Source organism: Ruminococcus sp. YRD2003 (genome assembly GCA_900109435.1).
Classification (GTDB): Bacteria; Bacillota; Clostridia; order Oscillospirales; family Ruminococcaceae; genus Ruminococcus; species Ruminococcus flavefaciens_G.
Genome location: FNZT01000004.1, coordinates 38,585 through 269,270 on the forward strand (window position 1 = coordinate 38,585; position 230,686 = coordinate 269,270).

Genomic DNA, 230,686 nt, shown 5'->3' on the forward strand with positions numbered 1-230,686 from the left:
CCATAGGGGCAAAATTTGGACTAAAAGTCTTTGGAAAGGGGCTCGGGGGTGACTCCCCGCAGTGCGGGGAGATGTCGCGAAGCGACAGAGGGGACCGCCGCTGTTGGCGGAACCTTTCTTCAGAAAGGTTTCCCCCGATATATGTCCCGTAATGCTTCCGTATGAGTACAGCTTTTACAGGGTTATTGCCGCTTCGAGGGCTATCTCCATCATGTCGCGGAAGGTGGTCTGACGCTCTTCGGGCGAGGTCGCGAGACCGCGGAGAGGGCAGTCCGACACGGTAGTGATGCACAGCGCGTTCCTGCCTGTGCGGGAGGCGTTCATGTACAGTGCCGCAGACTCCATCTCAACCGCAAGCACGCCCATCTTCTGCCATATCGCAAGGCTGTTGGCGTCGTCGTAGAACTTGTCGCTCGAGAGTATGTTTCCTACGTGGAAACGGCTTCCCTTAGCCTCTGCTGCCTTTACAGCCGCAGAGAGGAGCTTCCATGATGCTGTCGGAGCATATGTGCCCGGGAGCCCGAACTGCGCTCCGTAATTGGAATCGGTGCTCGCGCTCGCGGCGATGACTACGTCGCGGAGCTCAACGTGCTCGTCGATAGCGCCCGACGTTCCGACGCGGATTATGTTCTCTACGTCGTATTCGTTGAAGAGCTCCCATGTGTAGATGCCTATGGACGGCATTCCCATGCCGCTGCCCTGTACGGACAGGCGGACGCCCTTGTAAGTGCCCGTGTATCCGAGCATTCCGCGCACCTCGTTGTAGCAGACGGGGTCTGTGAGGTAGTTCTCGGCGATGTACTTAGCTCTCAGCGGGTCGCCCGGCATGAGGACGGTTTTTGCGATGTCGCCTTTATTGGCGCTGTTGTGGGGGGTTGACATAGTGATTCCTCCTTGTATGATTTGATACTTTTTTGCAGGTCAGTCGGGAAGGGTGAACACCCCTGCACGCCATGTGCCGTCGGGGTCGATGACTGCCGAGAAAGTCCTGTTCTCGGTATAGGGACCGTCTCCCCATGCGGAGGCGTCGTAGTAGTCGCAGACGGTGAAAAACAGCTCGTCATCGGTCTTGCCGTCGTAGCTCACAACCTCAGACTTCACGTACTCGATATTCGTGCCGCGCTCTCCCGACAGGCAGTACACTCTGCCGTTGCTGTCCATGTATGTCTCGTCGATGTGGTCGGGGTATTTGTCGCTGAAAACCTTATGATAGTCTGCCTTGACGTCAGCCACGGAATTGATGCCATCCTGCGTCACAAGGTAGAACTGCCAGCCGTAGCTTCCCTCGACATACTGTGATGTATCGCAGGTATAGGGGCAGCCTATCGTGAATTTCAGATTTGTCTCATGTGCCGAATCATAGAGAAGCTGAGCTGCCGCAATGAGTGTGGCTTCGGACTGGTCGCCTGCGGGGGCATCGAATACGACAGCTCCGCTGCCGTTGTTGTGGAACACGGAGAGGTCTGCTCCTTCGGGGGCGGATGCAGGCTGTACGTCGGTGCTTACGGCGGGGGCTTCCGTGACGGCTGCTGCGGTCGTTTCCGTCTCTGCCTCGGTCACTGCTTCCTCCGTCGATGCCGCTTCCGTGGGAGCAGCCGTGGTCGCCTGACCCGCGCTCTCGGATGTCACCTTGTCTCCGCATGAAGCGAGCCCGCAGAGCATGGCTGCTGCAATTACAGTGAGAATGTGTTTTTTCATATTTATCGTCCTTTCCTGTGAATTTCTGTGTTAATCGGGCTGTATGAATACTCCAGCGCGCCATACGCCGTCAGCATCATTGACCATCGTGAAATCATGGTCATAGTCGGCGGTACTGCCGCCCCACTGTGTGCCGTCGTAGTGATTGCAGATGGTAAACTTCATCTCGTCGCCGTCAGTGCCGTCATAGCTGACTATCTCAGAACCCACGTATTCGATATCGCTGCCGCGTCCGCCTGAGGTACAATATACCCTGCCGTCCTCTTCCGTGAAGCAGATGTCTATTATTATGTTATAGTCGTATTTGGGGCTGAAGACCTTCCGATAGTCGGCGATGATATCGTCTATGGAGTTCACACCCTCGTCCTTGATGAGGAAGTATTCCTGCTCGCGTCCGTCAATAGGGTCGGTTTTCTTTATTGATTCGCCGTTAGTGTCGATATCGTAGGGGAAGCTGCCCATAGCAAACGGCGTGTTGAACTTGTAGGCGGACTGGAACAGCGCCTGCGCTGCCGCCATAAGCGTCGCATCGGACTGCTCCTCGACAGGCTTATCGAATACAACAGCACCGTCCTCATTATAGTGGAAAGCGGAGAGGTCTGCACCCTCGGGAGTGTAATCGAGTTCTATCGGCGCTCCGACGGAAGCTGCGGCTGTCGCAGTTGTTGTAGCAGCTGCTGTGGTCGTTGCCGCTGCGGTGGTGGTCGCCGCGGTCGTAGTCGCCGAGGTAGTCGAAGCACTTGTGGTCGGTGCTATGCTGTCGGAATCCGATGTCTTGTTCCCGCAGGAGCAGAGCCCGCAGAGCATGGCTGCTGCGATAACCGTTGAAATGTACTTTTTCATATTGTTCGTCCTTTCCTATTCTTCTTCGTCAAGATTGAAATCTATCGTGCCGTCGCTGACATTGACAGCGGCACATATCACCTGCACCGTGTCGCCGAGCCGATATGAAACCCCGCTGAATTTCTCGGTCAGCGCGACGGGCTCTGTGTAGTCGTATTCGCCCTCGGGGAGGGTGCGTATGTGGACAAGTCCTTCGACCGTATTCGGCAGCTCGGCATAAAAGCCGTACTCCGTAACGCCCGATATCTTCGCGGTGAAGCTTTCGCCGAGGTGCTGTTTCATATACTCTGCCTTGTAGCAGTCCTCGCACTCGCGCTCTATCGCTACCGCGCGGAGCTCCGCATTCGTCGACGTCTCAGCCGCCTTGACCGCAAAGCCGCTGTAGCGCTTGTTGAGCCATTCCTTGTCGTAGCCTGCGAGTATGTCCGTGATTATGCGGTGTATCGCGAGGTCGGGGTAGCGGCGTATCGGCGAGGTGAAGTGGGCGTAGTCCTCAAGCACGAGCCCGAAGTGTCCGAGCGGCTCTTCGGAATACTTCGCCTTCGCCATCGAGCGCAGAACCATCATATTCACCGCTTCAAACTTATCGGAGCCGCGCACGTTGTCGAGTATCGCGGCGGCGTGCGCGGGCTTGAACTCCTGAAAATGCGGGTACTCTATCCCCGCCTTGGTCAGCGCCTCGCAGAGCGCAGCCGTCTTTTCCTCGGGCGGAGTCTCGTGTATACGGTACACGAACGGAACTTGCTTCTCCCTTGCGAGCTTCGCCGCGCTCTCGTTCGCGGTGAGCATGAACTCCTCGATGATGCGCTCGGACTTGCCCCGCTCGCGCGGCTGTACGTCGCGGCATATGCCGTCCTCGCCGATGATGAGCTTGCTCTCGGTCGTTTCAAGCTCGGGGGCGTGACGACGCTGCTTCTTCGCGATGAGGACGTCGGCAAGCTCGTTCATCAGCGGGAGCTCGTCCGCTACCGAGCTGTATTTCTCGGTGATGCTGCTGTCGGCAGTTCCCGAAAGTATGGCGTTTATTTCCGAATATACGCCCTTTACGCGCGAGCGGATAACGCTCTTGCAGAAGCGGTATCCGAGGATATTCCCCTCGCTGTCGAGCTCCGTGAATGCCGTCAGAGTGAGCCTGTCCTCGTCGGGATTGAGCGAGCAGATGCCGTTCGAGAGCTCCTTCGGGAGCATCGGTATCACCTGGTCGGCGTAGTAGATGCTCGTTCCGCGGCGCATAGCCTCCTTGTCGAGCTCGCTGTTAGCCTTGACATAGTGTGAAACGTCCGCGATGTGGACTCCGAGCAGGTAGCCCTTGTCTGTCCGCGAGACGGATACTGCGTCGTCGAGGTCCTTCGACTCTGCGCTGTCTATGGTGAATATCGGCAGTCCGCGCAGGTCTTCGCGGTTGTTCAGGCTGAACTCCTGCACGCCGCCCTCCGATATCTTCTTTGCCTCCCTGAGCGCCTCCGCGGGAAATTCGCCCGGTGCGCCGTGGATATTGAGTATCGCCTGCGCACACGACGCCGCGAGCTCGCTGCTGCCGAATACCGAGGTTATCTTTACCTTGTGCTCGGCGTGGCGTCTGCCGCGGAATACTATCTCCGCGAGCACCTTGTCGCCCTCAGCGAACGGCACCGAGCCGTCCCTGACTATTATCATGTGGTTGCGCTGTGCGATATCGGGCACGAGATAGAGCTCGCCGTCGGCTTTCTCTATCCTGCCCGTGAGTGCCGAGCTGCCGAAGCTGAGTATATCCTCGACTTCGCCCTCGGGCTCGCCCGTGCGCGAGGCTATATCCGCTATGAGCACCCTGTCGCCCGGCATCGCGCCGAGCATACACTTGCCCGGGATGAAGTATTCTGTGCCGTCGTCTGTCACAGCAAAGCCGAATGTGCGGCTCAGGCGCGTCACCTCGCCGACTTTCAGCCCGAGGTCGGAACAGAGCGCCGCCTTGACGCCCTTGCGGACCGTTATCACGCCCTCGTCGCGGAGCTCCGCGAACGCTGTGACGAAGTTTTCCCTGTTGTTTTTCTTGGTGCGGCACTTCGTTTCGAGCTGTGCTACGGGCATCGTGCTCTTGCTGTTCTGCCTCAGAAACGTGACTATCTTGTGCTTGTAGCTCTCGACGCTCACCGCCGCGCCCTTCTTTTCAGGCGCTTTTTTCTTTGCTTTTCCTGCCATATTTTCCCTTTTCTTTCCTAAAGTAAAAGCCCCGTGACTTCTGTCACAGGGCGGAACGATCATTTTACGAAGATCGGCACGATGTTGAGTGCAAGTGTGATGATGAATATCAGTATACCGAGCACCCTCGTTATCTTTGCAAGTATCGCTTCACGCGATCTGCCTTCGTTCTTTGTGTAGAACGAATCCGTGCTTGCGCCTGTGAGGGCGGCTGTCATGCTGTCCTGCGACTTCTGCTCCTGCGCAAGACAGATGATTATTGTTATTACTGCGATTAAAAGGAGCACTGCTCCTCCGACGATCTCCCATACTTCCATTTTGTATACCTCCGTATCTCTCTTGTTATGAAACGGCTCCTGCCGAATATTTCAATTAGCTTTACTATTATATCACAACTCGTCTCCCATTTCAAGAGCCGTATTCCGAAAAAGCGTGAGAAAAATCACCGCCGAATTTGGTGATTTTTCACAACAGGCATAATCCCGCCTCGCGCTGAATATCCTTTCAGTATCAAACAAGGGAGGCTCATCATGCAGGACAAGACTATCAAAAAAGACCACAATATCATCATCGAGAACCGCAAAAGCATGAGCGTTTCGGGCATCACCGACGTCGACAGCTTCGACGAGAAGGCTATCTGCCTCTATACGCAGCTCGGCGAGCTCACCGTGCAGGGGCGCGAGCTGCACATCGACGCCATGAGCGTCGAGACTGGCGATATGACCATTACAGGCGACATATGGGCTGTCATCTACGGCGACCGCGACCGAAAAGGTCCGCTCTCCGCTCTCGGGAGGCTCTTCCGATGAACGTGCCCGAGACCTTCTTCTCCGTCCGCGAGGAGCTCGCTCTGTTCGGGCTCTCGTGCCTCGCGGGGGCGGCGATAGGGCTGTGCTATGACGCGCTGAGAGCGCTCCGCCTGATGATACGGCACGGGATCTGGCTGACCGCTTTCGAGGATATCGGCTTCCTTGCGGCATATGCGGTCTTCCTTTCGGCTTTCGCTGCCGCGGAGGCGCGCGGGGAGCTCCGCTTCTACTATGTCGTCGGCAACGCTCTCGGCTTCACGCTCTACTATTTCACCCTCGGCAGCATCGTCATACGCTTCTTCCGCAAGATCTTCGGCGCTCTCTCTGCCGTTTTCAGCTTCGCGGCAGCTCCGATAAGGCGCCTCTATGTACTTTTACGTAAAAAAGCAAGGCTTAAATTTGTGGGAAGTTCCAAAATTTTGCCAAAATTTAATAAAATGTTAAAATTACTATTGCCAAATCACCTGACATTGCGTTATAATGATATGGAAAATAAAAAGAGAAAGAACGTGAATAACGTTGCCAAAAAAAATTAGAACAAAAATCAAAAAGAAAGGCTTGTTCAACCGCGGACTGTTCAACCTCGCAGCAGCTGTCATTATCACAGTCTGTGCCGCGCTTATAATTACTACCGAAAGAGACTGCAGCGAAAAGGAAAAAGAACTTGCTCGTATACAGGCTAAGATAGACGCTTATAAGATCGAGAACGAGGATATGCGAAGAACTCTCGAAAGTGACGACCTCTCCGCATATATGGAAAAAATAGCGCTCGAGGAGAGAGGCTATGCCTATCCGAATGAACGCCGTTTCTACGACACATCAAGAGACTGACACGGATCCGTATTATTTGAGCAAGGAGTTTTGAAGCAGTATGCAGCTTGAGATCGGTAAGATATACACAGGCAAGGTCAAGGGTATCACCCAGTACGGCGCTTTCGTCGATATCGACGGCGGCGGCAACGGTATGGTGCATATTTCCGAGATAGCCAACACTTTCGTGAACGAGATCCGCGACCACCTCACCGAGGGACAGGAAGTCCGCGTGAAGGTCATCGGCATCAATGAGGCGGGCAAGGTGAGCCTCTCCATTAAAAAGGCAGCCGCGGAGGAAGTGCCGCAGGATAAGCCCGCACGTCCCGCGCCGCCCAGAGAGCGCAGAAGCAAGCCCAATATCTGGGAGCCTAAGAGGGTCGTGCCGCAGTCGGAGATGTCATTCGAGGACATGATGTCACATTTCAAGCAGTCCAGCGAGGAGCGTATCAGTGACCTCAAACGCTGCACCGACAGAAAAAACGGTACAAGAAGAAAATAACGTACATATGCCGCCCTTTGGGCGGCTTTTTTGTGCGGTCCTGCCACGAAGTTAAGGGCTGAGACAGGCTTTCGGTCCGCGCCGCAGACATCATTTGGGTATTGACATTTCGGCGGAAAAGTGTTATCATTTTAACGTACGTTTATTTCACCTTACCAAAGAAGGGATAACTATGGATAACAAGGAAAAAGATACGGAAAATATTACCGAAAAGTCCGAAAAATCGGACAAACCAAAAAATCAATCAGGCGGCGGCAAAAAGTCCGCTAAGTCGGGAAATGCCAAGGGCGGTGCCAATAACAGCAAGAAGCCCGAGCACTCAAAAAACAGCAAGGACGGCGCTGCAGCAGAAAAAAAGCATTCCGCCGACAAGTCCGAAAAGAATACGGCAGAACCTCATAAAAAAGCCGCTCACTCCGAGACCGCCAAGGCTGCTCCTGCTGCCGAAAAGTCCGCGGAGCCCGCTAAGAAAAAGAAAAAGCGCTTCACAAAAAAGCGCGAGTTCGCGATCTGCGCTCTCAGCTTCGCTCTCGCTTTCACCGTCTGCTTCTTCGTCCCTGCCGATACGTTTATCGCAAACCAGAACGAATTCATGGTATGCGCGCCGCGTATACTCCTGCCGCTCCTCGGTGTCGCTCTCGGTGTCTCGGCTGCGCTGATACTTATACTCAACATCTGCCTTGCCATAAACATCAAGCTCTGGAAAATCGTTGAGTGCCTGCTCGGCGGCGTGCTCATCGCGGGCTACTGGCAGGTGATGTTCGCAAACGGCAAAATGGTACAGATCACCGGCGACCCCACCGCTTACTCGGAGCGGAGTTCTGCCAACAACCTCAACTTTATCCTGTATATCACGCTGATCTTCGTGCCGCTCATCGTACTCATCATCTCGGGCGAGCTCAAAAAAGGCAAGCGCAAACGCTTCCTCTTCACTGTGCTGACTTATCTCTCCGTCATCGTGTTCCTCATGCAGGGCGTCGGCCTTGTGAGCCGTGTCGCTAAGACAGGCATCCTCAGAACCGATGACTCGCGCCTCGATAACTACCTCTCTATGGAGGATACCATGAACCTCAGCAAGGACAACAACGTCGTGGTATTCCTCACGGACAGACTCGACGCGCGCTGGCTCGAAATGACGCTCGACGAGTATCCCGAGATCAAGGACGACCTCGAGGGCTTCACCTTCTACTCCAACAACGTCGGTCGATTCACGAATACTTTCCCCTCGGTCTGCAATATGCTCACCAACTGCGAGTACTACGGTGAGGACTGGGTCGATTACTTCAAGAAGGCATGGGCGGGCGAGACCCTTCCCCGACGCCTCCACGACAACGGCTACAAGGTAAATATGCTCATCGACAACCTCGTAACGTATTCGGACTACGATGATATCAGAGACCAGTGCGATAACATCCACTCGTCCGTAAACTACGTCGATTTCAATTACTTCGGCTCGGGCGGTATCCTCAGAACTATGGGCAGATTCTCACTCGGAAAGCTCACACCCTACCTCCTCAAGAATGCTTTCCTCAAGGATATGACATCCGACTTCTCGGGCAAGTTCTACACCTCCACAGGCGAGGATGTGGCTACATTCGGCGGTACGGTGGGTCCTGACACCGATATAGAGTTCAAGGACTATATCCTCACTCACCAGATGAAGGCTGAATGCGACCAGAAGACGTTTACTTTCGTGCATCTCAATTTCGCACATGACTATAACGAAAAACTGTACTCCTTCTTCGACCCCGATTATAACGGCGAAGGTATTAACAGAGAACAGAATATGTACGGCGGTTTCAAGCTCCTCAAGATATACCTCGACAAGATGAAGGAGGCAGGCGTTTACGACAACTCCACTATCATCTTTATCGGCGACCACGGCAGACCGCCCGCCGAGATAGAGTACGCCGAGGAGGAAGAGTGGAAAACCATGCTCATCGACGGCGAGATAAGAACTTCTGTCCTCATCAAGCCCGCAGGCGCTGAGCACGCTCCCCTCATCATCAACCACGACGCTGAGCTCTCAAGCGGCGAATTCGCCGCTACTGTGCTCGAATATGCAGGCGTGGACAAGAGCGGCTTCGGCTTCAACGATTACATTGGCAAGTCATTCAATGACGTAATGGCTATGGATAACCCGCCCGCCCGTGACCTCCACGTTTACTGCTGGAAGGGCATAGGCAATATCGCTGACGTCCAGAAATACGAGGTAACAGGCGATGCCGCCGACTTCAACAACTGGAAGATAGTCGAGCGCTTCGGTCAGCCCGCGGATAAATAATGCGTAAATGCAGCACCGCACGAAGTACGTGCGGTGCTTTGCTGTATGCCGTATCTATAATTGAGGAGGACGCTTTTTAAGGGCTGTATTCATACAGAAGCAATACGGATATTAATTGAGGGAAACCCTTTCTTCAGAAAGGTTTCCCCCGATAAATGTCCCGTAATGCTTCCGTATAGGTACAGTCCTTAAAAAGCGTCCTCCTCGTATTTTATGCCATATTGCTGTCAGAGGTTTTGCCTTTAGGAGCCTTCGACAAGAGCCGCCACAAAACTGCTATGCCTGCTAAGAGGACCACGGTCGTGAATATGCTGCCCTCAATGCCGAAATCTCCGCCCGTGAGGAGCTTCGATGTGCTTCTTGCCGTCGTGCGGAACACCGATTCAGTTGTGTTTGAGCCGCTGACGCTTATGCCGTAGAAGCTGCCGTGCATGAAGTTCCATACCGAGTGTATCGCGCAGGCTCCCCATATATCGTCAAAAAGTATCATATACAGTCCCGCGAGAATACCGAACAGCATGATGTTGATGAACGGGAGCACGCCGAATCCCGGATTGAGGACGTGCGCGAGACTGAATGCGGCTGAGCTGATGCCTATAGCCACGAACGGATGATGACGTCCGCCGAGCGTGTTCATGAAAAAGCCGCGGAAGATGAATTCCTCGCTCATGCCCTGTACTCCGAAGCCGAGCATGATAAGCAGTATCGTTACATAGTCGGCGCCTTTGCAAAGTTTGATGTCGTTCACGCGGAACAGTACCGTAACAAGTGCCACCGCGGACAGGAGCAGTCCCACGCCGATGCCCTGAAGATAGTGCAGACCTGCCTTGCGCTTGGTGACGCCCATTGAACGCAGCGACCGCGCCTCGCCGAAACGGCAGTAGATCATGGATATGAGCGTGCCGAATACCGTTGAGAACAGCATGGCGATGTAGATACTGCTCTTTGAGGTCACTGCGGAGGAGATGTCGCGGATCGCGGAAAAGGTCACGCTGCTGCCCGACTGCGTGAGCTCGTCGATACGCTCGTTTATGGCGTCCTTTGCCATTATCCACGGTATCACCGACTCGGCGGCAAGTATCAGCGCCATTATCAGTATGAATGAGACTATATTCGCGGCAAGGTTCTCGGAAACCGACGATTTTTCCGATTCCGTGAACATTTTGGGTTTCAGCTCGGGCATGGGGTGCCTCCTTGAGAAAAAGTATATCGGCAACACCGCACAAAGACCGCCTGACGGCTTTGCACTGAACCTGCTTGGATATTTTCCGTCTTGGCGCGGTATTGCCTGTCTCAATTTTACCCTATATGCCGCACATTGTCAAGTGCTTGACTTAAACGCTGCAAAGTGGTAGAATTATTGGGAGATATTCTGTAAATGTATGTTGCGAAGCTGCGGGGCGATGTCTGCATCTCCCCAACGTGCTTTCATGCAGTTCCGAAATGAGGATGATTTATGGCTGACAAACTATATATGATAGTCCCGTGCTACAACGAGGAGGAAGTTCTCCCCGAGACCGCAAGGCGGCTCCGTGAGAAGTATACCTCGCTCATCGGCGCAGGGCTCATCTCTCCCGACAGCAGGGTCGTGTTCGTCAACGACGGCTCGCGGGACAGGACGTGGGACATCATTCGGGAGCTCCACGCCTCTGACCCTGTGTTCTCGGGCATCGACCTCGCCCGCAACAGCGGTCATCAGAACGCCGTGCTCGCGGGGCTTATGTCCGTCAGGGACATCTGCGATGTGTCCATAACCATGGACGCCGACCTTCAGGACGACATCAACGCGATAGACGAGATGCTCGCGAATTATTACGAGGGCAATCAGGTCGTGTACGGCGTGAGGAGCACACGAAAGACCGATACATTCTTCAAGCGCTTCACCGCGCGGAGCTTTTACCGCTTCATGAAGGCTATGGGCGCGGACGTCGTCTACGACCACGCCGATTTCCGCCTCATGAGCGCCCGTGTACTGCATGAGCTCGCGGAGTTTCGTGAGGTCAACCTCTTCCTGCGCGGGCTCGTTCCGCTCATCGGCTTCAAGAGCTGCATTGTCTATTACGAGCGCCATGAGCGCTTCGCGGGGAAGAGCAAATACCCGTTCGGGAAAATGCTGTCATTCGCCGTCAACGGCATAACCTCGTTCAGCACAAAGCCGCTCAAGCTCATAACCGCTATCGGCTTCATAATGTCCGTGATAAGCGCCTGCGCCATTATCTGGGCGTTCATCGTCAAGCTGCTCGGGCATTCGGAGCTCGGGTGGTCAAGCACAATGTGCTCGATATGGTTCATCGGCGGGATACAGATACTCGCCCTCGGTATCATCGGCGAGTACATCGGGAAGATATATGCCGAGGTAAAACGGCGGCCGCGCTATATAGTCGCGGAATTCATAAACGACGGAGACAATTGCGATGCTGAAAAAAATCCTTGACCCCAAATGCTGCGCAAAATGCAGGTTCTGCTGCGTTTTCGACAGGTACGACGCGTGGGAGACTCCCGTTTTTACAGAGGAACAGCGTGACCGTATCCGCGCTTTCAAGCCCGATACCCCATTTGCCGTCAAGGACGGCGGCTTCATCCTCAGAGTCTCGGAATTCGACGAGAACGGTCTGTTTACCTGTCCCGCACTCACCGAGACGGGCTGTATGCTCGGCGACGATAAGCCGTTCGACTGCCGCATCTGGCCGTACAGGATAATGTATGTCGGAGGCAGGCGGGCTATCGTCATAGCTTCCAACTGCGAGGAGATGTTCAACCGCCCGCTTGCCGAGCTCGTGGGCTTTCTGAAAAATGGTGCGGCAGACGAGATATTCGCCTACGCCGACCTCCACCCCGAGATAGTCAAGCCCTATTACGAGGGCTTCCCCGTGCTTTTGTTTGAACAGAAAAGCAGGCTATGAATCCATTTCGCCGAGACCTGCGAAGTCCGCTTCGTCGTGCTTGTGCTGCATATACAGTACCACAAAGGCGGCTATCATATAGGGGATGCCCGCTACCAAGCCGATGTCCATAGGTCCGAACACCGAGCGTTCGTAGTGTCCGTCGGCCCGCAGTATACACGGGTCGAACGACGAATTTACCGCTCCGTGGAACAGTCCGCACAGCCATATGCAGCGGGTCTTTTCATACAGCCAGTTCGAGATGGCGCCTGTGGTAATGCAGAATATGGTGAACGCGAACAGTCCGAGAATGGGGGCTCCGATGTAGTCCCTGCCGTACTCGTAGCCCGCAAGGAGCATGAGCGGGAAGTGCCACGCTCCGTGTATGGCTCCGCCGAGAATGACGCCCTTCGTTCTGCCGAAGCGTTCTCTCAGCTCGGGATACATGAAGCCGCGCCAGCCTATCTCCTCGCCCAGCCCCAATACTGCCGAGGGAATTATGAAGAACGAGGTGAACGAGCTGAATAACTCGCGTATCACGTACCACGTGTACGAGCCGCCGCTCTCCTGACACTGTATGTATTTGTCGCGGTCGATATCGCGCACGAAGTTGCCCGCGGTCGCGAAGTCGTCGGGAAAGGCGATGTAGTACACCACCGCGCCGAGAACAGCAAAAACAGTCGGAGCAAGCCACGCGATAAGCAGATATCTTGCGCCATTTCCGAATACAGGCTTCCAGCCCAGCTTGCGGAAATCAGCTCCTGCGATGAGAGCTCCTATCGTCGGCATGAGCATACACGCCGAGAGCGAATAGCTGAACGTCATCATTCCTGCTGCGCCTGCGTTTTCGTAGTCGCGGACACCTATTGCCATCAGCAGCCACGACGCAGCAAAGGTAAAGAGAAGATATTTTGCAAGCTTGGGCATTTAAGCAGCCTCCCTTCGTACAACGTCTTCTATTGCTTCGGATAATAAGACGGCATCAATAGTATATCACCGAGCGTCGGAAAAGTCAACCGCACAGACGGCAATCTTTATAAAAATATCTGCTGAACTCTTGATTTTTTCAGCGAAACGTGCTATCATATAATTGTAATATTTTATGAAAGAAGGTATTCCGCTATGGATATCAAAGCAAAGATCGAAGAACTCGTGAACAAGGTGAAGAACGACAAGGACTTCGCCGCAAAATTCAAGGATGACCCCGTTAAGGCTGTTGAGGGCGTTCTCGGAGTTGACCTCCCCGACGACCAGATAAACAAGATCGTCGACGGCGTTAAGGCTAAGGTGACTGCCGACGGTATCGGCGGCAAGATAGGCAGCATTATCGACAAGATCACTGGCAAGGACGATTGATAAAAAAGTTTGAGGAAGAGCCGCAAGGACTCTTCCTCATTTTTTGTGCGAAAAACACGTATTTAGGCAACACCGCACAAAGCTTGTGCTGGAGATGCGCCGACAGATTTTTCGTCAGATTGTATAGAAATTCCGCAGGCATACTGACGTATGTCAAGGAATTTCTGTGCAAGATGACGGAAAATATGCAAGCATATCCAGTACAAAGCATTCAGGCGGGCTTTGTGCGGTGTTGCCTTTACTTTCCTGTGAGCCGTTTGATGATGTAGCGGCCGCTGAGCTTGCCGCTCTTGCCGATGTTGTATACGCGCTCTTCGTATATCTTCTGTATCTTCTGCGCATATTCCTCGCGCCTTGCGAGCATATCCGCTATCGTTCCGTTCGTCTTTTCAAGCTCGTCCGGCTTGACAACAGCGCCTATCTCGGTCCTGAGCGTAAGGTTCATCGGCTGCATACCGAGCTTGTCGTACTCGTTGTTCATCACCTTCATCGGAGTGTCGATAAACAGCACGGGACGCTTTGTGATGAATGAGAACTCCCATGCGATATCGCTCCAGTCGGTGATGAGTATGTCCGACTCCATTACGGGGTTGTTTGATGAGAAATCGGTCTGCACCGTTACGTTTTTGTTATCCTTGAACTTTTCCTTGAGGTCCTCGAATTTCTCGGGCTCATGCTTGACCTGCTGAGGGTGAGGACGGAGGATTATCTCGTAATCCGTCTTGCTGAGTTCGCTGAGGAGGCCGTCTATGCAGAGGTCGATGATGTTGTCGGCCTGCCATGACGGAGCAATGAGTATCTTCGGTACCTCATTCGCCGTATGCTCAGTGCTGTTGTACGCTTCGAGCATATCGTCCATGAGCGGGTAGCCTGTCTCGACGAGACGCTTCTTGGGGGTCTTGTACAGCTCCTCGGAAGCACGTATCTCCTCGAACTGGTCAATGCCAGGGACAAGTATCGTATCGAACCAGTCGAGCGCTCCCTTTCGGAAGGTGACGATACTGCCTATGCCGTGGCTCGCGAATACGTACTCGACGTCTTTCTTCACGCGCGAGCGCTTGATGTGGTACTTTTCGAGGTCGGGCATGGTCATTACCACCATGTCACATTCGAGCTTCATGAACAGCGGAACGAGGCGTCTGTCCGAGCCGATGTAGTAGGGGTGTATCTGCGGACGGGTATCCTCGAATATCTTGTCATTCGGGTCGCTCGTCACGTAGTGGATGTCAAGGTCGGAGTGCTCGCAGATGTAGTCGATAGTTCCCTTGAAATACTTGTAGAAGCCGTTCGATTCGGAGTAGAACATGAGCTTCATATCCTGTACGGCGAAGAACTTTTTGTAGTCCTCCTTCTCGCGGGCGTTGTACTTCTTGTGCTGCTTTTCCTTCTCTATGCGCTGCTCGTTCATCTTCTTGAGGTACTCGTAGTCGATGTACTTCTTGGGCGGCATACAGATGTTGTAAAGGAACATGAACGGGATAGCGAACAGATTGCCGAATATCCAGTACAGACCCACGCCTGCGGGTACGAGGAAGGCGAAGTAGGTCGAGAACGCTATCATGAACAGCGTTGTCAGTATCTTGTTCAGGCTGCCCTGTGATACCTGCAAAACGTTTATCTTGTTCTGTATCACGCACATGAGCCATGCGCTGAATCCCGAGAAGAACGGTATCAGGAGCAGGATGTAGTCGTGCTTGAACGACGGGGTCTTGCTCAGGTCTATGCCGAGGAACATCATGTTCAGTTCCTTTATCTGCTCTGCGGGGGCGAGCAGCATATCGGGCAGGGCGTGTCCGTCGGGGATGAGCGCGCCCTTTATCAGGCTGACTATCTCGAGCTGGTAGGAGTTCTCCGCGAGCTTTGAGGCGTCCGCGAAGGTGGCGAGCCAGTCCTTGAAATTGTCGATAATACCTGCGTCAAACTGGAGTATGAACGTCAGCGGGTGATACATTACGTACACCAGTCCGAGTACGAGCGGTATCTGTATGAGCAGAGGCACCGAGCTCAGCAGCGGGTGGTAGTGGTACTTCTTGTAGAGCTTGAGCTGCTCTTCGCCGAGCTTGTCCTTGTCGTCGATGTATTTTATTTTGAGGGCGTTCTCTTCGGGCATCAGGCGCACCATATTTATCGAATTCTTCTGCGTTACCATATTCAGCGGGAACAGCAGTATCTTCGTCAGAAAGGTGAAGATGATGATGCTCAGACCATAGTCGCCGACTATGTTGAATATGAACGTCATCGCCTTGCCGAGGATATTGCCTAAAAAGCTTATTACAACCATCAGTGCTCCCCTGTATTACTCGTCGTCCTCGTCGTCGAGGAGGTCATCGGCTGTGATAACGTCCTTGCCGTCTTCTGCGCCCTTCATCTCGGCTGCGGGAGTGCTGTCGTCGGGCTTTTTCTTCTTTACGGCGTTCTTCATCTTTCTCCAGTAGATACCGAGGACGGTACCGACTGTGATGACTACGCCTGCTACTATCTGTATTATGAGCGTTGTGGAGCTCGGGTCGAGGTATGCAAGTTTTGCTGCCGCAGATACTGCGGTCATCATTATAATATTTTCCATAGTTTCTCCTTTGTATTTCGTTGTATTCTGCTTATTGTCAAAAAACTGACAACTTATATTATACCACTGTTAATAAAATATGTCAATCCTGATTTTTGCCCGAAATATCCCTTTTTATTCGGGCGATTATGTGGAAATCGCGAGCGCGGGCGGGACGGAAAACGCCGACTCCTGCAATTATGCGGAAGTCGGCGCTGTTTGCGTTATTCGGTCTCTGCGTCCTCGGAGGAGGGCTCTTCGCTGTCGGACGGGGCTGCTGCTTCGGTAGTATCGGCGGTCTCCTGTCCGAGCTCGGTCTTTTCGTCAAGGTGGACCGTAACGATGAAGCCGTCGGAATTATTTCCCGATATATCGTACTTACAGCCGCTCGGCACGGGTACGTTGGTGGTCTCGTCGCCGTCCGAGGAGGGGGTGAAGAATATCTCGTAGCGGCTTCCGTCGTCGGCTGTGACTTGCAGATGCTCGCTCTCGTAATTGTACTTGTCGCGGAGAAGGTCGATGTACTCCTCGAGGCACAGGTCGTTCTTGGTCATATAGGTCGCATGGGGGACGCCCACGTAGCGGAAATGCCACGGCTCGGAGCGTATCTGCGTTATCTTTTCCTTTTTCTCGGTATAGCGCACCACAAAGCCGTATTTATAGCAGTTCTCGTTTATCCATGCGAAATCGCCCTCTCCCTGATAGTCGAGGTCGGTCGTTTCGGTGAAGTCGAAGGCAAGCCCTGTTTCGTGCTCGCTGTGACCCGGGAGAGCTGCCCGCGGGAAGCCGTCTTCGTCGGTCTCGCCGTTGTATCTGTCGTATATCTCCTGCTGATACTGCTTCGAGCGGTATGAACCGTATATCTGGAGCGTATCATTGTTGTAGAGCTTGTAGAAGTCCTCCGTCAGCTTCACCATCGGCTCGTAGGCGGGACGGAGAATGGTGTAGGTATTCTCTGCGACAGTGAAGAAGTCTATGCCGCGCTCATTGTTCATATCGGCGATGTTCACGAGGTCTTCTTCGCCCATGCCGAAATACTCGTGCTCGTTGTTTACGAGGACGAGGTCGCCGTAAAATTTGTCCTTTGTCGGGACTTCGGCGTATGAGAATACCACCTTTTCTGCGTCGGGCAGGATATCCGCAGGCTCTTCCTGCTCTGCCTCCTCCGCAGCTTTTACATAGCTCGACGACGGGACTGTTTTCATATTGCTGTATGCGCTGTATACGTTATATCCGCCAGCGCCGAGAATGACCGCACATATCACGAGCTGGGTCAGGTTCTTGGCTCTGTTTATGCTCTTTTCTTTGTTTATATCCTTTGGCATCAGCGTCATCTCCATTCTGCCGAAAACACGGCTGTCTGTTCCTTTTTTGCGGAAGCTCCGCACTACACAGGATATATTATATCACACTTCTGCGAAAAAAACAGCTTTTTGCGGTCAAATTTGTATCAGTGACAAATATCGGTTTGTGTTTTTACAAACAAACAGTGCATTTTGCACATTGTGAGGCGTGGAAAAGAACGTGAGATTCGGTGTTTTTGTATAAAATTGACAAAATATACTATTTGTCATTGTTACCCACGTTATTTTGTACAAATGAACAGGGGGCGAATCTGCTGTAATTCACAATCTTTCGTGAAACGCTTGCATATGCCGCACTTTGATGATATAATAAAATCGTATAGAATGCGCTTATGTGCAGTTCGCTTGACCTCTTTCGGCATCGTGCGACCGCATCTTCAGCCTCCATTCCATTTTTAGTGAAGGAGTGATTTCATGATATGTCCGTCATGCGGAACAAACAATGAGAAGGGTTTCAAGTTCTGCGTAAAATGCGGCAGCAATCTTGAAAACCCTCAGGAAGTCAATTATGAACAGGTGGATATGGGCGGCTATCACACGGAGGAGGAGTTCAACTCCGCGAGCAAGGGCTTTACCGTCGGTAACGGTACATTCACGATAAACGACCGCACTTCGGCTTCCTCCGCTTCTGACATTTACACAGCCGATGAGCTGAATGACTCGGACGAGGAGTTCGACTTCAGTATGTACGACGAGCCCTTTATCCCAAGACTCGATTCAGACAGGCTCAATCTGCCGCAGACAGGCAGCGAGCCCTTACAGCCTCAGCAGGGCGTGCCTCAGCAGCAGCCTGTGATGGGCGGTCTGCCGAATCAGCCCGCTATGGGCGGTATCCCGCAGCCGCAGGGCGCTCCTATGGGCGCGAACCCGTATATGAACCAGCAGCAGATGATGTACAGTCAGCCGCAGATTATCGGCTATGACCCCAACGGTATGCCCGTTTACAGCCAGCCGCAGCCTATGATGTACGCTCAGCCGCAGATTATCGGCTATGACCAGAACGGTATGCCCGTCTATGCTCAGGCTCCGCCTATCATTTACGGTCAGCCGCAGATCATCGGCTACGACCCCAACGGTATGCCCGTTTACAGCCAGCCGCAGCCTATGATGTACGCTCAGCCGCAGATAATCGGCTATGACCAGAACGGTATGCCTGTCTATGCTCAGGCTCCGCCTATGACAGCTCCCGAGCCGCAGCCTCAGCAGGGTGCGCCGCAGGGTATGCAGACTATGCAGGGGATGCCCGCGATGCCGCAGCAGCCTATGCAGGGGATGCCTGCGATGCCCGCTATGCCTTCTATGCCGCAGCAGGGCGCTAACAGTATGTACGGTATGCCCGCGCTCCCAAAAGCTCCTCAGAAACAGGAGCAGGAGGAACTCGTCGATGTATCGGAGGATTTCTGGAAGTTCTTCGACGGCGGTGCCGCTACCAAGCATAAGGAGAGCGACCCCGAGGACTTCTTCGGTAAGTCTCACGGCGGTATGGGCGACCTCGGCAGCCTTCGGCACAACGATAAGAAAAAGACCAGCTATATGAACGATACCCCCATCGTTGACGCGAATAAGCTCGCCCATAACGACGCGGATAAGTTCAACAGATTCTATATGCGGCAGACCGATACCGTCAACGCTGACGACCTCGCCGCAAACGAACACGTTAAAACTCAGGACCGTATGGGTGTGACCCGTCAGGTCGACGCGGGTATGCTCTCGGAAAAGCTTACAGGCAAGTCGCGCATCACTATGTATACAGCAGGTGAAGCCAATCCCGATTCGCTCGAGGCTTATGTCCCCGAGCACAAGGCCTCCATGATGGACGGCGACCTGCACGCGGTAGAGGCTCTTCCGAAAAAGAAGAACCCATATGAGAGCGAGCTTGACAAGATCGAGCTCCCTGAGTATATGCAGGCTAAGAAGACTGTGCGTGAGGAGACGATAGAAATACCGTCGATACCGCAGGTCGGAATAGATTAATTTTTATTTATAAAGGAGATCTGAAAAGTGAAGAAGTTTATTCAGGAATTTAAGGAATTCGCACTCAAAGGCAATGTTATGGACATGGCTGTCGGCGTCATCATCGGTGCCGCTTTCGGTAACATCGTTACCGCCCTCACCGACGATTTCATCAACCCTCTCATCGCTTCTATCGGCGGCGCTGAGATAGCGGGCAAGATCAAGCTCCCGTGGGTGGACTATGCAGGACTCGACTCCGAAGCCGTTACTGCGCTCTGCCTCAACTACGGCCACTTCATTACAACTATCATCAACTTCCTTATCATGGCGTTCTGCATTTTCCTCATGGTTAAGGCTGTTAACAAGATCATGAGCATCGGCAAGAAGAAAGAGGCTGAAAAGCCCGCTGAGCCGCCCAAGGAAGAGGTGCTTCTCACTGAGATAAGAGACCTCCTCAAGGAGCAGAACAAGAAGGCTAAGTAAGTTACATATTTCCGATAATAAGGCTGTTATCTCCGGATAGCAGCCTTTTTGCGCAGATCCGCTTTTTCGAGCTTTTTTCTGTTGACAAGTTAATTGTTCTACTGTATAATTAATGTGTGATTACTCAGGCAAATGATTGGGAAGTGTTTCGTCGGGCTGCGCCGAGGCGAATTGTGCGGAGCGGTCGGCAGGCATTGCTTCGCTCGCCTGCCTGCTTCTCAAGGGGGACGCTGTCCCGCTCGGCGGGGGTGAATCCCGCTTCGTGGGGGATATTTGTTTTATAGTATCGGTAAATGATTCGTCGGGCTGCGCCGAGGCGAAAATGTGCGGGGCGGTCGGCAGGCATTGCTTCGCTCGCCTGCCTGCTTCTCAGGGGGACGCTGTCCCCCTCGGATCACCCCCTGCCGGGGTGAGAGCCTCACCCCGAACCCCCGCGATCTCCGCTTCGCGGTTTTTTAGTGTTTATTTGCCACATTTTTTTAATTGCATACAAGGAGGTACATAATATGAAATGTTTATCCTGCGGATTCGAGCTCGATGATGACGCTGTCTATTGCAGTCAGTGCGGAAAAAAGATAGAGCTTCCCGCTGAAACGCTCACTGAGGACATAAAGTCCGCTGACAATGCTGTATCCGATGTTAAGGAGGAGGCTGTTGAGACTGTCTCTGCGCCTGTTGAAGCCGTGGAAATGGCTGCCGACAAGGCGGAGGATATAGTCTCGGAGGTGACGGATGCCGCTGACGAAAAGCCCCTCTCCGATACCGTTTTCGCCGATACGAACGACACAGTTGCTGCCATAGATGAGGCTCTCGAGGCGCTCAGCTCGCAGGCCGAGACTCTCCCCGAGGCTGCTGCCGAGGAAATAAGCGACACCGCCGATGCCCTCGCCGACGATATCAAGAACAAGGCAGAGGAGTCTGCCGATAAAATCGAGGAGAGTATAGAGGCGGAGATTGCTCCCGAGCCTGCCGCTCCCGAGATAAAGCCTCTGAAAAAACGCGAAAATCCGCCTGTTGAGGCTCCCGCTGATACTGCTGCTCCGCTCTGTGTTCAGAATCAAACAGACGGCACCGCTCCGCAGCAGCCATATTCTCAGCAGCTGTATGCTCCCTATAATGAGCAGTATGATGCTCCTGTACAGGAGGAGGCAGAGGCTCCCGCTAAGGTGGGCGCGCTCAGGATCTCCTTCGCGGGCTTTATCGCAATTGTGACCATTATCTTTCTCATCCTCGTGAGCTTGCTGTTTTGTTTGAGGATAGGCTGTTCGGGCAGGGTGCTCGAAAACCGAACAAAGCATATGAATATCAATACCGTCCTCGACGCTGACCTCGGCAAGCGCTCGCTCTCCGACGCAATTTACAACGAGGTCGGTTTCAGCGACGCCTCGCAGGGGGAGGTCAGCAAGGCTGATTTCAGAGCTTACCTCGCTAAGACCGATCTCCTCGAATATACGGGCGGTTTCGTCAGAGACTACGCCGATTACTTCATCGAGGGCGAGATAGGCGACCCCTCCGTGAATGCTAACGATATGGCCGATTTCTTCGTTCAGAACGACGACGTTGCTAAGGAATGCTTCGATCACGAGCTCAGGACAGCCGACTATAACAGGATACGAACAAGACTCGAGCTGAAAGACACTGCCGACAACTTCTCTATCGAAAAATGGAGCAGAAAAGTGCATTTCGACCTTGCGAACCTCAGCTTTGTTTTTTCGTACGTCACACTCGGCATCCTACTCGGTCTCGTTATCGTGCTCCTCGTTTGGATAGCCGTTATCGTTGACGGCAAGGGCAAGCATATCGTCGGTATGTACGGCAGCATCTTCTCGTGCAGCGGCGGTATCGTCTTCGTTGTCGGTCTTGCGGCTGCTGCGGGTACCTCTATCGCTCATATCGCTACGGGCTGGTTCATCTTCTACCTTTGCGCTTCGCTTCTCCTCCCGTTCGGTGCTTTGGCTCTCGGTATCGGCGCGGTCGAGCTCGTCATCGGTTTCGTCTTCAAACGCATCAGACGCGGCATCAAAAACTCCGATAAGAGAAACAAAGCCGTCGAAAAAGCCCTCCTGGGCGTGTGATGCATAATCGCTGCGGCAAGCGCTTTCATGGTGCGGATGCTCTTCGGGGCGCTTATCCGTGTGCTTCCCTTGGCGGTATCTCGGCTGAGAAAAATAAAACTCAAAATTTGTCCCCGCGCCTCTTGCTATTTTCATAATTATATGTTATAATAGTATTCATGTTAGCACTCCGCTTTATACGGAACGGATAAATTTTACCACCAGAGGATGGAATAATGATAGGTTTTTATAACTATACGGTCATTCTGACGTATCTCAGCCTCGTTTCCTCTATCATCGGCATCATGCTCGCGTGCGGACTATGCGGCGGAGAACCGCGTCCTACATACGCCATCATCTGCCTCATGATATCGGGACTCTGCGATATGTTCGACGGCAAGATAGCTCGTACCAAGAAAGACCGTACCGACGACGAAAAAAAATTCGGCATACAGATAGATTCGCTCTGCGACGCGATATGCTTCGGCGTACTGCCCGCGGTGATAGGTTATTCGGTCGGGCTGGACGGCTGGGCCGATGTGCCTGTACTCGCTCTTTTCCCGCTGTGTGCCGTCATCAGGCTCGCTTACTTCAACGTTACCGAGGAGTCACGCCAGAAAAAGACTGCGGATGTCCGCAAGGTGTACGAGGGGCTGCCCGTGACGAGCGTTTCGCTCATACTGCCGCTGCTCTACAGCTTCCATAAGGATATCGGCGACTGCTTCCCCGCTGTGTACGGAGGCGCGATGCTGCTCATTGCTATCGCTTTCATCACGCGCGTGAAGGTCAAGAAGCCGAGCATGAAAACAATGTTCGTTTTCATCGGTATTGGTGTGCTCGAATTCATCTGGCTGATGTACAAAACTAAGACTAAATGACCAAAAACGGGCGTTATCGCCCGTTTTTTTGTTTGCGCTTAGCGGGGGGATATTTATTGTATAGTAGCGGCAGATGTTTCGTCGGCTGCGCCGAGGCTTAGATGTACGGAGCGGTCGGCAGGCTTTGCTTCGCTCGCCTGCCTGCTTCTCAAGGGGGACGCCGTCCCCCTCGGGTCACCCCCTGCCGTGGTGAGAGCCTCACCCCGAACCCCCGCGATCTCCGCTTCGTGGTTTTTTGATATTTAGTATCGGTGGATGCTTTGTCGGCTGCGCCGAGGCTTAGATGTACGGAGCGGTCGGCAGGCATTGCTTCGCTCGCCTGCCTGCTTCTCAGGGGGACGCCGTCCCCCTCGGGTCACCCCCTGTCGGGGTGAGAGCCTCACCCCGAACCCCTGCGGATTCCGCTTCGCGGTTTAGTGTGTCGTTAAATCACCGAGATTTAAGTCACGCGATTAGTGAAAGTCCATAAAATTTATCACGTTAATTCTACGTATTGACGTATACAAATTGCACAAATATCATTGACTTGATTTTGGCATTGTGTTAGAATAGCATTAGAGCAGTGTGTGCAGACACTGTAATCAGAAGATTTTTCCACACACCATATTCTTATAAGGAGGTAGATCTACGATGAAGTTATTCATCAAAAAGGCAGTTAGTACTGCCGCGGCGGCTGCCTGTCTGCTGACAAGCTTCCGCTTCCCTTTCATCATGGAAGTGACAGATGCTGACGCTGCAAGCGGTATGAGCGCGTTCGATATCACCCGCGAGATGAAAATAGGCTGGAATCTCGGCAATACGCTCGACGCGACAGGCGGCAACGGTTACTCGGGCGTCAATACCGAGATGAGCTGGGGTCAGCCCAAGACCACTCAGGCTATGATAGATACGGTCAAGAAAAAGGGCTTCAACACGGTGAGAATCCCTACTACATGGTACCCTCACCTCGACGGCAGCAACAACGTCGACAGCGCTTGGATGGCACGTGTCAAGGAGATCGTTGACTACTGTATCAAGGACGATATGTACGTTATCCTCAACGTTCACCACGAGAATTGGGTCAACGCCGCTCAGTTCAATGACAATTCCTACCGCAACGCCGAGGCAAAGCTCACCGCTATCTGGAAGCAGGTCTCCGAGACATTCAAGGACTATGACCAGCACCTCGTTTTCGAGGGCATGAATGAGCCCCGCCAGACCGGCAACCCCTCTGTCAGCGAGTGGGGCAACGGCAGCGGTGACGGCGGCTATACCTGGAACTATATCAACAAGCTCAATGCCAAGTTCGTCGAGACCGTACGCGGTCAGGGCTCGGCTGCAAACAAGGAGCGTCTGCTGATGCTCCCCGGCTACTGCGCTTCGTCCGATATGGACGCTATCAGAGCTGTGACATTCCCGTCGGGCTGCGGAAATGTCGCTTATTCGGTACACGCCTATCTGCCTTACTACTTCACGATGGCAGATGACGACAAGGCAAATCACAACTATCCCGGCAAGAGCGGCTGGGGCGAGGACTATACCGATTCGATAAACACCTTCTTCGGCAACCTCAAGCAGCTTGAGGATCAGAAGAATATCCCCGTCGTGATCGGCGAATTCAGCGCCTCGAACTTCAATAACCTCTCCGCCCGTCAGGCGTGGGCTAAGGATTATATCACTCAGGCTAAAAAGGCGGGTATACCCTGCGTGCTCTGGGACAATAACGTCGAGGGCGGCAACGGCGGCGAGTCGCACGGCTACCTCAACAGAAGCTCCAACTCGTGGTATTCGGCTTCCGAGCCCGTTATCAACACGATGATGTCTGTAATCAATGATAACTCTATCCTCTGGGCAGGCAAGCAGGCTCCCACAACTCAGGCTCCTGTGACTACTACTCAGCCGCAGCAGACTACTCCCGCAAACCCGACGGTACAGCCCGACAGCAACGGTGACTACTTCACCTGCTCGTTCGAGTCAGGCTCGGACGGCTGGGAGACAAGAGGCGGCGCGACTTTATCTACCGATTCATCCAACTACTACGCGGGCAGCAAGTCGCTCCTCGTAGCGGACAGAAGCAAGGAGTGGAACGGTGCGGCTATCGCTCTCGACCCGAACGCTTTCGTGCCCGGATATACCTACAGCTTCTCCGTGGGCGTGCTACAGAAGTCGGGAAGCAGCGCTTCTATGCAGCTCTCGCTCCAGCAGAGCGACGGCTCGGATACGACCTACAACAAGATAGCTGACTGCACTGCCGAGAGCGGCGTGTGGACTAAGCTCGAGAATACCGAGTACACTATCCCGCAGGGCGGCAGCGACCTCGTCCTCTATATCGAGACTACCGAGGGCTCGGGCGACCTCTGTGACTTCTATATCGACGCAGTTCAGGTGTCAAAGAGCGGCAAGGCTTCTCCCGTCGTTACGGGACAGGGTACCGTTGCGGCTGCTTCGACTGCTCCGAGCAGCAGCGCAGGAAAGAACGACCAGATAAAGATAATGCCTATCGGCGACTCTATTACTTTCGGTTATGGTCACACGGGCGGCTACAGAAAGTACCTCGACTATTACCTCAAGCAGAAGGGCTTCACTAAGGTGGATATGGTAGGTCCCGAGGGAAGCAACAGCGCTTCGTTCAACTTCAACGGTCAGAACGTTCAGTACGACGACAATCACGCAGGCTACAGCGGATATACTATCGTGCAGAAATATCCTATCCCCAGCTGGGGCGAAAACGGTCTGCTCGAAAAACTCAAGGCAAAGAACGCTATCAAGAGCGCTCAGCCCGATATCGTGCTCCTTATGATAGGTACCAACGATATGACGGCTAACCGCAGCCTGAGCGAGTGCGAGACTGACCTGCACTCTCTCCTCGACTATATCCTCGCGGATATGCCCGCCGACGGTATGGTCTTCCTCGCTTCTATACCCGAATTTACCGCTTACGGCGGCAACGCGCAGAGAGTTGCCAACTACAACAATACCGTTAAGAAAGTCGCTTCCGATTACCAGAGCGCAGGCAAGAACGTGCAGTTCGCGGACGTTCACGGCTGTCTCGACGGAATGAACGATATGGACAGCGACAAGCTCCACCCCACGGATAAGGGCTATGAGAAGATAGGTAAGTTCTGGGCAGGTATCGTGGAGGATTACACAGCGGCTTCGGCTCCGCCCGAGACTACGACCACCACGGTCACTACGACGGAAACTACTACGACTACGACCACTACAACGTACTACGTTTCGCCTCCCGTGACTACTACGGAGGAGGAGACTTCCACTACGGCAGCAACTCAGAGCTCCGACGCAAAGGCGGGCGACGCTAACCTCGACGGCAATGTCACCATTGCTGACGCGGTCGCTATCCTACAGTCTATTGCAAACAGAGACAAGTACGAGCTGAAGCCGCAGGGTAAGATAAACGCTGATGTTGACGGTCAGCAGGGCGTGACGGCTAACGATGCCCTGACCATTCAGAAGGTCGACGCGGGTGTGCTTGATGTGGGCTCACTCAGAATAGCGTAAATTTTTAAAGGCTTCGGAGTTTTCCGAAGCCTTTTTTGTGTAGCCGTTGGTTTATATTGTGCTTTGCGGTGAAAATAAAAAAGCCGTACCCACGGCGCCGAATAAACAAGAAGCAAAGAGCCGCTCTCAACAGACCTTTGCGTCTTGCTTATCGGTTTACCGCCGTTCGGTACAGCTACAGGAAAAAGAAACAAAATATAGAAGGGGAATTGGGGGATCACTTGATCCACTTATAATATACTTAATGAACCTTAAAATAACCTTAAATTTTTTCAGCCTGTGAACTTCGCTTTGACTATGCTGTAGCCGTAGGGCGGGACTGTCAGCGTTCCGTCGGCGTATTCGCCGTAAAACGACTCCATATTCGTGAATAAGGTGAAAAATTCGTTTATTTTGTTCAGCCTTATCGTATCGCCTGTTCTGTTGATGAAAAAGATGTAGTCCATGGGGCTGCCCTGACGGGTGAACACCATGAGGCGCTCGTCGGGGAGCCTGCCGTCTTTGAGGGCGAAGTAGGTTCTGCCCGCCCTGAGGTTGGGTATCGACTTCCTTACGCGTCCGAGCTCCTTGACGTATTCGATGAGCTCGCCGTCTTCGTTCCCCCACGGGTAGCAGCGGCGGTTGAACGGGTCTTTGTAGCCTTGCAGACCTGCCTCGTCGCCGTAGTATATGCACGGGACTCCCGGGAGAAAGTACATCAGCGCAAACGCCGATTTCAGCATATTTTTGCCGTTTCGGTACTGCTCGTCCGTCAGCATACGCTCTGCCATCCAGTCCTTGCTCTTGTCGTCGCAGTATTCGCCGCCCAGTCGGTTTATGGCGCGCTCTATATCATGCGTGGAGATGAAGTTCATCAGTACGTCTATCGTCGGCTTGGGGTAGTGCTCGAGTATCGTCATCACCGAGTAGATGAACTCGCGCGGGTCGCCGCCCTTTGTGTAGTTGATGATAGCCTCGCGGAAGGGGTAGTTCATCACCGAGTCGAGCTGGTCGCCGAGAAGATAGCGGCGCTTGGCTCCGTAGCTCTCCTTGTTGGAGGCGTCTTCCCACACTTCGCCGATGATGAGCTTCTCCCTGCCGAATTTTTTCACGGACTTGCGGAGGGTGTTCAGGAACTGGTCGGGGAGCTCGTCGGCTACGTCGAGACGCACGCCTGCCGCGCCCTTGCTGAGCCAGTAGTGGAGTATGCCCTCATCACCGCATATGAAGCGGGTGTAGTCCTCGTTGTTCTCGTTGACGTTCGGGAGCGTGTCTATGCCCCACCACGACTCGTACTGCTCGGGGTAGTCGATGAAGCTGTACCAGTTGTAGTATTTGCTGTCGCGGGACTGGTATGCTCCCGGCTCGGGGTATCTGCCGTACTTGTTGAAGTAGATGCTGTCTGCGCCTGTATGCGAGAACACGCCGTCGAGTATCACCGAGATACCGAGTTTTTTCGCTTCGCGGCAGAGCTCCGCGAACTCTTCGTTCGTGCCGAGGAGAGGGTCTGCTTTGGTGTAGTCCGCCGTATTGTAGCGGTGGTTCTCGTGTGCCTCGAATATGGGGTTGAGGTAGATGCAGGTCACGCCGAGCTCCTTCAGATAGGGGAGCTTCGACTGTATGCCCGCAAAATCACCGCCGAAATAGTCGTTGTTCCACACGTGACCGTGCTCGTCGGGACGATACCACGGAGTGCCGTCCCAGTCATCGCGGAGCACGCGCCCCTCGGGGATGTTCTTCTTGGGCTTGCCGCTCTTGCAGAAGCGGTCGGGGAATATCTGGTACATTATGCCGCCTTTGAGGAAGTCGGGCGTCCTGTATTCCTTGGCGTAGACGGTGAGCTGGAAGAGCTCGCCTTCCTGCTCGGCGCCCTCGTGGCAGTTGACGCGCTTGATGTAGTGTCTGATTCCGCCGCACGTATACGAGAAGTAATAGTAGTGGACATCGCTGTAGCGAGCCTCATACTCGCAGGAGTAGACAGTGAGGTCGCCGTCGGTGCCCGTGGGGCTCATGTGTATGAAGCGCTCCTTGAAGCCTGTTCTGAAAAGCACCAGCACAGGCGGAAAATCGGGGTGTATATCCTTGTGGAGCCTGATAGAGAAGCGGCAGGTCTCGAACTGCCTTATCGCGCCGAATATCGACTTGCAGCCGAGGTCCCATGTGTCGTATACAGGTTTCACGGGGTCTCCTCCTTTTGTAAGCAATTAGCCGTTAGCCGTTAGCCATTAGCTCGTGGTGTCCGCTGACGCGGACGGTATTTGAATATATCGCCGTCAGGCGATACCATAAGCTAAAGGCTAAGGGCTAAAGGCTAAAGGCTAAAAAATTATACAAATTGTTGAGTGGGAAATAGGGGACACCGAAGGGCGTCCCCTGAATCCTGCTATTATCTGAGATGCCAGATGTTGTCTGCGTACTCGGTAACTGCGCGGTCTGCGGAGAATATGCCTGCGCCCGCGATGTTGTTGAGCGACATCTTTGCCCATTTCATCTTGTCGTTGTAGCATTCGGTGATGTATGCCTGTGCTTTTCTGTAGCTGTCGAAGTCGGCAAGCACCATATACGGGTCGCGGAGGCGGAGAGAATCCGCGACGTCAACGAATGTGCAGCCGTTGATGCCGTGGTACATACGCTCGATAGCCTCGTTTATCCTGCCGTCGTTCTTGAAGTAGCTCTGAGGGTCGTAGCCGCGTGCCTTCAGCTCGTTGACCTCGGGGGTCGTCATGCCGAAGATGACGATGTTATCGTCGCCTGCTGCCTCTTTTATCTCGATGTTCGCGCCGTCGAGAGTTCCGAGGGTGATAGCGCCGTTGAGCATGAGCTTCATGTTGCCCGTGCCCGATGCTTCTGTACCCGCGAGGGATATCTGCTCGGAGATATCAGCGGCAGGCATGAGGTGCTCGGAGAGCGTTACACAGTAGTTTTCGAGGAATATGACCTGTAACTTCTCGGAGATGCGCGGATTTTTCCTTATCTCCTCCGAGATAGCCCATATCAGCTTGATTATCTGCTTTGCGAGGTAGTAGCCAGGAGCTGCCTTTGCCGCGAAGATATAGGTCTTGGGGGTGAAGGGGGCGTCGGGGTTGCTGAGCAGATATGCGTAGTCTGCAAGGATGTTCATTACGTTGAGGTGCTGTCTCTTGTACTCGTGGAGACGCTTTACCTGTACGTCGAAGATGCTGTCGGTATTGAGGATGATGTTGTCCTTCTTGACATACTTGGCAAACTCTTCCTTTGCCTGCTTCTTTACGCCGAGGAGCTTTGTCAGGACTTCCTCATCGTTCTCAAACTTGCGGAATTTCTCAAGCTCTGCGCCGTCCTTGATGAACTTGGAGCCGATAGTGTCCTTGAGAAGCTTTGTCAGAGCGGGATTGGACTGGTACAGCCAGCGTCTGTAGGCGATACCGTTCGTTACGTTCTTGAACTTCTCGGGGGTGTTCTCGTACTCGTCGTGGAATACGGACTGCTTGATTATCTCGGAGTGGAGCTTGGATACGCCGTTTACGCTGTGCGAAGCCGCAACGCAGAGTGTTGCCATGTGTATCATGTTGTCCTTGATTATGGACATACGCGTGGTCTTTGCGCTGTCGCCGCCGTTGCGCTCCATGAGAGACTGGCAGTAGCGGTTGTTTATCTCGACTATGATAGAGAATATTCTCGGGATGATGTGCTTTACGAGGTTTACGTCCCACTTTTCGAGAGCTTCCGCCATAACGGTGTGGTTGGTGTAGGCGAAGGTCTTGGTGACGATGTCCCACGCCTTGTCCCAGCCGTAGCCGCAGTCGTCGAGGAGGACTCTCATCAGCTCGGGGATAGCGAGGGTGGGGTGGGTGTCGTTGATGTGGATAGCGACCTTGTCAGCGAGGTTTTCGAGCGTGCCGTATACCATCATGTGGTTGTTTACGATATCGCCGATAGAAGCCGCGCAGAGGAAATACTGCTGTCTCAGGCGGAGACTCTTGCCCTCGAGGTGATTGTCATTGGGGTAGAGTATCTTGGAGATAGCGTTGGCAACGGAGTTCTGGGCAAGTGCGCTCGCGTAGTCGCCCTTGTTGAACATCTTCATGTCGAAGCTCGGTGCCTTTGCCGACCACAGACGGAGCACGGATACGCCCTCTCCGCCGTAGCCCGATACGTACATATCATAGGGGGTGGCAACGACTGTATTGTAGTTTACGTGCGAGATATAGTGGTACTGGTTGTCCCAGTATTCCTGAAGGTCGCCCTCGAAGTGGATATCTATCGAGAGCTCGGGCTTGGGTACCAGCCATACGCTTCCGCCCGGGAGCCAGTTGTCGGGGAGCTCGGTCTGCCAGCCGTCCTCCAGCTTCTGCTGGAAGATGCCGTACTCGTAGCAGATAGAGTAGCCCATTGCGGGGAAGCCTGTGGTGGCGAGTCCGTCGAGGTAGCAGGCGGCAAGTCTGCCGAGACCGCCGTTTCCGAGACCTGCATCGGGCTCGTATTCGTATACCATATCGAGGTTGATGGTGTGCTCCTTGAGGAGAGCGCGTACCTCGTCCGCTATTTCAAGGTTGTATAGACTTGTTTTGAGGGAACGTCCCATGAGGAATTCCATTGAGAGATAGTATACCTGCTTTCCGCCGACAGAGTGAGTGTGGTTGATGAAGCTCTGTCTCTTGGCGCCGAGTATCTCGACGATGATAGAGGAAAGTACCTGATAGACCTGCTTATCCGAAGCCTCCTCGGGAGTTACGCTGTAGAGCGACTGGAGCTTCTGGGGGAACTCCTGCTTTATCTGTTCGATGAGAGGGTTGGTTTTCTTTGCCATATAAAATCTCCGTTCTGTCGTAAGTTGCGACGTTATTACCACTTGTATAAACTTCATCCTTTGTTTTTGCCGATAATTTGCGGACAGCGGCTGCTGCAATTACAAGTAGTATATATGATATTGTACCACTTTTTCGCGTTTTTTTCAATTGTATAATTCAACAAATATTTATCAACGCAATTTACATATTACTGAAAAACCATTGCAAAAATCGTCGCTCTGCAAAAATAATTCCGATTTCTATTGTGCAATTTGTAAAATATGAATTTTAATATCGGGGCTGGGGTTGCGCATTTTGCATACATAAAAACTGACTATATGTCACGGCGATATATTTAAAATATAAAACTTGTAAAAAATCTAAAAAACATTTGAAATCCCGTGAATTATATGATATAATATATGTGTTTACATTTTTCGCACAAAAAATGTGTGTAGAGACAAAACGATAATACAAAGAGAGGATATGATACCCAATGGAAAAGAAAAAAGGTCTGTTCATTCTAAAGCTGTTTATCATCATCTTATGCATTTCGTCTGTCATCGTTTCGCTGGCAGTGAATATCCTGTTTACCAGAAATAAAACTCCCAACCTCTTCGGCAGATATATCTACGTTGTCGGTGAGGATAACCCCATGCCAGGCGATGTTTCATCAGGCTCGGCTCTGCTCGCAAAGGACGCTAAGGGCGTCAGTGTCGCGGTCGGCGATATCGTGCTCTGCTACCCCGCCGATAACCCCGACAAGCTTTGCCTCAGAAGTATCAACTACATCGTTGAGGCTGAGGAGGGCTCGGAGGAGAGATACTATACAAAGGATTCTATCCACGAGGATACGGTCGATTCAATTGCAAAGGACAAGGTAGTCGCTATCTGCACGGGCTACCCCGAGAGCCCCGAGCTCGGCGCTTTTATCAGATTCGCTCAGAGCATCAAGGGCATACTCATAATGCTCGTTGCCGCGGGTGCTGTACTTGTCGTATTCATCATCGCCGCTATCGCCAAGACTATCAACGGCAAGGACGACTTCGACGAGGAGTTCGACTTCTACGAGTATCAGGACGAAAATGAGAGCCCGAGAAAGAAGTTCGCCAACAATAACGCTGAGCCCGCTTACAGTGCCGCTCATGAGAACTTCGCCGCTTCGGAGCTCGAGCGCAAGAAGATGTCCATTGCGGAAAACTTCAGCCAGAAAGAGGTCAATCACGACTCTCCCTACCAGAAGGAAAAAGAACGCACTATGCAGTTCAAGGCTCAGAAGGGCAGCCTGACCAATACAATGTCGTTCCCGACAGCGGGCGGCTCGGCAGAGTCTTCGTTCGCCGCAAGGAATATCGGGGCACAGTCTTCTACAGCTCCTACTGCCGATGCGCTCCGCGAGGAGATGCTCAGAAAAACCGCCGAGGCAGAGCGTTCGGGTCAGTTCACCGTTCCTGCCGAAAGCAACGTTCCCGATAATACAGGCGTTCTTTCAACGTCTGCTGTGGAGCAGATGACCAAGAACGATGCTCCCGCTTATGCCGCTCCCGCTCGTCCCGCGGCTGCTCCGAAAAAGAGCAGTACGCCCGATATCTCCGATATCATCAGCAAGACCGAGTCCAGAACCAGGACGAAGGACCCGTCGGATATGTCGGTCGACGACCTTCTCAAGATGATAGAGAGCGAGAAGAACAAGCTGTAACAGATAAAGCCGCAAGGAAAAAGCTTCCTTGCGGTTTTTTTTATCGGGTGGGGAACGGCAAATTGTGAACAAATTGTAAACTTTAAGAATCTTAATGAATTCTTTATGTTTGCGTTTTATCATTGGAGTCAGAAGGGAAAACATGATTTCCGAATCAACAAAAGGAGGAACTGCTATGTCAGATATCGTTATCGAGGCAAAGGAACTGACCAAACAATATAAGAAGCAAAAAGCCGTCGACGGGGCTTCCTTCCGCATTAAAAAAGGTATGATATGCGGTCTGGTGGGACCAAACGGGGCGGGCAAGACCACTATCATGAAAATGCTCGGCGGGCTCGTGCTGCCTACGGACGGAAGCTTTACCATCTTCGGCGGGAGCTCCGAAAAAGAGCTCGCTCACGCCCGCTCGCGCATGAGCTTCATGATAGAAACGCCATACGCCAAGGAGGAGATGTCCGCGCGCGAGAACCTCGAGAAGCTCCGCCTGCAAAAGGGTATCCCCGACCCAAAACGAGTGGATGAGGTGCTCGAGATGGTCGGGCTCGCGGACGCGGGGCGCAAGCACGTCGGCAAGTTCTCGCTCGGAATGAGGCAGCGCCTCGGCATTGCGGGGGCTCTGCTCTCCAAGCCCGAGATAATGGTGCTCGACGAGCCTGTAAACGGTCTCGACCCCGAGGGCATAATCGAGATACGCAATATGCTCAAAAAATTCAACGAGGAGCTCGACGTCACTATCCTCATTTCCTCGCATATCCTCGCCGAGCTCTCGCAGCTCTGCACAGACTATATGTTCATACGCCGCGGCAAGCTCTTGCAGACGCTGTCTGCGGAGGAGCTGCATAAGATGTGCGGCGAATACTACCATATCCACACCGACAACGATCCGCTCGCCCTTGTCACCTTGCAGAACAAGCTCGGCGTACAGAACTGCGATGTCCTCAAAGACGGTACGCTCCGTCTGTTCGAGCGGCTCGACGAGCTCCCGCTGATATCAAAGACGCTCTACGAGAACGGGCTCACGCCTGTGGAGCTCCACGTACATGAGGCTGACCTCGAATCATACTATATGAAATTGGTAGGTGATGACAATGCTGAACATAATAAAGGAAATGCTGAGGCAGACAAGGCGTGACAAGCTGCTGTGGTTCGGTGCGGTGTACATTTTTATCATGTTTGCCACTGTGTTCACCGATAACGGTCTGACATCCGATACGGGCAGCAGCTTTTTCGGCTTCGCTATGCAGTCGGTGTCAATTATTACGCCTATTATCCTCGGGACGATGGCGGCAAGGATATGCGGAGCCGACCTCCGCGACAAGACCGCAAACTATGAGCTCCTCTTCGGCAAGAAGCGCTGGGAGGTCTACTTCGGCAGGTTCATTGCCTCTCTTATCGCGTGCTTCACTGTGATGACCGTGATATTCGCCGTGATAATCGCGCTCCCGACCGCTCTCAACGGCTGGGGCGAGAGCCTGAGCGCCCGCAATGCCGCCGCGCATCTGGCGCTGGTGTACCCGATAATGTTCAGGATATTGTGCTTCTTTACGGCGTTCACCTTCCTGTGCAGGAACGATATCATCGCTTTCGTTGTCGCTGTTGTCGGCACGGGGCTGATGTTCGTGTTCGTCTTTGCGATGCTGAATCTGGCTGATATCGAGCTGACGTGGCACCTCGCGCTCAGCGACATGGTGCATATTATTGACTTCTCGAACACAACACAGGGCTTCGCTGACGGCAGGGACATCACCGTATACAAGGCTCCGATAGAGACTGCGGCGGCTGTGCGCTCGCTGCTTGCGTCGTTCGGGATAGGCTCGTTCTGGCTCTTCGGCGGCTATATGCTGTTCCGCAAGCGAGATATTTCATAAGGAGGGACTGCTATGCTCGATATTATGCGTTTTCAGTTCCGTCAGCTGATAAGGAAAAAGGTAGTCTATGCCATCACTCTGCTGATATTCGTTGTTCTGTTCATGTGTATGTTTTTCAGCGGTTCGGCTGAAGACCCCGTCACTAAGGCGTCCGAATTCGTGCCCGAAATGCTGTCGGTATTCATGGGATGTGCGGCTCTCGCGGCGGGGGCGCTCGTGGGAATGGTCAGCGGCGACGATATGTCCGACAAGACTATAAACCACGAGATAATGGCAGGCAGGAGCCGTGCCGCGTCCTACCTCGGGCGCGTGATACCCGTGCTCATCGCAGCTCCGATAGTGGCGCTGATAGTGTACGGAGCTCCGTTCCTGCTGTACGGCGCGCTGTACGGCTGGGGAGATACTCTCCCCGCCTCTGCGGTGCTGGTGCGGTGCCTGCTCGCAATGCTGCCCATGCTGAGGCTGTGCGCCTTTATGGCGATGCTCACCTTCATTGCCAAGAATGCGATGTTGACAGTTGCGGCTGCAATGGCGCCGAGCTTCATCACCATCGGGCTTGCAACGGGAGAGGCGCAGTCCTCTGCAATTCTCAGCAGACTCATGGAGCGCCCGTGGCTTATCAGCGTCGCAGACCTCGCGTTCTATGGCTCGTTCGACAGCTGGTACACCTACGACCTGAATATGAATATGTATATGACGTACTACCCGTCGATACCTGCGGGAAATATAGCTCTGACGGTGATTCTTTCGCTCGCGATGACGGCGGTGTACATCGTCATCGGCTATCACTATTTCCACTTCGATGACATGAACTGAAAGGAGGCGGCACTATATGAAGCTTTGGGACATAATAAGAATCTGCGCGTGTATCGTCTCCTGCGGCGTACTGTGGTGGGCGGCAGGACGCTCGGAAAAGATAAAGAGCCCGAAATGGCGCAGACTGTGGCTGCTTGCGCCGCTGCTCGCTCTGCCGATAGACAAGCTCGGGCCCGAGCTCTCGATGATACCGCTGTATATCGGCGCGGTGGTGGCGTTCTTCGGCTTCTTTATGCAGAAAAAGCAGGCAAAGCGCGTACTCGCGCTCGCGGGGGCGGTTTGCATGGCGCTGAGCTTCCCCGTCTGCCTGCTGAATCCCCGCTATCGCGCCCGCGACTTCAAGGGCGACTTCGAGAAGCTCTACGGCTGTATGCGCGAACACTACGTTCTCACCGAACACAAGGGCATCGACTGGGACGCCCTCTATGACGAGTATCAGCCAATCTTCGCCGACATAGACAAGCGTCAGGACGTCGGCGCGAACGCGATAGTGTGGGGAAGATTCTGCGGAGAGTTCCACGACGGTCACGTCAATTATGTCTACAGCAAGGATGCTGTCGGAGATGTGAACAAGGCCCTGAAAGAGGCTCTCGGCAACGACTACGGGCTCGCGGTCATGCACTGCACGGACGGGAGCTTCGCGGCGGTGAATGTGGACGACAGCCTCGCGGCTTACGGCATACACAACGGCACCGTGATAACAGCGTGGGACGGCAAGGCTCCCGACGAGGTGAGCAAGTCCTCGCCGCTGTATGACTGCAATATCTTCTCCTACAACGAGGAGATCGAGGAGGGAAACTTCGAGATAGCAAGTTTCCCCGACATCGACAATGAGGTCTTCTGGAGCGCGATATTTGCGGCGGGTATCGGCGGAGACAGCGTCGAGGTAACTTATATCGCCGACGACGGCTCGGAGCAGACAGCCCGCCTCTCAAGAATAGGCGACTACGCCGAGCGCTTTGCCGACACGCTCAAAAAATTGAATAATGGCGTGAATATCGGTAATCTCCAGTGGAAAAAGGTGAGCGATACTGTCGCTTGCCTCCGCATCAAGGGCATGAGCTTCGACTCGAAGTCCTATGACTCCGCGGACGACGACGCCTACGACGAGATGAAGTACGAGCTCCGCGAGACTATACTACGGTATCAGTCCGAGGGCGTGAAGGACGTCATCATCGACCTGCGAAGCAATGGCGGCGGCTCGCCGCATATGGTCAACGGTGTGCTTTCGCTGTTCGCGCCCAAGGGCGAGCACTACAGCCTCACCAACGCCGTGTGGGACAGGGAGAACTCCTGCTGGGCAAGAAACGAGGACGGCAGCTATGTCCGCGGGGACGATATCACCTATCAGGGTGAGCAGCTCCTCGGCGACGGCAGAGTCATCGTCATTGTCAATTCCCAAAGCGTCAGCGCCGCGGATATGATGACAAAAGAGGCCGAGAGTCTCGATAATATGACGGTCATCGGCTTCACGGGCCCTAACGGTTCGTCGCAGGCTGTGGGAATGAAGTCGGCGCGGAACGGAAGTATCAGCTTCTCGAACTGCATCGTTCTCGATAATGACGGCAGTATAATGATAGATTCGGGTACCGACAGGCAGAGCTCCAACGGCGACGGCGTGCAGATAGTGGAGTTCGGCTCAGAGGCGATAAGCGCACTGTTTGACAGCGGCGAGGACTATCTCCTGAACACCGCTCTGGAAATGCTTGAACATTAACACAAAGGGAGCAGCTTTAGGACTGTATTCATACAGAAGCAATACGGAGTATTTATTGAGGGAAACCCTTTTGAAAAAGGGTTCTCCCTCAAACTCCCTTCCTAAAACTTTCAATTTAAATTTTGCCCCTATGGGGTACTCTACTGATACGAAAAGAGTAAGTCTTTCTTTTCAATGAGAGTACCCCATAGGGGCAAAATTTGGACTAAAAGTCTTTGGAAGGGGGCTCGGGGGAGAACCTTTCTTCAGAAAGGTTTCCCCCGATAAACATCCCGTAATGCTTCCGTATAGGTACAGTCCTAAAGCTGCTCCCTTTGATCAGTGGCGAGGGCACTCGGCGGGGAGCTCGCCCTCGCGGTAGTAGCCTGTTTCCGTTTTCGGGCACCCCTTTCGCGCGAGACCGCCGCTCTCGGTGCAGTATTCCGCAGTGATGACGCTGCTGTCGGGCGTGAAAGTCTTGACCTGCCTGTCCGCGCGCTCCATAATGGCTTTCCATATGCTCGCGGGGAGCTTGTACTCGGTGCGGTCTATGACGGAGTTGCCGTCGTCGTAGCCTATCCACACCGCTGCGCTGTATTCGGGTGTTGCTCCGACAAACAGTCTGTCCGTATCGCTGCCGTAGTCGTTGTCGACCGTGCCTGTCTTGCCGATGACCTCGCTGCCGTCATCGAGGCGGGCTGCCTGCGCGATACCGTCGTCCTTGCAGATATTGTAATACAGCAGACGATTCATTATCCATGCGTCGGCTGAGGTGAGAGCCTGTATCTCGGTGCTCTCACGCTCGGCGAGGATGTTGCCGTCCTTATCGGTCACGCGGGTGTAAAAGCGCGGCGCGGAGTATATGCCTCCCCTGCCGAAAACACTGTATGCAGCCGCAAGCTCCGTCATCGGCACCCCTCTCTCAAGGTAGCCGAGTGAGATGGAGGAGATGTCGGCGTCGCGGTCGGTGAGGGTAGTGAAGCCGAGGTTTTCCCGCATGAATGCGAGACATCTGTCGCCTCCGAGCTCTGTGGCGAGCCGCACGGGCACGGTGTTCTTCGACTGCCTGAGCGCGTAGGTCACTGTGATGTCGCCGTCGTAGATGCGGTCGTAGTTGCGGGGCCATGCATTCGGGGTGTTCGCGTTTATCGTCGGCTCGTCGTGTACCGTCGAAGAAAAGCTTATCATGCCCTCCGCAAGCGCAGGAGAGTACACGGACAGCGGCTTTATCGACGAGCCCGTTCTGTGCAGTGTGCGGTATGCGCGGTTGTAGGCGGTGTTGCCGCGGTTGCCTGCCGCAATGGCGATGACGTCGCCGCTCATATTCGTCACCGCGCAGGCTGACTGCGGGAATATGTTCGGCACGTCGGAAAAGCTGCTCGGGTCGGCGTAGACCTCGTCGACTGCCGCCTGCATGGAGGGCGAAAAAGGCGTTTCGACCGTCACGCCGTCGGAGTAGAGGAGCTCGAATGCCCTGCCGCGCTCACAGCCCTGCTGCTCGGCGATATCGGTGACTATCTGTTCCGTCATGGCGTCGAAGTAGGCGTTGTCGGGGATTCGGTTCGCGTACTGAGCCTGCGGGCTGACCGACGAGGCTGCTCTGCCGCCCGTGAGTGCAGGCACATAGTCGGCGGGGGAGGCGGCTATCTCAGCCATTGTCTGCCATTCCGCATCCGTCAGCGATGAGGCGTACTTGCCGAAATAGACTACGGAGGCAAGCCCTACGCCGAAAACGTTCTCGCCGAAGTATATGCTGTCTGCGTTTTCGGGGGTGAACTTTACTCCCGCCGCTTTGCAGACGGCTTCGGGCTTTGACGGGTCGAGGTCACTGTAGCTGACCTCGTAAAGCTGAGATACGGGCAGTGTGTATTCGCTGCCGTCTGCCGCCTTTACCGCGGGGGCTGAGTATGTATGCGGTGCGCTCCCCTTGTCCGAGCACGCCGCCAGCGGCAGACACATCGCTGCCGCGATAAATGCTGTGAGCTTATGCATTTGCCTTCTCCTTTCCGAAGTCTATGAGCATTCCGTATGCTGCTCCGAGGAAGAGCCAGAATGTCGGCTCGACTGCGATATTGCCGTCGTTGACTGTGCCCTCGGTGAGGAAGCCGACTATCCCTGCGCACAGACATACGAAGAACAGCTTGTTCCTGTCGGCGAGAAGGGCTTCCTTGTCCCATTTAAGAGCGCTCTTCGCACTGCCGAGGAGGAAGGCTCCGAACAGCACGAGAAGCGCGATGAGCGCGGGTATGCCGCAGGTCAGCGCTATCTGGAGGTAGCGGCAGTGGGGCTTGTCGACTATGAGGTGGTATGTTCCGTTCGTGTTGCTGAGACCGACTATGTCGTTCTGCACGAACTCGAACGGGAAGCTGCCCATGCCCTTGCCGAAAAGTATGCACTCCTTCAGTATCGGCAGCGAATTCGCCCATATATAGCCTCGTCCCGTAGCTATGCCGTAGAAGCGCGTGAGGGAGCTGTTCGCCATGGGCGCGGCGGGGATGTCGCCGAGGAGCGTGCGGTTCTGCGCGATGAGCTTCAAGCCGTCGGTCGTGACGGCAAAGTCAAGAGAGCTGTCGTAGCCGAGGTCGACGTACATTATGCCCTCGACAAGCACGATGTTGATGTCGGCGTCCTGCGCGTCGTCGTGTATCAGCAGGTGGGTGCGGTCGGAGCTGTCAGCCGTGTACTTCAAGCCCTTGTCCGAAACCGCGGAAAGGGTCTCTCCGCTCTCGTACGGGGGCGTTATCGTGTAGCCCGAGCCCTCTGCGGCGATGCGGAGCTCCCTGCCCTCTATCTCCGCGCTTTTCAGCGTGTATACCGACGGTTCGGATTCGTATGTGCCCGCGTTGGTGACGCTCTTGATGATGTTGGAGGTGAAGTCGTGACCCGTGGCAAGGTCGAGTGCTATCGTCAGCACCGCAAACGCCGCCGCTGCCGCAAATACGGCTCTCAGCGGTATCAGGTGCTTGATGATGAAGTACGCGAGCAGGCATACGAGCTCCGCGGCGATAACGTAGAAGGCGGCGGTTGCGTTGGTCATTATGCCTGCTGCGAATACCGCTGCCGCAAGCGCTCCCGCAGCTATGCGTGAAGCCGCTTTTTTAGCCGCAAATACGGCGTATACCGCTATCGGGAAAACGAGTACGAAGAACTCGCCCGTGTAGTTGGAGTTGTAGAAGGTCAGCACCGATTCGCGGAAGTCGTTGCCGATAGTGAGCGACTCCGCCGCTGTACGGTACTTCGCGGGCGCTATCAGGTACTTCATGAACGGCAGCTCCATAAGCGGCGTTACAGTGTACTCGAATATGGCGAGCAGCGCCGATACCGCCGTGAGCGTGAGGAACGCTTTGCGGAAAAATCCCGTCATCCGCGCGCCGCTTATGTAATTGATGCCGAAAAGGAATATCACGCTGTAGGAGAATATGGCGAGAAGCCCCTCGTATTCGGTGCATAGCCCGAACAGTACCACTTCCTTGTGCTCCGATAACAGCGCCGATATGCACGCGAACAGCAGGTACGCTCCCGCACAGACTGCGGGAAGCAGCCCCCTGCGCGTGAACAGGCGGTTCTCCCTGCACGGCGCGTCGGGGAATATGCGCTCTCCGACTGCGTACAGGCATACTCCGCACGCGATGACAAGATATACTACCTCCTTGCAGTACAGGAACCAGTCTGCGTACAGTCCGTTCGTGTTCGCGAACAGCTCCGACGAGCGCCCCGTGAGCTTGTCGATGTGCAGCCTGACCGCATACACCGCGAACAGCAGCGCGCTGATGACCGTCACCGTGAATATCCTGCGATAGCGCGGCAGCTCGGACACTGTGCTGCGCTCTTTCTTGCTCTTTACTGACATTTCGGCTTACCTCCGTATCAAGGCAGCGCTGCACAAAGTCAGCCTGCGGCTTTGCACAGGTGCTGACCGCGCTTTCTCGGCGCGGGCTTCGTGCGGTGCTGCCCAAACTGATTACTATTCTACCACATTTCCCCGACGTTTGCAACTTTTTATGCGCGCCATGCGCCTTGCTGCCTCGTACCCCCTTGACAAACACGCAAGCTTGTGGTATCATATATCCTATACAGCAAAGCTTTGACGAGGAAGGCTTTATCCATTCCGCCGCTTTCCAGAGAGCTGCCGTTCGGTGCGAGGCAGCAGCTGCACGGATAACGCTCACCGCCTCCGAGCTCGCCCAATAAGCGACGGGTGCTCCCGTTACAGAGCCAATGAGATACGGAGCATACCTCCGTGTGAATCAGGGTGGAACCACGGTATTTTATCGTCCCTTGTGCCTATTTCAGGCGTGAGGGGCTTTTTTGTCACCTTGCGCGCGGGAGGTGAAGATTTGAGCAATATCAAGTACAACGAGCAGGAAGAGGCTTTCGAGCTCCCATACAAGCTGTGGGACGAGACTGCGAATGTTCGCTTCTACGTCGGCGAGGAAGCCGATATAATCAAAAACCTTAAAGACGTCGCCGCGAAGCTCGCTAAACTCGACGGCAGCCGCCGACAGATCGCAGAGCTCCTCATTGATGACGGCTTCTACGAGGGCGGCGACCCCGATGCCCTCGCGAAAATTCTCGCGCTCGCCAATGTGTACGTAGATTTCGATGACGAGGATATCGTCCTCTGCTTCGATGTCTCCACCGACGACGGCTTTATGAAGGCGCCCGCCCACGTCGAGCTGTTCGGCGAGTTGTTTGAATTGACGGGGTGGGTCGAGTGATATGGACAGACCCGTGCGAAAGGATATCCGCCTCGGGAATTACGATTATTCCCGAAACGGCGCGTATTTCGTGACAATATGTACGAAGGATAAAATGTGTATATTTTGGCAGAATAATGACAAATATACGGCGTTGAAGGCGGATACCGACAATCCAAGCGTAGGGGCGCATTCCGTGCGCCCGCGATGTGAAAGCAAAATTCGATTATCCGAATTTGGAATTGCAGTAAAAAAATCATTCAAAACGGTTGCGGCATATTATCCGATGATTCATTTTGATAGGTATGTAATTATGCCAAATCACATTCATGCAATAATCATAATCAATGCAGGCGATGTGATTGGCGGGCGCACGGAATGCGCCCCTACATTATCGCAAGTAATCAAAAATTTCAAGGAAAATGTGACCCGTAACATTGGTTTTTCCGTATGGCAAAGATCGTTTTACGACCGCATTATCCGAAACGAGCAGGAATACCGCGCGTTTTGGGAATACATCGAAACGAACCCGATGACATGGGAAAACGACGAATTATTCAGCAAAGAATAACATTATAAGGAGAGATAACCATGATAAAATTAACATTGAAGGACGGAAGCGTCCGCGAAATTGAATCGGCACAGCCCGCGTCCGAGATAATCAAGGGCATCGGCATGGGTCTGTATAAGGCTGCCTGCTGCGTCAAGATAAACGGCGAGGTCAAGGACCTCCGCACCGTTATCGACAGCGACTGTCAGTTCGAGGTATGTACTTTCGACGTTCTCGACGGAAAAAAGACCTTCTGGCACACCGCTTCGCACATTCTCGCTCAGGCTGTAAAGCGCCTCTACCCTGCGGCTAAGCTCGCTATAGGCCCTGCTATCGACAACGGCTTCTACTACGACTTCGACCTCGAAAAGCCCTTCACTCCCGAAGAGCTCGAAAAGATAGAGGCCGAGATGAAGAAGATCGTCAAGGAGGGGCTCGCACTCGAGCAGTTCGAGCTCTCGCCCGCCGATGCTGTCGCTAAGCTCAAAGAAATGGACGAGCCTTACAAGGTCGAGCTCTGTGAGGAGCACGTCGGCAAGGGTGAGCCTATCTCGTTCTACAAGCAGGGCGAGTTCACCGACCTCTGTGCGGGGCCTCACCTTATGGACACTTCCGCTGTCAAGGCTTTCAAGCTCATCTCATGTACGGGCGCTTACTGGCGCGGCAACGAGAAGAACAAGATGCTCAGCCGCGTTTACGCTATCGCTTTCCCCAAGGCTTCTCAGCTTGACGAGTATCTCAAAATGATCGAGGAGGCTAAGCTCCGTGACCACAAGAAGCTCGGCAAGGAGCTCGGGCTCTTTATGTTCGACCATACAGCTCCAGGTATGCCCTACTGGCTCCCGAGAGGCTGGAAGCTGTTCAACGCTCTGCTCGAATACTGGAGAGGCGTTCACGAGGACCACGACTACACCGAGATTTCAGGTCCCGTACTCTCCAAGAAGGAGCTGTGGGTGACATCGGGCCACTGGGACCACTATCAGGACGGTATGTTCGTTATACCCGCTGAGGAGGATAACGAAGTTTACTGCGCTAAGCCGATGAACTGCCCCAATGCTATCAAGGTGTATATGAACAGACAGCGCTCGTATAAGGAGCTCCCGCTCAAGTTCAATCAGGTCGATGTTATCCACCGTAAGGAGAAGTCGGGCGAGCTCAACGGTCTCTTCCGCGTTCAGCAGTTCAGACAGGACGACGCTCATATCCTCGTTTCCGAGGAGCAGATAGCTTCCGAGATAAACGATATCATGGATATCGCGACCGAGATGTACAACACCTTCGGTCTCGAATACAAGGCGGAGCTCTCTACACGCCCCGACGACTATATGGGCGACATCAACGTCTGGAACAAGGCTGAGGCTGACCTCAAGGCTATCCTCGAGGATAAGTACGGTCCCGACGGCTATGAGCTCAATGAGGGCGACGGCGCATTCTACGGCCCTAAGATAGACCTCAAGATGAAGGACGCTATCGGCCGTGAGTGGCAGATGGGCACTATCCAGCTCGACTTCCAGCTTCCCCTCAACTTCAAAATGAAGTACATCGCTTCCGACGGCTCCGAGAAACAGCCCGTTATGATACACCGCGCTATTTTCGGCTCGTTCGAGCGTTTCATCGGTATCATCACCGAGAACTTCAAGGGCGCTTTCCCGTTCTGGCTCTCGCCTATGCAGGTGGGTATCGTGCCTATCCGCACCGAGCATAACGAATACGCAAAGAAGGTCGCTGACCTCCTCAAAAAGAACCGCATCAGAGTCGAAGCCGATTACACCGACGACAATATGAAGAACAAGATCAAGAAGTTCAAGGACTTCAAAGACCCGTATGTTGTCATCATCGGAGACAGCGAGGCTGCAAACGAGCAGGTATCTATCAATATCCGCGGTAATAAACAGCTCAAGAACGTGCCGCTCGATAAGTTCATCGAGATGTGCCGCACTATGAATGAGGAACACTCGCTCGATGTCATAGATACGCTTTGATATAACATAATAAGCTCAAAGCCCTGCTGCGGTAATACGGATACCCATATAGAAGTATTAAGCCATAGTATTTCTGATATACAGTCAGGGGTACTATGGCGCTTTTATTGACACTACATTTATGCTGTGCTATAATGTTCACAGACAGGAAACGGAATTTTAAGGAGGTTTTTATAGTGAACGAATTATGTATGATAATAAAAGATATGGTAAAACCGAATTTCCTTAATATCAGAACGTCTATCCAGACCTATGACAGAGATGCGATATGCTGCGGTGCTCCGTGTTGGAGATGGGCATATCATGCACTTCATTCAGCTGATAAATGGTTTATAAATCCTTGTGTATATGATGAACCGCCTTTTCATGAAGAAGGACTTGATAATCCCGACAAGCCTGCTTCTGTTGTCTTGTCTGATGAGCAGCTTCTTGATTATCTTGACAGTGTAGAGAAAAAAACATACGCATATCTTGATTCTCTCACAGATGAAATGCTATATGAATGTCCCGAAAACTGTGAACATACGAGAATGGAACTGGTGCTAAGACAATTCCGCCATATTTCGTTTCATACGGGAATGCTTAACGGACAGACTGCTGTAGCAACAGGAAAATTTCCGATGTGGGTCTCTCAGTCTGATAAATATGTTGATGACGGTATTCTTTTCGGCAGATACCGAAAGGGACAAGTTACAAAATAAGATATGATAATGTAAACTCTGATTATAGCAGCCGTATAAAATGCAATGCCCCGAAGCAGTTGAAGTGCTTCGGGGCAAAACTTATATATGGGTATCCGTATTATCGCAGCAGGGCTTTTTGTCTGTTTTTGACAGTTTTTTTGCCTCCGGTATGCCGCAATTTCGTCGCCGAAATTCCGAAATGAAACACGAGAATGCGAGAGATTAAGAGGAAAACAAAGAGAATCAAAGAGAAACTTCATTATAGATTGAAAAAAATCTCGCAAAACTCTTGACAACTCCTTCTCTATCAGGTATAATTAGTCTTGCACTGTCGGGAAATCGCTTGAATCCCCCGACCAAAATAATTCTTACGGAGGAAATAATTATGTCAACTACACTGGCTAAACCCGCTGAAGTAAGCCGTACTTGGTATATCCTCGACGCTGAGGGCCAGCCCCTCGGTCGTGTCGCTGCCAAGGCTGCACATATCCTCAGAGGCAAGCACAAGCCCACCTACACTCCTAACGTAGACTGCGGCGACCACGTTATCATCATCAACTGCGAGAAGGCTGTCCTCACAGGCAGAAAGCTCGAGCAGAAGAAGTTCTACTGGCATACAGGCTGGATCGGCGGCCTCAAGTCCATCTCCTACAAGGATATGATGGCTGAGCAGGCTGACAGAGCTATGACTATCGCTGTAAACGGTATGCTCCCCAACAACACTCTCGGCAGAGCTCAGCTCAAGAGACTCAGAACCTACAAGGGTGCAGAGCACAAGCAGGCTGCTCAGAAGCCCGTTGCTTACGAATTATAATAAGGAGGAGCTTTGAAATGTACGAATCAAAAGTAAAATACTACTACGGAACAGGCAGAAGAAAGCACTCCGTTGCAAGAGTTAGAATAATCCCCGGTTCAGGTAACGTTACCATCAACGGCAGAGGCATCGACGATTACTTCGGCCTTGAGACCCTCAAACTCATCGTTCGTCAGCCCCTCGCTCTTACCGATAACCTCGATAAGTTCGACATCGTTTGCACTGTTGCAGGCGGCGGTGTTACCGGTCAGGCCGGTGCTATCAGACACGGCGTTTCTCGCGCCCTCCTCGAGTTCGATGCTGAGCTCCGCCCTGTCCTCAAGAAGGCCGGATTCCTCACTCGTGACCCCAGAATGAAGGAGAGAAAGAAGTACGGCCTCAAAGCCGCTCGTCGTGCTCCGCAGTTCTCAAAGAGATAATCAGACTTATCTCAAATCGCCGTATTTTCGGCACTTTTCAGACCTTGCAAATGTGCTTTGGTACTTGCCTGGTCTTTATCGAAAAGATTTTCAAATCCGTCTCGTTTATCGGGACGGATTTTTTACTTTCATGAGAGTTTCAGTGTTATAAGGTCAGCCACCTTTGACTTAGTGGATTTCAGTACATCAGCATAAATGTCAGCTGTGATATTGATGTCCCGATGACCGAGATGCTCAGAAACGACTTTAAGGTCAACTCCGCTGTTCAATAAAAGCGTAGCATTACAATGGCGGAGCTTATGCAGGGTGAGGTCTTCAAACTCCGTTCCCTTTGTAAAGCGTTTCAGAGAATGATAGACAGACTGTCTGTCACGGTAGTTGCCCAGGGCTGATGTGAAAACCATTTCAGGATGAGCAAACTTCTTTCCGAGTACTGCCGACATCTTGTCGATATAGGCTTTCTGCTCCCTTAAAATAGAAGCAAGGACTTCGCTCATACCGATTACCCTGTGACTGCTCTCCGTTTTCGGTGAGCCGAGCTTATGTTTACCGCCGATGTCGGTGAGGTTGTGATTGATCGTTATAGTCATTTCCTCGAAGTCAATATCCTCCCACATCAGCCCCAGACACTCGCCCGAACGCATTCCTGTATAGAGAAGCACCTTGATGATACGCTTAAAGTCCTCGTCCCACGGCTTTGTATCTAAAAGCTCCATAAAACGCTTGATCTCGCTCTCATTAAGGGACATTTTCTTCTTTTCGTCCCTTTTCTTCGGGAGAATGACGTTGTGACAAGGCGATTCACGGATAAAGCCCTGCTCAACACCCCTGCGGAAGATGCTCTGTATCACCACATATACCTTCTTTACGGTCTGAGGATTCAGGTCATAGGACTTCATGATCCTCGTCAGCTTGGGAGTAGTGATTTCTTTGAGCTTCATATTACCGAGAACAGGCTTGATATGGTTGTTATACTGCCCTTTATAGGTGTAGGCGGTACTCGGCTTCAGCTCAATGGGAGCGTAGTTCTCAAAAAACCAGTCGGCAAGCTCCGAGAAACGCATATTCTCATTCAATTCCGTGTAGTCCTTGCACTTGTTCTCAAAGTCATAGGCAAACTGCTGTGCGAGCTTCTCAGCTTTCTTGGGCGTAACGCCCTGTGGAGGCTTGAAGGTAGTCGATTTAACAATCTGCTTGTGTTCTGTATCATATCCGAGGGATACCTTTATTCTGAAAGTATCGCCTCTCTTTGTAATAGTAGCCATATGATATTCTCCTTTGATATCGTAGATTATGGCATACTCCTGTATGTTGTCATTATATCACTTCTACGCTTTAAAGTCAATACAAGATACATAAAGGTAGTATGCCATATCTTCCCTTGGAGAAAAGAATCAAGAGAGTTTCTGCGGGCTCGCCGAGCTCTTTTTGAGCAGCTCATCTACACGGGAATCCATTCTCTCTTCTTTTTCCTTTGAAGCATAAATGAGCCTCTTTATAAGCTCGGCTTTCTCGGGAAGAAAGGCTATATTGAACTTGTCCCCCTTCTCAAAGTAGGCGAACTTGATATAGTTTGCCTCCAGAATCCCTTTTTGTTCCTCGGAGATAACGAGATATTGCAGCTTCTCGCTCTTTTCCTCGGCTGATTCCTTCAATTCCTTGTATATCCGCTGATTCCTAAGCTTCGCGTTCTGTGCGTCGAGCTCGTCTGCCTTCCCCTGCATTTCTATCAGCTCCAACAGGAAGTCCCTGTCCTTTTCTTTTATTGTGATAGTCACGCTATCATCAGCCTTGTGTATCTTCGCGGAATACAGTATCGGCTGATTCACCAAATACAGCAGCCTCTCTATCCCGACCTTACAAGTATAGATTTCTCCTGCAGTGGTCTTCAGCTCGTCATAGCTGATGTTCCCGAACGGGATATACGTCTTGGGCGGAGATTTCTTCAGCTGCTCCACCTTCCTGTACCTCACGGGATAGGTGTATTTTTTTCTCCGCTGCGGAATGAGTACAAGTATCGTCAGAGCTTTCATCACAAATTCAAACAGGCTTCGAGAGTATAACAGCGACCTCTCCGTCTTGCGTATGAGCTGCTCCGTCCTGTTATCTCGGACTATCTTCCCCGATACTGACGGCAGATAGCCGTTTTCTTTAAATATGTGCTGCTCGTACCGCTCATAATTGCTCCTGCCTGCTGAGTGAAACTGTCTTCTTGGAGTCTTGACGGGTTTCTTTTCGGGCTGAGGGACATAATATCCCATGAGTTTCTCGAGGTTGTCCTTAGTGTACTTCCCTCCGAACTGGCTCGCGAGAGTGTCGACGCGTATTCCTTTCTTCTCGCCGTTCTTGGTCAAGGTGATATGAGCGTCGGTATACCTTATGATAATAATTATTGTTGTTGCCAACTGTACTTAGTATGCCATATATGAAAATAAAAAAAGTGGTATGACATACCACACTTGTTGTATGTCTGCATTCTGCGGAATCCATCCGTTGCAGATGCGTTTTCTGAGTAAATTTTCAAAAAAGTTATAAAAGGGTATTGACAAATTACGAAAACTAACTTATAATATAGTTAGCAAAGGTGATACAGATATTCCTTTGACTAATCGTATAAGGAGGATTTCTTTATGGTAAAGAGATCATGTAAAGGAAGCAGTTGTATAGGATATCTTGAAGACAGAATTGATGAAATTGATTTTAATTCTGATACTTCAAGGAACGGGAAGTTTAACCGTGCTATCCCAAAAGCACAGAATCGTACACTTGAGGAACTGAAAAATGATGCGAAGGAATTAAAGAAGTTTAAAAATAAAATTCCTAGTGACGTGGCATTTCCTACAGCTTTACAGGTTACGGTAGATGAAGAACTTGAAGATGCATTGACTGAAGTTGAAGAAAACATAATGTCTGCATTGAATCTGACAACCTTGCAGACTAAGTACGAAATTGAATTGATATGGTTTATTTATCTGTGCGAATTACAAAAGGAAGTTATGGAGGTTGGTGAGAAAAAAGCCAAAGAGGAAGACTTAACGGGACCAGAGATGGTAAAGATACTTGTAGAGATCCTTATGCTTAATCGTGAACAGGACAAAAAGGTAATTGAAGAGGTAAAGTCGGCTCTTCTTAAGTGGGAGGTGTGAGCATATGAAACATCCATTTAATGCACTCACAAGAGCTGATGTAGAAAAGCTCAAGGTAAAACCTATATCGGTAGCAAACGCCGGAAGTGGTGTAACATACAATTTCACGACATCACAGCTTGAGGATGCTATTAATCATCTGAAAACTCTTTATACAGGAATTGTAAGGAATTCGTTCGCTGCAAAAATTCTTTTGTTGAACGAAATCCACTAAGGAGGACGGCATATGGATAATAGAATTGAGGCAAAGAAGAGGATAAAAGAACTCTTGCGCACTGATTTGGGTTACATCTACAAAGAAACCAATGTGGGTAGGCATAAAATACATCTTACCTTTAAAATGGACAGCAGAACCCATGAATTGCAGATGACATTCGATTTTGCAGAGAAGTATTGTGATATCCTAACATTTATAAGTCCTCGGGTGCTTACCGATGAGTATTACGATGAAACGCTCTATACGATTAATATCATCAATACATATGTTAAGGCTTTCGGAAGATTTTATGTGGATGACTATAATGATATAGCCTATAGCCTTAGACTTCCGTACTCTATGGTTGAGGAAAGACCTGCTGAAACTATATGGGAAATACAGGGGGCGGTTAAATACTACGAGGATGTTTTCTACATTCTCTTGGATGTTGCTCAAGGTAAAAAGAGCTTTGAAGACTGCAAAGAGTATATTGAGAAAATGTGGAAGTGGTAAAGCAAGTAAATGCAGGATTGACCTGTCACAGTAATCAGTGAATCAAAATGAAAAAAGTGAGAAAATAAAAATGTTTGATTATTGTATATAACAAGCACCTATCGTTTCGGTAGGTGCTTTTCTCATGATTAAAACGGGAGTTAGAGAGCATGGCAAATATAGTACAAGGAATTACCATCTTCAATTAGATGGAATATCTACCTGATGAATGATTTTTCTGCGGTTTTTAAACAACTTTGACCGATTAGCTTCGCAAAAGCGGTTGTTAGGTACTCTCCTGAAGAGCAACAAGCTGATCTAACATATTGTCAATAATTGTCTTTGCTGAATTACTCATAATGATAACCTTCCTTTTTTAGTTTTCTGAATTCTGCACATTTTGCGCATTTTCTTCAAAATGTGCAAAATGTGGAAAGGACAGTTTCCTTCAATTATAAAAATACGGATTGATAATGATATCTGTTATAGTCTTATTATTCGTTCCTTCGGAAGTTGCAAATAGGTATATTGCTTATCTGAGTTTGCAGTTCTGCAATTTCCTCGGCGGTTACATCTTCTTTCTTTTCAATAGAGAGAAGCTTATTCTCCAGTCAATTATATTGTAACAGGAGATGTAAAGCGTAATGATAAAGGATAGCAATGAAATCGAAAAGAATAACAATATTAATGAAAGTAGTATTGTCCCTATTTCAGAACAAAAAGTACATATTCTCGTCACAGATGCCGATACTCATGGAACTGAACTTGCGAAAATGAGCGACTTTATGGGAGAATATGCTAAACTCCAGGTTTCGTCATTAAACAACAGTTCTTTGACAAGCGTTATGGTTGATATTCCAATTGCTAATATAGGTATAATTAATGAAGTAGTTCAGCATGCTCGAATTGTTGCAAAAGGAGATATAAGCCTAATACCGGATTTTGAACACCTTCCATCCGATATAAGGGAAAAACTCAAAAAAGGCATTTATTCTATTGGCGAATCTAAGCAAGTTGATGGGAATATGCGAGCAGTGATCTTAAACGAGAATGGAACTCGAGTTAAAGACATAACACTCAAAAAAGTATTTAATAATCCAGGAACGCTTGAAACAACAAGAAGTATATCTAATCAGCTTCAAATGAAACAAATCAACGATAAGCTTGCTGCTATACAAGAAATTCAAAGCTATCAGCTTGACAAGGATAGAGATCATGCTATTTTTACTCCTTTTCTAAATACACGTGACAGTATTCTTCTTGCACAAAATGCAGATACACAAGAAAAACGAAATATGTATCTCGAAAAAGCCGCTGAACAATTGAGAGAAGCTAAAAATGGAATAAAAACTGAGATGAATACAGCAGTAACTCATCTTGCAAAGTATTCAAAAAGGCCCCTGTTTCACAGACAATCTACAATAAATACACTTACAAGGCATATTGCTGATGATCTTCAGTTTTCTACTAAAATATGTGGTATAACGATGCAGGTTTATGAATACCTTGGTCAGTCACAGAATGCCAAATTAGAAATGGAACAATATCAAGCTTTCATGACAGATTTTATATCAAATGAAATAGGAAATACAGGATATACAGCAATTGAGTTGTTGCATGACAATTTTCGATACAACAAGGATAATGTCGATTGTTGGTATGATTTCTCAATTGAACTAAAAACAAAGCTTTCAGATATTAAGCAATTGGAAACCCGAGAAACCTATATTGTAACATTGGAGGATTCGGAAGATGAAAGATAACAATATAAAGAAATGTAAAAAATGCGGTGCAACATTAGTAGGTAAAAAAGCACATAAACTCGGACTATGTTCACACTGTGCCAGAGATCTTGGACAAAAAGGGGCAGGAGGATTGGCATTTGGAGCTATAATTCTTATTGTTGGAGGAAAAGTCATCAAAACAATTTTAAAAAGAATATGACATATTCCTACAATACAAAAACGCAGATAGGTAAATGCACAATGAAAAAATCAATAAACACTTGGAAAGGATAGTAGAACTAAAAGCTGCTGTTATCGAATAATAAGTAAGAATACTTGACATTGGAGATTGAGTGTGCTAATATTATCTATAGGGTGCATAATACACTTGTTGCCGCAAAAATGCACCCTATAAAATTGGAGGTATAATATGTCAGATATTGATAAAGTGCAAGAACTGCTGCACCAGAAAGCAGACATACAAGCTCGTCTGCGATTAATTCCTTATGATGGTACTCCAGAAGTCAAGAAACAGGGCGATAAACAGTATTTATATGTCAGAAAGCGCGTAGGCGGTCATAATACATCAACGTATGTAGATATATATTCTGACACGCTGCATCAATTATTGTTGAGGAATTCGCGTGAAAGACGTGAGTTGGAGAAACTACTACGACAGGTAAACCGTGATTTATTGGCTCTCGGTTATACAGACGAGGAACTTGATCCAAGAGTACAGCAAAATTTGGATTTTGCTCGTGCGAATATGAAAAGCAATATATATGACCAAGCTGTATTGGAAGGTGTTGCTACATCATTTCCGCAGACTGAGGAAATCATCGATAACGGTATAGTTACTGGTATGAGCGCAGATGATGTGCAGAAGATATTAAACCTTAAACACGCATGGGAATTTATTTTAGATAAAGATGTTATACGCAGTAAAAGCGATTATTATCTGCTTTGTCATATTGCGAAATTGATAAATGAGGGATTTTTTACTAATGGAGGACGTATACGCGGAGTTCCAGTGACTATAGGAGGTTGCTCATATATTCCGCCACTTCCAATTGAGATGGATGTTAAAACTAAAATCGACGAAATTGTAGGAGCAACGCAAGAAACAGCTATTGATACAGCTATAAGACTATGCTTGTACTGTATGAAAACGCAGATTTTCTTGGACGGAAATAAAAGAACTTCTGTTATTTTTGCGAATCATTACCTTATTTCTCAGGGGCAGGGATTCCTTGTTATACCAGAAAAAGCGGTACCGACCTTTAAGAAACTGCTCGTTGAATACTATGAAAGTGATGACATAGTTGAAATATCGGCATTTATGAAGCTGAAATGCTGGAAGAACTTTGAATAGTATTGACAAACCATATTTGTGTTATCAGAAGTGCAGTTTTTTCCTCCAGGCTCACGCTTCCATTCAAGTAGCTTGTTAAATATTTTGCATTTTAATACCTTCTTGCCTTGCATTTTATAAATAACTATTACCACGAAATCGAATAATTATTAAGTGCTGATACATTCTATCCCACTATTCATTTAAGATATTCGTCATCGCAACTTGAAATCATTTATCCCAATCGAATTAAATAATAACAGGAGTACGCCAAAATGATTTGGTCTTTCGCTGGTCTTTATCTGGTCTTCAAAGTTACAAAATCGCAGGAAACGGAAGATAAAGAAAAGCGAAGTTAAAACATTGAAAGTGCTGTAAAACAGGCATTTCTGCAAACAATAGAATAAATTACAAATGCCGATACACGTTACTCAAAGAGATAATCATATCCCTATCGGGACTATACGAAAAATCGCCTCGCAGGGCTATCCTGCGAGGTTTTTTGTTTTATGCGCTATTGCTCGGAACGCTGAAAATGTATGGCAGAGCTGTGACCTGCTTAGCTGCTGTCAGCCCGCTCTACGGAGCGTGGATTGACTTTTCTGCGGCGGTGCTTTACAATAAGATCAGAATTATTTGCGAGGTGTTGGTCATGGATCAGATGAAAACAGGTGCGCTTATCCGCGAGCTGAGAACTGCTGCGGGCCTTACTCAGAAGCAGCTCGCCGAGAGGCTGAATGTCAGCGACAAGGCTGTCTCAAAGTGGGAGTGCGGCTGCGGCTGCCCAGATGTGTCACTCCTGACAGTGCTCGCCGATATCCTCGGTACGGACGTTCAGGTCCTTCTTTCGGGCTCTGTCACTAAAAATGAAAGCGAGAAGGGTAATATGAAAAAACTGAGATTTTACGTTTGCAGAGAGTGCGGGAACATTATCACCGCAACTTCCGACACTGCTGTGACTTGCTGCGGCTCGCGGCTGACTGCGCTTGAGCCCCGCAGAGCCGTGGGGGCGGACGTCCTGAAAGTGGAGGACCTGGACGGCGAATGGCTCGTTACCTCCGACCACGTTATGCAAAAGGAGCACTTTATCTCCTTTGTCGCGTTTGTGACGGACAGCTCCGTTACTGTCTGCAAGCAGTACCCCGAATGGGACTTGCAGCTCATACTGCCGCGCTCCCGCGCATGGAGGCTCGTGTGGTTCTGCACTCGGCATGGTCTGTTTTATCAGGATGTCCGCCCTGCAAGGGTGCGCCCTTGATGCTCCTCCAAAAGAGCTTTAATACGAAGTTTGCCCCTATGGGGTGCTCTCATGATGCTGAAAGAGTTTTCAGCGAGAGTACCCCATAGGGGCTAAAATTTGCATTAATGTTTCAGGGGAGCTTGAGGCGGCAATGCCTGACACTCTACCTTATGATTATCGCAAAATCAGGCGGAATTGTCGGCTTGGGATTGCCCTCGTCGTCGTAATCTCCGTGGTGGAAGCCGCTTATCTTCGGCGGTGCCGTCGATGCTGATGTGAGGTCCTCCTCGGTATCGCTTGTCCCCTCCGCCGATGTATCATCTGTCGGCGTCTCCTCGTCGGTCACTGCTTCGGTTGAGGTGTCCTCTATGGGCTCGCCGTTCTCGTCGGTGTTCTCGGGGAGTGTTTCCGTTTCGGGCGGAGCAGTGGTTATCGGACGGCCGAAAAGGTCGTATTCGATATCTTCGGGTTCGGTTTTCGATTCGACAGGTCTGCCGAACAGGTCGAGCTCCTGTGCGGCGGTCTCGGTCTGAGCACCTGTCCTTATCTCTATGCCGTGAGTTTGCTCCTGAGCGGCTGCGTTCGACGATGTGCTTTTGCTCTTCTTCTGCGCTATCGCGTCGTCTGCACAGCTTTTGCCTGCCATCAGCACGCAGAGGCCTGCTATGATAGCGGCTGCTATCGCTATTATCCTGCTGCGTTCCATTTTTATCCTCCCTTTTTTTATCCGTATGGCTCAATGCGGGCTCGTACGGCTGTATTCAGCCTTTCAGAGCTGCTTTGTCGCGCTCTTCGACTGCGAGACGGTCACAGCGTTCGTTCTCGGGGTGCCCCGCGTGGCCCTTGACCCAGTTGAATGTGACCTCGTGCCGCTCCAGCAGGGGGAGCAGACGCTCCCACAGGTCGACGTTCAGCGCGGGCTTCTTGTCGGACTTTATCCAGCCTTTTTTCTTCCAGCCGTATACCCAGCCCTTCGTTACGCTGTCGACGACGTACTTGCTGTCTGTGGTCAATATCACCCTGCACGGTTCTTTCAGCGCCGATAGTCCCTCTATCACGCCGAGCAGCTCCATGCGGTTGTTCGTGGTCATAGCCTCGCCGCCCGAGAGCTCCTTCTCTCTGCCTGCGAACCGCAGTATCACGCCGTAGCCGCCCGGACCCGGGTTGCCGCTGCACGCGCCGTCCGAGAACATCTCTATCGTTTTTATGGCTAACGCCCCCTTGTCTGTGGTTATAACCATTATAGCAGGTCTGAGCGAAAAATGCAAGCGGTGCGGCGAAGCTCCTGTCTTCGAGAGCGAGCGGTATGGCGTGGGGAGCGAAGGGTCACTCCTTTACCTCCTCTATGGTGCAGTTTGGGTAGTAGTGGGCGAGTATCTCGCGCCATGTGCTGCCTGCGGATGCCATTGCATTAGCGCCGTACTGGCTCATGCCTACGCCGTGCCCGAAGCCGCGCGTCGTTATCACTGCCTGCTCGTCGTCGTAGGTCACGTCAAAATCCGCCGAGCGAAGTCCGAGTGCTGTGCGTATGTCGTTTCCCGTGACTGTACGGTCTCCCGCACGGGCGGTCAGGACAGTTCCCGAATCCGATATTTCGGCTACAGTCAGCCATTTTGTCATGTCCTCGCCGAGCTGTATGCCATCAAGTGCCGCTTCGAGCCTGTCGCGGAGCTCGTCCTTGTTTATGCGGACCGTTTCCTCGTATTTCGGGGCTTTCGTGTCAGAGAGGCTGTCAACGGGGACGAGGTAGTCCACGGGGGCTCCCCACGCGTTTTCGGCGCTCTCCGTCCTGCCCGACGACATCGAGTGGAATGCCGCGATTATCGGCTCGTCTGCGTAGGTTATCACGTAGGGCAGGACTTCGTCCGCTGCCGCGCTTATCCTGCGGTAGTATTCATCGTAGTTTTTGCCGAAATACTGCTGTATCTTCTCATTCGTGAAGTAGCCCTGATACTTCGAGGTGTCGTTGGAGAAGTCCGCTCCGCAGAGCTCCGCGCGGGGCTCCTCACGGGCAAGCGTGCGCTGACGCTCGGCGTAGGTGTGGGCGGCGACTGCCTGTGCTTTCAGAGCTTCCGTGCCGAAATTTGCGGGCATCTCCGCGCAGACTGCCCCTATCACGTACTCGCGCACGGGCACGATGAGAACTTTGCCTGTCGCGGCGTCGAGCACCTTGTAGGGCTCGGAGCTGAGCGGGGCTGCCTCCGATGCTTGGGCTTCGGGGAGAGGCGCTGTCTCGGCGGGAGCAGCGGCTCGTCCGTGCAGACAGGTCGGCAGGGCAGGTATGGCGGTTATCGCGAGGCTGAGGAAAATTGCGGAAAAAAGGTGCTTTTTCATGGTTTTTGTCTCCTTTTTGCGTTTTTTGAGCAGCGGTGTATCTCTGCGGGCGCTTTCAGGGGGGGCAAAGCAAATATTATTTGACATTGCCGCCTGAATAGTGTATAATTAATTATGAATATGTTTAGGAGAGTGATTCTTATGCCATCATTCCTTTCAGGCGCTAATATTACAGGTTTATGCAAGGAGCTTAAAGATAATTCCGCTATAGAGCCTAACCTCTATGAAAAATATCACGTCAAGCGCGGTCTGCGCAACAGCGACGGTACCGGCGTCGTTGCCGGCATCACCAATATATGCAACGTTCACGGCTATATAATGAACGAGGGCGAGCGTGAGCCTATACCCGGTCAGCTCATCTACCGCGGCTACAATATCAACGACCTCGTCGCAAATGTTGAGGCGGAGGACCGCTTCGGCTACGAGGAGACTACTTTCCTCCTCCTCTTCGGTCATCTGCCGAATCCCAAGGAGCTCCAGAATTTCTGCACCTACCTCTCGCTCAAGAGAGACCTGCCTACGGGCTTCGTTGAGGATATGATACTCAAGGCTCCGTCCAAGAATATCATGAACAAGCTCGCGCGCTCGGTGCTCGCACTGTATTCCTACGACGATGAGTGCGAGAACAAGGGCATCGAGAGCGAGATGAGGACTGCTATCAGCCTCATATCAAAGCTCCCTGTCATCATGGCGAACGCCTATCAGGTAAAGCGCCGTGTCTTCGACAACGCAAGCATGATAATGCACCCCATAAACTATGAGGAGAATACCGCTCAGTGTATCCTCTCGCTCCTGCGCCCCGACAGACAGTATTCCAAGATCGAGGCTCAGATGCTCGATACCCTGCTCATGCTACAGGCTGAGCACGGCGGCGGCAACAACTCGACCTTCACCTGCCGCGTACTCACCTCCTCGGGCACAGACCCCTATTCCGCGTACTCGTCGGCGATATGCTCGCTGAAGGGACCGCGTCACGGCGGTGCCAACATCAAGGTCATCAATATGCTCGACAACTTCAAAGCAAATATCAAGCACTGGGACAACGAGGGCGAGGTCGCGGACTATATGCGCCGCACCCTCCGCAAGGAGACAAACGACGGCTCGGGTCTCATCTACGGCATGGGACACGCCGTATATACCGTATCCGACCCGCGTGCCGTTATCCTCAAAAAGAAGGCTTTCGAGCTCGCCAAGGGCAAGGATATCGAGGCAGAGTTCAAGCTCCTCGAGACTATCGAGCGCCTCACTCCCGAGATATTCCTCGAGGTGAAGGGCTCGACCAAGACTATGTGCGCGAATGTGGATATGTACTCGGGACTCGTTTACCGTATGCTCGGCATTCCCGATGAGCTCTTCACGCCCCTCTTCGCTGTCGCGAGAATGGCGGGCTGGGCCGCTCACCGCATGGAGGAGATGCTCACGGGCAACAGGCTCATCCGCCCCGCTTACAAGGCTATCGCCAAGGAGCACGAGTACATAAAGCTCGAAGAGCGCGAATAAAGTGAAGCTCTCACGTATCATTCCGCGGACTGCGGCCGTTTCGGCGGCGGCAGTGCTGCTTACGGGCTGTACCTTCGGCACGAGCATCGACAACCTGCTCGCTCCGCCCAAGCAGAGCATCGAGCAGGAACAGATATACAGCGCCCTCACCGAGGCTGTGGGCTCGGGGATAAGGCTGAAATACCCCCGCTCGGGCAAGTACCTCTCGGCGTTCATTATCGAGGACATCGACAGCGACGGCACTAACGAGGCGGTCGTGTTCTACGAGAGGAACGGTCTCGGCGTGGACGAGCGGACGCTCCGCATAAATGTCCTCGACCAGGACGGCGGCAGATGGCGGTCGGTCTGCGATACCGCGGCGGCGGGCTCGGAGATAGAAAAAGTCATGATATCCCGCCTCGGAAGCAACGAGCGCGTGAACCTCGTCATCGGAAGCAGCCTCATCAACCGCTCCGAGAAAAATGTCACCATTTACAATTACGACAGCGAGACCGAAAGCATCGTGCCGACCTTCTCGGAGTCGTACTCTTTCATTGATATCACTGACCTCGACGGCGACGGCACCAACGACTTTTTGCTGCTGTCGGGCTCCGTCAACAGCTCCAAGGCGGCTGCGGAGGTCTATAAGCTCGACGATGCGGGCAAGTATCACCAGTACCTCTGCGAGCTCAGCAGCTCGTTCACCGAGTTCGACAGCCTCAGCTACGGCAGGCTGCCCGACGGAAGAACGGGGCTCTATATCGACGCCGTTTCGGGCTCGGGCTCGATTCAGACCGACGTCATCAGCATGGACGAGAACGGGCTGAAAAAGGTGTTCGGAGCCTCCGAGATATCGTATTCGACTGTCCGCCCTTCCGGGTGCAGTTCGTATGACATCGACGGCGACGGCGAGCTCGAGATACCCGTACAGTTCATCGCCGCGGGCTATGAGGATGTATCCGAGGGAGACCAGATAAAGCTCACCGACTGGATGAGCATAAACGCTCACGGCAGCCTCGAACGCAAGTATACGTCATATTACAGCATCGGTGAGGGATACGTTTTCGTGTTCCCGTATAAGTGGCGCGACAGGGTGACTGCCAAGCGCGATGCGATCAACGATGAGATAGTCTTCTGCGCCTATGAGAACGGTGCCGCGGGAAGGGAGCTTCTGCGCCTCTATTATGCCGGCGACCCCGTTTCACGCGAGGACAGACTGTCCGCGGGGTATATGCTCCTGCATACCAAGGGAGACCCTGCTTATCTCGCACTTATACCGCAGTCGGGCGACGACAGCGACGGGCTGTCCCTCACCGCGGGAGATGTGGCGATAGGATTCAGATATATGGAATGACCATGCACTTGCACGAAGGAGGATAGTTTATGGATAAACGACCCGTTGAAACAGATGTTCCTGCTAAAAAGAAAACATTTCTATTCATCGAAATAGCCATTATCCTTGTGCTGACTGCCGCTTTTGCAGTTCTGTTCATATTCACAGGCTTCGGTTTTTTACGATTGGGAGGTCTGATATTGACGCTCGGATTTCTCATTCTTTTTGCCGTGGTCGCAGACAAAAAAACAAGTATCGTACTGGGTACGATCGTAACGGCTGCTGCAATATGCTGCCTGGCATTTATGAGCCTTATACCGTGCGGAATAACATCTCATTCCCCGTGGAGATATAAGTATCAGAAGGCATACATCAATATTTACCGCAACGCCACAGAGTGCTTTCCCGATTCTCTCCCCGAAGAGCTGAACGATTATCATTTCTCCCACACGCCGTCGATGCTCCAGGGTGCAGGCGATACAACTCTCCTCTTCACCGCATCGCCCGACGTCATCAAGGCTTACGAGGAGAAATATGCTCCGAAGGCGATCAGTTCTGAGCCTCTGTCCGACGGCGAAAAGTATTACCTCATTCCGAACGGCGATTTCTGGGACGATACGGAAGCTACAGTCTACCTTCTGAGCAATACAGGAAACTTTAACCATCCGCATAACAGCAGGATGATAATCAGCAAAGACCACACTAAAATAGGATTCTACGCAATTGTCTGATAGGAAGTGATACTTATGAAAAGAATACTCATCTGTGAGGACGAGGATACCATACGCGAATTCGTCGTCATCAACCTCAAGCGCGCAGGCTATGACGTCGTTGACGTGAACTGCGGCGAGGCGGCTCTCAAGACATTTGAGGCTGAGCACGGCAACTTCGATATCGTCCTCCTCGACATCATGATGCCCGGCATCGACGGCTTTACCGTGTGCAAGAAGATACGCGAGAAGAGCTCGACTATCGGCATAATCATGCTCACCGCGAGAACTCAGGAAATGGATAAGGTCAGCGGTCTTATGATAGGCGCCGACGACTATATCACCAAGCCGTTCTCGCCTTCGGAGCTCACCGCGCGCGTGGACGCCATATACCGCCGCGTCTGCATGAGCTTCATCAAGAACGAGAAGCAGTCTGTCATTGAGAGCGGGCCGTTCGTGCTCAACCTCAAGAGCCGTACCGTGACTAAAAACGGCGCACCCATCGAGCTGACACAGGTGGAGTATCAGATACTTGAATACTTCATGAACAACAAGAATACCGCTCTCGACCGTACAAGCATCCTCAGCCACATCTGGGGCGACAGCTACTACGGCGACGATAAGATAGTTGACGTCAATATAAGACGTATCCGCATGAAGATAGAAGAGGAGCCCTCAAGCCCGAAGTATATCATCACTATCTGGGGATACGGTTATAAATGGAATGACGCGCAGTAATGGCTAAGAAAAGTATCACCAAGCGCTGGATATTCAATAACCTCGGCGTTATCGTGCTCGCTCTCGTCGTTATCGAGCTCGTCGTTATCTACGCGATACAGAGCTATTTCTATAACTCCGCAAAGCAGTACCTCGTATCGAAGCTCAATGCCGTTACAAGCGTGCTGAGCATTCACTCGCAGGACAGCTCCGCTAACTTCTCCGCGGAGATGAGAAATATGCTCGAGACTTTCAACGAAAAGGACAAGATAGAGCTCATGGCGGTCAACGCCAAGGGCAGAGTCGTGCTTACGTCTTCGGGTTTCTCGCCCGACGCCGACGCCGTCATGCCCGACTACGAGGAGGCTATGGAAAACGGCGAGGGCAGCTATACGGGCAGACTCGCAGGAGGCGAGAAGATACTCGCGGTATCTGCACCGATATCTTCCTTTAACAGCGAATACAGCGCTGTTCGTATGGTCACTTCGCTGACCGAGATAGACAATACCATCCGAGGGTATATCCTGCTCGTGACGGTCGTCTGCACCGTCATTATCCTCATTATCGTCATAACGGGTCTGTACTTCGCGGGCTCTATCGTCAAGCCGATACGACAGATAAGCGGTATCACCAGCAAGTTCGCTATGGGCGATTTCTCCGTGCGTATCGCAAACAACAGCGATGACGAGATAGGTGAGCTGTGTACTTCGATAAACCATATGGCTGACGAGCTGTCGTCCGCAGAGGCGATGAAGAATGAGTTCATTTCCTCGGTCTCACATGAGCTGCGAACGCCCCTCACCGCTATCAAGGGCTGGGCTGAGACCCTCATGGTCGACGGCGGCGAGAACCCCGATACCATGAAAAAGGGCGTCGGCGTCATAGTCACCGAGACCGAGAGGCTTTCGCAAATGGTAGAAGAGCTGCTCGACTTCTCGCGTATGCAGAACGGGCACTTTACTCTGAGAAATGCCAATATGGACATTCTCGCCGAGCTCGGGGACGCTGTCCTCATCTACAGCGATAAGGCAAGACGCGAACAGATTGAGATAATCTACGACGAGCCCGAAATGCTGCCATTCGTATACGGAGACAAGAACCGCATACGCCAGGTGTTCATCAATATCATCGACAACGCTGTGAAGTATTCCTCCCCTGGGGATACGGTCACAATAAGCGCCTGCGAGAAGGACGGCAGGGTCATCGTTTCCGTTGCCGATACGGGATGCGGTATCAAGGAGTCGGACCTCGCTAAAGTCAAGACTAAATTCTATAAGGCTAACCACACGCGGCGCGGCTCGGGTATCGGGCTCGCGGTCGCGGACGAGATAATCGCCATGCACGGCGGTACTATGGATATCGCCAGCGAGGGCGAGGGAAAGGGTACTACCGTAACTATCTCCCTCCCTGCAAAGGCAGGCAATAACTGATAACAGGAGTGCGGGGCTTCCCCGCTGTATACTATGAGTAAAAGCAATTCACAGGAAAAATTCAAGTCCAAGATAGGCGGTCAGGCACTCGTCGAGGGCATTATGATGCTCGGTCCGAATAAGGGCGCTATGGCGTGCCGTCTGCCAGACGGAAGCATCGACCTCGAAACATGGGACGAGAACAACGGCAAGAACGCTCCGTGGTACAAGAAAGTGCCGCTCGTCAGAGGCTGCTTCAGCTTCGTAAGCTCGCTCATCAAGGGCTACAAGTACACCATGAAGTCCGCCGAGAAGCAGATGGTCGACGAGGAGGACGGGGAGAAGCCCGAGGGCGCTCCCTCCGCAGAGGGCGGGACAGCTCCCGCGGATAAGAAGGAGGAGAAGTCGGGCGGTATCACCGACGTCATTATGACGCTCGGAGGCATTTTGGGCGTGGTGCTCGCAGTTGTGCTGTTTGTGGCTATGCCAAAGTTCCTCGTGGGGCTTATCCCCGATATCGAGCAGCACCATATCTTGCAGTCGGTGCTCGAGGGCATCGTCAAGATAGCGATATTCATCGCCTATATGGTCATCATCGGGCTGATGAAGGACATTAAGCGTCAGTATATGTACCACGGCGCTGAGCACAAGACTATCGCCTGCCATGAGGCGGAGCTGCCGCTCACCGTCGAGAATATCCGCAAGCAGACCCGCTTCCACAAGAGGTGCGGTACGAGCTTCATATTCATTGTGCTGCTCGTCGGCATTTTCGTGATGTGCTTCGTGCCTAAGGGACTGCTGTGGTGGCAGAGAACGCTTATCAGCTTCGGTGCGCTGCCGTTCGTGGTCGGCATTTCGTATGAGTTCATACGCCTTGCGGGTAATCACGACAACATCTTCACACGCATACTTTCCGCTCCAGGACTCGCTATGCAGCGCATTACCACGCGCGAGCCCGACGACGATATGATAGAAATTGCTGTCGCGGCTATGACGCCGTGCATTCCCGAGGATAAATCGGAGGACAAATGGTAAGCAGAAGCGAGCTTTTCAGAGAGTGTCAGGCGGCGCTCGAGGCGGCGGGGAATCCCGACGCGCGGTTCGATATGATGTGTATCTTTCAGGACTGCCTCGGAGACAGGAATCCCCTGTTTTCGCCGCTTGAAGCTGTTCCGACAGACGCTGAGGCTCTCATTCGCGCTATGACTGAGAGACGTATCAGCGGCGAGCCGTTGCAGTATATACTCGGCGAATGGGAGTTCTACGGGTATCCGTTCAAGGTCGGTGCGGGGGTGCTCATACCGCGCCCCGATACCGAAACTCTCGTCGATAACGTCATACAGCTCTGCCGCGGGAACGGTCTGACTGCTCCGAAGATAGCAGACCTCTGTGCGGGAAGCGGCTGTATAGCGGTCACGCTCAAAAAGGAACTGCCGCTCGCGGAGGTGAGCGCGGTCGAGCTCTCGCAGGAAGCTCTGCCCTATCTGCGGCAGAATGTCAGGCTAAATGAGGCGGACGTCGGCATTGTCGCGGGAGATGTGCTCGCGGAGAGTACCGCCGCGGCTCTGAGCGGGCTCGATATCGTTGTAAGCAACCCGCCCTACCTCACCGCGCAGGAGATGAACGACCTGCAAGCCGAGGTCAGACGCGAGCCTGAAATGGCTCTAGACGGAGGCGGAGACGGGCTCGGATTCTACCGCAGGCTGACTCCGCTGTGGAAAAGGTCACTGAAAAGCGGCGGATTCATCTGCTACGAATTCGGTATGGGTCAGCACGACAAAGTTGGAAATATTCTCGCCGAAAACGGCTTTGTAAATATTAAATTCACCCGCGACCTCGGAGGCATAATCCGCACGGTCACGGCGCAGAAATCGGAGGAAAACAATGGCTAAAAAGGAAATCGCAAAAAAAGCTGCCGTAGTCAAGGCGACTACAACGGAAGATAAGAAGACCGCTCTCGACGGCGCTATCAAGCAGATAGAAAAGAAGTACGGCGCGGGCGCTGTTATGCGCCTCGGGCAGACAAAGACTCTCAACGTCGATGCTATCCCTACGGGCTCGATGATGCTCGATATGGCACTCGGTATCGGCGGTGTGCCGCGCGGACGTATCGTCGAGATATACGGTCCCGAGAGCTCGGGTAAGACTACCGTTGCGCTGTCCGTCATCGCGCAGGCTCAGAAGGCAGGCGGTGAAGCGGCGTTCATCGACGTCGAGCACGCCCTCGACCCCGTGTACGCACAGGCTCTCGGCGTAAACATCGACAATCTCCTCGTTTCGCAGCCTGACAGCGGCGAGCAGGCTCTCGAAATTGCGGAGGCTCTTATCCGCTCGGGAGCTATCGACGTTATCGTCCTCGACTCCATCGCGGCTATGACTACCCGCGCTGAAATAGACGGCGATATGGGTGACCTTCACGTGGGTCAGCTCGCGAGACTTATGTCTCAGGCAATGAGAAAGCTCACCGCGGCTATCTCGAAGTCGAACTGCGTCGCTATCTTTATCAATCAGATACGTGAGAAAATTGGCGTTATGTACGGCAACCCCGAGACTACCCCTGGCGGTCGTGCGCTGAAGTTCTACTCCTCGGTCCGCATCGAGGTCAGAAAGGGCGAGGTCATCAAGGAGGGCAGCCAGATAATCGGCGCAAGAACACGCTGCAAGGTCGTTAAGAACAAGGTCGCTCCCCCCTTCAAGGAGGCGGAGTTCGATATGATGTACGGCACGGGTATCTCTCGCACGGGTGAGGTGCTCGACCTCGCGACCGAGCTCGATATCATCAAGAAGGGCGGCTCGTGGTTCAGCTACAACGACAACAAGCTCGGGCAGGGACGCGATAACGTAAAGGAGCTCCTCAAGAACGACCCCGACCTTATGAAGGAGATAGAGGAGAAGATACTCGCGCGCAAGGACGAGCTCTCGGCGGCGGCTGCGGCTAAGCCCGAGAAGAAGGCGGCTGCGAAGTCCGAGGACAAGGCGGAGGCTAATGCCGAGGACAACAGCGATATCCTCGCAAACATCGACGAGGACTTCGAGGAGTTCACTCCCGCTGAAGAGTAATGGAAATAACCTCGATAAGCCGATACAAGGGCTCGACGTTTGAGGTCGAGCTCGACGGCGAGCGGAAACTGTATCTCCATATCGACATAATCGCGGACAACGGGCTGAAAAAAGGTTCGCAGCTCGACAAGACCGAACTGCGGAAGATAATCTATGACTCGAATTTCCGCAGGGCGTATCAGTATGCGCTCTACTGCCTCGACTACCGCGACTACTCGGAGAGGGATATGCTTCGCAAGCTCATCGGGACTTATAAAAATGAGGACCTCTGCCGCGCTGTGGTCGGTAAGCTCGCGGGGGCGGGGGTCATAGACGATGCGCGCTATGCCGAAAAGCTCGCGCGGAGGCTCGTGGAAGGACGCAGATACGGCTTCCGACGGGCTAAAAAAGAACTGCTCCTGAAAGGCATCGGCGAGGATACAGCCGCGGAAGCCCTTGAGCAGTATGGGGATACTTTCGGGGATAACCTCGCGGAGCTGCTGCGGACTAAGCACTATCGGCTCCTTACCGACAGCAGCGACAGAAAAAATATCGAAAAAGTTAAAAGCGCTCTCGTGCGTTACGGCTACGGCTTCGATGAGATAAATGCAGCCGTGCGCGAATACTTCGAGGACGCTGAACAGGCGGAGGAATAGCAAAATGCCTATCAAAGTTGGAATGGTGTCTCTCGGGTGCTCGAAAAATCTCGTGGACTCGGAGAGAATGTTATACAAGCTCAGAAAGAACGGCTATGAGCTCGTCACCGAGGCGGGGCTCGCAGATGTGGCGGTGGTCAATACCTGCGGCTTCATTCAGCCTGCCAAGGAAGAAGCTATCGAGACTATCCTCGAGCTCGCACAGCTCAAAAAAGAGGGTACGATAAAGAAGATAATCGTTACGGGCTGCCTCGTCGAGCGCTATAAGGACGAGATAGCCGAGCAGTTCCCCGAGGCGGACGCTGTTATCGGTATCGGCGATACAAAGGATATCGTGGACGTACTCGAGAGCGTTATGAAGGACGAGCGCATTATCCGCTTCTCGCCTAAGCTCGATGCAGAGCTCACGGGCGACAGGATAATCTCAACACTGCCCTTCTTCTCGTACCTCAAGGTAGCGGAGGGCTGCTCGAACTGCTGCACATACTGCGCTATACCGCAGATACGCGGGAAGTTCCGCAGTGTGCCGATGGAGGATGTGCTCGCGGAGGCAAGGCGTCTCGCCGATAACGGCGTTACCGAGCTCACTGTCATCGCGCAGGATACCTCACGCTACGGTGAGGATATCTACGGCGAGCCTAAGCTGCCCGAGCTTTTGCGTGAACTTTGCAGGATAGACGGGCTCAAATGGATACGCACGCTCTACTGCTACCCCGAGCGCATAACAGATGAGCTCCTCGACACTATCGCGAGCGAGCCCAAGCTCGTGAAATACCTCGAGATACCGATACAGCACTGCGACGGCGATATTCTCAGCCGCATGAACCGCTGGGGCGACGAAAAACAGCTCGAGGCGCTGTTTGCTCATATCCGCGAAAAAATACCGAATGTGATACTGCGTACCACGCTCATTACGGGTTTCCCCGCCGAGAGCGAGGAGCAGTTCGGTAAGCTCGCCGAGTTCGTGCAGCGCGTGCGCTTCGACAGGCTCGGCTGCTTCGCGTATTCGCGCGAGGAGGGGACGAAGTCCTATGACTTCCCCGACCAGATAGAACCCGAGGTCGCCGCTCACCGCGCCGACATCATCATGGAGCAGCAAATGCTCATCAGTGCCGAGAACAACGAGAAAATGCTCGGCAAGACCTTTGAAGCCGTTGTTGAGGGCTTCGACCGCTTCGGCGAGTGCTTCTTCGGGCGCACGCAGAATGACGCTCCCGACATCGACGGAAAGGTGTTCTTTACGTCGGACAGGAAGCTTGCGGTCGGTGAATACGTCACCATTCGCATTACGGATACTCTTGACTACGACCTTATCGGAGAGGTGATATCAGAATGAATCTGCCAAATAAGCTCACGCTGCTGAGGGTGTTCCTGATACCCTTCTTCCTCGTGTGTATGTATGTGAAATTCCCGTTTCACTACCTCGCCGCCCTCGCTATTTTCAGCGCTGCGTCCATTACCGACGCCCTCGACGGCAAGATAGCAAGAAGCCGCAACCTCGTCACCAACTTCGGCAAGTTCCTCGACCCGCTCGCGGATAAGGTGCTCGTGCTCGCGGCACTCGCCGTGTTCGTTGAGATACCCGATATAAGGGTAGGGGCGGTTCCGCTCATCATCATCAGCGCGAGAGAGTTTATGGTCTCGGGACTCAGACTCCTTGCCGCTAACAGCGGTGTTGTAGTTGCCGCGGGACTGTGGGGCAAGCTCAAAACTGCCTTCACTATGGTCGCTATCATCACTGCCCTCGTGTGGCTCAGCGCCTGCTACGATTTCAGCTTCAACTTCCCGCAGGCGTTCTGCGATGTCGTGGATATCTGGCTCATTCCCGCCCTTATATGGATATCTACCGTGCTCACCGTCATCTCGGGCGCTATCTACCTCAAAGGCTACTGGAACCTCATCGACACCGATAAATAAAGGAGCAGGCTATGAAACACTGTGCCGGTCAGATAAAATATCTCGTCGCGATTAAGGAGCTTTCGGAGCTCGACGACTACGTTAAGTGCGTCGGTATCGCCCGTCATCTCGGCGTTTCCCGCGCGAGCGTCAGCAAAATGCTGCGCTGCCTCGCTAATTCGGGTCTTGTGTATGAGGACTTCTGCAACAGCGTCGTGCTCACTCCCGAGGGGGAGGCGACTGTTTCCGCGATATTCGCCAGCTTCGACGAGGTTTACACCTTCTTCCACAAGTTCCTGAAGCTCCCGCATGAACAGGCGCATGACCAAGCCCTGCTCTTCATCACAGACTTCCCGCAGGATACCTGTCAGCGCCTCAAGCATATCGTCAAGAGAACGATAAAGAAAAAGGCTGAATAACGCAGAAAAGCCGTACTCGTTGAGTACGGCTTTGTTGTTTTGGCGGGACGTCGAGGACTCCGTCCCCTACAATCTGTTGCGGTTACGTTTATAATTGTAGGGGCTGCCTTTGGCAGTCCGCATTATTATACGACGTCGAATTTCGTGCGGACGCCCAAAGGGCGCCCCTACACGGAGGATTTCTGTATGAGGCGTTCAATAACGCAAAAAGAGAGGACTCACGCGAGTCCTCTCTTTTTTATATTCAGTTCAACAATTAACCAAGGATTACCTCGACCTCGTGAACACCGCCCTCGCAAACGGGAACTATGCAGCCCTCGATAGCCTTGCCGTCGAGTGTCATGGACTTTACGCCCTTGCATATGTGGTTCGGGTTCTTGACTGTGATGTTGTATGTTGCGCCGCGGAACTTACGTACTGCTGTGAAGCCGTCCCACTCTGCGGGAATGGACGGGTCGATGCTGAGTCCGTCAAAATCGGGCTTTACACCGAGAATGTACTGGGAAATAGCTACCATGTTCCATGCAGCTGTACCTGTGAGCCATGAGTTCTTGCCCTGACCGAAGTTCTTGGCGTCCTTACCGCCTATCATCTGTCCGTATACATACGGCTCGGTCTTGTGGATATCGGAGGTCTCCTCAGTGAAAGCGGGAGCTATCTTGCTGTAGTACTCGAATGCCTTGTCGCCTCTGCCTACGTATGCCTCGGCACAGATTATCCATGCGTTGTTGTGAGTGAAGATACCTGCGTTCTCCTTGTAGCCGCCCGGATATGTGGATATCTCGCCGTACTGGATGTAGTACTTTGTGAATGCTGGGTTATTGAGAACGAGACCAAACTCGCAGTTGAGGTACTTGTCGATAGAGTTGAGAGTCTTGATGTCGGCTCCGACGTCCTTGCCTATCTCGGACATTACTGCGAAGCCCTGGGGCTCGATGAATATCTTGCCTTCCTCGCACTCGTGTGAGCCCATCTTCTCGCCGTTTGCGTCGTAAGCTCTGAGGAACCACTCGCCGTCGAATGCAGACTCCATAACGTTCTTCTTCATCTTGTCTATCTCAGCCTGTGCCTTTGCAGCCTCGTCGTCCTTGCCGAGATGCTTGAGGATGCCGACATAAGCGGGACCTGTGTAGGTGAAGAGTGTTGCAACGAATGCGGACTCGGCTATCTTGGAGTAGCCGCCCTCTGCTGCGAACTTGGGGTTCGTATATGTCTGGAAGCTCTCGCCGGGGGTGTCGGAGAAGCATGAGAGGTTGATACAGTCGTTCCAGTCAGCTCTCATTGCCAGCGGCAGACCGTGAGGTCCGAGGTTGTTTACGATGTGGTAGAAGGATACTGTGAGATGCTCGAGCATCGTGTGCTTGCCGTTCGGGTCGTCATCGAAGGGAACGTCTGCATCGAGAATGCCCCAGTCGCCCGATTCCTTGATGTAGGAAGCAACGGAGAGTATCATCCAGAGCGGGTCGTCCGAGAAGTCGCCGCCGATATCAGCGTTGCCCTTCTTGGTGAGAGGCTGGTACTGGTGGTAGCAGCCGCCGTCGGAGAGCTGAGTCGATGCGATGTCGATGAGTCTCTCTCTTGCACGCTCGGGTATCTGGTGAACAAAGCCGAGGATATCCTGGTTGGAGTCGCGGAAGCCCATGCCTCTGCCGATACCGCTCTCAAAGTAGGAAGCGGAACGTGAGAGGTTGAATGTTACCATACACTGGTACTGGTTCCAGATGTTTACCATTCTGTCGACCTTGTCGTTGGGAGTATGTACATTGAAGATAGAGAGGAGGCTGTCCCATGTGTTGCGGAGCTCTTCAAGACCTGCCGCTACCTTCTCGGGAGTGTTGTACTTCTCTATCATCGCATAAGCCTTCTCCTTGTTGAGCACCCATGTCTCTCTTGTGAGGAGGTTTGCGGGCTTTTCGGAGGCGAACTTCTTGTCCTGCGGGTTCTCGGCATATCCGAGGATGTAGATGAGTGTCTTGGACTCGCCTGGAGCAAGAGTTACCTTCTTGTAGTGCGAAGCTACGGGCGACCAGCCGTCTGCGAAGGAGTTGGAGGGCTTGTCTGCCTCAACTGTTGCGGGGTTGTTCCAGCCGTTGTAGATGCTTCCGAGGAAGGCGTCACGGTCTGTATCGTAGCCGTCGATAGTATCATTTACTGTATAGAACGCGTAGTGGTTGCGTCTGTCTCTGTACTCGGTAACGTGGTAGATAGTGGAGCCCTCTATCTCAACACGGCCTGTGGAGAAGTTTCTCTGGAAGTTCGTGCAGTCGTCCTGAGCGTCCCAGAGACACCATTCAGCTATTGAGAAAATCGAGAAGTTCTTGGTCTCGGCGCTGTCGTTGGTGAGGACTACCTGCTGCACCTCTCCGTCGTAGTTCTGGGGTACGAAGAATGTTACCTCAGCCTTGAGTCCGTTCTTTTTGCCCTTGATGATGGTATATCCCATACCGTGGCGGCACTCATACTCGTCAAGCTCAGTCTTGACAGGTGACCAGCCTGGGTTCCATACGGTGCCATTGTCGTTTATGTAGAAGTAACGGCCGCCCATATCTATCGGAACGTTGTTATAGCGGTAACGTGTGATACGGCGGAGGCGAGCGTCCTTATAGAAGCAGTAGCCGCCTGCTGTGTTTGAGATGAGTGAGAAGAAGCCCTGGTTTCCGAGGTAGTTTATCCACGGATAGGGTGTCTTAGGGGAATTGATAACATATTCCTTGTTGACGTCGTCAAAAAATCCGAACTTCATAAATTTTTCTCCTTTGTTTTACTATGCTTGTGCGGGAATATACTCCGCGATATTACTATTATAACAGATTCGTTACATCATTACAATAGCTTTTCAAAAATTGCGGTGTACTTTTTTTTATAACAAATTTGTGCATTTTTACCTATGAAAGGAAATCTCAGCGCTTTGAACCACCGAGGGACGGGCGGGCGTTCTTCAAATATTGCGGGGGGGTTTTTCGGGCAGTTTCGCGGCACAGCTGAAAAAGGCGAATTGTTCCCGCGCGGCTTGCTATTATCCGAATAATATGCTATAATGTGTTTATATATTATTTGAGGTGCCATAATGAAAAAATATCGAAGCCTTTTCCTTTTTACAATTATAACTTCTGTCATACTGCTCGGGGCGACTGTCGTTTTGCTCTATTTTTCGGCTAAACGTCAGCAGAATGACCGCTATATCACCATCGACCCCGATACGATCCGGCTCGTACAGCTTGAGGCTCCGAAGGAGGGCGACCCTATCGCTGTTGTCGAAACTACCCTCGGAGAGGTGCGCTTCGTCCTCTATCCCGACCGCTCGCCGAATGCCGTCAGGAACTTCACCGAGCTCGCCGAGAGCGGCTGGTACGACGATACCTTTGTATTCGATTCACGCGAGGGCATATACGCCTCCGTGGGCTGTAAGCAGAAAAACGGCGATATATCAGGCGAGGCGGACAGTTCACGCGAGAGGACCGAGCGCGAGCTCAGCCAGGACCTCTGGACTTTCCGCGGCGCTGTCTGCATGGTCAATACCGCTAAGGACAGCTCGTTCAAAAATAAGCTCATGGGCGGCGGTAAATTCTATAACGGCTCGTGCTTTATGTTCATCGACGAGGTCGAGCTCGACGACGAGGCTAAGCAGGAGCTCCTCGACGCCTCCGACAATAAGGAGCTCGGACAGGCTTTCCTCGACCTCGGCGGCGTGCCGAACCTCTCTCAGCAGGTGACTGTCATCGGACAGGTGTATGAGGGGCTCGATGTCATCGACAAGCTGACCTCCCTCGAGACCGAAAATAACGGGAAATATATGATACCCAAGGACGATATCAGGATCCTTTCTGTCAAAATTGATACCTATTCCGCCGAAAACAGCGCCGATATCAAGTGATTATCAAGCATTTGATGCTCGGTTTTATCAAAGGTTTGACCGAAATTGCCAAAAAATTCCGTCAAAGTATTTACAAATCCAAAATTATGTTGTATAATGAATGGGTTGAGATGTAAACTATCTATGTCTGTACATTAATGTAACTACAGTGAAATTGACTGTTTGTGATCGATATAAGGAGTGGAACAATGAATAAAAAGAAGCTTTTGGCTCTCGCACTCTGCGGTATTATGGCGTCTTCCGCCTTCGCAGGCTGCGGCAAGGATGTCGAGATAAGTGAAGGCAGCTCGGTCGAGGCAACTACTCAGGCTGCTGCTCCCGCAGAGGTCGACATCATGAACTTCACAGCTCCCGAAAAGGGCGATACTATCATTGAAATGAATATCAGGGACTACGGCACCGTAAAAATACGCCTCTTCCCCGAGTACGCCGACAAAGCCTGCGAGAACTTCGTTGAGCTCGCTAAGAAGGGCTATTACGACGGCCTCACTTTCCACCGCGTTATCAGGGACTTTATGATACAGGGCGGCGACCCGACAGGTACGGGCGGCGGCGGAGAGTCCGTTTGGGGCGGCGAGTTCGACGGCGGTACAGACCCGCACCTCGCTCACGTATCGGGCGCTCTTGCATACGCTAATTCGGGCGGCACTGAGACGGACGGCAGTCAGTTCTACATCGTGACAGGTACTCAGGATATAACCGACGACCTCTTTGCCTCCTATGAGGGCTACGGCTACAGTTTCTCCAACAAGCAGAAGGAGATATTCAAGCAGGCGGGCGGCGCTCCGTTCCTCGACGGTAATTATACCGTGTTCGGTCAGGTCATCGACGGTCTCGATGTGGTGTTCAGAGCACAGTATGTCGCTACAAACGCCAACGACAAGCCCCTTAACGATCTCGTTATAGATTCGGTTAAGGTCACCGAGTATAACGGCGAGGAGATAAAGTGGTATCTCAAGGATTACAACTACGACGACCCGACTAAGGCTGACGTCGTGAACTATACTGCTCCCGCTGAGGGAGAGACTATTGTCAAGATGAAGATAAAGGACTACGGCGAAGTAAAGTTCAAGCTCTTCCCCGAGTATGTCCCCGAGGCTGTCGAGAACTTCGTTACCCACGCTAAGGACGGATATTACGATGGTCTGACCTTCCACCGCATCATCGACGAGTTCATGATACAGGGCGGTGACCCGCTCGGTACAGGTACGGGCGGCGAGTCCATCTGGGGCGAGAAGTTCGACGGCGGCAAATACTTCAACCTTATCCATGCGGCAGGCGCTCTCGCTTACGCTAATTCGGGCGGCACCGATTCCGACGGAAGTCAGTTCTATATCGTTACAGGTTCGGTATTCGACGAGGATGAGCTCGCAGGTGCGGCTCAGTGTACCGACTCTGCAAAGAAGGTGTACACCACTTACGGCGGAGCACCGTGGCTCGACGGTAATTATACCGTGTTCGGTCAGGTGTTCGACGGACTTGACGTCGTATTCAAGATACAGAAGGCCGAGACAGGCGACAATGACAAGCCTGTCAAGGATGTCATCATCGAATCTGTGACCGTCGAGGAGTACGACGGTTCTCCGCTTCGCTGGTATCCCTCCGATTATGAGGGCATCGGCGACAGCACCGAGGCTGAGGAGACCTCCGAGGAGGAGACCGAGGCTGAGACGACCGAGGAGGCTTCCGAAGAGGAGACCACCGAGAGAACCGTATGATCTGTGCCGAGTGCATATGAAAACAAAAGAAAGAGGTCGGGGAGACAGATAGAAGCCCGACAAATAAGGAGAGAATTCATTTGGATAAGTTTGTGATAAAGGGCGGCAGACGCCTTGAAGGTGAAGTCACCATAAGCGGTGCCAAGAACGCCGCTGTGGCTATTCTTCCCGCTGTTATACTTTCCGACGAGCCTTGCGTTATCGAGAATGTTCCCTCGATAAGCGATGTCAATATCTGCTTACAGATACTCGAGGAGATGGGCGCGGGCGTCGAGGCTGTCGGCGCCAACGCTTACCGCATTGACCCCACTACCATAAACAAGGTATGCGTGCCCTATGAGTACGCGAGAAAGATGCGCGCTTCCTACTACTTCCTCGGTGCTCTGCTCGGCAGGTACAATAAGGCTCGCGTGTCCATGCCGGGAGGATGTCCCCTCGGTGACCGTCCCATAGACCAGCACCTCAAGGCGTTTTCGGCTCTCGGGGCTGAGTATTCGCTCAGTCAGGGCATGATAGACCTCAGAGCAGACAAGCTCAGGGGCGCTCAGATATTCTTCGATGTCGTTACTGTCGGAGCTACGATGAATGCTATGCTTGCGGCTGTAAAGGCTGAGGGTCTTACCATTATCGAGAATGCCGCCAAGGAGCCTCATATCGTCGACCTCGCAAACTTCCTAAACTCCATGGGCGCCAACATCATGGGCGCAGGTACCGACGTCATCAAGGTAAGAGGCGTTGAGCACCTCCACGGCACTACCTATTCCGTTATCCCCGACCAGATAGAGGCGGGTACATTTATGGTGGCTATCGCCGCTACAAAGGGCGATGCTATCGTCAAGAACGTTATCCCCAAGCACCTCGAGTCCATAACCAAGAAGCTCGAGAAGATAGGCGTGAACATAGAACAATTCGATGACAGCATCCACGTATGGGTGGACGGTCCGCTCGTAAAGGCGAACATCAAGACCGCTCCGCATCCAGGTTTCCCGACGGATATGCAGTCGCAGATAGCTACTCTGCTCACTCTCGCTGAGGGCACGAGCATCATCACCGAGAATATCTGGGAGCAGCGCTTCCGCTACGTTGACGAGCTCAGACGTATGGGCGCGGATATAACCGTAAACGGCAAGGTCGCTCTCATTGAGGGTACAGGCAAGCTCATGGGCGCTCCCGTGAAGGCGTGCGACCTCAGAGCAGGCGCGGCGCTCATCATCGCGGGTCTCGCGGCGAGCGGCGTAACCGAGATAGAGGATATCTTCCACATCGAGCGCGGCTACGACTGCATGGAGGGCAAGCTCCGTGCAATGGGTGCGGACATTGAAAAGGTCAGTGTCCCCGACAAGCCGAATGCGAAGACGGAGAATACAAAGGCTGCTGTTTAAGCGGTAAAGACCTCGGCCATTGACCGGGGTCTTTTTATTTTTCAATGTTTATCCGGGAATGCGGCGGCGCCTTGTAAAAAAATTGCCGAAATTGCGGCTCAGCTATTGCAAAAGTTTCTGAAATGTAGTATAATTATTAAGATATTATAATCGGGTAATATGGCATATTTTGCCGCCCCGACAAAAAAAGGAGGAACAACATTGGCAAAAACTAAGTCCGTCAGCAAGGCTCCCGCTGCCGCTCTGAAGTACCCGATAAAGCCGCCTGCGTACGTCAAGTACAGGTGGGCTTACTACATTGCGGCTTTCCTTATACCCGCTCTGCTGACTCTTCTCGCCTATGCGCTCTTCGGAGTATATCCCTTCGGCGAACGCTCTGTACTGACTCTCGACCTTAACGGTCAGTACGTCTACTATTTTGAAAATATCCGCGACGCTTTCTGGAGCGGCAGAAATCCCCTCTACAGCTGGGGACGCAACCTCTCGGGAGGCTATCAGGGCGTTATCGGTTACTACCTCGCAAGCCCGTTTACCTTCATCGTTATCCTGCTCCCGAGAAAAATGATAATCGAGAGCCTGATGATAATGCAGCTCTGTAAGGTCGGCGCGTGCGGCGTTACCTTCTGTGCTTATGCTCAGAAGTCCAAGAACGTACCGCCTCTCCCGTCACTGCTCTTCTCGACGATGTACGCTCTCATGGCTTTCGTCGCCATCCAGCTCATCGACCCCATGTGGGTGGACGGCCCTATCTTCCTGCCCCTTATCATTCTCGGTCTTGAGTATCTGATCGACGACGGCAGAAAGGTAAACTTCATTATCCCCACAGCGCTCATGTTCATCGCAAACTTCTACATCGGTTTCATGGTCGCTATCTTCGTGGGTATCTACTTTGTATACTACCTCTTCTTCGGTACGAAGAGAAAGTTCGACTTAAAGGGCTATGCAGTCGTTATCGGCAGAATGGCACTCGCTACGGGTACTGTGCTGCTGTGCAGCTACATCATGATAATGCCCGTATACAACGCGCTCGCGCTCGGTAAGTTCGACTTCTCGAAACCCGATTACAGCCTGCGCACGATGTTCAATCCCATCGAGCTCCTCGCTACCTTCCTCCCCGACCAGTACTACTCCGTAAACGTTGACGAGGGTACGAGAATGTACGGTCGTCCCGAGGTTTACTGCGGCGTGCTCAGCTTCGTGCTCGCTCCGCTTTACTTCTTCAATAAGAATATCAAGAGAAACCGCAAGATAGGCTACGGTCTGCTGCTCTTCATCATGTTCTTCAGTATGTGGATAAAGCCTGTCAATATGATGTGGCACGGCGGTCAGGACCCGAACTGGCTCCCCTACAGATACTCTTTCCTCGTATCGTTCATCGTCGTTTCTATGGCGGCTGAGACGTTCTCCAAGCTTGAGGGCTACAAGCTCAATGTTGCTGTGCCCGCAGGTGTGTTCGGTGTTCTCGCGGCGCTCATCTTCATCTTCGATGCCGTTATGCCCAACTTCAACTACAACGAGGAGCGCTATAAGTACGTTGCCAAGCTCCCGTACAAGACTACCCTCAACATAAACGGGCAGTCCGTTGAGCACCTCTGGCTCGGTACGCTTGCTTTCGGCGCCGCCCTCGCGGCGATATACCTGACGTTCGTTTACAGCTACAGCCACGCCAAGACCAAGAAGACCCGCAACTATATTGCGGCAGGCATGGCAGTGTTCGTTCTGTTCGAGGCAGGCTATAACACCTTCGATACTATCCTCAAGATAGACAAGGAGGTATACTATTCCTCAAAGAAGTCCTACGATACTATCATGGACGCTCCCAATGTGGCTGCTCAGCTCGAGGAGTACGACAGCGGCTTCTACCGCACCGAAAAGACCTTCTTCCGAAATGTCAACGACAACCAAGCCTACGGCTTCAAGGGTATCTCGCATTCGAGCTCGGTCATGAATACAAGAGCTATCAACTTCATCGAGACTCTCGGTTATACCACCAAGAGCTACGAGACAAGATACGACGGCAATACACCCGTTGCGGATTCACTGCTCGGTATCAAGTACGTGCTCAATGACCCCGCAAGAAACAGCTCCAAGGGCAAGTCGCTTCTCAGCCCGTACTACGACCTCGTTTATACAAGCACCTATGTTCACGACGGTCACGACGCTGACCTCGAAGTGTACAAGAATCCCGATGCGCTTCCGATAGGCTTTATGGCTGATGACGATATCCTCCGACTCAGCTTCCTCGGAAACGATAACCCATTCAACAGTATGAACAACTTCCTCAGCTCGCTGACAGGAAATACCCCCGACTATTCGGGCGCGCTCCAGCCGAAGCAGTACTTCTGGCGCATTGCGGAGAATCCCGAGGTCGAGCTCAACGAGTGCTGGGAGTCGAACTACAACGGTCAGCACTGCTATAACGCAAATGCGGGCGCAGGCGACCCCACTGTCCGCATCCACCTTACGACGCAGAGCGATGACTGCCTGTATATGTTCCTCAAGTCGGACAACCCCAAGAAGTGCAACCTCTGGGTATCCGATACCAAGAACGAGGAGACAGGCGAATTCGAGGACTTCGAGGGCTTCGGTCAGTATTACGACGGCTATGATTACTCTATCGTCAACCTCGGCTCGTATCCCGCAGGTACAGACATCGAGATACGTATGACTATCATTCAGGGCGACAAGACGGGCAATAACGAGTATATCATGATAAAGGACTTCCAGTTCTACCACTTCGATTACAACGCTTTCCACGAGGATGTCCTCAACCTTCAGGAGAACCCGTGGAGCCTTGACCTCGAAAAGACCAGGGACGACTACCTCGTGGGCGATGTGGACGTCAAGGAGGGACAGATACTCTATACCTCCATTCCATATGAGCCCGGCTGGACTATCAAGGTCGACGGAAAGAAGCTCGACGAGAAGTTCAAGGAAACTGTCACCGATTCGGGCATGAACCTCGCTGTAAACGAGACTAACGGAGACGACGGTGAGTACATCGTGCTCAACGCGCTCATAGGTCTGAGACTGCCTGAGGGTCACCATACCGTTACGATGAAGTATTCGCCTCCCGGATTCCGTGCAGGCGTGCTGCTCCTCTTCGTAGGTATCGCTGTGATCGTGCTGTTCATCATCAAGGACAGAAAAAACAACATCATACTCGTTCAGGAGCGCGAGTACCGCGAGCTCCGCAAAAAGGGCATAGACCCCGAGGCGGCTGCGGAGGCACCCGCTGAAAAGGCTAAGATAATCAAGTCCAAGGGCGCTGTTGCCGAAAAGGTGTACAAGTCGGAGACTGAGAAAAAGAAGGACGCCGACGAAAGAGCTGCCAAGAAGGCTAAAGCAAAAGCAGCTAAGGAGGCTGCCGAGAAGGCTAAGGCTGAGGCTGAAAGAGCTGCTGCCGAGGCTGAGCGGGCTGCCGCGGAGGCTGAGGAGTTCGACGACGATGTCGACGATATCGCTGAAGAGGCTGCCGAGATAGCTGAGGAGTCCTCAGAAACAGCTGATGATACTGCGGAAGTGTCCGCAGAGAAGGCTGACGATGCTGCGGAAGAGTCGGCGGAAAAGGCTGATGATGAGTCGGACGCCGATAGGCCCAAGAAAAACAGCGCGAAAAATAAGAAGAAAAAGTGATTTAAGACGAATTGTCCCTGTACGGTCTGCGTACAGGGGCTTTTTTTCGGTCGTATGTTGATTTTCTCGCAATTCTATGGTATAATGTCTGTATTGGTCTGTGCCGTGGCGAAAATGTGTGGAACGGTTTGTCAGTGTGCTGCTGTCCGCTCGCCTGTTTTTCAGGCAGAAACGGTCCTCACCCTCGCTCTCATCACGGACCGCTGTGATCAATTGCAATAATATTGCTCTGACAATTATTCTTCGCCAAGCTTTTCTTGGCAAGGCAGGGTTGGGCATCAACAATACGCGACGATAGGCAGGTCTTATTTATGAACGTAAAGGATTCACTTCTTAAAGCATTTGCTGAAGCAGGCAGAAACTATATCTCGGGCTCGGCACTTGCCGAGCAGCTCGGCGTAAGCAGAAACGCCGTATGGAAAGCTGTAAAGGCTCTCGAGAACGAGGGCTATATCATCGACTCGGTCACCGCAAAGGGCTACAGGCTCTCGGGACGAAGCAACCACCTCTCTGAACAACTCATTGCCGCCAAACTGGACTCTTCGGTCATAGGCAGCAGGATAATCGTGCTCGATGAGGTCGGTTCTACCAACAACTATGCCAAGGAGTTCACCGCAAAGGGAACTGCTAACGGCACTGTCATCGTTGCTGACAAGCAGTCCGCCGGCAAGGGCAGAATGGGCAGGAGCTTCGTTTCTCCCGCGGGAAAAGGGCTCTATATGAGCGTTATCCTTCACCCTGAGTTCAGCATTCAGACTGCTCCGCTCATCACCTCTCTGACGGCTGTTGCGGCCGCGGAGGCGATAGAGTCCCTCTGCAAGACGGATGTGCGCATAAAATGGGTCAACGACCTCTACATTAACGACAAGAAGATAGCGGGCATCCTCACTGAAGCTTCGGTGGATATGGAAATGCGCGCCCTCGATATCGCGGTCATCGGTATCGGTATCAATGTCCGCAGGATAGGCGACAGCTTCGACGAGGAGCTTAGTTCGCGCGCTTCGTCTATCGAGGATGAGACGGGGATCGCTCTTGACCGCAATGAGCTATGCGCTGCGGTCATAAACAGTCTCGACGCTCACATCGCTAAGATCGAAAGCAGGGAGTACCTCCGCGAATACCGCCGCAGAGAAATGCTCACGGGTAATATGATAACCGCTAAGGTAGGCAGTGAGACTATTACGGGCAAGGTCGTCGGCATCGACAGGAATGCGAATCTCATGGTCGAGACCGATAACGGTATCGTCCGCAGCCTCTCCTCGGGCGAGGCAAATCTGTGCAGGATAGCCAAATAAACAAAACGGACGCTGAGGTGTACACTCTCAGCGTCCGTTTTTTATTTTGCGGCTATGCCTATTTTTTCGCCGTATTTCACCACGGTCTCGAAACCTTCTGCCGTGTTTTTCAGCAGGTCGCTGTCGGGAAGTATCGTACCGCGCTCAAAAAGCAGCACGACCGTCGAGCCGCCGAACTCGAATCTGCCCTTCTCCTCGCCGCGCACAAAGGTGCGGACTCGGCGGTTGCATATCCGTCCGACCATCATTGCGCCGACCTCTATCTGCACGACATCGCCGAAATTTTCGGTGTGAAGGACGGTGTACTCGCGGGAGTTGCGCTTGTAGATGTTGTAATGCTTCATCGCGACGGGGTTCACCGTGTGGAGCTCTCCCCTGATGAAAACACTGTCCGAGCTGCTGCCGTTATCTATGTAGCAGTAGCGGTGGTAGTCGTCGACCTCAAGGCGGAATATACAGCAGTATCCGCCCTCGAATCTGCGCGCGAGAAAGCCGTTGCAGAGCAGGTCTTTCACGCGGTAGTGCGAGCCCTTGATACGGAAAACGCTCTCTTCGTTTATCCTGTAGACCGAGAGCTTGGAGTCGCACGGGCTGATGAGATGGCTCGGGGTGCGGTCTATCGGGCGCTTACCCTGCTTTATCCTGCGCGTGAAGAATTGGTTGTATGAGCGGAAATCACGCATGATGTACTGTGAGGTGTCTATCCCGTTTTTGCGGATAAACGGCTCTATCAGCGGCTTGGAGAGGGGGGAGTCCATATATGCGCCCGCTGCCTTTGACACTGTCGGCAGCGTCAGTACCTTCAGCAGACATCTGCCTCCGACGGTGCCGTACAGCCTTTTCAGCAGCTCGTTTTGCTTTTCGTTGGTGACGATGACCTCGCCTGTTCGTTTCTTTATCATTAGTTCCTTTTTGCGTTCGCAAGCATGAGTTTGATGCGGTTTTCCTGATTTACTCGTGTGGCGCCGGGGTCGTAGTCGATGGCGACTATGTTTGCGTTTGGATTGTCCTGCTTTATCGCGCGGCTCATGCCCTTGGCGACGATGTGGTTCGGCAGACAGCCGAATGGCTGTGTGCAGATGATGTTGTCGACTCCCGACTGCGCAAGAGCTGCCATTTCCGCGGGGATAAGCCACCCCTCGCCCATTACCACGCCCTGACTGATGTACTTGTCGGCGAGGTGACGGAGGTGCTCGAAGTCGTGAAGAGGTTCAAAGCTCCCCTGCTCCTTCATCATCTTTATGAGCTCCTTCTGCTTGGAGTATATCAGCTTGTAGCCGAGCTTGTATATGCGCGACTGAGTGCTCTTGTTGTCGTAGAATTCGGCGTCCGTGAACGTGCCCGATGCGCAGTACATCACGAATTCGAGCAGGGACGGCACTACGGGCTCGCAGCCCTCCGAGAGCAGGAAGTCCTCGAGGTGGTTGTTCGCGAGCGGTGAATACTTGACGTATATCTCGCCCACTATCCCGACGCGTATCTTCTTCTCGTCCGACAGCTTTATCGAGCCGAAATCGTTGAGTATCTGCGGGTAGAGCTTCTTCGTTTTCAGGTACTCGCGGCTGCCCTTGCGGAAGATGTCGCCGAGGCGCTTCTGCCATTTGTCGAGCATTGCCTTTGCCTCGCCCTTGTTTATCTCGTAGGTGCGGCACTTGTTGTAGCAGGTCATCAGCAGGTCGCCGTAGAGCACCGCGTACAGCAGCCGCAGGAACATCGGTGCGGTTATGCGGAACGCGCTGTCCTTTTCCAGTCCGCTGAAATTGAGCGACACTACAGGCACCTGCGGATAGTTCTTGGCGACTGCTTTTCTCAGCAGGTGGATATAGTTTGATGCACGGCAGCCTCCGCCAGTCTGGGTTATCATCAGAGCCGTCGTGTTCGGGTCGTACTTGCCGCTGTTGAGCGCGTCCATGAACTGTCCTATTACCAGCAGAGCGGGGTAGCAGGCATCGTTGTGGACGTTTTTCAAGCCTTCATCAACGACGGCGCGCGAGTCGTTCTCCAGCAGCTCGACCTTGTAGCCCTTGTGCTCGAATATAGCCATAAGCAGCCTGAAATGTACAGGCAGCATATTGGGGACGAGGATAGTGTGGGTCTTTATCATATCCTCGGTGAATCTAACGTAGTCAGCCATTCTGTTCTCCTTGTACACGGCGCTCTTCGCTCACGGAGGTGCTGCCCTCCATTGCGGCAACGAGGCTGCGCAGTCTTATGCGCGCGGCGCCGAGGTTGTTTATCTCGTCTATTTTGAGCTGTGTGTACAGCTTGCCCTTGCTTTCGAGTATGGAGCGCACTTCGTCACTCGTTACGGCGTCTATGCCGCAGCCGAACGATACGAGCTGTATCAGCTGCATATCGGGCTGGGTGGTGACGTATTCCGCCGCCTTGTAGAGACGGGCGTGATACGTCCATTGGTTGAGCACGCCGAGCTTGGGCGTGCGGGCGAGCTGTGCCACGCTGTCTTCGGTGACGACTGCCATTCCGAGGCTCGTCACGAGCTTGTGGATACCGTGATTTATCTCCTTGTCGATGTGGTAGGGGCGTCCCGCAAGCACTATTATCTTGCGGTTCTCCTCGCGAGCCTGACGGATAATATCGTCAGCCTTCGCGGCGATGTCCTTGTGGTAGCGGTCGAGCGCGGCGTATGCCTTGTCGACTGCCGCAGCTACCTTGCCCTTGATATTGAAGCGCTTCAGTGACTCCTTCATCACGCGCACCACGTTCTTGCGGATATTCAGGTCCATATACGGGTGGATGAAGTTCTGCTCGTTGAGGCGCGGGTTGTTCCTGAGCAGGAGCTCGGGATAATATGCGACAACAGGGCAGTTGAAGTGGTTATCCGAGTCGCCCTCGTCGATGTTGTAGCTCATGCAGGGGTAGAAAATGAAGTCCGCGCCCTTGTCGAGGAGGTCCTCGATGTGTCCGTGGGTGAGCTTCGCGGGGTAGCAGACCGTGTCGGAAGCTATCGTGTGCTGTCCGAGGTAGTACATCTCGCGCGAGCTCTCGCCGCTGAACACTACCTCAAAGCCGAGCTCCGTGAACAGGGCGTGCCAGAACGGCATCTGCTCATAGAAGCTGAGTGCGAGCGGCAGTCCCACCTTAGCTATCGGGCGGGCGGGCAGCCCCGTCTTTTCGAGGGCGAGTATGCTGCTGTATTTGTACTCGACAAGGTTGGGGACGTTGTTCTTCTTTGCTTTGCCGCCGCCCTTTTCACAGCGGTTGCCCGAGATGAAGTTCCTGCCCTTGCCGAAGCTTATCACGTTGAGCTGACAGTTAGCGGTACAGCCTCCGCACTGCACCGAGCGCGAAGTATAGGCAAATGAGGCGAGTTCGTCCTTCGATATGAGCGTGGACTCGCCTTCCGCACGTTCCTTCGCGTAGAGCGCACAGCCAAAGGCTCCCATAAGTCCCGAAATTGCGGGACGGATAACGTTCCTGCCGAGCTCCTTCTCGAACGAGCGCAGAACTGCGTCATTGAGGAAGGTGCCGCCCTGCACGACGATGTTCTTGCCGAGCTCGTCAGGCGAATTTGCGCGTATTACCTTGTATATGGCGTTCTTGATTATCGACGAGGACAGTCCCGCGGAGATGTCCTCTACGGACGCTCCGTCTTTCTGCGCCTGCTTTACGGAGCTGTTCATGAATACCGTGCAGCGCGAGCCGAGGTCGACGGGATGCTCGGCGAAAAGTCCGAGCTGCGAGAACTCCGCGATGTTATAGCCGAGCGCCATCGCGAATGTCTGTATAAACGAGCCGCAGCCCGATGAGCACGCTTCGTTCAGCATGATGCTGTCGATACTGTGGTTTTTGATGCGGAAGCATTTGATGTCCTGTCCACCGATGTCGATGATGAAGTCAACATCGGGGCAGAAGTAAGCTGCCGCCTTGAAGTGGGCGACTGTCTCGACTATGCCGTGGTCGACAGAGAGACCCGCTTTGATGAGGTCTTCGCCGTAGCCCGTTACTGCCGAGCCTTTTATCGTCATATCGGGGTTCATCGCCTCGTAGATATTGCGGAGCTGCTCCGCTATCTTGTCAAGAGGCTGTCCCTGATTCGAGTTGTAGTAGTGGAAGAGGATGCGCCCGTCATCGGTGATGAGGACGAGCTTTGTGGTGGTCGAGCCCGCGTCGATGCCGAGGTAGGCGTCGCCCTTGTATGTACGTATATCTGCGTATCCGAGGTCGCACTTCTTGTGGCGCTCGATGAACTCGTCATACTCCGAGTGCGAGCGGAAAAGCGGCTCTCCCGTGACGATGTCGTCGGACGCCTTTGCGTTCTTTATCTTGTTGAGTATCTCGGTGATGTGCCACGAATCTCCTGACTCCGATGCATAGACCGCACAGCCGTATGCTACGAATACAGGGCCGTCCTCGGGGAATACCGCGTGCTCTTCATCAAGTCCGAGCGTCTTGACAAATGCGTTCTGCAAGCCCTTGAGGAAGTGCAGAGGTCCGCCGAGAAACAGCACTTTGCCCTCTATCGTGCGCCCCTGTGCAAGTCCCGATACGGTCTGGTCGACTACTGCCTGAAATATGCTCGCGGCAACGTCCTCGCGGCGCGCTCCCTGATTGAGGAGCGGCTGTATGTCGGATTTTGCGAATACTCCGCAGCGCGATGCTATCGGGTAGACCTTCTGTGCGCGCAGTGACAGCTCGTCAAGCTGGTCTGCCGTGATGCCGAGGAGCGTAGCCATCTGGTCGATGAATGCGCCCGTGCCTCCCGCACAGGAGCCGTTCATGCGCTGCTCGACTCCGCCTGTGAGAAAGATTATCTTCGCATCTTCGCCGCCGAGCTCGATGACTGCGTCGGCGTCGGGCTGCTTGTTCTTTACCGCCAGAAACGCAGCGTGTACCTCCTGCACGAAGGGTATCTCCGCAGAGTTGGCAAGTCCCAGTCCTGCCGAGCCAGTGATGCATACGGTGAACTCCTCATCGGGGTAGTCCGCCTGAATCAGCTTGAGCTGGTCGGTGACAGTCTCCTTCACGCGCGAAAGATGGCGCTGATATTTCGAGTAGAGTATATTGCCGTCGGTGTCTATGATGACGGTCTTTACGGTCGTCGAGCCAACGTCGATACCGAGTGAGAGCTTATTCGCCATTTTGTTACCTCGTAATTGTATTTCTCCTCTCGCGGGAGATACGATTCTGTTCTTATACGTAGTCATATTAATTATACTACATTCCGTCAGAAAAATAAAGTGGAAAATCATTTTTTTCATCAAAATTTTGCGAAATGGCAGTTTTCTACAAAAATACCTCCCGATTTGGCTTTTTTGTATTGAATTATAGGTCTGTTTCTCCCCTGTGTCTCGCCTGTTTTGTCAGCACTCGCGCCGTCAGTGCTGCGTTTTTTCCTGCTGATACTATAATAGCACATCAGAGCTTAAAGTCCTTATAATATGAAGATTTTCTCTTCAATGCGAAAAAAGTCCGAAGAACAGTGCCTCCGGACCTTTTTTCATTCCTGTATGAGCTTGTATGCTGAAAGCTTTTTCATTCTTCCCGACATCACAAAGCTGAAAATGAACACCATTGCCGTTACTGCCGCTGCGGAAACGACTATCATCATCGGTCGGAGCAGGAGGTCTGCATTCTTCACGCCGTAGCCGCCGAGTATCAGCGTGAACAGCGGATTGAGCAGGAAATATCCGAGCAGCGAGCCGAGCACTGCGGCTGTGAGCGTTGTCGGCATCAGCGAGAGCGAGAGCTGACAGCGCAGCTGTGTGCTCGTGAAGCCGACCGCCTTCTTTATCCCGAATTCGCGCTCCTTCTTGATGAATACCGTCTTCAGCAGCAGACGTATCACAAGCAGCACCGTCGCGATACTCAGCAGTATCATCAGCACGACAATGAAGCTGACTGCGAAAACAGGCGTATTCTCCGAGCTCCTCTGCTGACGGTAGTAATTCTCTGTCTCTGTCGTGCAGCTGAGCTCTTCTATCCTGCCGAGGACTTCATCGACCTTCTCTGCCGTCGCATCATGCATCCTCACACGGAGGAAATCATATCGCGTGTCGATACCGAGCCGCTGTGCCGCTTTGTCGGTCATATACAGTCTTCGGTTCATTACCGACTGCTGCAAGCCTGTGACAAGATAGCGGCAGCTGTTTTCGCCGTATTCGACTGTTATCTCGTCGCCGACTCCGATACCGAGCTTCTCCGCAACGGAGCTTCCTACGACCACTTCGTTGTCCCTTCGCATTATATCGCCTTCATATAGACCGCAGTATACGAAATCCGGCTCTGTTACGTAGATGAGCGTTACGTCTCCGCCGCCGACCTCCGCTGTCACCGAGAGCAGACCGTAAGCCTGTGATACTCCTTCAACTTCGCTTATCTCGTCTATTGCTTCGCACGCTTTATCGTATGAGCCGTCTGCAAGGTAGACATATGCGTCCGGAGCATCGCCCTGCACCATTCGCTGAAAATTCGTTATATCTACCTTTGTATTATAATAGAGCAGCCCCGAGAACGTCGCAACGAACGCAACTGCTGTTACAATGCAGAAAACAGCTGTGTTCTGCCCCATATTCTGCATAGAGCTCTTCAGTGCGAGAAGTATGTTCAGCTCGCCCTTGGTTTCGCTGAGCGGAAGGTGGTTTTTCTTGAAGCTGTTCGACCTGAGCCCGAATCTGAGCGCTGTTGCAGGATGGAGCTTCTTTATCTTCACCGTTGACAGAAATGCGACCGCTGTTATCACGATGAGCACTCCTGCTATCACTCCGAAGGTGAGGACGGGGTAAAAGCGATTTTTCCAGATGATACCGCTCAGCTCTCTGATAAAGTTTTTCTCCGCGGCAGGAAAAAGTGCATACGACAGTGCGATACCGACACCCGAGCCTATCGCTCCGAGGACAGCATATTCCGTCGTCAGCGCTGCGCGTATCTGCCCGACGGTGTGCCCGACAGCGCGCAGTGCTCCGATATTTACGATGTCCCTGCTGATGTTGTTGTTTATCGTGAAAACTATCATAATGACGCATATCACGATGATGATAGCCGCAAATGCAGCCATAAAGCCTGCGAGGATATTGACGATGACGGTGTAGCCGCTCCTGCTCAGCACTATCGAGTGTCCGTCCGCGTAGACCTCGTCATTTCCGCGCAGCTCCGTTGTAAGACGCTGCATCGTCTCCTCTATGTCTGTGCCCTCCGAAGCATAGACGAAAACGATACGCATATCCGTACAGCCTGTATCCTCCGTGCTTTCACTGAGCTCACGGAAGGAATCCTCGTCGAGCAGAGCTGACCTCATATAATATGAATTGCCCATATGAAGGTGCTGATATGTGCCTGCAACGGTATATTCGCGCTTTACGGAATCGGTGCAGAGGCATATCGTATCGCCGACACAGAGCCCGTATGCTGCTGCCGTATACTCGTTGAGGTATATCCTCTTTTCTCCGACAGAATCGTCGCGGTGTATGAATCCCGTCTTCTCATAGCCGATATTGTCGCCGAGGCGCTGCACCAGCCAACCACCGTCATTCTTTTCCTTGCTGCACTTGTTTGTCGTGACCATTATGCTCGGTATATTCACCGTATCCTGCGCTGTGTAGGACTTTATCCCGTTTGCGTCGGAAAAAATGCTGTCGATACGGTCATAGTCCGCGCTTGTCCACATAACATAATCGCAGAGCCCCTGCTCGCTTGCGTAATCGTCATACAGCTTAGGATACATCGACGCGAAAAGTCCTGTGTGCAGCAGAAATGACGATATTACGATTATGAGCAGAAATACCGTGAGTATCGCTCTGTCCTTGCGGAAGCCCGCTTTTACAAGCTTTACCATCCCATCTCCTCCAGGAACTTTCTTATTTTTTCGTGGCGTCCCTCATCGCCGCTGACGTATTTCCCGAGGTCGCATTCGCCCATAATGCCGCCGTCCTGAAGATAGATTATGCGATTGCCGCGGCGTGCGGATTTGACATCGTGTGTGACCATAACGACCGACTGTCCCGAGTTGTTTATATCCGTCAGCACATCGAGCACGGCTCTGACTCCTGCACTGTTCAGCGCTCCTGTGGGCTCGTCCGCGAATACGATGTCAGGGTCGTTTATAACTGCGCGTACCATTGCCGCTCGCTGAGCCTCGCCGCCCGAGACCTGCGCAGGGAACTTCTTTGTGAGCTCCTCGCTGATACCCATTTTTTCAAACAGACCGAGTGCCTTTTTCTTCAGCTCCTTCTGCTTCTGACCTGTAAGCATTCCCGTGCTGACCGCGTTGTCCATAATGCTCATACTGTCAACGAGGTGTATCTGCTGGAATACGAACCCGCAGTGTCTGCGGCGGAACACCGCGAGCTTGTCATCGCTCATATCAGTGATGTCCTCGCCGCAGTAGCTTATCCTGCCGAGCGAGGGCTTATCCATTCCCGAAAGCGTGTACAGGAGCGTGGATTTGCCTGCTCCGGACGAGCCCATTATCACTGTGAAATCGCCCTTGTATATCTCAAGGTCAAGATTCTTGATGACGTGCTGCTGCTTGCCTCCGACAGAGAAGCTCTTCGACAGCTTTTCGGTTTTTATGATTATTTCTTTATTACTCATGCTCGAACCTCCGAAAGTAAAAGGTCATACAAGAGCTCTATCCCTTGTATGACCTTATTATAGCACATTGTTTTCCAAAAATCTTTGTCAGTTCTTTAACTGTTCTTTAGTTTGTTTTAATAATGCTTAAACGAGCTTTAACCGCAGCGCAACTGTAAAGCCCTCGCCGTTATTGCGGCATATCAGCTCGCCGCCCATCTGACTGATGAGATATTTCGAGATATACAGACCTATCCCCGAGCCGTCCTTGCCTGCGGAATTCGAGCCGCGGCGGAACTTTTCGGTTATGACCTCAAGCTCGTCATCGGGAACTCCGCCGCCCTTGTCCGCGAATTCAACAATAAAGAAGCCGTCCTCGAAGCGGCTTTCGGCTGTTATATCAGTGTCTGCATATTTGTACGAATTCGAGATCACATTTCCCACGACCTGCTCGAGGCGCAGTCTGTCCGCATATATCACACAGTCTCTTATCTCCGCGGATGTCACCTTTTTCAGCGGGTCGCTCTCTGCGATGATCCGTTCAAGCTCGCGTGACGAAAGCTCCTCGGGCTTTACCTCAAGCTGTTCGAGTTCCTCAAGTGCCGCGTGGAACATATTCGATACGAGCTTGTCTATCTGATCTGCCTTGCCGTTTATCGCAGAAAGCGTCTCCTTCTGTGCTTCATCATCGGAAACGAGCACGAGGTAATCCGTCATCGCCTTTATCGAAGAAACGGGAGTGCGTATATCGTGTGAGAGCTCGGCGATCAGCTCCTTGCGGCTCTTTACGGCAGCTTCCTCACGCTGACGTGATGCCTTCAGCTCCTCGCGCATAATGTCGAAGCTCTCGGTGAAAGCTCCGAAGATATTGCCTCTGTCCATTTCGAGCGGAGTGTCGAGGTCACCCGCCGCCACCCTCGCTGCAAAGCTTTTCAGCCTTCCGAACGGTATTACGACACGCCTTCTCAGAAATACAAAATATGCAGCCGATACAGCTATCATTATCGCTGCCATTCCGCCTATCATCGCCGCATTTCTGCGGTCTGCCGCGCGCTTGCGCTCCGCATAGTCGTTGTGTACTATCAGCTTTCCGACAACTCTTCCGCCGCTCTCGATGTCGCGTATTATATCATAGTTGCCTGTCGCGGCGGAAACTGTTGCTGAGATCCCCTCTTTAGTGTAACAGAGCAGACGGCTCTCGCTGTCGATAACGGCATAATCGAATGCCTCTCCGCTCGCGATGAGGAGCTCAGACTCGGCGGAGATGTTCTCCCAGTCCTCGCCGATACTGATGAGGAGCCTGTTTATCTCGGTTGTGTACTGCGGCATCGTGTCCCCTTCGCCGAAAGCAGCGATGCGTGCGCATATCAGGACGCTCAGCAGAGTGAAGACCGCTATGTATATTATTAAGAAACGCCTTTTCAATCGTTGCCCTCCAGCATAAATCCAACGCCCCAGACAGTCTTTATCACCTCGGGCGAGCCTGCATCACGTTCTATCTTTTCGCGAAGATGACGAATGTGTACATTCAGCGTCACGTCACTGACGCAGTCCGTCTCCCATACCTTCGCGAAGAATTCGTCCTTTGGGATGACGCGTTCCTTGTTTTTCAGCAGATAAACAAGAAGCTTGTACTCCATCGCTTTGAGAGGTATGCTCTTTCCGTCCCTGATTATCACTGCTTTTTTCATATCGAACTGCACCTCGCCGAGCTGCACGAGTGAGTCACCTGCCGTTTTTTCGGAGCTGCTCTGCTTGTCTTCATATCTTTTCAGAACAGCTTTCACCTTCGCGAGCAGGACTCCCAATGAATAAGGCTTGCAGATGTAATCATCTCCGCCTATACTCAGAGCGAGGAGCATATCGTCCTCCGATGAACGCGCACTTATGAAAAAAATAGGAACGTCCATAGCAGAGCGTATGTCCCTGCAAAGGTCAAAGCCTGAATCCTTGCCAAGATTTATGTCGAGCAGCACCAGCGAGCAAGTATTCTCACGCAGGAAGCAGAGGGCGTCCTTCGCGTTGAGGACGTACTCAGTCGGGACTCCCGACATATTGAAGTATTTAGCCGTGTATTCCGCGAGCTCAGGCTCATCGTCGATAACGAGTACGCTTGTGTGCATATCCGCACCTTCCTTTCCGATGTCATTTTGGATCTGTTTTATCACGCTCCGCTGACAAAGTCAGACTGGCATTATTCTTCGCCGGGCGTAAAGAACTCACTATTCTATAAAGCCGAAGTGACGTGCAAGCTTTTCAAATACCTCCTCGCGCGTATCTCTGCCGTCGTCCTCGCGGACGAGGGTGAAAAAACCGCTCCCGGCGTATTCCTCGTAGTGCTCCCTGCTGTTGATGAGCTCGAGTCCGCGGCGATAATTCGCCATTACCTCATCGCTGTTCTCACAGCTCCCGATCGTGCTGAGTATGAACTGCTTTTCGGGGTCCGAACGGTCAAAAAAGCGCTCCACGCTCATACTCTTCGGCGACAGCATAACCGCAACGTGGTCATAATCGGATATTTCACGCAGAATGTCAAGAGGTATGTTCGTGTCTGCGATGACCCTCCCCTGCGACGCGCGCGCGATGAGCTCCGCGACCTCGAATCCCGCTGCTTCTCTGCCTGTGTTATACATCCATCGCTCGTATTCCTCGGGGGCGCGTGTCACAAAGTCCCTGAAATCCGTAAGGGACTTTATATAACAAAGGTCCGGCTGCACCGACGGCTCTGCCACCTTATCCGTGACCTCCGTAAAATAATTCTCTCCGCAAAATATGAGTCCGCACCGCTCCGTAAGCAGCTTCACAGCTGTTGATTTTCCGGCATATGCCGTGCCCGTGATGAAGTAAACGTTCCGCAGATAATAGCGAAGTATATTGTTCTCTATTTTCATATCGTCCCTCCTGCCTTTTACCTGATTTTACCATTTTACACTTATATTGTCAACTACAGCCCGCTCCGCTTGGTACACAAAAGAAAATGCTTGACAAGTCCGCCAGAATGGTGTATAATGTTTATATTGGAGTGACGAAAGGTGAAAATATCGTGCAGCGTCCCCTACAAATCCAAAAATTTAATACGCTTGTGTAGCACAGTTGGTAGTGCAGCGCATTCGTAATGCGCAGGTCTCGGACTGAAAATAAAGCGACAGCCGTGCAGCACCCTTACAAAATTCAAAAATTTAATATGCTAGTGTAGCACAGTTGGTAGTGCAGCGCATTCGTAATGCGCAGGTCTCGGACTGAAAATAAAGCGACAACCGTGCAGCACCTTACAAATTCAAAAATTTAATATGCTTGTGTAGCACAGTTGGTAGTGCAGCTCATTCGTAATGAGCAGGTCGCAGAGTGATTTTAAAGAGACAGCCGTGCAGGCCTTACAAAAAATTTAATAATTAATGCTGGAATAGCTCAGTTGGTAGAGCAGCGCATTCGTAATGCGCAGGTCGCGTGTTCAAGTCACGTTTCCAGCTCCACAAGAAGACCGCTTAGAATAGACTTCTAAGCGGTTTTTGTTTTTGCTAAAGCTTTGGCGGAATCAGTAGCGGGGTAAAAAGAATAAACCTTGAGAACTATATTATATTTACGCCGTAGAATGTAAGTTATATTACACAACTTTAAGATTGCCGTTTTGTAGAAGTATTGAAGCAGTAGAAGGAAAAACTAATCGGCTATTTGTTACAAAGGAAAGCCGCTGCCATTGTAAAATATGCCGTTTTTTGTTAGATATAAGTAAATTTTTATCTATTATATTGAATTTGAAGTAAAAATCTGATAAAATTATATATAATAATTACTATTCTGTCTTAACCAGCTCTTAGAGGATGAAAAATGAAAGAATTTAGAAGCATAGACAAAGCTCTCGCCTATTTGATTCAGGAATATGGAATTAATATTTTAACAGATTCCAGAAGATGCATTAATATGCTTAGTGATATTATTCCTGATCAAAAGAGCGACATTAATCTAATAAAATATGTATTTGATTGTGAACTAATAAATACGCTGATATCAGCAAATTCTCGCAACGATTCTGCAAAACAGCAAGCTATTAACCGTTTAAATCATGAACTTGTCCACAAGTCTAAAATCAAAGAATCTACTTCCTCTGAAATATGTAGCGTTTTTGTAAGCGCATTGGGTTGGAATGTTGTTATTCCTAACGATGTTGAAAAAGAAAAGCAACGCAAAGAAAAGAATGAAAAGAGAAAAACAAGACTTAAAGATTTCGGTAAATGGATTTTTAAACATATAAAGGTGATTTCAATTATAATTGCAGTTGCGATTATTGTTACTATCGCCTATTCAAAAATAAAACCATGGTATGATCACAGAAACAAAATACACTTCACTAATCCAACTACTTTATATGAAGGAAATGATTATAAAACAGTCTATGATGAATTTACAGAATTAGGGTTTACAAATATTAAATCGAAAGAAATTAAGGATATTAATGAAGCACCTTCCGTTAACGAAAACAAGGTGATTGATGTTAAAATAAATGATGACGATGAATGGCTTGATAAAGACACACTCATCGTAATTAGCTATCATGGATTATCAGATACCCTGAAAATTTACATTCCGTTTTCTTCGGAAGAAGTTATAAATCAAGACGTCAACAAGATTCAAAACGAGCTTTCAAGTGCTGGCTTTAAAAATATTAATACTCATAAAAACGAGGATTTAAAGCTTGGACAAAGTGCCATGATTGGTAAAATTGAAAAAATAGAAATTGATGATATAGATAGTTTTAATCGTAATGCCCTTATTCCATTCAACGCAAATATAATCATAACTTATCACGACTATCCAATCAATAACTATGTTGCAATTCCTGATACATTAAATAACTTAAAGGGTACTGATTACACACAGGTAAAAAAGCAGTTTTCAAATCTTGGCTGTACTAATATTACAACTGAAAAAGTCAAGGATATAACTATTAAAAATGAGAATACGATTAATCTTAACACCATTAGTGATATTTCGATTAATGAGAGCAATAGCTTTAATAAAGGAGACATGATTCCTGTTGATTCAAAAATCGTAATATCATATCATGATTACTCTGATGACTATTTTACTACTGCTCCAAATTCAGCAAAGAATTATAAAGGCAAGAATTATCTTGATGTTGAATCAGAGTTACACAAAGCAGGATTTGTTAATATTGAGTGCAAGCCTATTCGGGATGTTAAAATTGGTTTGTTCACGGAAGTTGGAGAAACAGAAACAGTATCCATAAACGATTCAACGAGCTTTAAAAAAGGTGATTCTTTTGCCAAAAGCGCAAAAGTAGTAATCAAATACCATGCCAAAAAAGGAGATTAAGATGGCTAAACTCAAACCAAACGATAGAATTAAAATGAAATATGGAGACGATGCTGTTGTTGTTTCAGAATTAGGTTCCGGAGGTCAAGGAACAGTATACAGAGTTCGATACAATGGTAAAGAGTACGCTTTAAAATGGTATCATTCCGGCGTATTTGGAGATAAAAGCGAGGAATTCTATAAAAATCTTGAAAACAATATCACTAAAGGCGCCCCATCTCCGTCTTTTTTATGGCCTTTGTATATAACCAAGACTTATGATAATTCATTTGGATATTTAATGGATCTTCGCCCAGACGGTTATTATGAATTGACCGACTTCTTTGTAAATACCGCAAGAAGAAAACAAATTCGGTTTCAATCATTCGATGCAGTAGTCAACGCCGCTATTAATATAATATCGGGCTTTAGAGAGTTGCACAACTCAGGATACAGCTATCAGGATATTAACAACGGCAACTTCTTCATTGATCCTAAAAATGGAAATGTGCTAATATGTGATAATGATAACGTTTCTCCCGTAGGAATCAACCTTGGGATTCTTGGTAAACAGCGATATATGGCTCCTGAGGTTGTAACAGGAAAGAATGCTCCTGACAAATACTCTGATCGTTTTTCGTTATCGGTAATTTTATTCAGACTGCTGTTTATCAATCATCCGTTGGAAGGTGTTAGGTCTACTCCGCCGTGTATGACAAAAGAATTTGAAAGAAAGTATTACGGCGAAGAACCTATTTTTATATATGATCCTGATATAACTTCAAATCGCCCTATTATCGGAACAGACGCCAATCTGAAAAAGTTCTGGGCAGCTTATCCTGAATTCATAAAGCGGATGTTTATAAAAGCGTTCAGCCAAGAGGTAATGCTGAATCGAGAAAACAGAATCATCGAAAAAGAATGGATGGACGCTTTTTTCAGATTAAAGGCAAGCATTATTACTTGTCCGTATTGCCATGATGAAACTTTTTTAACTCAAATTGGTAAGAATTACTGCGTCGAGCCGAAATGTCAGAAGCCTATCGTAGTTAAAAATACGTTAAAACTGCAATCTTTTGAATTGCCGCTATTTCCAGGAGTCAAGATAATGCATTATCATATCGACTCGCTGACTCAGGATATAAAAAGCCAGGTCGGTATTGTTATTATGAATCCAAAGATTCCTAACCTTTTCGGAATAAAAAACTTGAGCAATCAGAGTTGGATTGTTGATTTGCCTGACGGAACGCAAAAAGAAGTTGCTCCAGCAACCGTAATGCCAATCAAAGAAGGCTATACCATTCATTTTTCAAACAATAAAAACGAAGTCGGAACTATAAATTAACAGGAGGATCAATTATGTCGCTTTTAGAAGAAATAACCCCCGCACCTCGCAGAATTATGACTTTATTCTATCTTATCGATTCATCCGGTAGCATGAAAGGCACTAAAATAGGCACGGTCAACGCTGCAATGGAGGAATGTATCCCATTATTAAGAGAAGTTGCACAGGCAAATGATGACGCAGATATTAAAGTTGCAATAATGCAGTTTTCAAGCGGATTTGAATGGATTACTCCGCAAAATGGTCCTGCCGATTTGGAGCAGTTAACTAATTGGAGAGACCTTACAGCTCAGGGACTTACTGATTTAGGCGCTGCACTTACAGAATTGGATAAACGACTTTCACGAAGCGAGTTTCTAAGTTCACAAACAGGCGCTTATGCTCCGGTTATAATTCTCTTAAGCGATGGTGCTCCTACAGATGACTGGAAAGGCGCACTTACCAAAATCAAACAAAACAACTGGTTTAAGCACGCTATTAAAATTGCTATTGACATTGAAAGCGGCTCGGACAGAGATGTTTTAACTGAGTTTACGGGTAATAGTGAAGCAATACTTGACGCAAAGGATAAAAGCACTCTTAAAAACATGATTCATAAGGTTAGTGTAAGAGCCTCTGAATTTCAGAGTCACAGTAAAGCATCAAGCGATATGCTTACAACTCCGGAATTTGATTCAGCAGCCATTGTCGAAGATGTAAAAAATAGCATTGAGTCAGAAGCCGTATCAGTAAGTAACGATGAACAGGAATGGGGAGAATGGTAACTGAAATAAAATCGAAAAATACTTCATATTACTCCTTGAGTTGTACAATTCAAGGGGCAAACCATAAGAAAAATGATATTGAATGTGAAGATGCATCAGACTGCTTTTCTGAAGAGAGTATATCTGTATGCGTTGTTGCTGACGGTCACGGCAGCAAAGAATATCCTCGTACAGCTTTAGGTTCAAAATATGCCGTAGAAGCTTTCATGGAGGTAGTATTTGATTTTGTAAATAATGTAGATAATGCACTATTTGAAAAAATGTTAGCAAACAAACAAGGCGAAATACTACTTCAACTTGAAAAAAGCATTTTGAAAGAGTGGCACCAAAAGGTTCAAGCCGACATTGATCGGCATCCTTTTTCTGAAGAAGAACTGTCAGACTTATCTGAAAAATCAAGACAGCGTTACGAATCCGAAGAAGATGCAGCAAAGCATAAAGCATACGGAACGACTTTGATTGCTTTTGTCGTTACTGATAAATATGCATTCGGAGTTCAGATCGGAGATGGTTCGGCGGTAGTATTTGATAAAGATTTATCTGCAAGCATTCCGATTCCCGAAGATGAGAACTGTCAATTGAACATTACGACCTCGCTATGTGATGATAACGCAATTGACGAATTCAGACATATCGTCTTTACTGATAATATACCAGTCGCTTTTTTCTGCGGAACAGATGGAATTGAAGATTCGTTCACATCAACGGATGAACTCTTCTCCTTCTATAAGGGGATTTTATCTGTTTTTGATAAGTATGGATATGATAAAACAAAGCTTGAATTAAAAGAATACCTTCCGGTTTTGTCTCAAAAAGGCAGTGGTGATGACGTATCAATCGGAGCAATAATCAACAAATCTCTTGTCATACCTAATGCTCAGAATCCAGAATGTAATGAAAAAGATGATGAATAATCATAACCATAAGCAAAATCTGCTGATTACGGAGGATTAAGAATATGTTTGTAAACGCAAAGGTTGTCCTTATGAGATGCCAACACAATAAAAAGCTGTTCGGAGTAAGGATACAGCAGCAATACAATAATGCTTGGGATCTTACATGGGCGTTTCCTATAAGTGAAAAAAGAGCTCAAAACGAGGGCTTTGATAAAGAATCATTGACTGTTAATATAGGTTATGCAAATACATATCCAGGCTGTCCGTATTGCGCCACAACAGGTTTTGTTCAATGTGGAAGCTGTGGTAAATTTACCTGCTATAATGATTCTGGCGAGTTTACTTGCGCCTGGTGTGGAAATAGATCAAACAGTTTTAAAGAAACAGATTCCTTTGATTTAAGAATTGGCGAAGATTGAATGGTTCGCCTATTATATTGATATGCTTTATTATGCTTCTGTTTCAAGGAGGGAAATGTTGTGAAAATGCTCAAACTTGATTGCCCTCATTGTGGGGCTGTATTAGAACCAAAAGACGGTTTGGATACATTTTTCTGTACTTACTGCGGTGGTAAAATCATCATTAGTGAAATGAGTGATGCGGCATATCAAGCAAGGGTTGACATAAAGAAACTTGAAAAAAATGTGGAACTTCATAAAACAGAATTAGAACATAAAGCTCTTATGAAGGATAAAGAGCATCAACAGGAGCGATTTAACTTCAAAAGAATTATTATATTATTAATACTCATGCCTGTTATTTCGCTTGGTCCCCTTGGCCTTATGTATTTAGTGTCCAGTATTCCTCATAGAAAAGAAATTAAAAAGCTGGAGAAAACAGAATCTCAAATAATTGAAGATATTGATAATCAGAATTATGATTCTGCTCTACTGAAAGCAAATCAATTATACTATACTTCAAATTGGTCATCTGAAGAAGAAAAAGCATGGAATGATAAAAGAGAGAATTATATTAATCTTATTTTAGAGAAGAAAAGAGAAAATGACATCAATGGGGAATATATAGCAGTACCTGCCTCAGCTGATGATTTTAAAGGTGAAAAGTATTCAAAAGTTGCTGAAAAGCTTAAAAAAGCTGGATTCACAAATGTTTCAGCACAAAAAACAACAAAATCCAAAGGTTTGTTTGATTGGAGCGACACCGTAGAACATGTTTCTATAAGCGGTAAAGAAGATTTTATTAAAGGCGAAACGTATGAAAACAACTCAAGAATTATTATATATTATTATTCCAAAGAATAATATAAATGAAATACGTATTTGTTTTTATATTGCAGTATTATAAGGGGTTGTAAAATTACATAACGTATATAATACTATCATGAATGGTTTGTTCGTGAATTTAGAATAAATGAAACTATGTTTCTTTTAGGAACTTTGATATGCGATTGGAAAGATAGAGGTTAAGCTATGAAATTAATATACTTATTCTCAGATACTGAGAATAAACAGGAAATATCAGATTATACATATACTCCTACAAAAGCTATAAAGGCTTTTGAAGCAATTGACCTTCATAAAGAAATTCGGGAATTTGATGATTCTTCAGTATGGATTCTTTCATTTACAACACAAAAAGATACTCTCGAAGCAGCTCAACATCTTTCATACATAAATGATGATATAATTAGATTTAATCCTAAAGTTTTACATAACGAAAGTGCTTCGCATTTCAATAAAGCAATATTTCCTAAAATCAATGATTTTGAAAGAAAACTTCGTCATCTTTTGTATCTAAAATGTTCTTTATACAATGACAATGTAGATGATAAGTCGAAAGTAGTATTAGCCGAGCTTGAAAAAGAAGACTTAGGAAAGGTATACGAATTGTTATTTGCTGATAAACAAATGATAAATATGTTTAGAAAAAAAGTGAATGAGAAAAACTCTTCAAAACTGTATTATCAGAAAATATTAAACGATTTGTCTGAGAACTCAATTTGGAATATTGTTATCGGTAATAATAGTGACGATTTTATTAAGCAACACTTTCTTGATATAATTGACTATAGAAATGATACGATGCACGCACATAATATATCATACGCTGATTATCTCAAACAAAAAAACACATTTGAAAAGGCAATTGACTTTATTGACAGTGAAATAAACAAAATCATCAGCAATCCTGTATCTGCTGAAGCTACTGAAACTACCGTAAATACATTGTATAATGGAATATTGAATCAACGCTTAGATAACATTATCCCTAAAAGACCATTTATTTCTCCCTTAGATTCACAATGGATGGCGTTGCTTAAGCAAGAACTTTATCCTCGTGAAAATGTACTCCAGTATCAATACGAAGATATACTGAAAGAACTTCCTGAAGAAGTGATTAGCCATGAAAACATCAATGAACACATTACTAAAGCGTTAGAATCATATACTAAATCTAAAAAAGAGGAGAATTCCGACGATGGAAAAAACAAGGATAAAAAATGAATGATTTATCAACTGAAAGAGGATATAAAGCTGAACAGCTAATTATCTTTTGTAATACAAACAGATTCAGAATCCATGTTTCGAGAAAGGTGTTTAAATTCTTATTAATTTCTGATACTCACCCATTTCCAGCTCACCATCAGCAGCCTTCTGACGCAGCTCGATAGCATAGTCGCCCCACTCTGCGAACTGGGACTTGCTCATTTTCTTTTTCATATAGCGAGCGTAGTGCTGCTTGTAGGCACGGTTGTATATCTCCCAAACGGGATCACTCTTTATCTTCTCCTTGAAGTTATGACTCATTGCATTATCACGACAAGTCTTCGGAGGATTGCTACTTACAAGGCGCTTGCAGTAATGTGAGAAGGTAGTGTGCTTCATGATGAACCAGCGTCCGCAGTTGCGGCACTTGACAGGCATAAACTTCTCCTCAATGCACTTGAACAATTCAAAATAAAGAAAGGCTCCCAGCGATGTGAAACGATATGTCTCACAGAGTATGGGACCTTTTTTCGTTTCAATTATTGTATGTCCCATGCACATACTTCCGCTTGAAACAATACTTGTATAACGCTGAAAGGTGTCAATCACTTTCTGAGTTGTCGGATAACTGTTGTGGTCACATAGTTCGTCTACAAACGGCATAAAGATTTTCTTGACGCGGATAATGTCCTCGATAAAAGTTGAGAACTCGTTCGTCATCTGCTCGATACAAGTCGTGAAGTCTGCGGCGTCTTTTCTGTTTTCATAGTTGCTGAAAACCTTCTTGCTGTCAAATTCGTAATCAGATAGCGCTCTCAGCTCATGCAGTTCTTCCGTAATATACATTTCCTCATACGACACAGGAGTGCTCTCTGCGTTGACAAAGTGTTCGTTGTAGTCATCGACTTCAAACTCCGAGTCCTCATAAAATGGCTCATCAAAAATGTCGTTGTAGTACGCGAACAGATTTCTCAGCAGACCGTGCCTGAAATGCTTTGTGTCGTAGGGTGGAAGTGACTTTGCAATGTCCATGATGCTGTCATATGTGAATTCTATTTCCTGTGCGCACTTGCCTATGTCAGCAGGGCAGAATAAGGAACTGATGTTCAGCTCAGACTTTGCACGTTCACATACGTCAAACAGTTCGCCCAAGTCATAAAAATTCATTGAAAAATAGCGCAGAAGTATCTCTCCGAGCGGATAAACTCTGCCGTCGGAAAGATATATTTTTCTGTCATGGTAGTGTGCTTCTATCTCAAACATAATAACTCCTTTCAGAAATAGTGTTCTATTTCGTCAGAGCGCATAACACTGCGGATTGCTTTGAAAACAGCTGTATAAATAGCTTGTAATCAAAAGTTTACAATTTGTTCATAAAAATAGATTATAGATTGAACTCGGTAGAGATAGTATACTATATCTATTGACTTTTGTCAAGCTGTCGTGTATACTGAATGCAGTTAAGACGTCCGGACAACTCTTGACATCACAAGTAAAAACTCGAAACGCGAAAGGAAGATGTAGATGAAAGATTTGAACGTTATCAACTGCACAGCGTACTCTAACGGCATCAACTCTCCGCTTGAGTATCTCAACATCACTACGCCTGCCGAGTTCAAGGTGGTGATGGATCTACTCTGCTACTACGACAGCGAAAAGAAAACCTCGACCATTAGCCGCACAGGTATCGCAAGAGACACTGCAATGTCGGTGAGCAATGTTGAGCGCGCACTGAAAACTCTTGCGCAGAAGGATATCATTCGTATCCACAACAATTACGCTGACAACGGTCGTCAGGTCGAGAACTCTTATGAGGTCGCATTCCTGAATTACGACATGGACGAGGACAAGCTCCGCGACGCAGAGTTGGCATTGAAATTTAAAAGCTGATTGTCATAGGGGCTGTGTCATGATGTCATAGGCTTATATATTAAGTATACAAGATAATAGATACTTAATACAGAGAAGGAAGATATATATTAGCTATCAAAGATAATATAAACTATGCGCCTTCTTTTCTTTGCAATAATAACTATGACAGGAAACGTGTAAGGAGCGATTATCCGAAACACGCGCAGAAAGCCCCGAGTTTGCCGCCTTCAAAACCAAAATAGTATAGTTACCCCACCGCTCCCGTTGAACGCGGTTGTCGCGCAACGTGGAGCGAGTTGGGGGATATATCAGAGGGAGAAAAACGGACAAACCTGCGGTGCGGAAGTCGGTCCGCAAGACCGGCAAGCATAGCAGACGGCATTCCGCCTGCCGCTGAAGCGGGAGAACCCGTGCCCCTTTTTGGTTTGCAGGTTAAAATCCGGTCGCATTCAGCGCCCGGATGCTCACCTCGGACGGGCAAAGCCCACCGAATTTTCAAGGCTTTTGGGAGTATAATGAAAGTCGCATGGAGCGGAGGTTTTTGAAAATGGAGTCGCATAATTCAGAGGATAATAAGAAAAGATGCGGTGATTCCGCAGAAAAAGAGGTCGCATTGTCGTCAGGTAAGATAAGATTCGGGATGAAGCTGTATCCCGAAACGCTTGAGATGGTCGATGCGGCTTATAAGAAAGATTGCTGTACTTCTAGGTCGGAGTTTATAGAAAGAGCCATCCGTTTCTATTGCGGCTATCTCAACACACAGGATCATACAGCAATAGAATACTTGGCTCCGCAACTCTCAACAATAATCGACGGATATATTAAAGGTTCGGAGCAGCGGTTGTCCCGTGCAATATTCAAACTTGCTGTTGAAGTCGGAGCACAAACTCATATGCTTGCGGCAATCAACGACATCGAAGATACAACACTCTTTAAATTGCGGCAGATGGTAACAGATGAGGTCAGACGCATAAATGGCATAATAAACTTCGAGAGTGCTGTAAGATTTCAGAGAAGTGAGGAGTGATATAGATACACCTGGGCCGACCCGAAAGGGAGTCCAAAAAAGTCTGGGCTGGTAACACGCAGGCGCAGCAAAGCGGTACGATCTGATTTTGTACCGAGCGATATTTGATTTATTGAATTGAATAGTTTTAGAGGAGGCGGATGTATGAGCGTAAAACTTGAGAAACCTCATTGCAGTGAAAATCCCGAGGTACAGTCCGTATTGCATCACGACTGTACTGTTGACGGTGTCACCTATCGTGTTTGGTCTGCTTTCCTCGGCAGGAAAAGGGCTGAAGAGTCGCTCGGAGAACTAATGCTCCGACAGCTCGAAAGGGGTGATGAAAAGCCTGCCGTTGATGCAAAGCAGACCGAGAGTAATCCGGTGTAAAAGCCGGAATTTGTTTTTTGTGCAGTCCTACGAAATCAACTGTGCGTGCTGGATTTCTGAGCGGAAGTGTGGTATACTGTTCCGTGTAAGGATCTGCTGCACGGCTGAGAAAGGAGTTTTAATGAAAAACAAACAGCCTAAAAAAGCAGCACTGTATTGCAGACTCTCGGTCGATGACGGGCGAATGGGTGAAAGCGTTAGCATTGGCTCGCAGAAATTATTACTGGAGCAGTACTGCAAAGATCATGCAATAGATAATTATGAAGTGTACGATGACGACGGATACAGCGGCACTAACTTTGACCGCCCTGCGTTCCAGAGAATGTTTGAGGACATTCAGAACGGACTGATAGATACGGTTCTGGTTAAGGACCAGTCACGATTCGGAAGGTCATACATTGAAGTCGGAATGTACGTTGAGAAGTTCAAGGAGCTCGGAGTTCGATTCATTGCTGTGAGCGACAACTACGACTCAATGAAAAACGAAAACGATATGATGTTCCCGATGAGGAATGTGCTGAACGATTACTTTGCAAGAGAGGCTTCAATAAAAACCAAGACAGCCAAGAAAGCAAAAGCGAAGGCGGGACAGTACATCGGTTCAAAACCTCCGTTCGGTTACAAGCTGGACCCGAATGACAGGCATCACCTTGTAATAGACGAGCCTGCCGCTGAAACGGTGCGAAGGATATTCAGAATGGCGGCGCAGGGTATCGGGTACAATAAGACAGCAAAGATCTTCCGCGCGGAAAAGGTTCTCACTCCTATCGCGTATTTCAATCTCCATAATCCCGACTACTTCAAGTCGGATTACTGGCGGAGAGAGTTCGACTGGCACGTTACTTCAATCCGAGTGATACTTGAAAACGAAGTATACCTTGGCAAGCTCATCTATGGAAAGCAGAAGTGCAAGTCTATGAAAAGCAAGGAAAAAGTGAAAGTTCCGAGAGAGGATTGGATAATCGTTGAGAACTGTCACGAGCCTATAATAACACAGGAATTGTGGGATGAAGCACACCGAATGATGAGTACCAAGAGGCGACCGACGCTGACAGGTGAGGTTCAGATGTTCGCAGGACTTCTCTACTGTGCCGACTGCGGTCACGCACTTACCTACTCACAAAAGAAACGCAACGATGGAACCTATCACGGCTCATACTCCTGCTGGATGTACAAGACTCATGGGAAAGAGTACTGCGCTTCACATTATATAACCTACGACGTAGTGTATAAGCTGGTGCTCAATGATATCAAGCGTGTGCTGAAATCGTACCGAAAGAATAAGGATAATTTCCGAGCATACCTCGACAGTAAATGCAGTGACAGCAGCGGGAAGAAAATCATTCAACTTCAGAATGAGCTCGCAAAGGCTCAGGACAGAATAACTGAGATAGACCGCTTGCTGAACAGACTATACGAGGATTACGTGCTTGGCAAAATTCCCGACAATCGTTACACACAGATGACTAATTCATTTGAAGCCGAACAGACTGAGCTCAAGAGGTCAATACCGGAAATGACGTCGGAGATCACAAAGCTCAGAGTCAAGTCTGATGCGGCGGAGAAGTTCACAAATGTCATCGAAAAATATACGGATATAAAGAAGCTGGATGCAGAAATACTCAACGAGCTCATAGACAAAATCGTGGTGCACCACAAGGAAAAGCTCTACGGAAAAACCTATCAGCAGGTTGAGATATTCTACAGATTCGTGGGCGAACTGAGTCAGACCGTCGATAAAGCAGCGTAAATCAATAAGAAAATACGCTCTCTTTAAAAACAGTCGACGGTCGCAGGTTCGAGTCCCGTCACAAGCTCCAAGTTGAAAGCTACATTTTTGTTGCATAATGCATAAAATGTAGCTTTGTTTTTGTCAACAATAAATATGGCGTATGCAAATCAATGCATACGCCTTTTTACATATAATTAATTATAGGAGCTGATGACAATGAAGGTCAATAATATGACGAATTATCGTAAGAGCAATGAAATCAAAAAAGGGATACGTCGAAAAATGCGTGAGGGCAAAGTATGGTTAAACTGTTCTCGATTTTTAGGCTATACCAAAGATGAGAATGGACATCTTGTAATCGTTGAGGATGAAGCAAGAATAGTAAAAAAGATATTTGAGCTATATCTTAATGGTTTGGGGGTTCGCAAGATTAAAAAGTATCTTGAAGAAAACAAAATCAAGACTGTTACGGGAAAATATGAGTGGAGCACTTCGACTATTGACAGAATACTTGACAATGAAAAATATGTAGGAGATGTTATTATGCAGAAGAGTTTCACTGAAAACTCGTTGACAGGAAAACGAAAAAAGAATAATGGTGAACTTGATATGTATTTCATTGAAAATAATCATGAGCCAATAATCAGCAGAGATATCTTTGAAAGAGTAAAATTGAAAAAGAGAAAAATACTGCTTAATAATAAGGGATAAAGGCAAGCATATCCTTTATTATTGAATACAAGTAATGATCACACATATACTAATCTCAAATAATACAAGGAGAGTGTATATGAATCATCTGAAAAATGAAACAAGTCCTTATCTGCTTCAGCACGCAGACAATCCGGTTGACTGGTATCCGTGGTGCGGCGAGGCATTTGAACGGGCAAAGTCGGAGGATAAGCCGGTTTTCCTGAGTATCGGTTACAGCACCTGCCATTGGTGTCATGTTATGGCACATGAGAGCTTTGAGAATTCCGAAACAGCTGAACTGTTGAATAAAAACTTCATTTCTGTAAAAGTTGACCGCGAAGAGCGTCCCGACATTGACAGCGTGTATATGACGGTATGTCAGGCTTTTACCGGCAGTGGCGGCTGGCCGATGAGTGTTTTTATGACGTGGGACAAAAAGCCTTTTTTTGCAGGAACTTACTTTCCGACCACCCCTCGCTTTGGTATGCCAAGCTTCCGCGATGTACTCAATGCGGTCGTAATGCAGTGGGATACAGAACGTGAAAAGCTCATTCAGTCTGCGGAAAATATAACCGATATGCTGAAAAATACAGAATCGGTCAAGGGAAATAAAGTCAATGGTGACATAGTTGAAACTGCCGCTGAGATGCTCCGCAAGAGCTATGATAGTATTTACGGTGGATTCGGCTCTGCACCGAAGTTCCCTATTCCGCACGAGCTGATGTTCCTGATGTATTACGCAAAGATTAATAGCGATAAAACTGCACAGAAAATGGCTGAAAAAACTCTTATACAAATGAGGAAAGGCGGCATATTTGACCACATCGGCGGTGGCTTCTCGCGTTACTCTACCGACAGGTATTTCCTTGCTCCGCATTTTGAGAAGATGCTATACGACAACGCACTTCTTATCATCGCATATTCCGCTATGTACAGCCTTACGAGCTCGAAAGTATATCTTGAAACAACTATCAAAACAGCAGACTACATTCTCTGCGAGATGACTTCTCCCGAAAGCGGCTTCTATTCCGCACAGGACGCAGACAGCGAGGGCGTTGAGGGAAAATACTACACCTTTACGCTTGATGAGATAATGTCTGTTCTTGGCGATAAGGGTAAGCACTTTTCCGAGGCCTTTGATATCACAGAGCATGGAAATTTTGAGGGCGTAAATATACCAAATCTGCTGAAAAGCGGAGACCTTGATACCGATTTTGAAGCTGAATTTCAAAGTCTTTATGAGTACCGCAAAAAACGTACTAAGCTTCATCTCGACGACAAAATACTGCTCTCGTGGAATTCGATGATGATAGCGGCAATGTCGATGCTTTACAGAGTGTCACACTATGAAAAATACCTCTGTGCGGCTGAAAATGCACAGCGTTTCATTGAGGAGAATATGTCGGACGGAGAGCATATTTATACAATCTTTCGTGACGGAAAACGCTCAGATACCGCATTTCTGGAGGACTACGCTTATTATATCGCCGCACTGATTGAGATGTACAATTCTACGCTTGACAATAAATATCTTATGAGAGCAGAGGAACTCTGTGCGGAGGCAGTAAAGCGCTTTTCTGATAAAAACGGCGGCTTCAATATGTGCGAAACTACTGAGCTTTTTAAAAATCCGAAGGAACTGTATGACGGTGCTGTCCCAAGCGGAAACTCAATTATGGCATACGATCTTATACGGCTGCATCAGCTCACAGAAAAGGAAGAATATCGAGAATGTGCGGAAAAACAGCTTGATTTCATGTCGGCGCAGTCACAGGACTATCCCTCAGAACATTGTATGTTCCTTCTGGCAAAGCTTCTGAATGAAGCTCCGCCGCCGCGTGTTATTATTTCAGCCAAAGGCTCACCAGATATATCCAATCTGCCATTTCTTGCAAATGTTACATTTATACAGGCAGATGAGAAATATCCGCTTTTGAATGGACGGACGACCTTTTATGTGTGCAGGGGGAATACTTGTCTTCCGCCGTCAAACGAATTAAATATGCCATAAAACAGGAGCAGCGATGTGCTGCTCCTCGTTTTAGTATGCCTCGATTATATTGCGGACGTACTGCTGCATTTCTTTCCGCGACTGTATCGCGTGAGTACCGCTTACTACTTCCCATTTCTGCTGTTCTGTCAGGGATGAGAATTTTTCCATTGCCTCGGGATTCATAGCAAGCGCCATTCCGAGTCCGACAGGCATTTCAAAGCTATTCATGTTGCACCTCCTTCAGATGTCCTGCAAATCAGCGGCAGGAATATCGTTTTCGATGTTGTCGCGTGCGAGGTCGTTGTCGATTGCGGGATATGCCGATGAAACCGGCACTTCCTCGGAATACGACTTGTTATGCCATACCTTTTGCTCTGCTCCCGAGGTTCCTGCGATAATGGGATTCACATGAGATTTCCGTGTTTGGCTTTTCCCTGTATCTCAGGCACTGCGGACTGCTCATTTTTAGGCTTTGTATGAGTATAGTCGGGACGTTTCATACCCTGTTTTGCCATTTAAATCACCTCGGATATATTGTGCGTAAACGCCGCTGTCTTATTCTTTCAGTCCGCAGATAATAATTGACATCTCACTGCACATAATAAACTAAAAAGGAGGCAAATATGGAACTTCTGAAAACCGCGTGGATCTCATTTCTCAGCATTATTGTACTGTTTCTTCTGACAAAGCTCATGGGCAACAAACAGCTTTCGCAGCTTAGTATGTTTGACTACATCATCGGTATATCTATCGGCTCTATTGCAGCGGAGTGCTCCTTTGAGGACGAGCACCCCGAGCGTATGATAGTGGCGATGACGATTTACGCTCTCAGTGCTTATGCAGTCTCGATAATAACAGGAAAATCGACGTATTTCCGTAAGGTGCTTATCGGCAGACCTCTTATCCTTTTCCACAATGGAAAGCTTTACCGTGACAATTTTAAAAAGGCGCGTATCGACATCAGTGACTTCCTCACGCACTGCCGCAATCAGGGATATTTCGACCTTACAAATCTCAGGACGGCTGTATTCGAGTATAACGGTTCGCTGAGTCTGCTCCCTGTAGATTCCGACAGACCGCTCAAGCCTTCTGATTTGAAACTTGAACCTGAACAGGAGGAAATAATGGTGAACGTTATCCTCGACGGACACATCAACGATGTCAATCTTAAAAAGTCAGGATTCGAGCGAGTGTGGCTCGATAAACAGCTTCACGAGCAGGGATTTGATAATGCGAAGGAGATATTTCTCGGCATGGCAGACACAGTGAAAAAAACGCTTCAGCTGTATCCTATGGAAGTGAAGAAGCAAAGCGCCGACCCGTTTGAATGAACGCATTACTGTTCAGCGTCATATAATATTTCGGGAGGAATTATGCTATGAACAGAATGAATTGCAGCGGAGTTTCACTTATACAAAAACGACCGCAGGCGGCGGCTGTACTGACGGGGAGCGATGAATATCCCGATATTTACGGAGTTGTGAGATTCTATATGATGAAAAATGGTACGCTCGTATACGCCGATGTTGAAGGACTTCCTTATGCAGGCAATAGGTGCAGTCAGGAGGTATTTGGCTTTCACATACATGAGGGCGAGTCATGCACAGGTAATGACAAAGATAAGTTTGCTGATGCAGGAACTCATCTGAATAAGGATAACTGCATACACCCTTTCCATACGGGAGATATGCCGCCGCTTTTCGGGAATAACGGTAGGGCAGTTTCCATATTCCTGACAAACAGATTTACAGTTGATGATGTGATAGGAAAAGCCATAATAATTCACGGAAGTCCCGATGATTTCACCACTCAGCCAAGTGGTAACGCAGGTGAGAAAATTGCCTGCGGTATAATCAGACCTGTTATGAGATGAAAGAATATCCGCTCAACATAAAGGCTGAGATAGAATACGCTCGCAGGTGGGCATTTTCGGCAAATCCTGCATACTACAACTTTGAAAATATCGGTGGAGACTGCACTAATTTCGTGTCCCAATGTCTGTACGCAGGCGGAGCGGTCATGAACTATACCCGTGATACAGGCTGGTATTACAATTCACTTCACGACAGGTCGGCTGCGTGGACAAGTGTGGAGTATTTCTATAAATTCATTGTAAATAACAAAGGTGTCGGACCATTTGGCATACTTGTATCACTCGGTCAGGTCCGTGCAGGTGATGTTATACAGCTTGGAGCAAATGGCAGATTCCATCACAGTCTGATTGTTATCAATGTTCGCAGCGGAGTCCCGTATATCGCAGCTCACACCTTCAATGCGTATGATCGTCCGCTGAATACTTACATTTATGATGACATCAGATGCATCAGGATAGCAGGCTCAAGAAAATATGGATGACTTATTTTAAGTGATCAAAAATTGCTATTTTTAGGAAAGAAATCGTTGGGGTCTATATTGTAACACATGCACAAAGAACCGCTTAGGAGTGATCCTAAGCGGTTCTTTGCGATTACTATTATTGTTCTGAAATTTTGTCTTTAACTTTTATTATATATTCGGTCTGTTCGATAGATTTATTGATAATTTCTTCTTGAAAAGGTAACTCAACATTAGAAAGATTCTTTTTTATTTTTTTGATATATGAGTTCTTTATTTTGGGGAAGATTTTTTTCAAGAGCTTTTTTACTAAGGAATCAGATACTAAAATATATTCAACCAAAGCAAGAAAAGCACCGATACCTGCAATTGCCATATAATTCCAACTACCACAAAAAGATGATATCAAGGATGATATTATTGCAAGAATAATAACAAACAATAACGGTGACCATTTAATTATAGCTAAAACTATTTTTCGCCAACCAAGTTTGTTTTTATTTCTTTCAACTGCGGCTTCAATTATTCCTTGACTTTGATTGTTTAGTTCTTGTTCTTTTTTGTTTCTCTCTGATATAGCGGTATTTTTTTCTAAACACACTTTTTCAAATTTCTTATTTGCTTCTCTTTCAACTTCCAATGCTTTTAACGTTTGGATTTCTGCTATTGAATTAGCAAACGTACCTGCATCTAGATTTTTCTCATTTCCTTGTGTTTCCTTCAGTATTTCTTCGGTAACGATATCATCAAAGTATTCTGTCAGACAAATATTAGAATATTCAGGAACATTTTTTTCGTATTCATCGGCTAATTCGATAATTCTGTTGTAATAAAGTTGAGTTGGTTTTTGTGCTGCAACTGCATTAGCTGTAAGGTATAATAACGAAAATCGTTCACAATTAGTTGCTGGAGACCATAATCTACATGTTAATCTTACATCAGTTATTACAGGAAGTCTATTTGGATTCCAATTTGAAATATTACTGATACAACGTTCAGAACGAAAGCCCAATGCTATGCTGATAAGCCGTGAATTGTTAGTGACAAAAACAGGAATTCTATTATTTGTTCCGCAGTATTCATTGTAATTCCCTTCTCTTCTCATGTGAGTTTCCCAAATTGATAAGGCATCATTATCTATAGCTTTAGTATCCCAAAACAATTTAGAATACATATACTTCTTTAAAGAACTAAGATCAAATCCAAATTTGAGATGATCGCTTTCATTATACTGATTTAGTTTCCTTAGATAAATGTGTGATGATGCTAGTTCCTTTTCTAAAGATGCTTTTTTTGCAGTTAACACTGCTATGCTCTTGTTAATGCTTTGAAAATATAGAAGCATTTCATAATCCGTGGGCGGATACCCTTTTTGGACGAGTTTTATTGCCTTTTCAAACGATCGATTCATTTCTTCCAAGGTTTGAGGGTAGTAATAAATATTTCCGCCCAAGGATTGTATAAGGTTAACAAGTTCTTTTGCTGATTCTACAGCTGCTTCTCCAGCACAGCCAAGGTATCTGAGCAATAATCTCGTATCAAAGAAAAAACTCGTTCCTTTTATTATGGCTGCTGAATTTGTAGAATTAGTTCCTGGTAATTGATATGTACCGACACATATCATTAATCCTGCACATATTTTGACAAGATAGTCCTTATATATTGAATCGCCTTCTATAATTTTATCAATAAAACGTCCTACAAAATAAACATCATCAAATAGAGGAATCTTATCAGTGGAAGATGAGGAGTTATCTGGACTATCGAATAATAAAGATTCATCATCATCAAGTAGTAATTCCTGTGTTTGGTGAAATGGCATTAGTGATTCGATATTACTTTTTACAGTATGTTTTTGGGTGAAAATATCAAAAGCTAGGCCGTTTCTGTCCAAAACTTTAATAAGCAATTCTCTTGCTTTATCATAATTCCATATTCTGTTATAGCTTTTAGCATATTCAATTAGTGAATAAATTAGTTTAGATTCTGTTTCTCGATATTTCACTCGTATTTCGTCAAATCTTTCCACGTCAAAAGAACCAACTTTTTTAAATTGATGTTCTTCTATCGAGATGATTTTTTCTTTGACCAAATCATTTAAGCATCTTGTTATTATGTTCTTAGGTAGTTTTAGTCCGAATTCTTGTTCAATAGAATTCTCTATTTCTTTGAAGGTTAATTCATTTTTAGGATTAATAAACATACAATACTTAATATATTCTTCAAAAGCGAAAAAAGGATTGCCTGCATTTTGACTAACATTAGCCATAGCTATTAATGCATTTTTGTTTTGCATATCAATCACCACCTTGATATACATATTATATCACACACACCTTTCTTTTTCAATATTATTACATAAATACACAATTTCATATTTTGCAACTCATTCTATATATATATATTCAAAAAACAAGTTTATAAATGGGAAAGCGTTGATTATATAATATAATTAAAATATTAATCGCTAATTTCACAAATTATCATTCCCCAAAACCAAAATTATAATCAAAAAAGCAAGGGAAGTAACCCTTGCTTTTCTTATTGTAAATTTAAAAATCCCTTAGTAAATGCATCAGGCAGCAAAAACTGCTTCTCGCCTGCCTTGAAGTGAACTATAACATACTTATTGGACTTATACTTTTTGACAACAGTGCCGACACCGAACATCTTATGTGAAACCTTAATACCGACTTTAACTTTTGAAATATCGAAGGATTCAGCTTTAGTTTTCACAGGAACAGAAGGATTTTTAGGCTTATTGTCAGGAGTAGGTATGCCGTACTGTGTAGTAACAAGCTCCTGTTTTGGTGAAGTTACTGTAACGGCAGCGGCAATAGTGTCTGCTGGAGACTCATTGCTCTCAGGAGCGTCCATAGTTGCCTGCTGATTATAGAATAGCTTCTCGTATTCCTCACGGCGGATAACAGTATCCCAACCACCAATCTCGTCGCTTTCGTGCTTATCGATGCCTGTATAAACAAGGCTGGCGTCTTCATAACGCTTGAACTTGAATATAGCGTCATTCATAAGACTTGCATTGAATACGCCTATGGAGCACAGCAGCTCGAAGTCCTTGACATCAAGTCCTGTGACTTTTTTGAAAAGTCCCGGTTCCAGCTGAGTGATAACATCTTTCAGTGAACGCTCACGATAGTCGGTAAGGTACATAAATACAGGTACACGTGTCGCAAACTTGATAAGTTTCTCCTGTATCTGCTTGCGGAGTGACTTGTATTCCTTTTCCTCGTCGGTAAGCTCTTTTTTCTCCTTGGGTGTGAGCTTTTCCATACCTTCCTTCTTGGCTTTTTTGACAGCTTCGGATTTGTTGATGATAGTTTCGATATCCTGATTAAGACTTCTGAATCCCTCGATACGCATAAGTGCGTCGAGGGCGTCTTTATTATTGATAAGTCTTTGCAGTGTATCATTATCAACATTCACAAGCAGAGCCGACTCCCAGCGCTTTGCAAGGAGTGTTGCAGATGTTCCTGCCATGGCGATATCAAGCACGTCCTGTGCATTTATAGCTTTCATCGTCGAGCCGTCATAGGCAAGGACAGGAAGGAAGCTGATGAACTCCGCAACCTTCTTCTCAGGATTTGACTCGTCAACATTCAGACGGCAGGAGTAGTCTGAGATCTGACGAAGTGCACGGTCAAGGGCGAAATCGAAAACATAGCATTCGCGTTTCATTATCTCAGCCTCGCCGTTTTCGGCAGTTATCACCCAGGGAGACTGAACTCGGAATGCTGCCTGGAAATAAGTTTCGGGACTTTTAAGATTACGCAGCATGAATATTCCCGTCCACGGTTTTACAGTAACGCCAGTGGTCAGTTTGCCGCATGACAGCGTTATAGTTTTTGTTTCAAGCGGATTTTTCATGGAGCTGATAACAGGTGCAACTGCGTCAAGCCCTATTCCGGCTTTTGAACCTGCACAGAGGTTTATCTTATAATCGTGATAGAAAGCGTTCTGCTTCTGCTGCAAGAGATTATACATAGCTTCGCACGACGCTACATTCGGCAGGAACCACAGCGTATGCGATAAGACATTCAGCAGTCTTGTATCAGAAAACGGCATAGGTGGACGCTTGTCCTGTCCGAGTTTCAGATCGTCAATACTGGAAGGAAGATATGCTCCGCGGACGAGATCAAGCCATTTTTGCACTTCGTTTTCGTATACGAAGTGTGCCTCCTCGCCCTTTCCTTTGGCGGAGAAAAATACATTTAGGTCGAACTCGTTGAACTCTCCCTGCTGTGCGATCTGGCGGATACTTTCGGGTATCTTATAGGTCATAAGAACCATTCTCGGCAGTGCAAGATAGGGATTGCCCGAACCTTTCCACTCATGCTTGGCACGCTGTTCATCGGAGTATGTCCAGTTGTAGATCTGATCCTCGATGAACTCGCCGCTGTTTATTGCACGGAACGGTGTACCCGACAGGAACAGGTAATGTCCCGTAGTGATTGGGAGAAAGCTCTCGTTGTAGGCATTGCCTGCTTCTTCCTGTTGGTACTTCTCCATGTCGAAGTCAGCATCAGCCTCGTCGTCGGGATTTTCAAACAGCTTCTTGGCATTCTCACGCCATGCACCGAAGTGGTACTCATCGAAGATGATAATATCCCAGTTGTCGGTGTGTATAAACTCATTTTTCGCTTTGATACCGCCATTCTCGTTAGTGCCGAGCAAGTCCTGGAACGAGCCGAAAACAACGATAGGCTTCGACTTATCAGCCTTGCGGTAGGCGGTGTCCATGTCGATCTTATTGTTGTGAGCGTCCTTGTTGGAGATGAACTGCCAGCCTTCAAAGTCAACATGAGTCACAAGATCTTCGTGCCATGCTGACTCCACCGCAGGCTTGAATGTCAGCACAAGTATCCGCTTGAATCCCATTTTACGGCAGAGCTGATACGCCGCAAAGGTCTTGCCAAAGCGCATTTTAGCATTCCACAGGAACTTCGGTGCACGGTCCGGCTCATCAGCTTTCGCCTTTCGGAAATACTCCATTGTACGCTTGACGGCGATGTGCTGTTCGGGACGCATACGAAAGTCGAGGGTGCGCTGAGTATCAGCTATCTCGCCTGTTCTAAGCTCGCGGACTGCCGCCTTTACGTCGTCAACGGAGCAGCCGTACCACTCGTTATCGTCCTCGCCTTCATAGAGCCTGTGAAAGCCGTTTCGGCGGAGTATAGCGTGAACGTCGTGGTCGGTAAAGCACGAACCGTCGGGACGCATAGCCGAATCCGACCACAGGATCGTGTACGGGACGCCGCTTGTGTGCATTATCTCACGGATACGGGTTTTTACGTCACGGTCGGTGTAGCCGACCTTTATGTAGCCGTTGTGACTGGCAACATCATTGAGCCGGAAAGCGTATATGGAAGGTGCTGCCGAGGGGCGCTGAGGGAAAAATTCCTGTTCGATCATATTAATCACCGCCTAATTCTTTAGGTTTAATCATTGATTCAATGAAATCTATCTCCTCTTTAGATAGTGAGTATTTTTTATATAATAGTTCATCATGCCATTCTTGGGAAAAATCTTGGATAGGAATAAACTGAAATTTATCTTTTGAAAGGTTAATTGAAGAAACGGCTTGTAGTAATAAAAATCGGAAGAACTTACTGCAAAGGTATTTAGCAAAATTAATTGCTTCATTCTCCGTGTCGGAAACAAATGCAATTAAATATGAATCGGTACAAACTTCATTTGGTGACAAAACTCTTGTTGTAGAAATAACCGTGAACATACCGCTTTTATCTGGTTCACCCGCATGTTCACTGGTAACTTTACTAATCATTACCTTGTATTTATTTATAATATCATTTCCTTGTGTTATGATATTCTTTGGAATATAGCCTTTTCCACCGCTTGAATATAATAAAATCTCATCTTCATATTCGCTTCCTCTTGCGGCGGATGATAATCCAAAGGGATTACGTGTTCCAACTAATTCTGAAACTGTTTTTTCTTTAAAACTCTGAACTTTATGAATAATAGAAATAGCTTCATTATATCTTACAAACACTGGAAATTCTGATAAATCACGTATTTGTGTTGAAATAATATCGTCATGTATATTGGTAAATTCACATGGGCGAGGATTATCTCTGTCCCATAAAAAATAACAAACACCTCCACCAAGACTTATGCCGTTGAAACAGTCCTTTGCATTGACATAGTCAACTATACGCACATTTCGATTGTCTTCAAGCATTTCTTTTCTGAAATCATCAAGTCCTTTTCCACCAGCAAACCAACGAGATGGAATTATCATAGTTATATATCTCGGTTTTAGCATTTTAGCCTTTTCAACAAACAATTGATATAATGGAGAGGCACTTGCTCCGTTTCCTCCGTCGCTAAGCTGATAAGGCGGATTTGATATTATGACATCGAACTTCATATTAAAAATTTCCTCTGGTTTTATAGTATGTATCCATTCATACGCATGGGTTTCAAGCTCGTCACCACGCTCATACTGGCTCTCGGACGCTCCACAGTAAACGCACTTGCCCTTTTCCCATTTGTGGCTGATTCGCTTGAAACGGATATTGCCCTGTGCATCGTCAAATCGGCTGACGGAATAATTGCTGTTGGGATACTTGCTGCAATAAAGTCCGCGCCGTGACAGCAGGCTCGTCAGCTCCGTGATAGCGATACCGAAAAGCTGTTTGTGGAAGATGTGGTCGATACGCTCCTGCAAATCTGGAAACTGCGGTTCAAGTCCCTTGATGAGCCGTTTGGCTGTCTCACGGAGAAATACTCCTGTTTTACAGGCAGGGTCGAGAAATGTCGTGTCGGGATCAGAGAAAAGCTCCTGCGGCAGCATATCAAGCATCTGGTTGACAACCTCGGGAGGCGTGAAAACTTCATCGTTGGAGAGATTTGCCAGACACGACAGTACATCGGGATTGTAAACGTTTTCAAATAGTCCTTCAGCCATTTTCACCTAACCTCCTGTAATGACAAATATATTTTTGCAGGAACGTTCCCTCATCTCCGCTGATACTGAGCTGAGCCTCGTCCTGACTTAGCAGCTCCGCAAAGGTATAGTCGCTCCGCTGAATTTTTGTTCCTGTGATGAATGCCCACTCCGAAAAGACGATAGGCTCATCGGTATCGTTACAGTTTTCATCAACACAGCACAGCGTGAGAGCGTTTCCGCAGACAATGTTGCGCTCCAGTATAAAGCGGATAGAACGGTGCATATCATCACTGCACTCATTCTTGCATACCGACTTGTACTGCTTCGCCCATAGTTTATAGAGTCGCTCACGGCAGGCGGCAACGTTATCCGCCAGTATATCGACACCGTAAAGACTGCTCACAGCCAGCAGGGAGTTCATTTCATAGTCAATGGTACTCCGCCTGTATTTCTTCCGCACAACAGCTAATTTGCGGCTCAGCACCTCTGCGAGAAAGTTTCCGTCACCGCAGGCAGGTTCGAGAAATCGGCTGTCAATTCGCTGTGTTTCGGGCAATACAAGGTCGCACATGGCTTTTACCTCACGCTCAGCCGTAAATACTTCTCCGTGGTCGGCTACACGCTGCCTGGATTTTACTTGTTTGTTCATAATGGTTCCTTTTTGATATATTTTCAAATATGCACCTGCAAATTCGTTTATATATCAAATATTATATCATCATTCTGCAAATTTATCAAGATATATGGGGTATAATTTGATATATAGTCAAATTGCTGAGGTGATATTTGTGGAAGATGCATATGATTTTGGTATTATACTCCAAAAGCTGAGAAAAGAAAAAGGACTCACTCAGGAGCAGCTTGCTCGTAAAATCAATAAGGAAAGCTCTATAATCAGCCGTTATGAAAAGGGACTGCAATCTCCTACGTTTGACACCGTCAAGGCATTTGCCGCAATATTTAACGTATCTATGGACTATTTGTCAGGTACAGAGAAACGTGAACGCATTTCAGCATACAACCTTACAGACCAGCAGCTTGCTATTGTCAACAAGTTGATTTCTGTATTCAGGAATGGTAATGAAACATCTAATAAAAAACTCTCCCCCGAAAGCTGTCAGCTTCTGGGAGAGATTGTTGAAGAATTATCTCGGTAACAGTAAAGCCGCAAGGGATTTTAAGTCTCTTGCGGCTGTTTATATTTACATTTATATATTGAAAACTTGCACTTTTTAAGTTATAATAATATGTACAAGCAAGGTGTTATAGACATCATTTTATTGTTTGTAAACAAACGATTAATTGAAGCCCCGAAGAATTGCATTGAATATGTAGTGTATCATGAGTTCTGCCATTTTGTTCATCCAAATCATTCAAAGCAGTTTTACAACTTGCTACAAGTAATGTTGCCTGATTTGCGGGAAAGTAAGCAACTTCTTGAAAATAGTGTTATTCTATGAAAATCCTAAACAGCCATGAATAATCGGTGTCTGCATCATGATATATAGAAAAGAGTGGAAATAATGGACATAAGCGGCAGAACCTGCCATATCAAAATAAACGGCGATGAACTGCCAACGATATACTGGGGTGAGATGAAGAACAGCTCCGAGACTATTGAAAAAGTCCTTGCGCTATGCGATGACGTAAAGTGTAACTATGTCGTTTATGAGGTCGAGGACTGGAATGCCGACTTCTCGCCGTGGGAGTTCAAACTCAACAAGAAAATGTCATTTTCGGGCGGCGGACGCTCAACGCTTAACTGGCTTGTGAACGAGTGTGTTCCGTACTGCGAAAAAGAGTACGGTCTTACAGGTGAGCGTATCCTTTGCGGATACTCCCTCGCAGGACTTTTCAGCCTGTGGGTGTTCTACGAAAGCCAGGCGTTTGGCGGAGTTATCAGCTGTTCGGGCTCGCTGTGGTTCGGGGACTGGATAAGCTACGCCGAGAGCCATACCGCGCCGCAAAATAGCTCCGTTTATCTCAGTCTCGGCGACCGCGAAAAAAAGGCTCGGGACTGTATTATGGCGACTGTTGGGGACTGCACTCGCAGGCAGTATGAGCTTGTGTGCGCCGACAAAAACGTGTCCCGTCATTTCCTTGAATGGAACAACGGAGGACACTTCAATGAGCCTGAGAAGCGTATTGCAAAGGGCGTACAATGGAGCATCGAAAAACAAATTATAGAAGGATTTTGTAGGTGATTATCATGGTTGACATATTTGAAAATGGACTAGATAGAGACACATATAGAGTTATTAAAAAGATGGATCGTGAAGAACTAAATTCGTTCCTCAAAAAATATAGAGAAACTGCACTTAAAGAAATACAGGATAATTACTTTAAAATTAAATTTGATGAGAATGGGAAATATGTTGAGATGAATAAAGATATGTTCAAATTAATACATAGCGAACTCATACAGCAGGTTCAATGTATTGAACATAATCTTAAAATAATTTATGCTACAATTCATAATGGTAATTTTGTCGAAAACTATGAAAATATAAGCAAGACGAATCTGGGAAAAATCATAAAAGAATTAAAACGGCTTGAAACAGAAGGAATGAATACGCAATTAACAGAGGAAGACTATAAAGTAATTGATGAAATACGAGAAATCCGTAATTATTGGTGTCATCAGTGCTATATAGACTATATTTATGAAAGCAATGATAAAAAACGAGAAAAATTATTTCAATCAGTAGCAGAAAAACTCCATTATGACGAGCAGCGTACATATCAACTATCGAGAAAAACTGAGGAGCTTAGAATAATTATTGTCCGAAAAAAGTCGAATAAAGATTGAGGTGTAAAAATGTTTAAAAACAAAGTAGCCGTAGTAACAGGTGGCGCAAACGGGATAGGCAAGTGCATAGCCGAGGAGTTCCGCAGAAACGGCGCGGCGGTGTGCATTATCGACAAAGCGGAGGGAGACCACTTCGTCGGCGATATTTCCGACAAGACCGTGCTTGAAGAATTCGCACAGCAGGTCATAGCTCAGCACGGACACATCGACTTCCTCGTGAACAACGCTCTGCCGCTGATGAAGGGTGTTGACGAGTGCAGCTATGAGGAGTTCCAGTACGCGCTGTCAGTCGGTGTGACTGCGCCCTTTTACCTGTCGAAGCTTTTCGCGCCGCACTTCAACAAGGGCGGCAGTATCATCAATATTTCGTCCTCCCGTGATCGTATGAGCCAGCCTCAGACCGAGAGCTACACGGCGGCTAAGGGCGGTATAGCTGCCCTCACTCATGCTCTTGCGGTGAGTCTTGCAGGAAAGGTGCGCGTGAACTCCATCTCCCCGGGCTGGATAGATACGTCCTACAAGGTTTATGACGGCCCCGACGCTTATCAGCAACCCTGCGGACGTGTGGGAGAACCAATGGATATCGCCAATATGGTGATGTTCCTCTGTTCCGACAAGGCAGGCTTCATCACAGGCGAGAATATCTGTATCGACGGCGGTATGACCAAGCTGATGATATATCACGGCGATAATGGCTGGGAGCTGAAATGATAAAAAGGCCGCAGTTGATTCTGCGGTCTTTTCTTTATCTTATATCAAAAGCACATTCGTCTTCTGTTCCGGTAAGTTCAGCCCAGCGTGCGGATAACAATTTTGCATAGTCTATATAAAACAATCCGTAGCATCCGAGTGCATAACCGTCATTAACCTCAATAAGTAATGTTCTTCCGTCATCGGTTAGTCCAAAATCAATAGCGTAGCCTGCGGGAGCTGATTTGAATTCCTTTACAGCATTTTCAATTACTCTGTAATCATAGTGCTTACGCCAGTCACCTTTATACGGTCTTACGCTGAGGATATGTCCGTATCTTACAAAACATCGCCATTCTGCTTCAAATTTTACGATTTCGGAGCAGTAAACATCTTGATTAACACCTTGGATTCCACAGCCGATAAGGTCTTTTGGAGAACGAACAACAACACCCGTGAACTGTTTATCTTCAAGCGGTTTAACAAATACAGGCCAACAATCCGGATTATTGTTTACTTCGTTCATTTTTTGTCTGCCATATCTTACGTCCAAGATATTTTTGCAGTTCGTCGGGATAGTCCATTTCAGGAGTGATAATTCCAAAATCCGCAAGCCGTGCTCTTACCGTTCCAACATATCCGACCACGACATCTTCTTTATTGCTTTCTTGAAATTTGTCATTATCATGAAACGGTACTAATTCAAATCCCATTTCATAAAACCCTTGATAGGCGTTCATAAAATTATAATTATGCGGAATACCGTTTTCATAGGATTGAATATATACTTTCACATTATCACTTCCTGACGTTTTTTCTCATTATAGCACACGAAAGCAGATTTTGCAATATGAAAAAGCAAGCCGCAGTTTTCCCTGCGGCTATTATACTTATTAAACGATTATTTCAGCAATTCCTTTGCTCGCTTGTGGATCTGTTCTTCAATCAGCTTCAAACGCTTGCTGTCGAGATTATATCTTGAATGGCGCTTAAAGCGGAAGTCAATCAAGCGGCGAAGTCCTTCTCTGTGCCTGCTGCTGAGCACATGTTTAGCAGTGCCGATGAAGTCGTCATACACGCACGGCACAAGCGTATCCGCATAATCACTGAGTGCCTTATCGGAGACAATATCGTCCCTGCCTGCAAGATTGAACAGTGAGTTGCCGTGGTCGAACAGCGGCGCAGGAGCAGCTATCTTGTTTGTGCGGTTATCCACCAGAAATCCGAAGTTTCCGAAATGTCTGTCCACGTTGCATATTATCGCATCAAGTACCAGCATATCATCAAGTGCGGCTATGAACTCCTCGCCCAGCGACTCGTAATATTCGCGAACAGCTTTCATTCCGCCCTTGCTGACAAGTCTGCCTATCGGCATAAACGAGTAGTCCTTGCTTGTGAACAGTTCGCAGGTGGAACACAGCTCTCCCTGCCATTTTGACAGTCCGTAGGAGATAGCGTTGATACCAAGAGCATCTGCTATCTGAGCGGCATAGAACTCTGAATATGGCTCGTTCCCCGTGTTGGAAGCTCCGCTCGTTCCACCCTTGTAAAGTCGTATAATACCATTTTCTCTGCGCCAACACTTAGGCAGCATACCATTAGTTGTGAACTCTGGGCATGATGCAAGAGATGTTCTCACAGAGCTGCCATAGCCAGTGAATGCGATAAGTCCCAGCACTCGGCTGAACCTGTTCTCATACAGATTATACTGCGAGAAGCTGCCCTCAAAGCCTTCCTCAACAACCCAGTAGCAGTCGTTCAGCGACAAACCTTTTGATACGTTGAGTATGCTCATAGGGCGATTGAGATTTAGTCCACATTTACTTAGAAAGCTGTGGACGTATGCACGATTCTTCGGTATAGTCCTGTGTCTCAGCCAACTTGAAACGCTGTCTCCGTCAATAGTCATATCAAGAGGCAGCAACGCCTTTTTTTCTTCATTTACCCAGAGAATATCTATCTCGGGTGAGCTTGTATCTTCTGTTGCTGTGAAGCGCATCAGCGGAGTATCAAAGTGTCTAAGTTCGTAAGTCATGGCTCTGCCTCCTTTCGTTTAGTGTAGTTATTATACCACAACAGAGCGATTTAATCAAGAGCTTTGTTAAAACAATTTTATGCTATATTTTAAACAGTTTCGGATAACTCGCTGCGGCTTTCAACAAATCCATAATTGGATTTTGTCAGCAGCCATTTTCGCAAATTGTTTTAAGCGGTTTTACCACGAAATCGCAAATTGTCAAACGCCATTCAAAAGAAAGACCCTTATGTTCACATGTTTTATCCCGTTTCTGCTGAAATCAATTTCATACGTAGAAACAAAATACTTAGAAAAGTTATCGAGCATCTTTTTCGTAACACTAATCACAGTTATAACTGATAATCAATAGATTTTTTAGATTTTTATCAGTTATAGCTTATAAAATCGGAAATCGGTTCTTATTGACTTTTTTACATAGATAGGGTATAATACATTTAACAGAACCCGACACGCCTCTAAGCTATGCGTACCATGTCGGGTCGTTTAATTATCAGGAGATAGTAGGATTGATTATATCCTAATAAGTTCCTGATACTCCTCAATCTCCAACTCGCCGTCAGCAGCTTTAGTTCGCAGCTGGATAGCATACTCACCCCACTCGGCAAACTCGGATTTGCTCATTTTCTTTTTCATGAAGCGAGCGTAGTGCTGCTTGTAGGCACGGTTATATATCTCCCAGACAGGATCATTCTTTATCTTTTCTTTGAAGTTGTGACGCATAGCATTGTCACGGCATGACTTCGGTGGATTACTGCTTATTAAGCGCTTGCAGTAGTGCGAAAACGTTGTATGCTTCATGATGAACCAGCGACCGCAGTTGCGGCACTTGACAGGCATGAACTTTTCCTCGATGCACTTGAACAACTCAAAATACAGAAAGGCTCCCAGCGATGTGAAACGATAAGTCTCACAGAGTATGGGACATTTTTTCGTGTCAAGAAGTGTGTGTCCCAAGCACATACTGCCGCTTGATACAAGATTGAAATGCGATTCTGAATAACACTTCTCCGTGAATTGCTGAAAGACTTCAATCACCTTTTGATTGGACGGATAGTTGTTATGGTCGCAGAGCTTGTCTGCAAATGGCATAAAAACATTCCTAACTCGTATAAGGTCGGAAACAAATTCCGCGAACTCGTTTGTCATCTGTTCGATACAGGTTGTGAAGTCGGCGGCGTCTTTTCTGTTCTCATAGTTGCTGAAAACTTTCTTGCTGTCGAAGTCATAATCGTCAAGTGCTCGCAGCTCATTCAAATCTTCTGTGATATACATTTCCTCATAAGACACAGGAGTGCTCTCTGCGTTGACAAAGTGTTCGTTGTAGTCGTCGGAATCAAATTCTGAGTCTTCGTAAAATGGTTCGTCAAAAATATCGTGGTAGTACGCGAACAGATTTCTCAGGAGACCGCGCTTGAAGTGTTTCTTGTCGTAGGGCGGAAGTGTTTCTGCAATGTCCATGATGCTGTCGTATGTGAATTCGATATCGCGTGCGCGCTTTCCGATATCGGCAGGACAGAACAAGGAACTGATGTTCAACTCTGCCTTTGCGCGTTCACATACGTTATACAAGTCTTCGAGAGCAGTTGAATTCATCGAAAAATAGCGCAGAAGTATTTCGCCGAGCGGATATGTTCTGCCGTCGGAGAGATATATCTTTCTGTCATGGTAGTGCGCTTCTATCTCAAACATAATGTCTCCTTTCAGAATTAGTGTTCTGTTTGTTCTGAGTGCTAAACTCTGCGATTTTATTCTGAAAACGCATAGTAAATAGTGAAAATCAAAAGTTTACAATTTGTTCATAAAAATAGATTATAGATTGACTGCGATAGAGTTATTATACAACATCTATTGACTTCTGTCAAGGACTGGTGTATACTGAATGCAGTTAAGACGTCCGGACAGTTCTTGACATCACAAGAATAAACTCGAAACGCGAAAGGAAGATGTAGATGAAAAACATGAACGTGACTAACTGCACAAGCTACTCTAACGGCGTCAACTCTCCGCTTGAGTATCTCAACATCACTACGCCTGCCGAGTTCAAGGTGGTGATGGAATTACTCTGTCACTATGACGAGGAAAAGAAAAGTTCGACCATAAGCCGCACAGGTATCGCAAGAGACACTGCGATGTCATTGAGCAATGTTGAGCGCGCACTGAAAACTCTTGCGCAGAAGGATATCATTCGCATACACAACAACTACGCCGACAACGGGCGTCAGGTCGAGAACTCATACGAGGTAGCATTCCTGAATTATGACATGGACGAAAACAAGCTCCGTGACGCAGAGTTGGCGTTGCTGTTTAAAAGTTAATTGTCATAGGGGCTGTGTCATGATGTCATAGGCTTATATATTAAGTATACAAGATAATATATAATAATACTAATACGAAGAAGGAAGATATATATTACATGATAATTATAAATCAAGTAAGCGCCTTTTTTCTTCAGCTATAATATCTGTGACAGCAGCGTATAAGGAGCGTTTATCTGAAACACACGCAGAAAGCCCCGAGTTTGCCGTCCTCAAAAGGGAAATAGTATAGTTACCCCACCGCTCGCGTTGAACGCGATCGTCGCGCAACGTGGAGCGAGTGTGGGGATTATACAGATATCGAAAGAAACGAAAAGTTGGAGTCACGGAGGTCGGTCCGCAAGACCGGCAAGCATAGCAAACGGCGTTCCTTTTGCCACTGAAACGGGAGAACCCGTGCCCCTTTTTGGTTTGCAGGAAAAAGGCTGGCGTCATTTGCGCCCGCCATTCCACATCGGACGGGCAGTGCCCGCCGATTATTCGGCATTTCCTGTGACGTAAGCAGAGGCGTCTTTCCTTGGGAATTTCAAAAAAGCAGGCGTCTTTTTTGAGAAAAAAGTCAGATAAAGGCTATGATTAGGGAGATATGGGAGGCGTCTGAGCAGCATAATTGCCGCTGTGAGAGGAGTGATAAAAAACCGAGTAGGCCTCGCAAGGGATGCTCAAAAAGTCTGGGCTGGTAACACGCAGGCTCAGCAAAGACGGTACGATTTGATTTTGTACCTGTGAATTTGAATTGAATAGTTTTAGAGGAGGCGGATGTATGAGCATAAACCTTGAAAAGACTCATTGCAGTGAAGATCCCGAGGTACAGTCCGTATTGCATCACGACTGTACTGTTGACGGTGTCACCTATCGTGTTTGGTCTGCTTTCCTTGGCAGGAGAAGAGCTGAAGATTTACTCGGAGCTCTCATGCTCCGACAGCTCGAGAGGGGGTATGGAACTCCTGCCGTTGATGCAAAGCAGACCGAGAGCAAGTTGGTATAAAAACCGGAAAACGTTTTTTGTTCAGTCCTACGAAATCAGTCGAATGCACTGGATTCCGAAGCGGATATGTGGTATACTGTCCGTGTAAGGAGCTGCTGCACGGCTGAGAAAGGAGTAATAATGAAAAACAAACAGCCCCAAAAAGCAGCGCTGTATTGCAGACTCTCGGTCGACGACGGGCGAATGGGCGAAAGCGTAAGCATTGGCTCGCAGAAATTATTACTGGAGCAGTACTGCAAGGATCATGCAATAGATAATTACGAAGTGTACGATGATGACGGATACAGCGGCACTAACTTCAATCGCCCTGGGTTCCTGAGAATGTATGAGGACATCAAAAAGGGTTTGATTAATATGGTGCTGGTCAAGGACCAGTCACGATTCGGAAGGTCGTATATTGAAGTCGGAATGTACGTCGAAAAGTTCAATGAGCTTGGAGTACGCTTCATTGCAGTTAGCGATAACTATGATTCGGTGAAGAATGAAAACGATATGATGTTCCCTATGCGAAACGTGCTGAATGATTACTACGCGAGGGAGGCATCTATTAAAACCAAAACAGCCAAGAAAGCTAAAGCAAAGGCCGGTCAGTTCATCGGTTCAAAGCCACCGTTCGGTTACAAGCTCGATCCCAATGACAGGCATCACCTTGTGATTGACGAGCCTGCCGCTGAGACAGTACGAAGGATATTCCGAATGGCAGCACAGGGGATTGGTTACAATAAGACTGCCAAAATCTTCCGTGAGGAAAAAGTTCTCACACCAATAGCTTACTTTAATCTTCATAATCCCGACTACTTCAAATCGGATTATTGGAGACGGGAATTCGACTGGCACGTTACTTCTATCCGAGTGATACTTGAAAACGAGGTCTATCTAGGTAAGCTCGTATATGGAAAACAGAAGACCAGGTCGATGAAAAGCAAGAAGAAGGTCAAGTGCCCGCGTGAGGAATGGATAATAGTTGAGAACTGTCATGAGCCTATAATCTCTCAGGAGCTATGGGACAGCGCACACAGAATGATGAGTGTTAAGCGTCGTGCTACCAAGACAGGAGAGTTCCAAATATTTGCGGGACACTTGTACTGCGCAGACTGCGGTCACGCTCTTACCTACTCGCAAAAGAAACGCCGCGACGGTACATACCACGGAGCATATTCATGCTGGCTGTACAAAACTCACGGCAAGGAATACTGTGCATCGCATTACATCAACTACGATGTTATCTATGACCTTGTGCTTAAGGACATAAGGCGGCTGCTGAAATCTTACCGTAAAAACAAAGACGGTTTCAGAGCCTTCCTTGAAAACAGATGCAGCGGTATCAGCAGTAAAAGAATAGTAATGCTGAAACATGAGCTCAATGAGGCACAGGGAAGAGTAGCCGAGCTTGACCACCTTCTGAATAAGCTTTATGAGGATAACGCTCTTGGCAAGATTCCTGATAACCGTTATGTTCAGATGTCAAATAGATTTGAAGATGAACAGTCCAAACTGAATGAGTCGGTAAATGAAATGTCATCAGAGCTTGCAAAATATAAGCTTACAACTGACGAGACAGAAAAGTTTACAAGTGTCATTGATAAGTACACTGACATCAAAGAGCTTGATGATATTATCATAAATGAGTTCATTGATAAGATATTTGTCCATCATAAAGAAGACATTGACGGAAAGACCTTTCAGCAGGTCGAGATATATTATAAATTCGTGGGAAATTTGAATCAGACTACAAAGAAAGCAGCGTAAAATAAGCATAGAGGAAACGACTGTTTCCTCTATGTGACAACCTGTAGTCGCAGGTTCGAGTCCCGTCACAAGCTCCAGCGCCGAGCGGGCGCGCGCAGATTCGCGCATGAAGTATTATATGAATTGTAAACCATACACAAAACAACAATGCCCTGCAGGCTTAAACCTTGCAGGGCATTGTTGTTTTAGTATTGCCGAATCTGCTGAACATGGCAAATCCAACGGCAGAGGTTATTATCTCGGTTATGGGGTATGTCAGCCAGAAGTAGTACAGTCCGAATCGGGCGAACAGCCAACCCAGAGGAACGAACAGGAAAACAGTCCGTATCACTGTGAGGACGGAGCTTTTGAAGGGACTTCCCACTGCCTGAAAGAACACGGGAAACAGCAGGGATACTGCCATTGGCACAAAGCTGAGTCCGATTATGCGGAAACCGTGAACACCTATTCTCAGGACTTCGCTGTCGTGGGAGAAAAAGCGTATCATCTGGGACGGAATGAACAGGAAGCACAGCGTTCCCATTCCCATCAGAACAGCTCCTGCGATGAAGGAGTCCCACAGGATACTGCGGCAGCGTTTTGTGTTCTGCTGAGCGTAATTGAAGCTTATCATGGGGACTATGCAGGTCTGCAACGCGCCGAGAGGTATGAAGAAGAAGGTCTGCCATTTGTAGTAAAGACCGAGGACTGTCACTGCCTGGTCCGAGAATGTGGCAAGTATCATATTCAGTCCGAAAATATAGAAGGTGTACGCAGACTGCATAAGGATATTCGGCGTACCCAGTCTGTAAATGTTCCTTATGTTCACCCAGTATTTTTTCAGCGCAGGGGGCTTGTAGAATCCGCGCTTCATTACGATGACTGCGGCGGCTGTCTGACCTATAACGGTGGATATTGCCGCACCTGTTATCCCAAGCTTCGGCAGTCCGAGCCAGCCGAATATCAGCAGCTGATCGAGTACGATGTTTACTGCCGCACCTATTATCTGAGCTGTCATGGGCAGCTTCATATTGCCCTTGGATTGCAGTATTTTCGTCCATATGCTCTCGAAGAAAAGTCCGAAGCTGAATACGCATACTATCCTGCCGTACCGCACCACATCGGCGCGTATCATCTCCGAATCCGTGGAAATTCTCGCATAAAACGGCATTATCAGATAGCATATCAGCGCAAAAATCAGCCAGAGCATAAATGCAAGCGGAGTTCCCACACCTGCGGCCTCGGCGGCTCGTTTCTCCTTTTTTATTCCGAAGAAGAATGCCATTGCGGTATTAATGCCGACTCCCGAACCCACAGCGAGAGCTATCATAAGAAGCTGTAAGGGATAAACTATGGACAGTGCCGTGAGTCCTTCCTCCGAGCACCTGCCGATGAAAAAGCTGTCAACGATGTTATACAGCGCCTGTATGAGCTGTGCAGCCATGACGGGCGGCGCAAGTCTGAATATCATTTTCCATATGCTGTCTTTTGCAAAATCTATCTGTCCTTTTTCCATATAAGCACTTCCTTAGCCTATACATTATAGCACAGATATATGCGGCTTTCAATAAGGATGAGCGAATATTACTGCTCGGATATATAGCCTCTCAATTATTTCAGCGATAAACCATTGCTTTATTGAAGATAAAATGATAGAATGTAATTATCAGGGATTATTGACTGGAGCGGAGAGGTAGTCGCCAATTAATGAAAAAGAGTATTATTGTTTTATATAAAGCCATTTAATTGGAACAGATGGAGTTACTGAACTTATAGGAAAGAGTGATTTTGAAATGAGTATGGGTTATGCGGCACGGTGTAGAATCAAAAACGAAAATGAAGCTGAAGTTGTGTATGAATATGCTTGTTACAATCTTAATAACGATGATTACGAGCTTGCTAAAGAATCATTCTGTGGTCTGATTACAATCAAGAAAAATGCTTTTGTTGAACCCGAGATACACGAAAAAATCAAACGATTTCCTAACGGGAAAAAGGAACTCATGATTAAAAAAGTTAAAAGAGAAGTTGATTATGAAACTCTTTTTGATACTGGACAAATAACGGTCAAGAATAGTTCTTACTGTTGGAAAACTATTTCTGGGTTTGATATAATGGCACTGAAATTGGTATGGAAGATATTTAGTATATATCAGGATAATTCGCTGATACCGAAAAGTATAGCTATAGATTATTAAATGAGGCGATAATATGTTCAAAAACAAAGTAGCCGTAGTAACAGGCGGCGCAAGTGGTGTCCTGCTGTGATAGCTGTACTGTTTGCTGCTGTGCTGATACTCACATGGAACGGACCTGTCAGTCTGCTGGCGTTTACTGCCTCAGTCACGAGCACATTCGCTTACTGGTCCGACAGTCCGCGAAAGATACGCATGGTAAATCTGGTCTGTGCTTCACCGTGCTGGCTGGCGTATGATGTTATCGTGTATTCACTGGGAGGCATTGTGAGCGAGTCCATAACTATCATTTCGATACTTGTATCGTTTGTCCGTTTTGGGTGGAATGGACTTGAACGTGATGCAAGTGACGGAGCATAACAAGCAAGCCGCAGGGTAATCCCTGCGGAGTTTCTTTGTGAGCTGACGGATGATACGACTGCACATCTTCAGCACAGCCTTTGTGCGGTGCTGCCTATAGAAAAATACTATATCCGCGCTGCTTGAAATAATCAGCGGGCAATGTTATACTTATTATTGCTTTGGATATAGAAAATCATAAGTATTTCGTCGGTCTGCGCTGAGGCGAAAAACACGGAAGAGGGCAGCACATGGCTATCCGCTCGCCTGCCTTCTTTTCATGGGGACGATCTCCCCCTCCGTCTCGCCGCGGACCACGTAATTCTTTTTCGCAGTTTTTGATATTTAATTGCCGCAGTAATAAACACGGCGGTCATACATCACATTTTTTTGCTTGCAAGATGTGCGATGTATGCGGCATATCCGCCCTCGATATTGTATACGTTATAGTCTCTGTCTTCGAGTATCTCGGCTACTTCTGCGCTGAGGTCGCCCGTTCTGCACAGGACGTACACGGGTTTGTCCTTCGGCAGTTTTGACAGTCCCGTTGATATTTCATCAAAAGGTACATTCACGGAGCCGTTGAAACCATTGAGCTCATATTCTTCTTTACTGCGTATATCGAGCAATGTTACTTTTTTTGTATCAAGTGCGGATATCTTTGCCGCTTCTATGCTTTTCATTTCATTATTTCCTTTCAGGAGGTCAAATATGGCGCTTACAGACGAACAGCTCTCGCGCTATTCAAGACATATCACTCTCAAAGAAATTGGCGTGAGAGGTCAGAAAAAACTCCTTGCCGCAAAAGTCCTTATCATAGGCGCGGGCGGTCTCGGAGCACCTGCCGCGATGTATCTCGCTGCTGCGGGAGTTGGTACTATCGGTATTGCTGACAGCGATAAAGTCGAGCTGTCGAATCTGCAAAGGCAGATAATCCACAGCACGAATGATGTCGGAAAGGCGAAGGTGCAGTCCGCAAAAGAGACGATGAACGCTCTCAATCCCGACGTGAATGTCATTGCCTGCGAGACCCGCATCACGAGTGCGAACATCGCCGATATTATCAGGGATTACGACTTCATAATTGACGGTACCGATAATTTCCCTGCAAAATTTCTGATAAATGATGCCTGCGTCCTCGGGCGCAAACCATTCTGCCATGCAGGTATTTTGCGCTTCGAGGGACAGCTTATGACTTATGTACCCGACAAAGGTCCCTGCTACCGCTGTATATTTGAAGCTCCGCCGCCGAAGGACGCTGTGCCGAGCTGCCGCGAAGCAGGAGTTATCGGGGCAATGGCAGGAATAATCGGCTCCATGCAGGCTCTTGAAGCCGTAAAGTATATCACGGGACAGGGAGAGCTTCTGACGGGAAGTATGCTCGTATTTGACGGGCTGAAAGCAGAATGGCGAAAGGTCAGGCTTCCGAAAAGAGTGGCGGCTTGTCCTGTCTGCGGCGATTCGCCCGCAATTACGGAGCTTTTTGACGAGGAACATCAGGCTTGCAGCCTTATATAAGTCGATTATATAACGGCTGCGAGCTTTTGTCAATAACTAATTCACAGAAAACCTATTGACATTGTAAGAATATTATGGTATAGTATAAACATATCAATTAAGTATGCATTCGCGGAGGTGTTTGTTATGATCAACTTTATGTGTAAAATGAATAATTATGTAATAAACTGCTCCGCGCCTGTTGTATCATAGGTTTTTTCAGCCTGCAAATAAACAGCTCGGACGCGGAGACAGAGATGTCTCTATTTTTATTTACAGGAGTGATGATATGAAAAAGATCGAAGTGATCTCCGTTGACAGAATAGGTCTCGTAGGCGAGATATCAAAGATATTGAGCCGTGTAAACGGCAATATTATTGCTCATTCGGCAAATGTTGCTCCCGACAGCAGTGGCGTTCCGATATCTCATTTTCGTGCAGATGTTGAGCTTGACATAAGAACAGATACCGAGATCCTTGCGAGAAGGCTCAGAAAAATAAAAAATGTCAGGCGAGTGCGGATAACAGATATATGAGGTGGGAACATGAGTGAATACTATTACAGCGGAAAATTCGGGATAGAACGGGAAACTCTGAGGGTCGACAGTCAGGGCAGACTTGCACGGACTGCTCACCCCTTTGGCGATGATGAGCACATCACACGCGATTTCTGCGAGAACCAGATGGAACTTGTTACTCCCGTTGCGGGCAGCATCAGGGAAGCTCTCGGCTATCTCGCGGAGCTCGACGAAAGGGCACGAAAAAAGCTCGCCGAAAACCGCGAGAGCATATGGCTCTACAGCAATCCTCCCCACTTTGACAGTGAGGACGAGATACCGATCGCCGACTTCACAGGCGATCTTTCCTCAAAGCGGGCATACCGTGAAGTGCTCAAGAAGAAATACGGTAAAAAGCTCATGCTTTTCTCGGGGATACACTTCAATTTTTCATTTCCCGACGAGCTGCTGCACGAGCTGAATACCGATAACGAGGACTTCCGCGCCTTCAAAGACGAGCTTTATCTCAGACTATACAAGCAGCTCATGCTGCACAGCTATCTGCTTGTGCTGCTCACGGCAGCAAGCCCGTATTATGATGCCTCCCTTGACAAGGACGGAAAAAGCGGTATAATTATGAGTGAGTATTCATCGCTCCGCAACAGCAAGCGCGGCTATTGGAACAAGTTCCTGCCTATCCTTGACCATAGGGATTTGAGAACTTTCACAGGCAGTATCAAGAAGCACATCGTAACAGGCTCGTTGTATTCCGCAAGTGAGTTGTATCTGCCGATACGTCTTAAACCAAAGGGTGTGAACAGCCTTGAGAATCTTGCGGCAAACGGCGTTGACCACATCGAGCTGAGAATGTTCGACCTCGACCCGTCTGCACCTCTCGGGATAGACGGCAGAGACCTTGAATTTGTACATCTGCTGATACTGTATCTGCTCTCACTGCCCGATATCGACTTCACTCCCGATCTGCAGGAGAAAGCAGTAAGCGAACACAAAAATGCTGCTCGGCTCGACCCTGATGCTGAGCTTTTAGAACGCGCCGAAAGCGTGATCAAGGAGATGGAAAAGCATTTCGGTGACAACGAAAAAGCGATCGAGATCATCAGCTTTGAAAAGGAAAAAATAAGCGGACGAAAGGTCTGTAACAGGGTCAAATACTATAAATAAGGCGGTGACATAAATGTGCGAGCTGCTTGGCTTCACTTCGGCAAGAAATACGGATATATCAGACTATCTGCGCGTGTTTTTCTCCCACAGTGACAAAAATCCTCACGGTTGGGGAATGATGTACGAAACTGACAGGCGCGAGATAGTAAAAGAAGCTGTCAGCGCTGAGAACAGCTCGTTTTTGTCTGATATTATCGACTGTATGCCGCCGCAGAAAAATGCCCTCGCACACATAAGATTTGCTACCGTCGGAACTGTCAATGAAAGCAATTGCCATCCGTTCACAGGCTCGGATATATCGGGCAGAGAGTGGACCCTCATCCACAACGGAACTATCTTCAACGGCAGACATAATCACCGTTATTCAGCCGTACAGGCGGGCGATACCGATTCCGAGCGGTTCTTCCTCTCGCTTCTTGACAACATTAATGAACATATCGCAAGGAGCGTTCCCAATGAGCGCGAGCGTTTTGAGATAGTCAATCACTTCATTGTTGAAAACGCTCCGAGGAACAAGCTCAATCTGATGATATACGACGGAGAGCTATTGTACGTCCACAAAAATCTGAAGAATACTCTCTGCTTCAAAAGGCTTGATGACGGCATCGTTTTTGCTACAAAGCCCCTCGATGACGGAGTGTGGATACCGTTTCCCATGGCACAGGTGATAGCCTACAAGAAGGGGCAGGAAGTACACCGCGGAGACCGTCACAAGGGTACTTTCGTTCCGACACTGGAATATATCACTGCTATGGACGCTATGTACATTTAACAGGAGAATAATATGGGATATAATTTTTATGGCTGGGAAAAGGCGGTCGTTTCGCCGATAAACAGCGATTTTAAGAGTATAGCTTCTCCGCAGGAGCTATACGATGCTCTTACGGAGATATGGTGCGAGTACACCTGTGCTCCCCGACTGCGGGAGAAGTGGAGCAAGGAGAATATCACTCTCGGGCAGTGCTCCATAACCGCTTTTTTAGCACAGGATATTTTCGGCGGAAAAGTTTACGGAGTGCCTCGCAGCGGCGGTAATTTCCACTGCTACAATGTTGTGGGAGATGTGGTGTTTGACCTTACCAGCGAGCAGTTCGGCGGCGAAAAACTGGATTATACCGATAATCCCGAGCAGTTCAGAGAAGTTCATTTTGCCAAGACTGAAAAGCGTGAGCGGTATGAGTATCTCAAAGCTGAACTTATTAAGATTTACGGAGAAAAATATGAGCGCAAATGAACTGAAACAGGCTGTTATCACTGAAAATGAAATTGCCTTTTCATATAACGGAAATGACTATCTGCTCTACGGCTGGGATCAGTGCGACGGCTATGTGCTGAGCCTTGAATGTGAGGGCGATGGTGTGTGGCAGTCCGAACCTCAGCCGAAAAAAGCCTGCATTGAGGCGTTTCTCAGCTATTATTCCGAGCTGTGAGCGAGCATGGAGCTTCGGGATGGGGGAGAATCATTCTTCTGATTCTTCCGCCGATAAGTGCCTGCAAATGCTTCTGTATGAATACAGCACATGAGGGAGAACCCTTTTGAAAAAGGGGTCTCCCTCTGAGTTTATTCGGCTGTTTTATTGTTGGTTCATCCCGCAAAACCACGCGCAGGTTATGAACTTCCCAGAAAATGACGTCCCTTCGTTCCTGTCAAGGAGCATTCGGCAGATACTGAGGATGGTGCTGTACTTCCTCGTGTTGCGTGTGTTTATGCATTTGCCGAACTCCGCGGAAATGTCGTATGGCACGCGCACTTCATCAAGGAAGGTCAGCGCTTCCTTCAGCAGGTGGGAATTGTGCGAATTTGCTGTCACCTTGTTCAGCATGACGGCGGCGGCTTTGATGATGCGATTCTCCGCACGGTCGGGAGTAAACACGTCGTGCCGCACATAGATGCGCTCGCGGTGGGTGAGGTTGCGGCGGATATTTTCGGAAAACATTATCGTTCCCTGTACGGTGGTGAGGTTCTCCTCGCGGCTCGTATAGGTCGAGAGCACGCCGCTTTTGATTATCTTCATAGTCTCGCCCGCAAATACGGAGATGAAGTATTCCATGAAGTTCATCTCGGGGGCGAATGTCTCTGCGCTGAACTCAAACCCGCAGCGCCTGCAAAACTCGGCGCAGAGCGACTTTCGCGCCTCGGAAGTGCCGCCCTCGGCGGGCGGGAGTATCTCGAGCAGAGTGCCGTCCGCGAAGCATGAAAAGCCGCAGTATGTCCCCGCAGTGAAATACTGTCTGCCGTTTTCCCGACGGAGAACTATGACCTCTCTTCCCTCGGCGGCACCGACCTCCGCAAGTTCGCCGAGCACTTTTGTGAGTCCGCCGCTTTCGGGAGACAGCTCCGCTATACGTTCATTGGCTGATACGCAAATGTGTCTGCTGTACATGTTATTCTCCGTTCATCAGGAATTATCGCTGTATATGTTTATGAAGTGCTCCTTCTTCCACTTCGTCGGGGCGCCTATGCGGTAGAGCCGCTGTCCCGAATCAAAGTGCTTGACATACCTCGGAGTTATGCACTCGATAAAGGTATTCTCGTCGTTGAGGATGAGCCTTATCCTTTCGTAGTCGTCAAAGAAGTATTCCTGAAGGAGCGGGATTATCTTCGTGGAGAATACTTCTCTCAGCTCGCTGAGCGTGGTTATACAGCCGCTGTTGTTCATGAAGTATGCGTGACCGATAGCGTGCTCGCGGTCGTAGTAGTATTCGATGCGCTCGTTAAGTGCGGTGAGCAGCTCGCATAGGTCGACGCCTTCGCAGTCTCCGAGCAGGGACGGCTGAGGCATCATCTCTATGAAGTGGAAACGGCGTCTCAGCGCGATATCAAGCATGGCGATTGAGCGGTCGGCGGTGTTCATGGTGCCGAGGATATACAGATTCGCGGGCACATAAAACTCGGTCTGCGAATACGGCAGTATCAGCGAGGTGCCGCGCTTCGACTCTTCGATGAGCGTGATGAGCTCGCCGAAAATACGCGATATATTGCCTCGGTTTATCTCGTCGATGACGGCTACGAAGTTCATATTCGGGCTTTTTGCCGCCTTCTCGCACAGCGACTTGAAAACGCCGTTGTATGGACGGTAGATGACAGTAGTATCGGCGTGCGCGATGTTGGAGTCGTTGCCGTACTTGTCAACTACTACGGGACGTATGCCCTCTACGAATTCCTCGTAGGCGAGCGACTGGTGGAAGGTGGTGAACTTTATTTGTCCCGAGGATGCATATTTCTCGTACCTTGCCCTTATCTCCGAGTAGGGCTCGCCTTCGGCTATGCGCTCGCCCTCGACAAGCTCCACGGCATACCTTACGACATTGTAGGTCTTGCCTGTGCCTGGAGGTCCGTACAGTATCTGATTCAGCGGCGATTCGACCCGTTTTGCCCGCTTCTCGCGGACAGGCTTTTCCGACTGGGCAGGCTCGTCCTTCGTGCTGAGGAGCTCCCATGACATAAGGTCGAATACTCGCATATTCCTGAATTTGAAGTTAGCCTCCCGAAATTTGAGTATCCTGCGTGAGTTGGGGATATAGTTCTGTATGTCTCCCGTGTCGTCAAGCTCTATCCCGAGTGTTTTGTAAACAAGGCTGTCAACGGCTCTTTCGCCGATTATGGGGAAGGTGAACGGCTTCAGGCAGTGAAGTATCCTCGACATGACGAATACAGGCATTCCCGAGAACTTTATCTTTGAATCGAGCATATCCTGCGCCGTATCAAAGAGCTTGTCGTCCTTCTCGAGCCCTGAGATGTTTATGCACATCATCAGGAAGAACTGTATTGCTCCTGCGTCCTTGGACACGGGGCTGCTTTTCAGGGAATTTGAAGCGGTCAGGAACTCCATTTCCTGCTTGCTTACGATATGGCTGAACAGCTTCATTGATTCACGGTCCCATATAGCGTTTGCCGTCGTTTCAAGCAGATGCTTGTCGCTGTGCAGCAGGTGACTTTCCTGTATGAGCTCTTTCAGCCTGCCCATACTGCCGCCCCAGCAGCCCAGCGAGAGATAGTAGAGAAGCTCGAGGTCGCTGATGTCGATGACAGTGAGCCTTCTCAGGTTTGCGTAGTATTCCACTGCCTTGCGCACGCAGCGGTATGTTCCGTCAAATTCATTGGGCAGTATCTCGTTTTTGTGCTTTAATTCATCAATAAGAAGCATTTTATCCATATTCAATGGCTCCAATCCCGATAGTATCCTACGGTAATAGTACCATAACAACAAATATTTGTCAATGCTATTTGAAGTTTTTACACATTATTCACAAAATGCTTGCCCGCCGCTGTACATTTACGATAGTGCCATAAGCAACTGCTGAAAAAAGTTCGGGGAAGCCCTTGTTCGGAAAGGGCTTCCCCGTTAAATACTTGTATCACTGCCGTTTATGCTCCGTGGTCACCATGTTTTTGTCTCGGCGTTCTTTTCGAGCTCCTCGACGAGTTTTTTGCGCATAATTATGAGGTCGAATGTATCGACCGACTTGTCGCTGTTCATATCGGCGGCGGCGTACTGCTCCTCGGTAAGTTTTGTTCCGCCGAGTAGGTAATTCTGCATAACGACTGCGTCTGCGATGCCTACCTTGCTGTCGTTATTGAGGTCGCCCGTTACCTTGGGCTTTTCCTCCTCCACCTTTTTGATGTAAGTCATTGAAACAAAGCCGATTATGCCGTTGTACTCAATGTGCGCCCAGCTTCCGTCAGCCTTTGTTACCTTGAACGTTGCGTTCGCGGGGATAGTGCCGAGGAGCTTCGCGCTCGCGCTGTGGTCGGCTCTGATGTTGAGCACGTCTGATACTCCCGTTGTCGTGTATGTGCCCGCGTAGCTTTCGGAGCACTTACAGCTCTCTGCGGGGGCGTCCGCTACCTTCGTGATGAAATCCATGGACACATAGCCGCTTATGCCGTTATACTCGACGTGAGCCCATTTGCCGTTGCCCTTGGTGACGGTGAACTGCGAGCCAGCAGGTATCTGTCCGAGTGCCGAGGTGTCAGCGCTGTGTCCTGCTCTTATGTTCAGATAGGTGACAACGTTTTTGGTCGTGTATTTGCCCGCGCAGTCAGTGGTGCAGTCGCACGAGGGTGAACTCTCACCGAGAGCGGGAGCGGTGCTCGGGGGGGCTACTGCCGTGCCGTCGAATGTGAAGTAGGTCAGCGGGTCGTAGTAAGTTCTGCATGGCCAGCCGCTGAGCAGTTTATCGCATATGCCGAAGTGGAGGTGATTGCCGCTCGACTGTCCCGTGCTGCCGACATGACCTATCACGTCTCCGCCTGATACAGCCTGTCCCGCGGTAACGTCCATGGACGAGCAGTGTGCGTAGAATGTGTATATGCCGAGGTCCTCATGATAGAGGATCACCATATTGCCGTAGGCGTCCATCCATTCTGCGGAAATGCACTTTCCCGAGCGGGGAGCGAATATATCGGCGCCGTAGTCAGCCTCGACGTCTATCGCGTTGTGGTAGCCCGCGACGTCGCTCTCGTTCCTCATCGGGTCGAAATATGTGGTTATCTTCTGGAACGACTTGTCGAGCGGCCATATCGCTGAAACCGCTTCCGCCGCATAAGAACGGCGTATGCGCATACAGCTCGGCTCGGCGAATATGAAGGCTATGGCAAGCAGTATTACTGCCGCTTTTTTTATTATCCTGTTCATTATATTAAGCTCCTTAGCGGAATTTTCCCCTTTTTCGGCAGCTTCGGGTCTTTTTGATATCTTTTGTACGGCTGCCGCACCATATAGATATGATACCACATTTGAGCCCGAATGTCAAATCTTGAACTGAGAAAACGGTCATATGAACGCGAATATCCCGCTATTGCACAAGAATCGAATGGGTGTTTTGTGAATTGTGCGGTGCTGCCTATATGTAGTCGAACGTCTTCAGCAGAAACAGCCACGTCGTGAGCGTGAAGGCGCTGCACAGGGTCGTGAGCATGACCGCAAATGCTGTGACAGCGCCTTTGTGTCCGAGATTCTTCGCCATTACGAAGCAGCTTCCCGTAGTCGCGCTGCCGAGCATCACCAGTATCGCTATCAGCTTCTCGCCGCGGAATCCGAGATGTATTGCCGCGGGCAGGAACACTGCGCAGAACAGCACGAGCTTGATGAAGGCGATGCCTGCTGTAACTCGTATCCTGCCCCTTGCCTCGCTCGTGCGGAAGGAGGCTCCGAGGGCTATGAGCGACAGCGGAGTTGCCATATTCGCAAGATAGGATACCGAACGTTCGAGTATCACGGGCTGTGGTATCCTCAGAAGTGACCATGCCATTCCCACGATAATGCCGAGGATTATCGGGTTCGTCGCGATGCCTTTTGCCGTATCAAGTGCGAGCGAGCGCTTTCCGCCTTTTTCCCTGTCAGGAGAGGTCAGCGAGAGGACGGTCACAGCCGCGATATTGTACAGCGGGACTGTTCCGAGAACCATCAGCGCCGCCATGAGCGAGTCGCCGTAGATGTTGCGGACGAATGCTATCCCGAGCACTGCCGCGCTGCTGCGGTAGGATGCCTGTATTATCTCGCCGCGCTCGGATTTGTCCTTGTGCAGGAGCGAGTATGCGCCCGCTGTGAGGATGCTCAGCAGGGTGACTCCCACACAGAAGAGGACGAAGCGTGAGTCCCATACGCTGCGGAAGTCCGCTTTTGAAAGGTCGGCAAACAGCAGCGCGGGAAGAAGCGTGCGGAAGGTGAATCTGTTGACTTTTGCCGTGGTGTGCTCGTCGAGCAGACCTACCCTGCGGCAGAAATAGCCGAATACCATCATCAGGAAAACAGGCATGGTGGCGTTCAGGCTGAAACGCAGGTCATCGAGGAACATATCATCATTTCTTTCTGTTGTTTATTATTGTATCAGCTCATTTTTCAAGCACGTACAGGCACTCGCGGCGTTCTTCGGGCGAGAGCTTGTTGCGCCTGCCGCCGTATTCGCCTGCGAGCTTCATCCCGAGCTTTTCCATTACGCGGCGTGAAGCTGCGTTTTCTGAGTCGCAGTGTGCGCAGAAACGCCTTATCCCGAGCTCGTCCGCCGCAAATTTCAGCAGTGCTCCCGCAGCCTCGGTAGCGTAGCCGTGGCCGTGATAGCGCTTGTTGAATGTCCAGCCGAGCTCGGCGCTCCCGGGCTCATCGCCGAGGTAAAGACTCACCGCGCCGATGTGTGTATCGCCTGAAAACACCGCCATTTCGTAGTATGAAGGCTTTTCCTTTGCGGCTTCGGCTTCGGCGTCGCGGAGGTAGTCGAGCGTATCCGCGAGTGTATCGTTCGGGAGAAAGAGCATGAATTTGCAGGTCTCGCGGTCGGAGGCGTATTCATGCGTGCTCGCGAGGTAATCGCTGCACATCGGTTTCAGGGTAAGCCTTTCGGTGGTGATTGTGGGTGCGCTCATTGTCTTGCTCCTTTGAAAATGCAGAGGCGCACAAAGGGGAGCCCCCTTTGGCGGTTTCGCAGGATACCGAATATGTACCGTAAATTTACGGCTCGGTAGCCCACAAATTCCGCTAAGGGAAGCACTCTAATGTGCGCCCACGGGTATATGTTATGATTTGCCGCAGGGGCTCTCCGCGAGATGCAGCTCATGAATAGACTTTTGCTGCGATGTCCACGGACTGCTTTGCGTCCTTGGCGTAGTAGTCGGCGTGTATCTGCTCTGCGTAGGAAGCCGTCAGCACGGCTCCTCCGACGACCGTTTTGCACTCGGGATACTGCTCGTTGAGAAGCCGTATCGTCTCTGCCATTGAGCCGAGTGTTGTCGTCATCAGCGCCGACAGTCCCACAAGGCTTACCTTGTGCTCTATCGCCGCATCGACGATGACCTGCGGGTCTACGTCCTTTCCGAGGTCTATGACCGTGAAGCCGTAGCTGTCGAGCAGCACCTTCACGATGTTCTTGCCGATGTCGTGTATGTCGCCCTTTACCGTCGCAAGCACGACCTTGCCCTTGGAGACCGTCTCGCCGCTCGTCAGTGCGAGCTTGTCCTTGATGACCTCGAAGCACGCCTGCGCGGCTCCCGCTGTGAGAATGAGCTGCGGCAGGAATATCTTGCCTTTCTCGAACTTATCGCCAGCTGAATCGAGCGCGGGGATAAGGTAGTCGTTGATTATCACCATTGCGTCGGTCGTTCTCAGGAGCTCCTCCGCTGCCTTTACTGCGTCCGCTTTCAAGCCGTTGCTGACTGCATAGATGAGGTCGGGCGTACCCTTGTCCGCTGTTGCGGGGGCAGCGGGCTTGGGAGCAGTATCGCCGCTCGCGTATATGGAGATGAATTCCGCGGAATCGCGGTCTATCCCCGCAAGCAGCCTGTAAGCGCGCACCGCTCCGATTATGGAGTCGATGTTAGGATTTATAATGGGGAGGTCGAGTCCGCTGTGAAGTGCCATTGTAAGGAATGTGCGCGTGATGAGCTCTCTGTTGGGGAGCCCGAAGGAGATGTTCGACACGCCGAGCACCGTGTGAAGTCCGAGCTCAGCCTTGACGCGGCGGAGCGCACCGAGAGTCTCCATTACGCCGTCCTGCTCTGCGGAGGCAGTGAGCGTGAGGCAGTCGATGAACACGTCCTCCTTGGGGATGCCGTATGACATCGCGCGGTCGAGTATCTTTTCCGCTATTGCGAATCTGCCTTCGGCTGTCTTGGGTATGCCGCCCTTGTCGAGGGTCAGTCCGACAACGGAAGCTCCGTATTTCTTCACTATCGGGAGTATCGTATCGAGGGATTCGTCCTCGCCGTTGACGGAGTTGACTATCGGCTTGCCGTTGTAGACGCGCAGACCTGCTTCGAGGACTTCGGGTATCGTGGAATCGAGCTGTAGCGGTGTATCACACACGCTCTGTATGGCTTTGACGGCTGTCACCATCATGGCTTTTTCGTCTATACCAGGCAGTCCGACGTTGACGTCGAGTATCTCCGCGCCCGCGTGTATCTGTTCGACTGCCTGTCCGAGTATGTAGTCTATATCGTGCGCGAGGAGAGCTTCCTTGAAGCGCTTTTTGCCTGTGGGGTTGATGCGCTCGCCGATAACGCGGGGGCAGTCTATAGTCACGCAGTTGACTGCCGAGCAAGCCCTGCTCACGCTCATGACTTCGCGGGGAGAGTATTCGCAGTCTTCGAGAGCTGCGATAACTGCGGCAATGTGCGCGGGTGTCGTTCCGCAGCAGCCGCCGAATATTTTCACGCCCGCATTGGCGAGCTTTACAGCGCTTGCCGCGAACTCCTCGGGTCCGACGTTGAATTTGTTGGTGACGGGGTCGGGCAGACCTGCGTTGGGCTTGGCGATGACGGGCAGTATCGTCAGCGAGCAGATACGCTCGACTACGGGATAGAGCTCCTCGGGGCCGAGAGAGCAGTTGACGCCGATGGCGTCCGCACCGAGTCCCTCCAGCACTGCGACCATGCACTCCGCGGAAACGCCTGTGAAGGTGCGCATATTCTCCTCGAAGGTCATCGTCACCATGACAGGCTTGTCGGAATTCTCCTTGGCAGCAAGGACTGCTGCCTTGACCTCATAGAGGTCGGTCATCGTTTCGATTACGATGAGGTCGGCATCTTTTCCTGCGAGCACAACCTCGCGGAAGCAGTCGTATGCCTCCTCGAAGCGGAGAGTTCCCGCGGGCTCGAGGAGCTGTCCTATCGGTCCTATATCAAGAGCCACAAGCGCGCGTCCTGCTGCGGCTTTCTTCGCATTGGCAACGGCGGCGGATACCACCTCCGCGACCGTGTGCCCGCTGCCCTCGAGTTTGTAGCTGTTGGCTCCGAAGGTGTTGGAATAGATGATATCAGAGCCGCTTTCGACGTACTGTGAGTGTATCGAGATTATGGCGTCGGGGGCGGTAAGGTTGAGCAGCTCGGGGACGTGGTCGGTGCTGAGCCCTGCGGCTTGCAGCATGGTGCCCATACCGCCGTCGAGGAAGACGAAGCTGTTGTTTTCAAGCAGTTTGTTGAATCTATCGGGCATGGCTTATCCCTCCGTATTATTATTCGCTTTTGAATGTGCCGAGGAAACGGAAATATTCAAGGTTTTCCGCGAGGTCGTTCATCAGCGCCTTGACGCTCGGGTCGTCTATCCTGCCGCTGAAATCAAGGTAGAATACGACGTCGAAGCTGCCGTCCTTTATCGGGCGGCTCTCGATGCGCAGCAGGTTCATGCCGTTCACGTAGAACTTCGTCAGCAGACGGTAAAGGCTTCCTTCGGTGTGCGGTATCTTCAGCATTACGGATATCGCGTCGGATTCCTCCGATACCTGCAATTCGCGCGATATGCAGACGAATCGCGTGCGGTTCAGAGCGCAGTCGGTGATGTCGCGGGCGATGATGTGCAGTCCGAGCTTTTCCGCGCAGTCTACCGAGCATATCGCCGCTATTTTTTCTGAGGGGTCACTCTCCGCGACCATCGCCGCAGCAGTCGCTGTGTTGCCGTATTCGGACGTTTTCATGCCCTGCGCTGTGAGGTAGTCGCAGCACTGGGCTATCGCCTGCGGGTGAGAGTAGACGGTCGTCACCTCCGACTCTGCGATGTCGGTCTTTGCGGCGAGGCAGTGGTTTATATCCACGCAGACCTCGCTGACCGTGTAAACGCTGTATTTCGCCATAAGGTCATAGGTGCTGCTGACGCTTCCCGCTGTCGAATTGTGGACGGGGAGCACGCCGAAGTCAAGCTCGCCCGCCTGCACGGCTGCGAAAACGTCCTCGAAGGTCTTGTAGAATATCGGCTGTATATCGCCAAAAAGCTTCTTCGCGGCAGTCTCGGAATTAGCTCCCGATGTGCCTTGACATCCAATGTGCTTTGCGCCCGCGAAGTCGGGGACTGTGAAGCGGTAGTCGGGGCTGTCAGAGAGCAGTTTGCGGTTTTGCAGTATCTTGCTGATGTCCATTATCGAGGTGAAGAGAGCGGCTGTGCCTGCTTCAAGCTCCGGGTCGCCCGTGAGAGCACGTATGCGGTCGATTATCTGCTGCTCGCGTCCGCCCTGAAAGACTGGCATATTGTGAAGGCGCTTGTACTCCGCAACATCGCGGCATATCGCCATTCTTTTCATAAAGAGGGTGAGTATCTCGCTGTCAATATCATCTATGCCGTTACGAAGCTGCTGTAAGTCCATAGGTAACCTCCGAAAAATCATAATTATCCATTCTGATTTTATCATACATCGCGGGGAATGTCAACAAGGACAGCTTATCGAGGTGCAGGCGGCGGTTCGGTGTGACCTGCTGCCGCGCATCGTATAGATGTACAAATAATGCAGTGAAAGGTTGTGCAGGTTTTATGAAATTTCAACTATAAAAAGGCGCTCCTCACAAACATATCGGGCATTATTCGGCATATTGACGAATATTTGTCAAAACAAAATAAAATTGTTTAAATTGTTGCAATGGGTGTCCCGAATGTGGTATAATAATAAAGTATATTGTGAGACAGTGCGGCTGTGTGCGGCAATATCGTCAACTGATATTACCGATGCTCCCCGCTAATCATAAGAACATTTTACGAGATACAGGTAGATATTTGTGAAGAAAGTACGTATTTTAGGCGTCGACCCCGGATACGCTATCGTCGGGTTCGGAGTGGTCGAGTACGACGGGCTGCACTTCACTCCCGTGGAATACGGAGCTGTCCTCACCGAGGCAGGCACGCCCTTTCCCGAGCGATTGAAGGCTATCCACCACGATATGGAGTTCATCTTCGAGAAGTATAAGCCCGATTGTATGGCGATAGAAAAGCTCTACTTCAATACCAACCATACTACGGGTATTGATGTCGCTCAGGCGCGCGGAGTTACCGTGCTGTCGGCGGCTGAGAGAAATGTGCCCATATTCGAGTATACGCCGTTACAGGTGAAGTCCGCGGTCGTAGGCTACGGCAAGGCTGAGAAAAAACAGGTCATGGAGATGACCCGCCAGCTGCTCGGGCTTGCGCAGATACCTAAGCCCGATGACGCTGCCGACGCTCTCGCAATTGCTATCTGTCACGGTCACTCCACTCGCTGGGGCTGACCTTTGGAGGGGATAACGATGATATACAGTCTGCGCGGCAAGCTTGCGCTGAAAGAGCTTGGTATGGTCGTCGTGGAATGCGGCGGCGTCGGGTACGCGTGCAAAACATCGTACAGCACCGTCTCGCAGCTCGGCGAGATCGGCGGCGAGGTCACGGTGTATACCCACCTGTACGTCAGGGAGGACGCCGTGGAGCTCTTCGGCTTCGCGACATTGCAGGAGCTCAGCTGCTTCCGCCTGCTCATATCGGTGTCGGGTGTCGGTCCGAAGGCGGCTACGTCGATACTTTCGGATATGACCCCCGAGAAGTTCGCATTCACCGTCGCATCGGGCGACAGCAAGACCTTTACCAAGACTAAGGGCATAGGCGCTAAAACGGCGCAGAGGATAGTCCTCGAACTCAAGGACAAAATGTCCGCGGAATCTATCGGCGGCTCGGTCGCGGTCGACGCGGCGAGCTTTGCGGCTGCTCCGAGTGGGGCAGTGACATCGGCTGTGACGGAGGCTCTCGAAGCACTTATGGTGCTCGGCTATACGCAGGGCGAGGCTGCACCGATACTCGGCAAGCTTGACCAGACGCTCTCCACGCAGGATATGATAAAGGAAACTCTGAGAATAATGAACGCGAAAAATACGCGCTAAACATAAAAAACACACGAAAGGAACGATTGACTATGAATCTTGACGAGTTATTGAAGGCTGCTATAAAGGACCCGTCAAAGCGCTCGCTCTTCTTACAGACCCTGATAAAGAGCGACGTGTACGTAATTTGCAAAAACCCCGTCAAGGAGGACAGAAGCAGAGAGGAGGGCGGCATACAGCTCGAGCTGATAACTACCCAGAACCCCAACGGAGATATTTTTATCCCGTTCTTTACGAGCTATCGCTCGCTCCAGCAGTTCGCCAAGAGATACGTTGACTGCTATAAGATAAACTGCCTCCGCCTCTTTGACCTTATTCAGTCGGTGTCGGCAGTCCTCAACCCCAATTCCTACGGCAAGGAGTTCTCGTCGCAGGAGATAAAGAGCATCCTTATGATAGCCCGCAACCTCAAGATAAAGGCTATCTCCTACAACGAGGCTGATACTATCAGCTACCGTCCGTGCGAGCACTCCGTCGGGCATATAACAAAGGCGGCTTCAAAATTCCTGTCGAAACAGCCGAACGTTGACCGCGCATTCATTATGGAGATGATAAAGGGCTGCGAGCGTCCGCAGATACTCATAGTCCTCGATATGATGGGCAGCACAAGAAAACTGTTCGTGCCGCTCTCGAAATACCTCTCCAAGACCGTCAAGGCTAACGAGCACCTCTGCTTCATCAGCTTTGAACAGGATATGGGCAAGAAGGCGGCAAAAACAGTTGAACCGTTCTATGTCCGCAAGAAGCGCTACTTCGAGAGATAAACCGTCAGCAGAATGAACATTGAAAGGAGGCGGGGAGTTTGATAGAAACTGAAGAGCTTGAATTCGCCCCGAGAGTCATTTCTCCCGAGGTGACGCAGGATGACGGCGATATCGAGATATCCCTCCGCCCGCAGAATCTGCATGAATATATCGGTCAGGACAAGGTCAAGGAGAAGATAGCTATCTATATCGAAGCCGCAAAAAAGCGCGGCGAGCCCCTCGACCACGTTCTGCTGTACGGACCTCCCGGCCTCGGAAAGACCACGCTCTCGTCCATTATCGCGCACGAGCTCGGGGTAAATCTCCGCGTGACAACAGGTCCCGCTATCGAGAAGCCCGGCGACCTCGTCTCGCTCCTCACAAGCCTCAATGACAACGATGTCCTCTTCATCGACGAGATACACCGCCTTTCGCGCGCCGTCGAGGAGATACTCTACCCCGCCCTCGAGGACAGGGTCATAGACATTATCATCGGCAAGGGTCCCTCCGCACGCTCGATACGCATGGACCTGAAGCCTTTCACGCTTATAGGTGCGACCACAAGGGCAGGTCAGCTCTCGGCGCCGCTCCGCGACCGATTCGGCGTCATAGAACGCCTTGAGCTCTACACGACCGAGCAGCTTACCGACATCATCCGCAGGAGCGCAATGATACTCTGTATCCCCTGTGATACCGACGGAGCTGCCGAAATTGCGGGCAGAGCACGCGGTACGCCCCGTATCGCGAACCGACTGCTCAAACGTGTGCGCGACTTTGCGGACGTTATGGGCAACGGTCAGATAACCAAAGAGATAGCTTCTATCGCGCTGAGCAGGCTCGAGATAGACAATCTCGGGCTCGACAGCCTCGACAGACGTATGCTCCAGATGATAATCAAGGGCTACGGCGGCGGTCCTGTCGGACTTGAAACTCTCGCCTCCGCCATAGGCGAGGAATCAGTCACGCTTGAGGACATCTGCGAGCCTTTCCTTATGCAGCTCGGCTTTCTCGGAAGGACCCCGCGCGGACGTGTTGCCACACGCCTTGCGTATGAGCATCTCGGTATAGTTCCGCCTGAGCAGAGCACTTCGGGCTCAGACGACGGTCAGCTCTCGTTCTGACCGATTTGTTGCTATGAAGATACAGACTACTCGCAAAGCCAATTATGACCACAACCTCGCCTGCAAGCTCAGTGACCGAATGATAAACGGACAGGGGCTCGGTGATGTGTCAAAGCTCAGATACGGGCTCTGCCGCATGAGCTTCAACGGGTGTGAGGTCATATCGGTATACAATGCCCTGCGCTATGTTGGGAAGCCGCAGCCCTTGCAGGAGGTGGCGTTCTTCCTCGAGAAGTATCGTATGCTGCTGGGCTTTTTCGGCTGTAATATGTTCCGTCTCGGAAAGGCGCTGGAAAAATACGGCGCGGAGTATGAGCGTATCAGCGAGGTAGGCGATACGCCTGCCTTTATTATCTCATTCTGGACAGGCAGACCCTTTCTGTCCTCCGCGCATACGGTGTTCTGCGTGCGCGAGGGAAAGCGGATAAAGGTCTATAACAGGTACAATAACTGCGGTACCGTTCGTTATGCGGACTCTCCCGAGAAAATATTCGGGAAGTATAAGCCGCTCGTGATATACGCGATAAAGAAAAAATAACTGTAGGGGCGAGTTCCGCTCGCCTGACATTATAATGAAACATCAACGAAAACCACTTGTAGGGGCTGCCTTTGGCAGTCCGACGTTTTCTGCATATTCGCGGGCGCACGGATAAGCAGCACACCAAATCTTTGATTTGGATTGTGATGCTATATGCAGCTTTGCTGTAATGCGCCCCTACACAAAAATAATTGGAAATAATCAGGAAAAGGGGGAGCAAAAATGGGAAGAATGTTCGGACGCGACGGTATGCGCGGCATCGCCGTCACGGAGCTCACCTGTGAGCTCGCATTGCAGATAGGCCGTGCGGCGGCTGTTGTTCTCGCGGGACATAATACCGAGAAAACACAAATTCTTATCGGCATGGACACGCGCAGCTCCTCCGATTCGATCGCCGCGTCTCTCTGTGCGGGGATATGCTCCGCGGGAGCTGATGCCGAGCTCATCGGCGAGGTGCCGACTCCTGCACTTGCATGGCTCGTGAAGGAGGTCGGGGCGAACGGCGGTATAATGGTCACCGCTTCACATATCAACGCCGAGTTCAGCGGCATAAAGCTGTTCTCATCAAGCGGCAGCCGCCTCAGTGATGACCGTGAGGAAGAGATAGAGCGCCTTATCCTCGACGCTCCGGGTGAGATAATGCCTATCCCGCGCCGCAATTACGGAAAACTCACGTTCTCCGATAAGGCGAACGAGAAATATATCGCTCATATCAGGGAGATAGCCGACGCAGACCTCAGCGGTCTGAAGGTCGCGATAGACTGCGCGAACGGCTGCGCGTCCGCTACTGCGAAGGAGATATTCTCCTCGCTCGGAGCGGAGGTCGTCCTCATGGGCAATGCTCCCGACGGAGCCAATATCAACAAGGACTGCGGAAGTACCCACATCGACGCGCTGATGAGGTTCGTCGGTGAGCAGAAGTGCGACTGCGGCATTGCCTTCGACGGAGCGGCAGAGCGATGCCTTGCCGTCGACGAGAACGGTGCTATCGTGGACGGAGATATGATAGTCGCGATATGTGCAAAGGATATGAAGGAGCACGAGAAGCTCCGCAATAATTCGATACTTTTCACTCAGGCGAATAATCTCGGGCTGCTGCAATTTGCCCGCAGCAACGGTATAGGCACATCTGCTTCATCGCCGGGCGAGCGCAGTATGATAAGGCGTATGCGTGAGTGCGGATACAGCCTCGCGGGAGACCCCGCGGGACATCTCCTCTTTCCTGACCTTGCGCCGTCTGCGGACGGTCAGCTTACGGGGATACGGCTCCTCGATACGCTCAAGCGCTCGGGGAAGAAGCTCAGCGAGCTTGCCGCCGTTATCGAGAAGTGCCCGCAGGTAATGCTCAATGTGCCCATTGACAAGCGATGCCGTGAGGTCTGGAAGAACGACCGCGCCGTAACAGGCATTATCGACGAGTTCGAGCAGATACTCGGCGAGGAGGGCAGAGTCGTCGTCCGCGAGGTCGGCGCAGAGCCCGTCATACGCATTATGATAGAGGGCAGGGATTTCTCTACGATAAACACTATGGCGCTGCAAATTGCCGATACCATTAGGGAACGGCTCAATTTGCAGCATTAAGGAGTACATGATTTGAGGACTGCAAACAACTGGAAGGACTATGTTATACTCGATACGTCAGATGGAGAAAAGCTCGAAAAATGGGGGAAGGTCTCGCTCGTGCGCCCCGACCCGCAGATAATCTGGAAGACCGATAAGACCGACCCGCTGTGGCGCGGCGCTGACGGTCATTACCACCGCTCAAACAAAGGCGGCGGCGAGTGGGAGTTCCGCAAGAGGCTCCCCGAGAGCTGGAAGATAAGCTACGGAGCACTGACGTTCAATATCCGTCCCACGGGATTCAAGCATACGGGACTTTTCCCCGAGCAGGCTGTGAACTGGGATTTTATGGCGGAGAAGATACGCTCGGCAGGACGTGAGATAAACGTCCTGAACCTTTTTGCCTACACGGGCGGTGCGACCCTCGCGTGTGCGGAGGCGGGCGCTAATGTCTGCCATGTGGATGCGTCGAAGGGCATGGTACAGTGGGCGCGTGACAACGCTGCGGCTTCGGGGCTTGCCGATAAGCCCATACGCTGGATAGTTGACGACTGCGAGAAGTTCATCGCGCGTGAGATACGCCGCGGACGAAGGTATGATGCTGTTATCATGGACCCGCCCAGTTACGGACGCGGCCCAGGCGGAGAGGTCTGGAAGCTTGAGGACTGCGTGTACGACCTCGTCAAGCTGTGCTCGGGCGTGCTCTCCGATGACCCGCTGTTCTTCCTCATAAACAGCTATACTACGGGGCTTTCGCCGTCGGTAATGGGCTATATTCTCGGAAGCGTGCTCACTGAAAAGTTCGGCGGCGAGGTCAGCTTCGACGAGATAGGGCTGCCTGTGCAGTCAACGGGAATGACACTCCCCTGCGGCTCGACCGCGATCTGGCAGGCAGACTAAGGACAGATTTTACGGAGTATCAACAATAAAAGGAATAATAATTATGGCAAAAGGTGAAAGATTCATAAAGGTGTATTCACAGGGAACGTTTTCGGTTTCACAGATATGGGTGGACAAAGAAACAGGTGTAAACTATTTCTATCATGAGGACGGTTATTCGGGCGGACTGACTCCGCTTCTCGACAAAGAGGGAAAGCCTGTAATATCAGATCCTGAGGAGATAGAAAAATTTAAGAAATAAGGGCTGATATGGAAAACATAATCGAAATAAGCGGTCTGCACTTCAGCTACCCCGCAGACGACGGCAAGGAAGCTGCGGAAGTGCTGAAGGGCATCGACCTCACTATAAAAGAAGGCGAATTCGTCGCCGTGCTCGGGCATAACGGCTCGGGCAAGTCCACACTCGCCAAGCATATCAACGCGATACTGCTCCCGACCGCGGGAAAGGTTGTCGTCGGAGGCATTGACACCGCCGACGAGAAGCGTATCTTCGAGCTCCGACAGTGCGCGGGAATGGTCTTCCAGAATCCCGATAACCAGATAGTTTCGTCGGTGGTCGAGGAGGACGTAGCTTTCGCGCTTGAGAACCTCGGTGTACCGTACGAGGAGATGAGACGGCGCGTGGACGACGCACTCAAAGCAGTGAATATGTACGACTATCGCCAGCACTCCCCCAGCCAGCTCTCGGGCGGACAGAAACAGCGTATCGCTATCGCGGGCATAATTGCTATGCAGCCGAGGTGCATAATCCTCGACGAGCCGACTGCCATGCTCGACCCGCAGGGCAGAAAAGAGGTCATGGCGACGATACGTAAGATGAACCGCGAGCAGGGTATCACTATCGTGCTCATCACCCATTATATGGATGAAGCTGCGCAGTGCGACCGCATCGTCGTCATGGACAAGGGTACGGTCGCGCTCGACGCCACTCCCCGCGAGGTATTTTCGCACGTGGAGAAGGTCATGGAGATAGGGCTCGATGTACCGCAGGTGACGGAGCTCGCGTGGGAGCTCCGCAAGGCAGGCTGCGATATCCCGCAGGATATCATCACCGAGCAGGAGTGCGTTGAGGCAATTCAGAAATTATTCGCGCAGAATAAAGCTATTAGCCGTTAGCTAATGGCTAAAAGTTCAACATAAAATGCGGGACGTCGAGGACGCCGTCCCCTACAATAGAAAGAGGTATGACAATTGGCAATTCTTGAGACTCAGCAGCTCACATATACCTACAGTATCGGCTCTCCGTTCGAGAAAACGGCTGTCGACCACGTAGACCTCAAAATAGAAGAAGGCGAAATGGTGGGCGTGATGGGTCACACAGGCTCGGGCAAGTCCACGCTGATACAGCATTTCAACGGTCTGCTCCGCCCGACTTCGGGCAAGGTGCTGCTCGATGGGCAGGACATATGGGCGGACAAGAAGAGAATTCGTGACGTGCGCTTTCAGGTCGGGCTCGTTTTCCAGTACCCCGAGTACCAGATATTCGAGGAGACCGTCTTTAAGGACATAGCGTTCGGACCGCGAAATATGGGGCTCGACGAGAAGGAGATCAAGCGCCGCGTCCTCGAGACAGCCCACGATATCGGCTTGAAGGAAGAGCTCCTCAAGCGCTCGCCTTTCGAGCTCTCGGGCGGTCAGAAGCGCCGCGTCGCTATTGCGGGAGTCATGGCTATGGAGCCGAAGGTGCTCATCCTCGATGAGCCTACTGCGGGGCTCGACCCCGCGGGCAGAGACAAGATACTCTCCCACATAAAGGCTTACCACGAGCGAAAGAAGAACACGATACTCATAGTCTCGCACAGTATGGAGGACATCGCGGGCTTCGCGGACAAGATACTCGTCATGAACAAGGCAAAGCTCTTCTGCTACGACGACACCGAGAAGGTTTTCGGCAGAGCGGAGGAGATATCCGCGATAGGACTCGATGTGCCGCAGATAACAAAGGTTTTTTTAGAGCTGAAAAAGCAGGGGCTCGATTTCGGTAAGGAGGTCTACACCGTACCCTATGCGCGTGACCTGCTGCTCAGACACTTGCAGGGAAAGGCGGGTGAAGGGCAGTGCTGAGAGATGTTACCATTGGACAGTATTTCCCCGGAAACAGTCTCATCCACCGACTTGACCCGCGCTTCAAGATCGTCATTACGCTGATATACATTTTAATGCTCTTCACGGGCAGCAACGTGGTGTGCCTCGCGGTCGGAGCCGTGTACACGCTCATTGCGGTGTATCTCTCGCGGATACCGCTGAAAATGTTCTGGAAGAGCGTGAAGCCTCTGCTGCCGTTTTTGCTGATAACGGCTGTGCTGAACATTCTTCTCGTCGACAGCGGCGACGTTTACTTCAAGTGGAAATTCCTGAAAATAACTTCGGGCGGCATAAACATCAGCGTCTTTATGATAATAAGGATCGTCCTGCTGATAATGGGCAGCTCGCTTCTGACGTATACTACCTCCCCCATTACGCTTACGGATGCGATAGAGCGTCTGCTCTCGCCGCTCAAGCTGCTGAAATTCCCCGTGCATGAGCTGGCGATGATGATGTCGATCGCCCTCAGATTCGTGCCTACCCTCATCGAGGAGACCGACAAGATAATGTCCGCACAGAAGGCGAGAGGCGCAGAGATTGACACCGGAAGCTTCATGACAAGGGCAAAAAATATGATATCCATTCTCGTGCCGCTGTTCATATCGTCGTTCAGACGTGCGGACGAACTCGCTACTGCTATGGAATGCCGCTGCTACAACGGCGGTGAGGGGCGCACAAGGCTGAGGCAGCTGAGGGCTGCTCCCCGCGATGTTATTGCGCTCGTGATAACGCTGATCTTCTATGCTGCGGCGATAGCGGTCAGCATCGTTTTCAAGCTATTAACGCAATAAAAGATAAACAAAGAGAAAAACAAAGGAAATAATAATGAGACGCAAGGTTAAAAAGTCTGCCCGTGAGATATATGAGAGATTCAGAAAAAGCAGAGCGGGCGTGATACTGTATGACAAGGGCGTGCTCTATTTCGCGCTCGCCTTTATAATACCATCTGTGCTGATGCTCATCGGCTTCGGGCAGCGAGGCATACACCCCTTTGGCTCGCAGCAGATGCTCGTCGTAGACCTGTGGCATCAGTACTACCCGTTCTTCCGCGTGGTCAGTGAGAAGCTCCGAACGGGAGGCTCGTTCCTGTATTCGTGGCAGAACGGCATGGGTACGAATTTCTTGTCGCTGATATCCTACTATGCGGCAAGTCCGCTGAACCTGCTGTCAGTGTTCACACCGAACTCTGTCACACGCGACGCGCTTACGTTTATCCTCGTGGCGAAGATAGGCTTCGCGGGAGCTTTTTCAGCTGCTTCCTGCGCTATACTTACAAGCGCCGCGACTTCTCGATAGTCGTTTTTTCGTCGATGTTCGCACTGTGCAGCTATATGCTCGGCTATTACTGGAACGTTATGTGGTTCGATACCATAGCGCTGTTCCCGCTCGTGATGACGGGAGTAGCTGCGCTCTGCCGCGAGAGAAAGTGGAAGCTCTATACGCTGGCGCTCGCGCTGTCGCTGATATCCAACTATTATATCGGCTACTTCACCTGCGTTTTTACGCTCTTTGCATTCTTCGCGGCGGCTGTCACGGAGTGTGGGGGCGTCAAGGACTTCTTCGTCAAGCTGTGGCTGATAATACGCTCATCCGTCATAGGCATCGCTCTCGGAGCTTTCATGCTCCTGCCTGCGTATGAGGGCTTGAAGCTCACCTACAGCATAAACAATAAATTCCCCGACAAGCTCCGCTGGTACGAGAAGTGGTACGACATCATCGCGAACCTTATCTCCTACAGCGAGCCCGCAAAGAAAGACGGTCTCCCGAATTTCGCGTGCGGAATGCTCGCAGTGGTGCTGTTCGGAGTTTTCCTCTTCTCGGCGGGGATAAAGATACGCGAGAAAATATCGCTGACAGCATTGCTCGCGCTGATATTTGTGAGCTGTAATCTGAACGTGCTCAACTTCATCTGGCACGGCTTTCATGCGACGAATCAGATACCCTACCGATTCGCTTTCATCTTCTGCTTCGTGCTCATTACGGCGGCGTTCCGAGCGTATGACGTAATGACCGCGAAAGGAATACGCATATACCAGCTTTTCCTGCTCGTGCCCGCTCCCGCGCTCGTCCTCGGTCTGAACGTGTGGAAGACGGTCAAGGCGCAGGACGGATTTCCGAATGAGAAGGCTGTACGAGCTTCATTCTTCATCGCGGGAGCTTATCTGCTCATCTTCACTGCGGGGAAGCTCTTCCCTTTCAGCGGCAGGCTCGTCCGCAGGAGCTTCATAAATGTCGCGCTCGCGGCGGCAGTCATCGCGGAGCTCACGAGCAATACCATTATCGGTGTAAAGACTGTGGGCGCGTCAAGCTATACCTCCTACCCCTATCTCAATGACAGCGTGCAGAAGCTCCTCGGGGTTATGCGCGAGGACGATGACAGCCTCTTCTCACGTACCGAGATGACATCGACTTACACTCTCAACGACAGTTCGCTGTACGGATACTACGGTGTGTCGCAGTTCTCGTCGATGGCAAACGTGTCGGTGACGAGGTATTTCCGAAAGCTCGGGCTCTATGCCTCCGAGGCGGGCAACCGCTATTACTACCGCAACTCTACGCCTATGGTCAACGACCTGCTGGGCATAAACTATATTATTTCCAAGAGCAATGAGCTCAATAACAGTGAGATGTCGCTCGAGCACATTGCCGAGGACGGTTCGTCACACCTGTACAGGAGCAAATATCCCATGTCCATAGGCTTCATGATGAACAGCAAAGTGACGCTGCTTGAGCTTGCTGCCGCGGATAATCCGTTCGAGTTCCAGAACGACATCGTTATGCTCGGTACGGGGATGAATGAAGGTATATTCACTCGGCAGCCCCTCGGCAGACTTACATTTGAGAATGCCTCGGGCTTCAAAAACGAGATAGGCACTTACAGCTATGAAGTCTCCGACCCGAATGAGAAGGCGTCCGCGACCCTTGCCTACGACGGCGTTGAGGGGGCGTATCTCTACGGCTACGCAAAGGGCGGCGCCGCAGAGACGATTGACGTCAAGTGCGACGGCCTGACCGCCGACAGCAATATCTCAGCGGACGATTACCCGATAGTTTTTCCCATGGGCAACGGTCAGGAGGGCAGCACTGTCGAGGCTGTGCTCAACTTTGAGGAGAAAAAGGAAACGGGCTCGTTCAATGTGCAGGTCTATGCACTCGACGAAGAGGCGTTTGAGCGTGCGTATGAGGAATTTGCCGACGAGCAGCTCGTGCTGACCGAGTTCTCGGACACAAGGCTGAAGGGCAGCATAAATGTCAAGAGGCGCGGCATACTCTACCTCTCGATACCGTATGAGCGCGGCTGGAGCGTTTACGTCGACGGCAAGAAAGTTTCGACAAAAAAGGTGTTTGACGCGATGCTCGGCGCGGAGATAGGTCCCGGAGAGCACGAGGTCGAGCTGAGATACTTCCCCGATGGGCTCGGCAAGGGCATCATCATAAGCATCTCGGCGGCTGTGATAGCCATTCTCATTGCCGCAGCCGAAAAAGCAAGAAATAAGCGCAGGAGAGCACGCCGCGCGGCGGCTCTGCCAGCAGACTCCAACAACGGAACGGATGATGTGAAAAATGAGGAACCTGAAGGTGATGACAGCCTACCGCGGGACTGAATACCACGGTTTTCAGCGGCAGACTAACGCCGTTACAGTGCAGGAGGTGCTCGAGAAAGCTGTATCAAAAGTGCTGAATGAGCCCGTGAACATTACAGGCTGCTCGCGAACCGATACGGGCGTTCATGCCAATAATTTCTGCTTCAACGTCAAGACGGAGAGCTCGATACGTACTCTCGGATTCTGCCGTGGCGTCAACGGCGAGCTCCCCGATGATATATCCATACTCTCCTGCGAGGACGTGCCGCTTGATTTCCATGCACGGTACGACTGCAAGGGAAAGGAGTATATCTACAGAATGCACTGCCGCGAGTCGAAAGACCCGTTCTCGTCCGACCTCGCTTTCCACTACAGGCGGCGATTCGATGTTGAAAAGGCTCGGGCAGCAGCAGCCCATCTCGTCGGAACTCACGATTTTGCGTCGTTTTGTGCCGACTGTACAAACGTATCAACAACCGTCAGAACAATTTATTCCCTTGAAATAGAAAATAGTGGTGATTCCGTGATAATGCTTGTAAAAGGGAATGGTTTTCTGTATAATATGATTAGGATAATAGCGGGGACTCTGCTGGATATCAACGAGGGCAAGCTCGCTCCCGAGGATATGCCTGAGATACTCGCCGCAAGAGACCGTCTCCGCGCAGGCAGGACTGCAATGGCGCACGGGCTCTACCTCAACCGTGTGTTCTACTCCGAGGACGAGCTCCTCGGCGATATATAAAAGAGAGAAGCAAGGAGGCAATTTAATGCCAATGTATGACGCCAACGACATCGTTGAGCAGAAAAACAGAGATAAACGAAGAAGAAGGCTCGCAAAACTGCTGCTCGTACTTGCACTGGCTGTGCTCGGGGCTGCACTCTACTTCACGCAGGAGATGTGGCTGCCTAAGCTGCGCGGACTGGGAACGCAGTACAAGACAATCGTAAATGACGGACGGCTTGCCGAGGGAAATTTCCCGCTGGAGATAAACGGCGGCGCACAGTATCAGCTGAGCTGCTCGAACGATAATATCATCGTGATGAGCGACGCCTACATATACTTCTATAACGAGGAGGGCGGGGAAATAAAACGCCGTCAGCACGCGCTGTCAAATGCTGTAATGGAAGCTGTGAACGGCAGAGCCCTCATCTTCGAGAGCGGCGGTATGGAGTTCAGCGTCGAGGACAAATCGGGCGTCCTGTATACGGACAGGCTCGATAAGAATATAATGTTTGCAAGGCTGAGCAAAGAGGGATATACTGCCGTTGTGACTACCTCTGATAACTACGACTGCGAAATATTCGTCTACGACCGCAAGGGCAAGGAGATATACGGCAGAAAATGCGTCGAGAGAGTCAACGATATCAGCTTCGAGGAGGGCAGCAAGGGCTGCGTGATAAGCTACTTCTACGCTGAAAACGGCGCCCTCGTAACATCGGTACAGGAGGCGAGCTTCACCGAGGATAAGGAAAAATGGAACTCTCCCGGACTCGATACGCTCGGACTTGATGTCTATAACTTCGACGGAGGCGCGTTCGTTCTGGGCATCGACGCGTGCGGCTATGTCGACAGCAAGGGGCAGATAAGCTCGTTTTACCGCTATGAGGGCGACTTCGCGGGCGGTTCGAGCGAAAACGGCGAGTCCGCCGTCATCATAAACAGCGACGACAGGCGTCGTTATGAAATGGCACTGTTCAAGGACGGAAGCTCTGAGCCTGTTGTCATCGAATTCGACAGTCCGCTCATCGACGTCTGCGTTGAGGACGGTCTGGCTTACGTCATGAAGAAGGATGCTGTGCTTGCCTATGACTTCAACGGCAAGCTGCGCTCAACAGCGGCGGTAAACGATTCGTATACGGGATTTGTCAGAAGCGATAATTACGTTTATCTGAAAAGCTATAACAAAATAGACAGGATCAACTATGAGAGCTGATCACTGCCCGAAGGGAGGCTGTACGGGCTGAAGTCCGTACGTTAGAAAACATGGGAAATCAATTTTGGTGGTTCTATGATGTTATCGCTGCGGCGATAATACTCATTTGCGTTTTTTTATCAGGCAGAAAAGGAATGATGAAAGCTGCGATAACCACAGTGGGATATGGAATAGCGCTCGCACTGGCGCTCGGTATAAGCACATCTGCCGCAGAGGGACTATACCGCAATACTATGCGGAGCAGCTGCATCAGGAACATCGAAAAGGCAATACAGGCAGACACCTTTACCAACAAGTATGCATCGTACCTTGAATCGCTCGGCTATTCGCTGAAAGTGGACTCCGAAAGGCTGGATGGGATATTCAGCAGTCAGGAGCCGGATATAGATGCTCGGCTCGTGAAATATGTGAACAATATCAACAGCCGCAAGATCGCTGATGATGAGCAGACACTCGATATACTTCATGAGGGCTATGCCGTCGTTATCCGCGACATCGTGGCGCAGAATATGAGCAAGTACGCCGCAGAGACCGCTGCCCGCGAGATACGCAGGGACAGCAAGGGGATGCAGGAGCTTATCCCGATGATGACAAACAAGGATGACCGCGCTCCCGCTGCAAAGTTCATAGCGGATAATTATACAGCTCCCGCCTATGTCACGATATACAAGCTGATAGGCGTGCTGATACTGTTCGTGGCGGCTGCTGTTATGATATACTTCATTCTCCAGCAGTATATGTCCAGAGACGATGATCACATCGACGCAGGCTCGCATATCAGCGGAGGTATCATCGGCATTATCAAGGGCTGCCTGTTTGTCACGGTAGCAGCCGTGCTGGTGCGTGTCTGGGCTATATTGGGCAGCGACGAAATGCTGTTCTTCAACAACAGCGTCATCGACGATTCACTGGTCTTCAAATACTTCTACACCTTTGTATCATCACTGTAAAACTATCCGACTATCCTATGGGAGGAACACTCTATGATAATGTGCAGCAACTGCAAAAAAAGACCTGCCGTGGTATTCATCACCTCTGTACAAGGCAATGAAAAGAAAAACGAGGGACTCTGTCTCGCCTGTGCAAGAGAGAGAAAGATACCGCAGGTATCTGAATATATGGAAAAACTCGGGATCACCGACGAGGAGATCGACCAGCTTTCAGACCAGATGATGGGGATGCTCGACGGGGATTCCTTTGAGATGGGCGGTCAGGGCATCATGCCCGACTTCATCTCGGATATGTTCGGCGGCGAAGAGGGTAAGGAGCCCAAGGAGGACGGAGGTTCTCCCGCTTCCGACAGCGAGGATAAGCCGCGCAGAAAGGGACTCTTCGGACGCGATAAGTCCGAGAAGGAGAAAAGGAAGAAGGAACTGAAATTCCTCGGGAGCTACTGCACCAACCTCTCACAGAAGGCGGCGGACGGTCAGCTCGACCGCATAATCGGCAGAGATAAGGAAATAGCGCGCGTGATACAGATACTCTCGCGCCGCACCAAGAACAATCCCTGCCTTATCGGTGAGCCTGGCGTCGGCAAGACAGCCATCGCCGAGGGTATAGCCCAGAGGATAAACGAGGGCGATGTTCCGCTGAATCTCGCGGATAAGAAGCTCTATCTGCTCGACCTTACCGCTCTCGTAGCGGGAACTCAGTTCCGCGGACAGTTCGAGAGCCGTGTAAAGGGTCTTGTGGACGAAGTCAAAAAAGAGGGCAACATCATACTCTTCATCGACGAGGTCCACAATCTCGTCGGAGCAGGCGATTCCGAGGGCTCGATGAATGCCGCCAATATTCTCAAGCCAGCGCTCTCCCGAGGAGAGGTGCAGGTCATTGGTGCGACGACTTTCGGTGAGTACAGAAAATACATCGAGAAGGATTCCGCGCTCGAGCGAAGATTCCAGCCCGTTACTGTGACCGAGCCTACCGTCGAGGACACAGTGAATGTGCTCCTCGGTATCAAGAAATACTACGAAGACTACCACAGAGTTCACATCTCCGATTACCTTATCAGAGTGTGCGCGGTGCTCTCCGAGAGATATATCACTGACCGCTTCCTCCCCGATAAGGCTATCGACCTGATGGACGAGGGCTGTGCTCACGCGAATATACGCTCGCCCGAGATAGCCGAGTATGCGAAAATCGTCAAGGAGATAGGCGTTCTCGAGGGAATGGAGACTACCCTCTCGGAGCAGAGCGAGCCCGATTATCAGGCGCTCGCGGAGGTAAAAAGCAAGCTCATCCACGCCCGCGACAAGGCGGCTCAGCTCAAGGAAAAGGCTGAGGGAGTACAGGTCACGGAGGAGGATATCACCAAGGTGGTAGAGCTCTGGACCGGTATACCCGCAAGTAAGATAGCCGAGACGGAATTTCTCAAGATATCCAAGCTCGAGGGAGCGCTCAAGAAGCGCGTGCTCGGACAGGACGAGGCTGTGGAGGTGCTCACCCGTGCTATAAAGCGTACAAGAGTGCAGCTCAACAAGCGCCGCAGACCTGCTTCATTCATATTCGTCGGACCTACGGGCGTCGGCAAGACCGAGCTCGTCAAGGCGCTCTCAGAGGAGCTCTTTGATTCAACAGAGCCGCTGATACGCCTCGATATGACCGAATACATGGAGAAGCACTCCGTCGCGAGAATGATAGGTTCGCCTCCCGGCTATGTCGGATATGACGAGGCGGGACAGCTCACCGAAAAGGTGCGCCGCAAGCCTTACTCCGTCATACTCTTCGACGAGATAGAAAAGGCTCATCCCGACGTCATGAATATCCTCATGCAGATACTTGATGAGGGTCACATCGACGACGCTCAGGGCAGAAATATCAACTTCGAGAATACTATTATTTGTATGACTTCCAATGCGGGTTCGACCGACAAGAGCGTCGGAGTAGGCTTCAACCGCACCGAGAATGAGATATCCCGCGACAAGGCAATGAAGGGTCTGCGCGATTTCCTGCGCCCCGAGTTCATAAGCCGAATCGACGAGATAGTAGTGTTCAAGCAGCTCACTAAGGACGATTTCGCGCGTATCGCCGCGCTGATGATAGACGAGATGAAGGAGCCGCTCGCAGAGAAGAATATCACTGTCAGCTACGACGATGCGGCACTTGCACTCATCGCAGAGAAGTCTTTCGGCAAGCCCTACGGCGCACGCGACATTCGCCGCGTTATCCGTCAGGACGTCGAGGACAAGGTCGCGGAAATGATAATCAGCGATTCCTCAAGTATCAGCGAGATACACATATCCGCAGACGGCGGTGCCATCACTGTTACAGGAATGAAAAAGGAGCAGACCGAAGAATGAACTTTAAAAGAATATTTGCCATAGCCGCTGCTGCGGCAATGCTCGCGCTGTCGGCTGCGTGCAGTGACGGTACGTCTTCATCAAATACGCCTTCATCCGATTCAAAGGCGGATACCACTTCTCCTACGGGTTACTACAGCGACGATATCAAGGCTGCTGCGGAGGGTCCGCAGCTGATGTTCTCAAACGTTGAGGCTGCTGCGGGTGAGACTGCGGAGGTATCACTCTTTGTCAGCGGTGCTGCAAAAAAGTGGTCGATGTGTGGGCTGCATATCACATACGGCGACGAGCTGATGCCTGTAATGTCGGACGAGAAACAGAATTTAGTGGAGTATGACCTCGGAGATGCGTCGAAGCGTTCGACGGGCTCGGTTTGTATGCTCTGGAGGAATCAGGTCGCAAAGGAACTGACCGACAATCACCTCGGAAGCATCTTCTTCACGGAGATATTCGACGGCGATATGGGCGGAGACGGCGAGATAGTGAAGTTTTACTTCAAAGTGCCCGAAAATGCGAAGAAGGGGACTGTCTATCCGATAGGCATATACTATATGCCTCCGACCGAGGAGAGAGAGGATATGTTCATCGGCACTGACGGCGATAAATCACGCGAGAAGTATGCCTTTACAAACTGGACGGGCGGAAGCGTAACTGTAAAGTGACAGGCTGCGTATAACGCAAGATGTGACTTTTTCGCAATAAAAGGCACAAGATATTGACTTTATCATTTTATTGTGCTATTATATACCTATACTTTTAATTATTTGGAGGAAAACACCATGGAAGATAATAAACTCAATCCCACAGGCGTTCCCGAGGAAGTAAACAACGCTGCTCAGGAGGGCGCTGATACATTAGCTGATAAAGTCGCTGACAAGGTTGAGGCTATCGGAGACGCTGCCGGAGACATCGGCGGTAAGGTAGTTGATACCGTAACAGGTGTAGTAGGTGCCGCAGGTGAGAGTGCTGACGAGTTAGGCGACAAGGTCGTTGAGGCTGTAAAAGGCACCGGCGAGGCTGCTGATGCTGCTGCCGATACTGCTGCTGACGCTGCAAAGACAGAAGGCAATTCCTTCGTCGATAAGGTCGCAGGCGTAGTCAACGCTGCCGGCGAGGCTGCTGACAGCTTCGGTGAGAAGGTGGCTGACACTGTCAGCGAGACTTTTGGCGGTGCTAACAGCGGTGCTACTGAGGCTGAAAAGGCTATCCAGCCCAACGCTATCTACACTAACGCAGGCGCTCCCGTAGGACAGCCCGAGGACAGCAAGTTGTTCGCTATCATATCGCTCGTCTGCGGTATAGTTTCTATCGTAAGCTGCTGCTGCTGGGGCATAAATATCATTCCCGCTGCCGCAGCTATCGTTACAGGTATCATTTCCAAGAAGAAGAACGAGTCCGGCAGCGGTATGGCTCTCGCAGGCATCATCATGGGTGCTGTAGCTATCCTGCTCGGTATCATTTCTCTCGTTCTCTCAATAATCAAAGCAGTTGCTGACGCCAACTAAGTGCTGACTGAAAATGAATAAAGCTAAGCGAGTAAAGCTCGCAGTGCTCGTCGGCGTGCCGATACTGCTGCTGCTCGTATACATATTAAGGACACCGATAATGCAGCTCAGCGGGCTGCTCGGTCCGTGTGTGTTCCATGAGCTGACAGGGATGCATTGTCCCGGCTGCGGCAATACAAGAGCGGTAAAGGCGCTTCTGCACCTTCATCCGATTATATCCTTCAGAAACAATCCGATAATAATTCTGCTCGGACTGACAGGGCTCGGTTTCTATACGGAGCTCGCGTTCGATGTCTTCGGCAGAAAGGTCAGCTTTATGCCGAAGAATCAGTTCTTCTGGCTCGCTGTGCTCGGAGTTCTGCTGGTGTTTTACGTGCTGCGGAACATTTTTCCGATATTGGCGCCAATTTCATAAGCATCAAAGGGTACACAGCTTTGTGTACCCTTTCTACAAGCCCCCATAAGGAGGAAAACTATGGCTAACGAATACAATAGTCAGAACAATTATGATCAGCAGCCGTACTACAATCATAACGGCTATTACTACGGAGCATATCCGCCTCCGCAGCGTGATAATCCGCTCGGCATAGTATCGCTGGTGCTCGGTATCACATCGGTTGTGATGGCTGTGGTGTTTAGCTGCTGTGCTCCTGGCACTAATATGCCGTTCGCTATCGCAGCTATAATACTGGGCATATTCCAGTTGAATTCCAAGACCAATCAGAACGGCAGAGGCAAGGGTATGGCGGGACTGATATGCGGTATCGTTTCAACAGGCATTTTCCTGCTTATCATTCTCCTCTATGTCGCTTTCTGCGTCCTCGATATCTTCACAAATACCGAAATGGGCGACTTTTTGACGCAATATGCCGCTCAGCAGGCGTAGTAAGATAATGATCGCGGCAGCAGTACCGCTCGCGCTGATCGTGCTCTTCCTGCTTCGTGATCATATAATGTCTGTCGGACATTATTTCCCGTGTATGTTCTATAAGCTGACGGGGCTGCTTTGTCCGGGGTGCGGGAATACCCGTGCCGTGAACCACCTCGTCCACGGGAGGCTGTGGCTGGCGTTCCGCAGCAACCCCGATGTCCCATTCCTTGTCGCAGTGCCGCTTGGCTTCTATATCGAGCTCATTTCCGATATATGCGGCAAAAAGGTGAAGATAGTGCCGCGGTCGATGTGGCTGTGGGGAGCGATAATTGCGGTCTACGCTGTTTTTTTCGTGCTCCGCAACTTTTTCCCTGTGCTTGCTCCACCGTAAAACCGCAAAAAATGGGCAGTGGTCAGAAACTTTTCTCTGACAATCTCTTGACAAATCGGAAATAATATGATAACATAATATATGTAAATTTTAAATCTTGGAGGATGGTTTTATGGAAGACAACTTCAACACAGGTATGCCCGATGCTTCCGATACATCGAGCACAGACACTTCTTATTCGACCACAACAGATTACAGCACAGGCTACAGCGCTTACTCTCCCGAGCCCGAGCAGAAGGCGACCCTTTCTATCGTTTCTCTCGTTCTCGGTATCGTAGGTCTCGTTTTCAGCTGCTGCTGCTGTCTCGGCGTTCCTTTTGATATCGCAGCTATCGTTGTTGGTATCATCGCAAAGAAGAAGAACGTTCCCAAGCAGGGTATGGCTCTTGCAGGTATTATCCTCGGTGCAGTAGCCCTCGTTATCTACGTCATCACTGTTATCATCAACCTTGTTACAGGCAGCGGTGAGGCATTCTCTAACAGCTTTATGGAAGGTTTCCAGGAGGGTCTCAACAGCGGTGCTGTAATGTTCTTCTAAGGAACAGACAAAATATGAAGAAAAAGGGTACACGATGGTGTACCCTTTTTGTTTTATACAGGGGCGTATTCCGCGCACCCGACTGATTCGGTAAATACGGCGGTAAGGCGTTCCATGAAAAAAGCAGAGGCTGATGCCCTCATCAGCCCGCCGTTTTCGGGGCGATGTGAGCATCGGCCTCTGCATATGTTCAGAAGTCGAACTTTTCCTTCAGCTTCTCGAAAAAGCTCTGACGCTTTGCGTAGTTCTTCTCAGTGAGCGAGGACTCGAATGCACGGAGAAGGTCCTTCTGCTTTTTCGTGAGGTTCTTCGGTACCTCGACGTATATCTTGACGTACTGGTTGCCGCGCTCGGGACGGTTCACCTTCTTGACGCCCTTGCCCTTGAGACGGAATACAGTACCGTTCTGTGTTCCCTCGGCGATGTTGTATCTTACGTCGCCGTCGATAGTCGGAACAGTTATGTCTGCACCGAGGACAGCATCGAGGTAAGTAACGGGTATATCGCAGTGTATATCGTAGCCCTCACGTGTAAAGATAGGGTGGTTCCTTACGGTGATATTGAGCAGAAGATCGCCTGCGGGGCCTCCGTTGATACCGCAGTCGCCCTGACCGCTGAGGCGAATGGTCTGTCCGTCATCAATGCCTGCGGGGATATCCACAGTAACGGTCTTCTGTACTCTGACTCTGCCTACGCCGCGGCACTTCGCACACGGGTTCTTGACTATCTTTCCCTTGCCTCCGCAGTGAGGACACGGCTTGGTTGAGGATATTGCTCCGAACGGAGTGCGCTGAGTTGTCTTTATGCTGCCGCGTCCCTGACAGTCGGGGCATATATCGGCAGTGGTTCCCGCGTCTGCGCCCGTGCCGTGACATGACTCGCAGACTGCCATACGGAAGAGCTTGACATCCTGCTTCTTGCCGTTGCAGGCGTCCATGAAGTTGATAGTCACGCTTTCCTGTATATCCGAGCCGCGTCTGGGAGCGTTAGCGTTCGAGCGCGAAGCACCGCCTCCGAAACCGCCAAAGCCTCCGAATATGCTCTCGAGTATATCGCCCATATCTCCGAAGCCGCCCATACCGCTGAAGCCGTCGGCTCCGCCGTAGTTGGGATCAACGCCCGCATGACCGAACTGGTCGTACTTGGCACGCTTTTCGGGGTCTGAGAGCACCTCGTTCGCCTCGTTTATCTCCTGAAACTTCTCAACATAGGAAGGATCATCGGGGTGAAGGTCGGGGTGGTTCTCTCTTGCCTTCTTACGGAAGGCTTTTTTTATCTCGTCCTCTGTAGCGCCCTTCTGGATGCCGAGGACCTCGTAATAATCTCTTTTTTCAGCCATAATCTATTCTCCGTTCATTAAAATGCATAATTCATAATGCATAATTCGGAATTATGCATTGGAGTACATATATGCCTTTAGGGCGGCGGTATTTCCGCTGCCCTAAAAAGCTTTATTCAACCATTGAGCTGGTTTTCGACGATCTCTTCGCCCTGACTTCTTCCTCCGTCATAATCGCCGAGGTTGTCATTCGCGAGTCCGCCGAACCATTTCAGCCCGAACCATACCGCGAGAACAAGTCCGCCGATAATGACAGCAGTCATCAGGAACTTTTTCGTTCTCTCACTCATTTATTAAACCTCGGTAAAGTCAGCGTCAACTACTCCGTCGTCATTATTGCTGCTTGTATCAGCTTCGCCGCCCATATTTGCGAACTGCGAGGGGTCGATTCCTCCGCCGTTGGGGTTAGCCTGCTGGTATATCTTTGCAGAGAGGTCGTAGAACGCCTTCTGGAGGTCGTCCTTGAGAGACTTTATCTCGTCATTGTTGTCGGCAGCGATAGCAGAGCGAAGTGCAGCTGCCTTTGTCTCGATGTTAGACTTCTCGTCTGCGGATACCTTGTCGCCGAAGTCTGCAAGAGCCTTCTCACACTGGAATACGAGGTTCTCTGCTTCGTTCTTGGTGTCAACAGCCTCACGGCGCTTCTTGTCCTCGGCAGCATACTGCTCAGCTTCCTTGACAGCCTTGTCGATGTCGTCCTTGGACATATTTGTCGAAGAAGTGATAGTGATGTTCTGCTCCTTGCCCGTGCCGAGGTCCTTGGCGGAAACGTGAACGATACCGTTCTGGTCGATATCGAATGTTACCTCTATCTGGGGGATTCCTCTCGGTGCGGGAGCGATTCCGTCGAGACGGAATGTTCCGAGCTGCTTGTTGTCGCGTGCGAACTCACGCTCGCCCTGAAGAACATTGATGTCAACAGCGGGCTGGTTGTCGGAATATGTTGAGAATATCTGCGACTTCTTGGTCGGGATAGTAGTATTTCTCTCTATCATCTTTGTGCATACGCCGCCTGCTGTCTCGATACCGAGTGAAAGCGGAGTTACGTCGAGAAGGAGCAGACCGTTCTTGACGTCGCCGCCGAGAACACCGCCCTGATATGCAGCACCGAGAGCCACGCACTCGTCGGGGTTGATGCCCTTGAAGGGGTCCTTGCCGATAAGCTTCTTGACAGCTTCCTGAACAGCGGGGATTCTTGAAGAACCGCCGACCATGAGCACCTTGTTTATCTCGCCGATGTTAAGACCGCTGTCGCTGAGAGCCTGACGAACAGGTCCCATTGTAGCCTCTACGAGGTCTGCTGTGAGCTCGTTGAACTTAGCCTGTGTGAGAGTGAGGTCGAGGTGCTTGGGAGTGCCTGTAGCATCAACAGTGATGAACGGGATGTTGATGTTGGAAGTTGTAGTGGAGGAGAGCTCTATCTTAGCCTTCTCAGCTGCATCCTTGAGTCTCTGGGCAGCCATTTTGTCCTGTGAGAGGTCAACTCCGTCGGACTTCTTGAACTCCTCAACTATCCAGTTGATGATGCGCTGGTCGAAGTCGTCGCCGCCGAGACGGTTGTTACCTGCTGTAGCAAGTACCTGCTGTACGTCCTCGCCCATTTCAATGATTGATACATCGAATGTACCGCCGCCGAGGTCGTAGACCATGACTGTCTGCTCCTCTTCCTTGTCGATACCGTATGAGAGAGCCGCTGCTGTAGGCTCGTTGATGATACGTCTTACATTAAGGCCCGCTATCTGACCTGCGTCTTTGGTAGCCTGTCTCTGGGAGTCTGTGAAGTAAGCAGGAACTGTGATAACAGCCTCAGTTACAGTCTCGCCGAGGTAAGCCTCGGCATCTGCCTTGAGCTTCTGGAGTATCATTGCGGATATCTCCTGAGGAGTGTAGTTCTTGCCGTCGATAGAAACCTTATAGTTTGAGCCCATGTGTCTCTTTATTGAAGAAACTGTTCTGTCGTGATTTGTGATAGCCTGTCTCTTAGCCACCTGACCTACGAGACGCTCGCCGTTGTTTGTGAAAGCGACAACGGAAGGTGTTGTTCTTGCGCCCTCGCTGTTGGGGATAACGACTGCGTTACCGCCCTCCATAACAGCTACGCAAGAGTTTGTTGTACCAAGGTCGATACCAATGATTTTTCCCATAATTGATTCCTCCTGTATTATAAGCCATTAGCCTTTAGCTCTTAGCCATTAGCTATGGTGTCCGCTTTGCGGACGGATTTACTTGTTTGTGATTATTGCGGAATGCCGTGGCGGCGTTTCCTGCTAAATTGCTACTGCCACCATAGCGGGGCGTATCAGCTTGTCGCCTATCATGTAGCCCTTCTGGAAAACCTGACAAACGTGATTGCTCGCGTAGTCAGTGCCGTCGAGCTGCTGAATGGCATTGTGGAAATTCGGGTCAAATTCAGCCCCGAGAGCTTCTATCTCGGTGACGTTCATCTTTGTGAGGAAGTCCTTCATCTGACCGAATATCATACTCATGCCGTTCTTGAAGTTATCGTCGCTGCACTCCGCTTCGAGCGAGCGCTCAAAGCTGTCGATGACGGGAAGCAGGTTCTCGATACATTTTGCAGCGGCATTCGAGTAGGTGTCTGCCTTCTCCCGCGCGGTACGCTTTCTGTAGTTGTCGTACTCGGCGAAGAGTCTCAGGTATTTATCGTTTGCCTCAGCGAGGGCATCCTCGAGCTCTGCGTACTGAGCGGCACTGTCATTGTATTCGCTTGCAGCGTCATCCTCGTCGGTGAGCTCGGCGCCGTCGGCAGCATCGTCGAATTCTTCGGCGATAGCCTCTTCGGACATTTCCTCCTCGGGAAGCTCGGTTTCTTTCAGTTTATCCTTCACTGCTGTCTGCTCCTTTCTACGTCTGCGTGAAGTCCGCATCCGTAACTGTATTGTCCTCATCGCCCGACATCAGGTCTGATATCTTTCCTGTCAGGTATTCGATGTAAGGGATTATTTTTTTATAGTCGACTCTCATAGGACCTATTATCCCGAGAGAGCCTGCTTCCTCGCCGTTTCTTCGGTACTTCGAGACTATCATGCTCGAATTGCCGATAGCGAAATTTCCGCCCGCTCCGAACTTTACCTGTATGCCGCTGAAGGATTCCTCCAGCAGGTCGGTGAGCTCGTGCTTGTGCTCGATGAAGCGTACTACCTCCATTTTGTCGAGGTCGTCGCAGGAGAGGAGTTTTTCTCCGCCACTGACGGTCAGCTCCTGCTGCTTTAAGTCGGCTGACAGCTCGCATATGCCCTTGACGAGCGGTGAGAGCGTTACCATATATGCGGAGACTGCTGCTATCATCTTGTCGAGCATCTCCTCCGAGAGCTCGTCAACGGAGATACCGCTGAGATTCTCGTCGATATATTTTGTGAAGAAGTCGAGCTGCTCATGGCTGAGGTCGAATTCAAGTCTGCAAGCTTTATTCTTTATATTTCCGTTCGATGTGATGAGAAGTATAACGTAAAGCCGCTTTCCTGTTGGTATGACCTCTACTTTTGATATTACCGAGAACCGAGGCGCCGAATTCGTTACCACAGCTGCACACTGCGTCAGTTCCGTGAGGGCGGCTGCGGCGTTCTGCACCAGCAGTTCCTCGGGGGTATCCGCATCGCCGAGCCTCTCGTCGAGCATTTTCTTTTCCTCGTCCGACAGTTCGGGGAGCGTCATCAGCTCGTCGATATAGAGCCTGTACCCGAGATACGTAGGTATCCTTCCTGCGGATGTATGAGGCTGCTCGAGGTAGCCGAGCTGCTCAAGCACAGCCATATCGTTGCGGATAGTAGCAGATGAGGCTTTGATGTGTTCAAGCTGAGATATGGTCTTAGAGCCTACCGGTTCGCCTGTCCTGATGTATTCGTCAACCACAGCAGCGAGGACTTTCAGCTTTCTGTCGTCCACGAAAAACACAACCTTTCTCTGTATAAGACTTTGTCTTGATACTGTTTAGCACTCTACATCTTCGAGTGCTAATATAAATTTACCACTATTGTGCGCCAATGTCAAGGCTTTTATTCATTTTCGTCATTTCGCACAACTGCTCTCGGCATAGATTTCGCTTTTTATACATTTGCCATTGACTTTCGTGTCCGATAGTGCTATACTTATTATTGTGTGAATCATTGTAAGGACGTCGGTCGTCATATGGGAGAGAGGATACGCAGACATATCATATTCTATGGCTCGGTACAAGGCGTCGGTTTCAGGTACCGCGCCTATCACGCGGCTCAGACCTACGGCGTCTCGGGCTGGGTGAAAAACTGTTTTGACGGCTCGGTCGAAATGGAGGCCGAGGGCACCGAAAAGGCTATAGATGACATGATACTCGCTATCGAGAAGGGCACCTTTGTTCGTATCGAAAATATGAGCGTCAGGAGCCTTCCGCTTCACGGAGACTACGGCTTCGAGATACGCTGAGACCGCAATTATCAGTTAGGAACCGCGATTTTCAGCAACAAATGATATTGACTGAACTTTTTATGTGTGTTATAATCAAATCACAACAGAATAGCTCAGCGGTGTCATCATTATGTTATTAAGGAGACATATTATGGGTAAGTATTTTGGCACAGACGGATTCAGAGGCACTGCAAACGAGAACCTCACTGCCGACCATGCTTTTAAAGTCGGACGCTTTATCGGCTGGTACTACGGTGAGCTCAGACGCCGCAGCGGTGACGATACTCCCGCTCGTATAGTCATCGGCAAGGATACCCGCCTCTCAAGCTATATGTTCGAGTATTCTCTTGTTGGCGGACTTACCGCCTCGGGCGCTGATGCGTACCTCCTCCATGTTACTACCACACCCTCGGTCGCTTATATCTCCCGCGTGGACGGTTTTGACTGCGCTGTTATGATATCTGCGAGCCACAACCCCTACCACGACAACGGCCTGAAACTCATCAACGGGAACGGCGAGAAAATGGAGGATGAAGTCATAGAGCTCGTGGAGGCTTACCTTGACGGAAACCTTAATGCTTTCGGGCAGGAGTGGAAGGAACTCCCCTTCGCTACAGGTGACAAGATAGGCAGGTCTGTTGATTATGTGGCGGGCAGGAATCGCTATATAGGCTATCTCATCTCCCTCGGAATGTATTCGTTCAGAGGCGTGAAGGTGGCTCTCGACTGCGCTAACGGCGCGTCGTGGAACATCGCAAAGGCTGTATTTGACGCTCTCGGAGCCGAAACGCACGTCATCAATGCCGCGCCCAACGGCACTAATATCAACGACAATGCGGGCTCCACTCATATAGAAGTCCTTCAGAAGTACGTGGTAGAGAACGGCTGTGACGTCGGATTCGCATACGACGGCGACGCTGACCGCTGCCTCTGTGTCGACGAAAAGGGCGGGCTCATCTCGGGCGACCATATCCTCTATATCTACGGAAGATATATGAAGGAGCGCGGCAAGCTTGTGAACAATACCGTTGTCGCGACGGTAATGTCCAACTTCGGTCTCTTCAAGGCGTTTGACGAAATAGGTATCGACTACGCCAAGACCGCTGTCGGTGACAAGTATGTTTACGAATATATGAAGGAGCACGGCTGCTGCCTCGGCGGTGAGCAGTCGGGACATATCATCTTCTCGAAGTACGCCTCCACAGGCGACGGCATACTCACCAGCCTCAAAATGATGCAGGTGATAATGTCACGTCAGAAGAAGCTCAGTGAGCTTGCAGCTCCGTTCGTCGTATATCCGCAGGTGCTCGAAAATGTCCGCGTCAAGGACAAGAAGGCTGCTCAGAACGACCCCAACGTACAGGCTATCGTCGCGAAGGTAGGCGAGGAGCTCGGCTCAACGGGCCGCATTCTCGTGCGAGAGAGCGGTACAGAGCCGCTCGTGCGCGTCATGGTCGAGGCTGAGGACGAGGCTACCTGCCGCAAGTACGTCAGTAGCGTAGTGGACGTTATCAAGGCTAACGGCCACACAGTCTGAATCAACAGGATACAATATTGGGCGGAAAACATTGGCACTTTTCCGCCCTTTTTATAAAGCAAAATATATCATTACAACACCAAAAAGGAGAAACACATGAAAAAGCAGGTATTTAACCCCTTCCTGCCGCAGGACGCCTATATCCCCGACGGTGAACCTCACATCTTCGGCGGCAGAGTCTATCTCTACGGCTCCCACGACTTTGAAGGCGGAAGAACATTCTGTATGGGCGACTATACAGTTTATTCCGCGCCCGTTGACGACCTCTCTGACTGGCGCTGCGACGGCGTCATCTACAGGGCCGAACAGGACCCCGACTACAAGGACAGACCGTATATGTATGCTCCCGACGTTGTCAGGGGCAACGACGGCAGATACTACCTCTACTACTGTATGTCTGGCGATTTCGGCTTCGGCGGATACTACGGGCCCATAAGCGTGGCGGTCTGTGACGAGCCCGCGGGAAGATATGAATATTTAGGCTATATCCATTATCCCGACGGCTCTCCGATGAAGAAATATGTTTGTTTCGACCCCTGCGCCTTCAACGACAACGGTACTATCCGTATCTACTACGGTACACAATATATGGACGAGAGCAATGACGAGCTCGCGAGCGATGACGAGAAAATGGCGGAGGTCATGCACCGCTTCGATAAGACCCGCGACGAGATACTGTCAACTCCCGATAATGTGAACGGTCCCGCGGTCGTGACGCTCGAGGACGATATGCTGACGGTCAAGGGGGAGCCGCGCCATATCATCCCGTATGACGCGGATTTCGGCGGACATGAGTTCTTTGAAGCAAGCTCCATGCGCAAGGTCGGCGACAAATACTACTTCATCTATTCCTCTCAGAAGAACCACGAGCTGTGCTATGCCGTGAGCGACTTCCCCGACAGGGACTTCGTGTTCGGCGGCACTATCGTATCCAACGGCGACGTCGGCATCAACGGCGTCAGCGACGATACAAGAATGAATATGACAGGTACTACCCACGGCAGTATCATCGAGATAAACGGACAGTGGTATGTTTTCTACCATCGTCTCACTCACAAGTCCGATTACAGCAGACAGGCTTGCGCAGAGCCGATAACTATCGCGCCCGACGGCAGCATCAAGCAGGTCGAGATCTCGAGCTGTGGGCTCAACGGAAGTCCTCTCAGGGCTGAGGGTCGCTATCCTGCGACCATTGCCTGTCATATCACCAACGGTCATATGCCGCACGGCTCGAATAAGATATTCACCGAGAGCTTCCCGAATGTGAACCACCGTGTACTCGGCAGCAAGGACTCCGCACTCAGTGCGGGCGAGCGCGGCATCGAGCACTATACCGAACGCTTCATCAGTGAGGTCGCGGACGGCACGCTCATCCGCTTCCGCTACTTTTCGGGCAGCGCCGAGCGCATAGGTATCTCCTATCGCGGAAACGGGGCGGGAAGCGTCGAGATAAACGGGCAGAGCGCCAAGATATCGCCTGCTGACATATGGACGGATATTTCCGTCCCCGCCGCAGCCGATAAGGACAGATTCGATGTCACTATCTGCTTCAAGGGCACTGACAATATCGAGATAAAGGAGCTTTTCTTTGCCTGAGCGGCAGCGCTGCTTTTACAAGGCTCTGTATAAATAGGGTCTGATGTCCTCTCCCGACTTTTCGGTGAGAGGACGTTTTTTTGTTTAAAGTGACGGATTTGTGCTGCGTTTTTTGTTATCGTAGCCGCTCTCTATTGACAGTATCTGTGCAATTTGGTATAATTACTTTATATAATGTATGGTGGGGGCGGTGCCGCCTCCCGCAGGAAGAGAAATAAAAGAGACAACGGTGCGATAATATGGTTAGTAAAAGAGACAGATACAAAAGGCTCATTTCCGTTTGTTCTGCTACTGTGCTGGTGGGTATACTTGCGCTGGGCTTCGGTTATGTGTGGTACACATATTACAGCGATGTGATAGTCCTCCCGTACTACAGGCGAGGAAACTGGGTGCTGATAGGAATATATGCCATGCTGGTATGGCTGTTTTTCAGGGTTTACGGAGGTTTTAAGCTCGGATACCTCAAAAAGACGGATATGCTCTACTCGCAGCTCATATCAATAGCTGCGGTGGACTTCGTTGCCTACTTCCTCATCAGCCTTATAGGACGCGACTTCATGCCCGTCATGCCAATGGTGCTCCTGACTTTCGTGGATTTCGGCTATATTGCCCTCTGGACGCTGTGTATCGGCAGGATATACTTCATGATCTACCCCCCGCGCAAGCTGATGATACTCTACGGGAGCCATCAGGCGGCGGCACTGGTAATGAAAATGAGCCAGCGTGTGGACAAGTATATGATCTGCGAGTCCGTCAGCGTGACTGAGCCCGCGGATAAGATACGCGAGCTGATACTCAAATACGAGGGCGTCATAATCTGCGATATCCCCGCGGAACAGCGCAATGACTACCTCAAATTCTGCTACGAAAAATCGGTCAGAGCGTATATCGCTCCGAAAATATCCGATATTATTGTCAGAGGTGCCGATGACATACGCCTTTTCGATACGCCGCTCCTCCTTTGCAGGAACTACGGCCTCGATGTCGAGCAGAAGGTGATAAAGCGACTGTTTGATATCGTGTTTTCGCTGATAACGCTGATACTCGTCTCGCCGTTCATGATATTCGCGGCGCTGGCGATAAAGCTCCACGACGGCGGACCTGTCCTCTACAAGCAGAAACGCCTTACCATTGACGGAAAGGTGTTCGATGTGCTGAAATTCCGCAGTATGGTGGTCGATGCAGAGAAACTCAGCGGTCCCGTGCTCGCGTCCGACGATGACCCGCGCATCACGCCTATAGGCAGGTTCCTTCGCAAGGTGAGGCTCGACGAGCTTCCGCAGCTGCTGAATATACTCAAGGGCGATATGTCCGTGGTCGGACCGCGTCCCGAGCGTCCCGAGCTCTCCGAGGAATATAAGAAGGAGATGCCCGAGTTTGAGTTCAGATTAAAGGTAAAAGCGGGCCTTACGGGCTATGCACAGGTAACGGGAGTATATGACACCGTACCCTACGACAAGCTCAAAATGGACCTGATGTACATAGAGAATTACTCGTTCCGTATGGACTTGCAGATAATTCTCATGACTATAAAGACCATGCTCTTCCCGCCAAAGTCCAACGCCGAATCGGGCAACGGGCTCATTGAGCAGGAGAGCAGAAGAGAAGAGGATAATAAATGAAGATAACAGCGGTCATAATGGCGGGCGGACGCGGAGAGCGCTTCTGGCCCAAGAGCCGTAACGCAAGCCCCAAGCAGTTTCTCTCGCTCACCAAGGACGGAGAGACGATGATACAGAAAACGGTGAAGAGGCTCCTTCCCATAGTCGATGAGGAGGACGTCTACATCGTCACCAATGCGGCGTATGTCGAACTTGTTCACGAACAGCTCCCGAACGTGCCGAAGGAGAATATCCTCGCGGAGCCCTGCGCAAGGAACACTGCTCCGTGTATAGCCTTTGCGGCGGCAGTCATCAGCCGAAAGTATGAGGACGCTATAATGCTGGTGCTCCCCTCGGACCACCTCATCGGCTATGAGAACATCTACATCAATACGCTGAAAAAAGCCGTCAAAGCTGCTGAAAAGGGCAAGCGCCTCGTCACCATAGGCATCACGCCCGAATATCCCGAGACGGGTTACGGCTATATCAATTTCGGTGAGGAAAAGGGCGACGTTTACGCGGTAGAGCGATTCGTGGAGAAGCCCGACCTCGCGACCGCAAAGGACTACCTCGCGTCGGGCAGATATCTCTGGAACAGCGGTATGTTCGTGTGGAAGATATCCTCGATAATGTTCAATCTGAAGACGCTTATGCCCGATATTTACGATGGAGCGGTACGCATCGGAGAGGCGTTCGGCACCCCTGCATTCGAGGAGGTGCTGGTGAAGGAATTCACCGCCTTCAGGAGCGAATCCGTTGACTTCGGTATCATGGAGAAGGCAAAGCATATCTACACCATCCCGGGCAGTTTCGGTTGGGATGACGTCGGGAGCTGGCTCGCCGTTGAGCGTATAAACGAGACTGACGACGACAAGAATTTTATCGACGGCGACGTTATCACCGTTGATTCAAAGCGCACGACCGTCTGCGGCGGCAAGCGCCTTATTGCTGCGGTGGGCACAAGAGATATCATCATCGTCGATACCGACGACGTCCTGCTTGTGTGCTCGAAGAACAACACTCAGGACGTAAAAAAGGTCATCGCTCAGCTCAAGGAGCAGGAAAGAACAGAGTTTATCTGATGCGTAATCCATAATTTGCGATCGTGGTGTCCCTTCGGGATATACCTGAATATCATCACCGTAAGGCGATACCGCAATTACACATTACGCACAACTAATTAAAATAAGGAGTATAAATATGAAAAACGCACTTATCACAGGCATCACAGGTCAGGACGGCTCGTATCTCGCAGAGCTCCTCCTCGAAAAGGGCTACAATGTCTACGGCATATGGAGAAGAAAGGCGACTGCCGACTACGGCAATATTGCTCACCTCAAGGACAAGGTCACACTCATCTACGCCGATATGACAGACCCCGTTTCCCTCATCTCCGCAATGAGGATATCGCAGGCTGACGAGGTGTACAACCTCGCCGCTCAGTCATTCGTTGCAACAAGTTGGGACACTCCCCTAGGCACCGCAGACATCGACGCTGTAGGCGTTACCAATATGCTTGAGGCTATCCGCATCGTAAAGCCCGAGTGCCGCTTCTATCAGGCTTCTACCTCCGAGATGTTCGGTCTCGTGCAGGAAATACCTCAGAAAGAGACTACCCCCTTCTATCCGAGAAGCCCGTACGGCGTGGCTAAGCTCTACGGTCACTGGATAACCAAGAATTACCGTGAGAGCTACGGTATGTTCGCCTGCTCGGGAATACTCTTCAATCACGAGTCCGAGAGACGCGGTATCGAGTTCGTTACACGCAAGATAACAGACGCCGTTGCACGCATAAAGCTCGGTGTGCAGGACTATGTAGAGCTCGGAAATATGGACTCCAAGCGCGACTGGGGACACTCCAAGGACTATGTCCGCGCAATGTGGCTCATGCTCCAGCAGGATAAGCCCGATGACTACGTTATCGCGACAAACGAGACAAGAACTGTCCGCGAATTCGTTGAGACTGCATTCAGACACGTTGATATAGAGGTCGAGTGGAAGGGAGAAGGCGTAGACGAGGTAGGCATAGACAAGGCTACAGGCAAGACCATCGTCAAGGTAAACAAGAAGTTCTTCCGTCCCGCAGAGGTCGATATACTTCTCGGCGACCCGTCGAAGGCTGAGAAAGCTCTCGGTTGGAAGCGTGAGATAAGCTTCTCCGAGCTGGTTGAGCGCATGGTAAAGAACGACCTCGCCCGCGTAGAGAAGGAGATAAAGATAAAGGAAATAGCAGGCTGATATGGACAGGGACATACTTCGTTCGGCGGCTTTCGGCGGCTATGACAAGGCTGACGTCATCGCAACGCTCGACACGCTTAACGCCGCAAAGCTTGCTTTCGAGGATGGCGCTATCCCGCTCGCGGAGCTGAAACGCACGGCTGAAAAGGTCGCAGGACACAAGTTCAAGAAGGTGGTCACGGGCGGCTTCAACAAGCAGGACGTTGAGGACTACTTCCGCAAGCTCTGCGACGATATACAGAATATGACCGAATAAAGCCACTTACGCCGCCGCAGCCGCGGCGGCGCTTACATTTACGAAAGCAGGAAATTGATTGAATATCGCATTTGACGCAATCCCGCTCATCAGCGACCGTATCACGGGCATCGGCTGGTGCGAGGCGGGACAGACTATGGCTATGGCTCGCCTGCACCCCGAGAACGAGTATACCTACAACTTCTTCTCACGCACCGACGACCACATCAAGCTGGAACGGATCGCTCCGTTCGCAGGCGACAATATCGGCACAAAGCTCATACACTTCTCAGGCTATATGTACCGTGCCGCTACCACGTTCGTGCCTTTCCCGTACAGCTTCTTTTTCGGGAACGACGCCGATGTCTCGCACTTCTTCAACTACATCGTCCCGCCGGGAGTACACGGAAGGACAGTCGTGACCGTTCACGATATGGTCTACAAGGCTTTCCCCGAGACTGTCCGCGGACGAACGAAAATGATGCTGAATATGGGACTGAAAAGCTCTATGAAGCGCGCGGACATGATAGTCACCGATTCGGAATTCTCGAAGAGCGAGATAATCAAATACTTCCCGCAGCACGCAGAAAAAATAAGAGTTGTGCCCTGCGGAGTAGACCTTGAAAAGTTCAAGCCATGTACCGAGCCCGAGCGCATACCACAGGTCAAGAAATCGCTCGGTATAGAGGGCGAATACTTCCTCTACGTCGGCACCATTGAGCCCCGCAAGAACCTCGAAAGGCTCATCACTGCTTACCATATATTCTGCGGCAGGCATAAGGATGCGCCCAAGCTCGTGCTCGCGGGCGGCAAGGGGTGGCTGTACGACGGTATATTTGCGCGCGTCAGGGAGCTCGGGCTTGCCGAGCAGGTCATCTTTACGAAGTATGTTCCCGCCGAGGATATGAACCCGCTTATGTGCGGAGCTCTCGCGTTCGTCTTCCCGTCAATATACGAGGGCTTCGGTATGCCTCCGCTTGAGGCTATGGCGAGCGGAGTTCCCGTGCTCGCGTCGGATGCGGCTTCGCTTCCCGAGGTCACGGGCGACTGCGCAGTCATCTGCGACGCCTACTCCGAAGAGAGCATCGCTGACGGGCTGGAGAAGCTCTGCGATTCCGAGGAGCTCCGCCGAGAACTCGGGATACGCGGCAGAGAGCGTGCCAAGCAGTTTACATGGGACAGGTCGGCGGAAATGCTTTACGATATCTATAAGGAGCTGAAATAAATGAGCGAAGAGATAAAGAACCCCGAGACAAATGAGGCTGAGAAGCCGCAGGAGACGGATTTCACGAACTTCCTGACGGCAGAGGATGAGTTCCGTATGGAAATGGAGAAATACATTCCTGTGTTCGTAGAGCGTCTTACGAGCAATACCCTCGAATCCGACCAGGATTTCATCAACTGGACGCTCGAGCTCATGGACCTCGGCAAGGCGGCAGGCATTGATATGCAGAAGTACATTATGGACTACTGCCATGAAAACGGTCTCGCTCAGTAATGGGCAGGAAGTTCAGAGTCCTGGAGGTCAACAAGGCGTATTATCCGCATATCGGCGGTATCGAGAGCCTTGTGCGCCAATATTCCGAGGAGCTTTCGCCGCTGGGGGCACAGGTGCGTACACTTGTCTGCCGTGACGGCAGGGGCTATACCGTACATGAGCGGCTGAACGCTGTGGACCTGACCCGCGCTGGAAGCTTCGGCACGTATTTTTCGTGTCCGCTGTCGCTGTCGTTTGTGCGGCTGTTCAGGAAAATGACGAAAAGCGCCGACGCGGTGCATATAAACGTGCCCTTCCCGCTCGCGGACGCGGCTCTGCTGGTGTCGGGATACAAGGGGAAAGTCGCGGTATCATGGCACAGCGACATCGTCAAGCAGAAGAAACTCATGCTCTTCTACCGCCCGTTCATGATGTATCTGCTCAGGCGTGCGGACGTCATTTTCGTGGCGACCGAGGGCCATATCGACGGCTCGGACGTGCTCCCTCAGTTCAGGGAGAAGTGCCGCATTCTGCCCTATGGTATAGTTCCCGAGGAATACCTCGCGATAGAGCGCAAGCCCTTTCTGACCGACAAGCTCACCGACAAGAACGCCGTGAAGATATTCTTCACGGGCAGGCTTGTCTACTACAAGGGCGTGGACGTGCTGCTGCGGGCGTTCAGACACACCCGAAACTGCGAGCTGTTCATCGCGGGCACAGGACAGCTTGAGGAGAACCTCAAGCGCTATGCCAAGGCTCACGGAATGTCGGATAAGGTGCATTTTCTGGGATTTCTGCCCGATGACGAGCTTCGGCAGGCATATGCGGACTGCGATATCTTTGTACTTCCGTCAGTCGCTAAGAGTGAGGCGTTCGGCATCGTGCAGCTCGAAGCCATGGTCTATGGCAAGCCTGTCATTAATACGAGCCTCCCGTCGGGAGTCCCGCACGTCAGTCTGCACGGCGTTACTGGGCTGACAGTGCCTCCTTCGTCTCCGAAGGCTCTCGCCGCAGCGATAAACAGGCTCGCAGAGGATAAGCCCCTGCGCGAGAAGCTCGGCAGAAATGCCGCTGTCCGCGTAAAGCGCGACTTCAACGAAAAGGATATAATCAGGAAGCTCTATGAGTTCCTGTCGGAATAAGTGAGGAAAATTATGAAGGCTTTGATAATCGGCGGAGCAGGCTTCGTTGGAGCCTACCTTATCCGCGAGCTCGCGTCGGCGGGCGCTGAGGTACACGCTACCTGCCTGCCGTCCGAGAGTATAAAGGAGGCGTGTGAGGTACACACCCTCGATATAATGAATGCGGAGGACATCTCTGCTCTGCTTGCGGAGGTCGTCCCCGACGTGATTTTTCACCTCGCGGCGCAGAGCTCCGTGGCGGTGTCGTGGAAGAAGCCTCAGCTGACGGCGAATATCAACGTGGTGGGCTCGATAAATGTGCTCGAGGCCGTGAGAGCCGCCGAAAAGAAGAATATCCGCGTGATAATGATAGGCACGGGTGAGGAGTACGGCTTCATCAGGGAGGGCGCCTGCCCTCTCAGCGAGGACGAGCCCCTTGACCCGGGTAATATCTACGCCGCGACTAAGGCTTGTCAGGAGATGATAAGCCGCATATATGTCCGCGCGTATAAAATGGACATCGTTATGGTGCGCGCGTTCAATCATTCGGGACCCGCGCAGAGTGATATATTCGTTATCTCCGACTTCTGCAAGCAGATAGCGGAGGCTGAGAAAGGTATGCGTCCGCCCGAGATGAAGGTCGGCAACCTTTCCGCAATGCGCGATTTTACGGACGTGCGCGACGTCGTGAGAGCATACCGTCTGCTCGCGGAAAAAGGTGTCGGCGGCAGAGTTTACAACATCGGGCGCGGCAGGGCTGTGGAGATACAGTATATCCTCGACACGGCGCTGAGCCTCTCCGAAGCGGATATCACCGTGACGCAGGACCCCGCACGTATGCGTGCGTCCGACATACCGATAATAGAGCCCGACGTTTCGCGGATATTCGCGGATACGGGCTGGAAGGCCGAGATAACTATGGAGCAGACTATCTCCGATACGCTCGGCTGGTGGAGACAGAAACTCGGAAACTACGGAACATCATTGGGCGTGTAAACACCCGCAGAAGAGGGAGTGAACAAAATGTCTGATATGAAGCTTACAAACGAGAAAATGCACACATTCGACGGACACGAAAAGGTAGGGGTTTTCAAGTCGGGCGAGAAGCTCACCGACTTCGGCGAGAAGCAGAATGCCGCGAATGAAGTGCTTGCGGCAAACATCAACGACCTCATCGTGAGGGTCTGTGCCCTTGAGGATAAGCAGGTGCAGAATGCGGAGGTCATGCGCAAGCTCGCAGAGGAGCTTGGTGCTTTCAAGAAGGAGCTCGATCGCCTGCGCCTCTCGGATAAGCTCAATACGAGCGCCGTCGAGCGCCTCAACAGGGCGATAAGTCTCGCACAGGGAGACACTGAGAGGTGAAACAAGCTGTCAGCTAATGGATGAATTGGTAAAAACGCCAAAAATCGGTAACAAATCTGACAAAGGTATTGACTTTGTTAAAGTTTTGTTATATTATATATGTATTGTGGAACATTCAATGCATACCACTATTGCTGACTTATCAACGGAGATATGCACAGACGCAGTCTCCGTTTCTTACTTTTTGGAGCGAAAGAAGGTGCTATAATGGCAGAAGAGCTTATAGAAGAACTCGAAAATAAGGTCGCCTTTACTATACCGATCTTCGGCGGTATCCCTATCGCCGACTCGTGTGTCGTAACATGGATAATCATGGGCGTGCTTGTACTGCTGTCGATAATACTCACGAGGAACCTCAAAAGGGTGCCGACAGGAGTGCAGTGCCTCCTCGAATCCTTTATTGGTATGCTCGACAAGATGTTTACCGAGGCTCTCGGAGAGGGCGGAAAGAGGTATGTGCCTATTCTCGAGACATTCATCCTCTACATAGGTGTGTCGAATATCATGGGTATATTCGGATTCGTGCCGCCGACTAAGGACGTAAACGTGACTGCCGCTCTTGCGGGACTGGCTATCATACTCGTACAGGTCGCCTTCATACTCAAGAAGGGACCGCTGAAATGGCTGAAAAGCTTCATCAACCCGCTGAATGTGCTCGACCTTGTGACACGTCCGCTGTCGCTGTGTATGCGACTCTTCGGAAACGTCCTTGCGGCACATATCGTTATGGAGCTTATCAAGATAGCTATAAGAACGTATGTACACGTCCCCGCGATAGGCGTACCGCTCATCGCGAGCGCTTACTTCGACATTTTCGACGGTATCCTTCAGGCCTATGTATTCTCTTTCCTCACCTCGCTTTATCTTGCTGAGGCTATAGAGGACGAAGAGGGGCACGAAGGGAAAAAAGCAAAAAAACGCAAAAAACTTCACGGAGGTAATTGAATATGGGTGTTATCGCATTAGGCGCCGCTGTTGCCGTACTTACAGGCATTGGTGCGGGTATCGGTATCGGTATCGCGACTGCTAAGGCTACAGAGTCTATAGCTCGTCAGCCCGAGGCAAAGGGCGATATCAGAACATCGCTCATCATCGGCTGTGCTCTCGCAGAGGCTACCGCTGTTTACGGCTTCGTTATCGCACTGCTGATAATCATCATGCTCGGAAGCAAGTGATCTCGTTCGGGTCACGGGACGTCGGAGACACCGTCCCATTATAATACATACACGGAGGTATAATAAAATGGGTGTTATCGCATTAGGCGCCGCTGTTGCCGTACTCACGGGCATAGGCGCAGGTATAGGTATAGGAATCGCAACTGCTAAGGCTACAGAGTCTATCGCTCGTCAGCCCGAGGCAAAGGGCGACATCAGAACGTCGCTCATCATCGGCTGTGCTCTCGCAGAGGCTACCGCCGTTTACGGCTTCGTTATAGCGCTCCTTATAATAATTATGCTCGGCAGCAAATAAGTCGGAGCAAAAAACTACATAAGGAGGGCAAATAATGCTTAAATTTGAATTCTGGAGCATATTCGAGGCAGTCGCAAATATCATCATACTGATGATACTGCTCAGGATATTCCTTTTCAAGCCTGTAAGTAAAATGATGAACGAGAGGACGCAGTCGATACAGAAGGATATCGACGACGCCGAAAAGGCAAGGCAGGAGGCAGAAGACCTCCGCCGACAGTATTCGGATACCATCAGCGAGGCTAAGGAAGAGGCGAGCCGCATCATCATGAAGGCTCATGACGATGCCGAGACCGAGCGTTCCAATATAATACAGAAGTCGCATGAGGAGGCTGACGAGATTGTCAGCGCCGCGAGCGAGACTATCGAGAACGAGCGCAGACGCGTGCTCCAGCAGGCACAGTCGCAGATAGCAGACCTCGCTATCGAAGCCGCATCGAAGATAGTCGGCGCGAATCTCGACGACGAAAAGAACAGGAAGCTTGTTGACGAGTTCCTTTCCGAGGAGGGTGGCAGGCAATGAGAGATTCCGATAAGGCGCTTGTAAACGAGCTCGTCCGCCGCGATATATCCCGCGAGGACATTATAGCGACAAAAACGGTGCTCGAGGACTGTCCCGACATTGCGGATACTCTCTCGAACCCTCTTGTTACAAATGACGAGAAGCACAGCATAATCAGACAGCTTTTCCCCGAATCCCTCGAGCGATTCATGTCCACGGTCGTACGCGACGGTGCTGTAGACGAACTCGGCGAGATATTCGAGGAATATGAGGAGATACTCCTCGAGAAGCAGGGCAGCATAAAGGCGGTAGTCCGTTATGTTACGCCGCTTACCGAGTCACAGCAGGCTGACCTTCGCAAGTTCATAATGGAGAAGTTCGTCAAGGAAGATGTCGACATAGAGTATCGCCGCGACCCCGATATAATCGGCGGATTTATCCTCAATGCGGGTGATGTGGAGTACGACCGCAGTTACCGCACAAGTCTCCGCGCGATGCGTGAGCTTATGCAGACAAAGGCGGCAGAGGTTGCCGAGAGCGGCAAGGAAAAGCTCTCGTCGGGTGATATCATATCCGTGCTCAAGACCGAGGTCAAGGACTTTGAGGTCAAGAGCGGCGCGACCGAAACAGGCTTCGTTACGAGGCTCGGTGACGGTATCGCTACCGTTTACGGAATGAGCGGAGTTATGTACGGCGAGCTTGTCGAGTTCGAGACGGGCATCCGCGGTATCGTGCAGAATCTCGAGGAAAAGACGGTCGGAGTAGTACTCCTCGGCGACGATTCGGGGCTTTCCGAAGGCTCTACCGTAGTCCGCACGGGCAAGCGCGCAGGTATCGGAGTGAGCGATGAGCTTCTCGGACGTGTAGTCGATGCCCTCGGAGCACCTATCGACGGCCTCGGACCTATCCGCGCAGATGATTACTTCCCCATAGAGCGCGAAGCTCCTGGAGTTATCGAGCGAAAGCCTGTAAGTGTGCCCCTCCAGACGGGTATCCTCGCTATTGACTCGATGTTCCCGATAGGAAGAGGTCAGCGTGAGCTCATCATCGGCGACAGACAGACAGGCAAGACCTCTATCGCCATTGATACCATTATAAATCAGAAGGGCAAGGACGTTATCTGCGTTTACGTCGCTATCGGACAGAAGTCCTCGACCGTTGCACAGGTCGTGAACAACCTCAAAAAATTCGGAGCTATGCCGTATACGGTAGTCGTATGCGCTTCGGCGAGCGACCAGGCTCCTTTCCAGTATATCGCGCCTTATTCGGGCACTGCTATGGCTGAATATTTTATGTCGCAGGGCAAGGATGTCCTCATCGTGTATGACGACCTCTCGAAGCACGCTGTAGCTTACCGTGCAATGTCGCTGCTGCTGCACCGTCCTCCGGGACGTGAAGCCTACCCCGGCGACGTATTCTACCTGCACTCAAGACTCCTTGAGCGCTCGAGCCGACTCGACGACGAGCACGGCGGCGGCTCACTGACAGCGCTCCCGATAATCGAGACGCTTGCAGGCGATATTTCGGCTTATATCCCGACTAACGTCATTTCCATAACCGACGGACAAATATTCCTCGAGAGCGAGCTTTTCAATTCGGGTCAGCGCCCTGCCGTAAACTACGGACTCTCCGTATCACGTGTCGGCGGTGCGGCTCAGACAAAGGCTATGAAGAAGGCGGCGGGCAACCTCCGTATCGACCTTGCTCAGTTCAAGGAAATGGAGATTTTTACGCAGTTTTCTTCGGAGCTCGACCAGTCTACCGCTGAGCTCCTTGCACACGGACGTATGCTCACCGAGCTGCTCAAACAGCCGCTCTACAATCCGCTCCCGCACTACAAACAGGTGATACTCCTGTATGCGGCTCAGCACGGACTTTTCGAGGGCATACCGCTCAGTGAGCTTCGCGGCTACGTTGCCGACCTCATGACTTATATAGAGTCCTACGGACAGGACATTATCTCCGAGATAGAGGAGAAAAAGGTGCTCGACGAGGAACTCGGCGACCGCATCGAGCGCATCGTTACCGCGTTCGAGGAGTAAGGGGTGAGCTAATGCCCAATATCAGAGAGATTCGCGAGAGGATAGCGAGCATACAGCAGATACTGAAAATCACCAATGCTATGTACCTTATATCCTCGTCAAAGCTGAAAAAGGCAAGAACGGCGCTCGATTCTACCGAGCCATACTTCTATAAATTGCAGGAGACTATCGAGAGCGTTCTCGAGCACACTCCGCATACCCGCCAGCTCTTCTTCGACAGACGTTCGGATATCCCCGATGAGAAGCGAAAAAAAGGCTATATCATCATCACTGCCGATAAGGGGCTTTGCGGAAGCTATAACCACAATATCCTCAAATATGCCGAGCAGACCCTTGCGGAGGCTCCAGACATCGACAACTGCTACCTCTTCGTCATCGGACAGGTCGGCCGTATGTACTTCCAGCGCCGCATGAACGAGGGAAATGCCGCAGTAGACGGTGAGTTTTTGTATACCACGCAGAACCCGACACTCTACAGAGCGCGTGAGATAGCCGAGCGCGTCATCGACAAGTTCGAGAAGCACGAGCTCGATGAGGTGTACGTGCTCTACACGGACATGGTAACGTCAAATTTACAGGAGACACGCACCGTTCGCCTGCTGCCGTTCGAGAGACGCCATTTCGGCAAGGCTCCCGACGGTACGATGAAAAAGCTCCCGAAGGCAGCGTTCCTGCCCTCGCCCGAAAAGGTAATGGAGTACCTGATACCCAACTACGCAAAGGGCATAATCTACGGTGCAATGGTCGAAGCCTTCTGCTGTGAGCAGCATTCCCGAATGACCGCTATGGACGCCGCTACCACAAGCGCAAAGGAAATGATACATGACCTTTCGCTGATGTATAACCGCGCACGTCAGGCAGCCATAACTCAGGAGATAACCGAGGTCTGCGGCGGCGCGGCGAGCCTGAACAAATAATCATATACGGCACATAATAATTTGCGGACTGCCAAAGGCAGCCCCTACATAACGACCACGTAGGGAACGCCGCCCTCGGCGTTCCGCAAATTCCTGATAAACCGAAATTTAAGCCCATGTAGGGACGCATTACAGCAAAGCTGCATATAGCATCGCAATCCAAATCAAAGATTTGGTGCGCTGCTTATCCGTGCGCCCGACAATAACGGCAAAACCAAGATACTGACGGGCGAGCGGAACTCGCCCCTACATAGATTTCTCAAAGGAGGAACAAATATGAGCAAGATAGGTGAATTCTTAAAGGAAGCAGGAGTTTTCTTCCTCGCGACAAATAACGGCGAGCAGCCGAAGCTCCGTCCGCTCGGAGCTTTCCTCGAAAAAGACGGAAAGATAATATTCGGTGTAGGCGATTTCAAGGACGTCTATAAGCAGCTTTGCGCTAATCCGCTGTGCGAGATAGCTGCCTGCAAGCAGGACGGTCACTGGCTGAGATATACGGGCAAAGCCGTGTTCGAGAGCGACAGCTCTTACGCCGATGAAATGATAAAGGCTTCGGGACTTGAAGGGATATATAACGACTCTACAGGCAATAAGCTCATGGCGTTCCACCTTGAGGACGCAAAGGCGGTCGACATCGCCGTCATGGGAGAGGGCGAAAGCCTCCTCTGATTCTCTGCTTGGAGGAATACCGCAGATATGGAAAAAGGTAAGATAGTTCAGGTCATCGGACCTGTTATAGACGTTGAGTTCCCCGCGGGGAAACTCCCTATGATAAGGGACGCGCTCACCGTTGAAGTCGACGGCAGACGCCGCGTGATGGAGGTCGCTCAGCATATGGGCAACCATATCGTGCGCTGCATCATGCTCGCCACAAGTGAGGGACTCAGCAAGAATATGGAGGTCACAGCTACGGGCTCGTGCATACAGGTGCCCGTCGGCGAGGAGACCCTCGGACGTATGTTCAACGTTCTCGGTGAGCCTATCGACAAGAAGGGCGAAGTGAAAACCGAGGAGATGTGGGGCATTCACCGCAAAGCTCCGTCGTTTCAGGACCAGAGCCCCGTTGTTGAGATACTCGAAACGGGCATAAAGGTCATCGACCTCATCGCGCCCTATGCAAAGGGCGGTAAAATAGGACTCTTCGGCGGCGCAGGTGTCGGCAAGACAGTCCTCATTCAGGAGCTTATCCGCAATATCGCTACCGAGCATGGCGGATATTCGATATTCACGGGCGTCGGCGAGCGTTCGCGTGAAGGCAACGACCTGTGGAACGAAATGCAGGAATCGGGTGTAATCAACAAGACCACGCTCGTATTCGGTCAGATGAACGAGCCGCCGGGCTCGCGTATGAGAGTCGCTCAGACGGGGCTTACTATGGCGGAATACTTCCGCGACCGCGAGCACAAGGACGTTCTGCTTTTTATTGATAACATCTTCCGTTACGTTCAGGCAGGCTCGGAAGTCTCGGCTCTTCTCGGACGTATGCCGTCAGCCGTTGGCTACCAGCCTACACTTGCAACAGAAGTAGGCGAGCTTCAGGAGCGTATCACATCCACGAAAAATGGCTCTATCACGTCGGTACAGGCGGTTTACGTGCCTGCGGACGACCTCACCGACCCCGCTCCTGCCATTACATTCGCCCACCTCGACGCGACTACCGTTCTCTCGCGTAAGATAGTCGAGCAGGGCATATATCCCGCGGTCGATCCGCTGGAATCCAACTCGCGTATCCTCGAGCCAGAGATAGTCGGCGAGGATCACTACTTCGTCGCAAGACGCACGCAGGAGCTCCTGCAAAAGTACAAGGAATTGCAGGACATCATCGCTATCCTCGGTATGGAGGAGCTCAGCGAGGAGGACAAGCAGACAGTTTACCGCGCAAGAAAGATACAGAAATTCCTGTCTCAGCCTTTCAATGTCGCCGAGAACTTCACAGGCTTAAAGGGCAAATACGTTCCGCTCAAGGACACGATAGAGGGCTTCCGCGCTATCATCGACGGCGAAATGGACAAGTACCCCGAGGCTGCCTTCCTTATGGCGGGTACTATCGATGACGTGCTTGCTAAGGCTAAGCAGATAGGGGACGGAGAGTGAGTCTATGGCAAAGACCTTCTACCTTGAGATAATAGCCACCGACAGAGTCTTCTTCAAGGGCGATGTCGAGCACCTTGTCATTACCGCGATAGACGGACTTCTCGGTATACTTCCCGGGCATGAGCCGCTCGTCACATCGCTGCCGACGGGCGAGCTGAAATATATGGTGGACGGCGTGTGGCACTATGCTGCCATATCCGAGGGCTTCATACAGATCATGCCCGACAGGGCGGTCATTCTCGCGGACTCCTGCGAGCTGCCCGAGGAGATAGACATCAAGCGCGCCGAGGAGGCAAGAGAACGCGCCGAGGAACAGCTTCGGCAGAAGCAGAGCATTCGCGAGTACTACGAGACGCAGGCTGCCCTCAACCGCGCTATGAACCGCTTGAAGATATCTCAGAAGCATTTTAAGTAAGTGCAAGCGAACTGGAAATATACGGGCGCACGATGTGCGCCCCTACTTAATTATGCATAATGCATTACAGAACGTGGCTCAACTTGTGCATTATTCAGAAATATGGGCGTTGTTTTTCCAATATACTTGACTTTTTTCTTGAAATATAGTACAATAATTGTAATTGTCGCGGAGACTCGCACCGAGGTCACAGTTTGCCCCCGAATCAGCGTTTCCGTGTAAATTTTAAGACGTTCAAAGCTCCGTACAGGAGTGGACGTTCATAAGTAATAGGAGGCACATGACCGTGAAAAAGACCGGCAAATCCACTTTCTTCATCGTCGTTGCTTTGATCGCACTGTTCGCCGTTTCGACTGTCACAGGACTTGATTATATGTTCGGTGATAATACGACTGCGGTGATAAAGGGCGTTGACGATATCCGTCTCGGTATTGATATCAAGGGCGGCGTTGACGTTACCTTCGCTCCTGCGGGCGATTATGACGCGACCGATGAGCAGCTTGACGCTGCTACCGAGATCATCAAAACCCGTCTCGCTTCGCTCGGTATCAACGACAATGAGCTCTACAGTGACGGCAAAAGCGACAGAATCATCGTACGTTTCCCATGGCAGGCGGGCGAGAGCAATTTCGACCCCGAGGCTGCTGTTAAGGAGCTCGGCGAAATGGCAGAGCTCACTTTCAGAAAGGGCACCGATTCCACCACCGACGAGGAGGGCAATGCCACTCCTACAGGTGAGATAGTCATCAACGGCTCTGATATCGAAGAGGCAGGCTACACTCAGCAGCCTGATTCCTACGGCAACTATGAGTGGGTAGTTACTCTCAAGCTCAACAGCGAAGGAACAAGCAAGTTCGCTTCCGCTACTTCCGAGCTTGCAGGCTCGTCCACACCTATTTCTATCTGGATGGACAACACCATGATATCCGCTCCTACCGTAAACGACACTATCTCTAACGGAAATGCTGTTATCACAGGTAATTTCACAAGCGAATCCGCCAAGAAGCTCGCCGACCAGATCAATTCCGGTGCGCTTCCCTTCAAGATAGAGACAAAGAGCTTCAAGACCATCTCGCCTACAATGGGTGAGGGTTCACTCGATGCTATACTTCTCGCAGCGGGTATCGCTTTCGCACTCATCGCTGTTTATATGATAGTCCTCTACCGTATCCCCGGTCTCGTAGCTGTTATAGCTCTCGTGGGTCAGGTGTCAGGCTCTATCGCAGCTGTTACAGGCTGGTTCGGATTCCAGCCGGGTGCTACGCTCACTATCCCCGGTATCGCTGGTATTATCCTCGCCGTAGGTATGGGCGTTGACGCTAACATCATCACCGGCGAGCGTATCAAGGAAGAGCTCCGCTCGGGCAAGTCGCTCGACTCCGCTATAAGCATGGCTTACAAGAGAGCGTTCTCCGCTATCCTCGACGGTAATATCACAAACGTTATCATCGCAGTTATCCTCATGGGCGCATTCGGCGTTCCTTCGAGCTTCTTCTCGAAGATACTCAACAGAACGATATTCTTTATGTTCGGCGCTACTGCCGAGGGCGTTGTCTACTCATTCGGCTTCACGCTCCTCGTCGGAGTTATCTGCAACTTCATCTTCGGAGTCTTCTTCTCCAGACTCATGGTTACATCACTCTCCAAGATCGCAGGCAACAGAGTTCTTTACGGAGGTGATCAGAAGTGAGTAAGAAAAAGACTAACACAGCAGCTCCTGTAGCTACAGGAAAGGTTTACGACTTCTGTTCAAAGAAGAGAATGATACTCATCATCGCGATATGCGTAGTAGTCGCACTCATCGCGGGCGCTCTCATCAGAGGCGTAAAGTTCGCTATCGAATTCAAGGGCGGCACTATGCTGACCTACTCCTACACGGGCGACCTCAGCACAGACGATGTCAAGGCTGAAGTTGAAAAGAATGTTGACTCGATCGTCAATGTAAGACGCGGTGAGAGTCTCGATTCCGACGGCTATCAGATAACTATCTCGTTCACGTCAAACGAGGGGCTTAACGCTGACGGACAGCATGAGCTCACCGAGAATCTCCGTGCGGCATTCCCCGACAACGAGCTCGAGCTCTTCGACTCGAACGATGTAAGCCCTTCATCGGGACGTGAGTTCCTCCTGAAGTGCCTGCTCGCTATGGTATTCGCAGCAGTGCTCATCATCATCTACATTGCGATCAGATTCAGCAGGATAGGCGGCTGGTCGGCAGGTGTCTGCTCGATATTCGCCCTCTGCCACGATATCCTCGTAGCTCTTGCAGTATCTATAATCTGCGGATTTGAGTTCAACTCAAACATCGTCGCGGTTATACTCACGATACTCGGTTACTCGATCAACAACACTATCGTTATCTACGACAGAATACGTGAGAACAGAACGCTCATGCCCAAGGCTTCGCTCAATGAACTCATCAATACGGGCTGCTCGCAGTCTCTCACACGTTCTATCAGAACCTCTGTAACGACGATCGGCACTATGCTCGTCGTTACGATAGTAGTTCTCGTAAGCGGCTACACATCGCTCCTCAGCTTCTCTGTACCGCTTATGGCAGGCCTTATCTCAGGTACCTACTCTTCGCTCTTCGTTGCACCTGTAACATGGTCATGGTGGAAGAAGGAAGGCAGTAAGGACAAGAAGGAAAAGAAAGACTAATAGCAAAGGGACGCTTTAGGTTGATACCCTTAGCGGAAACAGCGGGCTACCGTGTCGTAAAGTTACGGCATATATTCAGTAGCCTGCGAATCCGCCGCAGGGGCATCCACTTAGGCGTCCCTTTCTGTTCATAAGGTATATGAATTATTATTAAGGCAACACCGCACAAAGCCCGCCAGAAGGCTTTGTACTGTATATGCTTGCATATTTTCCGTCATCTTGCACAGAAATTCCTTGACATACGTCAGTATGCCTGCGGAATTTCTATACAATCTGACGAAAAATCTGTCGGCGCATCTCCAGCACAAGCTTTGTGCGGTATTGCCTTAAGGCTTTCCTTGGTCTTGACAAAGCCCCAAAATTATGTTATAGTTTTATGGCAGAAATGTAAAATTTTGAAAAAAGGGGTTATATGAAATGAAGAAGAGATTTGCTTTTGCCGCTGTTATTGCGGCTGCGGCTGTTATCACAGCAGGCTGCGGGAACTCTGAGCTTAATGATGCCAAGCTCAGCAAACCCGAGCCGCCAAATATCGTTACTCAGGCTCCGACGACCGAGCACGTTACCGAGCTTACCACCGAGAATAAGGAAAAGTCACTTGATGAAAGGATAGTGGACGAGCTCAGCCCTGTAACGTGGGACTATGACGAGCAGACAGTGGCTGTCAAGACCGTCGGAAATGATGAATTCGGATACATCAGCGTTCCCGAAGACTGGTTCCTTGATGAGGACGTCTCGGCGCTTTCTGACGATGTCATTACATATGAGAACGAGCCCTATATCAACAACGGCAATTACGCTATGGATTCAATGATAATGGAGACCTGCGACGCTGATTATGTGAACTCGAAAGTTGAGAGCGTACTCCGTATTGCTGAGGAAGATCAGAGTGTTACCGAGGTCGCTTACGAATATGCTGATATCGACGGCAAGAACGCCGTTATCGTCAAGTTCAAGTATGATGAGCTACACAAGCTCATGTACAGCCTCTTTATTGCCAATGATGACGAGACTATGCTGTATGTCGTATCCTATGAGTCATCCAATCCGCAGATAGTAGGACTTATCGACACCTTCACGAGAACTGCTCCCGAGGAAATGACGACTGATACTACGGAAACAAGCGATTCTGCGACCACTGCCGACACCACAGATAATGAAACAGACACAACTTCCACGACCACTACAGCTGTTGGATAAAGCAAAAGCCATAAAGAAGCGGAAGCTTCTTTATGGCTCTTTTTATTCTTCTTCGTCGTCTGGTTCGCGGATAATGCCGCTTATTTCTTCTGCACTCGGTTCACGCACGAACGGGACTGCGCTCTCCGTGCAGGCTCCGTATTCCTCGAAGTTTTCCTGTGCCTCTCTCAGGCAGACCTTGTTGGCTCCGCCCGAAAACTCAGGGTCGTTGTTCTGGACGGCGTCGTCCTCCCAGAAGCATACGGGGCATATTTCATAGCCGCCCTCAGGCTCCTCAAGTGTATAACAGCCGCAGCACGCACATCTTCTCTTACGTGTCTTGTTTTCGCGGAGCTTATCGGCGATCCTGTTCCAGTGCTCAAGTGTACACTCTGAGAAGACCTGTACGACCTCTTCGATACCTGTTCCGTACTCTTCGGTCTCGCGGCGGTCGAGCTCGCTGAGGTATTGCCGAGCGTAGCTGTAGCCCTCGTCTACGGTGCAGTCCTCGTCCTCGAAGAGGGTGTCGGCTATTTCCATGAAGTCGGCGTAGTAGGACGGATCGGCAGTTTTGCCGTCTGTCCACAGGTATGGGTTGATGCTGCCGAGGTACTCCCTGAATGTCTCGGAGCGGTCGCTGTTTTCCCGAAACTCTTCGTCGAGGAAATGATAGAGCGTCAAAAGAATTTGATATTTAGTCATGACTTACTCCTACTTAGTCTTGAGAAACTCTGCGTATCTGTCGCAGATCTCCTGTGTTTCGCCGAAAGCGATCTGCTTGCCGTGGTCGAGCCACAGCACCTTTGTCGACATACGGCGTATCTGTTCGAGCGAGTGCGATACGAGCAGAGTCGTCGCGCCGCCCTTGATTATTTCAAGCATTTTCTTCTCGCTCTTCTGGCGGAAGGCTCCGTCGCCGACGGAGAGCACCTCGTCAAGAATGAGTATCTCGGGGTTGACGAGGCAGGCTATCGAGAACGCGAGCCTTGATTTCATACCCGAAGAGAGCTGCGAGAACTTTCTGTCCTCGAACTCATGCAATTCAGCGAAGTCGATTATGCTTTTATACGTTTTATTCATGAAGTCGCGGGTATAGCCGAGCATAGCTCCGCGGAGAAAGGTATTCTCCTTGACGGTGAGGTCGGGGTCGAAGCCCGTACCGAGCTCGAGCAGCGAGGCGATATTTCCGCGCACTGCCATAGTGCCCTCGGTCGGACGCATGATGCCCGATATCACCTTGCAGAGCGTGGACTTGCCTGCTCCGTTGGTGCCGATGATACCGAGAAGGTCGCCTTCTTCTATAGCGAAGGTGACGTTTTTCACGGCTACGAATTCTTTTGCCGTGGACTGTCCCTTCAGCTTCTGTATGACTACATCTTTGAGACCGCGGTTCGAGAAGTCTCCGACTATATAGGAGACGGAAACGTTGTTAAGCTCTATCTTTTTCATTGCCCTCTCCTTACATATAGTACATGAACTTGTAGTTGTATTTCTTGTATATCAGTGCGCCTATACCGAGTGCGAGGACTGCATACAGCAGACAGAGCCCGTGGGTCGCGAGTCCCGGGATATAGCCGTCGAGGACTATGTGGCGGATATAGGTGATGTAGACGTATATGGGGTTGGCATAGAAGAGCTTCTGCACGTTCTCGCTGTAGTTGTCGGTCGTGTAGAATATCGCCGAGAGGTACATCAGCATTAGCGTGAAGATGTCGTAGAGGTACTGCACGTCCTTGAATATGACGAACAGCGCCGAGAGTATGAAGCCGCAGCCGATGTTGAATACGATGAGGCAGATTATCGGGTAAAGCAGCATAAGGAACCTCACGTGGAACGGCACTCCGTCGACTGCCACGAAGGCGAAGAAGACGATGAGCGTCAGTCCGAAGTTTATCAGTGAGGCAACGTTCTTTGAGAGCAGGAACATATACTTCGGCAGGTTTATCTTGGTGATGATGCCCGCATTCTGCATGAGGGCGTTCATTCCGCCGTAGGTCGAGTCTTTGAAGAAGGAGTAAGTGAGGTTGCCCGCGAAGAGGTATATCGTATAGTGCGGCTGACCTGCTCCGAAGAAGCTCTTGAATACGACGCTCATTACGAGCAGCTGCATTAGCGGAGAGATAAGGCTCCACAGCATACCGAGCACGGTGCGTTTGTACTTCTTCTTGAAGTCGCGCTTGACGAGCTCTTCAAACAAGAACCGCTGCTTTTTTATCTTTTCGATACCATTTTTTACGGCTTGAAGCATTTTGTCTGTCCTTTCCTTTTTTCTTTTGTTTATGTTATGTCTGCGGGGATAGTGATATCGGCTGCCATATTTTTATCTTCAAGCAGCACGCGCATATTGAACTTGCATCTCTCGGGTACATCGGGGCTCTTTACGGGGAGGAGGAAATCAAGGTCGCTGAGGTCAATATACATTCTTCCCGTGGGAGTTATCGGGTGTCCCGCATCATCGGTGAACCAGTGTGTGAGCTCTATCTTCTGCGAGCCTATGACGTCGATTATATTCTTGTCGACTACGAACGGCAGACAAGTCCAGCCGTTGTGGCGCGCCTGAAAGTAGACGGGGGCACACATCGCTATGTTGCCGTTGCTGCCTGCAATAACGGCAAAAGACGGCATTTCTCTGTACTGGAGCCAGTATGCCTCGCAGTAAGCCTTATATACCTGTCTTGACTCCATCTGCTTCTGAAGCTCGGCTGTGAAGCGCATTATCTTCTGCTGATTCTCCTCGAGCACGTTCTCATGGAAGTCGTCGCGGAGCCCCTCGAACACCCTGCCCTGTTCATAGAGGACGCTGTAATGGTTCTCGAAGAGGAACTCTGTCGGCTGAACGAATACGTCCCAGTCGCTTCTTGCTCCGGGCCAGCCCATAGCCACGTAAGGCACGGGTTTGAACATATCGGGGTATGTTCCCACGCCGTAATTGAAGTAGGTAGACCACTCACAGCAGCCGCTGCTGATGAGCGCGGGATGCTTGGCGGTCATCTCGTTGAAGATGCGCTTGTCTATCATCTGCATCTGGTGCGACGAGTACATCATCGTCGGGTAGCCGTTGTCCTTGAGGAACTTGCAGCTCTTTTTCATGGATTTATCGAAGGATGTCGGGTTATTATAGGTGCCGCGCCACTCGTTGAGGTCGTAGCAGTAGAAAGCCTTGTATCTGCCGTCTTCGACAAAGTCGCTGACTGTCAGCGTGCGGAGGGGGCGGTAGTCGTCGTCCGTCATGATGAAGACATCGTCTATGAGCGGATTTCTCATCGCGAGACAGCGCAGGAAGTAGTTGCGGGTGGAGTGGTCTTCGGGGAGCGGCTTTCCGTCGAGTATCTGGCTGTCCGTGAGGAATTTCAGCTCGAGGCGGCCGTGATAGCGCTCTTTGAGCTCCTCGACGTTCTTGTCGGGACAGCAGAGCACCATTTCCGTTATGAATGGCATGAATTCCTCGATGAAGGGGAGAGTTGCCAGCATATCGTCATTTCGTGCGGTCAGGCAGACGAGCTGCTTGACGTTTATATCCGCGGGAACGGTCTTGACGCCCTCATTTACGGACTCGACCGCGCGGAGCATATCCTCGGCGGCTTCGTCCCACGTATAGGGGACGTAATCCTTGAGACGCGCCTTTTTCGCAGCATATTTCTCCTCGGAGTTGAGGAGCTCTTTAACGCAGCGGATAAGGTCTTCCTTGCTGTGCGGGTCGAAGTAGTCGGCGTAGTCTCCGGCAACTTCGTGGAGTACGGGTATATCGGAGGCGATAACGGGAGTACCGCGCATGAATGATTCAATCATCGGCAGACCGAAGCCCTCGTTGAAGGTCGGGAACGCGACTGCGAACGCGTGCTTGTAGAGGTAGTCAACGGTTGCATCGTCGGGGCTCTCAACGAAGAACAGGCTCTTGTTGAAGAGCGGGTGGGTCTTGATACGCTTTTCGAGCGCCTTGACGTTCCAGCCGATGCGTCCTGCGAAGACAGCCTTAACGCCTGCATCCGCGAGTCCGCTTTCGAGAGCGTCGATAACGAGTGCATGGTTCTTGCGGGGCTCTATCGTGCCGAGCATGAGCAGGTACTTGCTGTTCGCTGTTATCTTTTCGACTGCGGGGTCAACAGTGCCTTCGGAGCCGTTATTTTTCGAGAAATCGCTCGAAAGTCCGACTACGGTGGCATTTTTCCTGTCGAGCCCCATTTTGTCGGTGAGGTCGTTGAGTACATCTATTGTAGTCTGCGCGGAGGTGATGATGAGGTCGGCGTATTTGAGGTTAGCACCGATATACACCATAAAGTTCGTGCAGGTGTTCTCATGGCAGAACTTCGGGTCGGTTATTGGGATGAGGTCATAGACCTGAGTTACTATTTTCACGCCGTTCTGTTTCAGAACAGGGAAAAGAAAGCTTCTTTTCAGCAGCGCGTTCCACACGCTGTCGAGCTCGAAGAACACGGCTCCCGACGGAATATCACGGTAGCCTATCTTTTCGGGGGTGAGTATCGCGCCCTTTTCGCCCTTGCCCTCGAGGAAGTAGTCGAGGAAGCGCTCGTTGCTCAGGCGCAGGAAGCAGTTGTTCTTGCAGGAGTATGTGAGCAGATAGAATTCGTGCTCCGTGTGCTGCATCATTCTGACGGTTATCTCCCTCACCACGCGCTGTATGCCTGTGATGAAGTCCACCTGCATGATGGTGGAGAGGTCCATATATATCTTCATTTAATCGGTATCCCTTTCATCGCTTTACGCCAAGTATCTTTTTGGCGGCGTTCTTCATGAACGGCGGCATTTTGCGGTAGACCTTCAGCAGCCGTTCTGAGACGGGTATGCCTGCGGGGCGCCCCATATTTGAGAGCCTGCCGCCGAATGAGGTGTTCTCGGAGTAGATGTTGTTGTACATCTTCACCTGATTCTTGAAGAATTCCTCCGAGTCCTTTATCGTGGCAACGACATTGTGCTGGAACTCCTCGGGCGGGAGTTTATACTGCGACTTCCAAGCGCGCAGAGCCGTATCGTCTATCTGGCGGTTGAGCATGAAGATGTAAGCCTTTCTGACAAAGGTCTCGTTGTTTCTCTCACGCGAAAGCTTGAGAATGTCGACCTTGCCCGGCTCTGCCATGGTGGTGCTGAGGACGAGCTCCTTTGAGGTGCTGAGCTTACCGCCCGAATTTTTCATATTCTCGTCGACGATGTCATATATCGCCGAATAGATGTCAATATCCTTCATCGGACACTCCTTGGATAAAAGTTTTAGCTTTAATACTGCTCATACCTCGCAGTATATTCATATTATTATATCATAAGTATTCGGATATGTCAAATCTTTCTCGGAGTCGCTATACGGTATATACGACCTCATTATTATCAATATTGACAATTCCTGCCGAAGATGTTAGAATAAGACTATGATGAACAGGATAACAAAAATATCGTCCTGTTTTGAGAGGGGTAATAATCATGAAGAAAGTATCAAGGGCGCTTGCGGCTTTGATGTCGTCCGCTGCCGTTATGGTAACGGCGGTCGGCTCGGCTCTGCCCGCAGCGACAGCACCAACTATCAGTTCCATAGCCGTCGACGACTGCAATGACGACTGGCTCCACGCAGAGGGCAGCAAGCTCTACGACATGAACGGCAATCAGGTTTGGCTCACGGGAGCTAACTGGTTCGGCATGAACTGTACCGAGAATGTTCCTCACGGACTTTATGCCAGAGATGTAGACGATATGCTCTCTACGATTGCCGACCACGGTATCAATATAATTCGTTTCCCCGTTTCTACGGAGCTCCTGCTCTCGTGGATGGACGGCGACCCGCTCCCCGTAAGCTCCGTTCAGGCGAGCTATAACCCGCCGCAGGACGAGATAGGTGAGGACGGTACGGTAACTCCCGCGGGAAAATACGGCAACATCAACCGCGAATTCGTCGAAGCTGACGGCAAGACGCTCAAAAACAGCTACGAGATATTCAAGGTCATCATCCAGAAGTGCAAGAAGTACGGCGTAAAGGCACTCATCGACGTTCACAGCCCCGCTTCGCACAATTCGGGACATAACTACAACCTCTGGTACTACGAGCCCACGGCTGAGGATTGCGGAGGCATGGCAACAGGTCACTTCTCCGAGAAGCAGATAACGTGGGACGACTGGAAGGATTCCATAACATGGCTCGCCGAGCAGTATGCGAACGACGATACTATCCTCGCTTACGACCTCAAGAACGAGCCCCACGGCAAGCGCGGCTACAACGGCACGACCTGCCCGTCGAATATGGCTAAGTGGGATAACTCCACCGACAAGAACAACTGGAAGTATTCCTCCGAGGAGTGCGCGAAGTCGATCCTCAAGGTTAATCCGCACGCCCTTATACTCATCGAGGGCATCGAGCAGTCTCCCATGCTCGACAGGAACATAACATGGAATGACGCCGACAAGTTCCAGCCCGCAGCGGGTGAGGAGCGCTGGTACGGCGCATGGTGGGGAGGCAATCTCCGCGGAGTAAAGGACCTTCCCGTTCTTCCCGATTCAGGTCAGATAGTATACTCGCCGCACGACTACGGTCCGTCGGTATATGCTCAGTCGTGGTTCGACAAGGACTTCAGCGAGCAGACCCTCCTCGACGATTACTGGTATGACACATGGGCATATATCAATGACAAGGATATAGCTCCGCTGCTCATCGGCGAGTGGGGCGGTCATATGGACAAGGGTCCGAACCAGAAGTGGATGGAGCTCCTTCGTGACTACATGATCAAAAACCACATCAACCACACCTTCTGGTGCATCAACCCCAATTCGGGCGATACAGGCGGTCTTCTTGACTCTACCTTTATGAACTGGGACAGCAATAAATACTCGCTCTTTGAGGAGTCGCTCTGGCAGACCTCCAGCTCGGGCAAGTTCATAGGTCTCGACCACCAGACAGCGCTCGGTGCAGACGGACTCTCGCTCAACGACTACTACGGCAAGTATGCAGCCTCCGAGGGCAGCAACATCAACGGCGGCACCAAGGGTGCGGGTCAGACCGTCCCCGTAGATTCGACTACCGCTCCGACAGCTACAACGACCACACAGACAACAACAACTGCTACCCAGCCCGATACTACAACTACCACACATCCGTCTACAAGGATTACGGCTACCGGAAACGTAATTATTGAAAAGCCCCCGACAAAGGGCACATACAATATCGGCGAGGAGCTCGACCTTACGGGCGGAATTGCTTCCGCTTCGGGCATTTCCGAGGAGGGCGCGATGTGGGATACGTTCTCACAGCCGCTCGATTCGCAGTATTTCATCGTGGACTCCTCCTGGTTCGATAACACCAAGGCGGGCACGTATAAGATATACGTCTCCGCGAAGGCGTATCCGCAGGCTATGACCAGCTTTACGGTAAAGGTCGTAGAGGGCGGCGGTACTACTACCTGCACAACAGGTCTTTCGGGAACAGAGAAGAATACCGAAGACGTTGTTATGTACGGCGACGCCAACACCGACGGAAAGGTGTCCGTTGCGGACGCAGTGGCTATACTCCAATATATCGCCAATAAGGACAAGTACGGGCTCAAGGGGAAGGGGCTCGACAACGCTGACTGCTACAACCCCGGCGACGGTATAACCGCAATGGACGCACTTGCGATACAGAAGTACGATGCAAAGGCGATAACAAGTCTCCCCGAAGTTCCCAAAAACAATGCTTAACATAAAAAAAGAGCACCATCGGTGCTCTTTTTTCGTTGAAAATACTGTGTACTTGCGTAGGTTTACAGGGCGTCCCTGCAAGTTCATATCACCTCGCCCGACAATACCTCCGTTTCGTCTGCGGGAGCTTCCTCCGCGGGCGTCATATCTGCTATCTCCTCTGCGGGAACGCCGTCGATGACCTCTGCGGCAGGCTCGGGACGGACTATCATGTCAGCAGGCGGAAGGTCGAAATCCATGTCTATCTTCATATCGTCCTCGTAGTCGTTCTTGCGCGTAGGACGGCTGTTCAGGGGAGGCAGTACCTTCGGCTGCGGCGGCTCCTCGGCAATGGGAGCGTATACGGTATCGTTCGTCGGTGGCTGAGTAACGGCAGGCGTCACTGCGGCTGAGACTGCGGCAGCCTGTACTGGAGCAGACGGCTGCTGAGTGAAATTGTACGTTTGCACGGCTACGCGTCTGCCGCAGTTAGTGCAGAACTGCGCGTTCACTTTCAGCCATGTTCCGCAGCGTTCGCACTTTCCCGCATATCCCTGTGCCTCGGGAACTCCTACGGGAAGTCCGCAGTTAGTGCAGAACCGTGCATTCTTGGGCAGAACTGCCTCGCAGTGTTCGCATTTTTTCATGGTTTCGCTGTCGAATACATTGTCGGCAACGCGGGCTCCGCAGTTGTTGCAGAAGCTTGCGGTATCGAGAAGAAGCGAATTACAGTTGCGGCATATCTTGGACATATGTATACCTCCTCATTTGGTTATACATATTATACTACATTTTTCACAAGGATTCAAGTATTTGTGCAAACCTATTGACAATTTGTCCCCGAATCTATATAATGGAGGTAAAAGGAGGTGTCGTTATGCAGTATTTCGGACTTGTCGGAACACCTGACGCGGGGCTCACTCCCGAGAATATGCAGGAAATGGCGACAATGGGCGCTGCTTTGGGATTTATGGGCAGCTTTATGAACACGGACAGCAATATCCCCAACATGGGTATGATGGGGATGCAGCCGACTCCTGCTGTTGGTGATGAATGGGTCTGCGTATGCGGCAGCCGCTGCACAGGCGGCAAATTCTGTACGAACTGCGGTACCAAGCGCCCGATAGCTGATACGCCTTGGAGCTGCACTTGCGGCACAACAGGCTTGAAAAGCAAATTCTGCCCCGATTGCGGCAAAAAACGTCCCTGAATATCACAAAAAACGGCTGACAGATAATACCTGTCAGCCGTTTCTTATTCTTTCGGTCCTTCTGCCTTGTGCTGAGCAATTATCAGCTTTACCGTATTGTAGAGGTACGGCTTGAGCTCTGCCAGCGAGCAGGGGTCCTTGTAGAGTATCGCCGAGTAGCACGTCGACGACACCAGCTCGATTATCATGAAGAGCATTATTTCGGGGTCGCGGAGCTTGTAGGGAGCCTCCATTATCATCATTTCGTATACCTGACTGAAATTGATATCGTTTTCGGAGGCTGGCGACGTCAGCGCAGACTTGAACACTCCCCAGCTCAGGTTCTTGGAGATGAACGTCAGCAGGGACTGGTTCTCGTTGAGCTGGTTTATGATATTGTCGACAATGCGCAGTATTCTTTCCTCGTATGTGTATTTCTTTATATCGGGGCCGAGCTCATTCATGGCGTTCATGAAGAGCTGGCTGGACTTGTGTGCTATGAGCTTGTTTCTTATGTCGTACTTATCCTTGAAGTAGAGGTAGAACGTGCCCTTGGCTACGCCTGCCTTGCCTGCGATGTCGGAGATAGATGTCTTGCTGAAGCCTTTGGTCGTGAAGAACTCGAAGGCGGTCTTGAGCAGGGATGATTCCTTCTGCTGCTTGTTTACATCGACTTTTCCCATTTTTTCCTCCCACGCGTGCGAATCGTGCGAAATTTTCATCAAACTCATTATATCGCATAATCCCGACAGTGTCAAGCTTGCAAAAATGACTATTGGTCACAATTTTTTAAAGCCTGATTTGTGCAGGTATACAAAATTGTGACCAAAAGTCATTTTTGTCTTGCCAGATTATTGACTTCTGGTCATTTTTAGAATATACTATATTACAGAAGCAAATCATTATGAACCATTTTTAAAGGGGGACGATATTATGCTCAGATTTGGTGAGTTCATCGCAAAGCACCGTATCCTGATACTGCTGATAGGCGTGCTTTTGCTGATACCTTCAGCTTTCGGGTACATTAATACGAGGGTCAACTACGACATCCTCTCGTACCTGCCCAAGGACATAAACACTATGGTAGGTCAGGACATACTGATAGACGAGTTCGGACAAGGCGGCTTTTCGTTCGTGATGGTGGACGGAATGACCGAACGGGAGATCGCCGATACCGCCGATAAGCTTTCTCGGGTGGACGGCGTATCAAATGTTGTCTGCTACGAATCACTGACAGACCTCAATGTTCCGAAGGAGGTGCTCCCCGACAAGGTGCGCAGTTTCTTCAACAAGGGCGATACGACGCTCATGGCTGTATTCTTTGAGGAATCGACCTCCGCTGACAGGACGCTCAATGCGATAGACGAGATGAGGGACATCACCTCCGAGCAGTGCTTCATCAGCGGAATGAGTGCCATAACTACCGATATGAAGCACCTCTCCGACAGCGAGTCGATAATCTATGCTGTCATCGCTGTTATTCTTACGAGCGCGGTGCTCGTGCTTACGATGGACAGCTTCCTGATACCGATATTCTTTATGCTGAGTATAGGCATCGCGATAGTCTGGAACCTCGGGACCAACTTCGTGATGGGCGAGATATCATTTATTACTCAGGCGCTCGCACTGGTGCTCCAGCTCGGTGTTACCATGGACTATTCGATATTCCTCTGGCACAGCTACAAGGAGCAGCAGGAGCACTTCCCCGACAGCAAGGTCGAGGCTATGGCTCACGCGATTGCTGCTACGGTAACATCGGTAGTCAGCAGCTCGTTCACAACAGTCGCTGGATTCCTTGCGATGTGCTTCATGAGCTTCACGCTCGGACTTGACCTCGGCATAGTAATGGCAAAGGGCGTTATCTGCGGCGTTATCGCCTGCATAACAGTGCTTCCGTCGATGATACTCATTTTCGACAAGTCTATCGAAAAGACCTCGCACCGCGACTTCATGCCGAGCTTCTCAAAAACTTCTTCATTCATCGTCAAGCACTCGGGAGTTTTCCTCACGCTCGCAGTCGTGCTGGTGATACCCGCATTTTTCGGATACACTCACTACGGAGTTTACTACAAGCTCGACAGTACGCTCCCCAAGGAGCTTGAAAGCGTTACCGCAAATATGAAGCTTGAGGAAGAGTACCACATGAACAGCACGCATATCCTCCTCGTTGACTCTGATATGGACGCGAAAAAAGCAACGGCTATGCTCAATGAGATGAACGACGTGGACGGCGTTCAGTTCACCCTCGGATACAATACGCTGGTCGGACCCGCTATCCCCGATGAGATAGTCCCCGACAGCATAAGGAGCAAGCTCAAGAGCGAGGGACATCAGCTGATGCTCATCGGCTCGGAATATGAGGTGGCATCCGACGAGGTCAACGCACAGGTCGCTCAGCTCAACAGCATTGTTCAGAAGTACGACACGAACGGTATGCTCATCGGCGAGGCTCCCGCAACAAAGGACCTCATCGAGATAACGAATCGTGATTTCAAGGTGGTCAGTGTGCTTTCGATAGCAGCGATATTCCTGATAATCGCCTTCACGTTCAAGTCGGTATCGCTTCCTGTGATACTGGTAGCTGTCATCGAGCTCGCGATAATGATAAACCTCGGTATCTCCTACTACACAGGCACCGAGCTTCCGTTCATTGCCTCGGTCGTTATCGGAACCATACAGCTCGGCGCGACGGTCGACTATGCGATACTGATGACCACAAGATACCGCACAGAGCGTTCAAGCGGCAAGGACAAAAAAGAAGCCGTTGGCATAGCACTGGCGACGTCGGTGCGCTCGGTCATCACTTCGGCACTGGGATTCTTCGCCGCGACCGTGGGCGTAGCTCTCTACTCAAAGATAGGAATGATATCATCGCTGTGCGTACTTCTCTCTCGCGGAGCTCTCATCTCGATGGTTGTAGTAATAGCGGTGCTGCCGTCGATGTTTATGGTATTTGACAAGGTGATATGCAAGACGAGCGCGGGCTTCCTGCCGAAGGAGGAAAGAAGCTCAAACAGACCTCATCTGCACGTATTCAGCCATTGAAAAAAGAAACTTCTTCAGGCACGAAACCAATAGGAACACATATATATCAGTTCATATAGAGAGGAATGACATTTATGAAAAATTTCAAGAGAATAGCAGCAGCGGCTCTTGCAGTCGCAGTATCGGCAGCAGCTACAGGCTCTATCGCATACGCGAAGAGCGGCAGCAAGTCGGAGAGTTCCGACAGCTCCGCAGACAAGTCCGACAAGCCCGCTCAGTCGGCGGCAAGGACTCCCTCAGACAGCGAGGCATACAAGGACGAGACAGTGTACGTCCTCTGCAACACGGATTCGTCCGTGAAGAATGTTGTTGTCAGCGACTGGCTGAAGAACGCCCCTGCACTGAGCAGTATCAGTGACATCTCAGACCTTAATGACATCGTCAATGTCAAGGGCGATGAGAAGTTCACGCAGTCGGGCGATTCCCTCGACTGGAACGCAGACGGCAGCGATATCTATTACAAGGGCACTACAGATAAAGAACTTCCCGTGGACGTGAAAATAACCTACTTCCTTGACGGCAGGGAGATATCCCCCGCCGAACTCGCAGGTAAGAGCGGTCACATCACTATCCGCTGGGACTACACGAACAAACAGAAAGTTACAAAAGAAATAAACGGCAAAAAGACTGAGCTCTACGTGCCTTTCATGGCAGCGAGCGCAGCAGTCCTCGACACGGAGAGATTCATGAATGTTGAGGTCACAAACGGAAAGGTCATATCAGACGGCAACAGGCTCATCGCGGTAGGAGCGGCATTCCCCGGACTGACCGAGAGCCTCGCTCTTGACGAGGTAAAGTCAATGGACATACAGCTCCCCGAGAGCTTCGAGCTCTCTGCGGACGTCAAGAATTTCGAGATGAACACTTCCGTAACGGTCGTATCGAACGAGATATTCTCGCAGCTTGAACTCGATGACAATTTCGATATGGGCGACCTCGAAGGCAAGCTGCGCGAGCTCAGCGACGGTGCGGCTCAGCTCACCGAAGGCACAGCTAAGCTGTACGACGGTATCGGTGAACTTGCTGAAAAGTCTGGCGACCTCACGAGCGGTATCGACAAGCTCTATGACGGTTCACAGCAGCTCCAAAAGGGGACGGGCGACCTCAGCAGCGGCGCAAAGCAGCTCGCAGACGGTACCAAGACTCTCTCGGAGTCTACAGCTGAATTCGGCGAGGGAGTCAGCTCCGCGAAGGACGGCTCGGGCAAGCTTGTGAGCGGTCTCGGACAGGTGAAGGACGGCTCGGGCGAACTTGTGAGCGGAGCGGAAAAGGTGAATAAAGGTGCTGAGGCACTGGAAAGCGGTCTTTCAGATGCAAAAACAGGCTCCGACGAACTGGTAAAAGGCTTCGCAGAGGTGAATAAAGGTTCTCAGGCACTTTCCGAAGGGGCGGCGCAGCTCGGCGGCGGTATCGGCACTCTTGCTGACGGCAGCTCCAAGCTCAAAGACGGCTCCGCACAGGTTTCCACGGGGGCAGCAGCTCTCTCCGAGGGCGCGGCAACGCTCAGCAGCTCTGCGGGGCAGCTCTCAACAGGTATCAGCTCCGCAAAGTCTGGCGCAGACTCGCTCTCAGAAGGTATAGCTTCCGCAAAATCGGGTGCGGATACGCTCAGTGCGGGAGCTTCACAGCTCACAACTGGGGCAGACCAGCTCGCGGCAGGAGCATCACAGGTAGCACAGGGCGCAGAACAGCTCACAGCGGGCATAGGCGCAGCAGGTGAAGGTCTTGACGCAACTATAGCTGCCAACGAACAGGCTCTCGCGGCATTGCAGGCATTGTATCAGGCTTCTCCCTCACAGGAGCTCGCAGTCGCGGTCGGCACTTTACAAAAGACGATAGATTCACAGAAGCAGATAGCTGCCTCCATGAAGGACGGCGGGCAGCTCAAAGACGGTGCAGCAGCAGTATCCGCGGGCGCAGGTCAGCTCAACACGGGTGCGGGCTCGCTCTCAGCGGGCGCTAAGGAGATAGGCGGCGGACTTGACAAGCTCTCCGCAGGTCTTGGCGCGGCTCAGACAGGCACTTCTCAGTTGCAGCAGGGAATGGCACAGCTTGACGAGGGCGGCAAAGCTCTCGCGGCGGGTGCAGACAAGCTCTCGGGCTCGTCATTACAGCTCGCGGCAGGTGCTAAGTCGGTATCAGACGGTGCGGTACAGCTCGACGGCGGCATAGCTGCACTCTCGTCGGGCAGCGGCAGCCTCACAGGCGGACTTGAGCAGCTCATCGCGGGCATCGCACAGCTCTCCGCGGGCAATACCTCACTCAACAGCGGACTTGCACAGCTCTCTGCGGGCGCATATGACCTGAAGAGCGGCACAGCGCAGCTCTATGCGGGCGCAGGAGCTCTCAACGACGGCATAGGTCAGGCTTATGCGGGTTCGTATGCTCTTGACAACGGTCTCGGTCAGCTCGTTACTGCAAGCGGTCAGCTTGGCGGCGGTGCTGATACGATATATCAGAATATGCTCAAGCTCAGCACGGGCGCGGAGCAGCTCAACAGCGGCGCGGGAGCTTTGTACACGGGAATAGGTACTCTTCACGACAGCGTACCCGCTCTCACAAGCGGTATCGGTCAGCTGAAGGACGGTGCAAAGCAGCTCAACGACGGCATGAACAAGTTCAACGACGAGGGTATCAGCAAGCTGAGCGAGGTCATGGACGAGGCTCTGCCCGATATCACCGAGCGCTTTAAGGCAGTACGTGATGCTGCCAAGGATTACGGCACATTCTCGGGCAAGTCGGATGATATGGACGGCAGCGTGAAGTTCATCTACGTATTTGACGGCACATCAAATTGACAGTTTCATTCATAATAGTTCCTCATATATAAAAAGAAGAAGCGGGATAGAGTCATCTATCCCGCTTTTTCTTTATTCTTTATTCTTTTCGTTTTTCGGGGCCTCGTCCGAGTCGTCGAGTATTTTTTCATAGCTCTCCTCCTCAAGGCGTTCCTGCTCTGCCTTCTTAGCGGACTTTGACGGGCTCTTTCTGCCCTTTGCCATGAGAACTACCGCGAGCACTATTGCGGCGAGCAGCAGTGCAGCAGCCACGATAAGGAAGGCGTACCGCTTCAGGCTCTTGTCCACGTAGGAGAAGTCGAGCTTGTTTGTCCGCGCGTAGCTCTCGCCCGCACTGCCTGTGAACACGCTCATTTTGAAGGACTTGTCAGCGACGTACTCCCCTTCCGCGTCGAGGGTATAGCCGAAAGCGTGCTGACTTATCTTGCTGACGCTTTTGGGCATATTCACCTGAGCGAGCTCGGGACAGTCAAGGAAAGCACCCTCGCCGATAGCTGACACGCCTTCGGGGATGACAGCCTTGTTCAGAGAGGAGCATCCGAGGAAAGCTCCGTCGCCGATAGTGTCGAGCGTTATCGGGAAGTCGAGCGATTCGAGCGCCGTGCAGTATTTGAAAGCGATAGGTGCGATATTGGTCAGACCTGAGTTGAAGTCGATTTTTTTCAGGCTCGTGCAGTAGCTGAAAGCACTTTCTCCGATGTCTGTCACGGACGAGGGGAGGTAGAGCTCCGTCATCTTAACGCATACCGAGAAAGCGCCGGGTTCGATGTACTTGACCTCGTTTCTTATGTAGACCTCGCCGCTGAGGTCTGTGGATGCACGGTAGATGTTCTGCATACTGCTGTTGTAGAGTATGCCGTCCTCAAACACAAAAGCACCGCATTTTGAGGAGTCTATGTCGGTGATGCTGCTGCACTGGGCAAAAGCCATAGCGCCGATAGAACTGAGCTCGCCCGGGAGCTTGACTTTTTTGAGCTTCGAGCAGTTGTAGAAGGCATAATTGCCTATCGTGCTGACCTTGTCGGGGATATCCACCGATTCGAGCCTTGTGCAGCCCATGAACACACCTGTTTCAAGCTTGGTGATACGGCTCGGGAGCGTCACCTTTTTCAGTGAGGTGCAGCCTGCGAAGGCATTTGAACCTATATCGGTTATGGTATCGGGAATGTTGAGCTCCTCGATGTAGGTGCAGCTCTGGAAAGCATTGTCAGCTATGGCGGTTATAGCGTAGCCGTTGCGGAGCTCGGGCACTTCGGTAAGGATAGAGGTCGTATCGCATTTTGTTATCGTGTACGTACCGTCTATGAGCTCATAGGTGAAGCTGCCGTCGGAGAGCTCCTCACCGACCTCTGCGTTGTCGACGACCGCAAACGCGGGGAAGCTTGTGAGCGAGCCTGCGAACAACACGGTGCAGAGCACTGCCGCCGCGAGCTTAGTTATCCTCTTCGTCAGCTTCATCATCTGCCTCCTCTCCGTCGTTCTCGGTGGCTTTTTCCTCTGCTTTTTCAGGCTTGACAGCTGCCTTTTTTCCTGCGGGAGCGGAAGCCTTTTTCTTCTTCATCGACTTGCCCGTCACAACTCCTATGGTACCGAGCACTGCCGCCGCGATAATGCCTATTATAACGTACAGGAATCCCCTGTTTACGTTCGCGTCTGCGATGCCGACAGTATTGGTGACAACGTTTATGCCGCAAGCTTTAGCGTACTTGTAGGCAGTCGTATCCTCATTGGTGTATATGGTGTAGCCCTCAATAACGGAGTAGGGGTTCTCTGCGCTTGATACGCCGTTCTGTATCTCCGTTGCAAGCTGAGAGTCGTATACGTAGCCGAAGGCATAATCGGCGATGTCGGCGAGTTTCTCACCGAGACGCACGCTTTTCAGCTCGGGGCAGGCGAAGAACGCACAGTAGCCGACAGACTCAAGGTCATTTGAAAATTTGACCTTGCTGAGCTTGTCACAGGTCTCGAATGCGTAGCTGCCTATCTTTTTCACGTGTGATATATCGACCTCTTCGAGGTATGGATTGCCGCAGAAAGCAGACATGGATATTTCCTCTGCGCTTGCAGGAGCCGTGAACTTCTTGTCCTGCTTGCCGCGGGGGTAAACGTGGATAGTTTTCTTGTCGGTATCATAGAGCACACCGTCCTGTGACGAGAATGCTCCGCCCTCGCCTTCGGTCACGGTTATCGACTCAAGAGCGGCGCAGTCCACAAAGGGTTCGCTGCCCTCAATGTACTCACAGCTTCCAGGGATGGTGAGCTTTTTCAGGTTTGAAGAGAACATATTCTCGCCGATAGTTTTCAGACCTTCGGGCAGGATTATCTCGCTCGCCTCATTCGTAACGAAAGCGCCCTTGTACAGACCGACTATCTGATGCCCGTCCATTTCGGCGGGGACGGTGATGACATCGTCCATAGACACGCAGAAGGTGATATAAGCCTCGCCGTCTATGAGGGCGTATTCGTAGTCCTCATAGGAGTGCTTGTCAAGCTTGTTGTAGTCCTCCTCCGCCTCGGCAGCAGCAACAGACTTGAAGGTGAAATCGTTCTGATAGCCGTATTCATTGTCAGCGTCCTTGCAGTACTGCTCGGCGATAGTGCCCGGAGTACCTATGATGACGAAGTCGCTGTCCATATTCTCGTTCTCGTCATAGCCGAATGCACAGTAGCCTATCTCCTCGATAGAAGCGGGGATAGTTACCTGTTTGAGGGCGGTACCCGCGAAGGCGCTCTGTCTGATGACGGCTATCTGCGGGGGAAGCTCGACCTCAGCGAGCTTCGAGCAGCCGAAGAATGCCGCAAGAGCGATCTCGGTCGTAGAGTCGGAGAACTTGACGGAGGTGAGTGCGGTATCCTTGATGAAAGCCATAACATCGATGTACTCGATAGCTGTGCCGCTCATATCTATCTCTTCAAGGAAGGAGCAGAAGCTGAACGAATGGCGTCCGACAGTTTTCAGCGAGCTCGGAAGAGTTATCTTCTTCAGCCTTGACTCGGCAAAGCCTGCGACGCCTATTTCCTCTGTCCCTTCGGGAACAGCATAGCTTTCGCGCTCGTTCGCACAGGGATAATGCAACAGCTTCTTCATATCCTTTGAGAAGAGCACACCGTCTTCAGAGCGGTAATTCTTGTTGTCAGCCGCGACCTCTATCTCGGTAAGGTTGAGGCAGGAGGCGAATGGGTCGTCGGTGGATATGTACTCTATGCCCACGGGAATGATTATCTTTTCAGCATGGCTGCCGAGAAACGCGTCCGTAGCGAGCTCGGTAACAGGCTTGCCGCCGAGGGTATCGGGCACCGTGATCTCCTTGTCCTCGAGAGTATTGCCTATGATAACGGCATTGCCGTCAGTGTCAACGATATAGCGGAAACCGCCTTCCTCCTCGCCTTCGGGTTCCTCGTCGGGAGCAGTCTCGGCTTCATCGGAGACAGCGGAGGTCTCCTCATCCGCAGCATAGCCCGACATCATGGGGAGAGCGGTATTTCCGAGACAGAGAAGCAGTCCCATAAGGAAAGCAGCCGTCTTTTTGTGGTTTTTCATGTTTTTCCCTCTCTTTTTTGCATTTCTGCATAATTAGACATCAAACATTATACCACAAAGAACAGCGGATTGCAACGGATTTCACACACATTTCCGCTTTCACACAAGTTTTTCATAGTTTGCGGCTGTGCGTGCGGATATCGGAGCTGACGACAAAACAATATAATCTACCTATAACATTAATATTTCTGTTGACAACGCACGGGCAAAGATTTATAATTAGTGTGTGCCCGACAGCCGCTTTACGGCGGGCTCTGCCTTCCGAACGGCTCTCGGGAGAGCACAATAAAATGGAAAAAGTATATCGGAATGAAAAAGAATTTTTTTAAGTCTATCGGAGTGTTCATAAGAGCACTGCCCGATGTTTTGCTGTACGAGCTTATCTTCAAGCTCCTGCTCCTCTCTGTTGGGGCTCCCCTGCTCACGCTTCTTCTGAAGCTGACCATGAAAATATCACGTGTTCGCTATCTCTCCGACGAGAAGGTGTGGATATACCTCAAAAACCCCGCGACGTTGATCGCGCTGCTGCTCATACTCTTCTTTTCGGCGGTGTTCTCATTCGTTGAGCTGTCGGGACTGACGGCGTGCTATTCCTGTTACTACAAGGGAGAGCGGCTGTCGGTGATCGGTATGTTCCGAACGGGCTACCACGCGTTCAAGAAGGCTTTCCGCGGCAAGGGGCTGCTATGCTTCCTGACATTCATGGTGTATATGCCTATTGCGCAGTACACTATCTCCTCGGGTATATTTCTCGCACCGATACTGCCGATACTCCGCGACGCATTCCGCGCGATAAACACACGCGGAGCGCTTGCTGTATATATCGGCTTGCAGATACTTTTCGCGATACTCATAGTCAGCCGCAGCTACAGTCTGCATTTTCTTGTCCTGACCGACAAGCCGTTCTATGACTGCATTCAGGAGAGCCGAAAGCTCATCATCGGACAGAAGATGAAATACGTCCTCTCGTTCGTGTTCTGGACGCTCTTCATCATCGCAGCCATTGCCGTTATCACATTCACAGTAAGCTTTGCGGTGCTGCTTTTCATCAAGGGCATCTCGAGTTCTGACAAGGCGCTCATCTCGTCGTTGAAGGTGCTCAGGTACGAGGGCGAGATATTCGCCGCAATTGCAGCCTTCATCTCCACGCCTATCGTCATGTGCTGGCTGACGAGCAGATTCTTTCTTGATGTCCCCGAGGATACAAAGATAACTCTCCCCGAGCGCACGACCTACAAACTCGGCAGGGCGGCGAGGGTGATACTGTATGTCTCGATAATCTCGGCGAGCCTGCTGCTCAACTACTCCTACATCAGTGCGCTCCACAAGGGCAACATCAACCTCAACGTCGGAATAATCACACGTACGCAGGTAACGGCTCACCGCGGCTGCTCGAAGGACGCCCCCGAGAATACGCTCTACGCCTTTGAGAAGGCGCTCGAGAGCAACACGGACTACATTGAACTCGATGTCCAGCTGACCAAGGACGAGCAGCTTGTGGTGTTCCACGACGAAAAGCTTGACCGTGCCACCCACGGCAAGGGAAAGCTCAGTGACTACACCTATGATGAGCTTCAGGAACTGAACGTCATAAGCAAATACGTCAGCGAGGAGGATTTCCCCGATGCGCGTATACCGCTTCTTACAGAGGTGTTCGAGCTCGTAGGCGATGAGAAGCTGTTCAATATTGAGATAAAAGACCACGGAGATACGAACCTCACCGTTGAAAAGACGGTCGAAGCGATAAAGGAGTATGACATCGAAGGTTCGTGCTATGTCACATCTTTTTCGTATTCGGCACTGAAAAAGGTGAAGCAGCTCGACCCAGACATCAAGACGGGGCTTATCGCAAATGTCGCAACAACTACGGCGTTCATGCAGATGAAGAACATCGACGCACTTAGCATGAATCACTTGCTCGTCAATGCTACCGTCGTGAATAATGCGCACCAGAACGGCAAGCGTATATTCGTGTGGACGGTCAACAGTCAGAGCGAGATGGAGAAAATGATGGCTCTCGGAGTTGACAATATCATAACCGACTGTCCCGACCGTGCGTCAAAGGTGGTCTATTCGACTACTACGGGTGAAAAGGTCCTGAATGTACTGAAAGCTGTATTTGGTTCTTACTATTGATGTGTCAACCGAATTCCAATATTTAATTGCCGCATCAATACTGACCAATTGCAAATCAGCTATCTGTTTTGTTGTTTCTGACCGAGAATATACTCCGAATATTAAATAAGCCCGATACATCCGTATCGGGCTTTGCACTGTTTGTTTCGGTTTTTCTGATAGATGCTCCGTTTAGGGGGCAGGAGTTCTGCGCCCGCCCGAAGATTCATCTCTGTTCACAGATAAGCTTGATAGCCGTTCTTTCCTCGCCGTCTATCGTGATGTTTGCGAATGCGGGTATGCAGATGAGGTCGATACCTATAGGAGCAAGGTAGCCTCTTGCTATAGCAATAGCTTTTATCGCCTGATTCGACGCGCCTGCGCCTACTGCCTGTACCTCAACAGCTTTCTGCTCTCTGATCACTCCTGCGATAGCGCCTGCAACTGAGTTTGGTGTTGAATGTGATGATACTTTTAAGACTTCCATAGATAAGACCTCCTGTAATAGAATTTAGTTTTTCTCGTGTGTAATAAGCCGATGTCTGCACTGATGCTGCTGCTTTTGCTAAAAATTGATACAAAAATTCTTGCAAATAACGCAATAGTTTTAGTACATACATACATCATATCACAGTTTTTCCCAAATTGCAATACTTTGGAAGAAACTTTGTAGATTATCTTATAATCAGGCGTTCAATTTTGTGCGATTTGCCGCATTTCTCGTCAAATTCGACACAAACTGCACACATAAAGCAATCGCCTTCCGCCTCCTTGAAGCGTACAGGGGTGCGGAAACGGAAGCGTTCGAGCACGGGCTCTATCGCTGCGCCGAGACTCGAGACCTCAACGCCTGTCATGCCTGCGTCGGTAATATATGCCGTATGTCCGCCGAGTATCATCTCATCTGCGGTCTGGACGTGAGTATGCGTGCCGAATACGCCGCTGACTTTGCCTGTGAGATAGTGCCCCATAGCCTTTTTCTCGGAGGTCGCTTCAGCATGGAAGTCGACGAAGATATTAGGCGTGTCAATTTCCGTGAGGAGCTCGTCTATCTTGGTAAACGGGTTGTCAAGAGGGTCCATATAGACCGTGCCCATGAGGTTTATCACTGCTATGGAGTACGCTCCCATGTCGAGTACACACACTCCCTTCCCCGCAGCGCCGCCCTCGGGGTAGTTGGCGGGGCGGAGTATATAGTCGGCATCAAATAGGTCGGACGCCTCCCTGCGCTTGAAAGCGTGGTTGCCCGTGGTTATCACGTCTGCTCCCGCGCGTATGAGCATATCGGCGGATTCGGGCGTTATGCCGTCGCCCGCAGCGGAATTCTCGCCGTTGACTATGGTGATATCGACTGCGAATTGGCGCTTCACGAGGCTCAGCTTCGAGGTCAGGAAGTCGGTGCCCGTCCTGCCCACAACGTCGCCGATGAATAAAAGATTCTTCAAGTTCTTTCTCTCCGTTCGTTTGATTTGATTTATTATAACACTGCAAACGGAGCTTGTCAAGGACGGAGAAACGGGTATCCTGCCGAAATCTGACTGCGGCGAGCGGCTCATTTTCAAGGCTGTCGTTCCTGTGCTATTGCACTTGACAGAACGTATAAAAAGCTATATAATAATTATGTATAGATTATTGACGTTAATCAACGTTATTTTATAAATTATGCCGTTTGGCAGAATGGAGACCGTTATGGATCATCTCGAAAACAGAGAGCTTTCTTGGCTTAAATTTAACAAGCGCGTACTCGAGGAGGCTACCTGTCCCGATACCCCCTCGCTCGAGCGCATCGCTTTCTCCGCTATATATCAGAGCAATCTCGACGAATTCTTCATGGTTCGCGTGGGGTCTATCTCCGAGGACGAAAAGGATGAAAAGGAGAAAAAGAAAAAGGGCAAAAAGAAAAAAGACAGGAACTCGGATATGACTGCTTCTGAGCAGCTCGACGCCGTATTCACTGCTGTCCGCAGACTACAGCCGTCCGTTGAGGATGCTTACCGCAGGAATATGGAAGAGCTCGCACCTCACGGCTTCGAGCACGTCAGCTTCGAGACCGCCTCGCCCGAGGAGCTGGACTTTCTCGAGCTCTACTTCAAGCGCGAGATAAAGCCGTTTATTTCGGGATTGGTGATAAACGACGCTTTGCCGTTCCCATTCCTGCGCAACAAGGAACTGTACGTGGCTGTGCTGCTCAATGCGAAAAAGGGCATGAATATCGGTATGATACCTGCCACAAGCAAGGACAGGGAACGCATGATACCGCTCGGCAACAACGGCAAGCGCTTCATACTCGAGGAGGAAGTGATCCTTCACTTCGCGCACCTGATGTTCAAGGGCTATAAGGTGCAGGACAGAGCCGTCATGCGCGTGACGAGAAGTGCCGATATCATGGTCGACAACAAGGGCGCGGACTTCCGCGACCGCATGGAGGAGCTTGTATTCAAGCGCACAAAACTCAATCCCGTGCGCCTTGAAGTGACAGACGAATTCAGCCGCGACGCCCTCGACTACATATGCAAAAAGCTAAAAATAAAGAACGGACGCGTGTTCAACTCGCACATACCGCTCGATCTATCGTACCTGTATCAGCTTCAGGAGCTCGACAGCGACCCGAAGCTCCACTATGCTCCGCTTTCGCCGCGCAAGGCGGCTATGCTCGCAGAAAACAGGGCTGTATTCCCTCAGGTAAAAGCAAAGGATATACTTCTGAGCTATCCCTTTGAGGCTATGACTACCTCATTTATACGCTTGCTGGAGGAATCAGCAGCCGATCCGAAGGTAGTTTCCATAAAGATAACACTGTACCGCGTCGCCCGCAACAGCAAGGTCATCAGTGCGCTGTGCGCTGCTGCCGAAAACGGCAAGGAAGTCACGGTGATGATAGAGCTCCGTGCACGCTTCGACGAGGCGAACAATATCGAGTGGTCCAAGGTGCTGCAAAAGGCAGGCGTAAGGGTGTTCTACGGACCGAAGGAGGTCAAGGCGCACTCGAAGCTCCTGCTCATCACGCGGAAGGCACAGGGCGGCGGCTTCGACTATGTAACGCAGATCGGTACAGGAAACTACAATGAAAAAACTGCCGCTCTCTATACCGACCTCATGCTTCTCACTGCTGACAGGGACATCGCCGCAGATGCGGAAGCTGTATTTGAGTCGCTTCGTAACGGAACATTCGTCGAAGCACCGAGAAAGCTGCTCGTGTCGCCTCTCGCACTCAGACCGCAGGTCCTCGCGCTCATGGACGAGCAGATAGAGATAGCCCGCAGCGGAGGCGACGGCTACATAGCGGCAAAGGTCAACTCTCTCAACGACAGCGCCATTATCGAGAAGCTCATTGAGGCTTCGCGTGCAGGCGTAAGGATAGAACTCGTCGTAAGAGGCATATGCTGCATCGTGGCGGGTGTCCCAGGATATACGGAGAACATCAAGGTGCGCAGTATCGTGGGACGCTTCCTCGAGCACAGCCGAATCTTCATCTTCGGCAGCGAGAACAAGGACCAGAAGATATTTCTCGGCAGCGCAGACTGGATGAGCAGGAACACTATCCGCCGTGTGGAAGTTGCTGCTCCCGTCGAGGACGAGCGCCTGAAAAAGCGTATCCGCGAGATGTTCCGCGTACTGATGAGCGATAACGTCAAGGCTCGCGAGATGCAGCCTGACGGCTCCTATGTCCACACAGAGCGGAAGGACGGCGAGGAAGCTGTAAACGCGCAGGAATTCTTCTATGCTGAGGCTTACAGGCGTCTCGAGGAGAAGAGCGAAAAGCAGCAGCGTATGAAAAACGCCCGTGAGCAGAAGTCGAAAGCGAAAAAAGCTCCCGCTAAGAAGACTTCCTCGGCAAAAGCGGTAAAGAAGTCGGCAGCCGTGAAAAAAAAGGCGGCAAAAAAGCCCGTTTCAACGGCAAAGAGAACGACCACACGCAGGAAGAAAAAAGATGAAGAATAAAGAAACAGGGCGATGCTTAGACTGCTCCGCCTGACGAAAATAGCAGGTCACCGAATACGCGCAGTAAGTTTACGGCTCGATAGCCCGCTATTCAAGTTAAGGGAAGCTGATCAATTACGCTCTTGCTTTTCTCGGTATTTCAAGGAGACAATGTATGAATATAGAAGTGACAAGAATAAACAACGGCATCAGGATAGACCCGAAAGGCTACGTGCAGTCGGTCAACGAAGAGTATTACTATCAACTCAAAAAGATAACCGACGATATCATCAACACCCGCCACGAAAAGCCCGTTATCCTGCTTTCCGGACCGTCGGGCTCGGGAAAGACCACCACTGCCTTCATGATAGAAAAGCTCCTCGACGAAGCAGGCTGTGAGACTCACACAATTTCTATGGACAACTACTTCTGCCCGCTCACACACGAGGAGAAGGAGCTTGCTGCTCTCGGCAAAATGGACCTCGAATCCCCCGACCGCATCGACGCCGACCTGCTGAATACACAGATAGAGGCAATAGAACGCTGCGAGGAGATAGAGATACCCAAGTATAACTTTGCCGAGTCCACCCGCGAGCACAGTAACATCTTTCTGAAGCGCGGACAGGGCGAGCTCGTCATATTCGAGGGCATACACGCGCTGAATCCCGCGGTAATAACCGTGCCCGACAGCAAGCTCATCAAGCTCTATGTCAGCGTGCGCACGCGCGTCACCTGCGGAGACATCATACTCCACCCGTCAAAGGTACGCCTGATGAGACGAATGATACGCGACAAGAACTTCCGCAAGCGTTCGCTGAGAGAGACGATGAATATGTTTCACAGCGTAGAATCGGGCGAGAATAAGTACATCATGCCGTACAAGCACCGCTCCGACTATGATATCGACACTTTTATGGCGTACGAGCTGAATGCCTACCGTGATTCGCTGATAGACCAGCTCCGCGAGCTGAGCGACTTCCCTGAGCTTGCTGACGTGACGCAGGTGCTCGAGCAGCTCGTGCCGCTTGATAAAAAGGATATTTCCCGCGATTCGCTGATATGCGAATTCATCGGCAGCGGACAGTTCAAATACTGATATATACCAAAAGCGTAAAGCATCAGGATGCTCATCCTTCTGCCTTACGCTTTTTTGTTATGTATTAACGAGAATATATGTTTGGGTTTGTGCAGGTATACAAAGTTTCGGAAAATTCTTTCAATAATCAACGGTTTTCCATTGAAAAACGGGTGATTCCGCACTTATTATGAGGGGCTGTTCGCAGAGAGAGCTTCCCCTCAGAGCGGATACACTCGGAAAGGAGAAAGAATGAACTGGATAATCAGCGAAAAGTTCATACGCTATTCAGACGGCAAGGCAATAGTTTTGGCGAACATAGGTATGGATTCAACAGCCGACCTCCCAGAGGCCAATGCCTTCGAGGGACGTCTGCTTGAAAAGGGCTCGGTCGCACACGACATCGACACGGGCGACTGCTACTGCCTCAACAGCTCAGGGGTATGGAAGAAGCAGAAAACAGCGGGCGGAGGCGGTATCATCCCGACCTTCAGCACGATACAGACCGCCGCGACACGGTCAATGGCAGTGGTCGGAGACCTTGTGATAACGGAGGAGGAATAATATGGCAATAGTAAGATTTGAAAACGCCCCGTCAGCTACTCTCTCGGCATTCAAAGATTTTCTTGATGAGAACAAGGAAGGTACGTTCCTTGAAAACATCACCGTTACACTTGACACCAATTCCGACGGCACCCGCAATGCCAAACTGTGGATAGGCAGCGAAAGAACGTTTTATATCAGTTGTCTCGGCACCGTCAACAGTACCCACATTGCCTCATTCACAGGCACCTACACCTCGCTCGTGTTCGACAACTTCACGGATTCCGACAAGGTCGCATTCCAGTTTTCGTCGGCTATTCTCTGCACCAACGGACTGATACTTTCGGGCGTCGATACCACAGACAGCAAGACGATACAGCGCATCATCATCACTGTAGACGATGAAGGCAAGCTCGCGCTCATAGTTCCCGCAAAGAGCGCGTATTCGTTCTCAGCGGCGGATACGGACTATGCCGTTATAGTCAGCGACTCCACAGTTCCGACGCCGCTGAATATCGGACCTTCCTACAGCTCGAATGTCACCTCGCTTGCTCCGATACCTGTAAAGTCACTCGGGACAACGCGTATGCTTCCTTACGTGTACGCAGCCCTGACGACTCAGCTCAACAGCGAGGGCTTACAGTCGGTAGAGATAGACGGAGTCCCCTTCATCACGAACGGCATCTTCTATATCAAGGACGACGGTGAATAACAAAAAGCCGCACATAAAGTGCGGCTTACATAAAACGTGCTTATTAATATGCTTTTCCCCAGTATACCATATGCTTGGCAGGCTTGCCGCAGCATACACATACGTCCGAGAGGTGTTCCTGCTCGAAGGGGATACATCTCGAGCCAACACCTGTCTGCTCCTTAACGGAGTCCTCGCAGGCTTCCTCGCCGCACCACATAGCCTTGATGAAGCCGTCGCCCTGCTCGAGAGCCTTGTTTATCTCGTCGATAGTCGTGCAGGCGTAGGTGCGTCTCTTCTGATTCTCAAGAGCCTTGTTGAACATACCGTCGTGAGCCTCTGTGAGCTTCTGCTGAACGGCAGTCTCAAGGTCTGTGAGAGCTACAGTTGCCTTCTCGCCGTTCCAGCGTGAGGCGATAATACAGTTGCCCTCCTCGATGTCGCGCGGACCTATCTCCACACGGAGCGGAACGCCTTTCATCTCATACTCGGCAAACTTCCAGCCGGGAGAATTCTCACTGTCGTCGAGCTTAACACGCAGACCGAGCTTAGCGAGTCTGTCCTTGAGCTCGCCTGCCTTTTCGAGTACGCCCTCCTTGTGCTGAGCAACGGGAATGATAACGACCTGTATAGGAGCTACAGCAGGCGGAAGCACGAGTCCGTTATCGTCGCCGTGAGTCATGATGACAGCGCCGATAAGGCGGGTCGTAACGCCCCAGCTTGTCTGGTGCGGGAAAACACGCTTGTTTTCCTTGTCGGTGTATTCGATGTCGAAAGCCTTAGCAAAGCCGTCGCCGAAATAGTGGGAAGTACCTGCCTGAAGCGCCTTGCCGTCGTGCATGAGAGCCTCGATAGCGTAGGTGGAAACAGCTCCTGCGAATTTATCGCTCTCGGTCTTCTTGCCCTTTACAACAGGCATAGCGAGGGACTGCTCGCAGAAATCGGCATATACGTTGAGCATACGCTCGGTCTCTTCGATAGCCTCTTCAGCAGTGGCGTGGATTGTGTGACCTTCCTGCCAGAGGAACTCTCTTGAACGGAGGAAGGGACGGGTGGTCTTTTCCCAGCGGACAACGCTTACCCACTGATTGTAGAGCTTGGGTAGGTCGCGGTAGGAGTGTACGATATTAGCGTAGTGCTCACAGAAAAGCGTCTCGGAGGTCGGGCGCACGCAGAGCCTGTCCTCGAGCTTTTCGCTTCCGCCGTAAGTTACCCAAGCCACTTCGGGAGCGAAGCCCTCGACGTGGTCTTTCTCCTTCTGGAGAAGGCTCTCGGGGATGAACATAGGCATACACACATTCTCATGGCCTGTCGCCTTGAATGTTGAGTCGAGTATGTGCTGGATATTCTCCCAGATAGCGTAGCCGTAGGGTCGGATGACCATACAGCCCTTGACGCTGGTGTACTCGATGAGTTCAGCCTTCTTGCAGATATCGGTGTACCACTGTGCGAAGTCCTCGTCCATAGAGGTTATCGCGGTAACAAGTTTTTTATCTTTTGCCATTTGTAACGTCCTCTTTTCATGTTGTGATAACAATAAGTAAGTACATTATACCATTGCCGCCCGTTTTTGTCAACCTGCAATAGCTCAGATCGCAGGGGTGGACCATCGGTCGTCCGCCCGAAAGAATACGACAATTCAATGAGCGCACAGAATGCGCTCCTACAGCAAAAACAGGCGGCTCAAAATGAACCGCCTGTAAATATGCTATTGAGTAAGGTATTCCTTCAGCGTCTTGGTGCCTCCCGTGGACAGATACGAGTAGTATGCAAGTACTATCGAAGCATCCTTGGCGTTCACTGCGCCGTCGAAATTCACATCGGCTGCGAGTTTCTGCGACTCCGTAAGTTTCGGGGTATTGCCTGTGGAGTAAGCTGCATACGCTTTGAGTATCTCTGTGGCATCCTTGGAGTTTACTGATTTATCACGGTTCACGTCGCCGAGGTCGTAATCGGCGGGCTTTATGGGCTCGTCGGTGGTCACGGGAGTTGTGCTCGTGGTGACTGCTGTTGTGACGGTAGTGTCGGAAGTCGTGTTCGTGACAGAGGTCGTAGTGGGTAAGGGTTTATCGTTTACATAAACCTTTATCTGGGCAGTCGTTGACACATAGTCATTGATACGAACGTTGTAATTTCCGTACTGGACCGTGATGTCGCGCTCGCCTGCCAGATTGCTGTTGAAGCCCCAGTAGCTGAATAAGTTGTTGTCGGCTACACTATAAGGCTCACCGTCGTTTTCAACGTATTCATTGCCGTACCTGTCCCATACCGTAACAAGTATCGTCAGACCCGAAAGGTCGAGCTGCTCGCCCCATTCGTAAACAGTTTTTGTGGGATAGCTTATAACCTGAAGCCTGACACCCGCTTGGGTAGTAGTTGTGGACTGTGCGGTAGTTGTCGTAGTAGTTTCGGCTGTAGTCGTAGCTGTAGTAGTCGTTGTGGTGGTAGTAGTGTTAGTTGTCGACGTAGTCTCCGGCGGGAGCACATATACGGAGAAGGTCTCGCTGTCTGTCAGAAGCTTCATTTCCGAGTTGTACTTCTTGTATGTCACGGTGATGATGTGCTCTCCGGGTTCGGTACTGTCAAAACCTGTTATCTGAAAGCGGGAGATGTAGTCGGAGACGTCATAGGCATTGCCGTAATTGTCGGCATACTCGTCGCCGTATCCGTCAACGACCCACGTCTTGACTGCCAGTCCCGTGATATCGAGACTTTCGTTCATATTGTACACGGTTTTGGTCGGGTAGTTGACTATCTGCATACGCACGCTCCTGTCGGCGGGAGCAGTAGTTGTCGTGGAGACAGGCGGCTCGGTAGCAGGCGGTTCAGTGGTAGTTGCGGGCTTCTCAACGAAGGATATCTTGACCTTTTCGCTGATAACGCAGTCCTGCTCGCGGATAGTCAGGTACGCCGTACCCGCGGCAAGGGCAGTAATGTAAATTATTCCGCGTGATTCGTTAAATCTGTATGAGACGTTGTCGGAAACATCGGTCACATATACGCCCGAGCATTCGTAGGTGTCGGAGTTATACACGTATATCGCGCGCTTTTCACCGACATACAGCGGCGAATCATCGTAGTCGAGGATAGTGTAATTGTCCTGCTTGACCGTTGTGGTAGTTATCGGCTCGGTCGTTGTAGTAGTAGTGACAGTTGTAGTTGTAGTTGTAGTTGTAGTAGTTGTTGTCGTGGTCGTAGTAGTGGTTGTAGTAGTTGTAGTAGTGGTGGTAGCAGCGGTTGGCGTAGTCGTGACGGAGCTCGCCGATACCGCGGTAAATGTAAGATTGAACTGCTTCGCATACATCTCCGGAGAGTATATACCGTAGCTATGTCCTTCTATCGAATAGACACCATCAGCATATCCCCTGATGGGAGCTTGAATGGTGTGGCTCTTGGTGCCGGTGCCGTATTCGTATATCTGACACTTGGAATTGAGTATGGTCACATAATCAAGCGCTGAACAGCCTTCAAACGCCGACGAGCCGATGAAGGATATCGACTTCGGAAGAACTATGCTCCTGAGCGAAGTGCAGCCCTGAAATGCGCACGCCTCTATCCTTTCGAGGCCGTTTGCGACTTCGACCCATTGCAGACGTTTGGAGAATATGAGTGCATTCTCGCCGAGGCTCTTGACTGTGGACGGTATGTACAGAAAGGCGAGATTCGGAAGGTCAGCCTTGTAGGATTCATAGCCGCTGAGTCCGAAATCGCCGACCTTGGTTATGCCCTCGCCTATAATGATACCCCTTATCTGGTCGCGGTACTTTGTTGCCCACTTGGACGGCGTAGAAGCGTCGTGCTTGGGAATAGACCCCGTCCCCGTGAAAGTGAGTATACCGTACTTATCTATGGCCCATGTAGTGAATGCGCCCGATTTCTCGGAGTAAACAGGGGTATTGTCATACTTGCCGAGCGATGTGAACTTGTTCCCGCGCTCTTTCGCCCATAGAGCAGCCGTGCTCTTTTCATAGCCCTCTATCGTTATGCTCTTGGAGAGCGAGCCGTCGAACAGACAGGCGGGGTGGAGTATCTTAACGCTTGACACTCCCGAAGGTATGGCTGCGCTGCTGAGATAGGATATCCCGTCTTCTGCGACTACCTGCGATACGCTGCTGCCCGACCACGGATATGTACCGCTCTTGACCTCGCCGCTTCCCGAGAGAGTGAGCGTTCCGCCCGACACCTCCCAGTTTATGCCGTTATAGCTGCCCGAATCGGCAGCATAGGATATTATCGGTGTCTCAAAAAGTGCGAGTTTTCCGTCGCTTGTCGGCATACACACTGCCGACAGGCACATTACGCCGGCAGCTGCCGCTGCGGCTAATCTCTTAAAATTCATCTCTGATTCCCTCCCATGATCTTTGCACCCGAATGCCAAGCGGGCGTACAGCTGTAATAGGATAGCTGTAAAATCACTACTATTATAGCATATTGTATAAAAAAATACAACGGTCAGTGCAGAAAATTTACAGCTTGTTTTATGGCTAATCTGCACAAAAGCGCCCCGAAGTCCTATCAAAACATCTGCGGAGGCTGCGGCATATAATATAACGCGGTTGTATAAAGCAGCCGCAGTGAGGGATAATAATGTCAGAAACAAAAATCATTCCATAGGAGATAAATGCTATGTCAGTAAAAAGAGGAGAAATATACTACGCCGACCTCAGTCCCGTCGTCGGCTCGGAGCAGGGCGGAGTCCGACCCGTACTTATAGTCCAGAACGATGTCGGCAACCGCCACAGCCCCACAGTCATCGCGGCGGCTATCACCAGCCAGCGCGACAAGAACCGTCTGCCCACCCATATTGAAGTTCAGGCAGACAAGTGCGGACTCGCCAAGGACAGCATCGTCCTGCTCGAGCAGATACGCACCATAGACAAGAAACGCCTGAAGGACAAAATGGGAGAGCTTGACCTGCGCTCTATGGATAAGGTCAATACTGCTCTTTCTATCAGCTTCGGGCTGGAGATATGACAGCGGGCGCCCGAGTCGGCGCCTCTACATAATGTTATTTGCATTGACAAGTCTGTGTGAATATGTTATCATATAACTACACTGTTAAAAAGGGTGATGATATTGGATAACAACGGATACACGAATAATGGTCAGCCCGTCGGAGCGCCTGTACAGCCCCCGCCTCCGAGAGCTCTCTCGCCCGAGGTAGCTCAGCGTAAAGCCTTCAAGGGCAAGGTCGAGTATATGGGCTGCGGACTGCTGATATATACCTTCATCATTTATGCTGTATACATAGCAGATTTGTTCGGACATTATATATACTATGCTTTCAAGGCTACCTCCAAGGATAACTACATGGAGCTTGTCGAGGCGTATGCCGAAAAAATGCTCGAAAAAGCAGGCTCTATGATAGTGGGAGTCGTTATCGGCGTGGCGTTCCTGATACTCTTCTTCATCAAAGCACTGCCGCTGAAAAAGATATTCGCGCACCACGGAAAGATGACCTTCTCGAAGCTGATAATGCTGATCTGTGTACTGATGAGCTGTCAGCTCATATTCACCTTCATAGACGAAGGCGTGGAGTGGCTGCTGAATCAGGTGGGTTTATCGCTTCAGCAGGCGATAGAGATGTCTCAGGCAGGCAGTACGACGGTATCAATGTTCCTCTATGCAAGCATATTGGGTCCGATAGCAGAAGAGATAGTCTACCGCGGATTCGTTATGCACACCTTCGAGAGAGCGGGCTGCGGAAAGTTCTGTTCGATACTTGTTTCGGCAATACTCTTCGGTATCATGCACGCCAATCCCACACAGTCGGTATTCGCCATATATGTCGGCGTGGTGTTCGGCTATGCGGCTATGGAGTTCGGGCTCGGCTGGTCTATCGCTCTCCATATAATCAACAACCTCCTGTTTGGAGATGTACTGACATTTATCGCCAACAAACTGCCCGAAACAGCGGCGGAAGTGCTCGAATGGGGCGTGCTCATCGTGATGTTCATCGCGGGAGCTGCCGTACTCGTCATCAAAAGAAAGAATATTGTCTCTTACATCCGCGAAAACAATCCGCCTGTCAAGCACTACAGCTACATTTTCACCTGTATATCCATTCTCGCATTCATTGTGCTGAATATTCTGCTTGCTCTGTCAACTGTTCAGAAACTGAAATAATGAATAATCGCCTCCGAAGGGGATACAATAATCCCGAACGGAGGCGTTTTTATGTCAGAATTACTTTCGCGGGGAGCGTTTAGGCTCGGCGCACCCGTACACATCGAGAGCCATGCCGCTGTTGTAGGCGATAAGGAGGGGCGGGGACCCCTCGGCAAGTGCTTCGACGAGATAATCAGCGACAGTCACTTCGGACGCAGCACGTGGGAGCAGGCAGAAAGCCGCTTTCAGCTCGAGGCGGTCAGTCTCGCGGTAAAAAAAGCGGGGCTCATAAAGGAAGATATCGACTCGATATGCTCGGGCGACCTGATCAATCAGTGTACGGGCTCGTCATACGGGCTGCGTGAGCTCGGCATACCGTTTCTCGGTATCTACGGAGCGTGCTCGACTATGGCGGAAGGTATGCTCATTTCCTCGGTGCTCGTGGACAGCGGTGTCTCGCGCCGCGCTGCCGCTGTGACCTCGTCTCACTTTTCCACGGCGGAAAGGCAGTTTCGCGCGCCGCTCTCATACGGCGGGCAGAGGACACCTACCTCGCAGTGGACGTGTACCGCCTCGGGAGCGGTCATCCTCTCCCGCGATAAAGGCAGGGCGGCTGTCGTCGGGGGTTGTATCGGACGCATCGCAGACATGGGTATCAGCGACATCACCAATATGGGCAGCGCCATGGCTCCTGCGGCAGCGACTACGATAAAGCGCTATCTCGACGCGACGGGTACTGTCCCCGAGGATTATGACTACATCGTCACAGGCGACCTCGGCAAGGTCGGAAGCACGCTCGTCCGCGAATTCCTGCACAAGCAGGGAGTCGACATCTCCAAGCAGCACCGAGACTGCGGTGAACTCATCTTCGATAACGCCAGGCAGGATACTCACTGCGGCGGGTCGGGCTGCGGGTGCAGTGCAAGCGTGCTGTGCGGACTGTTCCTGCCCATGCTCGAGGAGGGCAGGATAGAGAATATGCTCTTTGCGGCGACGGGCGCGCTGATGTCCACGATGTCCCTACAGCAGGGCGAGAGCATCCCGGCTATCTCACACCTTGTCCACATTCAGCGAGTAAAGGAGCAATCATGACCGAAATAATCAAGGCTTTCATCGTAGGCGGCGCTATCTGCGCCATTGGGCAGCTTTTCATCGACTTCACCAAGCTGACGCCCGCACGCATTCTCACGGGCTACGTCGTCGCGGGGGTGGTGCTGTCAGCACTCGGGCTGTACCGTCCGCTCGCCGACTTCGCAGGGGCAGGGGCTTCCGTACCGCTGACAGGCTTCGGACACGCGCTTGCCGAGGGCATGAAAAAAGCCGTCGACGAGAACGGCTTTGCGGGAGTTTTCACGGGCGAGCTCACCGCTGCTGCGGGAGGCATAGCGGCGGCTCTGCTTGCCGGTCTGACGGCTTCACTCGTGTTCAGACAGAGGGATAAGGTGTGAGTGAGGGGGCGGCAACATTCCGCCCCCTTTCGCATATAATGTACCGTATCATTACGGCGTGCCGTATGCCGTGAAGCGGTGGAGTACCATTATGTGCGGAATTGCGGGAATTATCAGCTTTAAGGAAGATATGCGCGCGGAGCTTGAAACGTGCAAAAAAATGCAGACTGCGCTTCTCCGCCGCGGTCCCGACCAGCGCGGAGTATACCTTTCGCAGGAGGCTGCCCTCGTCCATACAAGACTCTCCGTCATTGACATATCAGGCGGTCGGCAGCCCATGACCGTCACCGCTGACGGGCGCGAGTACACGATAGTCTACAACGGCGAGCTCTACAACACCGCCGAGCTCCGCCGCGAGCTCGGCTGCGAGTTCGCGACCCGTTCCGATACCGAGGTCGTCCTGCGCAGTTATATTGCGTGGGGAGAGCACTGTGTGGAGCGATTCAACGGGATTTTTGCCTTCGCGGTCTACGAGCCTGCCGAGCATCGTGTTTTCTTTGCGCGTGACAGGATAGGCGTGAAGCCGCTCTTCTATTACGAGACTGATGATAAGCTCATTTTCGCCTCAGAGCTGTCCGCGCTCCTCGAGAACCCTGATATCCCGCATGAGATAGACGAATACGGTGCGGCAGAGCTCCTGCTCATGGCGCCTTCACGGACGCAGGGCTGCGGCGTGATACGTGGCATGAAGGAGCTGAAAAGCGGTGAATGCGGCTATTATTCGGCGGATGGACTCAGGCTCCGCACCTACTGGAGACTCCGTGCCTATGAGCTCAATGAGACCTTTGAGCAGACCGCCGAGCACACCCGCGAGCTCGTGCTCGACGCGATAAGGCGGCAGCTTGTGTCCGATGTGCCTGTCTGCACCTTCCTTTCGGGAGGTCTGGATTCGAGCCTTATCTCGTCGGTCGCGGCGGCGGAGCTGAAGAAGCAGGGCAAGCGCCTCGACACGTTCTCGGTGGACTACCGCGACAACGACAAATACTTCCAAAAGAGCCACTTTCAGCCGAACAGCGACAATGAATACATCAACATAATGGCGGAATACCTCGGCTCGGAGCACCATTGGGTGGTGGTCGACACGCCTGAGCTCGTCGGTGAGCTCGAAGCCGCAGTCGATGCTCGCGGTCTGCCTGCTATGGCAGATGTGGACGCGTCTATGCTTTTGCTATGCCGCGAGATAAAAAAGGCGGGTACTGTAGCGCTCTCGGGCGAGTGTGCCGACGAGCTCTTCGGCGGCTATCCGTGGTACCGCGACAAGGATATCCGCGAGACAGACGGCTTCCCGTGGGCACAGAGCACCGCCTACCGCAGCCGTTTCATGTGCGAGAGGTACGCGCGGCTCATCGACGCGGACGAGTACGTTTACTCTGCATACCGACGCACCGCCGACAGCGCAGAGAGGCTCGATACGGACAGCCCGCTCGAGAGGCGTATGCGAGAGATGACGGAGCTCAACTTCCGCTGGTTCATGCAGAATTTGCTCGACCGCAAGGACAGGATGTCGATGTACAGCGGATTGGAGGTGCGCGTGCCGTTCTGCGACCATCGTATCGCAGAGTATATGTACAACGTGAAGTGGGAGTACAAGGACTACATGGGGCGCGAGAAGGGGCTGCTCCGCGAGGCGATGAGTGAGTGGCTGCCCGAGAGCGTGCTCTGGCGAAAAAAGAGCCCCTATCCGAAGACGCACAATCCTGCCTTCCTTGCAGCTGTGACGGAGCGGCTCAGGGCGATACTTGCCGAGGATACACCGCTCACGGAGCTCGTCCGCCGCGAGGAGCTCGAGCGCCTGCTGAGGCATGAAGACAGGGTGCAGTGGTACGGACAGCTGATGAATCTGCCGCAGACCATAGCCTATTTTGTGCAGCTTGACTACTGGCTGAAACGGTACGGGATAAGACTTGTCTGAGCGAATCGGAGCCGCCGATAATTTCGGCGGCTCAGCCCATATTATAATAGTATCGAGTTATAATGGAATTATATTTACTATTTAGCGCGGCGCTGACAGTCTTTTATGTACTTTATCAGTGCAAAATGACGAATTACAAGTTAATCGTTTTGCTATAGTTTACAATTATATAAAAAAATCTGAAAATCCGAGATTTTATGTTGCAATTTAAGTTGTGTTGTGATATAATATTTGTGTAAGTTAAACAACGTGCAGCATGGGTACAACAATGCTGCGTTTTGTTCTGCCTTGAGATTGTTTTTTGTAGAATAATCGTACTATGCCCTGACGAATATTACGAATGGTATAATTGTTGGTGAATATTAATAAAAACCGATTGATTATTTATGGCAAAAAAACGATTGAAAAATAACTGTTTAAATGGTATAATTGTTATTATTAGGGCAGTATGGATTGTTCCGGCTTAATCAAAAACTATGGAGGTGGTTGTATGAAGAGTTATTCCTACATTGCTCAGGACGCAAGAGGCAAGCAGGTCAAGGGCAAGGCTAATGCCGAGAATGAACAGGAATTCCTCGAAAAGATGAAAGAACGAGGAGTGTTCATCAAGGATTACAAGGAAGACGATTCAAGTAACACAAGATCAATCTACAAGTTCAGCACCAAGGAGCTCGCGTTTTGCTGCCGACAGCTCAGCGCTATGCTCACGTCAGGTCTGACTCTTGTTAAAGCGATCGACATTCTGGTCAAGGAACAGGAAAACGAAAAGGCAAGAGCTATCTGGCAGGACATCTACGAGAACGTTCAGAAGGGTGAATCCTTCTCCTCGACCCTCGAGATGCATGCGGGCTCCTTCCCCGAGTTCCTTATCTCAATGGCAAACGCAGGTGAGACGAGCGGTTCGCTTGACGTTATCATGACGAGAATGGCCGAACATTACGCCAAGGAGAACAAGCTCAAGAACACTATCAAGGGCGCTATGGTATATCCTATCATACTTGCGGTTCTGTGCGTAGTTATCGTAATGTTCCTCTTCATATTCATCATGCCTACATTCATCGGAATGTACGACGATCCCGACAAGATGCCGGCTCTGACAAAGATAATGGCGGCTATCTCGGACTTCCTCAGATACAGATGGTACATAGTCGTTATCATTGTTGTCGGTGCGTTCTTCGGCTTCAAATACGCTTATAAGACGGACGGATTCCGCTATAAGATGGACAGACTTATCCTCAAAGGGCCAATGTGGGGTCCCCTTGTTACAAAGATCTATACGGGCCGCTTCGCAAGAACTCTTTCTTCACTCTATTCCAGCGGTATCCCTATGGTTGAGTGCTTACAGAAGTCATCTGCTATCCTCGGCAACAGATACATTGATGAAAAGTTCATCGACGTTGTCGACGAGGTAAAGCAGGGTGAAACACTTTCAGCCTCTATCACCAGAACCGAGATCTTCGAGCCTATGTTCTGCTCGGTCATCTACGTTGGTGAGGAGTCGGGTGCCCTCGACTCTATCCTTGAGAAAACTTCCGACTACTACGAGGAAGAATCTGACTCTGCTGTACAGCGCCTTGTAAGTCTTGTTGAGCCTGTGCTCCTCATCTTCATGGGCGTTATCATAGGTATGGTCGTTATCGGTATCTACCCCGCGCTCTATGGCTCGATGGAAGGTCTCGAAAACGAATAATAACGGAAAGGTGGAAAAAGAAAAATGCTTTCATTTGATATAACTGACAGAAACGTCCGTGTTGTTAAGGGCGTTGAGAGCAACGGTAAGATCAAGATCAGCTCCGCTGCTACACTTAACCTCGAAGAGGGGCTTATCGTCAACGGTCACGTAAGAGACGTGCCCAACGTTGCCACACTTATCAATGGTGTGCTCAAGAGAAACAGGATGCCTGACAAGGAGGCTATCGTTTCTATCTCCTCGAACCTCACAATATTCAAGGAAATGACTGTTGCCCGCATTAAGGGTCAGGATCTCCAGAAGACTGTTAAGCAGCAGGTACAGGCAGAACTCAACCTCGACGATTCCTACAGCGTTACATATGTCGTAGTTGGTGAGGCTTCCGAGAAAGGTGATACAGGTGAGCCGCTGCTCCGTATC

General features: G+C 50.5%; 206 protein-coding genes, 1 tRNA gene and 3 pseudogenes (1 of these 210 only partly in view). 144 read left to right on the plus strand and 66 right to left on the minus strand.

Translation table 11 applies throughout. From position 1 onward, the window contains the following. Positions 1–174 precede the first annotated feature (174 nt). Genes deoD through secG form a run of 5 tightly spaced genes read right to left on the minus strand, consistent with a single transcriptional unit; the run spans position 175 to position 5,036 of the window. Complete coding sequence (deoD, locus tag BMX22_RS03095; protein WP_074740562.1) at positions 175–882, minus strand: purine-nucleoside phosphorylase; 708 nt, start codon at positions 880–882, stop codon at positions 175–177. Positions 883–921: 39 nt separating this feature from the next. Next, the gene (locus BMX22_RS03100; RefSeq protein WP_074740564.1) at positions 922–1,698 is read right to left on the minus strand and encodes a hypothetical protein; all 777 of its coding nucleotides are present in this window, start codon (positions 1,696–1,698) and stop codon (positions 922–924) included. Between the two features lie 30 nt (positions 1,699–1,728). Then, positions 1,729–2,541, minus strand: a complete 813-nt coding sequence (locus BMX22_RS03105; protein ID WP_074740565.1) for a hypothetical protein — start codon at positions 2,539–2,541, stop codon at positions 1,729–1,731. 15 nt (positions 2,542–2,556) lie between these two features. Beyond that, entirely contained in the window at positions 2,557–4,719 is a 2,163-nt protein-coding gene (rnr, locus tag BMX22_RS03110; protein WP_074740567.1) for a ribonuclease R, read from the minus strand. A gap of 59 nt (positions 4,720–4,778) precedes the next feature. Next, a complete protein-coding gene (secG, locus tag BMX22_RS03115; protein ID WP_074740569.1) occupies positions 4,779–5,036 on the minus strand; it encodes a preprotein translocase subunit SecG in 258 nt (85 codons plus the stop codon). A gap of 213 nt (positions 5,037–5,249) precedes the next feature. On the opposite strand from secG, the gene yabP reads away from it, so the two are divergent. The 5 genes from yabP (at position 5,250) to BMX22_RS03140 (ending at position 9,124) form a co-directional block, all read left to right on the plus strand. Then, positions 5,250–5,528: a sporulation protein YabP gene (yabP, locus tag BMX22_RS03120; protein ID WP_074740571.1), complete on the plus strand. Its 279-nt coding sequence runs from the start codon at positions 5,250–5,252 to the stop codon at positions 5,526–5,528. Then, on the plus strand, positions 5,525–6,064 hold the full coding sequence (gene yabQ / locus BMX22_RS03125; RefSeq protein ID WP_074740573.1) for a spore cortex biosynthesis protein YabQ: 540 nt from the start codon (positions 5,525–5,527) through the stop codon (positions 6,062–6,064). The genes yabP and yabQ overlap by 4 nt, the downstream gene beginning before the upstream one ends. Beyond that, positions 6,048–6,359 (plus strand): hypothetical protein, encoded by a 312-nt coding sequence (locus BMX22_RS03130; protein ID WP_143055466.1) that lies wholly within the window; start codon positions 6,048–6,050, stop codon positions 6,357–6,359. Before yabQ ends, BMX22_RS03130 begins: the two co-directional genes overlap by 17 nt. A 40-nt stretch (positions 6,360–6,399) precedes the next feature. Continuing rightward, complete coding sequence (locus tag BMX22_RS03135) at positions 6,400–6,840, plus strand: S1 RNA-binding domain-containing protein (RefSeq protein ID WP_074740577.1); 441 nt, start codon at positions 6,400–6,402, stop codon at positions 6,838–6,840. 172 nt (positions 6,841–7,012) lie between these two features. Then, on the plus strand, positions 7,013–9,124 hold the full coding sequence (locus tag BMX22_RS03140) for a sulfatase-like hydrolase/transferase (RefSeq protein WP_074740579.1): 2,112 nt from the start codon (positions 7,013–7,015) through the stop codon (positions 9,122–9,124). A gap of 211 nt (positions 9,125–9,335) precedes the next feature. Here the strand turns inward: BMX22_RS03140 and BMX22_RS03145 are convergent, their stop codons facing one another. Further along, entirely contained in the window at positions 9,336–10,307 is a 972-nt protein-coding gene (locus BMX22_RS03145; RefSeq protein WP_074740581.1) for a CPBP family intramembrane glutamic endopeptidase, read from the minus strand. Between the two features lie 273 nt (positions 10,308–10,580). On the opposite strand from BMX22_RS03145, the gene BMX22_RS03150 reads away from it, so the two are divergent. Then, positions 10,581–11,558, plus strand: a complete 978-nt coding sequence (locus BMX22_RS03150) for a glycosyltransferase family 2 protein (RefSeq protein ID WP_074740583.1) — start codon at positions 10,581–10,583, stop codon at positions 11,556–11,558. Beyond that, positions 11,539–12,027, plus strand: a complete 489-nt coding sequence (locus tag BMX22_RS16010) for a hypothetical protein (RefSeq protein WP_074740930.1) — start codon at positions 11,539–11,541, stop codon at positions 12,025–12,027. Before BMX22_RS03150 ends, BMX22_RS16010 begins: the two co-directional genes overlap by 20 nt. Here the strand turns inward: BMX22_RS16010 and BMX22_RS03160 are convergent. Then, entirely contained in the window at positions 12,022–12,933 is a 912-nt protein-coding gene (locus BMX22_RS03160; RefSeq protein ID WP_074740585.1) for a CPBP family intramembrane glutamic endopeptidase, read from the minus strand. The genes BMX22_RS16010 and BMX22_RS03160 overlap by 6 nt on opposite strands. A gap of 195 nt (positions 12,934–13,128) precedes the next feature. On the opposite strand from BMX22_RS03160, the gene BMX22_RS03165 reads away from it, so the two are divergent. Continuing rightward, the gene (locus tag BMX22_RS03165; protein ID WP_074740587.1) at positions 13,129–13,362 is read left to right on the plus strand and encodes a hypothetical protein; all 234 of its coding nucleotides are present in this window, start codon (positions 13,129–13,131) and stop codon (positions 13,360–13,362) included. Between the two features lie 238 nt (positions 13,363–13,600). Here BMX22_RS03165 and yidC read toward each other — a convergent pair whose 3' ends face one another. The 3 genes from yidC to BMX22_RS03180 all read right to left on the minus strand — a co-directional run bounded on the left by yidC (position 13,601) and on the right by BMX22_RS03180 (position 17,232). Next, positions 13,601–15,643 carry a membrane protein insertase YidC gene (gene yidC / locus BMX22_RS03170; RefSeq protein WP_074740589.1) on the minus strand — a complete coding sequence of 681 codons (2,043 nt, stop codon included), beginning with the start codon at positions 15,641–15,643 and terminating at the stop codon, positions 13,601–13,603. 15 nt (positions 15,644–15,658) lie between these two features. After that, the gene (locus BMX22_RS03175) at positions 15,659–15,928 is read right to left on the minus strand and encodes a hypothetical protein (RefSeq protein WP_074740591.1); all 270 of its coding nucleotides are present in this window, start codon (positions 15,926–15,928) and stop codon (positions 15,659–15,661) included. A 203-nt stretch (positions 15,929–16,131) separates the two neighbouring features. Beyond that, positions 16,132–17,232, minus strand: a complete 1,101-nt coding sequence (locus BMX22_RS03180; RefSeq protein ID WP_074740592.1) for a M15 family metallopeptidase — start codon at positions 17,230–17,232, stop codon at positions 16,132–16,134. Between the two features lie 453 nt (positions 17,233–17,685). Between BMX22_RS03180 and BMX22_RS03185 the strand changes: the two genes are divergently transcribed. From BMX22_RS03185 to BMX22_RS03205, 5 genes are all read left to right on the plus strand, one after another. After that, positions 17,686–19,245 carry a zinc ribbon domain-containing protein gene (locus BMX22_RS03185; RefSeq protein ID WP_074740594.1) on the plus strand — a complete coding sequence of 520 codons (1,560 nt, stop codon included), beginning with the start codon at positions 17,686–17,688 and terminating at the stop codon, positions 19,243–19,245. A gap of 27 nt (positions 19,246–19,272) precedes the next feature. Continuing rightward, positions 19,273–19,707, plus strand: coding sequence for a large-conductance mechanosensitive channel protein MscL (gene mscL / locus BMX22_RS03190; RefSeq protein ID WP_074740596.1), 435 nt, complete (start codon positions 19,273–19,275; stop codon positions 19,705–19,707). Between the two features lie 506 nt (positions 19,708–20,213). Further along, positions 20,214–21,782, plus strand: coding sequence for a zinc-ribbon domain-containing protein (locus BMX22_RS03195; protein ID WP_074740598.1), 1,569 nt, complete (start codon positions 20,214–20,216; stop codon positions 21,780–21,782). Between the two features lie 215 nt (positions 21,783–21,997). After that, positions 21,998–22,639, plus strand: a complete 642-nt coding sequence (locus BMX22_RS03200; RefSeq protein WP_074740600.1) for a CDP-alcohol phosphatidyltransferase family protein — start codon at positions 21,998–22,000, stop codon at positions 22,637–22,639. Between the two features lie 630 nt (positions 22,640–23,269). Continuing rightward, entirely contained in the window at positions 23,270–26,137 is a 2,868-nt protein-coding gene (locus tag BMX22_RS03205) for a cellulase family glycosylhydrolase (protein WP_074740602.1), read from the plus strand. Between the two features lie 272 nt (positions 26,138–26,409). On the opposite strand, the gene BMX22_RS03210 is transcribed toward BMX22_RS03205, so the two are convergent. Together BMX22_RS03210 and BMX22_RS03215 are read right to left on the minus strand one after the other, a co-directional pair. Continuing rightward, positions 26,410–28,296 carry a glycoside hydrolase family 13 protein gene (locus tag BMX22_RS03210; RefSeq protein WP_074740604.1) on the minus strand — a complete coding sequence of 629 codons (1,887 nt, stop codon included), beginning with the start codon at positions 28,294–28,296 and terminating at the stop codon, positions 26,410–26,412. Positions 28,297–28,502: 206 nt separating this feature from the next. After that, positions 28,503–30,905, minus strand: coding sequence for a glycogen/starch/alpha-glucan phosphorylase (locus BMX22_RS03215; RefSeq protein ID WP_074740606.1), 2,403 nt, complete (start codon positions 30,903–30,905; stop codon positions 28,503–28,505). Positions 30,906–31,381: 476 nt separating this feature from the next. Here BMX22_RS03215 and BMX22_RS03220 point away from each other — a divergent pair, with 476 nt between their 5' ends. The 5 genes from BMX22_RS03220 (at position 31,382) to BMX22_RS03240 (ending at position 36,985) form a co-directional block, all read left to right on the plus strand. Beyond that, on the plus strand, positions 31,382–32,584 hold the full coding sequence (locus tag BMX22_RS03220; RefSeq protein WP_074740608.1) for a hypothetical protein: 1,203 nt from the start codon (positions 31,382–31,384) through the stop codon (positions 32,582–32,584). A 175-nt stretch (positions 32,585–32,759) separates the two neighbouring features. Next, on the plus strand, positions 32,760–33,716 hold the full coding sequence (locus tag BMX22_RS03225) for an ABC transporter ATP-binding protein (RefSeq protein WP_074740610.1): 957 nt from the start codon (positions 32,760–32,762) through the stop codon (positions 33,714–33,716). After that, the gene (locus BMX22_RS03230) at positions 33,673–34,452 is read left to right on the plus strand and encodes an ABC transporter permease (protein WP_074740612.1); all 780 of its coding nucleotides are present in this window, start codon (positions 33,673–33,675) and stop codon (positions 34,450–34,452) included. Before BMX22_RS03225 ends, BMX22_RS03230 begins: the two co-directional genes overlap by 44 nt. Before the next feature lie 12 nt (positions 34,453–34,464). Then, positions 34,465–35,268 carry an ABC transporter permease subunit gene (locus BMX22_RS03235; protein ID WP_074740614.1) on the plus strand — a complete coding sequence of 268 codons (804 nt, stop codon included), beginning with the start codon at positions 34,465–34,467 and terminating at the stop codon, positions 35,266–35,268. Positions 35,269–35,284: 16 nt separating this feature from the next. Continuing rightward, on the plus strand, positions 35,285–36,985 hold the full coding sequence (locus BMX22_RS03240; protein WP_074740616.1) for a S41 family peptidase: 1,701 nt from the start codon (positions 35,285–35,287) through the stop codon (positions 36,983–36,985). 318 nt (positions 36,986–37,303) lie between these two features. On the opposite strand, the gene BMX22_RS03245 is transcribed toward BMX22_RS03240, so the two are convergent. Together BMX22_RS03245 and BMX22_RS03250 are read right to left on the minus strand one after the other, a co-directional pair. Continuing rightward, positions 37,304–38,956, minus strand: coding sequence for a transglycosylase domain-containing protein (locus BMX22_RS03245; protein ID WP_074740618.1), 1,653 nt, complete (start codon positions 38,954–38,956; stop codon positions 37,304–37,306). After that, positions 38,949–40,814: an O-antigen ligase family protein gene (locus BMX22_RS03250; RefSeq protein ID WP_074740620.1), complete on the minus strand. Its 1,866-nt coding sequence runs from the start codon at positions 40,812–40,814 to the stop codon at positions 38,949–38,951. The genes BMX22_RS03245 and BMX22_RS03250 overlap by 8 nt, the downstream gene beginning before the upstream one ends. A 487-nt stretch (positions 40,815–41,301) precedes the next feature. Here BMX22_RS03250 and BMX22_RS03255 point away from each other — a divergent pair, with 487 nt between their 5' ends. The 6 genes from BMX22_RS03255 to rpsI all read left to right on the plus strand — a co-directional run bounded on the left by BMX22_RS03255 (position 41,302) and on the right by rpsI (position 46,109). Beyond that, positions 41,302–41,682, plus strand: a complete 381-nt coding sequence (locus BMX22_RS03255) for a hypothetical protein (RefSeq protein ID WP_074740622.1) — start codon at positions 41,302–41,304, stop codon at positions 41,680–41,682. Between the two features lies 1 nt (position 41,683). Next, positions 41,684–42,232 (plus strand): transposase, encoded by a 549-nt coding sequence (locus BMX22_RS03260; protein ID WP_074740624.1) that lies wholly within the window; start codon positions 41,684–41,686, stop codon positions 42,230–42,232. A 20-nt stretch (positions 42,233–42,252) separates the two neighbouring features. Further along, entirely contained in the window at positions 42,253–44,193 is a 1,941-nt protein-coding gene (gene thrS / locus BMX22_RS03265) for a threonine--tRNA ligase (RefSeq protein ID WP_074740626.1), read from the plus strand. Positions 44,194–44,369: 176 nt separating this feature from the next. Beyond that, positions 44,370–44,894, plus strand: a complete 525-nt coding sequence (locus BMX22_RS03270; protein ID WP_081349045.1) for a hypothetical protein — start codon at positions 44,370–44,372, stop codon at positions 44,892–44,894. Positions 44,895–45,261: 367 nt separating this feature from the next. Beyond that, on the plus strand, positions 45,262–45,690 hold the full coding sequence (rplM, locus tag BMX22_RS03275; RefSeq protein WP_074740628.1) for a 50S ribosomal protein L13: 429 nt from the start codon (positions 45,262–45,264) through the stop codon (positions 45,688–45,690). Positions 45,691–45,707: 17 nt separating this feature from the next. Further along, complete coding sequence (gene rpsI, locus BMX22_RS03280) at positions 45,708–46,109, plus strand: 30S ribosomal protein S9 (protein WP_031562900.1); 402 nt, start codon at positions 45,708–45,710, stop codon at positions 46,107–46,109. Between the two features lie 128 nt (positions 46,110–46,237). On the opposite strand, the gene BMX22_RS03285 is transcribed toward rpsI, so the two are convergent. Together BMX22_RS03285 and BMX22_RS03290 are read right to left on the minus strand one after the other, a co-directional pair. Next, positions 46,238–47,374, minus strand: coding sequence for a tyrosine-type recombinase/integrase (locus BMX22_RS03285; RefSeq protein WP_074740630.1), 1,137 nt, complete (start codon positions 47,372–47,374; stop codon positions 46,238–46,240). Positions 47,375–47,503: 129 nt separating this feature from the next. Then, entirely contained in the window at positions 47,504–48,514 is a 1,011-nt protein-coding gene (locus BMX22_RS03290) for a hypothetical protein (RefSeq protein WP_074740631.1), read from the minus strand. Positions 48,515–48,739: 225 nt separating this feature from the next. On the opposite strand from BMX22_RS03290, the gene BMX22_RS03295 reads away from it, so the two are divergent. From BMX22_RS03295 to BMX22_RS03325, 7 genes are all read left to right on the plus strand, one after another. After that, positions 48,740–49,255 carry a hypothetical protein gene (locus BMX22_RS03295; RefSeq protein ID WP_074740633.1) on the plus strand — a complete coding sequence of 172 codons (516 nt, stop codon included), beginning with the start codon at positions 48,740–48,742 and terminating at the stop codon, positions 49,253–49,255. A 4-nt stretch (positions 49,256–49,259) separates the two neighbouring features. Next, on the plus strand, positions 49,260–49,469 hold the full coding sequence (locus tag BMX22_RS03300; RefSeq protein WP_074740635.1) for a hypothetical protein: 210 nt from the start codon (positions 49,260–49,262) through the stop codon (positions 49,467–49,469). A gap of 12 nt (positions 49,470–49,481) precedes the next feature. Further along, positions 49,482–49,964, plus strand: a complete 483-nt coding sequence (locus BMX22_RS03305; protein ID WP_074740637.1) for a hypothetical protein — start codon at positions 49,482–49,484, stop codon at positions 49,962–49,964. 623 nt (positions 49,965–50,587) lie between these two features. Further along, positions 50,588–51,706, plus strand: a complete 1,119-nt coding sequence (locus BMX22_RS03310; protein WP_081349046.1) for a hypothetical protein — start codon at positions 50,588–50,590, stop codon at positions 51,704–51,706. Continuing rightward, positions 51,696–51,887, plus strand: a complete 192-nt coding sequence (locus BMX22_RS03315) for a hypothetical protein (RefSeq protein WP_074740639.1) — start codon at positions 51,696–51,698, stop codon at positions 51,885–51,887. The genes BMX22_RS03310 and BMX22_RS03315 overlap by 11 nt, the downstream gene beginning before the upstream one ends. Positions 51,888–52,097: 210 nt before the next feature. Beyond that, positions 52,098–53,039, plus strand: a complete 942-nt coding sequence (locus BMX22_RS03320) for a Fic family protein (RefSeq protein ID WP_074740641.1) — start codon at positions 52,098–52,100, stop codon at positions 53,037–53,039. A 514-nt stretch (positions 53,040–53,553) separates the two neighbouring features. Further along, positions 53,554–54,276, plus strand: a complete 723-nt coding sequence (locus BMX22_RS03325; RefSeq protein ID WP_318259669.1) for a helix-turn-helix domain-containing protein — start codon at positions 53,554–53,556, stop codon at positions 54,274–54,276. Between the two features lie 145 nt (positions 54,277–54,421). Here the strand turns inward: BMX22_RS03325 and BMX22_RS03330 are convergent, their stop codons facing one another. The 3 genes from BMX22_RS03330 to spoIID form a co-directional block, all read right to left on the minus strand. Continuing rightward, positions 54,422–54,964 (minus strand): hypothetical protein, encoded by a 543-nt coding sequence (locus tag BMX22_RS03330; protein ID WP_074740642.1) that lies wholly within the window; start codon positions 54,962–54,964, stop codon positions 54,422–54,424. A 55-nt stretch (positions 54,965–55,019) separates the two neighbouring features. Continuing rightward, a complete protein-coding gene (rnhA, locus tag BMX22_RS03335) occupies positions 55,020–55,499 on the minus strand; it encodes a ribonuclease HI (RefSeq protein WP_074740936.1) in 480 nt (159 codons plus the stop codon). A gap of 85 nt (positions 55,500–55,584) precedes the next feature. Beyond that, complete coding sequence (gene spoIID, locus BMX22_RS03340) at positions 55,585–56,592, minus strand: stage II sporulation protein D (protein ID WP_074740644.1); 1,008 nt, start codon at positions 56,590–56,592, stop codon at positions 55,585–55,587. Positions 56,593–56,733: 141 nt separating this feature from the next. Between spoIID and BMX22_RS03345 the strand changes: the two genes are divergently transcribed. Genes BMX22_RS03345 through BMX22_RS03400 form a run of 12 tightly spaced genes read left to right on the plus strand, consistent with a single transcriptional unit; the run spans position 56,734 to position 68,250 of the window. After that, positions 56,734–58,092, plus strand: a complete 1,359-nt coding sequence (locus BMX22_RS03345; protein WP_074740646.1) for a citrate synthase — start codon at positions 56,734–56,736, stop codon at positions 58,090–58,092. 1 nt (position 58,093) lies between these two features. Next, positions 58,094–59,425, plus strand: coding sequence for a hypothetical protein (locus BMX22_RS03350; RefSeq protein WP_074740648.1), 1,332 nt, complete (start codon positions 58,094–58,096; stop codon positions 59,423–59,425). A 29-nt stretch (positions 59,426–59,454) separates the two neighbouring features. Next, the gene (locus BMX22_RS03355; RefSeq protein WP_074740650.1) at positions 59,455–60,135 is read left to right on the plus strand and encodes a hypothetical protein; all 681 of its coding nucleotides are present in this window, start codon (positions 59,455–59,457) and stop codon (positions 60,133–60,135) included. Between the two features lie 15 nt (positions 60,136–60,150). Further along, complete coding sequence (locus tag BMX22_RS03360; RefSeq protein ID WP_074740652.1) at positions 60,151–60,852, plus strand: response regulator transcription factor; 702 nt, start codon at positions 60,151–60,153, stop codon at positions 60,850–60,852. Further along, positions 60,852–62,261 carry a sensor histidine kinase gene (locus tag BMX22_RS03365; RefSeq protein ID WP_074740654.1) on the plus strand — a complete coding sequence of 470 codons (1,410 nt, stop codon included), beginning with the start codon at positions 60,852–60,854 and terminating at the stop codon, positions 62,259–62,261. Before BMX22_RS03360 ends, BMX22_RS03365 begins: the two co-directional genes overlap by 1 nt. A 33-nt stretch (positions 62,262–62,294) precedes the next feature. Continuing rightward, positions 62,295–63,275 (plus strand): DUF1385 domain-containing protein, encoded by a 981-nt coding sequence (locus tag BMX22_RS03370; RefSeq protein WP_074740656.1) that lies wholly within the window; start codon positions 62,295–62,297, stop codon positions 63,273–63,275. Then, positions 63,269–64,132: a peptide chain release factor N(5)-glutamine methyltransferase gene (gene prmC / locus BMX22_RS03375; protein ID WP_074740658.1), complete on the plus strand. Its 864-nt coding sequence runs from the start codon at positions 63,269–63,271 to the stop codon at positions 64,130–64,132. Before BMX22_RS03370 ends, prmC begins: the two co-directional genes overlap by 7 nt. After that, positions 64,125–65,300, plus strand: a complete 1,176-nt coding sequence (gene recA, locus BMX22_RS03380; RefSeq protein WP_074740660.1) for a recombinase RecA — start codon at positions 64,125–64,127, stop codon at positions 65,298–65,300. The genes prmC and recA overlap by 8 nt, the downstream gene beginning before the upstream one ends. After that, on the plus strand, positions 65,300–65,935 hold the full coding sequence (locus BMX22_RS03385; protein ID WP_074740662.1) for a regulatory protein RecX: 636 nt from the start codon (positions 65,300–65,302) through the stop codon (positions 65,933–65,935). Before recA ends, BMX22_RS03385 begins: the two co-directional genes overlap by 1 nt. 4 nt (positions 65,936–65,939) lie before the next feature. Next, positions 65,940–67,271: a 30S ribosomal protein S12 methylthiotransferase RimO gene (rimO, locus tag BMX22_RS03390; protein ID WP_074740664.1), complete on the plus strand. Its 1,332-nt coding sequence runs from the start codon at positions 65,940–65,942 to the stop codon at positions 67,269–67,271. Further along, on the plus strand, positions 67,268–67,852 hold the full coding sequence (gene pgsA, locus BMX22_RS03395) for a CDP-diacylglycerol--glycerol-3-phosphate 3-phosphatidyltransferase (RefSeq protein ID WP_074740666.1): 585 nt from the start codon (positions 67,268–67,270) through the stop codon (positions 67,850–67,852). Before rimO ends, pgsA begins: the two co-directional genes overlap by 4 nt. A gap of 11 nt (positions 67,853–67,863) precedes the next feature. Next, on the plus strand, positions 67,864–68,250 hold the full coding sequence (locus BMX22_RS03400; protein WP_074740668.1) for a metal-dependent transcriptional regulator: 387 nt from the start codon (positions 67,864–67,866) through the stop codon (positions 68,248–68,250). Positions 68,251–68,506: 256 nt separating this feature from the next. On the opposite strand, the gene BMX22_RS03405 is transcribed toward BMX22_RS03400, so the two are convergent. Beyond that, positions 68,507–70,993: a GH36-type glycosyl hydrolase domain-containing protein gene (locus tag BMX22_RS03405; protein ID WP_074740670.1), complete on the minus strand. Its 2,487-nt coding sequence runs from the start codon at positions 70,991–70,993 to the stop codon at positions 68,507–68,509. 324 nt (positions 70,994–71,317) lie between these two features. Here BMX22_RS03405 and BMX22_RS03410 point away from each other — a divergent pair, with 324 nt between their 5' ends. The 5 genes from BMX22_RS03410 (at position 71,318) to BMX22_RS03430 (ending at position 80,155) form a co-directional block, all read left to right on the plus strand. Then, positions 71,318–72,124, plus strand: coding sequence for a peptidylprolyl isomerase (locus BMX22_RS03410; protein ID WP_074740672.1), 807 nt, complete (start codon positions 71,318–71,320; stop codon positions 72,122–72,124). A 188-nt stretch (positions 72,125–72,312) separates the two neighbouring features. Next, complete coding sequence (locus BMX22_RS16765) at positions 72,313–73,842, plus strand: peptidylprolyl isomerase (RefSeq protein ID WP_074740674.1); 1,530 nt, start codon at positions 72,313–72,315, stop codon at positions 73,840–73,842. Between the two features lie 80 nt (positions 73,843–73,922). Further along, positions 73,923–75,224: a UDP-N-acetylglucosamine 1-carboxyvinyltransferase gene (locus tag BMX22_RS03420; RefSeq protein ID WP_074740676.1), complete on the plus strand. Its 1,302-nt coding sequence runs from the start codon at positions 73,923–73,925 to the stop codon at positions 75,222–75,224. A 201-nt stretch (positions 75,225–75,425) separates the two neighbouring features. Beyond that, positions 75,426–78,860, plus strand: coding sequence for a YfhO family protein (locus BMX22_RS03425; RefSeq protein WP_074740678.1), 3,435 nt, complete (start codon positions 75,426–75,428; stop codon positions 78,858–78,860). A gap of 311 nt (positions 78,861–79,171) precedes the next feature. Beyond that, the gene (locus tag BMX22_RS03430) at positions 79,172–80,155 is read left to right on the plus strand and encodes a biotin--[acetyl-CoA-carboxylase] ligase (protein ID WP_074740680.1); all 984 of its coding nucleotides are present in this window, start codon (positions 79,172–79,174) and stop codon (positions 80,153–80,155) included. A 41-nt stretch (positions 80,156–80,196) separates the two neighbouring features. Here BMX22_RS03430 and BMX22_RS03435 read toward each other — a convergent pair whose 3' ends face one another. The 8 genes from BMX22_RS03435 to BMX22_RS03470 all read right to left on the minus strand — a co-directional run bounded on the left by BMX22_RS03435 (position 80,197) and on the right by BMX22_RS03470 (position 91,575). Continuing rightward, on the minus strand, positions 80,197–81,057 hold the full coding sequence (locus BMX22_RS03435) for a phosphatidylserine decarboxylase (RefSeq protein WP_074740682.1): 861 nt from the start codon (positions 81,055–81,057) through the stop codon (positions 80,197–80,199). After that, complete coding sequence (locus tag BMX22_RS03440) at positions 81,057–82,289, minus strand: 2-hydroxyacyl-CoA dehydratase (RefSeq protein ID WP_074740683.1); 1,233 nt, start codon at positions 82,287–82,289, stop codon at positions 81,057–81,059. Before BMX22_RS03440 ends, BMX22_RS03435 begins: the two co-directional genes overlap by 1 nt. Continuing rightward, entirely contained in the window at positions 82,282–85,254 is a 2,973-nt protein-coding gene (locus BMX22_RS03445; protein ID WP_074740684.1) for an acyl-CoA dehydratase activase, read from the minus strand. Before BMX22_RS03445 ends, BMX22_RS03440 begins: the two co-directional genes overlap by 8 nt. Positions 85,255–85,613: 359 nt before the next feature. After that, entirely contained in the window at positions 85,614–87,947 is a 2,334-nt protein-coding gene (locus BMX22_RS03450) for an FtsX-like permease family protein (protein ID WP_074740685.1), read from the minus strand. After that, positions 87,941–88,705 (minus strand): ABC transporter ATP-binding protein, encoded by a 765-nt coding sequence (locus BMX22_RS03455; RefSeq protein ID WP_074740687.1) that lies wholly within the window; start codon positions 88,703–88,705, stop codon positions 87,941–87,943. Before BMX22_RS03455 ends, BMX22_RS03450 begins: the two co-directional genes overlap by 7 nt. A gap of 126 nt (positions 88,706–88,831) precedes the next feature. Further along, on the minus strand, positions 88,832–90,109 hold the full coding sequence (locus tag BMX22_RS03460; RefSeq protein ID WP_074740688.1) for a HAMP domain-containing sensor histidine kinase: 1,278 nt from the start codon (positions 90,107–90,109) through the stop codon (positions 88,832–88,834). After that, on the minus strand, positions 90,106–90,807 hold the full coding sequence (locus tag BMX22_RS03465) for a response regulator transcription factor (RefSeq protein ID WP_074740689.1): 702 nt from the start codon (positions 90,805–90,807) through the stop codon (positions 90,106–90,108). Before BMX22_RS03465 ends, BMX22_RS03460 begins: the two co-directional genes overlap by 4 nt. A 99-nt stretch (positions 90,808–90,906) precedes the next feature. Then, the gene (locus BMX22_RS03470) at positions 90,907–91,575 is read right to left on the minus strand and encodes a hypothetical protein (RefSeq protein WP_074740690.1); all 669 of its coding nucleotides are present in this window, start codon (positions 91,573–91,575) and stop codon (positions 90,907–90,909) included. A gap of 506 nt (positions 91,576–92,081) precedes the next feature. Between BMX22_RS03470 and BMX22_RS03475 the strand changes: the two genes are divergently transcribed. The 8 genes from BMX22_RS03475 (at position 92,082) to BMX22_RS03510 (ending at position 99,467) form a co-directional block, all read left to right on the plus strand. Next, positions 92,082–92,157, plus strand: a tRNA-Thr gene (locus BMX22_RS03475). Between the two features lie 355 nt (positions 92,158–92,512). Continuing rightward, positions 92,513–94,018, plus strand: coding sequence for a hypothetical protein (locus BMX22_RS03480; protein ID WP_074740691.1), 1,506 nt, complete (start codon positions 92,513–92,515; stop codon positions 94,016–94,018). Position 94,019: 1 nt separating this feature from the next. Then, positions 94,020–95,342: a protein kinase domain-containing protein gene (locus tag BMX22_RS03485; RefSeq protein WP_074740693.1), complete on the plus strand. Its 1,323-nt coding sequence runs from the start codon at positions 94,020–94,022 to the stop codon at positions 95,340–95,342. A 14-nt stretch (positions 95,343–95,356) separates the two neighbouring features. Further along, the gene (locus tag BMX22_RS03490; protein ID WP_074740695.1) at positions 95,357–96,106 is read left to right on the plus strand and encodes a vWA domain-containing protein; all 750 of its coding nucleotides are present in this window, start codon (positions 95,357–95,359) and stop codon (positions 96,104–96,106) included. Then, entirely contained in the window at positions 96,100–97,020 is a 921-nt protein-coding gene (locus tag BMX22_RS03495) for a PP2C family serine/threonine-protein phosphatase (RefSeq protein ID WP_074740697.1), read from the plus strand. The genes BMX22_RS03490 and BMX22_RS03495 overlap by 7 nt, the downstream gene beginning before the upstream one ends. Before the next feature lie 44 nt (positions 97,021–97,064). After that, on the plus strand, positions 97,065–97,421 hold the full coding sequence (locus BMX22_RS03500; protein WP_074740699.1) for a TerY-C metal binding domain-containing protein: 357 nt from the start codon (positions 97,065–97,067) through the stop codon (positions 97,419–97,421). A gap of 60 nt (positions 97,422–97,481) precedes the next feature. Next, positions 97,482–98,264 carry a hypothetical protein gene (locus BMX22_RS03505; protein ID WP_074740701.1) on the plus strand — a complete coding sequence of 261 codons (783 nt, stop codon included), beginning with the start codon at positions 97,482–97,484 and terminating at the stop codon, positions 98,262–98,264. A 168-nt stretch (positions 98,265–98,432) separates the two neighbouring features. Next, positions 98,433–99,467 carry a hypothetical protein gene (locus tag BMX22_RS03510; RefSeq protein ID WP_074740703.1) on the plus strand — a complete coding sequence of 345 codons (1,035 nt, stop codon included), beginning with the start codon at positions 98,433–98,435 and terminating at the stop codon, positions 99,465–99,467. 93 nt (positions 99,468–99,560) lie between these two features. Here the strand turns inward: BMX22_RS03510 and BMX22_RS03515 are convergent, their stop codons facing one another. Beyond that, positions 99,561–100,712: a DUF6076 domain-containing protein gene (locus tag BMX22_RS03515; protein WP_074740705.1), complete on the minus strand. Its 1,152-nt coding sequence runs from the start codon at positions 100,710–100,712 to the stop codon at positions 99,561–99,563. Between the two features lie 261 nt (positions 100,713–100,973). Here BMX22_RS03515 and BMX22_RS03520 point away from each other — a divergent pair, with 261 nt between their 5' ends. The 6 genes from BMX22_RS03520 (at position 100,974) to BMX22_RS03545 (ending at position 107,153) form a co-directional block, all read left to right on the plus strand. Beyond that, entirely contained in the window at positions 100,974–101,339 is a 366-nt protein-coding gene (locus BMX22_RS03520) for a hypothetical protein (protein ID WP_028521605.1), read from the plus strand. A 529-nt stretch (positions 101,340–101,868) separates the two neighbouring features. Continuing rightward, complete coding sequence (locus tag BMX22_RS03525) at positions 101,869–102,348, plus strand: hypothetical protein (protein ID WP_318259670.1); 480 nt, start codon at positions 101,869–101,871, stop codon at positions 102,346–102,348. 144 nt (positions 102,349–102,492) lie between these two features. Beyond that, positions 102,493–102,717, plus strand: a complete 225-nt coding sequence (locus BMX22_RS03530; protein ID WP_074740706.1) for a hypothetical protein — start codon at positions 102,493–102,495, stop codon at positions 102,715–102,717. A 121-nt stretch (positions 102,718–102,838) separates the two neighbouring features. After that, entirely contained in the window at positions 102,839–104,467 is a 1,629-nt protein-coding gene (locus BMX22_RS03535; protein ID WP_074740708.1) for a recombinase family protein, read from the plus strand. Positions 104,468–104,665: 198 nt separating this feature from the next. Next, the gene (locus BMX22_RS03540; protein ID WP_074740710.1) at positions 104,666–105,160 is read left to right on the plus strand and encodes a recombinase family protein; all 495 of its coding nucleotides are present in this window, start codon (positions 104,666–104,668) and stop codon (positions 105,158–105,160) included. Between the two features lie 79 nt (positions 105,161–105,239). Beyond that, positions 105,240–107,153 carry a thioredoxin domain-containing protein gene (locus tag BMX22_RS03545; protein ID WP_074740712.1) on the plus strand — a complete coding sequence of 638 codons (1,914 nt, stop codon included), beginning with the start codon at positions 105,240–105,242 and terminating at the stop codon, positions 107,151–107,153. A gap of 30 nt (positions 107,154–107,183) precedes the next feature. Here BMX22_RS03545 and BMX22_RS03550 read toward each other — a convergent pair whose 3' ends face one another. Next, positions 107,184–107,363 carry a hypothetical protein gene (locus tag BMX22_RS03550; protein WP_031560079.1) on the minus strand — a complete coding sequence of 60 codons (180 nt, stop codon included), beginning with the start codon at positions 107,361–107,363 and terminating at the stop codon, positions 107,184–107,186. Positions 107,364–107,375: 12 nt separating this feature from the next. Then, positions 107,376–107,543 (minus strand): hypothetical protein, encoded by a 168-nt coding sequence (locus tag BMX22_RS16770; RefSeq protein ID WP_318259671.1) that lies wholly within the window; start codon positions 107,541–107,543, stop codon positions 107,376–107,378. Positions 107,544–107,758: 215 nt separating this feature from the next. Between BMX22_RS16770 and BMX22_RS03560 the strand changes: the two genes are divergently transcribed. Genes BMX22_RS03560 through BMX22_RS03570 form a run of 3 tightly spaced genes read left to right on the plus strand, consistent with a single transcriptional unit; the run spans position 107,759 to position 109,490 of the window. Further along, entirely contained in the window at positions 107,759–108,466 is a 708-nt protein-coding gene (locus BMX22_RS03560; protein ID WP_074740714.1) for a DUF421 domain-containing protein, read from the plus strand. A gap of 47 nt (positions 108,467–108,513) precedes the next feature. After that, complete coding sequence (locus BMX22_RS03565) at positions 108,514–109,008, plus strand: superoxide dismutase family protein (RefSeq protein ID WP_081349053.1); 495 nt, start codon at positions 108,514–108,516, stop codon at positions 109,006–109,008. Continuing rightward, entirely contained in the window at positions 109,005–109,490 is a 486-nt protein-coding gene (locus BMX22_RS03570; RefSeq protein ID WP_074740716.1) for an amidase domain-containing protein, read from the plus strand. Before BMX22_RS03565 ends, BMX22_RS03570 begins: the two co-directional genes overlap by 4 nt. 118 nt (positions 109,491–109,608) lie before the next feature. Here the strand turns inward: BMX22_RS03570 and BMX22_RS03575 are convergent, their stop codons facing one another. The 4 genes from BMX22_RS03575 to BMX22_RS03590 all read right to left on the minus strand — a co-directional run bounded on the left by BMX22_RS03575 (position 109,609) and on the right by BMX22_RS03590 (position 117,049). After that, on the minus strand, positions 109,609–111,765 hold the full coding sequence (locus BMX22_RS03575; protein WP_074740718.1) for a hypothetical protein: 2,157 nt from the start codon (positions 111,763–111,765) through the stop codon (positions 109,609–109,611). A gap of 245 nt (positions 111,766–112,010) precedes the next feature. Next, positions 112,011–114,899 carry a GIY-YIG nuclease family protein gene (locus BMX22_RS03580; protein ID WP_074740719.1) on the minus strand — a complete coding sequence of 963 codons (2,889 nt, stop codon included), beginning with the start codon at positions 114,897–114,899 and terminating at the stop codon, positions 112,011–112,013. A gap of 1 nt (position 114,900) precedes the next feature. Then, on the minus strand, positions 114,901–116,418 hold the full coding sequence (locus BMX22_RS03585) for an Eco57I restriction-modification methylase domain-containing protein (RefSeq protein ID WP_074740720.1): 1,518 nt from the start codon (positions 116,416–116,418) through the stop codon (positions 114,901–114,903). Then, complete coding sequence (locus BMX22_RS03590; RefSeq protein WP_074740721.1) at positions 116,411–117,049, minus strand: restriction endonuclease subunit M; 639 nt, start codon at positions 117,047–117,049, stop codon at positions 116,411–116,413. Before BMX22_RS03590 ends, BMX22_RS03585 begins: the two co-directional genes overlap by 8 nt. Before the next feature lie 139 nt (positions 117,050–117,188). Between BMX22_RS03590 and BMX22_RS03595 the strand changes: the two genes are divergently transcribed. The 5 genes from BMX22_RS03595 (at position 117,189) to BMX22_RS03615 (ending at position 119,920) form a co-directional block, all read left to right on the plus strand. Continuing rightward, on the plus strand, positions 117,189–117,557 hold the full coding sequence (locus BMX22_RS03595; protein WP_177172960.1) for a helix-turn-helix domain-containing protein: 369 nt from the start codon (positions 117,189–117,191) through the stop codon (positions 117,555–117,557). Positions 117,558–117,647: 90 nt separating this feature from the next. Beyond that, positions 117,648–117,860 (plus strand): M48 family metallopeptidase, encoded by a 213-nt coding sequence (locus BMX22_RS17030; RefSeq protein WP_081349055.1) that lies wholly within the window; start codon positions 117,648–117,650, stop codon positions 117,858–117,860. A gap of 63 nt (positions 117,861–117,923) precedes the next feature. After that, positions 117,924–118,604 carry an alpha/beta hydrolase gene (locus BMX22_RS03605; RefSeq protein WP_074740724.1) on the plus strand — a complete coding sequence of 227 codons (681 nt, stop codon included), beginning with the start codon at positions 117,924–117,926 and terminating at the stop codon, positions 118,602–118,604. Between the two features lie 5 nt (positions 118,605–118,609). After that, the gene (locus tag BMX22_RS03610) at positions 118,610–119,209 is read left to right on the plus strand and encodes a hypothetical protein (protein WP_074740726.1); all 600 of its coding nucleotides are present in this window, start codon (positions 118,610–118,612) and stop codon (positions 119,207–119,209) included. 9 nt (positions 119,210–119,218) lie between these two features. Then, positions 119,219–119,920 carry an SDR family NAD(P)-dependent oxidoreductase gene (locus BMX22_RS03615; RefSeq protein WP_074740728.1) on the plus strand — a complete coding sequence of 234 codons (702 nt, stop codon included), beginning with the start codon at positions 119,219–119,221 and terminating at the stop codon, positions 119,918–119,920. Between the two features lie 34 nt (positions 119,921–119,954). Here the strand turns inward: BMX22_RS03615 and BMX22_RS03620 are convergent, their stop codons facing one another. From BMX22_RS03620 to BMX22_RS03630, 4 genes are all read right to left on the minus strand, one after another. Then, positions 119,955–120,425 (minus strand): ATP-grasp domain-containing protein, encoded by a 471-nt coding sequence (locus BMX22_RS03620; protein WP_413777949.1) that lies wholly within the window; start codon positions 120,423–120,425, stop codon positions 119,955–119,957. Further along, positions 120,406–120,693, minus strand: a complete 288-nt coding sequence (locus tag BMX22_RS17035; protein ID WP_413777950.1) for a hypothetical protein — start codon at positions 120,691–120,693, stop codon at positions 120,406–120,408. Before BMX22_RS17035 ends, BMX22_RS03620 begins: the two co-directional genes overlap by 20 nt. A gap of 107 nt (positions 120,694–120,800) precedes the next feature. Further along, on the minus strand, positions 120,801–121,934 hold the full coding sequence (locus BMX22_RS03625; protein ID WP_074740730.1) for a protein kinase: 1,134 nt from the start codon (positions 121,932–121,934) through the stop codon (positions 120,801–120,803). A 513-nt stretch (positions 121,935–122,447) separates the two neighbouring features. Continuing rightward, the gene (locus BMX22_RS03630) at positions 122,448–123,626 is read right to left on the minus strand and encodes a DUF6076 domain-containing protein (RefSeq protein WP_074740732.1); all 1,179 of its coding nucleotides are present in this window, start codon (positions 123,624–123,626) and stop codon (positions 122,448–122,450) included. A 260-nt stretch (positions 123,627–123,886) separates the two neighbouring features. Here BMX22_RS03630 and BMX22_RS03635 point away from each other — a divergent pair, with 260 nt between their 5' ends. The 3 genes from BMX22_RS03635 (at position 123,887) to BMX22_RS03645 (ending at position 126,989) form a co-directional block, all read left to right on the plus strand. Continuing rightward, entirely contained in the window at positions 123,887–124,252 is a 366-nt protein-coding gene (locus BMX22_RS03635) for a hypothetical protein (RefSeq protein ID WP_074740734.1), read from the plus strand. Positions 124,253–125,015: 763 nt separating this feature from the next. After that, positions 125,016–125,240 carry a hypothetical protein gene (locus BMX22_RS03640; RefSeq protein ID WP_074740736.1) on the plus strand — a complete coding sequence of 75 codons (225 nt, stop codon included), beginning with the start codon at positions 125,016–125,018 and terminating at the stop codon, positions 125,238–125,240. Between the two features lie 120 nt (positions 125,241–125,360). Continuing rightward, the gene (locus BMX22_RS03645; RefSeq protein ID WP_074740738.1) at positions 125,361–126,989 is read left to right on the plus strand and encodes a recombinase family protein; all 1,629 of its coding nucleotides are present in this window, start codon (positions 125,361–125,363) and stop codon (positions 126,987–126,989) included. Positions 126,990–127,149: 160 nt separating this feature from the next. Here the strand turns inward: BMX22_RS03645 and BMX22_RS03650 are convergent, their stop codons facing one another. Continuing rightward, on the minus strand, positions 127,150–128,484 hold the full coding sequence (locus tag BMX22_RS03650) for an MATE family efflux transporter (RefSeq protein ID WP_074740740.1): 1,335 nt from the start codon (positions 128,482–128,484) through the stop codon (positions 127,150–127,152). Positions 128,485–128,761: 277 nt separating this feature from the next. On the opposite strand from BMX22_RS03650, the gene BMX22_RS03655 reads away from it, so the two are divergent. Together BMX22_RS03655 and BMX22_RS03660 are read left to right on the plus strand one after the other, a co-directional pair. Continuing rightward, positions 128,762–129,166: a hypothetical protein gene (locus BMX22_RS03655; protein ID WP_074740742.1), complete on the plus strand. Its 405-nt coding sequence runs from the start codon at positions 128,762–128,764 to the stop codon at positions 129,164–129,166. Positions 129,167–129,217: 51 nt separating this feature from the next. Then, positions 129,218–129,523: pseudogene (locus tag BMX22_RS03660) on the plus strand (YgjV family protein); the annotation flags it as partial. A 359-nt stretch (positions 129,524–129,882) separates the two neighbouring features. On the opposite strand, the gene BMX22_RS03665 reads toward BMX22_RS03660, so the two are convergent. Then, positions 129,883–130,185: a rhodanese-like domain-containing protein gene (locus BMX22_RS03665; protein ID WP_074740745.1), complete on the minus strand. Its 303-nt coding sequence runs from the start codon at positions 130,183–130,185 to the stop codon at positions 129,883–129,885. A gap of 28 nt (positions 130,186–130,213) precedes the next feature. Here BMX22_RS03665 and BMX22_RS03670 point away from each other — a divergent pair, with 28 nt between their 5' ends. The 6 genes from BMX22_RS03670 (at position 130,214) to BMX22_RS03695 (ending at position 134,107) form a co-directional block, all read left to right on the plus strand. Continuing rightward, positions 130,214–131,020, plus strand: a complete 807-nt coding sequence (locus tag BMX22_RS03670; protein WP_074740747.1) for a HesA/MoeB/ThiF family protein — start codon at positions 130,214–130,216, stop codon at positions 131,018–131,020. Positions 131,021–131,288: 268 nt separating this feature from the next. After that, entirely contained in the window at positions 131,289–131,534 is a 246-nt protein-coding gene (locus tag BMX22_RS03675) for an ACT domain-containing protein (protein ID WP_074740749.1), read from the plus strand. 9 nt (positions 131,535–131,543) lie between these two features. Then, the gene (locus BMX22_RS03680) at positions 131,544–132,677 is read left to right on the plus strand and encodes a glutathione synthase (RefSeq protein ID WP_074740751.1); all 1,134 of its coding nucleotides are present in this window, start codon (positions 131,544–131,546) and stop codon (positions 132,675–132,677) included. A 13-nt stretch (positions 132,678–132,690) separates the two neighbouring features. Then, positions 132,691–133,449: a class II glutamine amidotransferase gene (locus BMX22_RS03685; RefSeq protein ID WP_074740753.1), complete on the plus strand. Its 759-nt coding sequence runs from the start codon at positions 132,691–132,693 to the stop codon at positions 133,447–133,449. Between the two features lie 12 nt (positions 133,450–133,461). After that, positions 133,462–133,911: a YunG family protein gene (locus tag BMX22_RS03690; protein ID WP_074740755.1), complete on the plus strand. Its 450-nt coding sequence runs from the start codon at positions 133,462–133,464 to the stop codon at positions 133,909–133,911. Next, on the plus strand, positions 133,898–134,107 hold the full coding sequence (locus BMX22_RS03695; protein ID WP_074740757.1) for a hypothetical protein: 210 nt from the start codon (positions 133,898–133,900) through the stop codon (positions 134,105–134,107). The genes BMX22_RS03690 and BMX22_RS03695 overlap by 14 nt, the downstream gene beginning before the upstream one ends. A gap of 144 nt (positions 134,108–134,251) precedes the next feature. On the opposite strand, the gene BMX22_RS03700 is transcribed toward BMX22_RS03695, so the two are convergent. From BMX22_RS03700 to BMX22_RS03730, 7 genes are all read right to left on the minus strand, one after another. Further along, positions 134,252–135,061: a 5-methylcytosine restriction system specificity protein McrC gene (locus BMX22_RS03700; RefSeq protein ID WP_074740759.1), complete on the minus strand. Its 810-nt coding sequence runs from the start codon at positions 135,059–135,061 to the stop codon at positions 134,252–134,254. Between the two features lie 15 nt (positions 135,062–135,076). Further along, on the minus strand, positions 135,077–136,834 hold the full coding sequence (locus BMX22_RS16015; RefSeq protein WP_074740761.1) for an McrB family protein: 1,758 nt from the start codon (positions 136,832–136,834) through the stop codon (positions 135,077–135,079). A gap of 225 nt (positions 136,835–137,059) precedes the next feature. Continuing rightward, positions 137,060–138,316 (minus strand): peptidoglycan DD-metalloendopeptidase family protein, encoded by a 1,257-nt coding sequence (locus tag BMX22_RS03710; RefSeq protein WP_074740763.1) that lies wholly within the window; start codon positions 138,314–138,316, stop codon positions 137,060–137,062. A 208-nt stretch (positions 138,317–138,524) separates the two neighbouring features. Next, a complete protein-coding gene (locus tag BMX22_RS03715) occupies positions 138,525–139,478 on the minus strand; it encodes an AEC family transporter (protein ID WP_074740765.1) in 954 nt (317 codons plus the stop codon). A 37-nt stretch (positions 139,479–139,515) separates the two neighbouring features. Then, positions 139,516–140,043, minus strand: a complete 528-nt coding sequence (locus BMX22_RS03720) for a GNAT family N-acetyltransferase (RefSeq protein WP_074740767.1) — start codon at positions 140,041–140,043, stop codon at positions 139,516–139,518. Positions 140,044–140,230: 187 nt separating this feature from the next. Next, complete coding sequence (locus BMX22_RS03725; RefSeq protein WP_074740769.1) at positions 140,231–142,606, minus strand: homocysteine S-methyltransferase family protein; 2,376 nt, start codon at positions 142,604–142,606, stop codon at positions 140,231–140,233. Positions 142,607–142,625: 19 nt separating this feature from the next. Next, positions 142,626–143,747 (minus strand): bifunctional chorismate mutase/prephenate dehydratase, encoded by a 1,122-nt coding sequence (locus tag BMX22_RS03730; protein ID WP_074740771.1) that lies wholly within the window; start codon positions 143,745–143,747, stop codon positions 142,626–142,628. A 406-nt stretch (positions 143,748–144,153) separates the two neighbouring features. Between BMX22_RS03730 and ruvC the strand changes: the two genes are divergently transcribed. The 22 genes and pseudogenes from ruvC to BMX22_RS03845 all read left to right on the plus strand — a co-directional run bounded on the left by ruvC (position 144,154) and on the right by BMX22_RS03845 (position 164,350). Further along, the gene (gene ruvC, locus BMX22_RS03735; protein ID WP_074740773.1) at positions 144,154–144,639 is read left to right on the plus strand and encodes a crossover junction endodeoxyribonuclease RuvC; all 486 of its coding nucleotides are present in this window, start codon (positions 144,154–144,156) and stop codon (positions 144,637–144,639) included. Positions 144,640–144,657: 18 nt separating this feature from the next. Next, on the plus strand, positions 144,658–145,281 hold the full coding sequence (gene ruvA / locus BMX22_RS03740) for a Holliday junction branch migration protein RuvA (protein ID WP_074740775.1): 624 nt from the start codon (positions 144,658–144,660) through the stop codon (positions 145,279–145,281). 32 nt (positions 145,282–145,313) lie between these two features. Next, the gene (locus BMX22_RS03745) at positions 145,314–146,045 is read left to right on the plus strand and encodes an enhanced serine sensitivity protein SseB C-terminal domain-containing protein (protein WP_074740777.1); all 732 of its coding nucleotides are present in this window, start codon (positions 145,314–145,316) and stop codon (positions 146,043–146,045) included. A gap of 41 nt (positions 146,046–146,086) precedes the next feature. Next, on the plus strand, positions 146,087–147,145 hold the full coding sequence (ruvB, locus tag BMX22_RS03750; RefSeq protein WP_413777951.1) for a Holliday junction branch migration DNA helicase RuvB: 1,059 nt from the start codon (positions 146,087–146,089) through the stop codon (positions 147,143–147,145). Between the two features lie 13 nt (positions 147,146–147,158). Continuing rightward, positions 147,159–147,683, plus strand: a complete 525-nt coding sequence (locus BMX22_RS03755) for a hypothetical protein (protein WP_074740781.1) — start codon at positions 147,159–147,161, stop codon at positions 147,681–147,683. A 222-nt stretch (positions 147,684–147,905) separates the two neighbouring features. Further along, a complete protein-coding gene (locus BMX22_RS03760; RefSeq protein WP_074740783.1) occupies positions 147,906–149,264 on the plus strand; it encodes a phosphoglucosamine mutase in 1,359 nt (452 codons plus the stop codon). Positions 149,265–149,276: 12 nt separating this feature from the next. Further along, the gene (locus BMX22_RS03765; protein ID WP_074740785.1) at positions 149,277–150,143 is read left to right on the plus strand and encodes a class I SAM-dependent methyltransferase; all 867 of its coding nucleotides are present in this window, start codon (positions 149,277–149,279) and stop codon (positions 150,141–150,143) included. A 43-nt stretch (positions 150,144–150,186) separates the two neighbouring features. Next, a complete protein-coding gene (locus tag BMX22_RS03770) occupies positions 150,187–150,384 on the plus strand; it encodes a DUF6440 family protein (RefSeq protein ID WP_074740787.1) in 198 nt (65 codons plus the stop codon). 8 nt (positions 150,385–150,392) lie between these two features. Then, positions 150,393–151,259, plus strand: a complete 867-nt coding sequence (locus BMX22_RS03775; RefSeq protein ID WP_074740789.1) for an energy-coupling factor transporter ATPase — start codon at positions 150,393–150,395, stop codon at positions 151,257–151,259. A 75-nt stretch (positions 151,260–151,334) separates the two neighbouring features. Then, positions 151,335–152,207 (plus strand): energy-coupling factor transporter ATPase, encoded by an 873-nt coding sequence (locus tag BMX22_RS03780; RefSeq protein WP_074740791.1) that lies wholly within the window; start codon positions 151,335–151,337, stop codon positions 152,205–152,207. Continuing rightward, positions 152,201–153,019 (plus strand): energy-coupling factor transporter transmembrane component T family protein, encoded by an 819-nt coding sequence (locus BMX22_RS03785; RefSeq protein ID WP_074740793.1) that lies wholly within the window; start codon positions 152,201–152,203, stop codon positions 153,017–153,019. The genes BMX22_RS03780 and BMX22_RS03785 overlap by 7 nt, the downstream gene beginning before the upstream one ends. Before the next feature lie 163 nt (positions 153,020–153,182). After that, a pseudogene (locus BMX22_RS03795) lies at positions 153,183–155,833 on the plus strand (YfhO family protein). Beyond that, positions 155,793–156,554 carry a tRNA pseudouridine(38-40) synthase TruA gene (truA, locus tag BMX22_RS03800; protein ID WP_074740798.1) on the plus strand — a complete coding sequence of 254 codons (762 nt, stop codon included), beginning with the start codon at positions 155,793–155,795 and terminating at the stop codon, positions 156,552–156,554. The pseudogene BMX22_RS03795 and the gene truA overlap by 41 nt, the downstream one beginning before the upstream one ends. 25 nt (positions 156,555–156,579) lie before the next feature. Beyond that, the gene (locus tag BMX22_RS03805) at positions 156,580–157,746 is read left to right on the plus strand and encodes a DUF5711 family protein (protein ID WP_074740800.1); all 1,167 of its coding nucleotides are present in this window, start codon (positions 156,580–156,582) and stop codon (positions 157,744–157,746) included. 50 nt (positions 157,747–157,796) lie between these two features. Continuing rightward, positions 157,797–158,696: a hypothetical protein gene (locus BMX22_RS03810; protein ID WP_143055468.1), complete on the plus strand. Its 900-nt coding sequence runs from the start codon at positions 157,797–157,799 to the stop codon at positions 158,694–158,696. 33 nt (positions 158,697–158,729) lie between these two features. Further along, entirely contained in the window at positions 158,730–161,045 is a 2,316-nt protein-coding gene (locus BMX22_RS03815; protein ID WP_177172961.1) for an ATP-dependent Clp protease ATP-binding subunit, read from the plus strand. Beyond that, positions 161,042–161,707 carry a hypothetical protein gene (locus tag BMX22_RS03820; protein WP_074740804.1) on the plus strand — a complete coding sequence of 222 codons (666 nt, stop codon included), beginning with the start codon at positions 161,042–161,044 and terminating at the stop codon, positions 161,705–161,707. Before BMX22_RS03815 ends, BMX22_RS03820 begins: the two co-directional genes overlap by 4 nt. 117 nt (positions 161,708–161,824) lie before the next feature. Beyond that, positions 161,825–162,550 (plus strand): DUF4190 domain-containing protein, encoded by a 726-nt coding sequence (locus BMX22_RS15765; protein WP_081349058.1) that lies wholly within the window; start codon positions 161,825–161,827, stop codon positions 162,548–162,550. 13 nt (positions 162,551–162,563) lie between these two features. Further along, positions 162,564–162,965, plus strand: a complete 402-nt coding sequence (locus tag BMX22_RS03830; RefSeq protein ID WP_074740806.1) for a DUF2752 domain-containing protein — start codon at positions 162,564–162,566, stop codon at positions 162,963–162,965. A gap of 60 nt (positions 162,966–163,025) precedes the next feature. Continuing rightward, positions 163,026–163,436, plus strand: coding sequence for a DUF4190 domain-containing protein (locus tag BMX22_RS03835; RefSeq protein ID WP_074740808.1), 411 nt, complete (start codon positions 163,026–163,028; stop codon positions 163,434–163,436). A 7-nt stretch (positions 163,437–163,443) separates the two neighbouring features. Further along, positions 163,444–163,812: a DUF2752 domain-containing protein gene (locus tag BMX22_RS03840; RefSeq protein WP_177172962.1), complete on the plus strand. Its 369-nt coding sequence runs from the start codon at positions 163,444–163,446 to the stop codon at positions 163,810–163,812. Positions 163,813–163,924: 112 nt separating this feature from the next. After that, positions 163,925–164,350, plus strand: a complete 426-nt coding sequence (locus BMX22_RS03845; RefSeq protein WP_074740812.1) for a DUF4190 domain-containing protein — start codon at positions 163,925–163,927, stop codon at positions 164,348–164,350. 190 nt (positions 164,351–164,540) lie between these two features. On the opposite strand, the gene dnaJ is transcribed toward BMX22_RS03845, so the two are convergent. From dnaJ to hrcA, 5 genes are all read right to left on the minus strand, one after another. Beyond that, positions 164,541–165,689, minus strand: coding sequence for a molecular chaperone DnaJ (gene dnaJ / locus BMX22_RS03850; protein ID WP_074740814.1), 1,149 nt, complete (start codon positions 165,687–165,689; stop codon positions 164,541–164,543). A gap of 116 nt (positions 165,690–165,805) precedes the next feature. Further along, positions 165,806–165,979, minus strand: a complete 174-nt coding sequence (locus BMX22_RS16335; protein WP_177172963.1) for a hypothetical protein — start codon at positions 165,977–165,979, stop codon at positions 165,806–165,808. 3 nt (positions 165,980–165,982) lie between these two features. Then, entirely contained in the window at positions 165,983–167,833 is a 1,851-nt protein-coding gene (gene dnaK / locus BMX22_RS03855; protein WP_074740816.1) for a molecular chaperone DnaK, read from the minus strand. A 123-nt stretch (positions 167,834–167,956) separates the two neighbouring features. Continuing rightward, positions 167,957–168,535: a nucleotide exchange factor GrpE gene (grpE, locus tag BMX22_RS03860; RefSeq protein WP_318259672.1), complete on the minus strand. Its 579-nt coding sequence runs from the start codon at positions 168,533–168,535 to the stop codon at positions 167,957–167,959. Positions 168,536–168,551: 16 nt separating this feature from the next. Continuing rightward, positions 168,552–169,592 carry a heat-inducible transcriptional repressor HrcA gene (gene hrcA, locus BMX22_RS03865; protein WP_074740948.1) on the minus strand — a complete coding sequence of 347 codons (1,041 nt, stop codon included), beginning with the start codon at positions 169,590–169,592 and terminating at the stop codon, positions 168,552–168,554. Positions 169,593–169,835: 243 nt separating this feature from the next. Between hrcA and BMX22_RS03870 the strand changes: the two genes are divergently transcribed. The 25 genes and pseudogenes from BMX22_RS03870 (at position 169,836) to BMX22_RS03990 (ending at position 192,558) form a co-directional block, all read left to right on the plus strand. Then, a complete protein-coding gene (locus BMX22_RS03870; protein WP_074740818.1) occupies positions 169,836–170,108 on the plus strand; it encodes an acylphosphatase in 273 nt (90 codons plus the stop codon). Between the two features lie 133 nt (positions 170,109–170,241). Further along, a complete protein-coding gene (glmM, locus tag BMX22_RS03875) occupies positions 170,242–171,627 on the plus strand; it encodes a phosphoglucosamine mutase (protein WP_074740820.1) in 1,386 nt (461 codons plus the stop codon). A gap of 96 nt (positions 171,628–171,723) precedes the next feature. Beyond that, a complete protein-coding gene (locus tag BMX22_RS03880; protein ID WP_074740822.1) occupies positions 171,724–173,223 on the plus strand; it encodes a family 43 glycosylhydrolase in 1,500 nt (499 codons plus the stop codon). 239 nt (positions 173,224–173,462) lie between these two features. Continuing rightward, on the plus strand, positions 173,463–174,845 hold the full coding sequence (locus BMX22_RS03885) for a sugar transferase (protein ID WP_074740824.1): 1,383 nt from the start codon (positions 173,463–173,465) through the stop codon (positions 174,843–174,845). Further along, a complete protein-coding gene (locus BMX22_RS03890; RefSeq protein ID WP_074740825.1) occupies positions 174,842–175,906 on the plus strand; it encodes a mannose-1-phosphate guanylyltransferase in 1,065 nt (354 codons plus the stop codon). Before BMX22_RS03885 ends, BMX22_RS03890 begins: the two co-directional genes overlap by 4 nt. A gap of 118 nt (positions 175,907–176,024) precedes the next feature. Beyond that, positions 176,025–177,062 carry a GDP-mannose 4,6-dehydratase gene (gene gmd, locus BMX22_RS03895; protein WP_074740826.1) on the plus strand — a complete coding sequence of 346 codons (1,038 nt, stop codon included), beginning with the start codon at positions 176,025–176,027 and terminating at the stop codon, positions 177,060–177,062. 1 nt (position 177,063) lies between these two features. Further along, complete coding sequence (locus tag BMX22_RS03900; protein WP_074740828.1) at positions 177,064–177,318, plus strand: hypothetical protein; 255 nt, start codon at positions 177,064–177,066, stop codon at positions 177,316–177,318. Positions 177,319–177,376: 58 nt separating this feature from the next. Continuing rightward, on the plus strand, positions 177,377–178,522 hold the full coding sequence (locus BMX22_RS03905) for a glycosyltransferase family 4 protein (protein ID WP_074740830.1): 1,146 nt from the start codon (positions 177,377–177,379) through the stop codon (positions 178,520–178,522). Next, on the plus strand, positions 178,523–178,795 hold the full coding sequence (locus tag BMX22_RS03910; protein ID WP_074740832.1) for a hypothetical protein: 273 nt from the start codon (positions 178,523–178,525) through the stop codon (positions 178,793–178,795). After that, positions 178,795–179,916 (plus strand): glycosyltransferase, encoded by a 1,122-nt coding sequence (locus BMX22_RS03915; RefSeq protein ID WP_074740834.1) that lies wholly within the window; start codon positions 178,795–178,797, stop codon positions 179,914–179,916. The genes BMX22_RS03910 and BMX22_RS03915 overlap by 1 nt, the downstream gene beginning before the upstream one ends. 12 nt (positions 179,917–179,928) lie before the next feature. Beyond that, the gene (locus BMX22_RS03920; RefSeq protein ID WP_074740836.1) at positions 179,929–180,891 is read left to right on the plus strand and encodes a GDP-mannose 4,6-dehydratase; all 963 of its coding nucleotides are present in this window, start codon (positions 179,929–179,931) and stop codon (positions 180,889–180,891) included. A gap of 27 nt (positions 180,892–180,918) precedes the next feature. Further along, positions 180,919–181,257, plus strand: coding sequence for a hypothetical protein (locus BMX22_RS03925; RefSeq protein ID WP_074740838.1), 339 nt, complete (start codon positions 180,919–180,921; stop codon positions 181,255–181,257). Positions 181,258–181,464: 207 nt separating this feature from the next. Beyond that, positions 181,465–182,202, plus strand: a complete 738-nt coding sequence (locus BMX22_RS03935) for a F0F1 ATP synthase subunit A (RefSeq protein WP_074740842.1) — start codon at positions 181,465–181,467, stop codon at positions 182,200–182,202. Positions 182,203–182,204: 2 nt separating this feature from the next. Then, positions 182,205–182,432, plus strand: coding sequence for an ATP synthase F0 subunit C (gene atpE, locus BMX22_RS03940; RefSeq protein ID WP_031563011.1), 228 nt, complete (start codon positions 182,205–182,207; stop codon positions 182,430–182,432). A 67-nt stretch (positions 182,433–182,499) separates the two neighbouring features. Next, positions 182,500–182,727: an ATP synthase F0 subunit C gene (gene atpE, locus BMX22_RS03945; RefSeq protein WP_031563011.1), complete on the plus strand. Its 228-nt coding sequence runs from the start codon at positions 182,500–182,502 to the stop codon at positions 182,725–182,727. A 34-nt stretch (positions 182,728–182,761) separates the two neighbouring features. Beyond that, entirely contained in the window at positions 182,762–183,250 is a 489-nt protein-coding gene (gene atpF / locus BMX22_RS03950) for a F0F1 ATP synthase subunit B (protein WP_074740844.1), read from the plus strand. Further along, positions 183,247–183,723 (plus strand): annotated as a pseudogene (gene atpH, locus BMX22_RS17040) (ATP synthase F1 subunit delta); the annotation flags it as partial. The gene atpF and the pseudogene atpH, both read left to right, overlap by 4 nt. Before the next feature lie 12 nt (positions 183,724–183,735). Next, positions 183,736–185,271, plus strand: a complete 1,536-nt coding sequence (gene atpA, locus BMX22_RS03955; RefSeq protein ID WP_413777952.1) for a F0F1 ATP synthase subunit alpha — start codon at positions 183,736–183,738, stop codon at positions 185,269–185,271. An 11-nt stretch (positions 185,272–185,282) separates the two neighbouring features. Beyond that, complete coding sequence (gene atpG, locus BMX22_RS03960; RefSeq protein ID WP_074740848.1) at positions 185,283–186,188, plus strand: ATP synthase F1 subunit gamma; 906 nt, start codon at positions 185,283–185,285, stop codon at positions 186,186–186,188. Positions 186,189–186,464: 276 nt separating this feature from the next. After that, on the plus strand, positions 186,465–186,857 hold the full coding sequence (locus BMX22_RS03965) for a pyridoxamine 5'-phosphate oxidase family protein (RefSeq protein WP_074740850.1): 393 nt from the start codon (positions 186,465–186,467) through the stop codon (positions 186,855–186,857). Between the two features lie 27 nt (positions 186,858–186,884). Further along, positions 186,885–188,282, plus strand: a complete 1,398-nt coding sequence (gene atpD, locus BMX22_RS03970) for a F0F1 ATP synthase subunit beta (RefSeq protein WP_074740852.1) — start codon at positions 186,885–186,887, stop codon at positions 188,280–188,282. Between the two features lie 4 nt (positions 188,283–188,286). After that, on the plus strand, positions 188,287–188,697 hold the full coding sequence (locus tag BMX22_RS03975; RefSeq protein ID WP_074740854.1) for a F0F1 ATP synthase subunit epsilon: 411 nt from the start codon (positions 188,287–188,289) through the stop codon (positions 188,695–188,697). Between the two features lie 280 nt (positions 188,698–188,977). Continuing rightward, positions 188,978–190,387: a preprotein translocase subunit SecD gene (secD, locus tag BMX22_RS03980; RefSeq protein ID WP_318259673.1), complete on the plus strand. Its 1,410-nt coding sequence runs from the start codon at positions 188,978–188,980 to the stop codon at positions 190,385–190,387. Further along, positions 190,384–191,358: a protein translocase subunit SecF gene (secF, locus tag BMX22_RS03985; protein ID WP_074740856.1), complete on the plus strand. Its 975-nt coding sequence runs from the start codon at positions 190,384–190,386 to the stop codon at positions 191,356–191,358. The genes secD and secF overlap by 4 nt, the downstream gene beginning before the upstream one ends. Before the next feature lie 417 nt (positions 191,359–191,775). Continuing rightward, complete coding sequence (locus tag BMX22_RS03990; protein WP_074740858.1) at positions 191,776–192,558, plus strand: hypothetical protein; 783 nt, start codon at positions 191,776–191,778, stop codon at positions 192,556–192,558. A 42-nt stretch (positions 192,559–192,600) separates the two neighbouring features. Here BMX22_RS03990 and BMX22_RS15770 read toward each other — a convergent pair whose 3' ends face one another. The 5 genes from BMX22_RS15770 to BMX22_RS04015 are packed head-to-tail and all read right to left on the minus strand — an operon-like array spanning position 192,601 to position 197,740. Beyond that, positions 192,601–193,239 (minus strand): CPCC family cysteine-rich protein, encoded by a 639-nt coding sequence (locus BMX22_RS15770; RefSeq protein WP_318259674.1) that lies wholly within the window; start codon positions 193,237–193,239, stop codon positions 192,601–192,603. A 9-nt stretch (positions 193,240–193,248) separates the two neighbouring features. Then, positions 193,249–193,986, minus strand: coding sequence for an ABC transporter ATP-binding protein (locus BMX22_RS04000; RefSeq protein ID WP_074740860.1), 738 nt, complete (start codon positions 193,984–193,986; stop codon positions 193,249–193,251). Between the two features lie 10 nt (positions 193,987–193,996). Beyond that, complete coding sequence (locus tag BMX22_RS04005; RefSeq protein WP_074740862.1) at positions 193,997–194,785, minus strand: ABC transporter permease; 789 nt, start codon at positions 194,783–194,785, stop codon at positions 193,997–193,999. Positions 194,786–194,814: 29 nt separating this feature from the next. Continuing rightward, positions 194,815–197,232 (minus strand): glycosyltransferase family 4 protein, encoded by a 2,418-nt coding sequence (locus BMX22_RS04010; protein WP_074740864.1) that lies wholly within the window; start codon positions 197,230–197,232, stop codon positions 194,815–194,817. Between the two features lie 16 nt (positions 197,233–197,248). Further along, entirely contained in the window at positions 197,249–197,740 is a 492-nt protein-coding gene (locus tag BMX22_RS04015; RefSeq protein ID WP_074740866.1) for a hypothetical protein, read from the minus strand. Positions 197,741–197,970: 230 nt separating this feature from the next. Here BMX22_RS04015 and BMX22_RS04020 point away from each other — a divergent pair, with 230 nt between their 5' ends. Next, positions 197,971–200,211 (plus strand): cellulase family glycosylhydrolase, encoded by a 2,241-nt coding sequence (locus BMX22_RS04020; RefSeq protein WP_074740868.1) that lies wholly within the window; start codon positions 197,971–197,973, stop codon positions 200,209–200,211. 83 nt (positions 200,212–200,294) lie between these two features. Here the strand turns inward: BMX22_RS04020 and BMX22_RS04025 are convergent, their stop codons facing one another. Then, positions 200,295–200,942 (minus strand): zinc ribbon domain-containing protein, encoded by a 648-nt coding sequence (locus BMX22_RS04025; RefSeq protein ID WP_074740870.1) that lies wholly within the window; start codon positions 200,940–200,942, stop codon positions 200,295–200,297. A 125-nt stretch (positions 200,943–201,067) separates the two neighbouring features. Here BMX22_RS04025 and BMX22_RS04030 point away from each other — a divergent pair, with 125 nt between their 5' ends. Continuing rightward, a complete protein-coding gene (locus BMX22_RS04030) occupies positions 201,068–201,400 on the plus strand; it encodes a hypothetical protein (protein ID WP_074740872.1) in 333 nt (110 codons plus the stop codon). A 44-nt stretch (positions 201,401–201,444) separates the two neighbouring features. Here BMX22_RS04030 and BMX22_RS04035 read toward each other — a convergent pair whose 3' ends face one another. After that, on the minus strand, positions 201,445–202,062 hold the full coding sequence (locus BMX22_RS04035; protein ID WP_074740874.1) for a TetR/AcrR family transcriptional regulator: 618 nt from the start codon (positions 202,060–202,062) through the stop codon (positions 201,445–201,447). 250 nt (positions 202,063–202,312) lie between these two features. Here BMX22_RS04035 and BMX22_RS04040 point away from each other — a divergent pair, with 250 nt between their 5' ends. Then, the gene (locus tag BMX22_RS04040; RefSeq protein ID WP_074740876.1) at positions 202,313–204,424 is read left to right on the plus strand and encodes an efflux RND transporter permease subunit; all 2,112 of its coding nucleotides are present in this window, start codon (positions 202,313–202,315) and stop codon (positions 204,422–204,424) included. A 74-nt stretch (positions 204,425–204,498) separates the two neighbouring features. Next, positions 204,499–207,222 (plus strand): hypothetical protein, encoded by a 2,724-nt coding sequence (locus BMX22_RS04045; RefSeq protein ID WP_074740878.1) that lies wholly within the window; start codon positions 204,499–204,501, stop codon positions 207,220–207,222. Between the two features lie 72 nt (positions 207,223–207,294). On the opposite strand, the gene BMX22_RS04050 is transcribed toward BMX22_RS04045, so the two are convergent. Both BMX22_RS04050 and BMX22_RS04055 read right to left on the minus strand, forming a co-directional pair. Further along, a complete protein-coding gene (locus BMX22_RS04050) occupies positions 207,295–208,680 on the minus strand; it encodes a leucine-rich repeat domain-containing protein (protein ID WP_074740880.1) in 1,386 nt (461 codons plus the stop codon). Next, positions 208,655–210,763: a leucine-rich repeat domain-containing protein gene (locus BMX22_RS04055; protein WP_074740882.1), complete on the minus strand. Its 2,109-nt coding sequence runs from the start codon at positions 210,761–210,763 to the stop codon at positions 208,655–208,657. Before BMX22_RS04055 ends, BMX22_RS04050 begins: the two co-directional genes overlap by 26 nt. A gap of 309 nt (positions 210,764–211,072) precedes the next feature. Here BMX22_RS04055 and BMX22_RS04060 point away from each other — a divergent pair, with 309 nt between their 5' ends. Further along, positions 211,073–212,899: a glycerophosphodiester phosphodiesterase family protein gene (locus BMX22_RS04060; protein ID WP_074740884.1), complete on the plus strand. Its 1,827-nt coding sequence runs from the start codon at positions 211,073–211,075 to the stop codon at positions 212,897–212,899. 205 nt (positions 212,900–213,104) lie between these two features. Here BMX22_RS04060 and BMX22_RS04065 read toward each other — a convergent pair whose 3' ends face one another. Further along, the gene (locus tag BMX22_RS04065) at positions 213,105–213,365 is read right to left on the minus strand and encodes a stage V sporulation protein S (protein WP_031562615.1); all 261 of its coding nucleotides are present in this window, start codon (positions 213,363–213,365) and stop codon (positions 213,105–213,107) included. A 187-nt stretch (positions 213,366–213,552) separates the two neighbouring features. Further along, positions 213,553–214,323 (minus strand): TIGR00282 family metallophosphoesterase, encoded by a 771-nt coding sequence (locus BMX22_RS04070; protein ID WP_074740886.1) that lies wholly within the window; start codon positions 214,321–214,323, stop codon positions 213,553–213,555. Positions 214,324–214,567: 244 nt separating this feature from the next. Between BMX22_RS04070 and ppk1 the strand changes: the two genes are divergently transcribed. The 4 genes from ppk1 to BMX22_RS04090 all read left to right on the plus strand — a co-directional run bounded on the left by ppk1 (position 214,568) and on the right by BMX22_RS04090 (position 219,129). Beyond that, positions 214,568–216,820: a polyphosphate kinase 1 gene (ppk1, locus tag BMX22_RS04075; protein ID WP_074740888.1), complete on the plus strand. Its 2,253-nt coding sequence runs from the start codon at positions 214,568–214,570 to the stop codon at positions 216,818–216,820. 154 nt (positions 216,821–216,974) lie between these two features. Further along, positions 216,975–217,895: a uridine kinase family protein gene (locus BMX22_RS04080; RefSeq protein ID WP_074740890.1), complete on the plus strand. Its 921-nt coding sequence runs from the start codon at positions 216,975–216,977 to the stop codon at positions 217,893–217,895. Positions 217,896–218,126: 231 nt separating this feature from the next. Continuing rightward, a complete protein-coding gene (locus BMX22_RS04085; protein ID WP_074740891.1) occupies positions 218,127–218,438 on the plus strand; it encodes a hypothetical protein in 312 nt (103 codons plus the stop codon). Position 218,439: 1 nt separating this feature from the next. Continuing rightward, complete coding sequence (locus BMX22_RS04090; protein WP_074740893.1) at positions 218,440–219,129, plus strand: hypothetical protein; 690 nt, start codon at positions 218,440–218,442, stop codon at positions 219,127–219,129. 43 nt (positions 219,130–219,172) lie between these two features. Here BMX22_RS04090 and proS read toward each other — a convergent pair whose 3' ends face one another. Both proS and BMX22_RS16340 read right to left on the minus strand, forming a co-directional pair. Continuing rightward, positions 219,173–220,612 carry a proline--tRNA ligase gene (gene proS, locus BMX22_RS04095; protein WP_074740895.1) on the minus strand — a complete coding sequence of 480 codons (1,440 nt, stop codon included), beginning with the start codon at positions 220,610–220,612 and terminating at the stop codon, positions 219,173–219,175. 204 nt (positions 220,613–220,816) lie between these two features. Beyond that, positions 220,817–223,447 (minus strand): leucine-rich repeat protein, encoded by a 2,631-nt coding sequence (locus tag BMX22_RS16340; protein WP_177172964.1) that lies wholly within the window; start codon positions 223,445–223,447, stop codon positions 220,817–220,819. Positions 223,448–223,734: 287 nt separating this feature from the next. Here BMX22_RS16340 and BMX22_RS04115 point away from each other — a divergent pair, with 287 nt between their 5' ends. The 7 genes from BMX22_RS04115 to pilM form a co-directional block, all read left to right on the plus strand. Continuing rightward, a complete protein-coding gene (locus BMX22_RS04115; protein ID WP_074740897.1) occupies positions 223,735–224,082 on the plus strand; it encodes a type II toxin-antitoxin system PemK/MazF family toxin in 348 nt (115 codons plus the stop codon). Between the two features lie 102 nt (positions 224,083–224,184). Beyond that, on the plus strand, positions 224,185–225,234 hold the full coding sequence (locus BMX22_RS04120) for a CPBP family intramembrane glutamic endopeptidase (protein ID WP_074740899.1): 1,050 nt from the start codon (positions 224,185–224,187) through the stop codon (positions 225,232–225,234). Positions 225,235–225,285: 51 nt separating this feature from the next. After that, positions 225,286–226,308 (plus strand): stage V sporulation protein AD, encoded by a 1,023-nt coding sequence (locus BMX22_RS04125; protein ID WP_074740901.1) that lies wholly within the window; start codon positions 225,286–225,288, stop codon positions 226,306–226,308. Further along, on the plus strand, positions 226,305–226,664 hold the full coding sequence (gene spoVAE, locus BMX22_RS04130; protein ID WP_074740903.1) for a stage V sporulation protein AE: 360 nt from the start codon (positions 226,305–226,307) through the stop codon (positions 226,662–226,664). The genes BMX22_RS04125 and spoVAE overlap by 4 nt, the downstream gene beginning before the upstream one ends. Before the next feature lie 91 nt (positions 226,665–226,755). Beyond that, the gene (gene asnB / locus BMX22_RS04135; RefSeq protein ID WP_074740905.1) at positions 226,756–228,576 is read left to right on the plus strand and encodes an asparagine synthase (glutamine-hydrolyzing); all 1,821 of its coding nucleotides are present in this window, start codon (positions 226,756–226,758) and stop codon (positions 228,574–228,576) included. Positions 228,577–229,066: 490 nt separating this feature from the next. Continuing rightward, on the plus strand, positions 229,067–230,266 hold the full coding sequence (locus tag BMX22_RS04140) for a type II secretion system F family protein (protein WP_074740907.1): 1,200 nt from the start codon (positions 229,067–229,069) through the stop codon (positions 230,264–230,266). 24 nt (positions 230,267–230,290) lie between these two features. Continuing rightward, positions 230,291–230,686 carry the 5' portion of a pilus assembly protein PilM gene (pilM, locus tag BMX22_RS04145; protein WP_074740909.1) on the plus strand. It continues 1,224 nt past the right edge of the window, so 396 of the gene's 1,620 nt are visible here — the first part of the coding sequence; the start codon lies at positions 230,291–230,293; its stop codon lies beyond the right edge, outside the window.

What these genes read in the sequence shown, in the direction of transcription:
- deoD (WP_074740562.1), bottom strand. Translation starts at nt 882, where the DNA reads ATGTCAACCCCCCACAACAGCGCCAATAAAGGCGACATCGCAAAAACC.
- BMX22_RS03100 (WP_074740564.1), bottom strand. Translation starts at nt 1,698, where the DNA reads ATGAAAAAACACATTCTCACTGTAATTGCAGCAGCCATGCTCTGCGGG.
- BMX22_RS03105 (WP_074740565.1), bottom strand. Translation starts at nt 2,541, where the DNA reads ATGAAAAAGTACATTTCAACGGTTATCGCAGCAGCCATGCTCTGCGGG.
- rnr (WP_074740567.1), bottom strand. Translation starts at nt 4,719, where the DNA reads ATGGCAGGAAAAGCAAAGAAAAAAGCGCCTGAAAAGAAGGGCGCGGCG.
- secG (WP_074740569.1), bottom strand. Translation starts at nt 5,036, where the DNA reads ATGGAAGTATGGGAGATCGTCGGAGGAGCAGTGCTCCTTTTAATCGCA.
- yabP (WP_074740571.1), top strand. Translation starts at nt 5,250, where the DNA reads ATGCAGGACAAGACTATCAAAAAAGACCACAATATCATCATCGAGAAC.
- yabQ (WP_074740573.1), top strand. Translation starts at nt 5,525, where the DNA reads ATGAACGTGCCCGAGACCTTCTTCTCCGTCCGCGAGGAGCTCGCTCTG.
- BMX22_RS03135 (WP_074740577.1), top strand. Translation starts at nt 6,400, where the DNA reads ATGCAGCTTGAGATCGGTAAGATATACACAGGCAAGGTCAAGGGTATC.
- BMX22_RS03140 (WP_074740579.1), top strand. Translation starts at nt 7,013, where the DNA reads ATGGATAACAAGGAAAAAGATACGGAAAATATTACCGAAAAGTCCGAA.
- BMX22_RS03145 (WP_074740581.1), bottom strand. Translation starts at nt 10,307, where the DNA reads ATGCCCGAGCTGAAACCCAAAATGTTCACGGAATCGGAAAAATCGTCG.
- BMX22_RS03150 (WP_074740583.1), top strand. Translation starts at nt 10,581, where the DNA reads ATGGCTGACAAACTATATATGATAGTCCCGTGCTACAACGAGGAGGAA.
- BMX22_RS16010 (WP_074740930.1), top strand. Translation starts at nt 11,539, where the DNA reads ATGCTGAAAAAAATCCTTGACCCCAAATGCTGCGCAAAATGCAGGTTC.
- BMX22_RS03160 (WP_074740585.1), bottom strand. Translation starts at nt 12,933, where the DNA reads ATGCCCAAGCTTGCAAAATATCTTCTCTTTACCTTTGCTGCGTCGTGG.
- BMX22_RS03165 (WP_074740587.1), top strand. Translation starts at nt 13,129, where the DNA reads ATGGATATCAAAGCAAAGATCGAAGAACTCGTGAACAAGGTGAAGAAC.
- yidC (WP_074740589.1), bottom strand. Translation starts at nt 15,643, where the DNA reads ATGGTTGTAATAAGCTTTTTAGGCAATATCCTCGGCAAGGCGATGACG.
- BMX22_RS03175 (WP_074740591.1), bottom strand. Translation starts at nt 15,928, where the DNA reads ATGGAAAATATTATAATGATGACCGCAGTATCTGCGGCAGCAAAACTT.
- BMX22_RS03180 (WP_074740592.1), bottom strand. Translation starts at nt 17,232, where the DNA reads ATGCCAAAGGATATAAACAAAGAAAAGAGCATAAACAGAGCCAAGAAC.
- BMX22_RS03185 (WP_074740594.1), top strand. Translation starts at nt 17,686, where the DNA reads ATGATATGTCCGTCATGCGGAACAAACAATGAGAAGGGTTTCAAGTTC.
- BMX22_RS03195 (WP_074740598.1), top strand. Translation starts at nt 20,214, where the DNA reads ATGAAATGTTTATCCTGCGGATTCGAGCTCGATGATGACGCTGTCTAT.
- BMX22_RS03200 (WP_074740600.1), top strand. Translation starts at nt 21,998, where the DNA reads ATGATAGGTTTTTATAACTATACGGTCATTCTGACGTATCTCAGCCTC.
- BMX22_RS03205 (WP_074740602.1), top strand. Translation starts at nt 23,270, where the DNA reads ATGAAGTTATTCATCAAAAAGGCAGTTAGTACTGCCGCGGCGGCTGCC.
- BMX22_RS03215 (WP_074740606.1), bottom strand. Translation starts at nt 30,905, where the DNA reads ATGGCAAAGAAAACCAACCCTCTCATCGAACAGATAAAGCAGGAGTTC.
- BMX22_RS03220 (WP_074740608.1), top strand. Translation starts at nt 31,382, where the DNA reads ATGGAAAAGAAAAAAGGTCTGTTCATTCTAAAGCTGTTTATCATCATC.
- BMX22_RS03225 (WP_074740610.1), top strand. Translation starts at nt 32,760, where the DNA reads ATGTCAGATATCGTTATCGAGGCAAAGGAACTGACCAAACAATATAAG.
- BMX22_RS03230 (WP_074740612.1), top strand. Translation starts at nt 33,673, where the DNA reads ATGCTGAACATAATAAAGGAAATGCTGAGGCAGACAAGGCGTGACAAG.
- BMX22_RS03235 (WP_074740614.1), top strand. Translation starts at nt 34,465, where the DNA reads ATGCTCGATATTATGCGTTTTCAGTTCCGTCAGCTGATAAGGAAAAAG.
- BMX22_RS03240 (WP_074740616.1), top strand. Translation starts at nt 35,285, where the DNA reads ATGAAGCTTTGGGACATAATAAGAATCTGCGCGTGTATCGTCTCCTGC.
- BMX22_RS03245 (WP_074740618.1), bottom strand. Translation starts at nt 38,956, where the DNA reads ATGCATAAGCTCACAGCATTTATCGCGGCAGCGATGTGTCTGCCGCTG.
- BMX22_RS03250 (WP_074740620.1), bottom strand. Translation starts at nt 40,814, where the DNA reads ATGTCAGTAAAGAGCAAGAAAGAGCGCAGCACAGTGTCCGAGCTGCCG.
- BMX22_RS03260 (WP_074740624.1), top strand. Translation starts at nt 41,684, where the DNA reads ATGGACAGACCCGTGCGAAAGGATATCCGCCTCGGGAATTACGATTAT.
- thrS (WP_074740626.1), top strand. Translation starts at nt 42,253, where the DNA reads ATGATAAAATTAACATTGAAGGACGGAAGCGTCCGCGAAATTGAATCG.
- rplM (WP_074740628.1), top strand. Translation starts at nt 45,262, where the DNA reads ATGTCAACTACACTGGCTAAACCCGCTGAAGTAAGCCGTACTTGGTAT.
- rpsI (WP_031562900.1), top strand. Translation starts at nt 45,708, where the DNA reads ATGTACGAATCAAAAGTAAAATACTACTACGGAACAGGCAGAAGAAAG.
- BMX22_RS03285 (WP_074740630.1), bottom strand. Translation starts at nt 47,374, where the DNA reads ATGGCTACTATTACAAAGAGAGGCGATACTTTCAGAATAAAGGTATCC.
- BMX22_RS03295 (WP_074740633.1), top strand. Translation starts at nt 48,740, where the DNA reads ATGGTAAAGAGATCATGTAAAGGAAGCAGTTGTATAGGATATCTTGAA.
- BMX22_RS03300 (WP_074740635.1), top strand. Translation starts at nt 49,260, where the DNA reads ATGAAACATCCATTTAATGCACTCACAAGAGCTGATGTAGAAAAGCTC.
- BMX22_RS03305 (WP_074740637.1), top strand. Translation starts at nt 49,482, where the DNA reads ATGGATAATAGAATTGAGGCAAAGAAGAGGATAAAAGAACTCTTGCGC.
- BMX22_RS03310 (WP_081349046.1), top strand. Translation starts at nt 50,588, where the DNA reads ATGATAAAGGATAGCAATGAAATCGAAAAGAATAACAATATTAATGAA.
- BMX22_RS03315 (WP_074740639.1), top strand. Translation starts at nt 51,696, where the DNA reads ATGAAAGATAACAATATAAAGAAATGTAAAAAATGCGGTGCAACATTA.
- BMX22_RS03320 (WP_074740641.1), top strand. Translation starts at nt 52,098, where the DNA reads ATGTCAGATATTGATAAAGTGCAAGAACTGCTGCACCAGAAAGCAGAC.
- BMX22_RS03325 (WP_318259669.1), top strand. Translation starts at nt 53,554, where the DNA reads ATGTATGGCAGAGCTGTGACCTGCTTAGCTGCTGTCAGCCCGCTCTAC.
- BMX22_RS03330 (WP_074740642.1), bottom strand. Translation starts at nt 54,964, where the DNA reads ATGGAACGCAGCAGGATAATAGCGATAGCAGCCGCTATCATAGCAGGC.
- rnhA (WP_074740936.1), bottom strand. Translation starts at nt 55,499, where the DNA reads ATGGTTATAACCACAGACAAGGGGGCGTTAGCCATAAAAACGATAGAG.
- spoIID (WP_074740644.1), bottom strand. Translation starts at nt 56,592, where the DNA reads ATGAAAAAGCACCTTTTTTCCGCAATTTTCCTCAGCCTCGCGATAACC.
- BMX22_RS03345 (WP_074740646.1), top strand. Translation starts at nt 56,734, where the DNA reads ATGCCATCATTCCTTTCAGGCGCTAATATTACAGGTTTATGCAAGGAG.
- BMX22_RS03355 (WP_074740650.1), top strand. Translation starts at nt 59,455, where the DNA reads ATGGATAAACGACCCGTTGAAACAGATGTTCCTGCTAAAAAGAAAACA.
- BMX22_RS03360 (WP_074740652.1), top strand. Translation starts at nt 60,151, where the DNA reads ATGAAAAGAATACTCATCTGTGAGGACGAGGATACCATACGCGAATTC.
- BMX22_RS03365 (WP_074740654.1), top strand. Translation starts at nt 60,852, where the DNA reads ATGGCTAAGAAAAGTATCACCAAGCGCTGGATATTCAATAACCTCGGC.
- BMX22_RS03370 (WP_074740656.1), top strand. Translation starts at nt 62,295, where the DNA reads ATGAGTAAAAGCAATTCACAGGAAAAATTCAAGTCCAAGATAGGCGGT.
- prmC (WP_074740658.1), top strand. Translation starts at nt 63,269, where the DNA reads ATGGTAAGCAGAAGCGAGCTTTTCAGAGAGTGTCAGGCGGCGCTCGAG.
- recA (WP_074740660.1), top strand. Translation starts at nt 64,125, where the DNA reads ATGGCTAAAAAGGAAATCGCAAAAAAAGCTGCCGTAGTCAAGGCGACT.
- BMX22_RS03385 (WP_074740662.1), top strand. Translation starts at nt 65,300, where the DNA reads ATGGAAATAACCTCGATAAGCCGATACAAGGGCTCGACGTTTGAGGTC.
- rimO (WP_074740664.1), top strand. Translation starts at nt 65,940, where the DNA reads ATGCCTATCAAAGTTGGAATGGTGTCTCTCGGGTGCTCGAAAAATCTC.
- pgsA (WP_074740666.1), top strand. Translation starts at nt 67,268, where the DNA reads ATGAATCTGCCAAATAAGCTCACGCTGCTGAGGGTGTTCCTGATACCC.
- BMX22_RS03400 (WP_074740668.1), top strand. Translation starts at nt 67,864, where the DNA reads ATGAAACACTGTGCCGGTCAGATAAAATATCTCGTCGCGATTAAGGAG.
- BMX22_RS03405 (WP_074740670.1), bottom strand. Translation starts at nt 70,993, where the DNA reads ATGAAGTTCGGATTTTTTGACGACGTCAACAAGGAATATGTTATCAAT.
- BMX22_RS03410 (WP_074740672.1), top strand. Translation starts at nt 71,318, where the DNA reads ATGAAAAAATATCGAAGCCTTTTCCTTTTTACAATTATAACTTCTGTC.
- BMX22_RS16765 (WP_074740674.1), top strand. Translation starts at nt 72,313, where the DNA reads ATGAATAAAAAGAAGCTTTTGGCTCTCGCACTCTGCGGTATTATGGCG.
- BMX22_RS03430 (WP_074740680.1), top strand. Translation starts at nt 79,172, where the DNA reads ATGAACGTAAAGGATTCACTTCTTAAAGCATTTGCTGAAGCAGGCAGA.
- BMX22_RS03435 (WP_074740682.1), bottom strand. Translation starts at nt 81,057, where the DNA reads ATGATAAAGAAACGAACAGGCGAGGTCATCGTCACCAACGAAAAGCAA.
- BMX22_RS03440 (WP_074740683.1), bottom strand. Translation starts at nt 82,289, where the DNA reads ATGGCTGACTACGTTAGATTCACCGAGGATATGATAAAGACCCACACT.
- BMX22_RS03445 (WP_074740684.1), bottom strand. Translation starts at nt 85,254, where the DNA reads ATGGCGAATAAGCTCTCACTCGGTATCGACGTTGGCTCGACGACCGTA.
- BMX22_RS03450 (WP_074740685.1), bottom strand. Translation starts at nt 87,947, where the DNA reads ATGGTAAAGCTTGTAAAAGCGGGCTTCCGCAAGGACAGAGCGATACTC.
- BMX22_RS03455 (WP_074740687.1), bottom strand. Translation starts at nt 88,705, where the DNA reads ATGAGTAATAAAGAAATAATCATAAAAACCGAAAAGCTGTCGAAGAGC.
- BMX22_RS03465 (WP_074740689.1), bottom strand. Translation starts at nt 90,807, where the DNA reads ATGCACACAAGCGTACTCGTTATCGACGATGAGCCTGAGCTCGCGGAA.
- BMX22_RS03470 (WP_074740690.1), bottom strand. Translation starts at nt 91,575, where the DNA reads ATGAAAATAGAGAACAATATACTTCGCTATTATCTGCGGAACGTTTAC.
- BMX22_RS03480 (WP_074740691.1), top strand. Translation starts at nt 92,513, where the DNA reads ATGAAAGAATTTAGAAGCATAGACAAAGCTCTCGCCTATTTGATTCAG.
- BMX22_RS03485 (WP_074740693.1), top strand. Translation starts at nt 94,020, where the DNA reads ATGGCTAAACTCAAACCAAACGATAGAATTAAAATGAAATATGGAGAC.
- BMX22_RS03490 (WP_074740695.1), top strand. Translation starts at nt 95,357, where the DNA reads ATGTCGCTTTTAGAAGAAATAACCCCCGCACCTCGCAGAATTATGACT.
- BMX22_RS03495 (WP_074740697.1), top strand. Translation starts at nt 96,100, where the DNA reads ATGGTAACTGAAATAAAATCGAAAAATACTTCATATTACTCCTTGAGT.
- BMX22_RS03500 (WP_074740699.1), top strand. Translation starts at nt 97,065, where the DNA reads ATGTTTGTAAACGCAAAGGTTGTCCTTATGAGATGCCAACACAATAAA.
- BMX22_RS03510 (WP_074740703.1), top strand. Translation starts at nt 98,433, where the DNA reads ATGAAATTAATATACTTATTCTCAGATACTGAGAATAAACAGGAAATA.
- BMX22_RS03515 (WP_074740705.1), bottom strand. Translation starts at nt 100,712, where the DNA reads ATGTTTGAGATAGAAGCACACTACCATGACAGAAAAATATATCTTTCC.
- BMX22_RS03520 (WP_028521605.1), top strand. Translation starts at nt 100,974, where the DNA reads ATGAAAGATTTGAACGTTATCAACTGCACAGCGTACTCTAACGGCATC.
- BMX22_RS03525 (WP_318259670.1), top strand. Translation starts at nt 101,869, where the DNA reads ATGGAGTCGCATAATTCAGAGGATAATAAGAAAAGATGCGGTGATTCC.
- BMX22_RS03530 (WP_074740706.1), top strand. Translation starts at nt 102,493, where the DNA reads ATGAGCGTAAAACTTGAGAAACCTCATTGCAGTGAAAATCCCGAGGTA.
- BMX22_RS03535 (WP_074740708.1), top strand. Translation starts at nt 102,839, where the DNA reads ATGAAAAACAAACAGCCTAAAAAAGCAGCACTGTATTGCAGACTCTCG.
- BMX22_RS03540 (WP_074740710.1), top strand. Translation starts at nt 104,666, where the DNA reads ATGAAGGTCAATAATATGACGAATTATCGTAAGAGCAATGAAATCAAA.
- BMX22_RS03545 (WP_074740712.1), top strand. Translation starts at nt 105,240, where the DNA reads ATGAATCATCTGAAAAATGAAACAAGTCCTTATCTGCTTCAGCACGCA.
- BMX22_RS03550 (WP_031560079.1), bottom strand. Translation starts at nt 107,363, where the DNA reads ATGAATAGCTTTGAAATGCCTGTCGGACTCGGAATGGCGCTTGCTATG.
- BMX22_RS03560 (WP_074740714.1), top strand. Translation starts at nt 107,759, where the DNA reads ATGGAACTTCTGAAAACCGCGTGGATCTCATTTCTCAGCATTATTGTA.
- BMX22_RS03565 (WP_081349053.1), top strand. Translation starts at nt 108,514, where the DNA reads ATGAACAGAATGAATTGCAGCGGAGTTTCACTTATACAAAAACGACCG.
- BMX22_RS03570 (WP_074740716.1), top strand. Translation starts at nt 109,005, where the DNA reads ATGAAAGAATATCCGCTCAACATAAAGGCTGAGATAGAATACGCTCGC.
- BMX22_RS03575 (WP_074740718.1), bottom strand. Translation starts at nt 111,765, where the DNA reads ATGCAAAACAAAAATGCATTAATAGCTATGGCTAATGTTAGTCAAAAT.
- BMX22_RS03580 (WP_074740719.1), bottom strand. Translation starts at nt 114,899, where the DNA reads ATGATCGAACAGGAATTTTTCCCTCAGCGCCCCTCGGCAGCACCTTCC.
- BMX22_RS03585 (WP_074740720.1), bottom strand. Translation starts at nt 116,418, where the DNA reads ATGGCTGAAGGACTATTTGAAAACGTTTACAATCCCGATGTACTGTCG.
- BMX22_RS03590 (WP_074740721.1), bottom strand. Translation starts at nt 117,049, where the DNA reads ATGAACAAACAAGTAAAATCCAGGCAGCGTGTAGCCGACCACGGAGAA.
- BMX22_RS17030 (WP_081349055.1), top strand. Translation starts at nt 117,648, where the DNA reads ATGTACAAGCAAGGTGTTATAGACATCATTTTATTGTTTGTAAACAAA.
- BMX22_RS03605 (WP_074740724.1), top strand. Translation starts at nt 117,924, where the DNA reads ATGGACATAAGCGGCAGAACCTGCCATATCAAAATAAACGGCGATGAA.
- BMX22_RS03610 (WP_074740726.1), top strand. Translation starts at nt 118,610, where the DNA reads ATGGTTGACATATTTGAAAATGGACTAGATAGAGACACATATAGAGTT.
- BMX22_RS03615 (WP_074740728.1), top strand. Translation starts at nt 119,219, where the DNA reads ATGTTTAAAAACAAAGTAGCCGTAGTAACAGGTGGCGCAAACGGGATA.
- BMX22_RS03620 (WP_413777949.1), bottom strand. Translation starts at nt 120,425, where the DNA reads ATGAACGAAGTAAACAATAATCCGGATTGTTGGCCTGTATTTGTTAAA.
- BMX22_RS03625 (WP_074740730.1), bottom strand. Translation starts at nt 121,934, where the DNA reads ATGACTTACGAACTTAGACACTTTGATACTCCGCTGATGCGCTTCACA.
- BMX22_RS03630 (WP_074740732.1), bottom strand. Translation starts at nt 123,626, where the DNA reads ATGTTTGAGATAGAAGCGCACTACCATGACAGAAAGATATATCTCTCC.
- BMX22_RS03635 (WP_074740734.1), top strand. Translation starts at nt 123,887, where the DNA reads ATGAAAAACATGAACGTGACTAACTGCACAAGCTACTCTAACGGCGTC.
- BMX22_RS03640 (WP_074740736.1), top strand. Translation starts at nt 125,016, where the DNA reads ATGAGCATAAACCTTGAAAAGACTCATTGCAGTGAAGATCCCGAGGTA.
- BMX22_RS03645 (WP_074740738.1), top strand. Translation starts at nt 125,361, where the DNA reads ATGAAAAACAAACAGCCCCAAAAAGCAGCGCTGTATTGCAGACTCTCG.
- BMX22_RS03650 (WP_074740740.1), bottom strand. Translation starts at nt 128,484, where the DNA reads ATGGAAAAAGGACAGATAGATTTTGCAAAAGACAGCATATGGAAAATG.
- BMX22_RS03655 (WP_074740742.1), top strand. Translation starts at nt 128,762, where the DNA reads ATGAGTATGGGTTATGCGGCACGGTGTAGAATCAAAAACGAAAATGAA.
- BMX22_RS03665 (WP_074740745.1), bottom strand. Translation starts at nt 130,185, where the DNA reads ATGAAAAGCATAGAAGCGGCAAAGATATCCGCACTTGATACAAAAAAA.
- BMX22_RS03670 (WP_074740747.1), top strand. Translation starts at nt 130,214, where the DNA reads ATGGCGCTTACAGACGAACAGCTCTCGCGCTATTCAAGACATATCACT.
- BMX22_RS03675 (WP_074740749.1), top strand. Translation starts at nt 131,289, where the DNA reads ATGAAAAAGATCGAAGTGATCTCCGTTGACAGAATAGGTCTCGTAGGC.
- BMX22_RS03680 (WP_074740751.1), top strand. Translation starts at nt 131,544, where the DNA reads ATGAGTGAATACTATTACAGCGGAAAATTCGGGATAGAACGGGAAACT.
- BMX22_RS03685 (WP_074740753.1), top strand. Translation starts at nt 132,691, where the DNA reads ATGTGCGAGCTGCTTGGCTTCACTTCGGCAAGAAATACGGATATATCA.
- BMX22_RS03690 (WP_074740755.1), top strand. Translation starts at nt 133,462, where the DNA reads ATGGGATATAATTTTTATGGCTGGGAAAAGGCGGTCGTTTCGCCGATA.
- BMX22_RS03695 (WP_074740757.1), top strand. Translation starts at nt 133,898, where the DNA reads ATGAGCGCAAATGAACTGAAACAGGCTGTTATCACTGAAAATGAAATT.
- BMX22_RS03700 (WP_074740759.1), bottom strand. Translation starts at nt 135,061, where the DNA reads ATGTACAGCAGACACATTTGCGTATCAGCCAATGAACGTATAGCGGAG.
- BMX22_RS16015 (WP_074740761.1), bottom strand. Translation starts at nt 136,834, where the DNA reads ATGGATAAAATGCTTCTTATTGATGAATTAAAGCACAAAAACGAGATA.
- BMX22_RS03710 (WP_074740763.1), bottom strand. Translation starts at nt 138,316, where the DNA reads ATGAACAGGATAATAAAAAAAGCGGCAGTAATACTGCTTGCCATAGCC.
- BMX22_RS03715 (WP_074740765.1), bottom strand. Translation starts at nt 139,478, where the DNA reads ATGTTCCTCGATGACCTGCGTTTCAGCCTGAACGCCACCATGCCTGTT.
- BMX22_RS03720 (WP_074740767.1), bottom strand. Translation starts at nt 140,043, where the DNA reads ATGAGCGCACCCACAATCACCACCGAAAGGCTTACCCTGAAACCGATG.
- BMX22_RS03725 (WP_074740769.1), bottom strand. Translation starts at nt 142,606, where the DNA reads ATGCCCGATAGATTCAACAAACTGCTTGAAAACAACAGCTTCGTCTTC.
- BMX22_RS03730 (WP_074740771.1), bottom strand. Translation starts at nt 143,747, where the DNA reads ATGGACTTACAGCAGCTTCGTAACGGCATAGATGATATTGACAGCGAG.
- ruvA (WP_074740775.1), top strand. Translation starts at nt 144,658, where the DNA reads ATGATATACAGTCTGCGCGGCAAGCTTGCGCTGAAAGAGCTTGGTATG.
- BMX22_RS03745 (WP_074740777.1), top strand. Translation starts at nt 145,314, where the DNA reads ATGAATCTTGACGAGTTATTGAAGGCTGCTATAAAGGACCCGTCAAAG.
- BMX22_RS03755 (WP_074740781.1), top strand. Translation starts at nt 147,159, where the DNA reads ATGAAGATACAGACTACTCGCAAAGCCAATTATGACCACAACCTCGCC.
- BMX22_RS03760 (WP_074740783.1), top strand. Translation starts at nt 147,906, where the DNA reads ATGGGAAGAATGTTCGGACGCGACGGTATGCGCGGCATCGCCGTCACG.
- BMX22_RS03770 (WP_074740787.1), top strand. Translation starts at nt 150,187, where the DNA reads ATGGCAAAAGGTGAAAGATTCATAAAGGTGTATTCACAGGGAACGTTT.
- BMX22_RS03775 (WP_074740789.1), top strand. Translation starts at nt 150,393, where the DNA reads ATGGAAAACATAATCGAAATAAGCGGTCTGCACTTCAGCTACCCCGCA.
- truA (WP_074740798.1), top strand. Translation starts at nt 155,793, where the DNA reads ATGAGGAACCTGAAGGTGATGACAGCCTACCGCGGGACTGAATACCAC.
- BMX22_RS03805 (WP_074740800.1), top strand. Translation starts at nt 156,580, where the DNA reads ATGCCAATGTATGACGCCAACGACATCGTTGAGCAGAAAAACAGAGAT.
- BMX22_RS03810 (WP_143055468.1), top strand. Translation starts at nt 157,797, where the DNA reads ATGGGAAATCAATTTTGGTGGTTCTATGATGTTATCGCTGCGGCGATA.
- BMX22_RS03815 (WP_177172961.1), top strand. Translation starts at nt 158,730, where the DNA reads ATGATAATGTGCAGCAACTGCAAAAAAAGACCTGCCGTGGTATTCATC.
- BMX22_RS03820 (WP_074740804.1), top strand. Translation starts at nt 161,042, where the DNA reads ATGAACTTTAAAAGAATATTTGCCATAGCCGCTGCTGCGGCAATGCTC.
- BMX22_RS15765 (WP_081349058.1), top strand. Translation starts at nt 161,825, where the DNA reads ATGGAAGATAATAAACTCAATCCCACAGGCGTTCCCGAGGAAGTAAAC.
- BMX22_RS03830 (WP_074740806.1), top strand. Translation starts at nt 162,564, where the DNA reads ATGAATAAAGCTAAGCGAGTAAAGCTCGCAGTGCTCGTCGGCGTGCCG.
- BMX22_RS03835 (WP_074740808.1), top strand. Translation starts at nt 163,026, where the DNA reads ATGGCTAACGAATACAATAGTCAGAACAATTATGATCAGCAGCCGTAC.
- BMX22_RS03840 (WP_177172962.1), top strand. Translation starts at nt 163,444, where the DNA reads ATGATCGCGGCAGCAGTACCGCTCGCGCTGATCGTGCTCTTCCTGCTT.
- BMX22_RS03845 (WP_074740812.1), top strand. Translation starts at nt 163,925, where the DNA reads ATGGAAGACAACTTCAACACAGGTATGCCCGATGCTTCCGATACATCG.
- dnaJ (WP_074740814.1), bottom strand. Translation starts at nt 165,689, where the DNA reads ATGGCTGAAAAAAGAGATTATTACGAGGTCCTCGGCATCCAGAAGGGC.
- BMX22_RS16335 (WP_177172963.1), bottom strand. Translation starts at nt 165,979, where the DNA reads ATGAGTGAGAGAACGAAAAAGTTCCTGATGACTGCTGTCATTATCGGC.
- dnaK (WP_074740816.1), bottom strand. Translation starts at nt 167,833, where the DNA reads ATGGGAAAAATCATTGGTATCGACCTTGGTACAACAAACTCTTGCGTA.
- BMX22_RS03870 (WP_074740818.1), top strand. Translation starts at nt 169,836, where the DNA reads ATGGGAGAGAGGATACGCAGACATATCATATTCTATGGCTCGGTACAA.
- glmM (WP_074740820.1), top strand. Translation starts at nt 170,242, where the DNA reads ATGGGTAAGTATTTTGGCACAGACGGATTCAGAGGCACTGCAAACGAG.
- BMX22_RS03880 (WP_074740822.1), top strand. Translation starts at nt 171,724, where the DNA reads ATGAAAAAGCAGGTATTTAACCCCTTCCTGCCGCAGGACGCCTATATC.
- BMX22_RS03885 (WP_074740824.1), top strand. Translation starts at nt 173,463, where the DNA reads ATGGTTAGTAAAAGAGACAGATACAAAAGGCTCATTTCCGTTTGTTCT.
- BMX22_RS03890 (WP_074740825.1), top strand. Translation starts at nt 174,842, where the DNA reads ATGAAGATAACAGCGGTCATAATGGCGGGCGGACGCGGAGAGCGCTTC.
- gmd (WP_074740826.1), top strand. Translation starts at nt 176,025, where the DNA reads ATGAAAAACGCACTTATCACAGGCATCACAGGTCAGGACGGCTCGTAT.
- BMX22_RS03900 (WP_074740828.1), top strand. Translation starts at nt 177,064, where the DNA reads ATGGACAGGGACATACTTCGTTCGGCGGCTTTCGGCGGCTATGACAAG.
- BMX22_RS03910 (WP_074740832.1), top strand. Translation starts at nt 178,523, where the DNA reads ATGAGCGAAGAGATAAAGAACCCCGAGACAAATGAGGCTGAGAAGCCG.
- BMX22_RS03915 (WP_074740834.1), top strand. Translation starts at nt 178,795, where the DNA reads ATGGGCAGGAAGTTCAGAGTCCTGGAGGTCAACAAGGCGTATTATCCG.
- BMX22_RS03920 (WP_074740836.1), top strand. Translation starts at nt 179,929, where the DNA reads ATGAAGGCTTTGATAATCGGCGGAGCAGGCTTCGTTGGAGCCTACCTT.
- BMX22_RS03925 (WP_074740838.1), top strand. Translation starts at nt 180,919, where the DNA reads ATGTCTGATATGAAGCTTACAAACGAGAAAATGCACACATTCGACGGA.
- BMX22_RS03935 (WP_074740842.1), top strand. Translation starts at nt 181,465, where the DNA reads ATGGCAGAAGAGCTTATAGAAGAACTCGAAAATAAGGTCGCCTTTACT.
- atpE (WP_031563011.1), top strand. Translation starts at nt 182,205, where the DNA reads ATGGGTGTTATCGCATTAGGCGCCGCTGTTGCCGTACTTACAGGCATT.
- atpE (WP_031563011.1), top strand. Translation starts at nt 182,500, where the DNA reads ATGGGTGTTATCGCATTAGGCGCCGCTGTTGCCGTACTCACGGGCATA.
- atpF (WP_074740844.1), top strand. Translation starts at nt 182,762, where the DNA reads ATGCTTAAATTTGAATTCTGGAGCATATTCGAGGCAGTCGCAAATATC.
- atpA (WP_413777952.1), top strand. Translation starts at nt 183,736, where the DNA reads ATGCAGACAAAGGCGGCAGAGGTTGCCGAGAGCGGCAAGGAAAAGCTC.
- atpG (WP_074740848.1), top strand. Translation starts at nt 185,283, where the DNA reads ATGCCCAATATCAGAGAGATTCGCGAGAGGATAGCGAGCATACAGCAG.
- BMX22_RS03965 (WP_074740850.1), top strand. Translation starts at nt 186,465, where the DNA reads ATGAGCAAGATAGGTGAATTCTTAAAGGAAGCAGGAGTTTTCTTCCTC.
- atpD (WP_074740852.1), top strand. Translation starts at nt 186,885, where the DNA reads ATGGAAAAAGGTAAGATAGTTCAGGTCATCGGACCTGTTATAGACGTT.
- BMX22_RS03975 (WP_074740854.1), top strand. Translation starts at nt 188,287, where the DNA reads ATGGCAAAGACCTTCTACCTTGAGATAATAGCCACCGACAGAGTCTTC.
- secD (WP_318259673.1), top strand. Translation starts at nt 188,978, where the DNA reads ATGACCGTGAAAAAGACCGGCAAATCCACTTTCTTCATCGTCGTTGCT.
- BMX22_RS03990 (WP_074740858.1), top strand. Translation starts at nt 191,776, where the DNA reads ATGAAGAAGAGATTTGCTTTTGCCGCTGTTATTGCGGCTGCGGCTGTT.
- BMX22_RS15770 (WP_318259674.1), bottom strand. Translation starts at nt 193,239, where the DNA reads ATGACTAAATATCAAATTCTTTTGACGCTCTATCATTTCCTCGACGAA.
- BMX22_RS04000 (WP_074740860.1), bottom strand. Translation starts at nt 193,986, where the DNA reads ATGAAAAAGATAGAGCTTAACAACGTTTCCGTCTCCTATATAGTCGGA.
- BMX22_RS04005 (WP_074740862.1), bottom strand. Translation starts at nt 194,785, where the DNA reads ATGCTTCAAGCCGTAAAAAATGGTATCGAAAAGATAAAAAAGCAGCGG.
- BMX22_RS04010 (WP_074740864.1), bottom strand. Translation starts at nt 197,232, where the DNA reads ATGAAGATATATATGGACCTCTCCACCATCATGCAGGTGGACTTCATC.
- BMX22_RS04015 (WP_074740866.1), bottom strand. Translation starts at nt 197,740, where the DNA reads ATGAAGGATATTGACATCTATTCGGCGATATATGACATCGTCGACGAG.
- BMX22_RS04020 (WP_074740868.1), top strand. Translation starts at nt 197,971, where the DNA reads ATGAAGAAAGTATCAAGGGCGCTTGCGGCTTTGATGTCGTCCGCTGCC.
- BMX22_RS04025 (WP_074740870.1), bottom strand. Translation starts at nt 200,942, where the DNA reads ATGTCCAAGATATGCCGCAACTGTAATTCGCTTCTTCTCGATACCGCA.
- BMX22_RS04030 (WP_074740872.1), top strand. Translation starts at nt 201,068, where the DNA reads ATGCAGTATTTCGGACTTGTCGGAACACCTGACGCGGGGCTCACTCCC.
- BMX22_RS04035 (WP_074740874.1), bottom strand. Translation starts at nt 202,062, where the DNA reads ATGGGAAAAGTCGATGTAAACAAGCAGCAGAAGGAATCATCCCTGCTC.
- BMX22_RS04040 (WP_074740876.1), top strand. Translation starts at nt 202,313, where the DNA reads ATGCTCAGATTTGGTGAGTTCATCGCAAAGCACCGTATCCTGATACTG.
- BMX22_RS04045 (WP_074740878.1), top strand. Translation starts at nt 204,499, where the DNA reads ATGAAAAATTTCAAGAGAATAGCAGCAGCGGCTCTTGCAGTCGCAGTA.
- BMX22_RS04050 (WP_074740880.1), bottom strand. Translation starts at nt 208,680, where the DNA reads ATGAAGCTGACGAAGAGGATAACTAAGCTCGCGGCGGCAGTGCTCTGC.
- BMX22_RS04055 (WP_074740882.1), bottom strand. Translation starts at nt 210,763, where the DNA reads ATGAAAAACCACAAAAAGACGGCTGCTTTCCTTATGGGACTGCTTCTC.
- BMX22_RS04060 (WP_074740884.1), top strand. Translation starts at nt 211,073, where the DNA reads ATGAAAAAGAATTTTTTTAAGTCTATCGGAGTGTTCATAAGAGCACTG.
- BMX22_RS04065 (WP_031562615.1), bottom strand. Translation starts at nt 213,365, where the DNA reads ATGGAAGTCTTAAAAGTATCATCACATTCAACACCAAACTCAGTTGCA.
- ppk1 (WP_074740888.1), top strand. Translation starts at nt 214,568, where the DNA reads ATGGATCATCTCGAAAACAGAGAGCTTTCTTGGCTTAAATTTAACAAG.
- BMX22_RS04080 (WP_074740890.1), top strand. Translation starts at nt 216,975, where the DNA reads ATGAATATAGAAGTGACAAGAATAAACAACGGCATCAGGATAGACCCG.
- BMX22_RS04085 (WP_074740891.1), top strand. Translation starts at nt 218,127, where the DNA reads ATGAACTGGATAATCAGCGAAAAGTTCATACGCTATTCAGACGGCAAG.
- BMX22_RS04090 (WP_074740893.1), top strand. Translation starts at nt 218,440, where the DNA reads ATGGCAATAGTAAGATTTGAAAACGCCCCGTCAGCTACTCTCTCGGCA.
- proS (WP_074740895.1), bottom strand. Translation starts at nt 220,612, where the DNA reads ATGGCAAAAGATAAAAAACTTGTTACCGCGATAACCTCTATGGACGAG.
- BMX22_RS16340 (WP_177172964.1), bottom strand. Translation starts at nt 223,447, where the DNA reads ATGAATTTTAAGAGATTAGCCGCAGCGGCAGCTGCCGGCGTAATGTGC.
- BMX22_RS04115 (WP_074740897.1), top strand. Translation starts at nt 223,735, where the DNA reads ATGTCAGTAAAAAGAGGAGAAATATACTACGCCGACCTCAGTCCCGTC.
- BMX22_RS04125 (WP_074740901.1), top strand. Translation starts at nt 225,286, where the DNA reads ATGTCAGAATTACTTTCGCGGGGAGCGTTTAGGCTCGGCGCACCCGTA.
- spoVAE (WP_074740903.1), top strand. Translation starts at nt 226,305, where the DNA reads ATGACCGAAATAATCAAGGCTTTCATCGTAGGCGGCGCTATCTGCGCC.
- asnB (WP_074740905.1), top strand. Translation starts at nt 226,756, where the DNA reads ATGTGCGGAATTGCGGGAATTATCAGCTTTAAGGAAGATATGCGCGCG.
- BMX22_RS04140 (WP_074740907.1), top strand. Translation starts at nt 229,067, where the DNA reads ATGAAGAGTTATTCCTACATTGCTCAGGACGCAAGAGGCAAGCAGGTC.